Origin of the sequence: Kocuria palustris (assembly GCF_016907795.1) — a bacterium.
Classification (GTDB): Bacteria; Actinomycetota; Actinomycetes; order Actinomycetales; family Micrococcaceae; genus Kocuria; species Kocuria palustris.
In genome coordinates this window covers 345,398-576,083 of record NZ_JAFBCR010000001.1, presented here as the reverse complement: position 1 = coordinate 576,083, position 230,686 = coordinate 345,398, and the positions used below count along the sequence as shown (strand labels likewise).

The following is a 230,686-nucleotide window of genomic DNA, read 5'->3' as shown; positions in this document are numbered from 1 at the left end:
CCTCGCTGCATTCCCAGCCGTCGAACGCCATCAAGGCCGCGCTGTCCAAGGCCGGGTGGACCGCAGAGGAGCTGGACTTCATCGAGATCAACGAGGCCTTCGGCGCCGTCGTGTGCCAATCGCTGGCAGATCTCGACTACCCGCTCGAGAAGACCAACATCCACGGCGGGGCGATCGCCCTGGGCCACCCCATCGGCGCCTCGGGCGCTCGCCTGGCGCTGACGGCCGCCTACGAGCTGAGCCGACGTGGCGAAGGCAAGGCTGCGGTGTCCCTGTGCGGCGGCGGCGGACAGGGTGATGCCCTGCTGCTGAGCCGGTGAGGGGCCGTGCGCTCGCGGTGAGGCCTCACAGCCGCACGTGCTGCAGGGTGTCCGCGGGAAGCTGACGCGCCTCGAGGCGGGCACCGGCGGGATCGTCATGCGGGTCGTCGTCGGGGTGATCGTCGAGCCCGAGCGCTCGGGCGGCGGTCAGGGAGCGCGAGGCCAGGAACTGGCCGAGCAGCCCGCCCATGGACAGGCACAAGGCGGTGACGGCTCCGGAGATCAGCTGGTCCCCGGAGCCGTCCACGCCGAAGATCGTGCCGAGCATCCCCTGGTAGATGTACGACCCCGGGAACAGCGGCAGCAGCGCGATCATCATGGACGCGTTCGACGGCAGCCCCAGTGAAGGAGCGGCGCGCACGCAGATCGCCCCCACCACCACAGCGGCGGCCAGGATCGCCACGAAGGAGCTCAGCCCGACCGCTTGAGCGATCAGCACGAGCACCTGCACGAGGCCGCCGAGCGCCGCGAGCGCGACCAAGCGGATTCCTCGCCCGCTGCTGGCCAGCCCGTAGCCGCCGGATACCAGCACGGCGCCGGTGATGGCGGTGGCCCAGGAGAGGCCGTCGGGGCGCAGAGCCTCGATGTAGGCCACCGACTCCCCGACGAACGGCGCCATCAGATGGATCCCCAGCGCCACGCCGGCCACGAGCCCGGCGGTGCGCGAGGCGATGTCCATGACGCGTCCGGCGGCGGAGAGGTACCAGCCGGTGATCATGTCCTGGGCCGCACCGTAGGCGGTGATCCCGGCCAGCCACGCCGCCAGTGCGGCCACGATGCACAGGGCTGTCTGGGCGTCGTCGATCACAGCGGTCGCGGCGGTGGCCCCGAGCACTGCGGTGAGCCCCGCGGCGGCCAGGGAGAAGATGCCGGGGGAGCGCAGGTGCTGCATCGCGGCGTAGGCGGCATAGGCGGCCACCGACAGCACCCCGGCGCACAGCGCCGTGGCCGCGGTGCCGCCCATGAGCAGGCAGAACCCCACGCCCAGGAGGCTGAGCCCGGCTGCGGGGATCGCATGCCGGGCACCGGTGTGCTGAGCGCTGCCGGAGCCGCCGGCCTCCCGGGACTCGAGCTCGGTCAGGCACTCGCGCACAGTGCGCCGGCCCTGGGCGAGGTCGTCGAGCATGGCCGTGATGCGCCGACGCAGCTCGAGGTCAAGGGAGCCCGGCGGCGCCTCGGAGACGTGGGTGATCGCAGCACTCGTGCCGCGACCGGGGCGGCTGAGAATGATCTGGCCCATGGTCACCCCGACGGTGGCGTCATCCACTCCGGCGCTGCGCAGTGCACGCTGCAGGCACGTGGTCGTGGCGGCGGAGCTGGCCCCGCCGCGGATCAGCGCCTCGCCCAGCAGCACGGCCAGGCGGAAGGCGTCGTCGTCTCGTGAAGGCATGGCCAGGACGCTAGCGACGCCCCCGGCGCAGGGGCTGGGCCAGCGGTGCTCAGCACCGGCGGGCGGAGTGTGAATCGTCTGGACTGCGCCTTTCCCGCTCCTGACGACGCCCCGCCTGTCGCGCTAGCCCGGGCCTACGTGCGCCGATGCGCGATGTGCCTCCTCGTGCGCAAACAACCACATAGGCATTGGGGTTGGTGGGGCGTGGGATCAGGCGGAGAGGCCGCGCCTCAGCGCCCCATCCGTGAAGAGGGCCTCATGGCCCAGGAGACCTACTGGGAGAACGGCCGGGAGAAGACCGGCACCATGATGTCGCGGGCGTTCTGCTCCACCGGCATCTCCTTGCGGAAGGTGCGCCCGGGGTGGGCCCTGGCGAACTGGCGGGCGCGAGTGGCCCACAGTGCCTCCGAGGCCAGGTACTGTCCGAGCAGGCCTCCCACGGACAGGCAGAAGGCCGTGATGGCGCCCTGCAGCAGGGCGTCCGCGGCGCCTTCGACGGAGAAGATGATCCCGAGCACCCCCTGGTAGACGTACATGCCGGGGAACAAGGGCAGCAGCACCACGGTCATGCTCGCGTTCGAGGAGACGCCCAGCGCTCGAGTCAGCACCACGCACATGCCCCCAGTGATCACCGACGCCGCCAGCGTTGCCGCATAGGAGCTGACGCCCATTTCGCCCAGGCTGAGCACGCCCACCTGGACCAGTCCGCCGAACACCGCGAGAGAGGCCAGCACTCGACCGCGCCCGCCCGCCGAGAACGCGAAGCCGCTGGAGACGAGCACCGCGCCCACGATGGAGGGGACCCAGCGTGAGCCGTCGGTCTGCAGCGTCTCCAGGAAGCCGGGGTCCCGGCCCAGCAGCGGCTCGAGCAGATGGATTCCCAGCGCCACGCCGAACACCAGGCCCGCAGTGCGTGTCAGCACGTCCATGAGCCGCCCGGTCGCGGAGAGGTACCAGCCGGTGATGACGTCCTGGACAGCGCCGTAGGCCGCGACGCCTGCCAGCCAGGCGGCCAGGGCCGCGACGATGCACACCGCCGTCTGCGCGCCGTCGACGACGGCGGCGAGCCCGCTGGCCCCGGCCACTGCCATCAGGCCGCCGGCGCCCAGGCTGAAGATCCCTGGGGCGCGCAGGTGCTCCAGGGCGGCGAAGGAGGCATAGACGACGACGGCCAGGAGTCCCGCCGCGATCGTCGTGATGCCGTTTCCTCCGAGGATCATGCTGAACCCCACGCCAATCGCGCTGAAGCCGAGGGCGGAGGGCCAGTGCGACGCCAGGCTGCGCTGCGTCTCGAGCTCGTCCAGGGCCTCGAGAGCCTGTGTCGCCTCCAGATTCCCCAGGACCGCGTCCTCGAGGATCCGATTGGCCTGGGAGCGCAGATGGATGTCGAGCGTCCCGGCGGCCGTCTCGTGGACGCGCGTGCTCGGGGCTGCTCCATCCTGTCCCGGCCGACTGATGGTGATCTGGCCCATGGTGATCGCCACGGAGACGTCATGCAGCTCGGAGCTGCGGTAGAGCGCCAGCAGGGACGAGGTGGTGCTCGCCGAGCTGGCGCCGGAGCGGATCAGGGCCTCGCCCAGGCGCATGGCCAGATCGTCAGTGGCCTGAGGGTTTTGTTGCATGCACGGGACCCTATCGTTCGGGGACGACTCGGGCTGCGGCGCATGCGTCGTCGGTGCTCCGGCGTAGTGTGTGGTGCATGACTCATCGCGTGCTCGTCACTGGATCCACCGGCTATGTGGGCGGGCGCCTGGTGCCGCGCCTGCTGGAGGCCGGCTATGCGGTGCGGGTGCTCGTGCGCTCGCCGCAGCGCCTTGAGGGGGTGCCGTGGCGCCAGGACGTAGAGGTGGTCCAGGGCGATCTGGGCGACGCCGAGACCGTGGAGAGGGCCTCCCGCGGCGTGGAGACCTTCTACTACCTGGTGCACTCGATGTCCTCGGGCTCGGACTTCGAGGCGACGGAGCTGGCCATGGCGCGCACGGTCGCAGCCGCCACCGCCCGGGCCGGAGTGCGTCGGATCGTCTACCTGGGAGGGCTGCACCCGGAGGGCGTGGAGCTCTCCCCGCACATGCGCTCGCGCACCGCGGTAGGCGATGCGCTGCTGGCGGGCGACGTCCCCGCGGTGGTCTTCGAGGCCGGCGTGGTGATCGGCTCCGGCTCGGCATCGTTCGAGATGATCCGCCACCTCACCGAGAACCTGCCGGTCATGCCGGCGCCCAGCTGGGTGCTGCGCCGGATCGAGCCCATCGCGGTGCGGGACCTGCTGCACTACCTGGTCCACGCCCCCGAGATCCCGGAGGGCACCAACCGCCGCTTCGGTATCGGCTCGCGCGAGGTCCTGACCTACGGGGCGATCATGTACGGCTACGCGCACGAGGCCGGTCTGGCCCAGCGCCGGGTCTACGCCCTGCCGATCCCCGCGCCCCGGCTGGCCGGCTGGTGGGTCGCGCTCACCACGCCGATCCCGCGCCCGCTGGCGGTGCCGCTGGTGCAGTCCCTGCAGCACGACGCCGTGACGGATGACCACGACATCGATCAGTACATCGCCCCGCCGGCCGACGGGCTCACGGGCTACCGCCGGGCCGTGCGCCTGGCGTTGGGCAAACTGGCAGCCGACGAGGTCGAGACCACCTGGGCCTCTGCGGCCAACACTCCGCCCTCGGACCCGCTGCCCTCGGATCCGGACTGGGCGGGGCGCAGGGTCTATGTGGATGAACGCAGCCGCTCCGGCTCGGCCTCACCGGACGACGTCTGGGCCGTGATCCAGGCGATCGGCGCGGACAACGGCTGGTACTCGTGGCCGCTGGCCTGGTCGGTGCGCGGGGTCATGGACAAGCTGGCCGGGGGAGTGGGACTGGCTCGGGGCCGGCGCAGCCGCGACCGCCTGGTCGTGGGCGAGGCCGTGGACTGGTGGCGCGTGGAGTCGATCACCACCGGGCCCGACGGTACCCGTACCCTGCTGCTGCACGCCGAGATGAAGGCCCCGGGACAGGCCTGGCTCGAGCTGTCCGCGGTGCCTGAGCACGGAGGGGGCACAGAGTACCGCCAGCGCGCGATCTTCTTCCCGCAGGGAGCGGCAGGCAAGGCCTACTGGTGGGGCGTGTACCCGTTCCACGGGTTCATCTTCCCGTCCATGGCGCGCAACATCCTGTCGCGGGCGGCTGAGCGGGGAGCAGACCGGGCTGCTGAGAGGGGAGACCGAACGGGCGCGGCTGACTGAGCGGGGTGGCCGGACCGGCCCTCCCGGCTGAGTGGGGAAGCCGCCTGGGACCGGCTGAGGCCGGTGTCAGGCCGCTGGCCCGAGCCACAGGCTCAGGCCCAGCCCGAGTCCTGCCGCACCGACCGCGATCACGAGCGTCCCCAGCCCGTGCACGATGCCTGCCGCCCAGCGCCGCCGCTGCAGCAGCCGGACGGTGTCCACGCTGGCCGTGGAGAATGTGGTGTAGCCGCCCAGGAACCCCGTGCCGAGCACGAGGCGCCAGGCCTCGGGCAGCAGCCCGCTCACGGTGAGTCCCGTGATCAGGCCCAGCAGCAGCGAGCCCGTGATGTTGATCAGGACCGTGGGCCACGGGAAGTCGGCCTCCGAGAGGGACGTCAGCAGTCCGTCGAGCACGAAGCGGCAGACCGCTCCCATGCCGCCGGCCACGGCGATCGCCAGGGAGAGCAGCGGCGTCATCATCGGCCCTCACCCGAACGAGGGTCGGTGCTGGGGTGGGTTGCGGGGCCCGCGTCGGATGTGGCCATGAGGTCAGAGTCGGCCTCAGGGCTGGAGTCCGCGCCTGCGTCAGGCCGCAGCGCCGCGGCCACAGCGATGCCCGCCCATGCCGCGATGCCGCCGGCGATCACGCTGCCCAGCAGATAGACCGCACCCAGCGCGGGTGCCCCGGAGCCGAGCATCTGCGCCCCGTCCACGGCCAGCGTGCTGTAGGTCGTGAACCCGCCCATGAATCCGGTGCCCAGCAGCAGGCGCAGGTGTCTCAGCGGCGCCTCGTGAGGGCCGCGGCGGGCCAGTGCCTCCAGCAAAAGCCCGAGCAGGAAGGCGCCGAGGAGATTGACGGCCAGGATGCCCAGCGGGAATCCCGATGGCGTGCCGAGGACCAGCGAGACTGCCTCGCGGACGGCCGTGCCCAGCGTCCCGCCCACCAGCACCAGGGCGATCGCGCCCGCCCGCAGGTGCGCAGGCCGCGGGGCAGCAGCGGGCGAGGGGACGGCTGAGCGCGGGGCCATGGGGATCCTTCCGGGCGAGAGACAGCGAGCATCCTCTCACCCTCAGCCCAGCGCCTGCGCGACTCCCGTCAGCTCCTCGACCGCGCCCTGCGCCCACGCGCGGGCTGCGTCGTGCGGCGGGATGGCCGCGGCTGCGTCGTGCCGGCCGAACTCGCCCACGCGCTGGGCCCCGCAGGCCCGCAGCGTCTCGTCCAGGATCTCGCCGCCGCGCGAGTAGGTCGCGTGGTACGAGTGATCGCCCAGCCCGAAGATCGCGTAGCGCAGGCCCTCCAGCGACGGCGCCTGCTCCCGCAGCGCCTGGCAGAACGGGCGCGCGGAGACCGGCAGCTCGCCGTCGCCGTAGGTCGAGCAGATCATCAGGTGGGGCACCTCGAGTTCCAGCGCGCTCGCGGGATCCTGAGGATCCAGGGAGGCGATGTCGCGCACCGTGACGTCCAGGTGCTCGCTCAGCGCCGCGCCGAGCTCCTCGGCCACGAGCTCGGCATTGCCCGACTCGGTGCCGAACACGATGCCCAGCATCGGCAGCCCCTCGGGGGATGCACGCCGGGCGCGGGTCGGTGCGGCGGCATCCGTGTCGGGCAGCTGCTGGGCCCCGTCGACGGCGGCCACCTGCCCGTCCTCGATCCGGGACATGTAGCGCAGGAAGTCGCGATGGACGGCCCAGAGAAGAGCTGTGGTCGCCATGGGGTCCTCTGCGGGCCTCGGATGCTGTGTCCTTCTACTGTGAGGCGCGTCTCAACTACTGTTCAACTGCGAATAAGAGTCCATCTTCCGCAGGTGAGATGCGTTATGGCCGCTGACCAGCACGACAACCGCGACGATGCGGCCACGCCGCCTGCTGCCTCGGAGTCCATGGACCCCGGATTCACCCTGCGCCAGCTGGATCTCTTCGTCGCCGCCGCCGAGCACGGGGGATTCGCCCCGGCCGCCCAGGCTCGGCACCTGAGCCCCAACTCGGTGGCGCAGGCGGTCACGGATCTGGAGCGGCGGATGCAGACGCGCCTGGTCCTGCGGCATCGGGCTCGGGGGATCACGCCCACGCCTCGGGCCGCAAGCTGGCGGAGGCCGCGCGCGATCTGCTGCGCCGCGCCGGCGAGCTGCCACGCGGTCTGAGCGGGGACGCGCTGAGCGGGCCGGTCTCCGTGGGCTGCTACACCACGCTCGCACCCACCGCGGTCCCCGAGCTGTGGACGGCACTGGCGCAGCGGCATCCGGAGCTGGAGCTGCCCGTGCGGGAGGGCTCCGGAACCGAGCTCGCCCAGCTGGTGCGCGACGGGTCCCTGGACATGCTGATCGCCTACGAACTGGCGCTTCCCCCCGACCTGCCGCGGCGACAGCTGTTCCTGGCGCAGCCCATGGTCGCACTCGCCGGCAGCCATCGGCTGGCGGATCGAGAGCAGATCGAGCCGTCGGAACTGGCTGAGGAGCCGCTGATCCTCTTCAACCAGCCGCCCAGCGCGCAGTCCACCCTCACCCAGCTGCGCCGGCTCGGACTCAGCCCGACGATCGCCCACCGCACCGCCGACTTCGAGCTCATGCGCTCGCTGGTCGCCCGCGGCCTGGGCTTCAGCATCCAATACCTGCCCGCGCCCGTGCCGCTGAGCCGCGAGGGCCTCCCGATCGTGACTGTGCCGCTGGCCCGCGACGCCGTCGTGGAGCCCGTGGTCCTGGCCTGGTCGCCCGATGCGGAGCCGACCGCGCGCCGCGGCGACGATGGCGCTGATCCGCGAGCGCCTGGGCCAGCAGGAGCGGATCACATGACGGGGTCGGGCACCCCGAACGGGTTGGGGACGCCGTCGGTGACATCCCAGTCCGCCGGGTCGGTGGTGGCGCAGTAGTCCTTGATCTCCTGCAGGGCCGAGGCGCTGGGGATGCCGGCGGGGAAGAAGTCCGAGTAGCAGGCGCCGCCTGCCTGGAAGTGGGCGAAGGCCTCGTCGGAGAGCCCCGCGGGATTCTGGGCGGCCTGGCCCTGGCTGGTGCCGGTCTGGCTCGGCTGTTCACCCTGGCCCTGCTGGGCCGGGTCCTGGCCTGCCGCCGGGTCCTGCCCTGCTGCGGGGTCCTCGGTGAAGCCGGGGATGTCCTCCGGGCCCGGGTTGGCGGGCACGGCTCCCTGCTCGACCGGGGCGGAGTGCGGTGCGGGGGAGCTCGTGTCCTCCGCCGTCTCCTCGGCCGACCCTTCTGGCTGCCCCGTCTGCTCGGTCCCCGTCGAGGGGCTGGCCTCCGGGGAGCTCGCGGCCTGCGAGGTCTCCTCGGCCGGCGTCGTGGGATCGGCGCTGTCGTCGTCGGAGCCGCAGGCGGTGAGCGCCAGAGCGAGGGCCGCGGTGACGGCGAGGTGACGGGGTGCGAGCTTCATGGGTCTCCTGTCATCTGCGCGGATCTCGGCCGGAGTAAGAGGCGGCCAACGGGGCTTCCGCAGCATCTCCATTCAACAACGTCGTGGGATTCGCCGCATCCGGGCAGAGGCGGCCGTCGTCCTGAGGCGCCCTCGGAGCGGCGATAGGGTCGTGCTCACCTGACCACCCGAGCATGCTCCGGTCCGTCGCCGGTGCCTGCCGCCACTGGAAGGCTTCCGCCATGACCTCGCCGTCGCACCTCGCCCGTCCGTCCCGTCGTCAGCTGATCACCGGAGCAGTGCTGGCCTCCGCCGCCGTCGCCGCACCCGCGCATGCCGCCCCCGGCGGCAACGGCAAGGGCAAGGGACAGGACATCGGCTTCCGGCGCGAGGCGATCCAGAACGCCCTCGAGGCCATGGTGGACGACGGCGCGGTGGGCGTCGTCGCCTCCGTCGTCGGCGCTTCCGGAGGCTTCCAGACGGCGGCCGGCCTGCGGCAGATCGGACGGGACTCGACCAAGCCCCAGGATCGGGCGAGGGTCGCCTCGGTGACCAAGGGGATGGTCGCCACCATGGTCATGCAGGAGATCGAGGCCGGGCGCTGGAGCCTGGACACCACGATCGACGACGTCGTGCCGGATCTGTACCCCGGCCACGGCCACGTCACGGTGGCCCAGCTGATGAACCACACCTCCGGGATGCCCGACGGGATCTACACCCTGCTCGGCGTCGGGGATGGTCAGGAGGCCGTCACCTCTCAGCAGCTGAAGGCCGCGATCGCCAAGCACTACCCCGAGCGCGAGCTCGTGCGCACCGCCCGCGAGCTGGACTGGCTGTTCGAGCCCGGGGAGGCGATGGCCTACTCGAACACCGGCTACGTGGTGCTGTCGATCATGCTCGAGGAGGTCTCCGGCACCCGGATCGAGGACCTCCTCCGCGACCGCGTGCTCCGCCCTGCGGGTATGCACCACTCCCGCCTGGAGGAATCCACCATCGTGCGCGGGCGGCACCTCATGCCCTACGGACGGTTCCAGGAGGGGCTCGTGGCTCTGGACACGATCGACCCGTCGATCTTCTCCGGCGCCGGCGGCGTCTACGCCACGGCCGAGGACCTCACGAGCTTCTCGGGAGCGCTGCTGAGCGGGAAGCTCGTGGACCCGGAGCTGGTCGAGCAGATGATCACGCCGCGGGGCGCGGCCGCCGAGGCGGGCATGGGCTTCGGCCTCTACGTCGCGGCCAGCCGCTGTCTGGACAGCTCGGGGCAGCCCGAGCGGCTGATCGGCCATGACGGTGCCGGGTTCGGCACCCAGACGCTGTCGTTCTCCACGGTGGACGCCTCCCGCCGGATGGCGGTGGCCTGGACAGGCCGCTCGTGGGTTCCGGGCGGCCCGGTCCCTGACGCCAACGCCGCTCTGCTGGCCGCGTTCTCCGCGACCTGCCCGGGTGAGACGCTGCCCGGCTCTCAGGCCGACGGCTCCGCCGGCGAAGCCGCGGCAGGGGAGGGCTCGGCCCTGCAGCTGTGAGCTGGGGTGCGGCCGCCGCTCAGGATCCGGGACGACGAGGCGCCTGTCGCAGACCTGCTGCGTGTGGCGCATACCCCATCCCCTGGCTAGCGTGGTGAGTCTGATCTCGTTCCCAGGAGGCCGTCATGTCGAAGCACCGTCGTGGGTCGTTGCCCGAGAGCACGCGCGATCGTCGTGAGGAGCGCCCGGAGCGCAAGCGCGAGGGCATCGGCATCCGCCGTCTGCGCGTGGTCCGCGTCGAGGACATCACCCCGCAGCTGCGTCGGATCGTGCTGACCGGGGAGGACCTGGGCGGCTTCCCGTTCCGGGAGTTCGCGCCCTCGGACAAGGTCAAGCTGCTCTTCCCGGATCCGTCCACCGGCTTGCTGCCGATGCCGGAGTCCACGGAGAAGGGCCTGCGCTGGCCCGGCGGGCGCAAGCCGCAGACGCGCAGCTACACGGTGCGCGGCTTCGACCCGGAGGCCTCCGACGGTCAGGGCGAGCTGCTGATCGAGTTCGTGCTCCACGACCACGGGCTCGCCGGCAGCTGGGCCCTGCGCGCGGCTGCGGGCGATGAACTGGGCGTGCTCGGCCCCAAGGGCGCCCGTCAGTTCCCAGCTGCTGCGCATTACGTGGCCCTGGGCGATGAAACCGCCCTGCCGGCCATCTCCCGGCTGATCGAGGAGGCGCCGGCTGAGTCTCGGGTGAGCGCTGTGATCGAGGTGGCCGACGCCGCCGAGGAGCAGCAGCTGGCCTCCCGCACCGGGGCCGACGTGCAGATCCGGTGGATGCACCGCGACTCCACACCCCTTCCCGACGGCTGCCTCAGTCTCCTGGAGCCGACCGTGGACGAGCTCGATCTCGGGGATCCTGAGGAGCTCTTCGTCTTCGCGGCGGGGGAGTCGCACGCCATGAAGGCCCTGCGCGGGCGGATCGCCGAGCGTGTGCGGCTGAACAAGCACCAGCTCGATATCCACGGCTACTGGAAGGACCGCACGCGGGCCGACCCGCGGCGTCGTCGCTGAACCCGCAGCCACCCCCGCGTGGCAGGTCCGAGGGCTAGACTGCTCGGGCATCTCGTCGGGCCCGGGCCCGACGGCACCGATCCGCGAGCACGAGAGGCAGGCCGGGTTCCGCGTGACGACCTCCACAGCACCCCAGCTGGAGACCCAGGCACTGCGGATCCTCGAATCGGTCTTCGGCTACGAGTCCTTCCGCGGCAAGCAGGCGGAGATCGTGGAGCACGTGGCCGCAGGCGGCGACGCCGTCGTGCTCATGCCCACCGGCGGCGGCAAGTCGCTGTGCTATCAGATCCCCGCCCTCATGCGCTTCGGCACGGGCGTGGTCATCTCCCCGCTGATCGCGCTGATGGAGAACCAGGTCGACGCCCTGGCCGCCGTCGGCGTGAACGCTGCGTATCTGAACTCGTCGCTGTCCTTCGAGGAGGCCGACGAGATCGAGCGGAGGCTGCTGGCCGGTGAGCTCGACATGGTCTACATGGCCCCCGAGCGGCTCGTGCAGCCGCGCACCCTGCAGCTGCTCTCGCGGGTGCAGGTCTCGCTGTTCGCGATCGACGAGGCGCACTGCGTGTCCCAGTGGGGCCACGACTTCCGCAAGGACTACCTGGGCCTGTCCGTGCTGGCCGAGCGCTTCCCCGACGTCCCCCGGATCGCCCTGACCGCCACGGCCACGCAGGCCACCCATGAAGAGCTCACGCAGCGGCTGTCCCTGCAGGACGCCCAGCACTTCGTGGCCAGCTTCGACCGGCCCAACATCCAGTACCGGATCGTCGAGAAGGACCAGCCGCGCCAGCAGCTGCTGTCCCTGATCCGCAACGAGCACCCCGGAGACGCCGGCATCGTCTACTGCCTGTCCCGCAAGTCCGTGGAGCAGACCGCCGCGTTCCTGTCCAAGCAGGGGATCGACGCCGAGGCCTACCACGCGGGTCTCACCGAATCCGAACGCTCGCAGCGCCAGGCACGCTTCCTGCGGGAGGACGGCGTGGTCATGGTCGCCACGATCGCCTTCGGAATGGGCATCGACAAGCCCGACGTCCGCTTCGTGGCCCACCTGGACCTGCCCAAGTCGATCGAGGGCTACTACCAGGAGACCGGCCGCGCAGGTCGCGACGGTCTGCCAGCGACCGCCTGGCTGGCCTACGGCCTGCAGGACGTGGTGCAGCTGCGGCGGATGATCGATCAGTCCGAGGGCACCGCCGAGCACCAGCGCTCGCAGCGCCAGCACCTGGACGCCATGCTCGCGCTGTGCGAGACGATGACCTGTCGCCGCGTGCAGATCCTCAGCTATTTCGGGCAGACCGGTGAGCCCTGCGGCAACTGCGACAACTGCCTGAACCCGCCCCAGGGCTGGGATGCCACCGTCCCCGCGCAGAAGATCCTCTCGGCGATCATCCGCCTGGACCGCGAGCGTCGCCAGCACTTCGGCTCGGGGCAGCTCATCGACATCCTGCGCGGCAAGCCGAATCCCCGCTCCACCGAGTCCAACCACGAGGCGCTGAGCGTGTGGGGCATCGGCCAGGACCTCAGCCCGCAGCAGTGGAAGGGCCTGGTCCGGCAGCTGCTGGCCCGCGACGTCCTGGCCGCGGTGGGGGACTACGCCACCCTGGCCCTGGGGCCCGAGGCCGACGGCGTCCTGCGCGGTCGCACCACGCTCGAGCTGCGCAAGGAGTCGGGGCGCAGCAGGGCCTCGGCCCCGCGCGGATCGCGGACGACGGCCGCCGCGGCGCGCAGCGAGCTCACGCCGGAGGAGATGGAGATCTTCGAGGCGCTGCGCAAGTGGCGCACGGCCCAGGCGAAGGAGCAGGAGGTCCCCGCCTACGTCGTGTTCGCCGATGCCACCCTGATCGCGATCGCCCAGCGCCGCCCGGAGACCACCTCGGACCTCCACGGCGTCAGCGGCATCGGCGCCAAGAAGCTGGACCGCTACGGCTCCGCCGTCGTCGACGTGGTCACCCGGACCCTCAGCTGACCCGTCCCGTCATCATCCGCAGGCCGCTGAAGCTGTCTGATGCGCCGCCGCTTCGGCGCTCGCCCCATCGAGTGGCGTCGCGGCGCGCGATCGAGGACCCGCTGTCATCGAGTGGCGTGGTGGTGTGCGTTTCGACATCAAAACGCACACCACCACGCCACTCGATGCGGGAAGCGCACGGCAAGGCCGCTCGATGGGTGCGGCGTAGGCGGGGGGCGGCGGCGATGGTGGAGCCCACCGCCATCGTGGCGACCAGCGCGGAGGCGGAGACGGCCGAGGACGCCTTCATGAGGCGAGTCCGGCGCAGGGCGGGCTCGAGGGCGGTCTCGGTGGTGCGAGCTGCCCGGGTGTTCGGCCGCTTCTTGGCCATGGTGTCTCTCCCTTGAGTGCTGTGACATGCGAACCACCCGGTTCGCACCGGCGAGATGAGGGGGCGCCGGCGCCGCGCTGTGCACGGCATGTCGAAACGCTTGAAAAGTAATCAATGCCGCAGGTCAGAGTGCGTGACGCGTCACCACAGAGAGGGGCAGTGATCACGACATCCCCCGAACAGTTGTGCATTGAACTGGGGCAACGCGAGTTGCCGGGTGTTGTCGATCACATCTAGGTCGAAATCTGACCCCAGATGAGCGGGGACGGTCGCGTCGTCACAACCCGATGCGAATGGATCGAATTAGACGCTGGCCGGCCCATGGGTCGGGGAAGCGGCTCGACCGACGGTGACCTACCGTGGAGCTCATGGATTCGACGACTCAGCAACCTCACCGGACGCACGACTCCTCCGCGCAGGAGCAGGCCCGTGAGATCGCCGCCGGCCTCGAGGGCGTGCGCGAGCGCATTGCAGCGGCGGCGCGGGAAGCCGGACGCGATCCGGAGGGCATCCGCCTGCTGCCGGTGTCCAAGACGGTGCCCGCCGAGCGGCTGCGCGCCGCCGTCGCCGCCGGGTGCCGGGAGCTGGGGGAGAACAAGGTCCAGGAGGCCGCGGGCAAGGCCGCCGAGCTCGCCGACCTGGAGCTGCGCTGGTCGGTGATCGGGCATCTTCAGCGCAACAAGGCCAAGGACGTGGCGGCCTTCGCCCACGAGCTGCAGTCCCTGGACAGCCTGCGCACCGCAGAGGCCCTCGAGCGCCGCCTACAGGGAGAGGGGCGCAGCCTCGAGGTGATGGTCCAGGTCAACACCTCCGGCGAGGAGTCCAAGTCCGGGCTGGCCCCGGAGCAGCTGCCCGAGCTGCTGAGCGAGCTGGAGCAGTTCGAGACGCTGCGGGTCACGGGGCTGATGACCATCGCCATGGACTCCGAGGACGAGCAGCGGGTGCGCAACTGCTTCCGGCTCCTGCGTCAGCTGCGCGATCGGGCGCGCGAGGACGGCCCGGGCTTCGTGGGCGATGGCGAGCTGTCCATGGGCATGTCCGGCGACCTCGAGCTGGCGATCGCCGAGGGAGCCACCTGCGTGCGGGCGGGGCGCGCGATCTTCGGCCAGCGCCCGCGCCCCTGAGGCGGGGGCCCCGCCTGATCTGAGCGGGGCCGGGGCAGCAGGGTATTGTTGCCCTCCCGCAAAGGCCCTGTGACGGCAGCGGCGGAGCCCCCGAAGGAGATCTGCGCATGAGCGGAAGTCGCACCGAGACCTCGGAGTATGCGGATCCCCTGGTCATGGAGATGGGGGAGCGGCGCCGACGGAACCTGTTCGGCGCGCGCAACGTGCTCTCCCTGCTGGCCCTGCTCGGGCTGTGCATGGCAAGCACCTCGCTGGCAGCCGGCGGGGCCCCGGGGGTCTGGATCCCCTGGCGCTCCGAGGCCGATGAGCGCAGCTACCTCTTCGCCACGATCTGCCTGCAGGCGGCCATGACGATCAGCGGCATGCTGGTCGCCCACACCGTCCTCAGCCAGCCGCCGCGCGTCGGGCCCCGGATCCTGGCGGGACGCATCGGCACGTACTTCATCACCCTGATCCCGACCGCGGGCGTCCTGGTGGTCGCCGAGCTGCTCAGCGACGGCCCCCTGCCGGTGCCCCGGCTTCTCGTGGCCATGATCGCGGTCTATCCGGTGTGCATAGCGGTGATCGACCTGCTGCTGGCGCCCCTGCTGCTGCGGCAGTGGGCGTGGGTGATCGCCTTCGCCGCGCTGACGGTGTGGATGGTCGTGGCGCTGGCCGCCGGCACCACCCAGGTCTCGGCTCCGACCACGTTCATGGCGGTGCTCTCCGGGGTGGAGTTCCTCTCCGACGCCGCGACCGTGAACTTGTTCCTCACGCTCGGAACGTGCTTCTGGGCCGGAGCCGGCGTGGCCTGTCTGGGAAACCTGGTGGACAGCCACAGCCCGGTCGTGCGGACCATGGTGCCGCCCGTGGCCGCGCTCGGCACGCTGATCTTCCTGCCGCAGATGCTCACCGGCGCCTCCGTCGGACACATCATGCTGGCCACGGCACTGGCCCCGCTCGTGGACGTCGACCAGCCGCGCTGGCTGACGGAGTTCGACGTCGGCTTCGGTCTGCTGACCATCGGCTGGCTCGCGGGTGTCGTCGGCAGCCGCCTCGTGGTCGGGACGATCACCCCGTGGGGCACAGCGGTGAGCGCCCTCGTGATCGGCGGCGGTCTGAGCGTCCTCATCGGATCCCTGGTGGGGCGCCCCTGGGGCAGCGGCACATCGTCGGACCCGCACGGGGCGGCCTCGGCGCTGAGCGGCCGAGGCGGGCGCCACCGGGACGCGACGCGGCGCGGACGGGCCCTGAGGCCGGGTGAGCACACCGGGTTCCCGGACTCGCGGCGTCGTCTGGTGGCCGATCAGGGACGGACGTACTGGGAGGAGCGCGCGCAGGACGACGACGAGCCCGGGGCGCGCTGAGCACCACGACGCCTGCGCCGCCGGGCTGGTGCGCCCCATTAGAGTGGGGCGCGTGAATCGAGTGCTCGTCATCGCGGCGCATCCGGCGGAGACCGCGCAGCTGCCACCGGAGGCCGACGTCGTCCTGACCGGGATCGGCATGTCCCGAGCCGCCGCGGTCACGGCCCGTGCGGTGCTCGAACGGGCTCCGTCGCCGGCCGAGCGCCGTGGGCTCAGGGTGGTGAACCTGGGCAGCTGCGGCGGCCTGCGGCCCGGTCTGTCGGGGGTCTGCGAGCCCTCCGAGATCCTCAACCGGGATATCGACGCCGAGCTCATGCGCGCCATGGGCTCCGATCCCGATGACCTGATCCGCCTGTCCGAGCTGGGGCAGACCGGCGACGGCTCCGTGCTGGCCACCGGCGACTCGCTCGTGGCCGGCGGGCCGGTGCGCGATGCCCTGGCCGAGCGGGCCCACCTGGTGGACATGGAGGGCTTCGCGGTGGCCACGGCCTGCCGCGAGCTGGGCGTGTCCCTGCGCATGGCCAAGCACGTCTCCGACGACGCCGACTCCCAGGCCCTCGAATGGCTCGAGCGGGTGCAGATCTCCGCGCGCGAGCTCGCCGCCTGGTACCGGGCCCATCACCACGAGCTGGTCTCCGGCGCACCGGCCGACGCAGCGTCGAATCGACCGGAGGACGAGGTATGAAGCTGATCCGACAGCGCGATTCCCTGGGGCCCGAGCTGGACTACACCGCCGGCGAGCGGATGCTGCGCGCAGTGCGGGCCAGCCGCGAGCCCGTGCTGCGGCTCTACCAGCCCCGGCCCACGGTGGCCTTCGGGCGCCGTGACGAGCTGCTGGCCGGCTTCGGCGCAGCGGAGCGCTCCGCTCGGCGCAGCGCCTTCACCCCGCTCGTGCGCAAGGTCGGCGGGCGGGCGGCCGCTTACCACCGCGGCTGTCTGATCATCGACCACATCGAGCCCTCGGAGGATCCCAAGGCCGGGATCCAGGACCGCTTCGAGCTCTTCGGCGACATGATCGTGGCGGCCCTCGAGGAGCTCGAGGTCCATGCGGATGTCGGCGAGCTGCCGGGGGAGTACTGCCCCGGGGAGCACAGCGTCCACGGCACGGGGCGCACCGTCGATCGGGCGCAGGCGCAGATCAAGCTCGCCGGTGCCGCCCAGCGCGTCGTCTCCGATGCTTGGTACTTCTCCACGGTGATCGTCGTGGAGCAGTCCGAGCCGCTGCGCTCCGTGCTCACGGACGTCTACCGCGACCTCGGCCTGCAGTGGGATCCCGGCACCTGCGGGGCCGTCGACGACCTCCGCCCCGGCACCCGCGTCTCGGAGGTCGAGGCCGCGGTGCGCAAGGTCTACGGCATGTACGCCCGCCACATGGGCTACGGATCACTGAGAGAGCAGGCCTTCTGATGTGCGGACGCTATGTGATCGCCCGGGCCGCCGGGGACCTGATGGCTGATGTCGATGCCGCCCCCGGCGAGCACTTCCAGGGCGAGGACCTCGACGAGCTGCGGGCCAACTGGAACGTCGCGCCCACCACCGAAGTGCCCATCGTCCTGGAGCGGCTCGACGGGGGCCAGGTGCTGCGCGAGCTGCACGTGGCCCGCTGGGGTCTGGTGCCGTCGTGGGCCAAGGAGATCTCCGTGGGCGCCCGCATGTTCAACGCGCGCTCGGAGACCGCCGCCGAGAAGCCCTCGTTCCGCGCGGCCGTGAAGAAGCGGCGCTGCGCGATCCCAGCCAACGGGTACTACGAGTGGCGCAAGCGGCTCGGACCCGACGGCAAGCCCGCCAAGGGCACCAAGGACGCTCCGGCCAAGCAGCCGTACTTCATCCACCCGCCCAGCGAGTCCGAGAACATCTGGTTCGCCGGGCTCTACGAGTGGTGGCAGGACCCGCAGGGCCAGTGGATCCTCTCGTGCTCGATCCTCACCGCCGACTCCCCGGATCCGGACAGCGACGACGAGACCCTGGCCGAGCTCGCCGCGATCCACGACCGCATCCCGGTGGCCATGGATCGCGATGCCCTCGATGCCTGGCTCGACCCCTCCGCGGAGGACAAGGACGGAGCCCAGGCCCTCATCGAGCGCGTGGTGGCCCAGCACGAGACGGTGGCGGCCACGTGGGAGCTGAGGCCGGTGGGCCAGGCCGTGGGCGGCGTGCGGAACAATTCGCCGGAACTCGTCGAGCCGGTGGCCTCCCTCTTCTAGCGTGGGAGCACTGGGGGATCCGCCCCGGCGGCACCGAGCAGGAGGATCCATGAGCGATTTCACCGAGAACCCGTCCGCCGCGCTGGCGGCCTTCGTCGCGGACGTCGGAGGCGTGGTCGTGGCGACCGAGCCGGTCGACGGCGGCTTCCCCGAGTCCGCGTGGGTCAACACGGCCGTCACGCCGTCCGGTCTGATCGTGTTTGGGACGTCGAAGGAATCGCGCAAGGCCCTCAACCTGCAGTCGAACCCCAAGGTCTCGCTTGTGGCGGTGGACGGCCAGGGTCATGAGATCCAGGCCCATGCTGAGGCTCAGGTCCTGACCGGCCCGGAGGCAGGGCAGGCCGGTCAGGCGCTCGCTCAGGCCCACCCCGGAGGCGATCCCGATCCGGAGACCGCGATCCTGGTGGGGCTATCGGTCGTGTGGGCCCGGTGGGTCGACGCCACGCAGGTGCCCCCGCACGCGGAGGAGGCCTCCTTCTGAGCTTCAGCTCGAGCGCTCGGCCAGGCTCCGGCAGCGGCTCAGCGCCGCCAGGATCTCCGCGCGACGCGGCCTGGCCATGTCGCCTGGATGCCCCCGATGCGCGGACAGCGTGTCCAGGCCGTCGCGGTCGATCGTCTCGAGAACCCGATCGATCGCCGCGGCCGCTGTCGTCGTCCCGTCCAGGTGCCCGGCCGCAGCGTCCAGCGCCAGGGCGATCGCCTGGGTCTGGCCCGGCTCCATGAGCTGGGCCAGCGCCGAGAGGTCGACGTCCTCGTGGCCTCGCTGGATCGTGTGCAGTCCCCGGGCCCGCGACGGCTTGGGGCGCTCGCCGTCCCCGCTCGATCCCCGTTCGCGCCGGCCGCGCACGGAGCCGCCGTCGCGGCGCGGGGCGCCCAGGGCTCCGGCAGGCAGCACGCGGTCCACGCCGTGCGGGAAGAGCTCGTCATCGCCCTCCTCCAGAGCCGCCGGATGCTCGGCGATCAGCTGCCGCACCTGCGCGGTGGCATCGCGCGGCTGGTAGGACTCCATGGCGATCACATGATCGGCCGCTTCGAAGAACGCGCTGGAGCCGCCGGCCACCAGCACGGTCGAGACGCCGAGCTGGCGGTGCAACGGCCCGATCCTGTCCATGAACGGCGTGATCGGCTCGGCATCGGCCGGGATTAGAGCGCGCATGCGAGCGTCGCGGATCATGAAGTTCGTGGCCGAGGTGTCCTCATCGATCAGCAGGGCGGGGCTGCGCGCCTCGATCGCCTCGACCAGACCGGCGGCCTGGGAGGTCGAGCCGCTGGCATTGGCAGTGACGAACGCGGAGGTGTCGGTGCCCTGCGGAAGCCCCCCGATGAACGGGGAGATGTCCGTGCCGGCCACGCTGCGTCCGTCCTCGGCTCGGATGGACACGGCGTCGGGACGGGTGAGCACCCACTCGCGTCCATCGCCGGCGATATGCGGATGGATCCCGCGCTCCAGGGCTCGCAGCAGCGTGGACTTGCCGTGGTAGCCGCCGCCCACGATGACCGTGATGCCCTCCGAGATCCCCATGCCGGTGACCATCCGGCCGCTGGGCAGCTCGAAGCTCGTGCGCAGGGTCTCGGGGCACTGCAGGGGCTGTGCGCCGCGGCGCAGCGGAAGGTCGGAGTCTCCGGAGGCCCGCGGCAGGATCGAGCCCTCGCCCACGAAGGCGATCAGCCCGCGCTCGCGCAGCTGCGACTGAAGATCCAGCTGATCCAGCACCAGCTCCACATGCTTCCGCAGCGCCTCGACGTCCAGGGCGCCGGGCAGCAGCGAGCGCTCCACCGCCTCGGGCAGGGCCTCGGCCAGCAGTACCGTCGCCGCTCGGCCGCGGATCCGTCGCCCGCCGGCCGGCAGCGCGGCCTCCAGACGCAGCTCCAGGCGCTCGGGGCCGACGAGCACGGCCGTGCGCTCCAGGACCTGCTGGCCGGGGGTCATCATCCGCAGCGAGCCGGCTGACTTGTCGTGGCCGCTCGGGGTGACCCGCTGCAGCGCCGCGCAGAACACGCGGTTCAGGTGATCGCCCGCGGCCACGCGCTGGGAGTGCTCGCGCACCAGCTCGGCTGGCACCGCGGTCGCCGCTCGATCGAGCACCAGGCGGATCTTCGACGGCGGCGCATACGGATCGGACTGCACATGATCCACGTGCAGGACCGCGGGGCCCAGGTCCCAGGCACCCTGCAGATCGCGGTAGGCGGGGTAGCCGCGCCCGTCCATCCGGGCGAGCTCACGGCGGAGGTCATCGAGGGTGCGCATCCCTCCAGGCTAGGCACGAGCTCGGCGTCTCGGCCAGCGAGGGCCACGCCGTCCGCGTCGTCTCCGACGGGTGCCGCGGTGGCGCCCCTCGTGCGTCGAGCGGCGCCGTGGCGTGCCCAGCCGCATCGTCGGGGGCCTTCCGTACTCTGGTGCCTCATGAGCGATCCAGCCCCCCGTGACGCCGCCGGCAGCGGCCGGGACAGCACCGCCGAGCGAGCCCATGAGTTCATCCGCGTGCTCGGCGCGCGGGCGAACAACCTGCAGGGCGTCGACCTCGAGATCCCCAAGCGCCGACTCACGGTCTTCACGGGGGTCTCGGGCTCGGGAAAGTCCTCACTCGTGTTCTCCACCGTCGCCGCGGAGTCGCAGCGTCTGATCAACGAGACCTACAGCTCGTTCGTGCAGGGGTTCATGCCGTCCATGGCGCGCCCGGACGTCGATCTGCTGGAGGGCCTGACCGCCGCGATCATCGTGGACCAGGAGCGCATGGGCTCGAACCCGCGCTCCACGGTCGGCACCGCCACCGACGCCCACGCGGTGCTGCGCATCCTGTTCTCCCGGCTGGGGGACCCGCACATCGGTCCGCCCCCGGCGTTCTCGTTCAACACGCCGTCGGTCACGGCCAAGGGCTCCATCACCGTGGCCAAGGGCAGGCAGGAGAAGCAGCTGAGCTCCTTCACGCGCACCGGCGGGATGTGCCCCGAGTGCGAGGGCCGCGGCATGGTCTCGGACCTGGATCCGCATGAGCTCTACGACCCGACCAAGTCGCTCGAGGACGAGGGCGTCATCAAGGTCCCCGGCTACAAGGCCGGCGGCTGGTCCGTGCGCTACTACGCCGAGTCGGGCTTCCTGGACCCGACCAAGAAGATCGGCGACTACACCGAGCAGGAGCTGCACGACTTCCTGCACCACGAGCCCGAGCGCATCAAGTTCCGGGGCATCAACACCACGTACGAGGGCCTGATCCCCAAGATCCGCACCTCCATGCTCTCCAAGGACCGCGAGTCCATGCAGCCCCACATCCGGGAGTTCGTGGACCGGGCCGTCGCCTTCTCGACCTGCCCGCAGTGCGGCGGCACCCGGCTGTCCCAGGCGGCGCTGTCGTCGCTGATCGACGGCAAGTCCATTGCCGATCTGTGCCGGATGCAGATCACGGAGCTCGCCGAGTGGGTCCGCACCCGCGACCTGACCTCGGCCGGTCCGCTGCTGGAGCCGCTTCAGCAGATCCTGGACTCGTTCATCGACATCGGCCTGGGCTACCTCTCCCTGGACCGAGCCACCGGCACGCTCTCGGGCGGCGAGTCCCAGCGCACCAAGATGATCCGCCACCTGGGCTCGGCGCTCTCGGATGTCACCTACGTCTTCGACGAGCCCACCACCGGCCTGCACCCGCACGACATCGAGCGCATGAACCGCCTGCTGCTGAGCCTGCGCGACAAGGGCAACACCGTGCTGGTCGTCGAGCACAAGCCCGAGGTCATGCGCATCGCCGACCACATCGTGGACCTCGGCCCCGGGGCGGGCTCCGACGGCGGGCGGATCACCTTCCAGGGCGGCTTCGACGAGCTGCGCGCCTCCGAGACCCTGACCGGGCGCCACGTGGAGTACCGCGCCCGCCTCAAGGACGACGTCCGTCGGGCGAGCGGCGCGCTCGAGATCCGCGGGGCGGATGCCCACAACCTCCAGGACGTCGACGTCGACATCCCCCTGGGCGTGCTCACCGTCATCACGGGCGTGGCCGGGTCGGGCAAGTCCTCGCTGGTCCACGGCTCGCTGCCGGCCGATGCCGCGCAGGCCCACGGCGTGGTGAGCATCGACCAGGCGCCGATCCGGGGATCGCGGCGCTCGTCCCCGGCCACCTACACGGGTCTGCTCGAGCCCATCCGCAAGGCCTTCGCCAAGGCCAACGGCGTCAAGCCCGCGCTGTTCTCCGCGAACTCGGAGGGCGCCTGCCCGCAGTGCGGCGGCGCCGGGGTGATCGAGACCGATCTGTCCGTCATGGCCTCGGTCTCCAGCCCGTGCGAGCTGTGCGAGGGGCGCCGCTACGACGCCTCCGTGCTCGAGCACACCTTCGGCGGCAAGGACATCGCCCAGGTGCTGTCCATGTCGGTGGCTGAGGCTGCGGAGTTCTTCGCCGGCGCAGAGGCCAGGATCCCGGCCGCGCAGAAGATCCTCGCCCGGCTGCAGGACGTGGGCCTGGGCTACCTGCGGATCGGCCAGCCGCTGACCACGCTGTCCGGCGGCGAGCGTCAGCGCCTCAAGCTGGCGGCGCACCTGGGGGAGAAGGGCGGGGTGATCGTGCTCGACGAGCCGACCACCGGCCTGCACCTGGCCGACGTAGCCGCCATGCTGGAGATGCTCGATCGCCTCGTGGACGGCGGACGCACCGTGATCGCCGTGGAGCACCACCAGGCGGTCATGGCCCACGCGGACTGGATCATCGACCTGGGCCCGGGCGCGGGCACCGAGGGCGGGCGCATGGTCTTCCAGGGGACCCCGCGCCAGCTCCTCGAGGACGCCTCCACGCTGACCGGGCAGCACCTGGCGGAATACGTGCAGGACTGACGACGGCGGCCGACCCTGCATCGGCCCCATTGCCATGACGGGCCGGTCGGCCTCTGTCCGCCGTCGAGCGTGCTCAGGCCGGCCAGATCCCCGAGGCGCCCCGGCGGTGGGAGCCCATCAGGTGCAGGTCGACCATCCCGATCGCCGACATCAGCGCGTACATGGTCGTGGGCCCCACGAACACGAAGCCCTCCTTCTTCAGCGCCTTCGACATCGCCTTCGACTCCGGCGACTGGGTGGGAACCTCGGCCATAGTCCGCGGCTGCGGTGTGGTCTCCGGCTGGAAGGACCAGATCAGCTGCGCCAGCCCGCCCTCGTCCCGCAGCGCGATCGTGGCCTGAGCGTTCGTGATCGTGGCCCGGATCTTGGCCCGATTGCGCACGATGCCGGCATCGGCCATCAGGCGGGCCTCGTCGTCGTCGCCGAATCCGGCCACGGCCTCCGGGTCGAAGCCGGCGAAGGCCTCGCGGAAGGCCGGGCGCTTGCGCAGGATCGTGGCCCAGGACAGCCCGGACTGGAAGGCCTCGAGGCTCAGCCGCTCGAACAGTCCCTGCTCGTCGCGGATCGGCATGCCCCACTCGGTGTCGTAGTACTGCTTCAGCAGCGGGCCGGCCGCCGCCCACTCGGGGCGCAGCAGCCCGTCGTCGCCGCGCACGAGCCCGTGCTCGTCGGGCGCGGCTCCCGGATGGTCGGCGCTCGGATCGCTCATGGGGCTCCTCGGCTCGAGAGACGGAAGACGGCGGGCGCGCTGCCGCGCGCCCGCCGAGATCCTACGGTCCGGCGAACCCGCCGGGGGTGCCTGCGGCTCAGACCGCGGCGTGCTTGCCCTTGCCGTGGATGAGCCCGCGGCGACCGGAGATCCGATCCCACAGCGGGCTGACGATCACGGTCAGCACGAGGAACGCGGCGAGAACGCCCAGCAGTCCGAGCACACCGGTGCCGAGACCGGCATCCGCCTTGGCGTCGAAGAAGAAGACGTCGCGGGTGCACAGCCACAGGTAGTGCAGCGGCTCCCACTGGGACAGCCCGTGGAAGAACCCGGGCAGCGCCTCGGGCGGGGAGACGGCCCCGGCCGAGGGCAGGCCCATGAAGACCAGGTAGAACATGGCCACGAGCATCCCGGCGCTGCCCATCACGGTGATCAGCGACAGGGTCGCCGCGCCGAAGGTCACGATGCCCAGCCAGGTCACCAGGAACAGCGTGCCGCCGTTGGGCATGGGGACATCCACCATTGCCCCGGCCAGCATCATCAGCCCCGACGCCCCGGCGGCGCCGATGATCACGATGCCGAGCTTGAGCGCGAAGGTCGCCAGCCGGGACATGCCGGTGGGGGGGTAGAACTTCAGCGAGGGGCCCATCTCCCAGGGGGTCACGCCGTTGAGCCCATCCACGAGGGTGGACACCGCCACGGAGCCGGACAGGCCCACGACCAGCGCCACGATGGCCCAGTAGAAGGGACCCATGCCCAGGGCGGCGCCGTCGGGAAGCTCCTCCCAGACCGTCTGGTTCTCGACGATGGGATCGCTGAGCGTGCCCTCGGCGACCGTGGTGAGGCTCGGGGTCGGGCCGTCGGCCTTCTCGAGCTGCTGGATCTGACTCTGCGCGCTCGGCAGCAGCTGCTCGCCCAGGTTCGAGGACGCCGACGAGACGGCCGGATCCATCACGCCAGTGGCCAGCCGGGAGGTCATGGACCCGGCCTGAGGGGAGGTGACGATGTCGATCACCGGCTGCTGGCCGTCGCCGTCGCCGCCCAGCGAGGCGCTGATCAGCGCGGTCGAGCGCTGGCTGAAGTCCGAGGGCACGACGATCGCGCCGTAGGCATTGCCGCGGTGCAGGGCGTCCTCGGCGTCCTCGCGGGAGAGCAGACGGAAGTCCACCTCGTCGCTGTCATCGCCCTGAGCCACGATCGCGTCGGCGATCTCCTGGCCCATCTGCACGTCGGTCTGCTTGCCGTCGGGCCCGGGCATCTGCGCGCCCTCGTCCTCGTTGACCACGGCGATCGGGAACTCGTGCAGGTTCTGCTGGGGCGAGCCGAGCCCGCCCATGTAGAGCAGGACGCCCAGGAAGCCGATGGCCATGACGGCCAGCGGCGGCAGCACCCAGCGGACGGTCCGCGGCAGCGCTCGCACGATCGGCCGAGTCGTGTCTGGCTTGGGAGAAGGTGTCAATTTGTGCTCCTCGCTTGACGTTTCGGGTATTCTCAATACACTGATGTATTGAATGTCTGGTATCCACGCTACACTCGAGCACTGCACTGACAGGACTCGACGGGAACTCGAAGGGACGTGAGATGCACGACGCAGGGGCGGATGCCGACACGGAGGTCGCCAAGCGATCGCGCACGCAGACTCGACGCCGCCTGATCGAGGCTGCACCCAGGGTATTCGTGGAGCGCGGGATCGGTGGAGCCAGTGTGGCGCAGATCTGCTCGGCGGCGGGCTTCACCCGCGGTGCCTTCTACAGCAACTTCGAGTCCAAGGAGGAGCTGGCCGCAGCCATCTACGTGGACCACGTCGACGGTTTGGTCGAGCTGCTCTCGCACCGCGTGGTCGAGCAGCTCGAATCGGGCATGGCCATCGGCAGGATCCTGCGAGAGGTCTTCGACGCGATCGCAGGGGTCTCCAACGGCTCCGACTGGCACCTGTTCCGGCTCGAGATGCACCTGGCCTCCCGTCGCAGCGAGCAGATGCGCCGGGTCGTCGAGGACCAGTACGAGCGTCTGCTGGGAGCGGCCGAGGAGGCGCTGGGACACGCCCAGGCCCATGGGGTGCGGCTCCAGCTGCCCGTCGACGTCCTGGCCCGTCTCTTCGTGGCCGTGCGCGACGGCGAGGAGATGCGCGTGCAGGCACCCGTCGGCGACAGCCTCCTGCATCCCGTGTGGGATGCGTTCACGATCATCCCCAGTGATGATCAGCGCATGTCTCGGGCATGACTAGACTGTCTGTGATCATCCGCATCTGCGTCATGCGCCGGGGGCTGATGAGCATGCGTCCGGCGGACGGCTCACGGGTCGACCGCCTCTCGTCGGCCTGACGGCCCGCGAGCACGACTTCTACCGAGGAGCACGGAAGCCATGAGCACGCCGTCCGAGAGCACCGCCCCCTCCGCTGGCCCTGAGACCACCACCATCCAGGTCGTCACGGAGGTCCTGTCGCGGGAGGCCAACCGCCGCCTGACCGCCGAGGAGCGCGCCGCCGTCGAGGCCCTGCCTCCCCGCACCGCGATCCTGGTGGAGACGGTGGAGAACGGTGCCCGCGCCTCCCGCTTCCTACTGGACACCGATGAGGTCTCCGCTGGCCGCCACCCCAGCTCGGACGTCTTCCTGGACGACGTCACCGTCTCGCGCAAGCACGCCGGCTTCCTGCGCCGGGAGAACGGCTTCGAGCTCGTCGACCAGGGCTCGCTCAACGGGACCTACGTCAACGGCGACCGCGTGGACTCCGTGCGCCTGAACAGCGGCGACGAGGTGCGCATCGGCAAGTTCACCTTCGTCTACTACAGCTCCGCTCGCACCGCCGGTCAGGGCGCCTGAGCCGCTGGCCGCACCAGGAGCCTGCCGCGCGCGTCGTCCTCGACGCAGTCAGTCGCATCCGTTGAAGGGAGGACGCCCGTGAGCGATCAGCCCGCCGCCGACCGGCCCGTCCGCCGCGTCAGCATCGGCCCGCTGCTGCGTGCGCTCGAGTCGGACTTCCCCGGCATCACCGCCTCCAAGATCCGCTTCCTCGAGGATCAGGGGCTCGTGCACCCCGAGCGCACCGCCTCGGGCTATCGCAAGTACAGCGCCCAGGACCTCGAGCGCCTGCAGGCGGTGCTGCGACTGCAGCGCGAGCACTACATGCCGCTGAAGGTCATCCGCGAGCTCGCCGAGGCCGGGCGGCTGCTGGACTTCCAGGAGCCTGCCGCACCGGTCGCCTCGAAGGACAGTGAGCCTGCCGAGAGCTCGGAGCAGCAGCAGTCGGATGTGCCGTCGTCGGGGCCCATGCTCAGCCGCCGCAGCGAGCACTCCCTGACCATGCGCGAGCTGTGCCGGCGCTCCGGTGCCGGCGTGGCGCTGGTGCGGGAGCTGCTGAACTTCGGGCTGATCCGCGACGGCGAGGGCCACTTCGACAGCCACGACATCGCCGTGGCGGCCGCCGCCCGCGAGCTGCAGGCCTTCGGCGTGGAGCCGCGGCACCTGCGCACCCTCAGGCAGGCCGCCGACCGGGAGACCGGGCTCGTGGAGCAGGCCGTGGCCACCGAGGCGACCCGGCGCACCCAGGAGTCGGCGCGCCGAGCCGCCCAGCGCGCCGAGGAGATCGCCGGGCTGTGCCTGTCAATGCACGCCGCGCTCGTATCCAGCCGCCTCGAGCAGCTGCAGCGGGGGATCGCCCCCGAGGAGCCGTCGCAGGGCTGAGGCGGCACCGCAGCCGGCTGCGAATGATTCGGAAAGGACCGCCATGGCCCAGGAGGACCACCTCATGGAGATCGACGGGGTGCGCATGGACCTGCCCTCCGCACAGCCCGTCGTGGTGCTGCGCGAATCCAGCGGCAGCCGATTCCTGCCGATCTGGGTGGGCAGCTCCGAGGCCACCTCGATCGTGTTCGCCGTGCAGGGCATCGAGCCGCCCCGCCCGCTGACTCACGATCTGCTGCTGTCGGTCGCCGCCTCCTTCGGCCGCAGCCTCGAGCGGGTGCGCGTGCACATGGTCGAGGACACGGTCTTCCACGCCGCGCTGGTCTTCGACGACGGCACCGTGGTGGACTCCCGGGCCTCGGATGCCATCGCGCTGGCGGTGCGCGTCGAGTGCCCGGTGCTGTGCGCGTCGTCGGTGCTGGAGCAGGCCGGGCTGATCATGACGGGCGACGGCGAGCTGCGCGAACCCGGGGAAGCGGCGCCCGGCGACGGCGATTCTGCGGGCCCCGAGGAGGCCGACCGGCAGGTCCGGCGCTTCCGCGACTTCCTGGACACGGTGGATCCCGAGGATTTCCAGGGCTGACGGGTAGACTTTCCGGAAGCGAGTCCGTCGGGCCCGCTTCCGCCTCCGGCACCTGCCGCGGGACGTCATCGGCAGCACAGGAAGGGAGGACGCGCGTGAAGGACACCGACCACGTCGAGCACCTCTCCGCCGGTTTCCCGGACGAGCTCCTCTCCGAGGACCCCCTCCTGCCGATCTTCACGTCTCTGACCGGCGGCACCCAGGGCGTGCTCTTCGACGACGAGCGCCAGGCCCTCGACGACACCGTCGGCTATCGCGGCGCCACCGCCTGCAAGATCGCCGGCATCACCTACCGTCAGCTCGACTACTGGGCGCGCACCGAGCTCGTAGAGCCCACGGTGCGCAGCGCCAAGGGCTCCGGCACGCAGCGCCTCTACAGTTTCCGCGACATCGTCGTGCTCAAGATCGTCAAGCGCCTGCTGGACACCGGCGTCTCGCTGCAGCAGATCCGCTCGGCTGTCCACGCGCTGCAGGAGCGCGGCGTGGAGGATCTGGCCCGCCTGACGCTCATGAGCGACGGCGCCTCGGTCTACGAGTGCACCTCCCAGGAGGAGGTCATCGATCTCGTCCAGGGTGGGCAGGGCGTCTTCGGGATCGCCGTGGGCCGCGTCTGGCGCGAGGTCGAGGGTTCCCTGGCCGGAATGCCCCCGGCCAACGGAGATGCCGAGGCCGGGGAGTTTCCCGGCGACGAGCTCTCCGCCCGGCGTGCGCGCCGCCAGCAGAACGTCAGCTGATCCCGGGCCTCAGCGCCTGATCCGGTCCGTCCGCCGAGCCGACGGCCCGATCTGACTCCGACCGTCCGCATCGGGTAGCCGTTTCTCGACCGCCGATTCTTCGAGCGGTCTCTTCGTCACTTCCGGCTCATGGAGCGCCCCCGGCTCGGCGGCGCGGAACCAGACGGCTCAGTCCAGCAGGCCCCTCAGGATCGAGGTGAAGCGCGCTGCCATGTCCGCGGCATCGGCGCCCGGCCAGCGGTGGATCGGCCAGGCAGCGCCCTGCGCGCGATGCCACACGGGGCGATCGGGGATGACCTGAGAGACCAGCAGGGCGCCGAACAGCTCCTGCAGCTCTGCCACGCGATGCTGATGCTCGGGATCGTCCTCGGCCACCTTGTTGACCAGCACGGAGGCCGAGGGCACGGCGCGCTTGGAGCTGGTCTCGAACTGACCGATCGCCGTCATGGTGCGCTGCGCGCCGGCCACGGAGAACAGCGACGGCTCCGCGACGGTGAGCACCTTGTCCGAGGCAGCCCAGGCCAGCCGGGTCAGGGCGTTGAGGTTCGGCGGGCAGTCCACCAGCACCAGGTCGTAGTCCGTGTCCAGCCCCTCGAGGGCGCGGGAGAGCCGATCCAGGTCCTTGCCGCGGAAGGTCGAGCGGTCCAGGCGCGAGGAGCTCGACGACCCCGGCAGCACGTCCAGGCGGGCCGAGGAGGTCCTGCCGGTGTCCCGGGCGGCCGCGTGCTCGCGCTCGATCCACGCCGAGGGCACGGCGGCGGCACGGGCGCCGGAGCGGGCCACGCGGCCGTTGAGCACCGAGCCCGCATCCGCAGAGCTGCTGGCGACGGCGCCGAGGCCGGTGGTGGCATCAGCGTGCGGATCGAGATCGACCACGAGGGCACGATGGCCGTCGTCCATGGCCGCCGAGGCCAGGCCGAGGGCCACGGAGGACTTGCCGACCCCGCCCTTGAGGCTCGAGATGCTCACGATCTGCACAGTGGGATCCTCCGACGTCGGTGCCTCCGCCTCTGGGGATGCTCCATGTGGGGGAACAGGCGGGCGCCCTCATGGTACCCAGCGAGGGCCGCCGGACCGGCAGGGCGGCAGCGCGCCGCCGCGCCGATACAGTGGGGGCCATGCGACGCTTCGACATCATCATCATCGGCTCGGGCTCGGGCAACACGATCCTCTCGGAGGCCTACGAAGGTCTGGACGTCGCGCTCATCGACGGCGGGATCTTCGGCGGAACCTGCATCAACGTGGGCTGCATCCCCACCAAGATGTACGTCTACCCTGCGGAGATCTCCGAGTCGGCGCGCGAGCTGGACCGGCTGGGCGTCTCTGTCTCGATCCAGGACGTGCGCTGGCGCGAGATCCGGGACCGCATCTTCGGGCGGATCGACGCGATCTCCGTGGGCGGGCTGGCCTACCGGCAGTCGCTGGAGAATGTCACCGTGTTCCAGGAGATGGTCCGCTTCACCGGTCCCAAGACGCTGATGACGGCCTCGGGCGAGCAGCTCACGGCGGATCAGATCGTGATCGCCTCCGGCTCGCACGTCACCACCCCGGGGGTGCCCGGCGAGGACCTTCCGCAGGTGCACACCTCGGACACCGTGATGCGCATCGACGACCTGCCGCAGCGCGTGGTAGTGGTCGGCGGCGGGTTCATCGCCGCGGAGTTCGCGCACATCTTCCACGGACTGGGCTCCTCGGTCGTGCAGCTCAACCGCTCCGGGAGGCTGCTGCGCGCCCATGACGCCGAGATCGTCGAGCGCTTCACCGCCGCGGCCTCCGAGCAGTGGGACCTGGCCCTGCACCAGGGCATCGAGGCCATCGTCGACAACGGCGACGGCACCGTCACCGTCCGCTCGATCGCCAGCGGCGACGGCTCCGCACCGGCGGGCGAGGTGCGCGAGGACGTCGCGGACATCGTCCTGCTGGCCACTGGCCGACGCCCCGCGACCGACCTGCTCGACCCAGCCGCCGGTGGCTTGGGGGTCGACGAGCGCACGCATCTGCTGCAGGTCGACGAATTCCAGCGGGTCCTGTCGCCCACGGGCGAGGTGGTCGAGGGCGTCTGGGCGCTGGGCGATATCTGCAGCCCCTGGCAGCTCAAGCACGTGGCCAACCACGAGGCCCGGGTGGTCGCCCACAACCTCCTGCACCCGGAGTCCCTGCTGCGCAGCGACCACCGCTTCGTGCCGTCTGCGGTGTTCACGCATCCGCAGATCGCCTCCGTGGGCATGACCGAGCACCAGGCGCGGACCTGGGCGGCCGAGAACGGCACCGAGATCGCCGTGAAGACCCAGGAGTTCGGCGACGTGGCCTACGGCTGGGCCATGGAGGACCGCTACGGGCTGTGCAAGCTGATCGCCGACCGGTCCACCGGCCAGCTGCTGGGCGCGCACCTGATCGGGGAGTCCTCGTCGTCGCTGATCCAGCCGCTGATCCAGGCCATGAGCTTCGGGCTCGACGTCTCCTCGATGGCCCGCGGCCAGTACTGGATCCACCCGGCTCTGGCGGAGGTCGTGGAGAACGCGCTGCTCGGGCTGGATGTCGACGTCGACGAGGCAGTGGCGCTCGAGCACTGATCTGCTGGACTGGATGGGCGGTGGCCCCCTCCCTTGACTGCTTCGCTTGACGTCTGCGGAGGGGGCCACCGCCCATCCCTTACGTGTGGCAGTCCGGTTCCCCGCACGTCCCGGTCCCCAGCGGGGCAGGCCGAGTCGACGCCTGCGTGCGCGCTTCGGGGCCTTGTGCGGCATCGAAGCGTCGATTCGGCGGGGTCTGACGGGTCAGGTGCGGGCGTGCTGGCGGAGGTGGCCCGCCGCGAGCACGGCGAGCACCGCCGCCACCGGGATCACCAGGGAGGCCAGACGCAGGCCGAGCGCATCCGACACGACGCCAACGAACGGCGACAGCGACAGGAACGCCCCGCGCATCAGCCAGCTCACGACCGCCAGACCGGTTCCAGGGCGCAGGCCGGGGACCAGATCGGCGGCGTGGTAGGCGGAGGGCACCAGCGTGGCCGAGCCCAGCCCGGCCAGGAAGAACCCGGCCACGGCAGCAGCCGGTGCCGGAGCGGCGACGACCAGGCCCAGGCCGGCCGCGATCCCCACTGCCCCCAGGCGCGCCATGGTCACGTGCCCCAGCCGATCGACCATGCGATCGCCCAGCAGGCGGCCGATGAACTGGGCGCACATCAGCGCCACCAGGCCCAGCCCGGCCATCGTGGCCGAGGCCTCCAGGACCTGGCTCAGGTACAGGGCCGACCAGTTCTGCCCCAGATCCTCGACCATCACGCCGGTGATCGACACGACCGAGATCAGCAGCAGCATCAGCACCGCGCGGCGGGCGGGCCCGGCGCTGCCCGGCGACGCCGTCGCAGCCGAGGCCGCCCCCGATGACGGCTCGTGTGCGGCAGCCGCCACCCCCGGCGCGTCCTGCTCGGACAGCCCGGGCAGGTCCTGGGCCGGCTCGGGGCCGTCCGCCGACGAGGCGTCCTGCTGCGCGGACGACTCGGCGATAGGTCGCACCCGGGCGACCTCCTCCATGGTGAGCACCCGGGTCCCGGCGAAGACCGCCACGGCGGAGAAGAGGATGCCGCTGATCGTCAGATGCAGGGCCAGGGGCACCTGCAGCGCCAGGGCAGCCGTGCCCATCAGCCCGCCGATCACGGAGCCGAGACTCCACAGGGCGTGCATGGAGTTGAGGATCGAGCGGCCCATGGCGCGCTGGACGTCCAGGGCCTGCGCATTCTGAGCGGTGTCGGTGATGGCATCGAGCATGCCTGCGAGCATCAGGGGCACGATGTAGGCCAGCAGCACCAGCAGGCCGCCGCCGATTCCTCCGGAGACGCCGGCGAGCAGGATCATGAGTGCGATGGCCACGGAGCCCATGACCGCAGTGCGCCCCGAGCCCCATCGCCGCATGATGGGAGCCGGTGCCGTGCCTGCCAGCAGCGACCCCAGCGGGAAGGCGATCACCACGAAGCCGTAGACCGAGTTCGACAGCTCGAAGGCGTCCTTGATCTGCGGCAGGCGCGGCAGGAGATTGGCGAAGACCGCTCCATTGACCAGGAACAGCAGGGCCGCGCCCAGACGGGCCCGCCGAAGACGCTCTGGGCTGAGGAAGGATCCGGCGGGCGAGGGCATCGGCCCAGCCTAGCCGCCCTGCGGACCCTCCCCACGGCGCTGACCAGCGCCGTCGTCCTCGACCTCCTGGGAGCCGAGCCGCAGCTCGCGCAGCCGCTCGAGGGAGGCCTCCGACGACTCCCGGACGCGCTCTCGCAGACCGCGCAGCTCCTCGCGCAGCTGGGCGGCGCGCTCGCGCGTCATCTCCTGGCGAGGGGCCGGAGCGGGCCGGGAGTAGATCTCCTCGATCTGCTCGGCGAAGTCCTGCAGGATCACCGCGCGGCGCAGCTTCAGCGAGGGCGTGAGGTGCCCCGAAGCCGGTGTGAAGTCGACGGGCAGGATCTGGAACGCGCTGATTCCCTCGGCCCGGGAGACGCGGCGGTTGGCGAAGTCCACGATCTCCTGCACGTGCTCGATCACCGCGGGATGCTCGGAGGCCTGCGCGGCAGTCATGGACGGGTCCAGGCCGAGCGCGCGCAGGCACTGCGGCAGCAGCTCCGCGTCCAGGGTGATCAGAGCGGCGATGAACCGTCGGCCGTCGCCGATGACCATGCACTGGCTGACGATCGCCGCGGTGCGGATGGGGCCTTCGAGGACATCGGGGATCACGTTCTTGCCGGCGGCCGTCACCAGGATCTCCTTCTTGCGCCCGGTGATCCGCAGCATGCCGCGCTCGTCGAAGACTCCGAGGTCTCCGGTGGCGAACCAGCCGTCGTGCAGCGCCTTCTCGGTGAGGTCGGGGCGGCCGTGGTAGCGGGCGAGCACATGGGGCCCGCGGACCTCGATCTCGCCGTCCTCGCCCAGGCGCATCTCATGCCCGGGCAGGGGCCGCCCGACGGTGCCCAGCGCGGCGGTGCGCGGAGTGTTCGCGGCCACCGGGGCGGTGGTCTCGGTCAGGCCGTAGCCCTCGACCACGAAGATCCCCATGCCGGCCAGGGTGTGGGCGAGCTCCTCGCCCAGGGCCGCGCCGCCGGAGATCGCCCAGTGCACGCGCCCGCCCATGGCATCGCGCAGCGGCGCGTAGACCAGGCGGTCCCAGAGCCGGTGGCGCAGCTTCAGCGCGGGGGAGACGCGGCCGTCCTGACGCTGACGGGAGAAGGCCTCCGCGTCCTCGACGGCGCGCTGGAAGATCCCGGCGCGCAACCTCCCTCCGCCCTCGGCCTTGAGCCGAGCGCTGGTCATGATCTTCTCGAACACCCGGGGCACGGCCAGCAGGAACGTGGGCTGCACGCGCTGCAGGTCGCTCATCAGCGACTTCACATCCGGGGTGTGGCTCAGGGTGACGCCGCCGTGGACCGAGATCACCTGGACCATGCGGGCGAACACGTGGGCCAGCGGCAGGAACAGCACGGTGCGGGAGCCGGGGCGGACGACCTCGGGCAGGAACGGACGCAGGTTCTCGCACAGGAACACGAAGCTGCGGTGCGTGAGCTCGCAGCCCTTGGGCGGGCCGGTGGTGCCGGAGGTGTAGATGATCGTGGCGGTGTCGTCGAGCCCGCGGCTGGTGCGTCGCCGCTCGAGCTCGTCGTCCTCGACGGCGGCTCCCAGACCGATCAGCCGCGAGAGGTCCTCGCCGGTGCCGTCCAGGCGCCAGATCCGCTCGGCGGCGCTCAGCTTCGAGCCCAGCTCGGGAGCGTCGTCGAAGCCGTGGAGGCTGCCCGCCGCCAGATCGTCCGCGGCCTGTCGGACAGCGGCCTCGAGCCGCTCGTCCTCCACGAAGACCGCGCGGGCCTGCGAATCGCCCAGATTCCACGCGATCTGATCCGGCGACGAGGAGTCGTAGACCGGGACCGGCACCGCACCGGCCCACCAGATCGCGAAGTCGACCAGTGTCCACTCGTAGCGGGTGCGCGAGAGGATGCCGACGCGATCGCCGGGCTCGATCCCCGCCGCCACCAGTCCCTTGGCCACGGCCCGGACCTCGTCGCGGAAGGCGCTCGCGGTCACCTCGACGGATCCGTGCGCGTGGAGGCGCTCGTAGAGCACCGGGTCCTGCGGGGAGTCCGCGCGCTGGACGAGCAGGTCCGTGATCCGCTGGGCCTGCAGCTCGGCGACGACGGCGGGCTCGGCTTCGATGGTCAAGGTCATCCTCCTGGGCTCGTGCGCGTTCGTGATCTCGTCGATGGGGGAGTCAAGTGCCGCGGATCAGACCTGGGCGCCGTCGTCGTAGTCGCTGCGATCCTCGGGCAGAGCCTGGAACAGCGAGACCAGGCTACCGAGGATCAGCGCCAGACCGGGGACCCACAGCCACCAGGGGAGGCCGCCGAGCAGGAACCCCAGGACCAGCAGCGCTGCGGCGACGCCGAGCAGCACGGCCCAGGCCATGATCGTGCCCGGGCGCATGCCTGCCGTCACCGGCCCGGGGTCCTGCGGCTGCCAGTCGTCGTCGAGGAGCTCCGGCTCGTCCGTCTCCGGAGCCAGCTCGAAGTCGCGGGGTCCGCGGGCCCGGTCCTCGAGCTCGATCGGAGCCTCGTGGCTGCGGACCTCCTCAACGGGCGCGCCGTGGGCCGGGGCTGCCTCGGCAGCCGCGCTGTCGGCGGGGGCGTCGTCTTCCTGGAGCCGGCGGACGAGGTCGTCCCAGGCGCGGGCGTCGCTGTCCGGATCTCGCTCGGGCGGGGTCATGGCGTCATCCTCTCACTGTCTGCGCGCCCGATCCCCATCGGGTGCGCGCCGACCGCTCGCACGGCTGTCCTTCATGCGACAATCACTGCGCGGCGGGGCTCACCGCCGCTGCAGGGGTCCGTCAAGCACCGCGCACGGGCCGTTCCAGATCCAGCCACGATGCCCGCGAACCGGGCCACGAGGAGTGCAATACGCCATGGTCTACATGTTCCTGAAGGACTGGATCGTGACCCCGCTGGTCAACGCCGCCTTCCGGCCGGAGGTCGAAGGCGCCCACCACGTCCCGGACCAGGGGGCGGCGATCCTGGCGAGCAACCACCTCTCCGCCGCAGATCACATCTTCATGCCGATCGCGGTGCAGCGGCAGATCTTCTTCCTGGCGAAGTCCGACTACTTCACGGGCCGCACGTTCAAGGGCCGGGCGATCGCCGCGTTCTTCCGCGCGATCAACCAGATCCCCATGGACCGCTCCGGCGGGCGCAAGTCCGCGGCCTCCCTGTCGGCCGGCGGTCGCAAGCTGGCCGAGGGCGAGCTGCTCGGCATCTACCCGGAGGGCACGCGCTCCCACGACGGCCGCCTGTACCGCGCCAAGATCGGTGTGGCCCGCCTGGTCATGGAGTCCGGCGCACCGGTCATCCCGATCGCCATGATCAACACGGACGTCGTCCAGCCCCTGGGCACGCCCTTCCCCGCTCCATGGCGGCAGAAGGGCAAGCGCGTGAAGACGATCTTCGGCGAGCCGCTGGACTTCTCCGAGTACAAGGGCCGCACCGGCGACCGCGTGGCCGCCCGGGAGATCTCCGACCGCATCATTCAGGCGATCCAGGAGCTGTCCCACCAGGAGTACGTGGACGTCTACGCCGCCGACGCCCGCCGCGACGTCGAGCGCGGGGCCTCCTGAGCAGGGGACCCCGATCACAGGGAATCTCCCGCCCTGCGATAGCGTTGCCTGCGGTGGCCGCAGTCGGTGCGGTGCCCTGCAGCCACGCTGCTGGCGCCTGTCCGGCTGTCCTTGCCGCACCCGCGCAAGCCCGGGCCGCCGCCGACCTGATCTAGACGAGGGACGATCACCGTGACCCAGCCGCTGTCCGCCGACCAGCCCACCCCCTTCCTGCCCGGCCCCAAGCCGAGCACGAAGGACTATCAGGGCCTGGACGACTGGCGCAGCCTCAGCGCCGACCAGCAGCCGGACTGGGCTCAGCACCCCGAGTTCGAGCGCGTCATGGGAGAGCTGAACACCGTGCCTCCCCTGGTCTTCGCCGGCGAGGTCGACACCCTCAAGCGCCGCCTGGCCGAGGTGGCCGAGGGCCGAGCCTTCCTGCTGCAGGGCGGCGACTGCGCCGAGACCTTCGAGGGCGCCACCGCCGACCGCATCTCCGCGCGGGTGAAGACGCTGCTGCAGATGGCCGCCGTGCTCACCTACGGCGCCTCCATGCCCGTCGTGAAGATGGGGCGCATGGCCGGTCAGTTCTCCAAGCCGCGCTCCTCGAACGACGAGACCCGCGGCGACGTCACGCTTCCGAGCTTCCGCGGCGAGATGGTCAACGGATTCGACTTCACCGCCGAGTCCCGCGCCCACAACCCCGAGCGGATGCTTCGCGGCTACCACACCTCCGCGTCCACGCTGAACCTGATCCGGGCCTTCACCGGCGGCGGCTTCGCCGATCTGCGCCACGTCCACTCGTGGAACATGGGCTTCGCCTCCAACCCGGCCCACGCCCGCTACGAGAAGCTCGCCAAGGAGATCGACCGCGCCGTGAAGTTCATGGCGGCCTGCGGCGCCGACTTCGACGCCCTGTCCACGACAGAGCTGTTCACCGGCCACGAGGCGCTGGTGCTCGACTACGAGCGCGCCCTGACCCGCATCGACTCCCGCACCCACCGGCCCTACGGCACGTCGGGGCACTTCCTGTGGATCGGGGAGCGCACCCGCGGGATCGACGACGCCCACGTGGACCTGCTCTCGCGCCTGGAGAACCCCATCGGCGTGAAGCTCGGGCCCAAGACCACCGGCGAGGACGCGCTGCGCCTGATCGACAAGCTCGACCCGAACCGCGAGCCCGGCCGCCTGACGTTCATCACCCGCATGGGCGCCAAGAGCATCCGCGAGGCGCTGCCCCCGGTCGTGCAGGCGGTCCAGGACTCCGGGGCCAAGGTCGTGTGGGTCACCGACCCCATGCACGGCAACACGGTCTCCACGCCGTCGGGGTTCAAGACCCGCAACTTCGACGACGTCATTGACGAGATCAACGGCTTCTTCGAGGTGCACCGCGCCATCGGCTCGCACCCCGGCGGAATCCACGTGGAGATGACCGGCGACGACGTCGCCGAGTGCCTGGGCGGGGCGGATGCGATCGAGGAGGCGCACTTCGCCGATCGCTACGAGTCGCTGTGCGATCCGCGCCTGAACCACATGCAGTCCCTCGAGGTCGCGTTCCTGGTCTCCAGCTACCTCTCCGGAGAGCAGAGCTGATCCGCTGATCCGCTGACGACGAAGGGCCCGGCTCCTGCAGGAGCCGGGCCCTTCGTCCGTGCGCTGAGGCACTGCCGGTTCAGATGACGCGCAGTGTGATCGTCGTGCCGTCCTGGCTCTGGGTGACGACGCGGTTGAGGTTCGCACCGGCGACCTCCTCGATCTCGACCGTGAAGCCGAGGTCCTCGAGCTGCTCGCGGGCGTCATCGGCATTGCTGCCGACCACGCGCGGCACTTCCTCGGGCTCGGCGCCGGCGGAGACGACCAGGTCCACGGTGCTGCCCTCCTCGACCCTGGCGCCGGGGGAGGGCGACGCGGAGACGACGCTGCCCTCCTCCGAGTCGTCGAACTGCTCGGAGACGGTGCCGACGTCGAGGCCGGCGGAGCTCAGCTGCGATTCGGCATCGGACTGCGACATGCCCTCGACCGCGGGGATCTCGACCTGCTCGGGTCCGGTGGAGACCGTCAGCACGATCTGCTCGCCCACTCGGGTCTCCGTGCCCGCGGCGGGCGAGGACTCGATGACGCTGCCCGCCGGGACCTCCGTGCTGGGCTCCTCGTGCACCGTGACGTTGGAGAAGCCCTCGGTCTCCACCGCGTCCACGGCCAGCGGCTGGGTGGTGCCCACGACCTCCGGGACCACTGCGGTGCGGAAGCTGCCGGAGCCCAGCAGCCATCCCAGGAAGCCGGCCAGCGCCACGAGCAGCGCGGCGAGGGCCACGGCGACGGCCGCCTTCAGCGGAGGGGTCTGCTGCAGCCGCACCGTGGGCTTGGACGGGTCCACCGGCGCCGACTCGTGCAACCGACCGCGACGCGGCTCGGTCTCCTGCTCGGCCGTCTCGCCGTCCGAGTCCGAAGGCTCGTCGAAGGCGGCCAGCCGGTCCACGCTGAGGCCCCTGCGCTGCAGGTTCGGATCCACCGAGGCACCGAGCGCCGTCCCAGCTCCTGCGGCACCCACGGCGGTCGAGCCGGTGCGGGGGGCCGCGGCAGCTGCCGCCGCGCCTGCGACGGCTGTCCCTGCGATGCCGGCGGCACCCGCTGCACCGGCGCCGCTGCGCATGGGCGGCAGCACCGAGGTGCGCTGATCGTCATCCTGGTCGGCGGAAGCCCCCTGCCAGCGGGGCAGCGCCTCGGTCGGGGCGGATCCGGCGGACGCGGAGTCCGATGATGCCTCGGCGAAGCGCGGCATGGCGTCCGTGGGCGCATCGGGACCCTCCGCGCCGGAGCCCGGTCCTGGCATGGCCTCGGTGGGGGCCTCGTCGACGGGATCCTCCGACTCCAGGCCCCGCCCGCCCTCGGCGCCCAGCGGAACGCGCAGCACCTGCGTGGTCGGCGGGATCTCGCCGTCGGCGGTCTCGGGGGCGTGAGCGCAGCCGTCGGGGGAGGCCTCCGCCGTGCCGTCCTGCTGATCGGAGACCGGGGCTGCGCTCGAGCCTCCTCGGCGCAGCTCGTCCACGGCCTCCAGATCGATCGGCCCGGTGGCCGGGGCGGTGCTGGGCAGGGTCGTGGCCCCCGGATCCTCGGGCCGCGGCGCGGCCGGACCCGGTCCCTGCTCCCAGCCCTCCGGGAGGTGGTCCAGGGCATCGAGGCTCAGCTCGCGACGCAGCTCGCCGATCGAGGCCAGCAGCTCAGCGCCGTCCGACGGGCGATGCTGCGGGTCCTTGGCGGTCCAGCCGGCCACGGCCTCGGCGAGCTGGCGATCGATCCCGGGGACCGCTTCGAGCAGGGAGGGAACGGTCTTCTCGGCGTGGGCGCGGGCGATCGTCCACGGGCTGCCGTCGAAGGGGCGGCGGCCGGTGAGCATCTCCCAGGCCATGATGCCCAGCGAGTACAGATCGGAGCGGGCGTCGAGACGCCGCTCGGTGACCAGCTCGGGGGAGGCATAGGCCACCGTGCCGAGCACGGCCCCGGAGGTGGTGTGCTGATCGGCGGCGCGGGAGAGGCCGAAGTCGGCGACCTTCACCGTGCCGTCCGGGCGCATGAGCACGTTCTCGGGCTTGATGTCGCGGTGGATCAGCCCAGCCTGATGCGCCGCCGAGAGCCCGGCGGCCACCGAGGAGAGGATGGTCAGCGCCTCGCCGGGGCGCAGGAACTCCTTGCGGCGCAGGACGTCGCGCAGGGTCCCGCCCTCCACGTACTCCATGACCAGGAAGACATGGCCGTCATCGGTGCGGCCCTGATCCAGCACCGCGACCACGTTCGGGTGCGACAGGCGAGCGGCCGCACGGGCCTCCCGGGCGAAGCGCTCGACGAACGAGGGGTCCTCCGTCAGGTGCGCGTGCAGGATCTTGACGGCGACGGTGCGCTCCAGTCGCTGATCGACAGCGCGATACACACCGCCGGTGCCGCCGCGCGCCAGGCGCGGTCCGACGGTGTACCGGCCTTCCAGGACCGAGCCGGTCAGATGATCATCCACGGGCTTGTGCACGAGCCCCACAGTAGGGGAGCGGACTGGACTGCGGCTGGATGACGACGGGCGTGGTTGCGATCGTGACGCCCTCGGGACCTGTGTCCGGGCGGGCTCAGCGCAGGTGCGTCCAGGCCGAGATCCGGGCCTTCACCTGGTGGACGTAGGTCTTCGTGTCGTCGTACATCCCGTACTCCTCGACGCCGTAGGCGCCCTGGTAGTACGACGCGATCCCGCGGTCGAGATCCTCCGCCGAGCGCTGGTTCGCGCGGATGATGGCCACGCCCGCCGCGACATTGTCCTGGGGGTCCAGCAGGTCGAGATCGCGCCCCACCAGGGCGGAGGCCCACTCGCCTGACGACGGCAGCACCTGCATGGTGCCCACGGCATCGGCCGGTGAGACGCTGCGGTGCACGAAGCCCGACTCCTGCTCGGCATGGGCCAGGGCCAGGGCCGGATCCACGCCCATCTCCTGAGCGGTGGTGCGCACCAGACGCTGCATCTCCTCGGCCGAGGGCGACGGGCGCTCGTAGAGCTGATCGAGATGGCTCTGCGCGGAGGCCAGGGTCTCCTCGTCGTAGTCGTAGCCGGGGAAGTCGTCGCGGATCCGCGGGGCCTCGGCGGCTTCGGCGGGGGCTGCGACCGGGGCCGCGTCGTCCTGCACGGCAGGTGCCGCCTCGGCTGCGGGGATCTGCAGCGTCTCGCCCTCGCGCAGCGGGGCGGCGACGTCCAGGTCGTTGGCCTCGATCAGGGCCTGGACCATGATGTCGTGGCGCTGCGAGATCGCCCACAGGCTCTCACCCGCTGCTACGCGGTGCTCGGTGCTGCTCGGCGCGGCCTCTGCGGCGGCTGCCGGGGCGGCGGGGTCCTGGACGCGGGTGGCTTCGTCACCGGACTTGGGGGAGTCATCGGCCTTGGCGGAGGAGGCCTCCTTCGCCGGAGCAGACAGGCGCAGGGTGTCGCCCGGGGCCAGCGAGGCATCGCCGGACAGCCCGTTCCACTCCATGAGGTCCTCGACCGACAGGCCGTTGGCCGTGGCCACCGACCAGATGCTGTCGCCGGGCTGGACGGTGCGCGCGGGGCCGTCGACGGCCTCGGGGCGCTCATCCGGGGCCGCGCCCCCCGGCTGGCCCACCGCGTGGGCCGCGGGCGTCCCGGAGGCGCCGAACACGGCCAGCGCGGCCAGTGCCGCGGCGGAGCGGCGGGCGCGCGAGCCGCTGGGGGCCGGATCCGAGTCCTGGGGGCGGGGATCCTGAGGGGTGTGCTGCATGCTGGCGAAGACCTCGGGCTGGGAGATGCGCTGATCAGGGGGAAGTGCTGAAGCGCTGCTGCCTGCAGGGTACCCGGTGCCTGCACCGGGGCATCGGTGGCGGCGCATCACGGCGGTTCGTGGCACCCTGGATCCGTGAAGAAGTCTGAGATGAATCCCGCGCAGCCCACCCTCGAGCAGTTCGAGGCCCTCGACGCCCTGGTCGGCGAGTGGACCACGTTCCCGGACGTGGCCGAATCCACCGGGATGATCGTGACCCGCGTGCACTCCATGGCCGAGGACGGCACGCTCGTGGCCTTCCGCGACCCCCGCGACGGCGTCCGCCGCATCCCGGCGGAGTTCCTCATGGACGGCCAGCCGATCGATGCGCTGCGCGGGACCATGACCGTGCTGCGGGACAACCTCTACACCGACCTGGAGGCCGTGACCTGGCTGTTCACCGAGGACGAGTCCCTGCCGGGTCGGCCCATCGACTTCCTGCGCGCCGGGCGCAAGGCCGAGATCCGTCGTCGGGCGCAGACCCTGGACTGGTGACGGCGGCGCCGTGACGCGCACGAGCGCCCGTCCCCGATCGGGGGCGGGCGCTCGTCTGCCAGGCTCAGCTGCGTCCGGAAGCGGCGGCTTCGGCCCCGGGCGGCCTCCCGGTCAGCGGGAGCGGCGGACCAGGGCGTCGGCCATCTGCTGCAGACCGGCCCGCGGCAGGTCCTCGATCCGCATCTGCGCCAGAGCCTGCTCGGTGCGCTGCGACAGCTCGTCCACGATCTGCTCGGTGCGCTGGAGGGCGCCGCTGCGGCGCAGGGCTTCCCTCAGGCCCTCGATCTGAGCGTCGTCGAGCGACTGATTGCCCAGGGCCCGGGCCACGAGCTGCGCGTCCCGCGGCTCGGCGTCGCGCAGATGCTGCCCGATCAGCACGGTGCGCTTGCCCTCGCGCAGATCGTCGCCGGCCGGCTTGCCCGTGGTGACCGGATCGCCGAACACGCCCAGGACGTCGTCCCGGATCTGGAAGGCCTCGCCCAGCGGCAGGGCGAATCCGCGGCACGCCTCCACGAACGACGACGGCGCCGCCGCCAGCAGGGCCCCCAGGGCCGCCGGGTGCTCCGCCGAGTACTTGGCCGACTTGTAGCGCAGCACCTCGAAGGCGCGCTCGATGGCCTTGTCCGGCGGGAGGGTCTGCGCGGCGACCTCCGCGTGGATGTCCAGGTACTGCCCGAGCATCACCTCGGTGCGCATGCGCGTGAAGTCCGCGGCAGCGCCGGCGGGGTGCCCGGCCAGCGCGACGGCCTCGCCGAAGATCTGCTCCGACCAGGTCAGCGCCAGATCGCCTGCGAGGACGGCGGCAGAGGTGCCGAAGTGCGCGCTGTCCTGGCTCCAGCCGCTGTCGCGGTGGCGATCGGCGAACAGGACGTGGATCGAGCGCATGCCGCGACGGGTCGCCGAGCGGTCGATGATGTCGTCGTGGATCAGAGCGGCCGTCTGGAAGAGCTCGATCCCGGCTCCTGCCAGGCGCGGGATGCGGGAGTCCGCGTCTCCGCCGGCTGCCCGCCAGCTCCAGTAGAGCAGCTGGGCGCGGGTGCGCTTGCCGCCCGTGGACAGCCCGGCGATGGCTTCGACCATGGGGCCGGCTGCCTCGGAGATGCCGTCGGCCACGGTGCGCTGGTCCTGGAACCAGGACTGCAGGACGGCGTCGACGTCGTAGCGGAAGGCCTCGGACTCGGCGGCCGCCACGCGTGAGAGCTCGGGGCTCGAGCTGTCGGAGTCGGGTGCGAAGCTGGGGTCGGTCAAGGGGCTCCTGACGGTGGCGGTTCTCGCGGCGCGGCCGGTGGGACAGCGCCTCCGGTCAGGGTAGCCCGCGGCCTTCCGGACGGCGGACCAGCACCCGGTCCGCGATCATTCGCAGCGGCTTCTTCAGGAGAGGGGATGAGCATGAGCGGCGAGCAGCTCGAGCAGTGGCGAAGCGCGGCCATCATGCACGTCGATCTCGACATGTTCTTCGTGGCCGTCGGGCTGCTGGAGCGCCCGGATCTGGTGGGCAAGCCGGTGATCGTGGCCCGGGACTCCGGGCGCTCGGTGGTCCTGTCCGCCTCCTACGAGGCGCGCGCCTTCGGGGTGCGCTCCGGCATGCCGGTCTCCCGCGCCCGAGCCATGTGCCCGCAGGGGATCCTGCTGGATCCGTCGTATGCGGACTACCCGGGCTACTCCGAGCAGGTGATGGCCATGTTCCACGACCTCACGCACCTGGTGGAGCAGATCAGCGTGGACGAGGCCTTCCTGGACGTCTCCGGAGCCATCCGCAGGCTGGGCTCGCCGGTGCACATCGCTCGGCAGCTGCGCGCCCGCATCCATCGGGAGACGGGGCTGACCGCCTCGGTGGGCATCGGCGCCACCAAGACCGTCGCCAAGATCGCCTCCACCCGCTCCAAGCCGGACGGACTGCTGCTCGTGCGCGCCGAGGACACCGTGGCGTTCATGGCGGAGCTGCCCGTCGGGGCGCTGTGGGGCGTCGGCAGGCGCACGGAGGAGGCGCTGCAGCGCTCGGGGATCCGCACCGTGGGGGAGATCGCACAGCGCACGCCGCAGCAGCTGGCCCGCGTCGTCGGCCCGGCTGCGGGTGCGCACCTGCATGCGCTGGCCCACGGCGTGGATCCCCGCCCGGTGACTCCGGAGCGCGAGGAGAAGAGCCTGGGGGCGGAGCAGACCTTCCAGACCGACGTCAGCGACATCGACGCCCTGCGCCGCGAGCTGCTCGGGCTGTCCCATCGCACCGCCGCGCGACTGCGCCGCCACAGGCTACGGGCCCGGCGGGTGGGACTGAAGCTGCGGTGGGAGGACTTCACCACCATCTCTCGCTCGCGGACGGTGAGCCATCCCTTCACCTCCGGGCACGACCTCTACACGCATGCCGAGGAGCTGCTGACGGCGGAGCTGCCGCTGCCCAGCGCCGTGCGTCTGATCGGAGTGCGCGCCGAGTCCCTCGAGGACGCCGATTCCGCCATGCAGCTGAGCATCGACGGCCGCGAGGAGGAGTGGGCCGCCGCCGAGTCGGCCATGGACCGGGCGCGCGAGCGATTCGGCGGCGCCGTCCTGGGGCAGGCCTCCATGCTGAGGCCTCCGCGCGGCACGGTGGGGCGCAGCGAGCTGCGCGCCGGCCACCGCGATGATCCTGCGCCGGGAGGCGCTGGGCGGGCCCGGTCGCAGCCGCGCAGATGAGCGGCGGATCGTCATGTGACGACCGGGTGCTCCGCAAGGGGCCTTGCGGGTAGACTGGAGCAACCGCAGGGACGCGGCACGTGTCCCTGAACTTTGAAGCAGACCCCCCAGGAGGGACGTCGTGGCCCTTTCGGAGCGCGAGCAGCAGCTGCTGGCTCAGCTGGAGCAGCAGCTCAATGCGGAGGATCCGAGGTTCGTGAGCCAGATGGACTCACGACCCGTGAAGCCCACGTTCTCCACGCGCGCGCTCGTGCTCGGAGCCGTGATCGGCGTGGTCGGCCTGGGCATCGTGGTCGGAGGTGTGGCCCTGGACTCGATCCTGGTGGGCGTCCTCGGCTTCCTGATCATGTCGTTCGGCGTCTACTGGGCCTCCACCCGCTCCTCGGGCGCCAAGGAGGCGGGGGAATCGAGCTCTTCCCGCGGCGGTGCCAAGGCCAAGCCGGCCGCTGCCAAGAAGCCGGAGTCCAGCTTCATGCGCAATCTCGAGAACCGCTGGGACGAGCGCCGCAACGGCAGCTGATCCCACCGCACCGACATCAACGAGGCCCCCGCTCCGTCAGGACGGGGGCCTTCGTCATGCCCGGGTGCCGCCTTGCTCCGCCCCCGCCCGCGAGGAGTCTCGTGCGCCGGTCTTCGCGCGTCGATGGTTCGCACCGGCGACTCCTCGCGAGCATGAGCGAGGACTGCGGACGGCCTCCACTTTGCTCCCAACTCCTCTCCCCGAGGACGCACCACTTCCCTCCACGGTCAACGCCGGCTACCTCGAGGCGGCGCTGAGAAGCCGGCGGATCCCCGTGATCATGGGGATCTCCGTACCCGATCAGCGCGGCGGCGGTCCGTGGGCCTGTCGCGTGACCACGCGAAGGGCGAAGGCTCCGGCAGCGGTCGGAGAAATTCCCTCCCCATCGCCCCACTTCGCCTCCCAGGTCGCCTCCACCCCGCAATGACAAGGGCGAACGCGGCTGATCCTGTGGGCAGGACCTCCTCGGAATCGCCTCGAAACGCGCCTGGAACCACCGACCGTGATTGACGGTGGAGGAAGGTGGAGTAAAGTGGGGGTCACGAGAGCGAATCAGAAGTCTCAGAAGTCTCCGGGTCCGAACGGCGGTGGGCATGTTCCTCGGAACGCACTCCCCCCGCTTGGACGAGAAGGGGCGGCTGATCCTTCCGGCCAAGTTCCGCGAGGAGCTGGCGGACGGACTGGTCCTCACCAGAGGCCAGGAGCGGTGCCTCTACGTCTTCAGCGCAGCTGAGTTCGAGAGGGTGCACGAGCAGATGAGGGCGGCCCCGCTGTCCTCCAAGCAGGCTCGCGACTACATCCGCGTGTTCCTCTCGGGTGCCTCGGACGAGGTGCCGGACAAGCAGGGTCGGGTGACCGTCCCTGTGCCGCTGCGTCAGTACGCGGGTCTGGATCGAGAGCTCGCCGTCGTCGGTGCGGGCTCCCGGGCCGAGATCTGGGACGCCGCGGCATGGCAGCAGTACCTGGAGGAGCAGGAGGCGGCCTTCTCGAACACCGAGGAGGAGGTCATCCCCGGACTCTTCTGAGACGACCTGGACCGCCGAGAGGCGGACCGCAGACGCGGCGCCACGAGCACTGCATCGGGATCTCCCGGATGGGATCTCCACCCGCACTGCCATCACCGTCCTGACTCACCTTCCCCTGAGCCAGGCCGGATTCGAGGGATGGTCAGCGGTTGGGGTTCTCGCCCTGGAGCGCCAGATGCGGTGCTCGTCGTCGTTGCGGGCCCGATCGCACGGTGCGCCGATCGGGCGCACCGTGGTGGCGCGGGTCATGGCCGTCCCCGGCCCCGCCGCGACGGGGCCTGCCGCTGCGCCCGATAGGGTGGGCGGTCGTCGGGATGCCAGCACGAGCACCAGGACGAGGCGCGCCCCGCGCGCATCGCCGAGCACCAGGAGGACGAGCCATGGACGATCTCGAGCGCCCCGCCGGCGACCGGCACGTCCCCGTCCTGCTCGAAGCCTGCCTGGACCTGCTGGCCCCGGCCCTGGAGGGCCCCACCCCCGTCGTCATCGACGCCACGCTCGGCATGGGCGGGCACAGCGAAGCCATCCTGCGCCGCTTCCCGGACGTCCGCCTGGTGGGCATCGACCGCGACCCCCAGGCCCTGCGCCTGGCCGGGCGGCGCCTGGAGCCGTGGGCCGATCGCTTCTTCCCGGTCCACACCACCTACGACCAGATCGAGCCCGCCCTCGCCCAGGCCGGCTTCGAGGCCGCCGACGGCATCCTCTTCGACCTCGGCGTCTCCTCCATGCAGCTCGATGAGCGCGAGCGCGGCTTCGCCTACTCCTATGACGCTCCGCTGGACATGCGCATGGACTCCACGGCCGAGCTCACGGCCCGGGACATCGTCATGGAGTACTCGGAGCAGGACCTGCGGCGGATCCTGCGCGACTGGGGCGAGGAGCGCTTCGCCCAGCGCATCGCCCGCGGGATCGTGCAGGCGCGCGAGCAGCGGGAGCTGACGACCACCGGGGAGCTCGTGGAGATCGTCCGGGCCGCCAAGCCAGCGGCGGCCCTGCACAAGAAGGGCCACCCGGCCAAGCAGACCTTCCAGGCGCTGCGCATCGAGGTCAACCAGGAGCTCGAGGTCCTGAGCCGCGCTGTGCCGAACGCCCTGGATGCTCTCAGGCTCGGAGGGCGAGTCGCTGCCATGAGCTACCACTCGCTCGAGGACAAGATGGTCAAGCAGGAGCTCGCCGGACGCTCGCGCTCCTCGGCGCCCAAGGGCCTCCCGGTCGAGCTGGAGGAGCACAAGCCGACCTTCCGCATGATCACGCGCGGCACGCACACGCCCACGGCCGAAGAGATCGAGGAGAACCCGCGAGCGGCCTCCGCGCGGCTGCGCGCCGCGGAGCGGATCAGATCGGACAGCAGGCACGGAAAGCACTCATGAGCACATCAGCGGGCAGGACGGCACGGGGCGGGCGGCTGCGCCTGCCGCGTCGTCGTCCCAGGGTCTCCGACCGCCAGCGCGCGTCCCGTCGGGCCATGTGGTCGCGGCTGCTCCCGGTCGCTGCGGCGGTGCTGGCGGTGCTCGGGACCTTCGCGGTGATCCTGCTGATGAACGTGCGGATCACCGACGGGCAGTACCGGCTGGTCGAGCTGCGCAACCAGGAGCAGGCCCTCGAGCTCGAGAACGAGTCGCTGACCCAGGACCTCGAGTTCCATCAGGCTCCGCAGAACCTGGCCCGCAGCGCCCAGGAGGAGGGCCTGGTGCCCGCACCGACCGAGCAGGGCGTGGTCGACCTGGGCACCGGCGAGGTGACGGGGGAGGCCGTGCCCGCTCCGAAGGCTGATGACGACGAGGTCGACACGGCCATCCCGGTGCCCATCCAGGTGGGATCCTCGGCCGCCGAGCAGGCCCAGAAGGAAGAGCGCGCCCGTCGCGATGCACTGCCCTCCTCGGAGTCCGAGGCGGAGGACCAGCTCGACAGTGCTCGCAAGGCGGAGGCGGACGTCGAGCTGCACGGCGGCACGATCCCCGCACCGCAGCAGCGCGGCGACAGCTCGGCCGACGACGCAGCGCAGGACGAGCAGTCGAGCGGGGACGGCAATCCCGAGGCCCCCGAAGGGCACACCCCGCTGAGCGGATCGGCGCAGACCCCGCAGACGGACTCGGCAGACGCCGCCGGAGCAGGCGCGGCCGACGACGCAGCGCAGGACGGGACCGCACAGGGCGGCACGGCACAGGAAGGAGCAGATCAGTGAGCGGCAGCACGCGCGATGACAGCGGCAGCGCAGGCGGCATGGGCCGTCGCGAGTTCGTGGGCCTGCTGATCGGCCTGCTGGCCCTGGTGCTGCTGGCGCTGCGGCTCGTGTGGGTCCAGGGACTGGATCTGCGCGGGCAGGCGGCCAGCGCCGAGGCCAGTCGTCTGCGCGTCCAGGTCATACCGGCCCGTCGCGGCGAGATCCTCGATCGCACGGGCGCCGTGCTGGCGCGCAGCATCCAGCGCTACGACATCGCGGTGGATCAGACGATCGTGCAGGACCTGATCGTGCAGAACCCGGACGGGTCGACCGAGGAGCTCACCGTCCTGGAGGCGATCCGCAGCCTGGCCGACATCCTGGGGATGCCGGATCAGGAGGTCAAGGACAAGCTGCAGGGGGACGCGGACGTCCCGGTGGGGGAGCGCAAGAACTTCGAGTACCTGTTCCGGGACGCGACCCCCGAGCAGTGGAGCCGCATCGAGGACCTGCGCGTGGGCTACGTGACGGGCGAGCCCGTGTCCCAGCGCAGCTACCCCAACGGCTCCCTGGCCGGTTCCGTCGTCGGGTTCGTCGGGGGAGAGGGCGAGGCCCTCGGCGGCATCGAGCTGACCCAGGACGAGCACCTGCGGGGCATCGACGGCGAGCGCAGCTTCGAGATCGGCGCCGACGGCGTCCGCATCCCGGTGGCGCCCCAGGACGAGACGGCCGCGCAGGACGGCTCGTCGATCGAGCTGTCCCTGGACCGCGACGTCCAGTTCTACGCCCAGCAGGCCATCGCCCGCCGCGTGGAGGAGCTCAGCGCCGAGTGGGGCACGGCGATCGTGATGCGGATCTCCGACGGGGCGGTGCTGGCGCTCGCGGATTCGTCGATGGTCGATCCCAACGACACCGGGCGCACCGAGGACGAGGGCGACTTCCAGCCGCGCAGCGTGGCCTCGGCTGTGGAGCCCGGCTCGACCCAGAAGATCCTGACGGCGGCCGCTGCGATCGACACGGGCAACGCCGACAAGCTCTCTGAGGTCGCCGTCCCCTCGGAGCTGGAGATCGACGGGCAGACGATCACCGACGCCTTCGAGCACGGGGACGAGGACCGCACCTTCGCGGGCATCATCGCCGACTCCATGAACACCGGAACCGTGCTGGTGGGCTCGCGCCTGGATCGGCAGGGCCGCTACGACTGGATGAAGAAGTTCGGCGTGGGCGAGCTCACGGGCATCGAGCTGCCCGGTGAGTCCCCGGGGCTGCTCCCCGCGTGGGAGGACTGGGACATCCGGCAGCAGTACACGGTGCTGTTCGGGCAGGGAGTCTCCCAGTCGCCGCTGCGCACCGCCACGATCTTCCAGGCGGTCGGCAACGACGGCCTGCAGATCGAGCCGCGCCTCCTCCAGGCGATCATCGACCCCGACGGCACCCGCACCGAGATCGAGCGCCCGGAGGGCCGTCAGATCTTCTCCGCGCAGACCGCCGAGCAGCTGCGCGAGATGATGGAGTCCGTGATCACCGTCGGCGGTGCTCCGGATGCGGCCACCGACGGCTACCGCGTGGGCGGCAAGTCCGGCACGGCCGAGGCCGCCAGCGCCGACGGCGGCTACGACGGCTACACGACCTCGTTCGCGGGCATCGGTCCCATGGAGGACCCGCAGTTCGTCGTGGCCGCCACCGTCCACAAGCCGCAGGGCGCCGTCGCCGCGATCGGGGCGTCGGCGGCCTTCTCGCAGATCATGGGCCAGGTGCTGCGCCACTACGGCGTGCAGCCCTCGACCGGCGGCGCGGTCGGTCTGCCCAAGTTCTACGGGAAGGACGAGGACCGCAACGAGAATCTGCCGGACACGCCGACCGGCATCGCCTGAGTGGACGCCGCGCGGTCGATCTCGTCCTGCTGCTTCGGTTGCCGGACTAGACTCGCCACGTCCGGAATACGGCTCTTCCCCCGCCGTCCTCGAGGTCGGGCGTCCTCGGCGGGCAGGGGAAGCGCGGCCTCCGCGACCGATGGGTCCCGAACGGGGCCCGCATCGAGGGAACGGCCGGCTCCCACCGGCCGATCCGAGGAAGGACGACATGCAGAACCTGCCCGAGCCCGGTCTCGACGCGGCCCGTCTGCGGCCCCGCAGCGCGGCCTCGCTGCCGGCCGCCGAGCTGGCGCAGCTGATCGGCGCGCGACTGGAGCTCCCGGAGGCGCACCGCGATGCGCAGGAGCCGGCTTCCGTACGCGGCATCAGCATCGACTCCCGATCCGTGCAGCCGGGCGACCTCTACGCGGCCCTTCCCGGTGCTCGGTTCCACGGCGCGGGCTTCGCCGCTGCCGCGATCGGCTCCGGTGCGGCCGCTGTGCTCACCGACCGGGCTGGACTGCAGCTCATGCTCGACGAGGGCACTCTCAGCGTCCCGGTGATCGTGGCGGCCGTGCCGCGCGAGCACATGGGGCAGATCTCCGCCGCTCTCTACGGCGGCAGCGAGGACGAGCGCGCCCGCATGCCGCTGTTCGGCGTGACCGGCACCAACGGCAAGACCACCACCACGTACTTCCTCAACTCGATCCAGAAGGCCCTGGGCCGCACCACTGGGCTGATCGGCACGATCGAGATCCTGGCCGGCGATCAGCGCATCCCGTCGCTGCTGACCACGCCCGAGGCGCCGTCCGTGCACGCCCTACTGGCCGTGATGCGCGAAGCCGGCATGACCGGAGCCTCCATGGAGGTCTCATCCCACGCGCTCGAGTTCCACCGCGTGGACGGCGTGCACTACGACGTCACCGGCTTCACCAACCTGACTCAGGACCACCTGGACCTGCACGGGTCCATGGAGGCCTACTTCGAGGTCAAGGCCCAGCTGTTCACCGCCCGGCGCACCGACCGCGCCGTGATCGTCGTGGCCGATGACCAGGACGAGTGGGGCCTGCGCATGGCCCGCCGAGCCCGCGAGGAGCTCGGCGCCGAGAAGGTCGAGGTCATCGCCCTGCGCGGCGGGATCGTCGAGGATCGCGACTCCGGCCCGCAGCGCCACGGAGCCGACTGGACGCTGCGCGCGCTGGCCCGGCGCGGGGTGGGGCACCGCTTCGAGCTGGTGCACCGCGACGGCCGTCGGCTGCGCGTCTCGACCGGGCTGCCCGGTGAGTTCAACGTGGCCAACGCCGCACTGGCCGTCGTCATGGTGCTGGCCTCCGGCGTGCCGCTGCAGGTGCTGCAGGACGTGCTGGACGATCAGGACCCGCTGACCACCGATGTCCCCGGGCGCATGCAGCTGATCGCCACCGAGCCGACCGCCGTCGTGGACTTCGCGCACAACCCGGACGCCCTGACCCGCGCCCTGGAGGCGGTCGATCCGCCCGAGGGCGACGGCCGCGTGATCGTGGTCTTCGGCGCCACCGGGCAGCGCGACACCACCAAGCGCCCGCTCATGGGCCGCATCGCTGCACAGGGTGCGGACGTGGTGATCGTGACCGACGACGACCCGCACGACGAGGACCCCGCCGGGATCCGGGCCGAGGTCATCGCCGGAGCCCGCCAGGCCCGCGACGAGGGCGCGGCGCGGGCCACCGAGATCGAGGAGATCCACCCGCGGGCCACGGCCATCCGCACGGCGGCCGCCATGGCCGGTCCGCGCGATTCGATCCTGGTCGCCGGACGAGGCCACGAGACCACGCAGGAGATCGCAGGAGTCGACCATCCCCTGGATGATCGGCAGGAGCTGCGCGACGCGCTCCACGACACGCAGGAAGGACGGTGGGGGCGCTCGTGATCCCTCTCAATGCCAGGCGCATCGCCGAGATCGTCGGAGGCGAGCTGCTGGGGCTGGATCCGCAGCAGGACGGCCCCGTCGTCGAGCACGTGACGACCGATTCTCGGGAGGCGGGGGAGGCGACCCTCTTCGTCGCCAAGCCCGGTGAGGTCACGGACGGCCACCGCTTCGTGGCCGCGGCCTTCGCCGCCGGCTCCCCGCTGGCGCTCGTGGAGCGCGAGGTCGCAGCCGACGACGGCTCCGTGCACCCCTCGGTGCGCGTGCCGGACGTCGTGGAGGCCATGGGCACGCTGGCCAGCTGGGTCGTGCGGCAGATGCGCCAGGACAACGGCCTCAAGGTCGTGGCGGTCACCGGCTCGGTCGGCAAGACGACCACCAAGGACCTGCTGCGCGCGATCTTCTCCGAGAGGGGCCCCACCGTGGCCCCGCAGGGCTCCTACAACGGCGAGGTCGGCGTGCCGCTGACCGTGTTCCGCACGGATGCGACCACCGAGTACCTGGTCGTCGAGATGGGCGCCACCCACATCGGCAACATCTCGTACCTGTGCCGCATGGTCTCCCCGGACGTCGGCACCGTGCTGTGCGTGGGCTCCGCTCACGCCGGCGAGTTCGGCGGCGTGGAGAACATCGCGATCGCCAAGGGGGAGATGGTCGAGTCGCTGTCCGCCGACGGCGTGGCGATCCTCAACGACGACGACGACCGCGTGCGCCGGATGCACACGCGCACCCAGGCGCCCGTCGTGTTCTTCGGCAAGGGGGAGACCAGCACGCTCCCGGAGGTCCCGGCCGCCCGCGTATGGGCAGACCGGATCTCCACCGACGACGACGGCCACCCGTCCCTGGACCTGCACTTCCCGGACGGGACCGTGCATCGGGTGGTCTCCGGGCTGATCGGCGAGCACCACGTCTCCAACATCCTGGCCGCGGCCTCGGCCGCCTTCATGGCCGGCGTCCCGTCCGAGACGATCGCCGGTGTCCTGCAGGGCCTCGGCCCGGGCAGCCGCTGGCGCATGGAGCGCACCGAGCGCCCCGACGGCGTGACGATCCTCAACGATGCCTACAACGCCAATCCGCAGTCCATGGCCGGGGCGCTGCAGACGCTGGCGCGCATGGGCGGGCCGCAGGACTCCCCGCGGCATCGCCGCACCTGGGCCGTGCTCGGCGAGATGTACGAGCTCGGGGACTCCTCGGTCGAGGAGCACAACCGCCTGGGTTCGCTCGTGGTGCGCTACAACATCTCCCGGCTGCTGGCCGTGGGCCCGCTGGCCCGCCCCACCTACGTCACGGCGCTGCTCGAGGGCTCCTGGGGCGAGGAGGCCGCCTGGGTCGAGGACCTGGAGGCTGCTGAGGCCTTCCTGGCCGAGAACCTGCGCGCCGGAGACATCGTCCTGTTCAAGTCCTCGAACTCCGCGGGGCTCAAGACGCTCGGCGATCGGGTCGCCGCTGCGGGCCAGGGAGGTCGAGCATGATCCAGATCATCGTCGCCGCTGCACTGGGCCTGCTCCTCTCGATCCTGGGCACCCCGCTGTTCATCCGCTTCCTGGCCAGCCGCGGCTACGGCCAGTTCATCCGCGAGGACGGGCCCTCGAGCCACCAGACCAAGCGCGGCACGCCCACCATGGGCGGCGTGGCCATCCTGGGCTCGGCCGTGATCGCCTACCTGGCCTCGCACACTGTCGTGGGCCTGGTCACGGGGGAGTGGACCGGTCCCACCGCCTCCGGGCTGCTGGCCGCGTTCCTCATGCTCGGCATGGGCTTCGTCGGCGGGATCGACGACGCCAAGAAGATCACCAAGAAGCAGAACCTGGGCCTGAGCCCGGGCGGGAAGATCGCCCTGCAGGGCACGATCGGCACAGTCTTCGCGCTGCTCACGGTGATGCTGCCCGATGCCAGGGGCCGCACACCCGGCTCCACCGAGGTCTCGCTCACCCGCGACACCGGGCTCGACCTGGGCCTCGGGCAGCTGGGAGGCGGGCTCGTCGAGGCCCTGACCTCCGAGCGGACCATCGTCCTCGTGATCCTGGGCCTGATCCTCTACGTCGTGTGGGTCAACCTCATCGCGACCGCCACCACCAACGCCGTCAACCTCACCGACGGGCTGGACGGGCTGGCCACGGGCGCGTCGATCCTCGTGTTCTCCGGCTATCTCCTGATCACCCTGTGGCAGTCCGACCACCTGTGCGGCGAGGGCGGGCCCGGGCTGTGCTACACCGTGCGCGACCCCTCCGACCTCACCGTCCTGGCGGCGGCGCTGGTGGGCGCGCTGATCGGCTTCCTGTGGTGGAACACCTCCCCGGCCAAGATCTTCATGGGCGACACCGGCTCGCTGGGCCTGGGCGGCGCCCTGGCGGCGTTCGCCATCCTCACCCGCACCGAGCTGCTGCTCGTGCTCATCGCCGGGCTGTTCGTGCTCATCACCGTCTCGGTGATCCTGCAGGTCGGCTGGTTCAAGCTCTCCGGCGGCAAGCGCATCTTCAAGATGGCGCCCCTGCAGCACCACTTCGAGCTCAAGGGATGGCAGGAGGTCACGATCGTCGTGCGCTTCTGGATCATCGCCGGGCTCTTCACGGCCGTCGCGCTCGCGGTGTTCTACGGCGAGTGGCTCATCTCCAACGGAGGCGCGTTCCTGTGATCCATGCCAGCAATGACAACCCCATCCTGGACGATCCTCGGCTGGCGTCGCTGACCAGCTGGGACGCCGACTGGGCGGGCCTGCGCGTGGTCGTGCTGGGCATCGGCATCTCGGGCTTCGCCGCCGCGGACACGCTGATCGAGCTCGGCGCCCGCGTGGTCGTGATCGACGGCCAGGACTCGGAGGCCAACCGGCAGAAGGCCGAGACGCTGGGCATCGTGGGCGCCGCGGACGTCCTGCTGGGCGCGCAGGCCGTGGCCGGGCTGCCCCAGGTCGACGGCCAGGACCCGCAGCTCGTGGTGACCTCTCCCGGCTTCCGCCCCGATGACCCCGTCCTGTCCGAGGCCGTCGCGCGCGGCATCCAGATCTGGGGCGACGTCGAGCTGGCCTGGCGCATCCGCGAGCGCGCGGGGCGCCCCACCGCTGCGTGGGTGTGCATCACCGGCACCAACGGCAAGACCACCACCGTGCAGATGGCCGAGGCCATGCTCCAGGCCGGCGGGCTCAAGGCCCTGGCCGTGGGCAACGTGGGCACCCCGATCCTCGACGCCCTGCGCGATCCGGTGGACTACGACGTCCTGGCCGTCGAGCTGTCCAGCTTCCAGCTGCACTGGGCGCACTCGCTGTCCCCGCTGGCCGCGGTATGCCTCAACGTGGCCGAGGACCACATGGACTGGCACGGCGGCTTCGAGAACTACGTGGCCGACAAGTCGCGGATCTACGAGAACTGCCAGGTCGCCGCCGTGTACAGCGTCAGCGACCCCCGCACCCGGCAGATGGTCGAGGAGGCGGACGTCGTCGAGGGCTGCCGGGCCATCGGCTTCACCGCGGGCAACCCTGACGTGTCCATGCTGGGCGTGGTCGAGGGCCTGCTCGTGGACCGGGCCTTCCTGGACGACCGCCGCAACCAGGCGCTGGAAGTCGGGCTGGTGGAGTCGATCAAGCCCGTGCCGACCCCGCACGGCGTGACCAATGCGCTGGCGGCCGCCGCCCTGGCCCGAGCCGCAGGCGTCTCCGGCGAGGACATCGCCCAGGGTCTCGCCGCTTGGGAGCCGGGCGGGCACCGCATCCAGCCCGTGGCCAAGACCTTCGGGGTGGTGTGGGTCGATGACTCCAAGGCCACGAACCCGCACGCCGCCGCCGCCTCGCTGTCGGCCTTCGACCCGGTCGTGTGGATCGCCGGCGGGCTGGCCAAGGGCACGGACAGCTCCGCCCTGGTCGCCGCCCACGCGCGCCGCCTGCGGGCGGTGGTGCTGATCGGCACCGACAACGACCGGCTGGAGGCCGCTCTGGCCGCTTCTGCTCCCGACGTGCCGATCCTGCGCGCCGCCGACGGCCTCGAGGACGCCTCCGACGGCGAGGCCGTCATGCGCGCCGCCGTCGAAGCCGCCCACCGCGTGGCCGTGGACGGGGACACCGTGCTGATGGCCCCGGCCGCGGCCTCTATGGACCAGTTCCGGGACTACGCCCACCGCGGGGACGCGTTCGCGCGCAGCGTGGCCGATCTCCTGGAGCGCCTGTCGTGAGCCCGCGGACCGCAGCCGTGGCCACCCGGCTGCGGGACCGGATCGACGAGCGGTCCGGCCCGCTGCGCGGGGTCGAGCACCGGGTCCGCAGCGGCCCGCTGCTGCAGTCGTACTACGCGCTGGCCGTGTGCGCCGTGCTGCTGTTCGCGATCGGCGCCACGATGGTGCTCTCCGCCTCTGCGGTCGAGTCGATCTCCGCCGAGCAGTCGGCCTACGGCCTGTTCGTGCGCCAGCTGATCTTCGGCGCGCTGGGGCTGATCGCCATGTTCGCGCTCTCGCGCGTCCCGGCCCGGGTCATGCGGCGGCTGGCGATCCTGGCGTTCTGGGTCTCGGCGGTCATCCTGGCGCTCGTGGTGCCGTTCGGCGTCGAGGTCGGCGGCAACCGGAACTGGCTGTCGGTCGGCGGCTTCACGCTGCAGCCCTCGGAGATCGCCAAGCTGACCTGCATCCTGGCCCTGGGCGTGTGGCTCGGCCGCGTGGCGGGGCGCATCCGCACGCTCAAGGACGCGCTGTGGCCCTCGGCCGTGGCCGTCGTCGTGCCGGTGCTGTTCGTGATGTACGGCCGCGACATGGGCACGGCCGGCATCTTCCTGCTGATCTACCTGGCCGCCGTGTTCTTCGCCGGCATGCCCATCCGCTGGATCCTCACGGCCTTCGCCGCCGGTGCCGCGGTGTCGGTGCTCTTCGTGATCTCCGCGCCCCACCGCATGGAGCGCGTGACCTCCTGGCTGACCGGCGACTGCGACCCCTCCGCGGGCTGCTACCAGGCCATGCACGGGCTCTCCGCGCTGGCCACCGGAGGCTGGTGGGGAGTCGGGCTGGGGCAGTCGCGCTCCAAGTACAACTACGTCCCCGAGGCCCACAACGACTTCATCTTCGCGATCATCGGCGAGGAGCTCGGACTGCTCGGCACCGTCACCATCCTGGTGCTGTTCGCCGTGATGGCCGTGGCCATGGCCCGGATCCTGATGCGCTCCACCTCGGGCTTCGAGCGCATCGTGACCGGCGGCGTCCTGGCCTGGCTGATCGGGCAGGCCTTCGTGAACATCGGCATGGTCACCGGCGTGCTGCCGGTGATCGGGGTGCCGCTGCCGTTCATCAGCTACGGCGGCTCGTCGCTGCTGATGTGCCTGTCCGCCGTGGGCGTCGTGATGTCCTTCGCCAGGCAGCCCTCGGTCGGGATGGTCGAGGCGATCCCGCAGCCGCGCTCGCGCCCCGTCGCCGCCCGACGGCCGCTGCCGGGCGACGATGCGTACGATGCCTACGACCACGAGGGCCGCTACGACGACCTCATGGACGATGAGCGCGAGCCCATCGCCGAGGTCCACGACATCCGCCGCGGAAGGGTCCTCCGCAGCCGCGGCGATTCGTGAGCCCCCAGACCCGAACGCACGTCCCGTACACCGCAGGAGCAGCCGCATGAGCGACCACGACGTCCACCCGACCGAGTCCCAGCGCCCCGTGAACGTGGTGCTGGCCGGCGGAGGCACCGCGGGGCATGTCTCGCCGCTGCTGGCGATCGCAGCGGCGGTGCGTCGCGCCGAGCCCGCAGCGCAGGTCACCGCGGTCGGCACCGCCTCGGGCATGGAGACCCGCCTGGTCCCGGCCGCCGGTCTGCCGCTGGAGACCATCGACCGCGTTCCGCTGCCCCGCCGACCCTCCGTGGATCTGCTCAAGCTGCCCGTGCGCCTGCGCGGGGCGATCGGCCAGGCCGGGCGGATCATCGACGAGAGCCGTGCCGACGTGGTGGTGGGCGTGGGCGGCTACGTCTGCACCCCCGTGTACCTGGCGGCCCGCCGTCGCGGCGTCCCTGTCGTGATCCATGAGGCCAACGCCCGCCCCGGGCTGGCCAATCGCGTCGGAGCCCGCTTTGCCGCCGTTGTGGCCACCGCCTTCCCGAACACGCCGCTGAAGGGCGCCCGCACGGTGGGGATGCCCATGCGCCGGGAGATCTCGCAGCTCGACCGCGCGGCCGCCCAGAGCGGGGCCCGGCAGCGCCTCGGCCTGGACCCGGAGCGCCCCACCGTGATCGTGACCGGCGGCTCCTCCGGGGCGGTGGCCATCAACCGCACGATCCAGGGGATCGTGCCGGGGATCGCCGAGCAGGGCTACCAGCTGCTGCACATCACCGGCCGCGACAAGCCCGTGCTCACCCCGGACCTGCGCCCGCTGGAGGCCGAGGGCTATCGGCAGGTGGAGTACGTCGACGGCATGGAGGACGTCTACGCCGCCGCCGATCTGCTGATCGCCCGCGCCGGGGCCGCGACCGTCTCCGAGGTGGCCGCCGTCGGACTGCCCGCGATCTTCGTGCCGCTGCCGATCGGCAACGGCGAGCAGGCGCTCAACGCCCGCTCCCTCGTGGAGGCCGGCGCCGCCCGGCTCGTCGAGGACTCCGACTTCACCCCCGAGTGGTACCGCGCGAACGTGCTGCCTCTGCTCACGGCCCCCGAGGGCCTGGCCGAGATGACCCGTGCGGCACGAGGGGCAGGCGTGCGCGATGCGGACGCGACCATGGCTGAACTGATCCTGCAGGAGGCACGACGTGAGCACTGATCCCGGAACCGGGTCCCCGAACGAGTCCATGGGCGTGGACACCGATCCCGCCGAGCTGGGGCCCACCCACCTGATCGGCATCGGGGGCGCCGGCATGTCCGCCGTCGCCCGCCTGCTGCTGGCCCACGGGGTGAGCGTCTCCGGATCGGATGCCCAGGAGTCCCGCGGGCTCGCCGCGCTGCGCGAGCGCGGGGCCCGCATCAGCATCGGGCAGGCGGCCGGGAACATCGCCGACGCCCGGACCGTCGTCGTCTCGACCGCGATCCGCGAGACCAACCCCGAGCTGGCCGCGGCTCGGGAGGCCGGGCTGCGCGTGCTGCACCGCTCCCAGGCCCTCGGGGTGGCCATGCGCGGCTCCCAGGTGGTCGCGGTCGCCGGCACGCACGGCAAGACCACCACGTCGTCCATGGCGGCAGTGGCGCTGCAGGAGTGCGGGCAGGAGCCGTCGTGGGCCATCGGCGCGCACGTGGCCGATCTGGGCACCAACGCCCACCTGGGCCGCGGCCGCTGGTTCGTGGCCGAGGCCGACGAGTCCGACGGCTCGTTCCTCTCCTACGCGCCCACGATCGCCGTGGTCACGAACATCGAGCCCGACCACTTGGATCACTACGGCTCCGAGGAGGCCTTCTTCCAGGCCTTCGAGGACTTCGCGGACACCCTCCGCCCCGGCGGCACCCTGGTGGCATGCCAGGACGATTCCGGTTCGCGCCGGCTGGCCGAGGCCGTGCGCCGCCGCGGCGGCAGCGTGGTCACCTACGGCACCGATGCCTCCGCGCAGATCCGCGTGAGCGAGATCCGCACCGAGGGCATCGGCGCCACCGCCGAGCTGAGCCTGGGGGAGGGCGCCGACCTCCGCAGCCACCGCCTGCGCCTGGAGGTCCCCGGCGAGCACAACGTGCTCAACGCGGCAGCGGCCTTCGCCGTCACCCAGATCGTCGGGGTCCCCGCGGAGGACGCCCTGCGGGGCCTGGCCGGTTTCCACGGCTCCGACCGCCGATTCGACCTCAAGGGAGAGGCCCGCGGCGTGCGGGTCATCGACGACTACGCGCATCACCCCACCGAGGTGCGCGCCGCGCTGACGGCCGCACGGCGCGTGGCGGGGGAGGACCGCGTCCTGGTGCTCTTCCAGCCCCACCTCTTCTCCCGCACGCAGGCCTTCGCGGGCGAGTTCGCCCAGGCCCTCGAGATCGCCGACGACGCCTGGGTCCTGCCGATCTACGCAGCGCGCGAGGACCCGGTCGAGGGCGTCTCCTCGGATCTGATCGCCGATGCCGCCGGGGACTCGGTGCGCAGCGCCTTCGACCCCCAGGAGGCGATCGCTCAGATCGCGGCCCAGGCACGGGAGGGAGATCTGGTGCTCACGGTCGGCGCCGGGGACGTCACCGCGTTCGGCCCCCGCCTGCTCAGCGCACTGGAGGACTCCGGGCAGGCCGGGGCCTCGGCCTGATGGCGGGCGGACCCCGACCCCGCCAGCCGCGCTTCGGCGGCACATCCGGCTCCTCCTCCACGCAGCGCGGACGCGAGCAGGAGCCGGTCGAGACCGCCGGCGGGGCAGAGTCCCCGTCGTCCGCCGGTGCCGAGACCCCGCGCGTGCGCGTCAACAGCCGGGACAAGGTCGCAGCGCTCGACGAGCAGCGCGAGTCCGAGTTCGAGCCCGTGCCCACAGGAGGCGGGCGATTCAGCGACTGGCGGCGCACGCTGCAGCTGGGCTCGTCCCGCTCGGGATCCAGGGGCTCGGCGCGCGACGGGCACGACGGCGATGACAGTCGTCGGCTGTCCCCGGCGCTGCGCCGCCTGGTGCGTCTGGCGGTGGCCGTGCTGATCGTGGTCCTGATCGTGTGGGGCGTGTTCTTCTCCCCGCTGTTCTCGGTGCGCTCCCTGCAGGTCGAGGGCCTCTCCCTGACCGACCAGGGGGCCGCCGAGGAGGCGCTGCAGCCGCTGGAGGGCAAGTCCATGACCCGCATCTCCTCCGAGGATGTCGAGTCCCTGCTCACGCAGTTCCCGGCAGTCGCCTCGGTGGACACCAGCGCCAGCGGCAGCGGGACCCTGCGCGTCGAGGTCCAGGAGCGGATCCCGGTCGCTGCGGTCGAGGACGGCGACGGCTGGCAGCTCGTGGACCGCGAGGGCACACAGCTCGAGCAGCTCACCGACAGCGAGCAGATCCAGGTCCCGGTGATCGCCGGCGGCACCGACGTGCTGGGCAGCGAGGACTGGGACACGGTCAGCTCGGTGCTGGCCTCGCTGCCCTCGTCGCTGCTCGAGCAGGTCCAGACGGCCCGAGCCGAATCGGGCGGGGTCGTGATGCTCGAGCTGCAGGACGGGGTCACGGTGCGCTGGGGCGATGACACCGACAGCGCCCTGAAGGCCGAGGTCCTGGCCGAGCTCGTGGATGCCTCGGAGGCCACCGGCGCGGTCGAGGTCTACGACGTCTCCGCTCCCCGTCATCCGGTGCTGGAGTAGTCGTCCGGAGTGATTTCCTTCGACCCTCAGGTGAGTGTTGAAGGGGTGCCCCCGAATCAGGGGACTCAATGCACACAACACGCGCCGCGAACTCGTGGCGACGCCTCCTCGGTTGTTAGGCTGACTCGGAAATCAGAGCATGAGCCCTCAGGCATATATCTCGACCTTGGATCGAAGGTTGAGACTGAGGGGTCAGCGCGGACCCCACCGTCGATACAGGTCGGCGGCCCCGAATCAAGACAGGGTGATCATGGACACCACGCCCCAGAACTATCTGGCCGTCATCAAGGTCGTCGGCATCGGCGGCGGCGGCGTCAACGCCGTCAACCGCATGATCGAGGAGGGACTCCGCGGTGTGGAGTTCATCGCGATCAACACGGATGCCCAGGCGCTGCTGATGTCGGATGCCGACGTCAAGCTCGATGTCGGCCGTGAGCTGACCCGCGGCCTCGGCGCCGGCGCCAACCCGGATGTCGGCCGTCAGGCCGCCGAGGACCACCACGAGGAGATCGAGGAGGTCCTGAAGGGGGCCGACATGGTCTTCGTGACCGCCGGCGAGGGCGGCGGCACGGGCACCGGCGGCGCTCCGGTCGTCGCGCGCATCGCCCGCTCGCTGGGCGCGCTGACCATCGGCGTCGTGACCCGTCCGTTCACCTTCGAGGGCCGTCGCCGCTCGAACCAGGCCGAGAACGGCATCGAGACCATGCGCGACGAGGTCGACACGCTCATCGTCATCCCGAACGACCGCCTGCTGTCCATCTCGGACCGCAACGTGTCCATGCTGGATGCGTTCAAGTCCGCGGACCAGGTGCTGCTGTCGGGCGTGCAGGGCATCACCGACCTGATCACCACCCCGGGTCTGATCAACCTCGACTTCGCGGATGTCAAGTCCGTCATGCAGGGCGCGGGCTCCGCGCTCATGGGCATCGGCTCGGCGCAGGGCGAGGACCGTGCGGTCAAGGCCGCGGAGCTGGCGATCGCCTCGCCGCTGCTCGAGGCCTCGATCGACGGCGCCCACGGCGTGCTGCTGTCCATCCAGGGCGGCTCGGACCTCGGCCTGTTCGAGATCAACGAGGCCGCTCGCCTGGTCCAGGAGGTCGCCCACCCGGAGGCCAACATCATCTTCGGCGCGGTCATCGACGACGCCCTGGGTGACAGCGCCCGCGTCACCGTGATCGCGGCGGGCTTCGACTCCCTGTCGCAGGAGACCAACGCCAACGCGAACTCGCCGGCCGCGCAGCAGGCGGCCTCGACCCGCGCCGCCTTCGGTGCAGGTGCCGGCGCTCCGTCCACCGCCTCCAGCTCCTCCGCTCAGCGCGGCGGCCAGAGCTCGGGCTTCGGCGGCTCGCAGTCGGGCTCGTGGGGCTCCAGCCCGGCGTCCTCTGCCCCGTCGAACGACGACGTTCCGGACGACGCGGGCTTCGACGTCGACCTCCCGCCGGAGAGCGGCGCACCCAAGTCCTCGGGCCGCAAGGACTCGCTGGACTTCCCGGACTTCCTCAAGTGAGGTCCTGACATCGCGGATCCCGCGATGTCGTGAGCAGGAGGGCGGCGCCCCGACCGGTCGGTCGGGGCGCCGCCCTCGTCTTGTCCCGGCCCGAGCCGTCGCACGGTCAGCAGAGTCGCCGTGGCCCGCTGAGGTCCCCGAGAGCCCACCTGGGGGGGGGTGCCTCTATGGTTTTCGTCAAGCCGCCAGAGCGACTGACGACGACGCCGGAGGCGTGGTCGGGTCTTCGTACAGGGTGCCATCCCGCAGCATCGCGTAGAGCACGTCAGTGCGCCGCCGCGCCAGGGCGATCAGCGCTTGGTTGTGGCGCTTGCCCTGGGCTCGTTTTCGGTCGTAGTAGGCCCTCGAGGGGCCGTGGTGCAGTGAGGCGAAGGCCGAGAGGAACAGGGCGCGCTTCAGGCGCTTGTTGCCTCCGCGGGGTGCGTGCTCGCCGCGGATCGAGGTCCCTGAGCGGCGGGTGACGGGGGCGATGCCGGCGTAGGAGGCCAGGTGCCCGGCATCGGCGAAGTCCTTGCCCACGACTTCGGTGAGAATCCGTGCTGCGGTCCTGACCCCGATACCGGGCATCGAGATCAGGACCGGATGAAGAGGGTGGGCCTCCACGACAGCCTCCACCTGGGTGGCCAGCCTGGCCCGCTGCTGGAGCAGCCCGGCGAGCTGCTCGGCCAGAATCGGCACGACGGTGGCTGCGGCCTCGGTGCCAGCGACCACGACGGTCTGCTGGGCCAGGGCTTCGAAGATCTCCTCCGTCAGAGTGTTCGCCAGTCGGGGTGCGTGCTTGCGCAGCCGGGCGCGCACGTGCCCGGGCCCGGCGGTCTTGAGCTTGCCCGGGGTCGGGTACCGGCCTAGCAGATCCGCTACTGCCGGGTGCGTGATCCTCGGTCCCAGCACGCGCTCCAGGGCGGGGTGGATCTGGGTCAGCAGCCCGCGCAGCCGGTTGGAGGAAGCGGTGATCTGAGCGGCGAGATCATCATCGGCGCCAGCGAGCATGGCCAGCTCAGCGATCTGCTCATCATCCACACGGATAGCCCGCAGGGTGTGGGGCATGGTGCGTGCTGCTTCGGCGATGATCGCGGCATCACGGGCATCGGTCTTGGCCGAGCCCGGGTGCAGGTCTGCGATCCGGCGCATCGCCAGCCCGGGCAGGTAGGCCACTTCCACGTCTTCGCAGGACTGCGCCACGGCCACGGGCAGGGCACCGATCGTGGCCGGCTGGTCGACCACGAGCAGCACGGGCCCGTGGGCTGCGGCGAGGTCGTCGAGGATGGCCCGCAGCCGGGTTTCGTCGTTGGGCAGTGCCTTGTCGTAGACCCTTTCGCCAGCGGTGGTGAGGGCGACGGCGTGGTGGTCGGATTTGCCGACGTCGAGGCCGATGTACACGGCCGGGGTTGGGGTGGTCATGGCGGTTGCTCCTGGGCTGGTCGGGCCATGGGTGTGCTGGCCAGCCCTGTGGTGATCACGCTCGGCATCCACGTTACAAAGACCCTCGTGAGGGGGACCCCGCCTCTATCAGCGATCCGTGATCACCAGACCGGTCCTCGGTGACAACACCCCCCGGATCATGGACGACTGGGGGCAACGATCATGCCGAGGACCGGCTGGCCGGCACCTGCTCATCCTGGACGATCCAGGCGCCGCCGAAAAGGTAACGGGGGCTCGGCCACTTGTGGCACTTGGGCTCCGCGAAACAGCCGCCGGACCTCTGCGGGAGATGCCGCCGCCCGTCAAGTGGCGTTCTGGTGTTCCCTCTGCCGTCGAGCGGCATGGGCGCAGCGGGGTCGAGCTCTCGCTGCTGTGACGAAGCGGCCACTCGGTGTCCACCGTGTCGTCAGGTGCGTGCGATTAGGGTCGGGCCTATGTACTGGCATTCGTCTCAGCGCCTCGGCATCCGCACCGTGTTCACCGACAGGGACCTCGGCAATCTGGGCCTTCATGTCCCCGACGACCCCCAGGCGGTGCGCGCTCGTCGTGACCGCGCGGCCATCGATCTCGGCGTGGATCCCGCCTCCGTGCTCTATCTGGATCAGGTGCACGGCACCCACGTGGTCGATGCCGATGCGGCGGCCCCGGGCGAGGTCTGCACCGGCGACGCCGCGGTCTCCGCCGCAGGACGCCCGCTCGCCGTCATGGTCGCCGACTGCGTGCCCGTGGTGCTGGTCGGCGAGCCCGGGCGCGCCGGCGCCGCGCCGTTGACCGCCGTCGCCCATGCGGGTCGGCGCGGGCTGCTCGACGGCGTCCTTCCGGCGGTCGTCGAGGCTCTGCGCGCGCGCGGGGCCCGGCGCATCAGCGCGCAGATCGGCCCGTGCGTGTGCGCGCAGTGCTATGAGGTGCCCGAGCAGATGGCCGAGGAGTCGGAGCAGAGCCTTCCCGGCATCCGCACCACGACCCGCTGGGGCACCCCGGGGCTCGACCTGCCCGGCGCTGCTGCGCGCCAGCTGGAGCCGCTCGGAGTGCAGGTCGAGGTCGTGGCCGAGGACAGCCCGCGCTGCACGCTCGAGAACGAGGGACTGTCCTCCCATCGCCGCGATCCCTCCAGCGGCCGGATCGCCGGCATCGTCGTCCCCGTGTCCTGAGCCAGGCTGAACGCAGCCTCGCCGCGCTGGGCGGCGCTGGCCGTGTCCTGGGTCGCACTCCGGGCATCCGATCGGCACGTCTGACGTGGCGCTGCAGGGGAGTCGGGTAGCCTGGCGGTCGACCTCCCCGCCGCTGATCCTTCCGGGTCCGGCGGCATCGGGCCGAGCCCGCCGCAGGACGCGAACCGCGCCCTGCCGATGCGGACCGCCGGGACGGTCGGAGTCGAAGACCATCATCTGCACCGCGGTGCAGATCAGAGCGAGGAGGGTCGCGCGTGAGCCAGTCGATGCGCCGAGCCATGATCCGTCTGGGCCTGGCCGAGCCCGAGGGCCACGACGAGGACTACGACCGATCGCCCGCCCCGCAGCGGCCCGAGCGCCGTTCCGCCCCGGCGCAGCCGCGCGAGGACCGCCCCTCCCTGGACGACGGCCCCCGCCGCGCGTCCGAGGACCGCGGATCCGATGGTCGCGGCGAGCCCGCCGATCGCGGTCCCCGCGACGGCGAGTCCGCGTCGCAGCGCCGCGGTGCCGAGCAGTCGCGCACCCGGCCCGCGCGCGAGCATCGCCGTGACTCCGAGTACCGAGCCCCCGTCACGCCGATCAAGCGTGCCCCCTCGACATCCCGAGAGGATGCAGACGACATGCGCACCATCACCACCGTCCACCCGCGCTCCTACAACGACGCGAAGTCGGTGGGCGAGTCCTTCCGCGACGGCACTCCCGTCATCATGGACCTGAGCGATCTGGCCGAGGCCGAGGCCAAGCGCCTCGTGGACTTCGCCGCCGGGCTGGTCTACGCCCTTCACGGATCGATCGAGCGCGTGACCGCCACGGTGTTCCTGCTCACCCCGTCCTACGTCGAGGTCGTCGACTCCTCGGTCGGCCCGGACGAGGACCTCGACGCCGCAGAGGCCTGAGCGCCATGACGGTCGTCTTCGCGATCCTCTACCTGCTGGTGCATGTCCTGATCCTGGTCGTGCTCGGCAGGTTCGCCGTGGACATGATCCAGTCCTTCGCGCGCGGATGGCGCCCCCAGGGGGCTTCCCTGGTGCTGGCCTCGAGCATCTACGCCGTGACGGATCCGATCCTGAACCCGCTGCGGCGGCTGATCCCGCCGCTGCGCCTCGGCGGGATCGCCCTGGATCTGTCGTCGATGATCCTCATCTTCGGGCTGGTCATCCTCGAGAGCGTCTGCATCTCCCTGCTGGTGTCGGCCTGAGAGCATCCGGTTCGCGTCGCCGCTCGAGTGCGCTCAGATAGGCCGCAGCTCGGGCTCAGCTGACAGTTGGGCCACAATCACAACCGTGGACGGGTCCACCAGTCTCCGGGCCCTGCCGAGCATGTAGTCTGATCCGTCGAAGGCCCCCAGTGTCGGGGCACGTCGCGCTGAGGCATGTCCTGCAGGGCTAGCAGGTACCGGACCCGCGGATCTCGTTGTCCGAAAGCGGGTTCCCCGGCTCGTGCGGCGGAACTCGACCCCATTGCTATGAGGAGAGGCAGATTCCATGGCTCTGACCCCGGAAGACGTCATCAACAAGCGTTTCCAGCCGACCAAGTTCCGCGAGGGCTACGACCAGGACGAGGTCGATGACTTCCTGGACGAGATCGTCGTCGAGCTTCGTCGGCTGAATCAGGAGAACGCCGAGCTGCGCGAGCGCCTGGAAGGTGCGGACGCCCCGACGGCCGCATCGGAGGCTGAGACCTCGAGCGCCGTCTCGGCTCAGGACTCCGCGCAGGAGCAGGAGACCGTCGAGCCCGTCAGCGCTCCGGTCGCCGAGCAGCCCGAGGCCCCCGGCGACGCTGCGGCCCCGGCTGCTGCCCAGCCCGCTGAGGATTCCTACGTCGCCCCGGCCGAGAGCGCGGCCGGCGTGCTCGCCATGGCCCAGAAGCTGCACGACCAGTACGTCAGCGAGGGTCGCGCCGAGCGCGATCGTCTGATCGACGAGGGCCGCACCCGCGCCGACGAGCTCGTCTCGGAGGCCGAGACCACCAAGTCCCAGGTCCTCTCCTCCCTGGAGGAGGAGCGCCGCGATCTCGAGGTCAAGGTCTCGGACCTGCGCAGCTTCGAGTCGTCCTACCGCGAGCGTCTGGCCGAGTTCATCGGCGGGCAGCTCGAGGAGATCAGGACCGCCCCGTCGCTGGCCCCCGAGTCCTCCTCCGACCTGCGCTGATCCGAGCAGACGCCGCGCACCTCCCCGCACGGGGATGGTGCGCGGCGTCTGCTCGTCGTCGTACCCGTCCGGCTGACCCCGGACCGTCCCCGATCCGCCTCCCGCGAGAGAGCCCGGTGCACAACCCATGTCCTCACCCGCCTCTGGGCAGCGCCCACGCAGCACCGCCGCACGAACGCGGGGCCGGGGGGCTGCGCTGATCCTGGCGCTGCTGTGCGCCGCTGCGGTCTACGGGCTGGATCAGGGGACCAAGGCGCTCGTGGAGCGGACAATGACGCTTGGCCAGCAGATCCCCGTGATCGACGGGCTGCTGCAGTGGCACTACATCCTCAACCCGGGTGCCGCCTTCTCCATGGGCGAGGGCTTCACCTGGGTGTTCACGGCGATCATGGCGATCGTCTCGATCGGCATCCTGATCTATCTGCCGCGAGTCCGCTCGCTGGTCTGGGCGGTGAGCCTCGGCCTGGTGCTCGGGGGCGCCGCCGGCAACCTCACGGATCGGCTGCTGCGCTGGCCCGGGTTCCCCAACGGGCACGTGGTCGACTTCATCCACGTCCAGGGCTTCGCGGTGTTCAACGTCGCCGACTCCGGCGTGGTCGTGGGCGTCATCCTGACTGCGGCGCTGATCCTCTTCGGCCGCGAGCCCGACGGCACCCGCTCCGGGCGCGATCGCCCCGGGACCGAGGGCACGGGATCCGCCGAAGCTCCCCGAACCGGCTCAGCTCAGAATTGCGTCGTCGACCACGACTCCTCCGGCGGCGATGCCTCCAGTGAGGGGGCTGCCCGATGAGCGCGGCGTCTCAGTCCCCGCAGCGCGAGTCGCGTGAGCTGCAGGTCCCGGCGGAGCTGGCCGGTGCCCGGGCAGATGCGATCGTGGCCCAGCTCAGCGGGCTGTCGCGCACCGCGACCGGCAGGCTCTTCGAGGCCCAGGAGGTCGAGGTCGACGGCGCGCCGATCGCCAAGTCCCGCAAGCTCGCTCAGGGAGCTGCGGTGCACGTCCTCATGCCCGAGGAGATCGACCTGTCGGTGATCGTGCCGGAGACCGTCGACGGCTTCTCCGTGATCCACGCGGACGACGACATCGTGGTGATCGACAAGCCCGCAGGCGTCGCCGCGCATCCGTCGCCGGGATGGTCCGGCCCCACTGTGCTCAGCGCCCTGGCCGGCGCCGGGATCACCGTGAGCACCTCCGGGGCGGCAGAGCGCCAGGGCATCGTCCATCGCCTGGACGTGGGGACCTCAGGTCTCATGGTCGTAGCCCGCTCCGAGCGGGCGTACGCGGCGCTGAAGCGGGCGTTCAAGGAGCGCACGGTCGAGAAGATCTACCACACGGTCGTGCAGGGCATGCCCGATCCCATGAGGGGCACGATCGAGGCGCCGATCGCCCGGCACCCCGACTACGAGTGGCGCTTCGCGGTGATCGAGGGCGGGCGCGATTCCGTGACCCACTACGAGACGCTGGAGTCCTTCGGGCGCGCCACGCTGCTGGAGGTCCACCTGGAGACGGGGCGCACGCACCAGATCCGCGTGCACTTCAGCGCCCTGAAGCACCCCTGCGCCGGGGACCTCACCTACGGCGCCGATCCCGCCCTGTCGGCGGGCCTGGGCCTGACCCGCCAGTGGCTGCACGCGCACCGTCTGGGCTTCGAGCACCCGGGGACGGGGGGGCGGGTCACGTTCACGTCCGAGCCTCCCGCGGATCTGAGCTGGGCGCTGGAGACCCTGCGCGACGGCGGACCGCGCTGAGGCCTGCTGGCCTCCTGCCTCGGCGGGGCCGTCGTCGTCCGGGGCGGCGCCGCACGAGGGGTGCGTGATCAGCGGCACCGGTGTCGGCCCCTGTCGCGTCGGAGGCTGCGGATAGGATCCTCGCGATGACTCAGGGCAAGGGATTCACGCATCTGCACGTGCACACCGAGTACTCCATGCTCGACGGCGCCGCTAGACTCGACGATCTGTTCGAGGCCTGCCACGCCCAGGGGATGGACTCGCTGGCCACGACCGACCACGGCTTCGTCTTCGGCGCCTACGACTTCTGGTCGCGGGCGAACAAGGCCGGGATCAAGCCGATCATCGGCGTGGAGGCGTACCTGACCCCGGGCACGGCACGCGCCGATCGCACGCGCGTGAAGTTCGCCGACGGCGGCCGCAACGACGTCTCCGGTGCCGGCTCCTACACCCACATGACCCTGCTGGCCGAGACCACCGAGGGCATGCAGAACCTGTTTCGGGCCTCGAGCTACGCCTCCCTGGAGGGCCAGCTCTACAAGCCCCGCATGGACCGGGATCTGCTCAACCGCTACGGCAAGGGCCTGATCGCCACGACAGGCTGCCCGTCCGGGGAGATCCAGACCCGTCTGCGGCTGGGTCAGTACAAGGAGGCGATCGACGCCGCCGCCGAGTTCCGGGACATCTTCGGCCCCGAGAACTTCTACTGCGAGATCATGGATCACGGCCTGGGGATCGAGAAGGACGTCCACCAGGACCTCATGAAGCTGGCCAAGGACCTCCAGCTGCCCCTGGTCGCCACGAACGACCTCCACTACACGAATGCCGAGGACGCCAAGGCGCACGCCGCCCTGCTGTGCGTGCAGTCCGGCTCCACGCTGGCCGATCCCAAGCGCTTCAAGTTCGATTCCGATGAGTTCTACCTCAAGTCGGCCGCGGAGATGCGGGATCTGTTCCGGGACTACCCGGAGGCCTGCGACAACACGCTGGAGATCGCCGAGCGCTGCCACGTCGAGTTCGACGAGACCGTCGGCAAGTTCATGCCCGTCTTCCCGGTCCCGGAGGGCGAGTCGGAGGAGTCCTGGTTCGCCAAGGAGGTCGACCGCGGCCTGGAGTTCCGCTTCCCGGACGGCGTCCCCTCGGAGGTGCGCGATCAGGCCGAGTACGAGAAGGGGATCATCCTGCAGATGGGCTTCCCCGGGTACTTCCTGGTGGTGGCCGACTTCATCACCTGGGCCAAGGCCCAGGGGATCCGCGTGGGTCCGGGGCGCGGCTCCGGCGCAGGCTCCATGGTCGCCTACGCCATGCGCATCACGGAGCTGAACCCCCTGGAGCACGGGCTGATCTTCGAGCGCTTCCTGAACCCCGAGCGCGTCTCCATGCCGGACTTCGACATCGACTTCGATGATCGTCGCCGCCCGGAGGTCATCCGCTACGTCACCGAGAAGTACGGCGACGAGCGCGTGGCCATGATCGTCACCTACGGCACCATCAAGGCCAAGCAGGCGCTGAAGGACTCCTCGCGCGTGCTGGGCTACCCGTTCTCCATGGGCGAGAAGCTCACCAAGGCCATGCCGCCGGACATCATGGGCAAGGGCATCTCCCTGGCGGATGTCTACAACGAGGATGCCAAGCGCTACGAGGAGGCCGCCGAGCTGCGAGAGGTCCTGCAGGAGGACCCCGAGTCGCAGAAGGTCTTCGAGACGGCCCAGGGCCTCGAGGGGCTCAAGCGCCAGTGGGGCGTGCACGCCGCCGGCGTGATCATGTCCTCGGACCCGCTGATCGACATCATCCCGCTCATGCGCCGCGAGCAGGACGGGCAGATCATCACCCAGTTCGACTACCCCACGTGCGAGGGGCTCGGGCTGATCAAGATGGACTTCCTGGGGCTGCGCAACCTCACGATCATCTCCGACGCCCTGGAGAACATCACCCACAACCGCGACGGCTTCGTCCTGGACCTCGAGGGGCTGGCTCTCGACGACAAGGCCTCCTACGACCTCTTGGCCCGCGGTGACACGCTGGGCGTCTTCCAGCTCGACGGCGGCCCCATGCGCCAGCTGCTGAAGATGATGCGCCCGGACCAGTACGAGGACATCTCCGCTGTGCTGGCGCTCTACCGCCCCGGCCCCATGGGCGTGAACTCGCACATCAACTACGCCCTGCGCAAGACGGGCCAGCAGGAGATCACCCCGATCCACCCGGAGCTCGAGGAGCCGCTGGCCGAGATCCTGGACCTGACCTACGGCCTGATCGTGTATCAGGAGCAGGTCATGGCCGTGGCGCAGAAGGTCGCCGACTACACCCTGGGCCAGGCGGATCTGCTGCGCCGGGCCATGGGCAAGAAGAAGAAGTCCGAGCTGGACAAGCAGAAGGACTTCTTCTTCGGCGGCATGGAGAAGAACGGGTACTCCCGGGAGGCCGCCGACACCCTGTGGCACGTCCTCGAGTCGTTCTCCGACTACGCGTTCAACAAGGCGCACACCGCCGCCTACGGACTGGTCTCCTACTGGACGGCCTACCTCAAGGCGCACTACCCGGCCGAGTACATGGCCGCGCTGCTGACGTCGGTGGGCGATGACAAGGACAAGCTCGCGCTCTACCTCAACGAGTGCCGCCGCATGGGCATCACCGTGCTGCCACCGGACGTCAACGAGTCCGTCGTGAACTTCACGCCCGTGGGGGAGGACATCCGCTTCGGCATGGCCGCGGTGCGCAACGTGGGCGCCAACGTGGTGGAGGCGATCGTGCGCGCTCGCACGTCGGAGGGGGCCTTCACGTCCTTCAACGACTTCCTCTCCAAGGTCGAGCTCGTGGTGTGCAATAAGCGAACGATCGAATCGCTCGTGAAGTCGGGGGCCTTCGATCAGCTCGGGCACACCCGCCGGGCGCTCGTGGACGTCCACGAGCAGGCCATCGACGACGTCGTGTCCCAGAAGAAGAACGAGGCCAAGGGCGAGTTCACCTTCGACATCTTCGCCATGGGCGGGGACACCGCCGAGTCGGAGGGCGAGGGGCTGCAGGTCGAGGTCCCTGACCTGCCGGAGTGGGAGCGCAAGGACATGCTCTCCTTCGAGCGCGAGATGCTCGGGCTCTACGTCTCGGATCACCCCCTGCGCGGGCTGGACCAGGCGCTGGCCGAGCACTCGGACACCTCGGTGCAGCAGGTGCTCTCCGAGGACGGCGGCAAGCCGGACGGGGCGATCGTCACGGTCGCCGGCATGATCACCTCGGTCCAGCGCCGGATCGCCAAGTCCTCGGGCAACGCCTACGCCCGGATCGAGCTCGAGGACCGATCCGGCTCCGTCGAGATCATGTTCTTCGGCAAGGTCTACGCCCCCATCGCGGGAGTGCTGGCCGAGGACCTGATCTGCTCGATCAAGGGCCGCGTGCAGAAGCGCGACGACGGCTCCGTGTCCATGTCCGCGATGGAGCTGACCCTGCCGGAGATCCACCCGGAGGGCCACGCCGGTCCGGTCACGATCACGGTGCCGGAGCGCCGGCTCAACGAGCAGACCGTCGGGGAGCTCGCCTCGGTGCTGCGCAGCCACCGCGGCGATTCCGAGGTCCGGCTTCGGGTCGGCACCCAGCGGGCCACGCAGGTCTGGCAGCTGCCGCCGCAGTACCGGGTCGAGGCCGGACCGGCGTTCTTCGGCGATCTGAAGGTCCTGCTGGGCCCCGCCTGCCTGGAGGGCTGAGCCCGTCGCAGAGGGGGCCGGTGCTCCCGGGGCCGTCATCGCCCGGGGCCTAGAATGGACGCCGTGAACGCGAATCCTGAGAACCCCGTGCCCTCCGCCGACCCCGCTGCCGCGGCCTCGTCCCAGGACCGCGCCGAGAACGGGGCCGGTCCCGTCCTGCGCACGATCGATCTGCGCGGCCAGGACCTGGCCTGGGCGCAGCTGCGCGCCGTCGTGCCCCGGCAGACCGAGGGCACGCGCCAGGACGCGGAGGACACGGTCCGCTCGATCATCGCGGACGTGCGCGAGCGCGGCGCGCAGGCCCTGCGGGACTACGCCCAGCGCTTCGACAAGGTCAAGCAGGATCGTCTCCGGGTGGCCCCCGAGCAGATCCAGCAGGCCGTGCGGGAGCTGGACCCGGCGGTGCGCGCGGGTCTCGAATCGGCCATCGAGCGCTGCCGCGCCTTCGCCGCCGCTCAGCGCCCGGCCGATGCCGAGATCGAGGTCGCTCCCGGAGCACGACTGGTCCACCGATGGACCCCGGTGCAGCGCGTGGGCCTCTACGTCCCGGGCGGTCTGGCCGTCTACCCCTCGTCGGTCGTGATGAACGTCGTGCCCGCGCAGGCCGCCGGCGTCGAGTCGGTCGTGCTGTGCACGCCGCCGCAGGCCGAGTTCGGCGGCCTGCCGCATCCCACGATCCTGGCCGCCGCCGGGCTGCTCGGCGTGGACGAGGTCTGGGCGATCGGCGGGGCCCAGGCCCTGGCCGCCATGGCCCACGGCGTGGTCGACGAGGGCGAGGACCGCCGTGACGTCCTGGAGCCCGTGCACACGATCACCGGGCCGGGCAACCTGTTCGTGGCGACCGCCAAGCGCCAGCTGCGCTCGGTCGTGGGCGTCGATGCCGAGGCCGGCACCACCGAGATCGCCGTGATCGCCGATGAGACCGCTCAGCCGCGCTACGTGGCCGCCGATCTGATCTCCCAGGCAGAGCACGACCCGCTGGCCGGGTCGGTGCTGATCACCCACAGCCCGCGGATCGCGCAGCAGGTCGCAGAGGCCATCGTGGAGCTGGCCGGCACGGCGCGCCACGCCGAGCGCATCCGCACGGCGCTGGAGGGCGAGCAGTCCGGCGTGGTGCTCACCGACAGCCTCGAGGCCTCGATCGCCGTGGCCGATGCCTACGCCGCCGAGCACCTCGAGATCCACACCGAGGATCCGCGCGCCGTGGCGGCCAGGGTGCGCAATGCCGGGGCGATCTTCGTGGGCCCGTACAGCCCGGTGCCGCTGGGGGACTACGCGGCCGGTTCCAACCACGTGCTGCCCACGGGTGGCTCTGCCGTGCACGCCCAGGGACTGTGCACCACGAGCTTCATGAAGGCCGTGCAGATCATCGAGTACGACCGGGACGCCCTGCTGCACCTGGAGCCGGCGATCTCGGCGCTGGCCGAGGCGGAGGACCTGCCCAACCACGGCGTGGCCGTCACGGTGCGCGCGCAGGATTCCGCCGAGCCCGCCGCCGACACGGAGGGCTGAGCATGCACTGCCCGTTCTGCCGCCACCCCGACTCCAAGGTCGTGGACTCGCGCACCACCGACGACGGCGCCGCGATCCGGCGCCGCCGCCAGTGCGCCGCGTGCAAGCGGAGATTCTCCACCATGGAGACCACCACCATCTCGGTGATCAAGCGCTCGGGGGTCACCGAGCCGTTCGAGCGCCAGAAGATCGTCTCCGGCGTGCGCAAGGCATGCCAGGGCCGGCCGGTGAACGAGGACGACCTGGCCAAGCTGGCTCAGGAGGTCGAGGAGTCGGTTCGCGGGGCCGGGATCGCCGAGATCGAGGCCGACGAGGTCGGGCTGGCCATCCTCAAGCCGCTGCGCCGCCTGGATGTGGTGGCCTATCTGCGCTTCGCCTCCGTGTACCAGGCTTTCAGCGACCTGGACGACTTCGAGAACGCGATCGAGGTGCTGCGCTCCGAGCGCGCCGCCCAGTCCAACGGCCAGCAGGCGCTCGTGGATGACGAGGTGACCGCACCGCGGCGCTCCAAGCGTCGCACCGCCCCCTCCGCCGAGCGACGCACGTCCGCGCAGCGACGACGCTCCGCCGCACCCGCCGAGACGGAGGACAGCCCCGAGCAGGAGAGGCTGCTGTGACCGGAGCCTCCCGGCTGTGACTCGGGGCTGCGCCGCGGGTTCCGCCCTCGGCGATCACCGCCTTGCCGGGGATCGGAAACGTCCTATATAGTCAACGCATAAGGCCCGTCAGGGGTTGCGGAGGGGAAGCCGCGAAGCTTGACGGGCCTTTGTACTGCCCGGCTGCACTGCCGGGCAGTCTCTCAACCTAGGCCGGGAGGCTGCCGGGCCGGATCAGGGCTCAGTCGTCCGCGTGGCGGCGCTGATCCTCCTCGGCCCACAGGGCGGCGCCCACGATGCCCGCGTTGTTGCGCAGCTGAGCCACCTCCACGGGGGTCTCGAGCTCGAGCAGCGGCAGGAACTTGTCCGACTTCTTGGACACGCCGCCGCCGACCACGAACAGGTCGGGGGAGAACAGCATCTGCACGTGCTCGAAATAGGGCTGCAGCCGGTGCGTGGCCCACTTCTTGTACGACAGCTCCTGCCGCTCGCGCGCCACGGCAGAGGCCCGGGTCTCGGCGTCGTGGCCGTCGAGCTCCAGGTGCCCGAGCTCGGCGTTGGGCACCAGATGCCCGTCCATGATCAGGCCGGCACCGATGCCCGTGCCCAGGGTGAGCATGATGACCAGTCCGTCGACGCCCCTGCCGGCGCCGTAGCGGGCCTCGGCCAGGCCGGCGCCGTCGGCGTCGTTGAGGGCAGCGATCGGACGGCCCAGCGTCTCGGAGAAGGTCTCGGCGATGTTCGCCCCGACCCACGACTCGTCGATGTTGGCCGCCAGCTTGGTCACGCCGTTCTTGACGATCGACGGGACGATCACGCCGATGGGCGATCCCGGCTCCGGGGCACCCTCGCGGTCCTGCAGCACGGCGACGATCTCGCCGATGACCTTGCCGACGGCTTCCGGCGTGGCCGGCTGCGGCGTGGGGATGCGGTAGCGCTCCCCGATCAGATCGCCGACCTCCAGGTCGACGATCCCGCCCTTGATGCCGGTGCCGCCGACATCGATCCCGATGAAGCGACGCGCGCTCGAGGCCGAGCCCGCGGACGGGGCCGGGGGAGTGGTGTCATCGTCGCGGACTCCCGAGTCCTTGACGACGTCCTCGGCGGTGATCTTCTCCGCGGGCTTGGCGGGGGTCTTCTTGGCGGCCATGTCGGCTCCCTTCGATGGGCGGTGCAGGCTCAGGCGGCCGTGGGCAGCGTCAGGACATCCACGCCGTCCTCGGTGACCACCATGGTGTGCTCGAACTGGGCGGTGCGCCGCCTGTCGGCGGTGGTGATCGTCCAGTCGTCGTCCCACTGCTCCCACTGGATGGATCCGAGAGTGAGCATGGGCTCGATGGTGAAGATCATGCCCGGAACGATCTCCGTGGCATAGGAGGGCGCGGCATCGTAATGCGGGATGATCAGCCCGGTGTGGAATTCGTGGCCCACTCCGTGGCCCGTGAAGTCGCGGACCACGCCGTATCCGAAGCGCTGGGCGTACTTCTCGATGACCCGTCCGATGACGTTGATCTCGCGGCCCGGACGCACTGCCTTCATGGCGCGGTTCAGCGACTCCCGTGTCCGCTCCACGAGCAGGCGGGACTGCTCGTCGACCTCGCCCACCAGGAACATGGCGTTCGTGTCGCCGTGCATCCCGTCCTTGTAGGCCGTGACGTCGAGGTTGATGATGTCGCCGTCCTCGAGCACGGTGGAATCCGGGATGCCGTGGCAGATGACCTCGTTGAGCGAGGTGCAGATCGACTTGCGGAAGCCGCGGTAGCCCAGGCAGGACGGATACGCCCCGTGATCGCACATGTACTCGTGGGCGATCCGGTCCAGCTCATCGGTGGTCGTGCCCGGCACGCAGGCCTTCCCGGCCTCCTGCAGGGCGTCGGCGGCGATCGTGCCGGCGGCCCGCACCAGCTCGATCTCCTCCGGGGTGTAGATGTTCGAGCACTTGCCCTCGTCGGGATCCTGCTTGCCCACGTACTCGGGTCGGACGATGCCGCCGGGCACCTGGCGCGACTTCCCGATGGCTCCGGGGCGCAGGCGCCCGAGCGGCGCGGCGCCGGGCTCGGCGGGGAGGTTGTGGGACGGGCTGGACACGGGGATCGGCGCTCCTTCTGGTCAGGGGTTCTCGACGGCGCTGCGTCGGGTGGTCTTCCTCCCAGCCTAGTTCTCCGGGCCGACGCCGTTGCGGGACCGGTCGACCGGGCAAAGGGGCGGCGTGCCGCGGACGGAGCAGGCCGTGCGGATCACGGTGGGGGATACTGGGCAGCGGAAGCGCTCGCGCAGCGAGCCGGCCGCAGGGCCCTGGAGCCATGCGGCCGCACGACGACACCGGGAAGGCGGGTCGCCTCATGGAGTACTGGTACAACCTCAGCAGCGGTCAGATCGAGCAGGGCCAGCAGTCGGACTACAGCCAGCTGCTGGGCCCGTACGCCTCGGAGGCCGAGGCGCGCAAGGCGCTGGAGACCGCGGCGGCCAAGTCCAAGGCCTGGGACGAGAAGGAGCGCGAGTTCCGCGACGACTGAGCGGGCTTCGTCTGCTCCGAGGACGTGGACGGGCCCCGACGGCAGCGCTGCCGTCGGGGCCCTCGTCGTCCCGTGCCTCGCAGCTGAGCTCTCAGGCCACGTGCCTGGCCGGCTCGGACCTGCTCAGGGGCAGCTTCAGAAGGTGTGCTCGGGGCCGGGGAAGGAGCCGTCGCGGACGTCGTCGGCATAGCGGGTCACGGCGTCGGTGATCGTGGAGCGCAGAGCGGCGTACTGACGCACGAACCGCGGGACGCGTCCGCCGTTGAGACCCAGCAGGTCCTGCCACACGAGCACCTGCCCGGTGGTCGCAGCCCCTGCGCCGATGCCCACGGTCGGCACGTCCAGAGCGGCGTCGATCTCCTGCGCGGTCTGCGCCGGGACCATCTCGAGCAGCACGGAGAACGCCCCGGCCTCCTGGAGGGCCAGAGCGTCGTCGAGGACCCGTCGGGCCGCCTCGCCGCGGCCCTGGACGCGGTAGCCGCCCAGGGCGTGCTCGGACTGCGGGGTGAAGCCCACATGGCCCATCACGGGGATCCCCGCGCGCACCACGGCGCGGACGTGCTCGGCCAGCGCGACGTCCGCCTCGATCTTCACCGCGTGGACCCCTCCCTCCTTGAGCAGCCGCACCGCCGAGCGCACGGCCTGCTGCGGGGACTCCTCGTAGGAGCCGAAGGGCAGGTCGGCGATCACCAGGGCACGACGGGCGGAGCGGGAGACCGCAGCCGAGAGCATGATCATCTGCTCGGGTGTCACCGGCAGGGTCGAGGACTCCCCGAAGACCGTGCTCCCGGCCGAGTCGCCGACCAGGAGGGTGTCGATGCCCGCGGAGTCGAAGATCTCGGCGACCATGGCGTCGTAGGCCGTGAGCATCGTGAAGCGCTCACCGGTCTCCTTGGCCTCCTGCAGGTGCCGGGTGCGCACCCGGCCCACGCTGCGCAGCCCCGGTGCGCTGCGCTCGGCGGCGCCCGCGGGAACGGAAGCGCTGTTGGGGTAGGGCGCGGTGTCCGGGCGATCTGCGGCGTGATCCGAGGAAGCTGCATCAGTCATGCGACTCAGGGTACGCGCAGGACACGGCGCGCCCCCATCGCCGTCCGAGCCGGCCGATAGGCTGTGATCCGGCACCGCATCGGGTCGTCATCGGCGACGGCCCCTCGCCTTCGCGGGCGAGCTCTCGAGCCTAAGGAGACCCCATGGACCGTCAGCAGGAGTTCGTGCTGCGCACCATCGAGGACCGCGACGTCCGCTTCGTGCGCATGTGGTTCACGGACGTGACGGGCACGCTCAAGTCCGTCGCGCTCGCCCCGGCGGAGGTCGAGTCGGCCTTCGAGGAGGGGCTGGGCTTCGACGGCTCCTCAATCGAGGGCTTCTCGCGGGTCACGGAGTCGGACATGCTCCTGCAGCCGGATCCCTCGACCTTCCAGATCCTGCCGTGGCGCGGTAAGGATCAGCCCACGGCCCGCATGTTCTGCGACATCCTCACCCCGGACGGCGAGCCGTCCATGGCGGATCCCCGCGGCGTGCTCAAGCGCGTGCTGGCCAAGGCCACCGAGCAGGGTGTCACCTGCTACACCTCCCCGGAGATCGAGTTCTACCTCCTGGAGTCCTCGCGCCTGGATCCTGCCACGGGTGAGCCCACGCCGGTGGACAGCGAGGGCTACTTCGATCACACCCCGGGCGGCGTGGTGCAGAACTTCCGCAGGGACGTCGTGCTCATGCTCGAGGAGGTCGGCATCTCCGTCGAGTTCTCCCACCATGAGGCCGGCCCGGGCCAGAACGAGATCGACCTGCGCTATGCCGATCCGCTGCAGACCGCGGACAACATCATGACGTTCCGCACGATCGTCAAGGAGTCGGCGCTCAAGCACGACTCGTACGCGACCTTCATGCCCAAGCCGTTCGGCAATCACCCCGGTTCGGGCATGCACACGCACTTCTCCCTGTTCGAGGGCGACACCAACGCGTTCTTCGAGGCGGGTGCCGAGTTCCAGCTCTCGCGCGTGGCCGGGCACTTCATCGCCGGCGTGCTGCGCTACGCCCCGGAGATGGCGATCCTGACCAATCAGTTCGTGAACTCGTACAAGCGGCTGTGGGGCGGCGACGAGGCTCCCTCCTACGTCTCCTGGGGCCACAACAACCGCTCCGCGCTCGTGCGGGTGCCGCTGTACAAGCCGGACAAGGTGCAGTCCGCGCGCATCGAGTACCGCGGCCTGGACTCGGCGGCCAACCCGTACCTGGCCTACGCCGGCGTGCTGGCCGCCGGCCTGCGCGGGATCGAGGACGAGCTGGAGCTGCCTGAGGTCGAGTCGGACGATCTGAGCGCCATGTCCAGCGCCGAGCGCCGCGTGGCCGGGCACGAGCCCATGCCGGGCTCCCTGCACGAGGCGATCCGACTGGCCGAGGAGTCCGAGTTCATGGCCGATCTGCTCGGCGAGCAGGTCTTCGGGCACATCATGCGCAACAAGCGCGCGGAATGGGAGTCCTACCGCACGGTGGTCACCCGCTACGAACTCGAGACCAATCTCGGCCTGCTCTGAAGAACGGAAGGCGCTCCCATATGAGCCAGGAACAGGACGCTCCCACCGCCCTTCCGGAGGCGCTCGAGAAGCTCGCGGACCGGCGCCTGGTCAAGACCGGGTTCGACGACGTGCGCACGGCCCGGCGCTGGCTCGGCTTCGGCGAGCTGAAGGGCGTGGAGCTCGAGCCCCTGCTCGGACAGCTCGAGCAGACCGGCTGCCCGGACGCCGCCGTGCGCTGCCTGGTGCGACTGATCGAGGCCGAGCCCCGGGCCGCTGCCCGTCTGAAGGACCCGCAGCAGGCACAGACGCTGATCCGCCTGCTGGGCTGCTCCGAGGCCCTCGGCGGCTTCCTCGAGTCGCACCCGCAGCACCTGGACCTGCTCGATGGTCCCCTCGACCCCGAGCCGGAGGAGATCTCCGCCGACGAGCTGCGCTCGAGCCTCCTGCGCAGCGTGGGCGCCGACCCGGAGGCGGACACGCCCGTCGCGCAGTCCGTCGGCGACGACGGCGCGGCAGCCCTGCGCGTCGAGTACCGCCGCCAGCTCATCCGCATCGCCCTGGGCGATCTGGGCGCCGCCGATCCCGTAGATCACCTGCCGGCCGTCGGGCGGCAGCTCGCGGATCTGGCCGCAGCGGCCATCGAGGCCGCGCTGGCCGTCTCCCGAGGCGAGATCCACGCCGGCAGCGGGCCCACCCAGGCAGACCCGGAGGAGCTCGAGCGCATCCGGCTCAGCGTCATCGGGATGGGCAAGTGCGGGGCCAGGGAGCTGAACTACATCTCTGACGTGGACGTCGTCTACGTCCACGACATCGTCGACCCGTTCGGCGGCGAGGACGGCCACGAGCCGATCGACGACGACCGCGCAGCCGTGCTGGCCACGGCCCTGGCCATCGGGACCGCTCGAGCTGTGATGTCCAACGGCCCGGAGGCCCCGCTGTGGGAACTCGACGCCAACCTGCGCCCCGAGGGCAAGGACGGGCCGCTGTCGCGCACGCTGGACTCCCACGTGCGCTACTACCGCAAGTGGGCCAAGTCCTGGGAGTTCCAGGCGCTGCTCAAGGCCCGGCCCATGGCGGGGGACCAGGAGCTCGGCCGCCGCTACTCCGAGGCGATCTCGCCCATGGTGTGGGAGTCGAGCCACCGCGAGGGCTTCGTGTCCTCCGTGCAGGCCATGCGCCGGCGCGTCATGGACAACATCCCCTCCGAGGAGCGGGACCGCCAGATCAAGCTCGGCCCCGGCGGCCTGCGCGACGTCGAGTTCACCGTCCAGCTGCTGCAGCTGGTGCACGGCCGCGGCGACGAGTCCGTGCGCACCCGTGCCACCACGGACTCCCTGGCGGCCCTGGCCAACGCCGGGTACATCGGCCGTGAGGACGCCGAGGAGTTCGGCGCCCAGTACCGGTGGCTGCGCCTGCTCGAGCATCGCATCCAGCTCTTCCGCATGCGTCGCACCCACCTGATGCCCACCTCCACCGCGGAGCTGGCCGTGATCGCCGCCGCCATGCACCCGCCCGGGGCGGGTGCCCGCACCGGCGGCGACGACCTGATGGAGCGCTGGCACAAGACGCGCAGGGCCGTGCGCGGCATGCACGAGCGGATCTTCTACCGCCCGCTGCTGGCCGCGATCACCAACACCTCCTTCGAGGGCGTCGAGCTGAACCAGGACCAGGTCCGAGACCGCCTCAAGGCGCTGGGCTACCGCGACCCCAAGGCTGCCCATCGTCACCTCGAGGCGCTCACTCGGGGCGTCAGCCGCCGGGCCAGCATCCTGCGCACGCTGCTTCCGGTGCTGCTCGAGTGGTTCGCCGAAGGCGTGGACCCGGATGCCGGGCTGCTCGGCTTCCGGCGCGTGTCGGAGGAGCTGGGCACCTCGCCCTGGTACCTGCGGATGCTGCGCGATTCCAACACCGGGGCGCAGCGCCTGTGCCACGTGCTCTCCTCCTCGCGCTACATCTCGGACATGCTCGAGACGCTGCCGGAGGCCACCGCGTGGCTGGGCACGGACGCCGAGCTCAAGCCCCGGACCTTCGCCACATTGTGGGCGGAGACGCACGCGCAGATGGGCCGTCACCCGGATGCCGAGTCCGCAGTGCGCATGATCCGACTGATGCGGCGCAGGGAGTCGCTGCGCGTGGCGCTGGCCGACACCGCCGGGCTGATCGATGTCCAGCAGGTCGTCGCGGCGCTGTCGGACATCGACCGCGCTGCGGTGCTCGGTGCCCTGTACTCCGCCGAGCGGGAGCTGCATCGCGAGCAGGGAGTGCCCTGGGCGGCCGACATCCTCGTGGTCGCCATGGGGCGCCAGGGCGGTCGCGAGATCGGCTACGGCTCCGACGCCGATGTCCTCTACGTCTACGTCCCCTGCGAAGACGGCCACGAGCATCCTGGCCGCGATGAGCTCGGGCTGATCTCCCGACCGGACGATGCCGCGGCCCCCGAGGCGGCCGATGCTGTGGAGGGCGCGAGCACCGACGACACCGCGGAATCCGACGATGCACTGTCGGGCGCCTCCGACGAGGCTGCGGCCTCCGATGACGCCCCGGACTCCGACGCCGCCGCCGAGGATGCCCCGCCGCAGCAACCGGGGGAGCAGGCGGCGCGGGTGATCGAGCGGATGGTCCAGCTGCTCAAGCGGCCCTGCGACCCACCGATCGTGGCCGAGCGCGTGCTGGAGATCGACAACGATCTGCGTCCCGAGGGGCGCTCCGGTCCCATGGTCCGGTCGCTGGAGTCCTACGCCGAGTACTACAGCCGCTGGGCGGACACCTGGGAGTTCCAGGCGCTCACCCGAGCCCGGCCCATGGCGGGGTCGGATCTGCTCGCTGAGCGGTTCACCGAGCTGATCGATCCCTACCGCTACCCGGCGGAGCTCACCGAGCGCCAGCTCAATGAGATCCGACGCATGAAGGCTCGGGTGGAGAACGAGCGCCTGCCGCGCGGTGCCGACCCGTCCCGGCATGTGAAGCTGGGTCGCGGGGGTCTCTCGGACGTCGAATGGCTCGTGCAGACCCTGCAGCTGCAGCACGCCCACCAGCATCCCGGCCTGCGCACCACCTCCACCCTGGACGGGCTCGAGGCCGCGGTGCAGGCCGAGCTGATGGACTCGGAGGACGCCCACGCCCTGGCCAAGGCCTGGAAGCTGTGCACGGCCATCCGCAACGGCAACGTGCTGCGCACCGGCCGGGCCTCGGACGTGCTGCCCTCGGCGGGCCAGGACATGGAGGCCGTCGCGCGGTGGTGCGGCTATCCGCCGGGCAGCTCCGAGCTGCTCGAGGATGACTACCTTCGCACCACGCGCCAGGCCCGCGCTGTCTTCGAGCGGCTGTTCTACGGCCTGTGAGTGCAGGCGCGGCGACATATCGCCGCGCGACGCGCACGGCCCCTGTCGTCACGCCGCCGGATGATCTGGATCGCAGCGGTGCTGCTGTTCCCGCTGCTGGGACCGCTCGTGCGGTTCGTGGTGGGCCAGCGGGGAGACGTGCACGATCCGGCGCTGCGTCGCGGCCCCGATTCGCAGTTCGACGGGCCCGGCGCCCGTTAGCTCGACGGCCGGGGCTGTCCCGCCCGCGGCATGAATCCGCCTCCACGACCCTCGACGTGTGCGGGCACATACCCCGGACAATAGAAGAGTCCGCACGAGCGGCGATCGCGTCGGCGATCACTGCCCGTGCGGACTGTTCGCGGATTCTCCGCGCTGTGTGCTGCTGTTCGCCCTCGTCGGCTGGGGTGCGAGGATCAGACTCCGTAGTAGAGCTGGAACTCGAGCGGGTGCGGGACGAGCGAGAGCGGCTTGAGCTCCATCTCACGCTTGTACTCGATCCAGGAGGACAGAGTGTCCTCGGTGAAGACATCGCCCTGCAGCAGGAACTCGTGGTCCTCCTCCAGCGCCTGCAGTGCCTCCTCGAGCGAGCCCGGAGCCTTCTTGATGTCCTTGGCCTCCTCGGGCGGCAGCTCGTAGAGGTCCTTGTCGATCGGATCCGCCGGCTCGATGCGGTTGCGGATGCCGTCCAGGCCGGCCATCAGCTGCGCGGCGAAGGCCAGGTACGGGTTGCAGGAAGGATCCGGGGCGCGGAACTCCAGGCGCTTGGCCTTGGGGCTGGTGCCGGTGATCGGGATGCGGATGCCCGCGGAGCGATTGCCCTGCGAGTAGACCATGTTGACCGGGGCCTCGAAGCCCTTCACCAGGCGGCGGTAGGAGTTCACCGTGGGGTTGGTGAAGGCCAGCACCGCCGAGGAGTGCTCCAGCAGGCCGCCGATGTACCAGCGGGCAAGATCGGAGAGCCCGGCATAGCCCTTCTCGTCGTAGAACAGCGGCTCGCCGTTCTTCCACAGCGACTGGTGGCAGTGCATGCCGGAGCCGTTGTCGTTGAAGACCGGCTTGGGCATGAAGGTGGCGGTCTTGCCCCAGGCCTCTGCGGTGTTCTTCACGACGTACTTGAACTTCTGCAGGTCGTCGGCCGCATGGGTCAGGGTGTCGAAGCGGTAGTTGATCTCCGCCTGACCGGAAGCGCCGACCTCGTGGTGGGCACGCTCGACCTCCAGGCCGACCTGATCCAGGGTCACGGAGATGGCATCGCGCAGATCGGCCTGCTTGTCCGTGGGGGAGACGGGGAAGTAGCCGCCCTTCAGGGACGTCTTGTTGGCCAGGTTGCCGCCCTCCTCACGGCGCCCGGTGTTCCACGGGGCCTCGTCGGAGTCCACGGCGTAGAAGGAGCCCTGCGGCTGGACGTCGTAGCGGACGTCCTCGAAGATGAAGAACTCGGCCTCGGAGGCGAAGTTCGCGGTGTCTGCGATGCCGGTGGAGCGCATGTAGGCCTCGGCGCGCTCGGCCACGCCGCGGGGATCGCGGTGGTAGGGCTCGCCGGTGCGGGGGTTGACGATCGAGCAGGTGACGTTGAGCGTCTTCTCGATGCGGTACGGGTCCAGGAAGGCGGTGGCCACATCCGGGATGAGCTGCATGTCGGACTCGGCGATTCCAGCGAACCCGCGGATCGAGGAGCCGTCGAAGAGCTGCCCGTTCACGAAGAAGTCGTCATCCACGGCCTTGGCGGGGAGGTTGAAGTGCTGCTGGACCCCCGGCATGTCGGTGAACCGGATGTCGACGAAGACGACGTCCTCCTCCTTGATGAAAGCGAGGACCTCTTCTGCTGTCTTGAACACTGCGTACTCCTTCATGGTGTGGGGCGGCCGCCCTGTCAGCGGTCTTCCGCACGACGGGCCGAGCCCCTAGCGGATCGTCTTCGACCCTACGGAGGCGCCGTTGCCCAGCCGTGACCCTCGTGTTTCGCGGGTGTTTCGGATCTCATCCTATCGGCCGAGCCTCCGAGCACGCCCGAAGCGCGCAGGATCCGCCGGAGCCGCCGCGGCTGCCCCGGTAGGCTGAGCGGATGACCGAGCACGACGACGTCCGCCGCCCCAGCGTCCCTGCCGACGCAGAGACGGGCTACCCGGGACAGGGTCTGGGGCGCCCCCAGGACGGGCCCGGCTCGATTCCCAGCCTGATCCGCCGCGTGGGAGGCCTGTGCATCGACTGGGGCATCGCGGTGGCGCTGGCCTGGGCGCTGCTGCCCTACGAGTGGGTCAACCTCGGCATCACCGGGATCTGGCTGGTGCTCACGATCCTGGCGGTGGGGTTCATGGGCCACTCGGTGGGCCACCTGGTCCTGGGGATGCAGGTCCAGACCCTCGATGGCCGCCCGATCGGCTTCGCCAGGGCGTTCGTGCGCACCGTGCTCCTCGCCCTGGTGATCCCGGCGCTGATCATGGACCGCGACCAGCGCGGGCTCAACGATCGCCTGATCGGCACGGTGCTGGTGCGCATCCGCTGAGCACGACCACGCGAAGAGGCCCCGGACGTCGGTGACATCCGGGGCCTCTTCGCGCGTTCGGAGCGGGATCAGCGGCCGCGCAGCGCCTTGTGATCGGGGCGGGCGCGCATGGGGTCCACGCCCTTGGGGATCGGCAGCTGGTCGGAGCGCAGGGTCGACAGGCGCTGGTGCACCGCCGAGACCTCCTGCTTGGTCAGCTTGTTCTCCAGCTTGCGGATGTGCTTGGAGACCTGGTTCAGCGGCACCTGATCCTCACGCGGGCCGGCGGCGATGATGTGGATCGGGACATTGCGCACGCGCGGTCCCACGCGGCGGCGCTCCTTCTCGGCGAGCTTGCGGGCGCGGCCGGTGGGGCCCTCGGTCACCAGCACCACACCGGGGCGGCCGATGGCGCGGAAGACCAGGTCGCGATTGCGCGGATCGATCTGCACCGGCTGCTCCTCGACGATCCAGCCGCGGCGCAGCGTGGACAGAGCCGCGCCCGTGGCGCCCGGCTGATCCTCGATGCGGGCGAAGGCGGCCTTCTCCGCCCGTCGGGACAGGAACCAGAAGCACAGCAGGATGGCGAACGGGATGCCGATCAGCAGCCAGGTGATCCAGTTGTTGAGCAGCAGGCCCAGCAGCAGGAAGACCACCAGCACGCCCAGCCCGAGGGCGATGAGCTTGAGGGTGATGTTCGGGTCCTGCTCCTTGGTGATCTGGAAGACCTGCTTGATCTGGGCGAAGGGCCCGGGACCGCGCTCGGCCTTCCGCTTGGCCTTGGCCTCGCGCTGCTCCTGCTTGGCCTTGGCCTTGGCGGCCTTGGGATCGGCAGCGGAGGCGCCCTTGCTGCGGGAGGGAGTGCGATCAGACACGGATGGTTCCTCGTGGTCGGGATGCTGCGGGTGGCCGCCCGGTCGAGACGCTGGTGGGCGAGGGGCGGCGGAGCGGGGCCAGTCTAGCGGCTGAGGGAGGCGGCAAGGGCCCGCCCGACGCGATGCGTCGGCGGGCCCTTGCCGGACCGACGGTGCGCTGCAGGCACCGGCAGCTCGGACTCAGCGGCCGAGCTTGGCCATGAGGGTCGAGGCCTCCTGCGCGGCGGAGCCCTCATCGGTGATGTGGGCCAGGTGCTCGGGGATCTCGCGGTCGAGCTTCTTCATGGCCCGGGCCCACAGGCGCCCGGAGCGGTAGGAGGAGCGGACCATGGGCCCGGCCATGACGCCCAGGAAGCCGATCTCCTCGGCCATCTCGCTGTACTCCACGAACTGCTCGGGCTTGACCCAGCGGTCAATCGGGTGGAAGAGCTTGGACGGGCGGAGGTACTGCGTGAGGGTGATGATGTCGCAGCCGGAGTCGCGCAGGTCGCACAGCGCCTCGTAGATCTCCTCGTCCGTCTCGCCCATGCCCAGGATCAGGTTGGACTTGGTGATCAGGTCCTGGTCCTTGGCGAAGTTCAGGACCTCGAGGGAGCGCTCGTAGGTGAAGGCCGGGCGGATCTTCTTGAAGATGCGCGGCACGGTCTCCAGGTTGTGGGCGAAGACCTCCGGCTGGGCGTCGACGACCTCCTGCAGGGACTCGGGGCGGCCCTTGAAGTCGGGGATCAGGATCTCCATGCCGGTGTTCGGGGAGATCTCGTGCACGGCGCGGATGGTCTCCGCGTAGAGCCACGACGCGCCGTCCTCCTGGTCATCGCGGGCCACGCCGGTGACGGTCGCGTAGCGCAGGTCGAGGTCGCGGATGGACTCCGCGACCTTGCGGGGCTCCTCCGGGTCCAGGGGCTCGGGACGGCCGGTGGAGATGTCGCAGAAGTCGCAGCGACGGGTGCACACCGAGCCGCCGATGAGGAACGAGGCCTCGCGGTCCTCCCAGCACTCGTAGATGTTGGGGCAGCCGGCCTCCTCGCACACCGTGTGCAGGCCCTGGCTGCGGGCCATGGACTTCAGCTTGGTGTACTCCGGACCGGTGCGCGCGGTGTTCTTGAGCCAGTCCGGCTTCTTCTCGACCGGGACCTCGGCATTGCGGGCTTCGACGCGCAGCAGGCGGCGGCCTTCGGGGGCGATGGTCATCGGCGTTCTCCTCGTCTGTTGTCCTGGGTGAGGACCGGGTCAGTCTGTCGGTGCTCGGACCGCGCGGTGGCGCGGGCTGATGCGTCTCAGGCCGCGCTCGCGGCGGGCCAGGGCAGGGGTGCGGCGTCTGCGGGGATCTCGGAGACCTCGCACAGATCGGCCTCGCGGAGGATCAGCTCGTCGATCACGAGGTCCTTGACCTCCGACGGCGTCACGGTCCGGCCGAGCTCGCGGCTGATCGTGGTCACGCCGGCGTCCGAGATCCCGCACGGGATGATGCTGCGGAACGCCTCGAGGTCGTTGCTGCAGTTGATCGCGATGCCGTGCATGGTGGTGCGCTTGGAGACCTGCACGCCGATCGCCGAGATCTTGCGATCGCCGCCGCGCTCGTCGGCGAGGATCCAGGCTCCGGAGCGGCCCTCGACCGTGACGGCCTCCAGCCCGAGCCGTCGCAGCACGGACAGCACGAGCTGCTCCATGTTCCGCACGAACTTCACGACGTCGATCGGGGTGGTCAGCTTCATGATCGGGTAGACCACGAGCATCCCGGGGCCGTGCCAGGTGATCTTGCCTCCGCGGCCGATCTCGACCACTTCGGTCCCATCCGTGGGGTACTCCTCGGCGGCGGCTCGCCGACCTGCCGTGTAGACCGGCTCGTGCTCGCACAGCAGGACCGTGTTGGCCCGGGTGCCCGCGACGACGTCGCCGTGGACGATCCGCTGCAGCTCCAGCGCGGGTCGGTACGGAACCAGGTCCGGAGCCATGCCGAGAGACTCGATGGAAAGGGACATGTCACCAGGGTACGCCTGGTGCTCGGATGTGGATAACTCGAGACGTCCTTTCGCTGACAGCATGCTGGGCGCATGGATGAGAACCAGACGGGCACCGCTCAGGACCACGATCCGTTCCGGGAGCTTCTGCGCTTCGATGGCCCGTGGGCGCCGGCCGGCGGGCAGCGGCTCACGCACCTGCAGACCGGAGAGTCCTTCGGACGGCTCGCGCTTGCGGACGCGCACGACGCCTCTGACTGGGCCGAGCTCGTGGACGCACTTGCAGACCTGGACAGCGAGCGGCTCGTGCTCCCGCGGGCGGTGATCGACGACGGCACCGCCGTGCTCTACTCCGGGCCCGACGACCTCGGTGAATCCTTTGCGAGCCTGCTGGAGGCTTCTGGGATGGTCGAGCAGGATGAGACCGTGCGCATGGCAGCCGATCTCGCCCTCGCCCTGCGGCAGCTGCACTCCTCCGGCGCAGTGCTCGGGCGTCTGCGGCTGCAGGACGTGCTCAGGTCCGGTGACGGAGGGTGGGCGCTGCTGGTCTCTCCGTCCTCCGGCGCCCACACGGCGGCTGGGGCTGAGTTGGCGCGGCTCAGCCGCGCCGACGTGGTCCTGCTCGCCTCGGCCGCTGTCACGGTGCTCACCGGGCGACGCCCCAGCGCTGCGCGCACTCGTGCGCCGCTGCGCAGCACCCACCCGCTGCTCGATCCGGAAGCCGCCGACGCCCTGGACCTCGTGCTCGACCGGGCGGCGCAGCAGGAGGGGGAGGGCTCAGCCGGGACGGGGGAGCGCGCCGGGCCGACGGCTCGTGCCGGTACCGGGATGGCCACCGGCTCAGGGATGCTCACGGCCTCGGAGCTGGAGCTGCTGCTGCGGCCTGCAGCGTCGTGCTCGGCGGGGTTCGAGGCGACGGAGGCCGAGGCGACAGGGGATGAGCCAGCGCGCTCCGGCCCCACAGGGGCTGGGCCTGCCGACGTGACGCGGATGGGCCGGCCCGCTGTCGAAGGACCGATTGCGGCGAAGGGCGCGGGCGACTTCGCCCCTCTGTCCGCAGATGAAGCCGAGCCCCTCCCGGAAGGACAGGAGCGCGATGATCCCACCGTCCGGCTGCTGCGTGCCGAGGCACGTGAGCCGGAGAGATGGCGGCGCAGCGCTCGAAGTCTCCGAGGAAGCACTCGACGAGGTGACGGCGGTGCCCAGCACACCGGCGGTGGCGGGGAGCAGGGCAGGGGCGGCGGGCCTCAGCTCGTGAGCAGCGATCGTGCGGACCGGGGCAGGGCTCGTCCGGCCCGAGGTCGTGCGCGTCCGTCAGCCGCCGCGTCTGAGGAATCGCGACGCCCGCGTCGCGTGCTCGCTGGAGCGGCCGCGGTCGTGATCGGTGCCGCTGCCCTGGCCGGGTGGCAGGTCGTCACCGGGCCGCCAGACGAGATCCCCAGCGCCGTCGGCTCGGCCGAGCAGGTTCCGGGCGCTGCTGTCGGAGACCAGCCGGCTGCCGGTGGCGATGACCCGACGCAGGCAGCACCGGGGGAGTCCGTCTCGTCCGAGACCGGAGCGGCGACCGAGCCGGAAGCTGTGAGCGCTCAGCACAGTCCGGAGTACGCCGCGGCCGCGCTGATCGCCTTGCGCGCCGATGCGCTGCGCACGGGAGATCGCGACCTGCTGGAATCGGTCTACCTCCCGGAAGCGGCCGATCTGGCCGATGACCTGGAGACCCTGGACCAGGCGAGATCGTCGGGAGCGTTCGAGGACCTGCAGATGGCGCTCGCCGATGCGCAGCCGTCGGCCTCGGACCCGAGCGCCGCCCGCGCCGAAGCCAGTCCACCCGAGCGAACCGCCACGGTCACCGGCACGGTGGAGGCCACGGGCAGCGGCCTGGATCCGGAGGCCGCCGGTGAGGCCACGCTGCGCCAGGACGTGAGCATCGAGATGGTGGCAGGCGACGACGGCGCCTGGCGCCTCCTCGACGTCACGCCGATGTGAGCCGGAGATGCCGGAGGCCCGAGATCGCCTCGAGCCGGAGGTGGCGGCGACCCGGTGATGACGGCGAGCCGGGACCGATCTGCTCGGTCCCGGCTCACGGGTGCACTGCTCAGCGGGGCTCGTGTGCCCGCGTGCGGCTCACCAGAGGACGGCGATCACCATGTTGATCAGGGCCGAGCCGCCCACGCCGTGGGCGATGCCGGTCGAGACCGGCTCGCCCTTGGCGATCTTCCGGCGACCGATCAGGGCCGCGGCGAAGACCGCGATGGCGATGATCAGCTTGATGGTGAGCTTGAGGTGGTTCACGGGGCCGTCCCCCATCTCGAGCAGCCCCATCAGGAGCAGACCGGAGACGAGCATGGCCACGGACGACCAGAACTGCCAGCCGGTCACCGTCGGCTTGCGGAACGTGGCGATCCAGGTGCCGATGATCACGGCGGCGCCGAAGAGATGGACGAGGACCAGGAGGGAGTACACGAATGCCATGGAATCCACACTAACCGCAGTTTGACGACACCCTGTCACCGATTCCTCGAGGCAGCCGGTGATCTCAGCCACCCGTCGCGATGCGGGAAGGCCCCGCACCGTGGGACGGTGCGGGGCCTTGCAGGAGACGCTCGCTCGACGCGCTGCCGAGCGGGGGCGGACTCAGCTCACAGGCCGAGCGAGCCCTCGAAGCGGCCCTCCTCCAGGCGGGCCTTGAGACCCTGGAGGAAGCGGCCGGCGTCGGCGCCGTCCACGATGCGGTGGTCGTAGGTCAGCGACAGGTAGCACATGTGGCGGATGGCCACGACGTCGTTGCCGTCGGCGTCCTGGATGACCATGGGGCGCTTCACGATCGTGCCCGTGCCCAGGATGGCGACCTGGGGCTGGTTGATGATCGGGGTGTCGAACAGCGCGCCGAAGGAGCCCAGGTTCGTGATCGTGAAGGTGCCGCCGGTCAGGTCGTCAGGGCTGAGCGAGCCGTCGCGACCGCGGGAGCCGAGGTCGGCGATGTTCTGGGCCAGGCCCGGAAGCTGCATGTCGCCAGCCTCCTTGATGACCGGGACCAGCAGACCGCGCGGGGTGTCCACGGCGATCGCCAGGTTCTCGGAGCCGTTGTAGACGATCTCCTTCTCGTCCTCCTTGAACGTGGCGTTCAGGGCCGGGTTGGCCTTGAGCCCCTCGGCCACGGCCTGGGCGAAGAAGGGGAGGTAGGTCAGCTTGGCACCGTGCTTCTCCTGGAACGGGGCCTTGGCCTTGTTCCGCAGAGCGGCCACGCGGGTCATGTCGACCTCGGTGACCTGCGTCAGCTGAGCGGACTCCTGCAGCGACTCGCGCATGCGCTTGGCGATCGTCATGCGGATGCGCGGTGCCTTCTCCGTGGTGCCGCGCTTGTCCGAGACGGGCTGGATGGTGGTCGGCTCGCCGTTGTCGGCGATCTGCGCACCACCCTGCTGGGCCGAGCCGGAGGAGGCCGGGGCCTGGGCACCCGACTCCGCAGCGGCCAGAACGTCCTGCTTGCGGATGCGACCACCCACGCCGGTGCCCTTCACGGAGGCGAGGTCCACGCCCTTCTCGCGTGCGAGCTTGCGCACGAGCGGGGTGACGTAGCCGGAGGCCTCACCGGAGCCGGAGGCCTCGCCGGAGCCGGAGGCCGCGGAGGATTCCTGCTTCGGAGCCTTCTGCTGCGCGGACTCGGTCTTGGCGGCCTGCGCCTTCTCGGACCTCTGGTCCTGAGCGGACTTCTCGTCCTTCTTGGCCTCGCCGGAGGTCTTGTCCTCGGCGGCCTTGTCGGTGGCCTCGGGGGTCGACGACGACGTCGCGGCGTCCTCGATCTCCTCGGCGGACTTCTCCTCGCTCTTGCCCTGATCGGAGGAGTCATCCGAGGAGGCGGAGGACTCGGCGGCGTCTGCGTCGCCGATCACGGCCAGGACCTGGCCGACCTCGGCGTCCTCGTCCTCCTGGACGCGGATCTCGAGCAGGGTGCCGGCCACCGGGGAGGGGACCTCGGTGTCGACCTTGTCGGTGGAGACCTCGAGGAGGGGCTCGTCGACGGAGATCTCCTCGCCGATCTCCTTGAGCCAGCGGGTCACGGTGCCCTCGGTCACGGACTCGCCCAGGGCGGGCAGGGTGACCTCGGTGCCGGAGCCGCCGGAGGACTTCTTGGCCTCGGCCTTCGGAGCCTCCTCGGCGGGCTTCTCCTCGGACTTCTCCTCAGCCTTCGGCTCCTCCTTCTCGGCGGAGTCATCCGCGGAGTCGCTGGAGTCGTCGGAGGACTCGGCGGCGTCTGCGTCGCCGATCACGGCCAGGACCTGGCCGACCTCGGCGTCCTCGTCCTCCTGGACGCGGATCTCGAGCAGGGTGCCGGCCACCGGGGAGGGGACCTCGGTGTCGACCTTGTCGGTGGAGACCTCGAGGAGGGGCTCGTCGACGGAGATCTCCTCGCCGATCTCCTTGAGCCAGCGGGTCACGGTGCCCTCGGTCACGGACTCGCCCAGGGCGGGCAGGGTGACCTCGGTGCCGGAGCCGCCGGAGGACTTCTTGGCCTCGGCCTTCGGAGCCTCCTCGGCGGGCTTCTCCTCGGACTTCTCCTCAGCCTTCGGCTCCTCCTTCTCGGCGGAGTCATCCGCGGAGTCGCTGGAGTCGTCGGAGCTGCCGGAGCCGGAGCCGTCGCCGATGACGACCAGCGGAGCGCCGACCTCGACGTCCTCGTCCTCCTGGACCAGGATCTCCTCGATCACACCGGCGACCGGGGAGGGGACCTCGGTGTCCACCTTGTCGGTCGAGATCTCGACGATGGCCTCGTCGACGGCCACCTCGTCGCCGACCTCCTTGAGCCAGCGGGTCACGGTGCCTTCGGTGACGGACTCACCGAGTGCAGGAAGGTTCACGGTTTCAGACATGTTCAGATTCTCTTTCTGACGTCAGGTCGATGCAGTGCTGGTGATCGGCCGGCGACGCTGTCAGCAGCGTCGCCGGCCGAGGTGGCCTGATCAGCCGTGCAGCGGGATGCCCGCCAGGCCCATGGCGGCCTCGCCGAGGGCCTCGTTCTGGGTGGGGTGCGCGTGGACGAACTGCGCGACGTCCTCCGGGTAGGCCTCCCAGTTGACGATGAGCTGGCCCTCGCCGATCTGCTCCGAGATGCGCTTGCCGATCGCGTGGAAGCCGACGATCGGGCCGTCCTTCTCGCGGACCAGCTTGATGATGCCGCCGGTGCCCAGGATCGAGGACTTGCCGTTGCCGAGCAGGTTGTACTCGAAGGTCTCGATGTTCTCCTTGCCGAACTTCTCCTCGGCCTTGGGCTGGGTGTAGCCCACCGACGAGATCTCCGGCTCGGTGAAGGTGACCTTGGGGACGTTGATGTCCTCGACGGGGATCGGGTTCAGGCCCGCGATCTCCTCGGCCACGAAGCGGCCCTGCTGGTAGCCGCGGTGGGCCAGCTGCACGCCCGGGACGATGTCGCCGATCGCGTAGATGTTGCCCACGCCGGTGTGCAGGCGCTCGTTCGGGGTGACGAAGCCGCGGTCCATGGGGATCCCGAGGTCCTCGTAGCCCATGTCCTCGGTGCGCGGGGCGCGGCCCACGGCGACCAGGACGACGTCGGCCTCGAAGACCTTGCCGTCGGCGAGGGTGACCTTGGCGCCGTTGTCGTCCTGCTCGACCTTCTCGAAGAAGGTGCCCAGGTTGGTCTTGATGCCCTTCTTCTTGAACTCCTTCTCGAGGTTCTTGATGATGGCGGGGTCCTCGTTGGGGACCAGGTGATCCAGGCCCTCGATGACGGTGACGTCCACGCCGAAGGAGTTCCACATGGAGGCGAACTCGGAGCCGATGACGCCGCCGCCCAGCACGATCGCGGACTTGGGGGTCCAGTCGATCTCGAGGGCCTCGGTGGAGGTCATGACCCGATCGCGGATCTCGATGCCCATGGTCTTCGAGTAGGAGCCCGAGGCCAGGATGATGTGCTTGCCGGTGTAGGTGGTGCCGTCGACGTCGATGGTGTTCTCACCGGTGAGCTTGCCGAAGCCGTCCACGACGGTGACCTTCTTGGACTTCATGAGTCCCTGCAGGCCCTTGTACTTGCCGGCGACGATGCTGTCCTTGTACTCGCGCACCTTGGCCATGTCCACGGAGACCTCGCCGATGCTCACGCCGTACTTCTCCGAGTTCTGGGCCTCGGTGGCCAGCTCGGCCGAGTGCAGGTACGCCTTGGTGGGGATGCAGCCCCAGTGCAGGCAGGTGCCGCCCAGCTTGGACTTCTCGATCAGCGCGACGCTGAAGCCCAGCTGGACTCCGCGAAGAGCTGCGGCGTAGCCAGCGGAGCCTCCGCCGAGCACCAGGATGTCGAATTCGTTGTCTGCCACGGATGACGCTCCCTTGCGATCTGTTCCACGTGCGCCCGGCGTCGTCGCCGTGCGTGCCCCTGACATGCCGTGCAGAGGCCTCAGTTCTGTTCGTCAGTCTAGCCCCGTCGCACGCGCGCGCCATGCGGGTGACGACCGTGCCGCACGGCCTGCCCGGAGGCCGGCCGTGCGGCACTGCTCACACCGCGAGCGTGCTCGAGTCTGCTCAGACCGGTCGTCCGGCCACGAGCTCGAGGGTCCGGAACAGGGTCAGCAGGCCCATGCCCGTGCCCTGACGAGGGGTATAGCCCCACGGGGAGTCCTCGTTGAACGACGGTCCGGCGATGTCCAGGTGCGCCCAGGGGCCGGCAGGGCCCTCGGGGCGCAGGTCATCGGCCGAGTCGGTGTGCTCGGCGCCGCCGAACTCCTGCAGGAACAGCCCGGCCACCAGCATCCCGCCCTCGCGGTCGCCGATGTTCTTCAGATCGGCGACGTGCGAGTCCAGCGAGGCGCGCAGGTGATGCGGCAGCGGCATGGGCCACAGGGACTCGCCCGAGTCGACCGAGGCCGACAGCAGCGCCTCGACGGCATCGTCATCGCCCATGACTCCCGCGGTGCGCTTGCCGAGGGCGATCATCTGAGCACCCGTCAGCGTGGCGACGTCGATGAGCAGGCCCGGATCCTCCTCGCGGGCGGCGACGAGGCCGTCGGCCAGCACCATCCGGCCCTCGGCGTCGGTGTTCAGGACCTCGACGGTGCGCCCGCCGCGGATGCGCAGGACGTCGCCGGGGCGGGTGGCGGTGCCCGAGGGCATGTTCTCGGCCAGGCACAGCCAGCCCGTGGTGACCACGGGAAGCCCTGCCTCGGCGGCGGCCAGCACCGTGGCCAGCACGGTGGCGGCCCCTGACATGTCCGACTTCATGGTCATCATGGATGCCCCGGGCTTCAGCGACAGGCCGCCGGAGTCGAACGTGATGCCCTTGCCCACCAGCGCCACATGGTCGACGGGCTTGGCCGGCTCCCAGCCGATGCGCACCAGGCGCGGCGGGTGCGCCGCTCCCTGGCCCACGCCCATCAGGCCGCCGTAGCCGCCGGCGGCGAGCTCGTCCTCGGCAAGGACCTCGACCGAGAGCCGGCCCTTGGCCCCGGTGGAGGTCGCGGCCGCGAGATCGCGGGCCAGCTCGGCGAAGCTGTGCGGATACACCGTGTCCGGGGACAGATCGGTCAGTGTGCGCGACAGTGCTACGGCCCGCCCCAGGTTCTCCGCGCGGGTCAGAGCGGGAGCCAGCTCGTCCGCGGGAAGGCCCGCCGCGGCGATCGTGGCACGGCGCAGCGGGGAGTCGCTGGGCTTGCGGGTCGCGTGCTTCTGGGCGGTGAACGTGAAGGCGCCCAGCGCCGCGCCCTCGGCCACGGCGGCGGCCTCTGCCACGTCCTGGGCCGGCAGAGCGAACACGGCGTGCTCGCGACCGGTCAGGGCGCGTGCGGCCGCACCGGCGGCGCGGCGCAGCGACTCGGCGCGCGAGTCGGTCTCGCGGCCGTCGCCCAGCCCGCTCAGCACGATGACCGGCCAGGCCGAGCCCGACGGGGCCGGCAGGGTGCGGACCTCATCTGCGGCGCCGGAGACGCGCAGCGCCTCCGCCTGCAGCTGCAGATCGGCGGGAAGGCCCTTGGCCTCCAGCGGCATGGCCACGACGGGGCCATCGGGGGTCTTCTCCACGCCGAGCACCAGAGCGTCCGCGGACAGGGAGGACAGCTTCTTGGTGCTGCTGGTCAGGCTCAGCCCGCCCGGGGGGACGAGGTCGATGAGCGCGGGCGGGGTCTCGGCGCCGGGGCGTCGGCGGGCGGGAGAGCTGGAGGGGGTGCGGGCCATGGACTGTCCTCATTCCTGTGGAGGGTGATCTGCGCGCGGCGCGCGATCGGGGCGGGGATCGGTTCCTGCAGCGGTGCGCCTGGCCTGCCTCCGGGCGATATGCCCGGAGCGGGGCCGGAGCGTCCAGCCGCTGCGTCATGTGCTCGAGGGTAGCGGGCGCCTCGGACGGGGCACGGCGAATGGGCGCTGCTCCTCATGGGTGCGAGACTGGTGGCTCGGCCGTCGCACGGAATAGAACACGCCTGCGGGGCCGTTGCATCCTGCTGAAGCGCCCGTGCCCGTGGAGGGGCGCGGCGCACGGCACGTCGATGGAGGAGCAACTGTGGCTGATGCATCCGAGCTGTACATGGCGAACGGGAGCCTGCTCGATGACCCCCGGCTGCACGGCGCTCCCATGATCGTGGCCCTGTCCGGCTACGCCGATGCGGGGCACCTGGCCGAGCAGGTCCGCGAGACCCTGCTGGGGGGACTGCCCTCGGAGGTCCTGGCCAGGTTCGACTCCGACCAGCTGCACGACTACCGGGCCCGGCGCCCGCACGTGCGCTTCGTCCAGGACCACTTCGAGCGCATCGAGGGCCCGGAGCTGGCCCTGCACCTGGTGACGGACCCTCTGGGCCAGCACTTCACGGTGCTCTCCGGGCCGGAGCCGGATCTGCATTGGGAGCGCTTCCTGGACGCGGTCATGGACCTCGTGCAGCGCATGGAGACCTCGATCGTCACCGACGTCACGGGATTCCCCATGCCCGTTCCGCACACCCGACCCTTCCTGGTGACCCCGCACGGCTCGCGCACGGATCTGGTGGGCTCGGGCTTCTCCAAGCTGCCGATCATCGAGATGAGCTCCTCGGTCGCCCAGCAGCTCGAGATCCGCCTTGCCGAGGCCGGAATCGACCACGTGGGCTTCTCGGTGCACGTCCCGCAGTACATGGCCGAAGCCGTCCTGCCGCAGATCGCGGTGACCGCGTTCGAGCACTTCTCCGCGGCCACGGCCCTGACCCTGCCCACCGACGCCCTGCGCGACGACTCCCGCGATGCCCTGCAGCGCATCGAGGAGCAGGTGGCCGAGTCGCCGGAGATCCAGGCCGTGATCTCCCAGCTCGAGCAGCGCTACGACGAGGCCGTCGAGGGCGCGCAGCCGCGCTCCCTGCTGGCCGGAGACGCCGACGAGCTGCCCGATGCCGATGAGATCGGGGCGGCCGCCGAGGCCTTCCTGGCACAGCGCTCGGAGTCTGACGACCTGTGACGGGCGCTGCGTCTGGTCGTCCCCTCCCGCAGCGCGACTCGCGCACAGCCTTCCTCGTCATGGGGGTGGGCGTCTTCGCCTACATGATCGCCGTGGCGCAGCGGACGAGCTTCGGGGTGGCCTCGACCCAGGCCGCGGATCGCTTCGGCGCCGCGGCCTCCGAGCTGTCCCTGTTCACGATGCTGCAGGTCCTGATCTACGCCGGCATGCAGATCCCCGTCGGCGTGCTGGTCGATCGGCTGGGCAGCCGGCGGATGGTCGCCATCGGCGCCGGGCTGATGATCGTCGGACAGCTCATCCTGGCCGTGGCCGAGTCGATCAGCGTGGGCGTTCTGGCTCGCGTGTTCGTCGGCGCCGGCGATGCCATGACCTTCGTGTGCGTGCTGAAGATCGTCCCGGCGTGGTTCTCGCTGCGCTATTCGCCCATGGTCACCATGGCAGTCGGCGCGGTCGGCAACCTGGGCCAGCTGCTGTCGGTCGTGCCGTTCAGCCTGCTGCTCTCGGCGGCCGGATGGGTCCCGTCGTTCCTGTCGATGGCAGGACTGTCCGTGCTGACGCTGGTCCTCGTGCTGGCCTTCCTGCGCGACTCCCCGGAGGGCTCGGCCCGCAGCGAGCGGCCCACGACCCTGCGCAGGGTGCGCATCCAGGTGCAGCGCTGCCTGCGCGATCCCTCCATCGGACTCGCGTTCTGGCTGCACTTCACGATCCAGTTCACCGGCAACGTCTTCGGACTGATGTGGGGTTACCCCTATCTGCAGCACGCCCAGGGCCTGTCGATGGGGGAGGCGTCGTTCGTCATGACGTTCTTCGTGCTGGCCAACATCGTCGTGGGCCTCGTGCTCGGCGGGATCGTCTCGCGTGCGCCCGATCGCCGGATGCGCCTGTCCTTCACCATCATCGGACTGGGTGCGACCGCGTGGCTCGTGCTGCTGCTGTGGCCCGGGCATGCGCCGTTCCTGGTGGTGGTCGCGGCGGTCGTGCTGATCGCGATCTCGCTGCCGGCCTCCATGCTCGCCTTCAACGTGATCCAGTCGTTCATCCCCGTGCGCCGGGCCGGCACCGCCACCGGGATCGCGAATGTCGGCGGCTTCGTGGCGGCCCTGATCGCGATCTTCCTCATCGGTGCCGCGCTGGATCTGCAGCTGGCGCTGGGGATCACCGACGAGCTGTACTCGCCGGCGTCGTTCCGAGTGGCCATGGCCACGCAGCTGCTGGTGACGGCCGGGGGCTCGGCCTTCTGCCTGCTGTTCACCCGCCGGGTCCGCAGCAAGTACGGCGCCAGCGCGGTCTGAGGGCTCCACAGCCTCCGTCTGCGCAGCCGCGCGGGGCGGGATCTCCACGGTCGTCGGCTTCCGGACCCGGTGGCCGGCCCCGACGGCGACGCTGGGCCCATGAGCACAGACGCCGCGCACAGCGATCCCACTCCCTCCTCCCGCGCCGACTCCGGGCAGGACGTCGGCCGCGACCCGTTCACGCCCGTGGCGCGCACCGCCGCGGACATCCTCGCGATCATGCCGCACACGCTGGGGCAGTGGCCCAAGCGCTCGGCGGTGCTGCTGACCTCGACCGATTCGGAGCCCGGCCCGTGCCTGCGCGTGGACCTGCCCGAGGAGCGGGTGCTCGCCGATGAGCTCACGCTGCTCGAGTGGATCGCCGAGCTGTGCCGCCTGCTGGAGCACGATCCGGTGGGCGACCGCCTCTACCTGGCACTGTTCACCGACGGGTCCTCCCTGGACGCGCGGCAGTGTGAGCAGGTCGTCGACGCCGTGGGGGAGGCCGCGGCCCTGTCCGGGCACAGCATCGCCGGGTGCTGGGAGGTGGGGCCGCGGCAGTGGTTCGATCTGGAGGACTCCGAGCCCCGGATCGGCCGCGACGTGCAGGAGATCCGCTCGAGCGCGGTGTGGACGGCGCTGGTGGTCACCGGAAGCACGGTCGACGAGCCGGCCCCGGCTCGGTCCGTCCGCGCCGAGCCGGAGCGCAGCGAGCTGCGGGTAGAGGACTGCCGGGGCCTGGTCCGAGAGTTCCAGCGGCGATGGAGCCTGCGCCGCGGCGCGGCCGGACCCGGTGCCGCCCAGTGCCTCCACCGCGACGTCGGACCCCAGGTGGCCGACTCCCTGGAGGCCTGGCAGCGCCTGCTCGATGAGCGCTCCCCGGGCACGGCCGCCGAACGGGCCTCGGCGCTGGATTCGGCCGCGCAGGCGCAGCTGCTGGTCTGCCTGGCGGATCCGCTGGGATCGGACGCGCTCGCGGTGTCCGTGCTCACCGGCCAGCACGGACGCGCCCTGAGGGCCTGGTGGCAGCTGCAGGCCATGGTGCACGGGTCGAGCCACGGCGAGGACTTCGGCTGGATGATCGAGGTGCTCAAGGGCCAGTGGGACGGGACGCCCGACTGGGAGCGGGTCGAGCAGTGCGAGGGCGTGCTCGAGCTGCTGCTGGACCTGCTGCACGGCGCCGCTGAAGCGGGGCCCGGATCGCCGGCCGGTGCCGATGCCGAGGCCTGGCTGTGGGTGGCCACCGCGCATCTGGAGCGCTTTCGCGCCCGGGGGACGCGGGCGACCCAGTGGCTCGAGCTGGCTGCGGAGGCCGTGCCGGGGCACCTGGGCGTGGCACGACTGCGCGCTCTGGGCACCCAGCATCCGCTGCCCAGCTGGGCGGGAGATCCGCAGCGCAGCTGGCATCGTCGCAGCTGAGCCCCGAGGTCCTGCCGGTGTTCGGACGAAAGCCGTGGGGCGCGCTCCAGCGATGTCAGAAAAAAGATCTGCGACATCCGCGATTCACGGAACAAAAGGCAGCGACCTCTGGTTGGATCCCACGGTAGGCCCTTCAGGATCCTTGGCAGCGCGTGTGTGTGTGCGAGCCGAGGGCTTGACAGGGTCATAGGCGTTCTGACGGTGAGTCGGGCGCTTCGTCTAGTGAGGAAAGGTCAACATTGTCCCCTGCTGCCCAGAACAAGTCGGCTGCCGCTGCGAGCGCGAGCGACCCCGCTGAGGTCGACACCGCGGGTGCGGAGTCCACGGGCGCAGCCCCGGCCAAGTCCGCCGCCAAGAAGACGACTGCGGCCAAGAAGACCACCGCCGCGCGCAAGACCACCTCGTCCGCGGCGAAGTCGAGCGCCGCCAAGTCCACGGCCTCCAAGTCGGCTGCCTCCAAGTCGACCGCGTCCCGCTCCACGGCCACCAAGGCCTCGGTTCCGGAGACCGGTGCTGAGGCGGAGGCCAAGACCGAGTCGCTGGAGGAGGCTGAGAAGGCCCCGGCCAAGAAGACTCCGGCCAAGAAGACCGCCGCCAAGAAGCCCACCACGCGCAAGACGGCGGCCAAGGCCGCCGAGTCCGACGAGACCGCCGCCAAGGCCGCGCCCAAGACCACCCGCCGCAAGGCGGCCCAGGCCGAGCCGGAGGACAGCGCGGACGAGTACGAGGACGCCTCGGGAGAGGACCTCGACTCGGCCGATGAGGCCGATGACTCCGCGGAGGAGGGCGAGGACGTCGTCGTCCAGGGCGACGACGCCGAGAAGGCCCGCTCCGGCACCGAGGTCATCGCCAAGCCCACGGGCAAGGAGACCGAGTCCAAGTCGGACAAGGTCCGCGGCTTCGTGCTGTCCAACAACGACGATGACGACGCCCCCGCGCAGCAGGTTGTCTCCGCGGGCGCGACCGCCGATCCCGTCAAGGACTACCTGAAGCAGATCGGCAAGGTCGCGCTGCTCAACGCCGAGCAGGAGGTCGATCTCGCCCTGCGGATCGAGGCCGGCCTGTTCGCCGAGCACAAGTACAAGGGTGAGGAAGCGGACAAGCTGTCCAAGGAGGACCGCAAGGCCCTGCGCTGGGTCATCCACGACGGCAAGCGCGCCAAGAACCACCTGCTCGAGGCCAACCTGCGCCTCGTCGTCTCCCTGGCCAAGCGCTACACGGGCCGCGGCATGCTCTTCCTGGATCTCATCCAGGAGGGCAACCTGGGCCTGATCCGCGCCGTCGAGAAGTTCGACTACACCAAGGGCTTCAAGTTCTCGACCTACGCCACCTGGTGGATCCGCCAGGCGATCACCCGCGCCATGGCCGATCAGGCCCGCACCATCCGCATCCCGGTGCACATGGTCGAGGTCATCAACAAGCTGGCCCGCGTCCAGCGCCAGATGCTCCAGGACCTGGGCCGCGAGCCCACCCCGGAGGAGCTGGCCAAGGAGCTGGACATGACGCCGGAGAAGGTCGTCGAGGTCCAGAAGTACGGCCGCGAGCCTATCTCCCTGCACACCCCGCTGGGCGAGGACGGCGATTCCGAGTTCGGAGACCTGATCGAGGACTCCGAGGCCGTCGTGCCCGCCGACGCCGTGAGCTTCACGCTGCTGCAGGAGCAGCTGCACTCGGTGCTCGACACACTCTCCGAGCGGGAGGCAGGGGTGGTCGCCATGCGCTTCGGGCTCACCGACGGCCAGCCCAAGACCCTGGACGAGATCGGCAAGGTCTACGGCGTGACCCGCGAGCGGATCCGCCAGATAGAGTCCAAGACCATGTCCAAGCTGCGCCACCCCTCGCGCTCGCAGGTCCTGCGCGACTACCTGGACTGATCCTCCTGCGCTGAGCGCGCAGCGTCCTTCCGACGGCCCTCCCTCCGGCTGCCCCAGCGGCGGCGGAGAGGGGGCCGTCGTCGTATTCCCCGGGCGCTGCACCGTCGGAGGCCGCCCGTAGGATCCGCAGCACCGAGAGAACACCTCAGGTGAGGAGCGGCCATGCGCCGAAGCATCGTCAACGATCCCGATCAGCTGGTGCCGCAGGCCCTCGAGGGCCTCGTGCTCAGCCACCCGCAGCTGCTGGAGCTGGAGGCCGAGCACCGCTACGTGCGCCGCCGCGAGCCCGCTCAGGACAAGGTCGGACTGGTCTCCGGCGGGGGCTCCGGACACGAGCCGCTGCACGCCGGGATGGTCGGGCGCGGCATGCTGGACGTGGCCGTTGCGGGCGCCGTGTTCACGAGCCCCACCGCGCTGCAGGTCCTGGAGGCCACGCGCGCAGCCGATTCGGGCCGCGGCGTCGTCCAGATCGTCAAGAACTACACCGGCGACGTCCTGAACTTCCGGATCGCGGACGAGATCACCGGCGACGATGACATCGAGACCGAGATCGTGCTGGTCGACGACGACCTGGCCACCGACTCCCCGGACGGCGGACCGGGCCGCCGGGGGACCGCCGCCACCCTGATCGTGGAGAAGCTGTGCGGGGCCGCAGCCGAGCAGGGAGCCGAGCTGAGCGAGGTCGCCGAGATCGGCCGCCGCGCCGCAGCCTCGGCGCGGACCATGAGCCTGGCGCTGTCCGCGGGCACCCCGCCGGCGGACGGGCGCCCCCAGTTCGAGCTCGAGGACCACGAGGTCGAGCTCGGCGTCGGCATCCACGGCGAGCGCGCGGCCCGCCGTGGCGAGCTCACCGACGCCGACGGGCTGACGGACCAGCTGCTCGACCCGCTGCTCGAGCAGCTGGGCCTGGAGCAGGGGCAGGAGCTGCTCGTGGTGGTCAACGGCCTCGGCTCGGCCACGCAGCTCGAGCTGAGCCTCGTGGCGCGAGCGGCGCACCATCGCCTCCGAGGCGAAGGACTGTCCGTCGGGCGCTGGCTCGTGGGCTCGTACGTCACGAGCCTGGACATGCACGGCGTGTCGATCACGCTGATGCCGCTGGATCCGCAGACCCGTCAGCTGTGGGACGCCCCCGTGCGCACCCCCGCCCTGACCTGGTGAGGAGCAGAAGATGACCGAGCAGGAGAGTTCCGGGACGGCTCAGGGCCTGGGCGAGGACTTCGGGCGCCGATTCGTGCAGGGCGTGCAGCGGCTGCTGGGCGAGAACGCCGAAGCCCTCGGCGAGCTGGACCGTCGAGCAGGCGACGGCGACTTCGGCACCAGCGTGCGCACCGCGCTGTCGCAGCTGGACAGGGAGACCGAGCAGGAGCAGCCGAGCACCTACCGGCAGTGGCTGAGCGCGCTGTATCGCGGCTGGCTCGCCGTGGGCGGCACCAGCGGTCCGCTGTTCGGCGTGTTCTTCCGAGAGCTGGCCAAGGCCGGTGAGGCGGACGGCACTCCGCAGGTGGAGGAGCTCGTTGAGGCCCTGGCTGCGGGGCAGGCGATCGTGCAGCGCTACGGCGAGGCCGAGGTCGGGGACAAGACGATGGTCGATGCCCTGGCTCCCGCAGTGGAGGCCATGCGCCGGAGCCTGCACGACGGCGAGCCTTCGCAGCACGTCCTCGAAGCCGGCGAGGCCGCTGCGGTCGAGGGCGCTCGCAGCAGTGCTGAGAGCCTCGCCCGACGCGGTCGAGCCAGCTATGTGGGAGAGGCTTCGCAGGGGGTGATCGACCCGGGCGCCGCGGCCATGGCACTGGTGCTGGGCGCGGCTCGTGCCGCCGCTGACGCCGGTCGGGGCGAGCAGCACCCGCGGGAGGTCGACACCGCCTGGCTCGTCTGAGGGACGGGCCTTTCCGGCGCAGACGCAGGGGGAGGGCCCTCTCCTGCGACACCGGGACGACGACCTAGTCTGAGCCCAGAACCCCGCCGCATCCGGAAGCCGCCCGCGCTGCGGGGGCACGAGATACAGGAGAGACCCATGACGCAGGAATCCACCCCCTCCGGATCGCCCATGGGCCTGAGCCAGGAGCCCGTGACCAGCCTCGAGGTCTTCGAGGCCCAGCAGGTCCCCACGCTGGTGCTGAAGGTCCACGGCCAGCTGATGGACCGGATGCCGGAGGTCTTCGACACCGCCTTCCGCGCGATCTTCCCGGCCATGGCGCAGCACGGGCTGACCCCCAGCGGACCGGCGTTCGCTCTGTACCACCGCGCCCCGGACGAGACCGCGGACTTCGAGGTCGGCATGCCCCTGACCGAGCCGAGCGAGTCCGTGATCGAGGCCGCGGACGGAGTGCGGCTGGAGCCGTCGTGGCTGCCGGGAGGACGAGCGGCGCGGATCTCCCACCTGGGCGGGTTCGACCAGCTGTCGACCGCCTGGGCCGGGTTCATGGGTCAGGTCGCCGTCGCCGGTGAGACCCCCGAGCTGCCGTTCTGGGAGGTCTACGTCACCGAACCGAGCCCGGAGATGGATCCGGTGGACCTGCGCACCGACCTGTTCACGCGGCTGGGCTGAGCCCGAGGCCTCCGGCACAGCCGAGGGCCCCGTTCACCGATCGGTGAACGGGGCCCTCGTGCCGGCTCATCGCCAGCGCTGCAGGGGATCCTGAGCGTTCAGGAGATGCGCTCGGTCTCGTCCTGCCACTGGGCGGCCATGGGGCGCAGCTTGTCCTCGTTGGCACGGGCGTGGTGAGCGCAGAAGAGCAGCTCGCCGCCGGTGGACTCGAGGACCACACGGACGTAGGCCTGGGCGCCGCAGGCGTCGCAGCGGTGGGTGGCGTTCAGTTCTGGGGTCTCAAGCGTGGTGTTCACGATTCCTCCTCGTGCTCGGAGTCCGTCGGATCGTGAGATGTCCGCGACGGATTCGTCTGGTCCAGCATCGACGCTGGGCCGATACCGCGCATCCGATGCGCTCGGTCCTCCGAGGCAGGGGGTGCGGCGGTTCGGACTATAGAACCACGCCGAGCCCCCGGAAGCTTCCCAGCGGCACGCGATTTCGCCCACCGCGCATCCGGTGAGCGCCGCGTCACGGTGGGGACCCGTCGTCGATCGCAACGGCAGCGGCCCGCGCGGTGTCGCCGAGCCGGTCTAGAGTGGGGTCGCCCGTGCGCCGCCGGGCGGCCGCCCCACCCGCGGCCGCGGCCGGCAGCCGCAGGCACGATCGATGCCGTCGAACCGCAGGAGCTCTCCCGTCGTGACCCCCTCGACCTCCGAGTACAACGCCCGCCACCTCTCGGTGCTGGAGGGCCTGGAGGCTGTGCGAAAGCGCCCGGGCATGTACATCGGCTCGACCGACGGCCGCGGGCTCATGCACTGCCTCTGGGAGATCATCGACAACTCGGTGGACGAGGCCCTGGCCGGCTACGGCCAGCAGATCACGGTGGTGCTGCACAAGGACGGCTGCGTCGAGGTCCACGACGACGGCCGAGGCGTGCCCATCGACAAGGAGCCGCGCACCGGGCTGTCCGGCGTGGAGGTCGTGTTCACCAAGCTGCATGCCGGCGGCAAGTTCGGCGGCGGCTCCTACACGGCCTCCGGCGGTCTGCACGGCGTGGGCGCCTCGGTGGTCAACGCCCTGTCCTCGCGCCTGGACGTCCAGGTGGATCGCGGCGGGAAGACCTACCAGATGTCCTTCCGCCACGGGGAGCCCGGGCGCTTCGAGGACAAGGGCGCCCCGAGCCCCCAGGCGCCCTTCGAGCCGTTCGTCTCGGGATCCGAGCTCGACGTCGTCGGCAAGGCCAAGCGCGGCGTGACCGGGACCCGCGTGCGCTACTGGGCGGACAAGCAGATCTTCACCCCGGACGCCCAGTTCTCCTATGAGGAGCTGGTCCGCCGCGCCCGCACCACCGCCTTCCTGATCCCGGGGCTGCGCCTCACCGTGCGCGACGAGCGCCGCCTTCCGGGCACGGCCGGTGAGATGGGCTCCCACGAGGAGGTCTTCCAGCACGACGGCGGCATCTCCGAGTTCGCCGAGTTCCTGGCCTCGGACGAGTCCGTGACCGATGTCTGGCGCTTCCAGGGCGAGGGGACCTTCACCGAGACGGTGCCCGTGCTCGATGACTCCGGTCAGTCCCGGCTCAAGGACGTCGAGCGCACGTGCGAGGTCGACGTCGCCCTGCGGTGGGGGATCGGCTACGACACCGAGCTGCGCAGCTTCGTGAACATCATCGCCACGCCCAAGGGCGGCACGCACGTCAGCGGGTTCGAGCAGGCGCTGGTGAAGGTCTTCCGCAAGCAGATCGCCGCGAATGCGCGCAAGCTCAAGGCCGGCAACGACAAGATCGAGAAGGACGACATCATGGCCGGGCTCACGGCCGTGCTGACGGTGCGCCTGGCCGAGCCGCAGTTCGAGGGCCAGACCAAGGAGGTGCTGGGCACCCCGGCGGTGCGCCAGATCGTCTCCAAGGTCGTGGAGAAGGAGCTCACGGCGGCGCTGACCTCGGGCAAGCGGGAGCAGAAGAACCAGGCCGGGCAGGTCCTGGAGAAGGTCGTCGGTGAGATGAAGTCCCGCATCTCGGCTCGCCTGCACAAGGAGACGCAGCGGCGCAAGAACGCCCTGGAGACCTCGTCCATGCCCGCCAAGCTCGTCGAGTGCCGCTCGACCGATGTGCAGCGCTCCGAGGTCTTCATCGTGGAGGGCGACTCCGCGCTGGGCACCGCCCGCATGGCTCGTGACTCCGCCTACCAGGCGCTGTTCCCCATCCGCGGCAAGATCCTCAACGTCCAGAAGGCGTCGCTGCCGGACATGCTGGCCAACGCCGAGTGCGCGGCCCTGATCCAGGTCATCGGCGCAGGCTCGGGGCGCACGTTCGATCTCGACGCCGCCCGCTACGGCAAGGTCATCATGATGACCGACGCCGACGTGGACGGCGCCCACATCCGCACGCTGCTGCTGACGCTGTTCTACCGCTACATGCGCCCGCTCGTGGAGGCCGGCAAAGTCTACGCGGCCGTTCCCCCGCTGCACCGTGTGGAGATCATCAACCGCGGCTCGAAGGCCAACGAGATGGTCTACACCTACTCGGAGGCCGAGCTGCACCGCCTGCTGTCCCGCCTCGAGTCGGAGGGCCGCTCCTACAAGGAGCCGATCCAGCGCTACAAGGGCCTGGGGGAGATGGATGCCGATCAGCTGGCGGAGACCACCATGGACATCCGCCACCGGCTGCTGCGCCGGGTGACCATGAGCCAGGCCGAGGAGGCCGAGCGCGCCTTCGCGCTGCTGATGGGCTCGGAGGTGGCCCCGCGCCGGGACTTCATCATCGAGGGCGCCGCGCGACTGGATGCCGAGCAGATCGACGCCTGAGCACGACCGGCGGCCTGGCCGGGCCGCAGCCCGACCGGGCGAGCGCGGCTGCGCCCTCGGCTCGCCGCATGGCGGGGTCGGTCTGCAAGACCTCGCTGCCCAGATCGTGCAACGCCGTGCCTGCCGATGCTCCCGCGACCTACGCTGAAGCCACACCGACCCAGCCCAGCGCAGGAGCAGCCATGGACACGACCGGCCCCGCGACCACCCAGGACCCCCGCCCGATCACCGTCACCGTCACGGGTGCCGCCGGGCAGATCGGCTACGCCGCGCTGTTCCGCGCCTGTGCCGGGGACCTGTTCGGGCCGCAGCAGCCGGTGCGGCTGCGCCTGCTCGAGCTGCCGCAGGCGGCCCGGGCCGCCGAGGGCGTGGCCACGGAGCTCAGCGACTGCGCCTTCGATCTCCTGGCCTCCGTCGACGTGTTCGACGATCCCGTGCAGGCCTTCGACGGCAGCGAGCTCGGACTGCTGATCGGCGCCAGGCCGCGCAGCAAGGGCATGGAGCGCGCGGATCTGCTGGAGGCCAACGCCGGCATCTTCTCGGAGCAGGGGCGCGCGATCGCCGCGGGGGCGCAGGACAGCTTCCGCGCCGTCGTCGTGGGCAATCCTGCCAACACGAATGCGCTGATCGCCGCCTCCCATGCTCCTGAGGTGTCGGCCCAGCGCTTCACGGCCCTGACGCGGCTGGATCACCTGCGTGCCCAGGCCCAGCTGGCTCAGGCCTGCGACCGGGCGGCCGCCGACATCGACGGCGTCGCGATCTGGGGCAACCACTCCGCGACCCAGTTCGCGGACCTCTCGCGCGCCGTCGTCTCCGGCAGCCCTGCCGTCCAGGCTCTGGCGGATCGGGGTCTGGACCGGCAGTGGGTCGCCGAGACGTACATCCCGGCGGTGGCCAAGCGCGGCGCCGAGATCATCGAGGTGCGCGGCGGCTCGTCGGTGGGCTCGGCCGCCCATGCCCTGATCTCCCACGTCCGCCTGTGGAGCCAGGGCACCCCGGAGGGCTCGTGGACCTCCATGGCCGTGGCCTCGGACGGCTCCTACGGCGTCCCGGAGGGGATCGTCAGCTCCTTCCCCGTGACCTGCGCCGACGGGCAGTGGTCCATCGTGCCCGACTGGCAGATCGACGACTTCGCCCGCGAGCGCATCGACCGCTCGGTGGCCGAGCTGGTCGCAGAGCGCGATGCGGTGGCGGCAGCGGGACTGCTGGGTCCCCGCAGCTGAGCCGCGCCTGGACCCGCGCGCCGGGACGGCTGCGGCGCATGAGGAGTGCCGGAGCTGCCACGGCGATGGCGCGCCTGGGTCGACCGACGATGCCCTGACCTGGGACGGCGCGGGTGTGAGCGACGAGACAGCCTCAGAGCCCGGCTCGCGGACCGCTCGAACCATCGGCGAGCCTAGGCTGTGGAGCATCTGAGGCGAGGCCCGTCTCCGCCCGGCGCTCCGCCGGCAGGGCCCCGCGAGGAGTCGCATGGACATCGTCGAGATCGCTCGGTGGCAGTTCGGGATCACCACGGTCTACCACTTCATGATGGTCCCGCTGACGCTGGGACTCGGCGCCGTCGTGGTGTGGTTCAACCTGCAGTGGGTGCGCAGGCGCCGCCCGGAGGACCTGCGGCTGACCAAGTTCTGGGGCAAGCTCTTCCTGATCAACTTCATCATGGGCGTGGCCACGGGCCTGGTCCAGGAGTTCCAGTTCGGGATGGCCTGGTCGGAGTACTCGCGCTTCGTGGGCGATGTCTTCGGCGCCCCGCTGGCCATGGAGGGACTGCTCGCGTTCTTCGTGGAGTCCACGTTCCTGGGCCTGTGGATCTTCGGCTGGGACAAGCTGCGCCCGGCGGTCCACGCGGCCTGCCTCGCCATGGCGGTGATCGCCTCGTGGCTCTCGGCGTTCTTCATCATCGTGGCCAACTCGTGGATGCAGCATCCGGTCGGCTACGAGATCATCGACGGCCGCCCCATCCTGAATGACATCGGCGCCGTGCTGACGAACTCGACAGCGGTGGTGGCGATCATCCACACCCTGTTCGGGGCGATCGCCGTGGCCGGGTCCTTCCTGCTGGGCATCGCCTGGTACAAGCTGTGGCGCCGCCGGGCGGACGGCCTCGACACCGTGGATGCCGACGGCGTCGTCGTCGTGGGGGAGCTGCCCACCGGGGGACGCGACCGCACCGACTACCGGGTGTGGTGGCGCTCGCTGCGCGTGGGGATCCTCATCGGGATCATCGGCTTCCTGGGCACGGCGTTCTCCGGACATGCGCAGGCGCAGCTGATGATCCACCAGCAGCCCCTGAAGATGGCCTCCGCGGAAGCGGCCTGCCACGACGGCACCGCGTTCTCGGTGCTCACGATCGGCTCGCCGGGCGACGCGTCCTGCGACAACGCGCACACCCTCCTGGAAGTGCCCGGCCTGCTGTCCTTCCTGGCCTACAACAACTTCACGACCGACGTGGCGGGGCTGAACACGCTGCAGCCCGAGTACGAGCAGGAGTACGGCACGAACCTGGCCGACGACGAGCTCTACGGCGACCGAGCCGGTGAGCAGATCGAGTACCAGCCCCTCATGGAGGTCACCTACTGGGGCTTCCGCCTGATGATCACCTTCGGCGGTCTGGCGGCCGTGGCCTGCGCCGGTGCCTGGTGGCTCACGCGCAAGGGCACGGTGCCCCTGTCGAAGGGGCTGATGGGCCTGGGCGTCGTGGGCATCCTGGCCCCGTTCGGGGCCAATGTGGCGGGCTGGGTCTTCACGGAGATGGGCCGGCAGCCCTTCGTCGTAGCACCCAATCCGGACCTGCCGCTGGATCAGCGGATCTTCATGTTCACCGAAGCCGCGGTCTCGCCGAACGTCACGGCCGGGGAGCTGCTGTTCTCGCTGGGCAGCCTCCTGCTGCTGTACGGGGTGCTCATGGTCGTGGAGGTCGCGCTGATCGCCAAGTACGTGCGCACCGGCGTGGTCGCGGCCATGCCCGAGCTGGTCGAGCACGAGGACCACGACGACGGCTCCCGGGACGACGTCCTGGCCTTCGCCTACTGAGGAGACGAGAGATGTTCGAGCAGTTCGCGGGACAGCCGGGCCTGGCCACGGCGTGGTTCCTCGTCATCGGCTTCTTCTGGATCGGCTACGTGGTCCTGGACGGCTTCGATCTGGGCGTCGGCATGCTCATGGGGCGGATCTTTGCCCGTGACGACCGGGAGCAGCGCGTGCTGCTCAACACGATCGGGCCGGTGTGGGACGGCAACGAGGTCTGGCTGGTCACCGCCGCAGCGGCCACCTTCGCCGCCTTCCCGCACTGGTACGCGGCCCTGTTCTCCGGGCTCTACCTCCCTCTGACCCTGGCCCTGATCGCGCTGATCCTGCGCGCGGTGTCCATCGAGTACCGCGGCAAGGGCTCCTCGGAGGCGTGGTCGCGGCGCTGGAACACCATCACCGCGTGGTCCTCCCTGGCGATCGCGTTCCTGATCGGCGCGCTGCTGAGCATCACCGCCACCGGGCTTCCGCTGAACGACAACGGCGACCGCGTAGGCGGGCTGCTGTCGTGGCTGAGCTGGCAGGCGGTGCTCGGCGGGCTCGGCATGGTCGGCTTCTGCCTCATCCACGGCCTGGCCTTCGTGGCCCTGAAGACGGACGGGCCCGTGCGCGAGCGCGCCGGCGCGCTGCTGGTGCGCGCCCTGCCCGCGGGCGTCCTGCCGCTGGCCGCCCTGGTCGTCGTGGTGCAGCTGGCCACCGGCTCGACGCTGTCCTGGCTGTGCACCTGCCTGGCGGTGATGTCGGTCGCGGCGGCCTGGCTGGCGGGGACGCGCCGGCGCGAGGGCTGGAGCTTCGCCGGGATGGCCGGGTTCGCGGCTCTCGGCCTGCTGGCCGTGTTCACCGCCATGTACCCGGCCGTGCTGCCCACCACACTGGCCGGCGCGCCCGATCTGACGATCACCTCGGCCTCTTCCTCGCCGTACACGCTCACGGTCATGACGTGGGTGGCCGGCTTCGGGGTCCCGTTCCTGCTGGCGTATCAGAGCTGGACGTACTGGGTCTTCCGACGACGCCTGCGCGCCGAGCAGCTGCCCTCCGGCGGCGATCATGCGGATCTGACCACCATGCCCACGCGCGCCGGTGCCTGAGCGCAGCGCGTCGCAGCACACCGCTGCCGGGGCGAGCTCTTCCGAGCAGCCCGGTGCGCAGCATCCGAGCGACGGCGGGCTGGGCCCTGAGCAGCCGGGAGCCGCGCGCCGCGCTTCGGGCCGCCCGCCGCTGGGCCCGCAGGCCCGTCGCATCCTGCCGCTGCTGGGTGCGCTGAGCCTGGTCCGGACGCTGGGCATGATCGCCTTCGCCACCGGTCTCGGCGCGCTGATCGCGGCCCTGGCCGTCGACGGCTTCGCCGCCCAGGCCGCGCAGGGCACGACCAGCTCGCAGGGACTGGCCGAATTCATCGGCACCGGCCTGGTCCGCATCGACGGACTGCTTCCGGGAGCCTGGCTCGGCGACGGCCCGTGGTGGAGCTGGCCCGGGCTCTGGTTCGCCGCGCTCGGCGCGACGCTGCGGGCACTGGCGCAGTGGGGCACCGCGGTGGCAGCCCGTCGTGGCGGTGCCGGCACCATCTCGCAGATCCGCTCGCGCCTGATCCTGCGCCTGCTCGAGAGCGGATCGTCGACCACCGGCTCCGAGACCCCGTCGGCCGGGCCCGAGGACCACGCGGGGGCTGCCGCAGTGCTGGTCTCGCGCGGGCTCGGGGCGCTCGACGACTACTACGTCCGCGCCGTGACCGCCATGGTCGCCACCGGGGTCGCTCCGGCAGTGCTGTGGCTGTGGATCCTGCTGCACGACGGGGTCAGCGCCCTGATCGTGGCGCTGACGCTGCCGCTCGTGCCCGTGTTCATGATCCTCATCGGGCGCACCACGCAGGATCAGACGCGGCGCGCGCAGGACGCCCAGCTGCGCCTGTCGCGCCACATCGTGGAGCTGGCCCGCGGGCTGCCCGTGCTCGTGGGCCTGCGCCGCGACCGCGCCCAGGCCCGCGCGCTCGCGGATCTGGACGACGAGCACCGTCGCAGCACCATGCAGACCCTGCGCTCGGCCTTCCTGTCCTCGCTGGCCCTCGAGCTGATCACCACGCTGTCGGTGGCTCTGGTGGCCGTGTTCATCGGCGTGCGGCTGGTCGAGGGCGGCATGGGCCTGGACACCGCCGTGATGGTCCTGCTGCTGGCCCCGGAGTGCTATCAGCCCCTGCGCGATGTCGGCACCGCCTACCACCAGTCGCAGGAGGGCGTCGAGGCCCTGCGCCGCTCCGAACGGCTGCTGTCGAGCCCGTCCGGAGAGCCGGCGACCGAGCGGGCCTCCGCGGCCGAACGGCCGGAATCGGCAGGCACCGCAGCGGTCGCGACTGAGGGGCAGCCCGCTCAGCTGCTGGTGGAGGGGCTGCGAGTCCGCCACGACGGCCGCGCCGAGACGATCGGGCCGCTGGATCTCAGCGCCTCGGCAGGGCGGATCACCACGCTGAGCGGCCCGTCCGGGGCCGGCAAGACCACCGTCGTCTCGGCGATCGCCGGGCTGATCCCTCGGGCTCCTCGTCGTGGCACCGATCGGCGCGACCGGGCCGGTTCGGGTGCCGAGCCGGGGCACCAGGACCCCGCGGCCGCCGGCGTGATCGACGGGCGCATCGTGCTGCCCGGCCCGGTGCGCCTGGTGCCTCAGGCGCCGGCCTTCGTGGCGGGGACGGCGCTCGATGAGATCGCCCTGTGCCTGGCGCCCGAGCACGCGGCGGCCTTCCTGGAGGCGCAGCCCACGATCCCGAGTCGCGGTGCGCAGCCGGAGTCGGGCTCCTCCGAGCATGCCCTGGCCGAGGGACCGAGCGGACCGTCGGTGCTCGCAGGCCGCACGCGCGCGGCGTCGCTGCTGGCCGGCGTCGGGCTGTCCGGTCTGGAAAAGCTCGCCCCGGAGGCTCTGAGCGCGGGCCAGGCCCGGCGTCTGGCCGTCGCCCGCTGCATGGCCTCCGTCGAGGCGCTGGAGCGCACCAGCCCCGGGGAGACCGTCACCGTGCTGGTCGACGAGCCGACCGCCCACCTCGACCAGGACACCGCCGGCATGATCACCGCCGGGCTGCGGGGGATGGCACGGGCCGGTGCGATCGTCGTGGTCGTGACGCACGACGAGGGCCTGATCGGCGACGCCGATCACCGCCTCGAGCTCACGGCACGGGGGGCCCGGGTCCTCCCGGACTCCGATCGGCGGCCGTCGTGCTCCGGACCCCATGAGAACGCGGACCCCGTCGAGACCGACGCAGTGCAGCGCGGACCCGCTGCGGAGGCCGACGCGCCGGGCGAGCAGCCGGACGACCGCGGGCAGCGGCTGCCAGGACCCTTCGCCACGGTGCGCACGGTCCTGCGCCTGAGCGGGATCTCCTGGTCCCGGGCCGTGCTCAGCGCAGCCCTCGCCGTGGCCGCGATCGGCTTCGGCGCCGCGCTGACCGCGCTGTCGGGCTGGCTGATCGTGCGGGCGGCACAGCAGCCCGGGATGATGTACCTGCTGGTCGCGGTCACCGGGGTGCGCTTCTTCGGTCTGGGGCGTGCCGTGCTGCGCTACCTCGAGCGGCTCATGAGCCACGACGTCGCCCTCCGGGCAGCCGGGCGCCTGCGCCTGGGGGCATGGGAGGCCACCGGCCGCACAGCGCTGGGGCTGCGCGCCATGCTCACGGGGGAGGTCTTCCTGGACCGGCTGATCACCCGCATCGAGGACCTGCGCGATGCGCTGCCCCGGATCCTGCTTCCCCTCGCCGCGCTGGGCCCGGTGCTCGCGGGATCCGTCGTCGTCTGCCTGCTCACGGTCCCTCAGGCCGTGGCACCCGTCGCCGGCGCGGCGGTGCTCAGCGCCGCAGCGGGGCCGACGCTGCTGCGCGGGCTCGACGCGCGCGCGGAGGCCCGTCGGCACGAGGCCGCGGCGGCCGCGCTGCGCCTGAGCTCACGGGCGCTGCAGGCCGCACCGGATCTGCGGGTCGCGCAGCTGGGCGCCGCCGTGGGTGCCGCCGTGCGAGCCCAGGACGACCGGGGGCGGCGCGCCGCCCAGCGCGCGGCTTGGGTCAGCGGCCTGGGCGAGGGGCTCGCCGTGCTGATCTGGTTCGCGGCCGCGATCGCCGTCGTGCCCCTGGCCTGGGGGCCCGTGGCCTCGGGGGAGGTCTCGGCCGCCGTGGCCGCGATCCCCGTGCTGCTGTGCACCGCCATGGTGGAGCCGGTCGCCCAGGGCTTCGAGGCGGCGCGCCAGTGGCCGCACTTCGCAGCACTGGTGCGGACGGTCGGACGGACCCAGCCTGCTGCGCATCCCGCTCGGCCGGAGGAGACGGACGAGCCGGGGGCGCGGGACGGCATCGTGGACGGGTTCGAGCGCCTGGAGGTGGAGGGGCTCAGCGCTCGGTGGCCAGGGATGCACCGCGATGCCTTCTCGCGGCTCAGCGGGCAGATCCGTCCGGGACGCTGGTGGGGCATCACGGGGCCGTCGGGCTCCGGCAAGTCCACCGCGCTGGCCGTGCTGCTGGGCTTCCTCCCACCGAGCTCCGGGACGATCCGCCTCGACGGGCAGCCGATGCCGTCGCAGCGTCTGCGCGGTGTCTCCGCGTGGTGCCCGCAGGACGCATACATCTTCGACTCCACCCTGCGCGGCAACCTCTCCCTGGCCCGGGAGCGTGCGGAAGCCCCCACCGACGCGCAGATGCTCGAGGCGCTGGAGAGGGTGGGCCTGGGCGGATTCGCGGCCGGTCTGCCCGAGGGCCTCGAGACGAAGGTGGGAGCAGGCGGCCAGCGGCTCTCGGGAGGACAGCGCCAGCGACTGGCCGTGGCCCGCGCCATGCTCACGCGCTCGCCGGTGCTGCTGCTGGACGAGCCCACGGCGCACCTGGACGCGCCCACAGCACGTCAGGTCATGGCCGCCCTGCACGATGGCGCGCATGCGGCCGACGCCCAGGGCGTGGTGATCATCTCGCACCGGCCGGAGGACGTGCGCCGCTGCGATGCCCTGACCCGGCTGAGCTGAGCAGGGCTCCGCTCGTCCTGGGAGGGGCAGGGCTCAGACGAGGCCGCCTCGGACGGCCTTCAGAGCCGCGCGGCGCGCAGGAAGTCGCTGTGCACCTGAGCACCGAGCTGGAACGTGGCCGTCCCCACCCGCTGCAGCCCGGCGCGCTCGTAGAAGGCGTTGGCGCGCTCGTTGCGGTCGTTGACCTGCAGCCACAGGAAATCGGCGCCGATCCGCCGCCCCAGCTCGAAGCACTCCCGCATCATGGCTGTGGAGGCTCCCGTGCCGCGCGCCTCGGGCAGCAGGTAGAACTTGGACAGGAACAGGCCCCTGCCCTGCACGAGCGGCTGGAAGCGGTCCAGGCCGTCGTCATCGGGCAGGGCCTTGTCGAGCAGCAGCAGGGCGTAGCCGATCGGCGTGCGCTCCTGGCGGGCGATCAGCACCCGGCTGGCCGCAGCGTCCAGGTGGCCGCGGAAGGCCTCCTCGGACAGGCTCGTGGCCACGAACTCGTCGATCGCGGCCGGGTCGGCATCCTCGGGCGTGGCGTGCACGAAGGTGCGCCGGGCGATCTCGTGCAGCGCGGCGGCATCATCCAGCTCCGCGCGCTCGATCACGACCTGGGGCTGCTCGGGGCTCATGCCTGCTCCTCGCTCTCGGCATCGCCGTCGGCGCCCTCGGCAGCGGACGCGGCGGAGGACACCGGGCTCCACGCAGGGCCGATCGCGTCCGGCAGCTGCTCCACGCCCACGCCGGAGCCGTCGCGGCGTCCGAACTCGGTGGGCAGGCTGCGGGCCACGCCGGCGGCGGAGACCGCTTTGGCGGGCCCGTGCCCGGCCCAGGCGAGCACGAGGCCTGTCTCTCCGCTGAGCAGCCGCTGGCAGCGCACACCGGCGGTCGCGCGGCCCTTGGACGGGTACTCGGACAGGGGAGTGACCTTCACGGAGTAGCCGCCCATCTCTGGCAGGGCCTCGGAAGAGCGCGCGTAGGTGACCACGCGGGCGTCGGGATCCTGCGAGGCCACCGGCCCGAAGAACACGACGGAGTCGTCGTCGGCGAGCTTGATGCCCGCCACGCCGCCGGCGGTGCGGCCCTGGGCGCGCACCAGCTCGGCGGAGAACGTCAGCAGCTTGGCCTGCGCGGTGATGAACACGAGCTGGGCCGAGTCGGGAGCCGGGCCCATGCCCACGACCTCGTCGCCGTCCTTGAGGCTGATGACCTCCCAGTCGTCGCGGTTCAGCGGGTGATCCGCGTTCAGCCGCTTGACCACACCCTGACGGGTGCCCATGGCCACGACCTCGTTCAGCGCGGCGAGTCCGATCAGGCGCTCGCCCTTGGCCAGGGACAGGAAGTCCTTGGCGGCGGTGCCCTCCTCGAGCCGGGGCGCGCCGTCGTAGGAGCTCAGCGCCGGAAGGTCCATCACGGGCACGCGGATCATCCGACCGCTCGAGGTCAGCGCGCCGATCTCCCCGCGGGCGGAGGTGGCCACCACGGAGCGGAGGGCATCGTGCTTGAGCCGGCGCCCCGGCTCGGCCAGCGGCGTGCGGTCGTTCGTGCGCGCCATGCGCCCGGTGCTGGAGAGGAAGACCCAGCAGGGGTCGTCGGCGATCTCCAGCGCGGGCCCGGCCGCGGCCTTGGCGGCGGGGGCGGCCAGCAGCGCGGGAGCCTCATCGGCCTCGAGCAGGCGGGTGCGGCGGTCGTCGCCCAGCAGCTCGGCGACGGCGGCGAGCTCACCGGAGACGACCTCGCGCAGCCGGTCCTCGGAGGCCAGGATGGCCTCGAGCTCTGCGATCTCCCGCTCCAGCTCCTCCCTCTCCCGCTCGAGCTCGATCCGGGAGAACTTCGTGAGCTGGCGCAGGCGCAGCTCGAGGATGTGATCGGCCTGCAGCTGCGTGAGATCGAAGATCGTCATGAGGCGCTCGCGGGCCTCGGCAGTCTGATCCGAGCTGCGGATGATCTGGATGACCTCGTCGATGTCCACGATCGCGATCAGCAGTCCCTCGACCAGGTGCAGCCGGTCGCGGCGCTTGCCCAGGCGGTGCGCGGTGCGACGGCGCACGACCGTGAGCCGGTGCTGGTTGTACACGCGCAGCATCTCGAGCAGCCCCAGCGTCTGGGGGCGGCCGTCGACCAGGGCCACGTTGTTGATGCCGAAGGACTCCTCGAGCGGCGTGTGCTTGTACAGCGCCGCGAGCACCGCCTGCGGGTTGAAGCCGTTCTTGATCTCGATGACCAGGTTCAGCCCCTTGGTCCGGTCGGTCAGATCCACCACGTCCGAGATGCCGGTGAGCTTCTTGGACTGCACCGCGGACTTGATCCGGTCGATGACCTTCTCCGGGCCGACCATGTACGGCAGCTCGGTGACCACGATGCCCTGCTTGCGGGGGGTGACCTGCTCGATCGAGACGGCGGCCCGCGTCTTGAAGGAGCCGCGGCCGGTGCGGTAGGCGTCGCGGATCCCGTCCAGGCCCACGATCTGACCGCCGGAGGGCAGATCGGGTCCGGGGATGTGCTTCATGACGTCCTCGAGGCTCGCCTCGGGGTGCTCGAGCAGGTGGCGCGCGCCGGCGACGGCCTCGCGCAGGTTGTGCGGGGCCATGTTCGTGGCCATGCCGACCGCGATGCCGGTGGTGCCGTTGACCAGCAGGTTCGGGTAGGCGGCCGGCAGCACGGAGGGCTGCATGAACTGGTTGTCGTAGTTGGGCACGAAGTCGACGACGTCCTCGCCGAGATCCGCCGTGAGCTGCAGCGCCGCCGGCGCCAGCCGGGCCTCGGTGTAGCGCGAGGCCGCCGGGCCGTCGTCGAGGGAGCCGAAGTTGCCGTGCCCGTCCACCAGGGGCATGCGCTGGGCGAAGGGCAGGGCCATGCGCACCATGGCGTCGTAGATCGCGGAGTCGCCGTGGGGGTGCAGCTTGCCCATGACCTCGCCGACCACGCGGGCCGACTTCACATGACCGCGATCCGGGCGCAGGCCCATCTCATCCATCATGTAGAGGATGCGCCGCTGGACGGGCTTGAGGCCGTCGCGGGCGTCGGGCAGGGCCCGGGAGTAGATCACGGAGTACGAGTACTCGAGGAACGAGTCCTCCATCTCCCGCGTGACGTCGATGTCGACGACGTTGCCCTCGAAGTCCGCGGGCAGCTCGTCGAGCGCGGACTTCTGGGCCTTGCTCCTGCGTGGGGCCATGGGGTGGTGCTTCTCCTCAGCCGCGGTCCGGCGCCGCGATCGATGCGCGCGGAGACCGCGCGCGGAACTGTTGCCCGAGACCAGTGCTCGGGAGCGCATCCTCTGTAGCCTTCAGTCTATGGTCCCGGATACCGCACCCGCCGACAGCCCCCAGCCCTCCGGCCAGCAGGCCGCGCCCGACCCGGGCTATCCCAAGCACTGGGAGGCGGACGTCGTCCTTCGCGACGGCGCCACCGCGCACCTGCGGCCCATCCGCCCGGAGGATCAGCAGCTGCTGCTGGACATGTTCCACCAGCAGTCCGAGAACACGATCTACCTGCGGTTCTTCTCCCACAAGACCACGCTGACCCGCCGCGAGCTGGCCCGCTACACCACGGTGGATCACCGCGACCGCGTGTGCTTCGTGATCCTGCTGGGCACGCAGCTGATCGGCGTGGGCCGCTACGACCGTGCGGGCAGCGCCCCGGAGGCCGAGGTCGCGTTCCTGATCTCGGATGCGCACCAGGGCCGCGGGATCGGATCCATCCTGCTCGAGCACCTGGCGGCCGCCGCCCGGGAGAACGGCATCGACCGCTTCACGGCGGAGGTGCTGCCCGAGAACCGCTCGATGCTGAACGTGTTCGTGGAGGCCGGCTACGACGTCGCCCGGCGCTTCGACGACGGCGTGGTGGCCCTCGACTTCTCGATCGACCCCACGGAGCGGTCCCTGTCCGTGATGGCCTCGCGCGAGCACCGCGCCGAGGCCCGCTCCACCGCCCGGCTGCTCACCCCGAGCTCGATCGCTGTGGTGGGCGCGTCGTCGGATCCGACGAACGGCGGGCACACGGTCATGGCGAACCTGGTGGCCGGCGGGTACACGGGCAGGCTCTACGGCGTGAACCCCACGCCCTTCGAGCAGGAGGGCATGACGTACGCTGCGAGCCTCGAGGACATCGACGGCGAGCTGGACCTGGCGATCGTCACGGTGCCCATGGACGCGGTGCTCGAGGTCGTCGAGGCGTGCGGGCGCGCCGGTGCCCGCGCGGTCGTGGTGATGACCGGCGGCTGGGCGGAGTCCGGCCGCGAGGGCGCCCAGCGCCAGCAGCGGCTCGTGGCCGTCGCCCGCCGCCACGGCATGCGGGTCGTCGGGCCGGCTTCGCTCGGCGTGGCCAACCACAGCGCGGAGATCTCCATGGACGCCACGGTGCTGCCGGCCGTGCCGGGGGAGGGAACCCTGGGGCTGTTCAGCCAGTCCGGCGCTCTGGGCATGCTGCAGACCTCGGCTGCGCTGCGGCATCGCGTGGGCGTGTCGACCATGGTCTCGGCCGGCAACCGCGGCGACGTCTCCGGCAACGACATGATGCAGTTCTGGGAGGACGACCAGGCCACCGCGGTGTGCGGGCTGACCCTGCAGTCCTTCGGCAACCCCCGCAAGTTCTCGCGCATCGCCCGTCGCCTGGCCCTGACCAAGCCGGTCGTGGTCGCCAAGTCGGACGTCGCCGGGCTGCGCCTGCCGCCCGGGCACACGGGCCGCACCACCGAGGCCCCCGCTGGGGCGCTGGATGCCATGCTCGACCAGGCCGGGGTCATTCGGGTGCCCACCTCCGATCTGCTGATGGACACCGCGGCGGTGGGCACCTCCCAGCCGCTGCCGCGCGGTCAGCGCACCTCCCTGGTCTCCAACGCCATGGCACTGGCCAGGCTCATGGAGGACACCGCCACGGGGCTGCAGATGCCCCTGGCCCGCCTGCGCGACCGCGTGGACACCTCCATGGGCGGCCAGCAGGCCCTGCAGGCCCTGGTGCGCGAGGTCGCCGAGGCCGTGGCGGATCCGCGCAGCGACGCCGTGGTGGTCGCGACCATGCCGATCCGCGGCATCTCCGGCGACGAGCTCGCCGACGCCGTGTGCGCCGCGATCGCGCAGCGGGGCGAGGACGACGAGCGCGCCGCCAAGCCCGTGGTGCTGGCCGTCACCGGCGATATCGCCGAAGGCGCCTCCTCGCGGGTGCACACGGACTCGCAGGGCCGCACGCTGCCGGTCTTCCAGGCGCCGTCGGCGGCCGTCTCCGCGTTGCACGGCCTGCAGCGCTGGGCCCGCTGGCGCGACGAGGAGGACGATCTGGTCACCGTCCCGGAGGACATCGACGCCGAGGGCGCCGAGGCCATGATCGAGCGCTGGTCGCAGGAGGTGCGCGGCGAGATGCTGCTGCGCCTGGACCGGGAGCGGACGGCGCAGCTGCTGGGCGCCTACGGCATCTCGGTGCTGCCCACCGCGCGCTTCACGGACATCGACGACGGCCTGGCCGCCGCGGCACGGATGGGCTACCCCGTGGTCCTCAAGGCCGCCGACGAGCATCTGCGCAGGCGCCTGGATCTGGGCGGCGTGCGTCTGAGCATCGACACGCCCGAGCAGCTGCGCGAGGCTGCGACCTCCATGCGCAGGGAGGTCGGCGCGGGCACCGAGCAGCTGGACGTCCAGGCCATGGCACCCACCGGCCAGGCCGTGGTCCTCACGGCCACGGAGGACCCCCTGATCGGCCCCGTGCTCTCCTTCGGCGTCTCAGGAGACGCCGTGTCGCTGCTGGATGACCTGGCCCATCGCGTGCCGCCGCTGACCGATCTGGAGATCCGTCGCATGGTGCGCGAGCCCAAGGCCGCGCGGAAGCTCTTCGGCCACGAGGGACAGCCGCCGCTGGACGTCGCACGGCTCGAGGAGCTGATCATGCGGGTCTCGCTGCTGAAGGATCGCCACCCGCAGATCGCCCGGCTCGAGCTGAACCCGGTACTGTTGTCCAGTCAGCGGCTGACGGTGCTGGATGCCGACATCCGACTGGGCAACGCCCAGGACCGAACGGATAGTGCACGACGAGCGATGCGGAGGTGAGCGGGCCATGAGCGATACCATCGCCGGCCGGTACACGCTCATCGATCCCATCGCCCGCGGCGGCTCCGGGACGGTCTGGCGGTCCTGGGACCAGCGGCGCAACCACGTGTGCGCCGCAAAGGTCCTGCGCCAGCGCGACTCCGCCGACCTCCTGCGCTTCGTGCGCGAGCAGTCCGTGAAGATCGATCACCCGCATGTGCTGGCCCCCTACGGCTGGGCGGCCGAGGACGAGCACGTCGTGATCGCCATGGATCTCAGCGACGGCGGCACCCTGGAGAACGCGATCCAGGACCACGGCGCCTTCTCGGACAAGGTGGCCGAGGAGATCCTGCGCCAGCTGATCTCGGCCCTGCGGTTCGTGCACGCGGAGGGCTGGATCCACCGCGACGTCAAGCCCGCCAACCTCATGATGGATGCCACGGGCACGGGGCGGCCCCTGGCTCGACTGGCCGACTTCGGCATCGCCACGCAGGGCGAGGACGCCCGCCTGACCCGCATCGGCACGGTCGTGGGAACACCCGGCTACATCGCCCCCGAGCTTCTCGAGGGAGCGGATCCGGATCCCTCGCAGGACCTCTTCGCCGCCGGCGTGGTGGCCATGCGCATGGTCCGCCCGGACGCCGAGCGCGGCATCACCCCCACCCCCGAGGACGCCCTCGAGGCCTTCGGCGAGGACTCCCTGCTGGGTGCCGAGGTGGCGGCGCTGCTGGACCCCGATCCCGCCGTGCGCCACGACGGCGCCCTGTCGCTGATGGAGCGGCTCGAGTCCTCTGCCGAGGAGGACTTCGGGCAGGCGACCACCCGCGACGGCGAGACCTTCGAGATCTTCCAGACCCTGGACCCGCTGCCGGAGGCCTGGCAGGACATCGTCTCGGGCCACGCCGAGCTGCCCAAGCAGGAGCGCACCGGGGAGAACATCTCGCAGTCCGGTGAGGCCGGAGAGCGCACCCCGAGCACCACGGTCGTCCCGCAGCAGCCCGGCGCCCAGCAGATCGACGCCCCCGCGGGCGGCCGCCTCAGCGGAGGCTTCGGCACGCCCCCGCCCGGTGGCGTGCCGCTCGTCGGCCCCAGCTCAGGCCCGGCCGGCACGGCGCTGAGCGGCATGCCCTCGGGCCTGGGCGGCGATGGCCGCGAAGTCCCGGCACAGGCCCCGCCCGTGGGCGGTGGGACGGCGAGCGCTGCCGTGCTGGGTCCGCTGCCGCAGGGCCAGCACAGCCGAGCTGCTCTGCTGGGCACCGTCCCTGTCGCGGACTCGGGCCGTGCGACGGCCCCTCAGCGCAGCATCTCGTGGGCCGGCGCCCACACGCCGGCCTCGGTCCCCGTCCGCCCGCAGGATCAGCCCACCCACGTGCCGGGCGCTGCGGGAGGAAGCACCGGGACGACCCTGCGCGAGCAGCTCTCGAGCCCCAGCACCGCCCCCGGGGCGCAGGTGCCGCTCGGCGGTGCGTCCCAGGGCAGCGCCCCTGCTGGCGGCGCCTCCCGGACCACCGGCTACACGGCGGCGCCGGCCTATTCCGGGGGTGCCTCAGGGAGCCCGGCCGCGCGGTCGTCGGGCTCCAGCGCCAAGAGCGGTCCCCTGTCGTTCATGGGCATCAACGGCGCCGGCGGCTGGGTCGTCATCGGCTGCGTGGGCGCGGTGCTCCTCGCGGCCGCGATCCTGATCGTGGTGCTGATGAGCCCCGGGGGCAGTGAGGACCCGCCCCCGACCGATTCCACCTCGAGCGGCACGGAGGAGTCCATCGGCGTTCCCACCACGTACGTCACCCAGGACCCCGAGGACGGCGGCATGGGCGGCACGCAGCTCGGCGGCTCCGGCGGCAACTCCTTCGGCGGCTGATCCCCGGCAGGCGGTGACAGGGCGAGGACCCACAGCACGAGCAGGGCCCTTCTCGCAACTCGCAGACACGTCCCTTCAGGAGGGAACCAGGCAGATGACGCAGTCAGGACCGCGCGGCGAGCAGCTGCGCCAAGACATCGAGCGCGCCGGCTACTACCCGCAGCTCGTGATCGACGTGATGGCCGACGCCCTGGACGGGGCGGCCCCGGAGTCGCACCTGGTCCAGCTGGAGACCACCTTCGACCGCGATGAGGTCCACCGCCACATCACCGTGCTCGTGCTCGCAGAGGGCCTGCTGCACATCACGCACGTCGATGATCAGGAGTACGACCAGGAGGGCCAGGAGGTGCTGGCCCTGGCCTCGACCGAGTCCGTGGCCGCCTCCCGGGTGAACTCCGTGACGCTGACCTACGCGTACTACAAGCCGCAGCAGTACCGCACCGGCCACCCGATCAGCGAGGTCAACCTCAACATCGCCTGGACCGGCACCCGGAACATCGATCTGCAGCCGGCCGGATGCGAGGACCCCCAGTGCGAGGCCGACCACGGCTACACGGGAGTCAGCGCCGTGCAGGACGTCGCTCTGCGGATCAGCGCCGAGGCCGACGGCGTCGAGGCGGTCGAGGGCGCCCGCGAGTTCGCCCGCAGCCTGCGCCGCAGCGCCGTGGAGCGGGTCGGACGATGACCGGCTCCGCCGGCGACTCAGCCGGGGCGGACTTCTGGGCCGTCCCGCCGGAGCAGGAGCCTCAGGCCGCGATCGCGCGCCCTCCTCGCTACGGATCCCGCAGCATCGCCGACGTCATGACCTCGGCGGCCGCAGCGATCGGGGCCGTGGGCTTCGAGGACGTGCTGGGGCTGCCGGCCTCCCAGCGCATGGTGGTCGTGCTGGTGGACGGGCTGGGGCTGGAGCAGCTCGAGGCCCGCAGCTCGTACGCCCCGTTCCTGCGCGGTGCCGAGGACCTCGGCGAGCTCGACGCCGCCTTCCCGTCCACGACCGCCTCGTCGCTGGCGGCGCTGGGCACCGGGCTGCCGGTGGGCGTGCACGGTCTCACCGGCTACGACTCCTACTCCCCGCAGCTGGGGCAGACGGTGAATATGCTCGGCGGCTGGGATCCGCGGGTGGATGCGCTCGTGTGGCAGCCGCGCGACACCGTGCTGCAGCGCCTCGAGGCGCAGGGCCTGGACGCCGTGACGGTCAGTCGCGGCAAGTTCCAGGACTCGGCTCTGACGCGAGCGGCGCTGCGCGGCGGGCGCTTCGTGGCAGCGGACGGCGTGTTCGCCCGTACCAAGGCGGCCCAGGAGAACCTGCGGGCCGGTCAGCGCGCACTCATGTACTTCTACTGGGACGACCTGGACAAGACGGGGCACCGCCACGGCTGGGGCTCCGCAGAGTGGATCCACGAGCTGGAGGAGCTCGACAGCTCCCTGCGCCGCCTGTGCGCGCGCCTTCCCGGGTCCACCTCCGTGGTGCTCACCGCCGATCACGGCATGGTCGACGTCCCCCGAGAGGGCCGCGTGGATCTCACTCAGGTGCCCGGTCTGCTCGACGACGTCCGCACCAGCGCCGGTGAGCCCCGCTGCCTCCAGCTGCACCTGGAGCCCTGCGAGTCCGCGCAGCAGCGTCAGCAGCTGCAGGAGCGGGTCCGTCAGCGCTGGGAGGCCTCGGAGCTGGGGGAGCGGGTGCGTGTTCAGACGCGGGAGGAGCTGCTCGACGGCGGCTGGTTCGGCCCCGTCGAGGACCTGCGCCCCGAGGTCGTGGGACGCATCGGCGACCTGGTCATCACGCCGCTGGAGGATGACCTGGCGCTGCATGACCTCTCCCGCATCGGTCCGCAGACGCTGCAGATGGTCGGTCAGCACGGCGCCGTGACGCCGGCCGAGACCAGGGTCCCGCTGCTGCGCCTGGCCTGAGGCCGCAGACGAGCCTCCGACAGGCGTTCGGCCCCCTGCCTCCTCGAGGAGACAGGGGGCCGATGCGCATCCCGGGAGGGTCCTCAGTCGTTCTTGGCGCCGAAGACGATGTCGTCCCAGCTGGGCACGGACGACCGGGTGCGCTTGGCGCCGCCGACCCGACCGCGCGGGCGAGGACGACGATCGCCGTCCTGCTGGCTGTCCTGCGACTCGTCCTCGGGCTGATCCTGCGGGGAGGCCGCAGCCTGGGTGGGCTGCTCCCGAGAAGCGTCGCGCCGATCGTCGGCAGCGGAGGCGGAGTCCTCGTGATCGTCAGCGGCAGGCTCGGACCGCACGGCGCTCAGGCGAGGCGCTGCGGGTTCGGTGTCCTCGTCGGTGATCTCCACGATGTCGGCGTGGTGCTGCGGGGCACCGGCATCCGCCCGGCCCAGGTGGTGGATCGTGGCCTCGTGGTGGTGCGTGGGATCCGAGTCCTCGACCGGCTCCGACGGCCGGTCCTGATCGACCGGCCGCTGGATGCGCGCGTCCTCCTGGGACTCGGCGGGGGAGGCGCTGCGGTCCTGGTCCGCCGACTCGGCCGGCTCGACGGGGTCGCCGCCGGCGGAGGACTCGGGCTGGGCACGGTGGCCCGGCTGGATCGTCCGGTCGAAGAGCCGAGCATCGTCCGGGGCGGAGATCGGGCGCGGGCGGGAGTCCACGTGGCCCATGGAGCGGCCGAGGATCTCTGCGAGCTGGTCGTCGGAGCCCTCGTCGGCCCCCAGGCGCTGGCCGCGGCGGGTCTCCAGGACCTCGAGCAGCTCCTCGGTGGTGCGGGCCTCGTCCTCGCGGTGCAGGCGATCGGCACCCGGGTGCGATCCGCCCTGCGCCGCCGGGGCGGGCTCGTCGGCACTCGGAGCTGACGAGGCGTCGCCGTCGGAGGTGCCCGGATGGGCGTCCTCGGTGGAGGAGGCCGTGCGGGCGGCAGTCTGGTTCGAGGCGGACGGACGGGCGACGTCGTCGCTCGAGGTGCCGACAGCGGCTGCCGAAGCCGCCGGGCGGCGCTGGCCGAAGACATCGTCGCGCGGGGCCTCGGGCTCGTCGTCCCCGGTGAGGTGCTGGGCCCAGCCGGGCTCAGGGCTCACGGAGAGGTTGGCGGGGTTGAAGACCCACTGCGCCAGCGACTGCTGGTCCACGAGGTCCTGCGGCGCTTTGGCGGGATCGACCACCCGGAAGCGCACGGCCACGGTCCACAGCAGATCGGGACGCTGCCAGGCATCCCAGTCGAAGGAGGTGGGGGCGATCCCGAGCTGAGGGGCACGGGACTGCAGCGTCTGGGCCAGGCTCAGCGGCGCGCTGTCGAAGGCGGAGCGGTAGCCCTCGGTGCGGCGCGCTCCGAGCTCGACCTTCTGGGCCTCTCGGGCCATGTGCGAGCGCTCGGCGATGATCGGCCATTCGTAGCGGCGCACGCGCTCCGGCTCCCAGCCGGACTCCTCGACGATCTCCTCGACGGACGCGCCCGAACGGAACCGGGCCTGGATGTCGCGGGGGCCGAAGTCAGCGCCCTGGCGCTGGCGGCGCGCCGGGACGCGGCGTGCTCGCTGGACCGCCTGGCGCAGCTGCTGATCCACTGCCAGGAGGCTGCGGCGTCCGGAGGAGTCGCTGAGCACCAGGTGCTCGCCGTCGTCGTGGACGCCTTCCAGGCGCAGCTCGTCCATGCTCATCCAGCCTTCCGCAGGTCTCTTGCTCCGGGGGACGCCGTGGTCGGCTCCGCCTCTCGGGGGAGCCGGTGCCGGCCCAGCCGGCGGACGCGTCCCGGTCCGCATCTGCGCAGAGTCTAGTGGTCGTGGGCAGACTGCGCGCATCGGGGGCCTGCACGGCGCGCTGCGCCCGGACTCCACGGACCCTTCGGAGCCGGCTGGAAGCCGCGCAGAGGCAACCGACCGGCAACAATTCTGTCGTGAGCGGACGCATTGGTCTTTCCGAGGCCCATAGTGCACAATCCTCCACACGTGAGGCAGGTATGCGCCCGCGAGCCCGCCCTCCACGGACCGCCGCCGGCTGTCGCCGCGCCTCATGTCGACGTCTTCACTGCAAGGATTAGGGATCACATATGGCAACTGATTACGACGCTCCCCGCAAGCAGGAGGAGGAGCTCAAGGAAGACTCGATCGAGGAGCTGAAGACTCGTCGCAACGAGACCCAGCACCCCAATGCGGACGAGGACGATGAGGCCACGGCCGCTGACAGCTACGAGCTGCCCGGTGCCGATCTGTCCCACGAGGAGCTCTCCGTCGTGGTGCTTCCGGCTCAGGAGGACGAGTTCACCTGCGGGTCCTGCTTCCTGGTGCGCCACCGCTCCCAGATCGCCGAGGAGAAGGACGGGATGAAGATCTGCGTGGAGTGCGCAGGCTGAATCCGACGAAGACTGACTGCCGGAACGCAGGCCGCTGAAGCCTGAGGCCCGCACAGGACAGAAGAAGCCCTCGACCGCCGCGGCGGTCGAGGGCTGTTTCGTCTGCGCGCCCGTCGGCTCGAGGGCCTCAGCCGGCCAGGGCCTGGGCGAGCTCGTGCGGATGGCGAGTGGCGGTGAGCCAGTACGGGGTGGGATCCACGGGGTCGATGATCTCGATGCGGCACATTCCCGAGGCCGAGGCCGAGAAGTTCATGTAGGCCCGGGCATCCAGCTCGGGACCGCGGACGCGGCGGACGTCGTCGGGATCGGTGAAGGCCTCCACCTCACCCACGAATCGGCGCTCGATGCTCGCCCGGCCCACCCGCAGGAGATCCTCGGTGACCACGATCGAGGAGGCCCGGGAGTAGACGATGACGGGGGCCAGGATCAGCGCGATGACACCGCCGAGGATCCCGAGCCAGGTCGCGATGGGGGCCAGGGCGATCACCACGGAGCCGGCCAGGCCCAGGAACAGCAGCCACATCCACCACGCCGGGTTCAGCTTCTCCCGGTAGAGCACCTCGTCGTCAGTCATGGGCACCATCATCCCATGAGCGGATGGCTCGGCCGGACGACCGGGTCCCGTTCCCGAGTGGCTGGAGGCGGCGCGGCGTCTACAGTGGGGCACTGTGCTGACCGACCCCTCACGCCCCCAGGACCACGACGACTCCGCAGCGCTGCGGATGCAGGTGCGCCGGCTGGACGCCGATCTGCCGCTGCCTCGCTATGCCAAGCCCGGCGACGCGGGGCTGGACCTGCGCGCCAGCTCCGATGCCGTGCTCGATCCCGGTGCCCGCGCCCTGATCGGCACCGGGCTGGCCATCGCCGTGCCCGTCGGCTGGGTGGGCCTGGTCCATCCGCGCTCGGGACTTGCCGCCAAGCACGGCATCACCGTCCTCAACGCGCCGGGCACGGTGGACTCCGGGTACCGCGGCGAGATCATGGTCACGCTGCTGAACACCGATCTGCACACGCCCTTCCGCATCGAGCGCGGCGACCGCATCGCCCAGCTGCTGCTGCAGCGCGTCGGCACGGTCGAGCCGGTCGAGGTCGACGAGCTCGAGGACAGCGACCGCGGCGAGACCGGATTCGGGTCCTCCGGGACCCGCTGAGTACGCGCCGCGCCCCGCGCGGCCACTGACAGGCTCCGGGCCGTTCCCGGGCACCGCCGCCCCGACCGGGCGGCGCATGACGCATCGAGGAGGCACCGACGTGTTCGGACGCAAGAAGAAGGACGCCGAGCCCACGGCTCCGGCCGAGGAGCAGGTCGAGCAGGACGGCGCCGAGGCGCAGGACGACGTGCGCGCCCGCGGGCCGTGGGACATCTCGGAGATCGAGGACCGCGAGGGGCGCATGGACTTCGGCTCGCTGCTGATCCAGCAGCAGCAGGGGATCGGCATCCGCCTGGAGGTCACTGAGAAGGGCAACCGCCCGCGGGCGGTGAACCTGGATCACAAGGGCTCGACCGTGCAGCTGCAGGCCTTCGCCGCCCCGCGCACGACCGGGATCTGGGCGGAGATCCGCAAGGACCTCGTGGACTCGCTCAAGCGCAGCGACGGCGCCCCGCAGGCCGTCGAGGGCCCGTTCGGCACCGAGCTGCGAGCCCGCTTCCCCGCGACCACCAGCGACGGCACCAAGGGCTACCGGCCGGCGCGCTTCATCGGGATCGACGGCCCCCGCTGGTTCCTGCGCGCCGTGATCTCCGGTCCGGCGGCGATCGAGCCCACGGCCTCGGCCGAGTTCGACGAGCTGATCCGCACCGTGATCGTGCGTCGCGGCGGGGACCCCATGCCTCCGCGCGATCTGCTGCCGCTGCAGGTCCCCGAGGGCGTGGAGCCCAAGGCCGTGGCCAAGCGGCGCGCCGTCCGCCGGCAGGCCTCGGGCCAGGGTCAGTCCCAGGGCACCGGCTCAGCCGCAGGCGGTCCCGCTCCGAAGGCGCCGCCACAGCGCGGGCCGGAGATCACCGAGACGCGATGAGCACCCAAGCCACCGGCGACGCCGACTCCCGGCTCGGCAGCGATCACGAGACCGCTGCCGGGGACTGCCTGCACCCCGGTCCGGCACCGGTCACGGCCTCGCACCCGCGCATCGTGGCGCTGGAGGAGCCTGCGGCCTCGCTGGCCGAGGCTCGGGCGGCGTGCGGCGAGGACCGCGCCTCGCGCGGCGGCGCGCGCCGACGCGTGCGCGCCACGGGACGGGTCGCCGAGATCCGCGTGGCAGCGGCCACCGAGCGTCCCGCCAGCGAAGCCCTGCTGCTGGTCCAGGACCGCAGCGACCCGGAGGGCCGGCCCACCCTGCTGCGCCTGGTCTGGCAGGGCCAGCGCTCCGTGCCCGGCGTGCGCGCCGGCACGGAGCTGTCGTGCTCCGGGCTGCTGTGCAGCGCCGGGGACCAGCCCACCATCTTCAACCCGCGCTTCGAGATCATCGCCCGGAGGACCTCGTCATGACCACGCCGGCCCCGGGTCCCGAGCAGGACCCGCAGCACGAACCGGAGCAGGCCCGCGATCAGGACCCGACGCCCGAGCAGCGCCCCACGCTGGCGCAGTCCATGACGGCCTACGCCCAGAGATCCCGCGTACGCCGCGGCGAGACGGGTCGGCTCGACGTCCTGCACGCCGTGGGCGGTTGGCGCGGGCTCGCCGAGGCGATCGTGCCCGGTGCCGTCTTCCTGGGCGTCTACATCTTCAGTCAGTCGCTGGCCGCCGCGCTGATCTGCGCGCTGGGCGCTGCCGCGCTGTTCACGATCACCCGCCTGGTGCAGCGCCAGACGCTCATCCAGGCGCTGGCCGGTCTGATCGGGGTGCTGGTCTGCGCCTTCTTCGCCTGGCGCAGCGGCGATGCGATCGACTACTACGTGACCGGACTGTGGATCAACCTGGCGTATTTCCTCGGCCTGGCCCTGTCGATCGTCGTGGGGTGGCCGCTGCTGGGCGTGCTCTTCGGCTTCGTGCGCGGCGAGGGGATGGACTGGCGCCAGGACCCGCACCGGATGCGCGGCTACCGGCTCGCCACCGGCCTGCTCGTGGCCATGTTCGCCGCCCGCCTCATCGTGCAGGTGCCGCTGTACCTGACCGATCACGTGACCGGGCTGGGCATCGCCCGGCTGGCCATGGGTGTGCCGCTGTACGCGGCGGTGCTGTGGATCGCGTGGCTGATCTCGCGCCCGGCGGCAGTGGATCCCGGTGTTCCGGAGGACGCGCTGCAGCGCTCCGATTCCGAGCCCCGCGAGCCGAAGGATCCCGACATCACCCGCTGAGGACGGCGGGCGCGGCCCGCGTCACTGGAGCGCGGGGCCCGAGGGCTCGCCGGGGATCTCCTCCTCGAACGGGTCCTCGGCGGCCCAGGGCAGCTGCTGAGCGCGGGAGTGCGTCGCCGAGCCCAGCAGCTGCCTCAGCTCGTCCTCACCGGTCCCGGAGACCAGGAAGAACAGCTCGTCGTCGGCTTCGATGACGTCGTCGCGGCTGGGGGCCAGCGGCTGGCCGTCGCGCAGGATGGCCACGGGCACGGCCTGGGCCGGCCACGGGACGGTGCCCACGCGGGAGCCGATCGAGGGGTGATCCGAAGGCACCGTGAAGGCGCTGAACGAGGCCGAGGCCTGCTGCATGGTCAGCACGCTCACCACGTCGCCGATCTCCACGGCCTCCTCCACGAGCGCGGTCATCAGCCGCGGCGTGGACACGGCCACGTCGACGCCCCAGGAGTCGTCGAAGAGCCACTCGTTGCGGGGGTTGTTCACGCGCCCGACGGTGCGGGGCACGCCGAACTCCGAGCGCGCCATCAGCGAGACCACCAGGTTCACGCGGTCGTCGCCGGTGGCGGCCACCACGACCTCGGTCTCGTCCAGCCCGGCATCGGCCAGCACGCGCAGGTCGCAGGCATCGCCCACGCTCCAGCTGGCGCCGGGAGCATCGACCCGGCCCACGGCCTCCGGCTTCTCGTCGATGATCAGGACCTCGTGACCGCTGCGCGCCAGCTCGCGGGCGATCGAGGAGCCCACGGCCCCTGCTCCGATGACGGCGACCTTCATCGTCGTGCCTCCGCTGAATCGACGGGTCCGAGCAGGCCCTCCTGGCCGGCATCGCGGATCTCGGGGGAGGGCTCCGCGGCCAGGACGCGCACGATGTCGTCGATCTCATCGACTCGCATCATCGCGTGGACCAGATCGCCCTTCTGATAGGTAGTGCGGGCGCCGGGCAGAACGCCCTCGCCGAAGCGGGTGATGAACGCGACGCGGACGTCTGCGGCCTTCTCGATGGCCGACAGCCGCAGCCCGGCCCAGCCCTCGTGCAGGGTCAGCTCGCCGAGCTGCAGGCGGCCCGAGGCCTCCTGGAAGTCCCCGGAGATCGACTGCTCGGGAAGCAGCCGGCGCAGCACCTGATCGGCGGTCCAGCGCACGGCAGCCACCGTGGGCACGCCCAGGCGCTGATAGAACTCGGCGCGGGCGGGGTCGTAGATGCGGGCGACCACGTGGGCCACGTCGAAGGTCTCGCGGGCCACGCGGGCGGCCAGGATGTTCGAGTTGTCCTCCGAGGACACCGCCGCGAAGGCGTAGGCGCGCTCGATCCCGGCCCGGCGCAGGACGTCGCGATCGAAGCCGTGACCGGTGATGGACTCGCCGCCGAAGGAGCCGTGCAGCTTGCGGAACGCCTGCTCGTCCTGGTCGATCAGGGCGACGGTGTGCCCGGAGTCCTCGAGGGCCCGGGCTGTCATCGCACCGACGCGTCCGGCGCCCATGATCACGAAATGCGGCATGGGGCCAAGGGTAGGTCACGCGGGCGGGCCGGGCCTGCCGAGCCACTAGCCTGTCCCCGTGACGAAACTGCGCGCGCTGCGGACCGCTCTGGTGGGCAGGCCCTACCACAACGAGCGCTACGAGGACACGGCCCTGTCCAAGCGCGCGGGGCTTCCGGTGTTCTCGGCGGACTCCTTGTCCTCGGTGGCCTACGCCCCGGACGAGATCGTGCTGACGCTGGCCCTGGCCGGGGCCTCCGCCGTGCTGCTCTCGCCGTGGGTCGGCCTGGCCGTCGTCGTCGTGACCGTGATCATCGTGCTGGCCTACCGGCAGAACCTGCGCGCGTACCCGTCCGGGCAGGGCGACTACGAGATCGCGACCTCCAACCTGGGCGATCGCGCCGGCGTGGTGGTCGGCGCGTCGCTGATGATCGACTTCACCCTCGTGGTCGCGGTGTCCATGTCCGCCGCGGCGCAGTACCTGGCCGCCGCGTTCCCGGGGCTGATCGGTTTCCGGCTCGAGATCGCGCTGGCCGGGATCCTGATCGCCGGGCTCCTGAACCTGCGCGGGCTGCGGTTCATGGGCCGCGCCGCAGCCGTGCCCACGTACCTGTTCGTGGCCGTGCTGCTCGCCATGATCGGCACCGGCCTGTACCAGTCGGCCACCGGCACCCTGGACCGCGCGGCCTCCGCGGACTGGGAGGTCCTGCCGGTGGAGGTCCCCGACGGCGGCTGGACGGGCATGGCCCTGGCGATCCTGGTGCTGCGGGCGTTCTCCTCGGGTGCTGTGGCGGTGACCGGCGTGGAGTCGGTGGCTGGCTCCGTGCCGTTCCTGCGCCGCCCGCGGGCCGCCAACGCCCGGATCATCCTGACCGTCATGGGCGTGCTCTCCGTCGTGCTGCTGCTGGGCACCGTGTACCTCGCACGCGCCACGGGGGTCCAGCTCGTGCTGGATCCCGAGCGCCAGCTGCGCATGGACGGCCACGCCCCGGAGGCGGACTTCTATCAGAACCCCGTGCTCGGGCAGCTCGCCCGGGCGATCTTCGGCCTGGACACGCCGCTGTACTACGTCGTGATCCTGGCAACCGTGCTCGTGCTCGTGCTGGCCGCCTCGACCGCCTTCACGGGCTTCCCGGCGCTGGCCTCGCGGCTGGCACGGGATTCGAGCCTCCCGCGGCAGTTCGCCGCTCGCGGCGATCGCTTCGCGTTCACGAACGGCATCGTGGTGCTGCTGGTGGTGGCGGCGGTGCTGACCGCCGTATTCGGCGCCAACGTCAACGCCCTCGTGCAGCTCTACGTGGTGGGCGTGTTCGTGTCCTTCACGCTCACCCAGTTCGGCATGGTCCGGCACTGGCGGCGCCACCGGCGCGCCGAGCCCACGGTCTCCGGGCGGCGCCGGATCGTGGCCTCGCTGGGGCTGGCCGTGCTGGCCGCGGTGATCTCGGCCGCCGTGCTGGTGGTGGTCATGACCACGCGGTTCACCCAGGGCGCCTGGATCACCGTGGTGTGCATCGTGGCGCTGTCGCTGTTCATGAGCGGCATCCGACGGCACTACGACGCCGTCGACGACGCCCTCCAGCTGGCTCCCGACTCACCCGTGCTGGCGCTGCCCTCGCGGGTGCACGCCATGCTGATCGTGCCGTCGGTGCGCAAGCCGGACATGCGCGCCCTGGCCTACGCCCGGGCCTCGCGGCCCTCCACGCTCGAGGCGCTCGTGGTGGATGTCTCCGCCGCGCGCACCGCCCGGATCCTGGAGCAGTGGCAGCGCCTGGAGATCCCCGTGCCGCTGCGGGTGCTGGATGCGCCCTACCGCAGCTCGACCCAGCCGGTCATCGACCATCTGCGCCGGGTCCGCAGGCGCTCGCCGCGCGATCTGGTGGTGGTCTACCTGCCGGAGTACGTGGTCTCCACCTCCTGGGAGCGCTTCCTGCACAACCAGGCCACAGGAGCGCTGCGCAGCCGCCTGCGCCACGAGCGGGGCGTCATGATCGCCTCCGTGCCCTGGCACCTGAACACCCTGGGCGCGCAGGTCTCCTCCGACGAGGACGCCCCGCACGAGCAGTCATCAGAGGCCCCCGCCCAAGTCACCCGGCGCGCCGCCCGCCGCCGACGCCGGCGCCGGGCCGACCGTGAGGCCCTGGCCGCCCGCTCCCGCACCCCACGACGACGGCGCCGCCGCCCAGCCGACCGCGAGACCCCGGGTGCCAGCTCCCGCACCGCACCGACCGATGGAGACGACGCATGACCGACAGCCCTCAGCACCTCGAGCTCGAGCTGGGACCGCTGGCCCACGGCGGGCACACCGTGGCGCGCACCCAGGAGGGACGCGTGGTGTTCGTGCGCCACGGGGCCCCCGGCGAGCGGGTGCGCGTGCGGCTGAGCGAGGCCCAGGACGAGGCGCGGTTCTGGCGCGGCGATGTGGTCGAGGTGCTCTCCCCGGTGCAGGGGCGCCGGGCGCGGCATCCCTGGGAGCCGGCAGATTCGATGCTGAGCTGGGCCTCCGGGCGCGCTCCCGTCGGCGGGGCCGAGCTCGGGCACCTGGAGCTCGAGCTGCAGCGACGGCTGAAGACCGAGGTCCTGCGGGAGCTGCTCGGCGGGATCGGGGGCTTCGAGCCAGAGCAGCTCGAGGCGCTGGACCCGAGGGTCGAAGCCCTGCCGGGGGAGACGGACGACGGACTGGGCTGGCGCACGCGCGCCCATTTCGCGGTCGATGAGCAGGGCCGGGCCGCCATGCATCCCCACCGCAGCGACGAGCTCGTGCCAGTCCAGGACTTCCCCCTGATGACTCCCGCGCTGAGCGCTCTGCGGATCGGCGAGATCGACTGGTCCGGGGCGACACGGCTCGATCTGGCGGGTCCCTCTGCAGACGCCCCCACGGTGGTCGTCACCGCCGCGCACCCGTTCGACGAGGACCTCGTCCGGCGTCTGCGCGAGCACGCGCTGCCGGCTCTGCAGGTCGCCCACGCCCGGGCCGGCGGGGAGGGGGAGATCGGACTCGTGCTCAGCGCCGACACCTCCGCCGGCTCCCCGCGCCGCGAGCCCCTGGTGCTCAGCGGGACCGGACGCACCGTCGAGCGGATCGGGCAGCGCACCTGGGAGGTCTCCGCCGGCGGATTCTGGCAGGTCCACCGCAGCGCGCCCCAGCATCTGCTGGGGCTCGTCGAGCAGGAATCCGGGCTGAGCGCGGGCGAGGACGCCCTCGATCTCTACTCGGGCGCGGGGCTGCTGACGGCTGCCCTGGCCGAGGCCGTGGGGGAGACCGGCTCGGTGCTCGCCGTCGAGGGCTCCCCGCTGACCTCCACGGATGCGGCCCGCCGCTTCGGCGAGGACCCACAGGTCGAGGCGGTCACCGGCTCCGTCGAGGACGTCCTGGCCCGCCGCTGGCCGGAGCTGGTGCGGGTCCCGCAGCGGAGGCGACGCGGCGGCCGTCCGTCGCGGGGCTGGCGCGGCGCAGCGTCGTCGGTGCCTTCGCGGCGACCGGACGTCGTCGTGCTGGATCCGCCGCGCGCCGGTGCGGGCAAGGTCGTGGTGGATGCGATCGCAGCCCTCGAGCCCCGCCGGATCGTGAGCGTGTCCTGCGATCCGGCCACTGCCGCGCGCGATCTGGCTCGGTTCCGCCACCGCGGCTGGCAGGTGAGCAGCCTGCGCGGCCTGGACCTGTATCCGAACACGCATCACCTCGAGACGGTGACCGTCCTCGAGCGCAGCTGAGGGTCGCCTTACTTACCACAGATCGACACCGAAGGGGAGGTTCGGCGAGAAATCCGTGTCCGGATGGGGATATATTGGCAGGAGTCCGCCGAACCCGCGCTGCAGCTGTCCGGCCCTCGACCGAGGCTCCGACAGCGTTCCGCGCTCGGCGATCCACCACCGCGGCGAGAGGAGTTCCGGGCAGATGAGCACCGTGGACAGCTTCGGGGCCAAGGACGTCCTTGACGTCAATGGCACCCAGTACGAGATTTACCGCCTCAAGGCGCTGAAGGGCGCCGAGGCCCTTCCCTACAGCCTCAAGATCCTGCTGGAGAACCTGCTGCGCACCGAGGACGGTGCCAACGTCACGCAGGAGCACATCAAGGCCCTGGCCGAGTGGGACCCAGAGGCGCAGCCGAGCACCGAGATCCAGTTCACGCCCGGCCGCGTGATCATGCAGGACTTCACCGGCGTCCCCTGCATCGTGGACCTGGCGACCATGCGCGAGGCCATCGAGGACCTCGGCGGCGACGCCGCCCGTGTCAACCCGCTCTCGCCCGCCGAGCTGGTCATCGACCACTCGGTGCAGATCGACTCCTTCGGCAACGCCGATGCGATCGAGCGCAACATGGACATCGAGTACCAGCGCAACGGCGAGCGCTACCAGTTCCTGCGCTGGGGCCAGACCGCGTTCGACGACTTCAAGGTCGTGCCCCCGGGCATGGGCATCGTGCACCAGGTCAACATCGAGTACCTGGCCCGCGTCGTGATGACCCGCGAGGTCGACGGCGTGAACCGCGCCTACCCGGACACCTGCGTGGGCACCGACTCCCACACCACCATGGAGAACGGCATCGGCGTCCTGGGCTGGGGCGTCGGCGGCATCGAGGCCGAGGCCGCCATGCTCGGCCAGCCGATCTCCATGCTGATCCCGCGCGTGGTGGGCTTCAAGCTCACCGGCGAGATCCCCGCCGGCGCCACCGCCACGGACGTCGTGCTCACGATCACCGAGATGCTGCGCAAGCACGGCGTCGTCGGCAAGTTCGTCGAGTTCTACGGCGAGGGCGTGGCGGCCGTGCCGCTGGCCAACCGCGCCACCATCGGCAACATGTCCCCGGAGTTCGGCTCGACCGCCGCGATCTTCCCGATCGACGACGTCACCATGGACTACCTGCGCCTGACCGGCCGCCCCCAGGAGCAGATCGACCTGGTCGAGGCCTACGCCAAGGAGCAGGGCCTGTGGCACGACCCGCAGGAGGAGACCCGCTTCTCCGAGTACCTCGAGCTGGACCTGTCCACCGTCGTGCCGTCGATCTCCGGGCCCAAGCGCCCGCAGGACCGCATCGAGCTGGACAAGGCCAAGGGCACCTTCGAGCGCGACGTGAAGAACTACGTCTCGGACAAGACCCCTGAGTCGGCCGGCGTGTCCATGGAGGACGGCCGCGAGTTCGAGCTCGAGAACGGCGCGGTCTCGATCGCCTCGATCACCTCCTGCACGAACACCTCGAACCCGTCGGTGATGATGGCAGCGGCCGTGCTGGCCCGCAACGCCGTCGACAAGGGCCTGGCCTCCAAGCCCTGGGTCAAGACCTCGATCGCCCCGGGCTCCAAGGTCGTGACCGACTACTACGAGAAGTCCGGCCTGATCCCGTCGCTGGAGGCCCTGGGCTTCTACATCGTGGGCTACGGCTGCACCACCTGCATCGGCAACTCGGGTCCGCTTGAGTCCGAGATCGCGCAGGCGGTCCAGGACAACGACCTGGCCGTGACCTCGGTGCTGTCGGGCAACCGCAACTTCGAGGGCCGCATCAACCCTGACGTCAAGATGAACTACCTGGCCTCCCCGCCGCTGGTGGTCGCCTACGCCCTGGCCGGGACCATGGACTTCGACTTCCAGAACGAGCCGCTGGGCCAGGACTCCGAGGGCAACGACGTCTACCTCAAGGACATCTGGCCGGATCCGACCGAGGTCCAGCAGATCATCGACGACTCCATCGAGACGGAGATGTTCACCGACTCGTACGGCACGATCTTCGACGGCGACGAGCGCTGGCAGTCCCTGGAGACCCCGACCGGCAAGACCTTCGAGTGGGACGCGGAGTCCACCTACGTGCGCAAGCCCCCGTACTTCGAGGGCATGACCATGGAGACCTCCCCGGTCACCGACATCGAGGGCGCGCGCGTGCTGCTCAAGCTGGGCGATTCGGTCACGACCGACCACATCTCCCCGGCCGGCTCCTTCAAGTCGGACACGCCCGCGGGCAAGTACCTCATCGAGAACGGGGTCGAGCGCAAGGACTTCAACTCCTACGGCTCGCGCCGCGGCAACCACGAGGTCATGATCCGCGGCACCTTCGCCAACATCCGCATCAAGAACCAGCTCCTGGACGGCGTGGAGGGCGGCTTCACCCGCGACTTCACCCAGGAGGGCGGCCCGCAGGCCGCCGTCTACGATGCCGCGATGAACTACCAGGAGGCCGGCGTCCCGCTGGTCGTGCTGGGCGGCAAGGAGTACGGCTCGGGATCCTCCCGCGACTGGGCGGCCAAGGGCACCAGCCTGCTGGGCGTCCGCGCGGTCATCACCGAGTCCTACGAGCGCATCCACCGCTCCAACCTGATCGGCATGGGCGTGCTGCCGCTGCAGTTCCCGCAGGGCGAGTCGGCCGACTCGCTGGGCCTGGACGGCACCGAGACCTTCTCGATCTCGGGCGTCACCGAGCTCAACGACGGCCGCACCCCCAAGACCGTGAAGGTCACCGCGGCCAAGGAGGACGGCTCCACCGTCGAGTTCGACGCCGACGTGCGCATCGACACCCCCGGTGAGGCGGACTACTACCGCAACGGCGGCATCCTGCAGTACGTGCTGCGCCAGATGGCCAGCAAGTGATCTGAGGATCCCTCCGCGCGGGAGCGCCCCGTCAGGCTCCGGCCCGGCGGGGCGCTCGTGCGTGCGAACGTCCTCGCGGCAGGTCCCGGCCTGGTGCGTCGGATGCCGGCGGTAGCATCGGCTGATACGAAGATTCGCTGTGCGCGGCCTCGTCGACGAGGCTGCGCTGCAAGGAGAACCATGTCGATCTTGGAGGGCATCCGCGGCCCGGAGGACCTCAAGGGCCTGGCGCCCGAGCAGCTGGGGGAGCTGGCGGAGGAGATCCGCAGGTTCCTGGTCACCAACGTCTCGGCCACAGGCGGCCATCTGGGCCCGAACCTGGGCGTCGTCGAGCTCACGCTGGCTCTGCACCGCGTCTTCGACTCGCCCCGGGACCCGATCGTCTACGACACCGGGCACCAGTCGTACGTGCACAAGCTGCTGACCGGCCGCCAGGACTTCTCGACCCTGCGCCAGCAGGGCGGTCTGGCCGGCTACCCGGACCGCGGTGAGTCCGAGCACGACGTCGTGGAGTCCTCGCACGCCTCGTCGTCGCTGTCCTGGGCGGACGGCATCTCCCGTGCCTTCGCGCTCACCGGCCAGAACGATCGCACCACCGTGGTGGTGGTCGGCGACGGCGCCATGACCGGCGGCATGACCTGGGAGGCCGCGAACAACATCGCCTCGGATCCCGATCGCCGCGTGGTGATCGTCGTCAACGACAACGGGCGCTCCTACGCCCCCACGGTCGGCGGGCTGGCGCGTCAGCTGCAGGAGCTCAAGGCCGAGGTCCAGCAGTCGGTGGACACCGTGCGCACGGACCGGCGCTACGAGCGCGTGCTCACCCAGGTCAAGGAGTCGCTGCAGAACTCCGGGCCGGTGGGCCAGGCGACCTACCGCGGGCTGCACGGCATGAAGGCCGGGCTCAAGGACGTGGTGGTCCACAACGGCCTGTTCGCCGATCTGGGCATGAAGTACGTGGGCCCGATCGACGGCCACGACCAGGACGCCCTGGAGCACGCTCTGCGACGAGCCCGCGACTTCGGCGGACCGGTGCTCGTGCACACGATCACCCAGAAGGGCCACGGCTACGCCCCGGCGATCGCCGACGTCGACGACATGTTCCACGCCGTGGGCACGATCGACCCGGAGACCGGCCAGCCGACCAGCGCCAGCTCGGGCCGGTCTTGGACCTCGGTGTTCGCCGAGGCCATGGCCGAGGCCGCGGATGAGCGCGACGACATCGTGGGCATCACCGGCGCCATGACCATCCCGGTGGGTCTGAACCTCATGCAGGCCGTGCACCCGGAGCGGGTCTTCGACGTCGGGATCGCCGAGCAGCACGCCCTGACCATGGCCGCCGGCATGGCCTACGGAGGGTTGCACCCGGTGGTCGCGCTGTACGCCACGTTCCTCAATCGCGGGTTCGATCAGCTGCTGATGGACGTGGCCCTGCACAAGGCGGGCGTCACCCTGGTGCTCGACCGCGCCGGGGTCACCGGTCCGGACGGGCCCAGCCATCACGGCATGTGGGACCTGGCGCTGCTGCAGATCGTGCCCGGGCTGCACCTGGCGGCACCGCGCGACGAGCCCAGCATGCGCGAGGAGTTCCGCGAGGCCCTGGACGTCAGCGACGCCCCCACCGTGCTGCGCTACCCCAAGGGCTCCGTCTCCGAGCCGATCCCCGCTCTGGAGCGGCTCGACGACGGCGTGGAGATCCTCCTGCGCACCACCGGAGGGGTGGAGCCGGAGGCCGAGGAGGAGATGGCAGCCGGCCAGGGCTCTGCTGACGAGAAGCGTGCGGAGCGCCCTGCGGGAAGCGATCAGGACACCGACGTCCTGCTGGTCGCCGTGGGCGCCATGGCACCGCTGTGCCTGGAAGTGGCTCGGCGTCTGGGCGATCACGGGATCTCGGCCACCGTCGTGGATCCGCGCTGGGTCCTGCCCGTGCCGTCCTCGCTGTCGGAGCTGGCCGCTCTGCACCGCTTCGTGGTGGTGGTCGAGGACGGCGTGCGCTCCGGCGGCATCGGCAGCCTCATCCGCCAGTCCGTCCGCCGGGCCGGCGTGGACACTGCGCTGAACGAGGTCGGGCTGCCCACCGAGTTCCTCACTCACGGCTCCCGGTCGCAGGTGCTCGAGCGGGTGGGCCTGACCGCCCAGCAGATCACCCGCGACACCGTGGACTCGGTGCTCGGGACGCGGGTGCCCTATGCCCGCCCGGTCGGCGAGGACGCGTCCGCTCTGCGCTTCGAGGACCGCACCGGGGCTTGAGACTGACGCTCGGCGCGCAATGGCGGCAGATCGCGGGGCCGCCGCGCCGAGGGCTTCGTTGTCCGGCCCGTGCCTCCTCAGTAGGCTGAGCGGTGGAACGCGGGCGATGAGGCCCGTGACACGACGAGAGGCAAGAGACATGTTCAAGAAGGCCATCTTCGTGGCGGGCCTGGCCATCGGCTTCGTCGCCGGCTCGGCTGCCGGTCGCGAGCCGTTCGATCAGATCAAGTCCCAGGTCCTGGGCGTGACCAACGACCCGGAGGTCCGCCGCAAGGTCTCCGAGGGCGCCGAGAAGGCCAAGGCCACCGTGCAGGAGCAGGCGCCGGTCGTGGCCGAGAAGGCCAAGGAGACCGCTTCCAACGCCGCCGACAAGGCCAAGCAGACGGCCTCCAGCGCCGCCGACAAGGCCAAGGGCTCCTCCCAGGGCGACGCCACCGGCAGCCTGAGCGCCTCCACGAACTCCCCGGAGACCAAGCACGTCTGAGCCGGTGAGGCGTCCTCGCCGAGGAAGCCGCCGCGCACATGAGAAGGAGCCGCCGAGATGCGATCTCGGCGGCTCCTTCGTCCGTCTCGGGCCAGCGCCCGGGGACGGATCCTCAGCGAGGAGTCGCTGCCGCAGACCATCGGCCGATGATGGCCTGCCGTTGCGACTCCTCGTGGGCCGGGCTCAGCTCGCGGCTGCGTCGGCGTTGCCGGCGTCGTCGTGCTGCTCGGGGCGGGGCAGGCGCAGCGCCTTCTGGAGGGTCGGGGCCACGTTGTCGATCTGCCACCGACGGGCGCCGATCTCGGCGAGCCGCTCGGCGATCTGATCGAGCTCGGCCGAGGCCGGGGGATCCCAGCTGAACCGGCGCAGGTGCTCGGGGACCACGAGGTTCTCGGTGGGCATCCCCAGCTCGGCGGCGCGCTCGGCCACCGCGGGCTTCAGCGTGCGCAGGCGCTCGGCGGCGGCCGGTCGCTTGACGGTCCAGGACTTCACGGGCGGCAGCGAGTCGGAGGAGACCGACTGGGGGACCAGCTCCTCGGCCTGGCGGGCCTCCGAGAGGGCACGCAGCCAGCGCGGTGCCTCCTTGGAGGCGGCGCGGCCGTGGAAGCCCGGCGTGCGCAGCAGCTGCGGCACGGAGCGGGGCATGGCCTGGGCCACCGCGACCAGGGCGGAGTCGGGCAGCAGCCTCCCTGGAGAGATGTCCTTGTGGCGGGCGAGCTCCTCGCGCTCGGTCCACAGGTTGCGCAGGGCGGTGAGCTGGCGTCGTCCGCGGATCTTGGTGATCCCTGAGGTGCGCCGCCACGGATCCTTGCGCGGGGCGGCGGGCGGTGCTGTGCGCACGGCCTCGAACTCCTCGAGCGCCCATTCGAGCTTGCCCTGGGAGCGCAGCAGCTCCTCCATGGCGTAGCGCAGCTGGACCAGGACCTCGACGTCCAGGGCGGCGTAGGTCAGCCACGGCTCCGGCAGGGGGCGGGTGGACCAGTCCACCGCCGAGTGCTCCTTGGCCATCGTGAAGCCGAGCAGCTCCTCCGTCTCTGCGGCCAGCCCCACACGGCTCAGCCCCGCGATGCGTCCGCCGAGCTCGGTGTCGAACAGGGCGTCGGGGTGCATGTCCAGCTCGCGCAGGCAGGGCAGGTCCTGCGTGGCGGCGTGCAGGACCCATTCGGTGCCGCGCAGCGCCTCGTCGATGATCGCCAGCGATCCGGTGGCCTCCGGGTCGATGAGCACGGTGCCCGTGCCCTCGCGGCGCAGCTGGACCAGGAAGGCGCGCTGGCCGTAGCGGAAGCCGCTGGCCCGCTCGGTGTCCAGGGCCACGGGGCCGGTGCCCTCGCTGAGCTGCTCGGCGGCCAGCTCGAGGCGCCGGGTCGTGTCCACCAGCGGGGGAATGCCGTCCATGGGCTGATCCAGGAAGACGGAGTCGGGGATCTCGAATTCCTCGAAGCCCTCGACGACGGTCGGGCTCGGATGCTGGGAGGGGCTCGTGCTGCTCACTGCGGCTGTCAGATCCTCTTGCTGCTCGGATGGTTCGGGGGTGTCCGGTGTGCTCGCGGCTGCCGTGGGGGTCAGCGCCGCAGTACGGTGACCGATTCGGTCACGGGAGGCAGGCCGGCGAACGTGCAGACCATGTCCGCCCAGGCCTCCAGGTGCACGGAGAGGTCCTCGCCGTGAGGCGTCCAGGAGGCACGCAGCTCGACGTCGATGTACTCCTCGGTGTCGGCCAGCTGGCCGAAGCCCTCGGAGAGCACCCGGGAGGCCGTGCCGCCCTCTCGGGTGTACTGCGCACCGCTGCGGTCCAGGGCCTCGAGCAGCCAGCTCCAGGCGACCTGGGCGAGCATCTCGTCGTGGCCCAGATCGCGTTCGACCTCCGCCTTCACATAGGTCACTATGCGGAAGGCATCTCCCCACTCGGCTCCGCGGTCCGGGGCGTGGATGAGCAGGAAGCGACCGGTGGCCAGCTCGCGGGCGTCCTCAGCGGAGCCCTGGGAGCTGGGATGCGCCGACACGGGCTCGAGCACGGTGGCCGAGAAGGCCACCGAATCGGAGGCACGGGGCGTGGGCGCCGAGATCTCGACGAGCTCGATCTCCGGTCGGCACTGGGCACGACGCAGCGATGCCGCTGCCCGTGGGAACCTTCCGACCAGATCGCTCTGAGCTGTCACGAGGCCCAGCCTAGGCCCGCCTCACCTCGCGATCGGGCCTGCCACGCCGTCCGCCCCTCCTATGACTGGGCGCCCCCTGTATGCGGCCGGGGGTCTTGCCACCCGCGCGACGCGGCCGCCACGGCCGCTCGACGGGAGGAGGACCTCACGACTGCGCGCCCGCCTCCCCGGTGCCCTGAGCCGGCTCCAGGCGCATGGACAGCGAGTTGATGCAGTAGCGCAGATCCGTGGGCGTGGGGTAGCCCTCGCCCGCGAAGAGATGGCCCAGATGGGAGTCGCAGGCCGCGCAGCGCACCTCCACGCGCTCCATGCCCAGCGACGAGTCGCGGATGTAGCGCACGCGGTCCTCGGCCAGCGGCGCGAAGAACGACGGCCATCCGCAGTGCGAGCCGAACTTGGTCTCCGAGCGGAACAGCTCCGCGCCGCAGGCCCGGCAGGAGTAGACGCCCTCGGTCTCGGTGTCCCAGTACTCGCCGGTGAAGGGCCGCTCGGTGCCGGCCTCGCGCAGGACGTGGAACTCCTGGGGGCTGAGCACGGCGCGCCACTCGTCCTCGGTGCGCTGCACGCTGGGCGCGCTCTGGCCTTCCTCGGTCTGCGGGTCGGTGCTGCGCGGATCGGTGGTCTGCTCGGACACGGTGTCCTCCTCGCCTCGATGTCGTGGCGGCCCGCTCGGGCGCATCAGTGCGACCGGGGCCTCACGGGGACAACAGCGCACGGGCCTCGGATATTCTCGCCGCCCGAGGGCCACGGAGCACATGGCGGGGCCGTCGCTCCCGGCGGATGCCGAGGTGCGCATGACAGAATATGAATATGCCCGAATCCGTGCGCTCGTCGTCTCGTTCCGCCCGATCACGTCCGCTTGCCGCCCTGCGCGGGCAGCCGCGGGAGTCGTCGTCGGTGTGGGCCCGCGGAGCCGTGGCGGGCACGGCGCTGACGGTGGGGGCCGCGTCGCTGTCCTTCGGCGTCTCCTCGGCGATCGCCGCCTACGTGGCGCGTCAGGTCGTCGTGCCGCCCCGGTACCGCTCCGAGGACCTGAGCATCCACGAGTACACCCCCGTGGACCGCCAGGCCCATCCCGATGCCCTGCCCGGAGCCGGAGAGGTGCGCCTGGCGGCCACGGTGGAGACCACCGTCGACGGCGTCTACAGCCTGCGCTTCGGCGGGGGAGAGGGCCACGCCCGCATCGGCGAGATCCTCTCCTGGTCACCGGCCGCCGGCGAGGTCGTGCGGGAGGTCCAAGAGGTCTACAGCGGCGACCTCTCGGCGGCTTCGCGCGGCTGGTGGGCCGGGACGGTCTACCCGGACCCCGCCGCGGCCGGATACCGCTTCCACGAGGTCGAGCTGCCCATGGAGATGGGCGCGGCACCCTGCTGGGTGGTCCCGGCGGGGCAGGAGCGGGATCCGCAGAGGGCGGCCGAGCACTCCACGACGGCCCGTCAGAATCGCCGCGACGACGCGCAGCACGAAGCCGCGCACGCGGCAGCCGAGGATCCCGCCGCCCAGCAGCTGCCGGGACCCTGGGCGATCATGGTCCACGGCCGCGGCGCACAGCGCATGGAGGCCATCCGAGCCCTGGACACCGCGCAGCGTATGGGGCTGACCTCCCTGCTGATCTCCTACCGCAACGACCGCGAGGCCCCTGCCTCCCCGGACGGGCGCTACGGCCTGGGCTTCACGGAGTGGAAGGACGTCCAGCTGGCGATCTCCTACGCCAAGCTGCGCGGAGCCACCAGGATCGTGCTGTTCGGCTGGTCCATGGGCGGGGCGATCTGCCTGCAGACCGCGGACCTGTCGATCTACCGGGCGGATATCGCGGGGATGGTCCTCACCGGGCCGGTCGTGGACTGGTTCACGCTGTTCACCCACCACACGGCCTCGCGACACATCCCCTCAGCGATCACCACCATGGCGCAGTCCCTGATCACCTCGCCGCGCGGGCTGTGGCTCACGGGTCTGGCGGCGCCGCTCGATCTGGGGTCCCTGGACTGGATCACCCGGGCCGATCAGCTGCAGACGCCCACGCTGATCCTGCACTCGGCGGACGATGAGTTCGTCCCCGACACTGCTTCCAAGCGCCTGGCCGAGCTCAACGACCGGGTCGAGATGGTGGGGTTCGACCGCGCCCGTCACACCAAGGAGTGGAACGTGGACCCGCAGCGGTGGGAGTCCTCCGTGCTCTCGTGGGCGCAGCGGGTTCTGCCCGACCTGCACGGCTGAGCCGGCCCACGCTGGCAGCGCACACGACGACGCCCCCGTCGGCCCGGAAGCGGGGACGGGGGCGTCAGCTGCTCGGGCCACGACGGGCGGGTCCAGCTGCTCATGCAGCTCGCGGGAACTCAGCCGCGCGGCAGGTACGCGATCTGACGACGGATGCGATCCAGCATGGCGGACATGCCCCGCATGCGCAGCGGCGAGACCAGCTGCGTCAGCCCGAAGCGCTCCGTGAGATCGCCGGGCAGATCCCGGATCTGCGCCGCCGGCAGGCCGTCGAGCCCCTCGTGCAGGATCGAGGCGAAGCCGCGGGTCGTCGGCGCCTCCTGAGGCGCGGAGAAGAACAGGCGCACGGGAGTCTCGTCGTCGCCGGTCTCCGCCTGGTCATCCCATTCGACCGTCAGGAACAGCGGCGACTGGCACTCCACGACCTGCTCGAGCTGCTCGGGATGCTCCCCGTAGCGCTCCGGCAGATCCGGCAGGGAGCGGGAGAACTCGAGCAGCAGCTGGAGGCGATCCGCGTCCGGAACGGCGTGGAAGTCCTCGATCAGCTCCTGCACGGACTCCGGGATGTTCGCGTCCGCCCCGCTCATCGACGGGCCTCCGGAGCCTCGCCGCGCTCCTCGCCCATCACGACGGGCAGACCGACGGAGTTGCCCCACTCGGTCCAGGAGCCGTCGTAGTTGCGCACCTGCGGGTAGCCCAGCAGGTGCTCGAGCACGAACCACGTGTGGGAGGAGCGCTCGCCGATGCGGCAGTAGGCGATGACCGGCTCCTGCGGATCCAGCCCGATCTCGTCGCGGTAGATCGCCTCGAGCTCCGGGCGGGTCTTGAAGGTCGAGTCCTCAGCGGCGGCGCGCGCCCACGGGACGGAGGCTGCGGTGGGGATGTGGCCGCCGCGCAGCACGCCCTCCTGCGGGTAGTCGGCCATGTGCGTGCGCTCGCCCGTGTATTCCGGGGCCGAGCGGACATCCACCAGGGGAGTGCGCCCGATCTCGTCCAGGACGTCCTGACGGAAGGCGCGGATGCGGGAGTCGTCGCGCTCGACGACGGGGTAGTCGGTGCGCTCGCGCGACGGGGTCTCGGTGGACAGCTCGCGGCCCTCGGCGATCCACTTGTCGCGGCCGCCGTCCATCAGGCGCACGTCCTGGTGGCCGAAGAGGGTGAAGACCCACAGGGCGTAGGCGGCCCACCAGTTGGACTTGTCGCCGTATACCACGATCGTCTGCTCGCGCGAGATGCCCTTGGCGCTCATCAGCTCAGCGAACTGCTGCCCGCCCAGGTAGTCGCGCACGGCCTGCTGGTTGAGCTCGGTGTGCCAGTCGACCTTCACGGCGTCCGGGATGTGGCCGGTCTCGTAGAGCAGCACGTCCTCGTCCGACTCCACGATGACGACCTGCGGATCTTCGAGGTGCTGGGCCACCCACTCGGTGGAGACCAGGCGCTCGGGGTGGGCGTATTCGGCGAACTTGGGGTCCGTGGTGTCGGGATCGACAGCCATGTGCGTCCTCCAGAAGGGTCGTAGGGGGCGGCCCCGATCACTGGGGCCGACCTTGAGGGATCTGGTTCCACTGTACCCACGGGCCTGCGCGGTCGAGCCGGCCCGCGGGCCATGTGCGCGACGGGCGAACCGCAGCGGCTCGCCTGCCGGTAGGCTCGGTCGCGTCCCACCGGTAGCACCTGAAGAGGTCCTTTGTGAGTCCCAAGATCGAGCGCCTGTCCGAGCGCGCACCGTCCGTCTCCGCGGAGCAGCTGCTCGAGGGCTTCCGCCCCTCGGAGCGCTTCGGCGAGGTCTCCTTCGACACCTACCGCCCGGACCCCTCACAGCCCTCGCAGGCGGAGGCCGTCGAGGTGCTCAAGCGCTTCGCCGCCTCGATCCAGGCGCCCTCCCAGAAGAAGAGCGGCGGCTTCCTCTCGCGCATGTTCGGCGGCGGGCAGAAGCAGACGGCGGCCCAGGGCATCTACCTCGACGGCGGCTTCGGCGTGGGCAAGACGCACCTGCTGGCCTCGCTGTGGCACGACTCGCCGGGGCCGAAGTCCTTCGGCACCTTCGTGGAGTACACCAACCTTGTCGGCGCTCTGACCTTCCGCAAGACGGTCGAGGCGCTGAGCGGTTATGCGCTGGTGTGCATCGACGAGTTCGAGCTCGACGATCCCGGCGACACCGTCCTGATGTCCCGGCTGATGCGGGAGCTCTCGGATGCTGGGGTGCGCCTGGCCGCGACCTCCAACACGCTGCCCGGTTCGCTGGGGGAGGGCCGCTTCGCCGCGCAGGACTTCCAGCGCGAGATCCAGGTGCTCTCCGATCAGTTCGACGTCCTGCGCATCGACGGCGAGGACTTCCGCCACCGCGGCCTGCCCGAGGCACCCGCGCCGCTGGCGGACGACCAGCTCGAGGCGGCCGCCGCGCAGCGCTTCCCGGACGACGCGACCATCGCGGTCGACGACTTCGAGGACATCCTGGAGCACCTGATCCGCGTGCACCCGTCGCGCTACCGGGCCATGGTCCAGGGCCTCGACGGCATCGTGTGGCGCGGCGTGCGCACGGTCGACGAGCAGGCCCTGGCTCTGCGTCTGGTCGTGCTGGCCGACCGCCTCTACGACCGCGACCTGCCGATCATCAGCTCCGGCGTGGCCTTCGATCAGATCTTCACCCCGGAGATGATGGCCGGCGGCTACCAGAAGAAGTACTCGCGCGCCGTCTCGCGACTGACGGCCCTGGCCCGCGAGGGACAGATGCCGGAGCAGCCCTCGGTCTGACGCGGCTGAGGGCTCGACCGTCGTCGTCCGGTCGTCCGATGCCGGCCGGAGGACCCCGGCCGGGATGCGAGCATCTGCAGATGCACTGAGGGGCGGCACCGTGATGGTGCCGCCCCTCAGGCGCATGAGGACCGACCCTTGCGGGCCGGTCGACCGCTGATCCGTGGATCAGTTGTCGTCGTTTCCGCCAGTGAGCTTGTCCTTGGCGGAGTTGATGTGGTCCTCGTGCTGGCCGCCGGTCTTGTCGTTGGCCGTGTCAGCTGCCTTGTCGACGGCCTCGGGGTTATCCGAAGCAGCCTGCTTGGCCTTGTCTGCCATTCCTCCGAGATCCACCATAATGGTCTCCTCTCGCATCGATGTCATCTGACATCGCATACTCTCCACTGCCGAGGGCCGTTTCGTCACCATTCACGCGTGCACGGCGAGTCGCAGGCCGCCGCGAGCCTCTCCGCAGCCCCTCCCTGCGGCCTCTACCCACCGCCTCTCCCCGCCGCACTTCACTGCCGCGCCTTCCTCACACCCCGCCCCGAGGCCGAGTGGATCCCCACTTGCGCTGAGGGCCCCGATAGTGCAACTGAGCATCCACTCGGCGCGGGGGCGGGTGAGGTGGAGACGCGGAGCGGCTGAGGGAGGGCGCCGACGAGTTCGGAGAGCGTGGTGTGGCGGAGTGCCTGAGGGGACGACGAAGGCCCCGACTGAAGCTTCAGTCGGGGCCTTCTGAGGTGGTGCGCGATACTGGGATCGAACCAGTGACCTCTTCCGTGTCAGGGAAGCGCGCTACCGCTGCGCCAATCGCGCTCATGCTCCCGTGGGAGCGAGCTTGGTGGGAACCGAGGTGGAGACGGGATTCGAACCCGCGTAGACGGCTTTGCAGGCCGCTGCCTAACCACTCGGCCACCCCACCGGGACCTGTGTCCTTGCGGACCTGGCCTTCTCATTGATCGCATCCATCCGAAGATGATGCTCTCCGAGCGGTTGACGGGAGTCGAACCCGCGACCCTCACCATGGCAAGGTGATGCTCTACCAGCTGAGCTACAACCGCGAATCATCGGCCTTTCGGCTGACGTTCGATCGGAAACTGTATCACAGCCTCTTCCGTGCTCATGCTCGGCGCCTCGGCTGCGGACAGTGCGTCCAGTCCGATGCGCCGGGCTCTCGCTCCGCGTCCTTCGGGCTGCTCGCCGTTCCGACAGGCGTAGACATTAGGCCACCTGGATGGCGCCATGCAAATCGGCTCCAGTGCCCTGGTCCGACGGGGGTGCAAGACAGCTCGCACGTCACTGGAGGCTTGGGTGTCTGCATGCCTGAGGCCCGGGCCCCGGATCGCTCCTGCTCGCGCGAGCGTGCGAAGAAGGAGAAGAGAGATGAAGCGAAGAAGCGCTGTGGGAAGACCGTCGGGAGAAGGGCGCCAGCAGGGGCGCGGCCAGGTGCCGGCGAGGCCGAATTGGCGAGCCGCGTCAGGGTGCGCTATGGTTTCCAGGTCGAAAGGCGCGATTAGCGCAGCGGTAGCGCGCTTCGTTCACACCGAAGAGGTCACTGGTTCGATCCCAGTATCGCGCACGGAAGATCGACCAGAAGGCCCCGTCCGGTTCCACCGGCCGGGGCCTTCTGCATGAAGACCGTCGTCCTGCCTCCTCGAGGTCGCCGTGCTCCCGGATCCGCGGGGGGATAGGCCACCCATGAGGACGCCCAGGAGGGAGCCTCCGCATGACCCAGCCGCGACTGGCGCGCCAGACCGAGAACGGGCGGATGTACGCCCGCTCGGAGTCCGGGCAGCCCGAGGTCCCCTCGATCACCACTGTGCTCAGCTGCGCGGCCCTGGACCTGGGCGGCTGGCACGGCTGGTCGGCCGCACAGGCTGTGATCACCGACGATCGTCTCCCGCAGTCCATCGGCTCCGCGCCCAAGCTGCGCCAGATCGCCCGCGACGCCGCCGGAGCCGCCGAACGCCACCGCGACGAAGCGGCCCTGCGCGGAGACCGGGTCCACGACTACGCCGAGCAGACCGCTCTGCGCGCCATGGGTCTGGAGTCCCGGGTCGAGGAGGCGCGGGAGGTCCTGGCCTCGCACGGCGAGCGCGCCTACGCGGATCGCTTCGACGAGTGGTGGCAGCTCTACCGCCCGGAGCCGCTGGCCGCCGAGATCACGGTCTGGAACGCCACGGTCGGCTACGCCGGGACGCTGGATCTGGTCGCGCGCATCGGCGGCAAGGTCTGCCTGATCGACTACAAGACCAAGGGCACCGACCGCTCCGGTCGGGTCAAGCCCATGGATGCCAAGGTCGTGACCCAGCTCGTGGCGGGTCTGAAGGCCGAGGAGCAGCTGCTCGACGCTCAGGCCGGCACCTGGGAGCCCTGGAAGTTCGGTGCGGCCGACCTGCTGCTCGGCGTGGCCGTGGGGGAGACCGAGGTCTCCGCCCAGCAGGCCGCACCCGAGGTCCTCGAGGCGCACTGGCACAAGTTCTGCTCGCTGCGCAGGCTGTGGGCCCATCAGACCAAGCTGGATCGGGGCCCGTCGCAGCTGCGCCCCGTCCCGCCGCCGCCGGCCTGAGCCGGCGTACGTCGTCCGCGGGCCGCGGCCGCCCAGCAAGCACCCCACCCTCTCGTCCCATTTGGAGGAGCCTCCGATGTCCGTCCGTCCGATCCGCACGATCGGGGATCCGATCCTGCGCTCCGCCGCCGACCCGGTCAGGCGCTTCGACGATGATCTGCGCACCCTGGTGGCCGACATGTTCGAGACCATGCGCGATGTGGAGGGAGTGGGGCTGGCCGCCCCGCAGATCGGCGTGGGCCTGCAGATCTTCGTCTACGAGATCGGCGAGGACTCCGGGGTCTTCATCAACCCGAGGATCGAGCTGGGGGATGAGATGCAGGAGGGCGGCGAGGGCTGCCTGTCCGTGCCGGGGCTGGGCTTCGACACCCCGCGCCGGCAGTGGGCGCGCGTGAGCGGGCTCGACGAGCACGGCCAGGAGCACGAGGCCGAGGCCATGGGCCTGCTGGCGCGCTGCTTCCAGCACGAGCACGATCACCTGCAGGGCACCCTGTACGTCAACCGCCTGGAGGGCGAGGCCCGCCGCGAGGCATGGCGGCGGATCCGCGCCGAGGACTACGCCCGCACCGTCGCCGAGGTCCGCCAGGAGCGCGCCGGCACCCTGGGCTCGAGCTTCGGAGGCTGAGGAGGCACCGTGAGAATCATCTACGCAGGAACGCCCGAACCCGCAGTGGCGCCGCTCGAGCACCTGGCTGCTGCCGAGGGGATCGAGATCGCAGCGGTGCTCACCCGTACCGACGCCCCCGTGGGACGCAAGAAGGTGCTGACCCCGTCGCCGGTGGCCGCAGCCGCCGAGCGGCTCGGTCTGCCCGTGCTGAAGGCCAATCGGGTCGACGACGAGGTCGTCGAGCAGCTGCGTTCCACCGGCGCGCAGGCCGGGGCCATCGTGGCCTACGGCGCGCTGCTCAAGCGCCCGGCGCTGGAGGCCCTGCCGCTGGGCTGGGTCAACCTCCACTTCTCCCTGCTGCCGCGCTGGCGCGGAGCCGCACCAGTGCAGCACTCGCTCATCCACGGCGACGCCGAGCTCGGCGCCTCCGCCTTCCTGCTCGACGAGGGCATGGACACAGGACCGCTGCTGGGCACCGCGCGCACGCAGCTGCACGACGACGACGTGGCCGGCTCGCTGCTCGAGCGAATGTCGCACGAGACCGCGCCGCTGCTGCTGGAGGCCCTGCAGCGCCTGGAGCGCGGCGAGCAGCCCGTCCCGCAGCAGGGGGAGGCAACCATGGCGCCCAAGCTGTCCACCGCGGACAGCCGCATCGACTGGCAGCGTCCGGCAGCAGAGATCGCGCGCCTGGTGCGCGGCACCACCCCCGAGCCGGGACCGTGGACCGAGCTCGACGGCCAGCGCTTCAAGATCGTGGCCGGTGTGCGCGAGGCCCCCGAGCACACCGATCTGGCCCCGGGACAGGTGCAGCTGCGCGACGGCCGCGTCCTGACCGGCACCGGAACCCACGCTCTCGAGCTGCTGCGCGTGCAGCCGGCGGGCAAGCAGGCCATGGATGCCGGCGACTGGGCCCGCGGCCGACTCGGCCGCGCCGACGACGAGACCACGAGGACGGTGTTCGCATGAGCCCGGCGGATGAGTCAGGACAGCGCGGCTCGGGCCGCGGAGGAGCGTCGCGCGGCGGAGCCGGCCAGGGCGGGCGCCGTGGCGGCGGGCCCGGTGCCGGCCGCGGTGCCGGAGGTCGTGCAGGCGGCGGCTCGGGCGGTCGGCAGCGCGGCGAGGACCGCCGCGACCAGGCCGGACGCCAGCGCCATCGCCGCTCGATGGATCAGCGCTCGTACTCGGCCTCTGCTCCGTCGCAGCGCTCCCGTCAGGCCGACCCGGCGCGCCTGGCGGCCTACCGGACCCTGCGCGAGGTCTCCGAGAACGACGCCTACGGCAACCTGGTGCTTCCGCAGCAGATCCGGGAGCAGCGCCTGGACCGTCGCGACGCCGGCTTCGCGACCGAGCTCGCCTACGGGGCACTGCGGCATCAGGGCACGTGGGATGCGATCCTGCAGCGCTGCGTGGACCGGCCCCTCGAGCAGCTCGACGCCCCGGTGGTCGACGTCCTGCGCCTGGGCGTGCACCAGCTGCTGGCCATGCGCGTGCCGGATCACGCGGCGATCGATCAGACGGTCGGGCTGACCCGCGCCGAGATCGGCGCGGGTCCGTCGGGCCTGGTCAACGCGGTGCTGCGGAAGGTCGCGGCCGCCCCGCTGGAGCAGTGGATCGCCGAGCTGAACGAGGGCTCGACTGCCTGGCAGCGCCTGGCCACCGCCCACGCGCATCCCGAGTGGATCGTGCGCGCCATGAGCCAGGCGCTGAGCGCCCACGGGCGCAGCCCGGAGGAGATCGAGGCTCTGCTCGAGGCGGATAACGAGCCGCCCTCCGTCCAGCTCGTGGCGCTTCCGGGACTGGGACATATCCAGGAGGAGCTCGACGACGGCGCCGAGCCCGGTCCGCTGACCCCGGACTCCGCGATCAGCGGCGGCGGCGATCTCCACCGGCGCGCCGGAGTGCGCACCGGCGGGATCCGCGTCCAGGACTCGGGCTCCCAGCTCGTGGCCCGCACCCTCGTCGCGGCACGGCCCGTGGAGGAGGGGGAGCACTGGCTCGACCTGTGCGCCGGCCCCGGCGGCAAGGCCGCTCTGCTGGCCGCACTGGCCCAGCAGAACGGGGCCACCCTGCTGGCCAACGAGGTCTCCGAGCACCGCGCCCGTCTGGTCGACGATGCCCTGGCCGTGCTGCCCGAGGAGGCCTGGCAGATCCGCTGGGGCGACGGCCGCGACATCGCCTCGGTGCTGGAGCAGCCCGATCACTACGTGGCCGCCGAGGGCTTCGACCGCGTCCTCGTCGACGCCCCCTGCACCGGTCTGGGCGCGCTGCGTCGCCGTCCGGAAGCGCGCTGGCGCCGTCGTCCCTCGGACCTGGCCGATCTGACCCAGCTGCAGGCTCAGCTGCTGCCGGCCGCAGCCGAGGCCCTGCGCCCCGGCGGGCTGCTGCTCTACGCGACCTGCTCTCCGCATGCGGCCGAGACGGTCGTGGCCGTCGACGACCTGCTGCGCGCCCGTCCCGATCTGCGTCTGATCGACGCCGCCGAGCCGGCGCGCGCTGCGGCTCTTCCCGGTGCCCTCGAGGGCGAAGCCGATCCGTCGAACCCGCATCCGGCGGGGGAGTCCGTGGCGGACGGCGCGCGGACCGTGCAGCTGTGGCCGCACGTGCACGGAACCGATGCCATGTTCATGGCCCTGTTCACCAAGACCTCCTAAGGTCGAGGACACACCCGAGGCTCCAGGAGGAGACATGTCCCGCTGCTGCATCCACCCGTCCGTGCTCTCCGCGGATTTCGCCAACCTGGAGGCTGAGCTGCAGCGGATCTCCACCGCGGACGCCGCGCACATCGACGTCATGGACAACCGCTTCGTGCCGAACCTGACCCTGGGCCTGCCGGTGGTCGAGCGGCTGCAGGAGGTGTCCCCGGTGCCACTGGACATCCACCTGATGATCGAGGACGCCGATCGCTGGGCCCCTGGCTACGCCGAGGCCGGCTGCGCGTCGGTGACCTTCCACGCCGAGGCCGCCCGCGCCCCCATCCGCCTGGCCCGTGAGCTGCGCGGCGCCGGCTCCAAGGCCGGGCTGGCCCTGCGCCCCGCCACACCGGTGGAGCCCTACCTGGACATGCTCACCGAGATCGACATGCTCCTGGTGATGACGGTGGAGCCGGGCTTCGGCGGCCAGAGCTTCCTGGACGTGACCCTGCCCAAGATCCGTCGCGCCGCCGAGGCCATCCGCGCCGGCGGCGGCGAGGTCGCCCTGCAGGTCGACGGCGGCGTCTCGATGGAGACCATTGAGCGCGCCGCCGAGGCCGGCGCGGATGTCTTCGTGGCCGGCTCCGCCGTGTACGGCAAGGACGACCCGCAGGCCGCGATCGCTGCTCTGCGCCAGGCCTCCCGCTCCGCCCAGGGCTGACGCGTCCGCGGACCCGGGCCGCCGCGTGCCATAATCGGGCCCACGACACGACGTGCTCCGAGATCGGTGGAATTCCGAGCCGGCGGTGACAGCCCGCTAACCGGTAACCGTCGTCGTCGCCGAGAACGCACGGCGCCCTCAACGGGGCCCGGGCCCTCGACGACGACACGGCCCCGGCCTGACTGGTGAGATTCCAGTGCCGACAGAACAGTCTGGAAGGGAGGAGCACGGTCGATCGCGTCTGAGCCCTCGCGGCCCGCGCACGCCGACTTCGGCGTGCCGTGCGCCCATGGGCTGAGCCGTCATCGGCCTCACGTCCTCCCGTCCGCCTCCCGGACATCCGTGCCGCGCCGATCCCGCAGGATCGGCCCCCGCAGCGGACCGGGACCCCGGCCCGCCAGATCGGCCCGGGAGGCACCACGGTGGAGATCTTCGAGCAGCTGTTCAACGCGCAGCTGCGCATCGGCGACGGCTTCCTGCTGTGGCGCGAGGTCATCGGCAACGTCTTCGGCCTGCTCTCGGCCTTCGGCGGGATGCGCCGGAAGGTCTGGGCCTGGCCCATCGGCATCGTCGGCAATCTGCTGCTGCTCACCGTCTTCCTGGGCGCCGTCTTCGGATCGCCGAACCCCGTGAACCTGCTGGGGCAGGCAGGCCGCCAGGTCATGTTCATCATCGTGGCCGTCTACGGCTGGGTGCAGTGGCGCCGGGCCCGCACCGGCGACGGCGTGGCCGTCTCCCCGGGCTGGGCCTCCGGACGCGAGCGGATCCTGCTCGTGTCCCTGCTCGTGCTGGGCACTGTTGCGCTCACGCCGCTGTTCCGCGCGCTGGGATCCTATGAGCCCGTGTGGGCCGACGCCTGGATCTTCGTGGGCTCCGTGGTGGCGACCTGGGGCATGGCTCGCGGATGGACCGAGTTCTGGCTCGTGTGGGTGGCCGTGGACATCGTGGGCGTGCCCCTGCTCGTCTCGGCCGGCTACTACGCCTCGGCGTCCATGTACGTGTTCTACGGCTGCTTCACTCTTCTCGGGTTCTTCATCTGGTGGCGGGTCCAGCGTCGCGAGGGATCCGCCCCTGTCGGGACGGAATCCTCCGGGGTCGAGATCGAGACCGCCTTCCCCGACGTCACCGTGCGGCTGAGCTCCGCCGACGACGAGGCCCGCCGATGACCGTCGAGCCGTCGTTCACCGAGGCCGAGACCGCCGCCATGCAGCGGGCGCTCGAGGCCGCGCTGGAGGGCCCCCGCGGCGCCAATCCGCTCGTGGGCGCGGCGCTGCTGGATGCGCAGGGACGGATCCTGCACGTGGGGCGGCATCTGGGTGCGGGCACTCCGCACGCCGAGGCCGACGTCCTGACCCAGGCCCGCGCGGCGGGAACCGACCTGCTCGACACCACGATCGTGGTGACGCTCGAGCCCTGCGACCACACCGGACGCACGGGTCCGTGCAGCCAGGCCATCCTGGAGGCCGGGATCCCGCGGGCGATCTTCGCCGTCGAGGACACCCAGGCCGGTGCCGGGGGAGCCAGGCGCCTCCGCGCCGCCGGTGTCCAGGTACGCAGCGGGCTGCTGGCCGAGCAGTCCCGGGCGCTGAACTGCCGGTGGGATCGAGCCGGTCGAGAGAATCGTCCGTTCGTGACGGCCAAGATCGCCCAGTCGCTCGACGGGCGCATCGCCGCCGCCGACGGCACCAGCCAGTGGATCACCGGGGCCGAGGCCCGGCGGCACGGCCATGGCCTGCGAGCCCGCGCGGACGCGATCGCGGTCGGCACCGGCACCGCCCTGGCCGACGACCCGCGCCTGAGCGCCCGACGGGACGACGGCACCCCGGCCGACTCGCAGCCGCTGCGCGTGGTGATCGGGCACCGCGAGATCCCGGCCCCTGCGGCCGTGCGCGGCGAGGACGCCCGCTTCCTCCAGCTGCGCACTCACGACCCTCTCGAGGCGCTGCGCGAGCTGCGCGCCCGCGGTGTCGGACACCTGCTCCTGGAGGGCGGGGCCGGGCTGATCAGCGCATTCCTGGACGCCGATGCCGTCGATGAGCTGCTCGTCTACCAGGCTCCGCTCGTTCTGGGCGGCGGTCGACCCTCGGTGGAGCTGCTCGGGCGCACGAGTCTCACCCAGGCGCTGGGCTTCGCCCCGGATCCGGCGGGCGGCGGGCCGATCACGAGGCAGGGCACCGACCTGCTGTGGCAGCTGCAGCCGCTCGGGCCGCACGGAGAGGCAGCGGAGCCCCCGTCCTCGAACAGCGGCGGCGGCTGACGGCACCAGCGGCACTCCGCGCCGATCGTCCGCAGCCGACGGCACCAGCACCACCGCAGCAGCCGGGAAGAGCAACAGCGACCCCGGATCAGAGGCGCCCCGGCAGGGGCAGAGAAGGAAGAGGCAGATGTTCACCGGAATCGTCGCCGAGCGCGGCAGGATCGTGCAGATCGAGCCCGTGGGCACCGGGCGACCGCCCAGCCCGGAGGGCCTCAGCGAGGAAGCGGTCACCGCCGAGCAGACCGCCCAAGGCACCGGCTCGGTGCGCCTGCACCTGGAGGCCGGCTCAGTGCTCGAGGATCTGCCCCTGGGCGGCTCGCTGGCCGTGGACGGCGTGTGCCTCACCGCCACGCCGCTGTCGGCTGTGGACGCTGCGGCGACGGCCGTCGCCGCGGGTGTCGACGCCGACGCGCCCACCGGGTCGGAAGCAGCCGGGACCGATGCCCCAGGGACGCTCGGCACCGCGGACGCCGCACCCCGGCGCCGCTTCGTGGCCGATGTCATGGGTGAGACCCTGCGCCGCACCACCCTGGGCGGTCTGCGAGAGGGCAGCGCGGTGAACCTGGAGCGCTGCACCCCGGCCGATGGACGCCTGGACGGGCACGTGGTTCAGGGTCATGTGGATGCCGTCGGCACGATCCTGGAGCGCACCGACCACGGCACGTGGGAGACGCTGCGCATCGGCGTTCCGGTGGAGATCGCCGAGCTGCTCGCGGAGAAGGGCGCCATCGCCGTGGACGGCGTCTCGCTGACGGTCACCGCCGTGAGCCCCGGGCCGCTCAGCACCGGCCGCGCCGCAGAGCTGGATCAGCACTGGTTCGAGATCGGGCTCATCCCGGCCACCCTGGCGGCCACCGGCCTGGGCGAGAAGCGCCGCGGGGATCGAGTGAACCTCGAGACGGATGTCATGGCCAAGTACGCCGCACGGCTGTCGTCGTTCCGCTCGGCCCCGGCGCCGTGGTCCGATCCGGCCCTCGAACCCCAGACCCCGGATCAGACCCCGATCCCGCTGGACACGGTCGAAGAGGCGGTGCGCCAGGTCCGCGATGGCGGGGCCGTCGTGGTGGTCGACGACGAGGACCGTGAGAACGAGGGCGATCTGATCTTCGCCGCCGTGCACGCCAAGCCCGAGCTCGTGGGCTTCACCGTGCGGTGGTCCTCGGGCGTGCTGTGCGTCCCGCTGACCGGTGAGCGCGCCGATGAGCTCGGCCTGCCGCCCATGACCGCGGTCAACGAGGACGCGAAGGGCACCGCCTACACCGTGACCTGCGATGCCCGCGAGGTCGTCAGCACCGGCATCAGCGCCGAGGACCGCGCGCTGACCGCCCGCGTGCTGGCCTCTGCGTCCTCCACCGCCGCAGATCTGACCCGCCCGGGCCACGTCCTGCCGCTGCGGGCCGCCGCAGGCGGGGTCCTCGAACGGCGAGGGCACACCGAAGCGGCCGTCGACCTGTGCACTCTGGCAGGCCTTCCGCGGGCCGGGGTGATCGCCGAGATCGTCCACGACGACGGCTCCATGCAGCGCCTGCCCGATCTGCGCGAGTTCGCCAGCCGCCACGGCCTTCCGCTGATCAGCATCGAGGACCTGGCCCAGCACCTGCGCACTCGGGAGACGGCATGACAGGGGCGGCAGGGCATGCCGAGACCGCACCTCGGCCGGTCCTCGCGACCTCCGAGCCGGTCATGATCCCCATGGCCGAGGGCCGCTTCCTCGTGCGCGCCTGGCAGATCCCCGATGCCGACGGCACCACCGTCGGTGAGCACCTGAGCCTGACGGCTTCCGGGCAGAGGGAGGACATATCGGAGACGGCCCCGCTGGTCCGGCTGCATTCCGAGTGCCTGACCGGCGACGTCTTCGGCTCCTACCGCTGCGACTGCGGGCCCCAGCTGCACCTGGGCCTGGAGCGGATCGCCGCCGAGGGCGGCACGCTCGTCTACCTGCGCCGTCATGAGGGCCGGGGGATCGGCCTGGTGAACAAGCTGCGCGCGTACCAGCTGCAGGACGGGGGAGCCGACACCGTCGAGGCCAATGAGCTGCTGGGCCTGCCGGCCGAGGCCCGCGACTGGGGTGCTGCCGCCACGATCCTGCACGAGCTGGGCCTGCAGCGGATCCGCCTGCTGAGCAACAACCCCCTCAAGGCCGAGCAGCTGGCAGGCCTGGGCATCGAGGTGACCGACATGGTCCACCACGAGGTCGCCGCCCGCCCCGAGAACCACGACTACCTGGCCACCAAGCGCGACCGCATGGAGCACCGGCTCCTGCACGTCGACGACTGAACGACTGACGGCACCGAATCCACCACACAGGACCATGACGGCCCCGGCACCGGAGCCGTCGAAGGAGACAACGAGATCATGAGCGGACACGGAGCACCCACCCTGGCGGCATCCGATCTGGAGGGATCGCAGCTGAAGGTCGCCGTGGTGGCCTCGCGCTGGCACGAGCAGATCATGGACGGGCTGCTCGGCGGCGCCCAGAGGGCCCTGGCCGAGGCCGGCGTCCAGGACCCCGCGATCGTGCGGGTGGCCGGCTCCTTCGAGCTGCCGGTCGCTGCCCGGCGACTGGCCGGTGCCTTCGATGCTGTGATCGCGCTGGGCATCGTGATCCGCGGCGGCACACCGCACTTCGACTACGTCTGCCAGGCCGCGACCATGGGCCTGACCGACGTCTCGACGGCCACGGGGGTGCCGATCGGCTTCGGCGTGCTGACCACCGACGACGAGCAGCAGGGGCTGGACCGAGCGGGTCTCGAGGGCTCGAGCGAGGACAAGGGCTACGACGCGGCCGTCGCCGCAGTCGATGCCGCCCTCACGCTGCGCGGGCTGGGCCTCTGAACCTGAATCGCCGTCACCCTCGACGGCGGAGGCCTCCGCGTCAACGACCGAAACAGGGTGAGGACACCGGCCGAGAGGCGGCAGAGTGCGGCCAAGACCAGGGGCCCGGTCACGGCGATCGCCGTGGCCGGGCCCCTGGTCTGCGAGACGGGAGCCGATCGAGGATCAGATCTCGTCCTCCTCCGCGGCCTCCTGCCAGCGGCTGAAGTCCAGGGTCAGGTAGAGCGCGAGAGCGGGGGAGTTGTCCTCCGGGATCCGCAGGCTCAGCCGCTCGTGGCCGGCCTCCGCCAGTGCGGTGGCACTGCTGCGCACGAGCTGCTCGGCCAGCCCCTGCCGGCGGTGCGAGGCGTGGGTGAACAGCTCGAAGAGGTAGGGATCCTCCGGGACGCCTCCTCCCGTGCGCTGCTCGACCACCAGGGCGGCGGCCACGATGTCGTCGTCCTCGTCGGCGACTACGGGCGATGCCTCGGGCAGGAGGCGGCCGAACTCGCCGTCGAAGAGCTTGGTGAGGATCTCCCGGGCCTCCTCCGGCGAGGTGACATTGGAGTCATCCGGAGTCGAGGACGCCTGATAGGCGGCCGCATAGAGCTCGGCCAGCGCGGGGATGTCTTCAGAGGATGCCGGGCGGGTGTTGAGCAGGCTCTTGCCAGAGCGTGCGACGAGGTCTGCAGTGCGTCCCACGAGGACGATCTTCCCAGTCATCGGTGTCTCCAGATCTTCAGTGCGGTGTGCGGACCGTCGGCCCCGCCTGCCCTAGGGCCTGCGGGGTGCCGGTGCGGCAGTGCGGCTCGGGCAGGAGCGGCCTCTGACGACTCGACGGGACGGGGTCGGGCGGGGGAACCCGGTTGGTTACCGGTCGGGGTCTCAGGGTACCGAACACCCCGGCGGCTGTCGTGATCACCGACACCGTCCGGTGGCAACACGGTCGTGGATCCCGCCTCGACGACAGAGGCCCCCGACTCCGCGGGGGAGTCGGGGGCCTCTGCAGCAGGGACAGCCGATCAGCTGCCGATCTCGCGATCCGAGGTGTTGTGCCCGGCATCGAGGGAGCCCAGGTCCTCCTGGTGCTCGTGATGCGCGGCCTCGAGCTCGGCCGGGGTCACCGGCGCCACGCGATCCTCGTAGAAGAAGCGCGTCAGGCGCGAGCGCAGCTTCTCGGGGCCGGAGATCCGGCCCTTGGCGTTGCGGCGCGGTGCCTGCGGGGTGGGAGCCTCGAAGCTGACCAGGCGGTACTGGGCGTAGGGGCTCAGCGGCTCGTGGACCTCGACGAACTCCCCGTGCGGCAGCTGCTGCACGCGGCCGGTCTCGCGGCCGTGCAGGGCGATCTCGCGATCCTTGCGCTGCAGCGACAGGCAGATCCGCTTGACGATCAGGAACGTGATGATCGGGCCGACGATCCACAGCGTGCGCAGGGCGTAGATGACGTCGTTGAGCGAGAGGTGGAAGTGCGTGGCGATGAGGTCGCCGGTGGCCGCCACCATCATCACGGAGTAGAACACGACCGCAGCTGCGCCCAGGCCCGTGCGGGTGGGGGCGTTGCGCGGGCGGTCCAGCACGTGGTGCTCGCGGGAATCACCGGAGATCCAGCGCTCCAGGAACGGGTAGGCGAAGATCGCACCGATCAGCGCGCCCATGATCATCAGCGGGATGAACACGGCCAGCGGGATCGTCACCAGGCCGAACAGGTTCCACTCCCAGTTCCAGGGCCAGGTGCCCGGGAACAGGCGCAGGGCGCCGTCGCCGAAGAGGATGTACCAGTCCGGCTGCGTGCCTGCCTGCACCGGGGAGGGATCGTACGGGCCGTAGTTCCACAGCGCGTTGATCTGGACCATCCCGGCAAGGGCCGAGAGGAAGCCGAGCACGATGAAGAAGAAGCCGCCGGCCTTGGCCGCGTAGACGGGGCCGACCGGGAAGCCGACCACGTTGTCCTCGGTGCGACCGGGGCCCGGGTACTGGGTGTGCTTGTGGGTCACGACCATGAACAGGTGGACCACGATCAGGCCCAGGATCACGCCCGGGATCAGGAAGACGTGGAGGATGTACAGGCGGGGGATCACCACGTGGCCGGGGAACTCTCCGCCGAAGAGCATCATGGAGATATAGGTGCCCACCACAGGGATGGACTTGGCCATGCCGTCGGCGATGCGCAGGCCGTTGCCGGAGAGCACGTCATCTGGCAGGGAGTAGCCGGTGAAGCCGGCCGCCATGGCCATGACGAACAGCAGCGCGCCGACGACCCAGTTGAGCTCGCGCGGGCGGCGGAACGCGCCGGTGAAGAACACGCGCATCATGTGCACGCAGATCGCCACCACGAACAGCAGCGCCGACCAGTGGTGCAGCTGGCGCAGGAACAGTCCGCCGGTGATGTCGAACGAGATGTGCAGGGACGAGGCGTAGGCCCCGGACATCTCCACGCCCTGCATGGGGACGTAGGAGCCGGTGTACTCCTGGGAGACCATCGTGGGGTCGAACCACAGGGCCAGGAAGGTTCCCGAGACCAGCAGGATGATGAACGAGTAGAGCGCGACCTCGCCGAACATGAAGGACCAGTGGTCCGGGAAGATCTTGCGTCCGAACTCCTTGACCAGCGGGGAGAGGCCCACGCGGGTGTCGGCGTAGTTCGCGATGAAGCCGACGGCGGTGTCCGGCCGGTAGTCGTCCTGCTGCGGACGGCGCGTGTCTGTGGTCTGTGCGGACATCAGGCGTTCTCCGTCTCGTCCTCAAGCTGGTTGCGGTGCATGATGCGCTGCGAGTAGGCCGGGCCCACGGGCTCGTGGAAATCGCTGCGCGCCACCAGGTAGCCCTCCGAGTCGACCGTGATGGGCAGCTGCGGCAGCGGGTGGGACGCCGGGCCGAAGATGACCTCGCACTCGTTGGTGAGATCGAACGTCGACTGGTGGCAGGGGCACAGCAGGTGGTGCGTGTGCTGCTCGTAGAGAGCCACCGGGCAGCCGACGTGGGTGCAGACCTTGGAGTAGGCGAAGATGCCGTCCACGTTCCAGTCGGTGCGCTCCTCCGAGACGTTCACCTCCGAGGGGTCCAGGCGCATGACCAGCACGACCGCCTTGGCCTTCTCATTGAGGTAGCCCTCGTCGTGGCCCAGGCCGAGGATGTTCTCCGGCAGCACGTGGTAGGTGGAGCCCAGGGTGATGTCCGAGGCCTTGATCGGCGTGCCCGAGGGGTCGCGGACCAGGCGGACGCCCTCGTCCCACAGGGTGTGCTTCATGGTCTGCAGGTTCCAGGGACCGAGGTCCTTGAGCAGGCCGACGAAGGGCAGGGGAGCCAGGACCATGGCGCCGATGAGGCTGTTGCGGATCAGCGGGCGGCGCTTGATGCCGGACTCGTCGACGATCGTGTCCATGATCTCGGCGGCCTCGGCGCGCTGGGCCTCGGTGCGGATCTCGTGGCGGGACTCGACCATCTCGTGATCGGGCATGAGCGTCTTGGCCCAGTGCACGATGCCCACGCCGATGCCGAGCATGCCCAGGGCGATGCCGGCGCCGAGCAGCAGGTTCTGCAGGCGCAACTGGGAGGTCGGCTCGGGGTTCATGACGTCGTACATGTCGCCCTCGACGCGGATGCCGAAGTAGCCCACGAAGAACAGGATCGATCCGAGGATCGAGATCACGAACAGGAGCACGACCTGGCGCTCGGCGCGCTTGGCGGCCTGCGGATCGACGTCCGTGGTCCGGGGCGAGTGCGGGGGCATGCCCGGGTTCTCGAAGCGCTGCGGCGCGGCGCTGCGATCGAGCACGTTGCCCTTCTTGCCCTCGGGGAGCTCATCACGATGGCTGGCCATGTGGTCCCTCAAACTTTCTTGAAACGTGGTGCAGGGCCCGGTGATCGGAGGACCGCCGGGGCACGGCGAGCGGATGGATCAGGCGGACCTGGTGGTGAGCCAGACGGTGAAGCCGATGATGATCATCAGACCGATGGTCCAGATGAACAGGCCCTCGGAGACCGGGCCGAGCGAGCCGAGGCCGAAGCCGCCGGGGTCGGTGTTGGTCTCGACCGTCTTCAGGTACGTGATGACGTCGCGCTTCTCCTCGGGGGTGATGTTCGCGTCGTTGAACACGGGCATGTTCTGCGGGCCGGTCTGCATGGCCTCGTAGATGTGGTTCTCCTCGACGCCCATGAGCGACGGGGCGAACTTGCCGCGGGTCAGTGCGCCGCCGGCGCCGGCGGCGTTGTGGCACATGGCGCAGTTGGCCAGGAAGACCTTGGAGCCATTGGCGGCGTCGCCCTCGGAGACGTCCAGGTACTCGTCCTCGGGGACGGCAGGACCGGCGCCGAGCGAAGCGACGTAGGCGGCCAGCTGGCTGGTCTGCTCCTCGTTGAACTGCTGCGGCTTCTTCTGGGCCTGCGGGCCCTGCATCTGCATGGGCATGCGGCCGGTGCCGACCTGGAAGTCCACGGCGGCAGCGCCCACACCGATCAGCGACGGGCCGGCGTCCGTGCCCTGGGCGTCCAGGCCGTGGCAGGTGGAGCAGTTGGCGAGGAAGAGGGACTCGCCCTGCTCGACGTCCTCGGCCGTGTACTCGTCCGCGGCCTGGGCCTGGTTCGAGGTGGTGGCGACTGCGTAGAGACCACCGGTGAGCAGCAGGGCGCTCAGGAGCAGCGCCAGGATGGCGAGCGGATGGCGACGCTTCTGTGAGAGAGCCTTCACGTCAGGAGTCCTCGATTCGGTGTGGTGCTGAGCTGGCGGTGACGCCGGTGGGCGCGGTGGACCGGAGTCACTGCAGGAAGTAGACGATCGCGAACAGGGCGATCCAGACGACGTCCACGAAGTGCCAGTAGTAGGAGACGACGATCGCCGACGTGGCCTCGTAGTGACCGAAGCGCTTGGCCAGGAAGGCGCGCCCGATGATCACCAGGAAGGCCACGAGGCCGCCGGTCACGTGGATGGCGTGGAAGCCGGTCGTGAGGTAGAACGCCGAGCCGTAGGCCGAGGACGCGATGCCGAGGCCGTGCGACCAGAGGGTGGCGTACTCGAAGACCTGCACGGAGACGAAGAACGCGCCCATGAGGAACGTGAGGATGAACCACTCGACCATGCCCCACTTGGCGACGGAGAACAGGCCGCCGGTGCGTCGGGGCTGGAGGCGCTCGGCCGCGAAGACGCCGAACTGGCAGGTCACGGAGGACAGCACCAGCACGATGGTGTTCACGGTGGCCAGGGGGATGTTGAGCAGCGAGGCGCCCTCATCCCAGACCTCGGGAACCGTGGCGCGCAGCGTGAAGTACATCGCGAACAGGCCGGCGAAGAACATGACTTCGGAGGCCAGCCACACGATGGTCCCCACTGCGGTGAGGTTCGGGCGGTTGATGACCGGGGCGGGTCGCGCTGGGGCATGGGTTGCAGTCGTCACGATCGACATTATGTCGCCAAACGGTCCTGCGAACCAACTGAGACACCCCGGTGAGAACCATGGGATTCCGTTCCCTTCCGGGAATGCATGAGCTGGGCAGGACCCTGCCTCGGGGCGGGCTGTGCCGGCTGGGGCCCGGGGATAGAGTCGCACCGTGACTTCGAACAGCGAGATCCCCACGCACCCCTCGGCGCCGCTGGACTGGCCCGAGCTCACCACCTCCCTGATCCAGGGCCGCGATCTCAGTGCGGAGCAGGCATGGTCGGCCATGGACGCGGTCATGCGCGGCGACGTCCAGGACATCGCCCTGGCCGGGTTCCTGGTCGCGCTGCGGGCCAAGGGGGAGAGCGTCGACGAGCTCAAGGGGCTGGCCGACGCGATGGTCTCCCACGCCCGCCCGCTCGATGTGCCCGGCCCGGCCGTGGACATCGTGGGCACGGGCGGGGATCGCCTGCGCTCCGTGAACATCTCCACCATGTCCGCGCTCGTGGCCGCCGGCGCCGGCGCCCGGGTGGTCAAGCACGGCAACCGCGCCTCGTCGTCCAAGTCCGGCTCGGCGGACTGCCTCGAGGCTCTCGGCGTGCAGCTGGACATGCCCGTGTCCATGGTGGAGTCCTGTGCTCGGGAGGTCGGGATCACCTTCTGCTTCGCCCAGACCTTCCACCCCTCCATGCGCTTCGCCGCCGGCGCCCGCAAGGCGCTGGGCGTGGCCACGGCCTTCAACTTCCTGGGCCCGATCTCCAACCCGGCGCTCGTGGAGGCCTCCGCGATCGGCGTGGCCGACCGCGCGCTGGCGCCCGTGATGGCGGGAGTGTTCCGGGATCGCGGCCACCGCGCTCTGGTCTTCCGCGGCGGCGACGGGCTCGACGAGCTGACCATCACCGAGTCCTCGGAGGTCTGGGAGGTCCGCGACGGCGAAATCACCGAGCACGTGCTCGAGCCGCAGGACTTCGGAATGCCGCGCGGCACGGTCGAGGACCTGCGGGGCCAGGACGCCGAGTACAACGCGGCAGTGGCCCGCCGGATCCTCTCCGGGGAGTTCGGCCACGTGCGCAACACGGTCCTGCTGAATGCGGCCTCGGCCCTGATGGCCCTCGATGAGGCTCCGGTCGGCTCCTTCCAGGAGCGCATGGCCGCGGCGATCGAGCGCGCCGCGCAGTCCCTGGACACCGGTGCCGCCCAGCGGGTGCTGGATCGCTGGATCGCGCACTCGCGGAGCTGAGCCCAGAGCTGCCCAAGAGCCGGCACAGCAGCGCCGGACGAGCACGCGGCCCCGGGGCGATCACTCGATCGTCCCGGGGCCGCGTGCTCGCGCAGCGCGTCAGCGCTGGTGCGGCATCAGTCCATGCCGAGGGAGAAGGCCTCCTCGAGGTCGTGGCTGCTGTAGGTGCGGAAGGCGATCTGGGTGACCGTCTCCTGGATGCCCCGGACCTTGGAGAGCCGATCGGCGATGACGTCCGAGAGCTCCTCGTGGCGACGCACGCGCACCAGGGCGATGAGGTCCCACTCGCCGGTGACCGAGTAGACCTCGGAGACGCCGCGCAGATCCGAGACCTCCTGGGCGATCTCGGGGATCCGCTGCGGATCGGTGCTGATCATGACGATGGCGGTGAACATGCTGCCTCCTGGCGAACGTGGGGCTCGGGTCCGCGAAGGGCCCGGAAGACTCGTGGTCTCCACTGTATCCGCGGGCCCATGCCGGCTCGTGGGTGGAGCGCTTCAGCGGCGCACGCGCACCACGACGGACGCGATCAGGCGCCAGCCCAGCAGGAAGACCAGCAGCACCGAGGCCGTCACGAGCAGGAACGACACCGGGGCGCCGTCGCCTGCGGCCACGCGCAGCAGGGCGCCGACCACGACCGTCAGAGCCCAGATGATCAGCCCGGAGACCAGCTCGCGGCCAGGGCGGCGCAGGAAGGCCACGGCCAGCCAGCCGACGCCGAGCCCCACCAGGAACGGCCATGCCGCATCGAAGAACAGCCAGGCGCTGCCGTCGTGGGAGGACTTGCCGATCGCGCCGAAGAGGCAGACGAGGAACGCATCGAGGACGACCCAGAGGATCACGAAGGGCTGGATGCGCTTGGCCGGCTCGCGGCTGACTTCGACTTCAGGTACAGGTCCGGTCATTTTCTCTCTACTTTCACGTTCATGTTGAATCTCCGTGGCCGCTCGTCGGATCTTGTGAACGACCCGATCAGGGTGCTTCCATCATCCCCCATCGGCTCGTCCTCGGCATGAGCGACCCCGTGACCCGAGACCGGTTCGGCGGCTAAGGTCGTCCTCATGGAAACCGCATTCAAGGCAGAACTCGTCCACACTGTCGGAGAGCTCCCGCAGGTCGCTCAGTCCGCTCCGGACTTCGAGCTCGTGAGCTCCGAGCTGGCTCCGGTCCGCACCGCGGACTTCAGCGGGCGTCGGCTCGTGCTCAACATCTTCCCGAGCGTCGACACCGGGACCTGCGCGGCCTCGGTCCGCCGCTTCAACGAGCTCGCCGTGGGCTTCGAGGGCACCGATGTCCTGTGCGTGTCCAAGGACCTCCCGTTCGCCCAGGCCCGCTTCTGCGGAGCCGAGGGCATCGAGAACGTCTTCGTGGCCTCGGCCTTCCGCTCGAGCTTCGGCGAGGACTACGGCGTGACCATGGTCGACGGCCCCTTGGCCGGTCTGCTGGCGCGCAGCATCGTGGTGCTCGATGCCGAGTCCAACGTCATCTACACCCAGCTCGTTCCGGAGATCGCTGATGAGCCGGACTACGACGCCGTGATCAACCTGCTGTCCTGATCACAGCCGCCCCGCACGACGAGGGGCCGGCAGCCGCGACTGCGGCTGCCGGCCCCTCGTCGTACCGACCTGCTCGGCTTCAGCGCACTTCCCGGCGCGTCGAGCCTCCGATGCGCCCGCCATCCGGATCGGTGAGGGCGTCGGCGACCGCGACGATCAGCGCGATCACGACGATGCCTCCGATGATCAGGTAGGCGGCGTCTGCGGCGCGGTCCGCGCCCTGGGGCAGCAGGAAGAAGTAGATGCCGGTGACGCCCGCCGAGCCCACGGCCGTGCCGATGCGCTGGCCGGTCTGCATGATGGCCGAGGCGGTGCCGCCCTCGGCCACGGGGACCTCGCGCAGCGTGAGCGTCTGGTTGGGGCTGGTGACCATGCCGGCGCCGAAGCCGATGGGCGCCATGACCGCGCCGAGCATCCACAGGGGAGCATCCCCGGCGACGATGTGCGGGGTCACCAGGAGTGTGCCGGTGATGCCCGCCAGGACCACGACCAGGCCGATCACCACGGTCCAGCGTCCGATCCGGGTGACCAGCCGCCCGCCGAGCTGCGCCGCCAGTGCCGTGAGCACGGCTCCGGGCAGACCCAGGAGGCTGGCGACCAGGGCGGATTGGCCCAGGCCCTGCTGGACAAGCTGAGCCTGGATCACCCAGATGGTGGTGCCGCCGGTGAAGTAGATCCCGATCATCAGGGTCCCCAGCGAGTAGCTGCGGATGCGGAACAGGCGCAAATCGACCATGGGGGCCTTGCCGCGGGCCTGATAGCGCCGCTCCCACACGACCCACGCAGCAGTGAGGATCAGTCCGACGGGCAGCAGCGCCCAGGCCGCTGTGTACTGCTCGGCCAGCATGAACGGCAGCATGACGGTCAGCACGGCCACCGCCAGCATGACGGCGCCGATCGGGTCCAGGTCGTGCGAGCGGCGCTGAGTCGTGGTGCGGCTGGGTCCGAGGTCGAGCCAACGGGTGGACAGCGCCAGGATGATCAGGCCCAGCGGCACGTTGATGCCGATCGTGGAGCGCCAGCCGAGTCCCGGGGGCAGCATGCCGATCAGAAGCCCGCCCATGATGGGCCCGATCGCCACGGCCACGCCCACGATCCCGCCGAAGTAGCCGAAGGCCCGGGCTCGCTCGCTGCCCCGGTAGTGCTGCTGGATCAGCCCGGAGACCTGGGGATTGATCAGGCCGGAGCCGATCCCCATGAACACGCGCGAGAGGTTGAGCATCAGCGGGGTCGGAGACAGGGCCGCCGCGAGCGAGGCGATGGTGAACAGGGCCATGCCCGCCACGAACAGCCGCTCCCGGCCGAACAGGTCCCCGGCTCGTCCGGCGGCGACCAGCACGACTCCGAAGGACAGGGCGTATCCGGAGAGCACCCACTGCAGGTCGCTCGAGCTTGCTCCCAGATCGCGCTGGATGGACGGCAGCGCCACGTTGATGATGCTGACGGCCACCAGCGCCATGAACAGCGAGGCCAGCAGCACGGCCAGGATGCGGCCGCGGCGGGGATCGGGCACGAACTCGGAGTCGTCGTCCGGGGCCCGCGGCGGGGGCGCCGAGCCCTCCGCGTAGACGTCTCCGGTGAAGGGGTGAGGGTCGTGGGATCCACGGCGGTCGTCGGATGCGGGCATTCAGCGGATTCTACTCCGGGGAGCCGACTCCTGCGGTGGGCGCTCAGCCGTCCCAGCCCGGACGGCCGCGATCGGCCTTGATCCGTCCGCGGTGCTTCTTGGCCTGGAGCCGCCGGCGCTGGGAGCCCCGCGTGGGCTTGGTCGGTCGACGCGGGACCGGTGGAGCCATGGCCCCGCGCAGCAGCTCGGCCATCCGCTCGCGGGCGGCCTTGCGGTTGCGGAACTGCGAGCGGTGCTCGGCGGCCTCGATGATCAGCTCGGTGCCGGCCAGCCGCGGCTCGAGGGCAGACAGCGCGCGGCGGCGCTGGTCGTCGCTGAGCGCCGAGCACGAGCCGAGGTCAAGGCGCAGCTGCACCCGAGAGTCGGTCGTGTTCACGGACTGCCCGCCGGGTCCCGAGGAGCGCACAAACTGCTCGTGCAGCTCGGCGGCGGGGATGACGAGACCCCGCGGGAGGCCGGGGCCCGTGCGGATCCTCAGATCCTCCATGGGGTCACCGTCCTCTCCGCGGGGTCTCATGACGCCGCAGGCGGTGCGGCGTCAGGGCCGCTTCAGATGCTTCAGCCGACCGATCAGTTCTCGAAACGATAGAGGAAGGCGGCCATGGCGTCGCGGTGGGTCTGATCCAGCGGGCGGAAGGTGCCGTCGTTCCAGCCGGTGGTGATGCCCTGGGCGTTCATCCAGTGGATCTCCTTGTAGAAGGCGGATCCGGCGGGGACGTCCTTGAAGGAGGTGGTCCGCGGTGCGGTGTAGGACGGGGAGCCGGCCATGCGGTAGAGCAGCGCGGCGGTGGCGTTGCGGTCGATGTCGTTCAGGGGGCGGAAGGTGCCGTCGGACCAGCCCTTGAGCAGGCCTTCGGAGCGGGCCCAGGTGATCTCCTTGTAGAAGGCCGACTGCGGGGTCAGGTCCTTGTAGGGGGAGACGCGCGGCGGGGTGTAGGCGGGGGAGCCTGCCATGCGGTAGGCCACGGCGGCCATGGCGTTGCGGTCGATGTTCTCGGTGGGGCGGTAGGTGCCGTCCGACCAGCCGTTGAGGTACTTCTTGTTCTTGGCCCAGGTAATCTCGGTGGCGAACTGATTGCTGGCCGAGACATCGCGGAACGGGCCGGCGGCCTGCGGCTTGGTCGCGGGCTTGGTGGGTGCGACGGCGCGGACGGCATCGGCGGGGGAGACCTGCAGGCGGCCCAGCGGACCGGTCGAGGTCGACTTGAGCGTCCGCTCGATCTGGGCCGGGGTCAAGTCCGGGTTGGCCTCGAGCATCATGGCCACGGTGCCGGAGACGAACGGGGTGGCCATCGAGGTGCCGTTCTTGTAGCCGTAGCTCGCTCGTGTGGGTCCGGTGGTGCCGGCGTCGATGGTCGAGATGATCGAGTACTGGGTGCCGTGCCCGCCGGGAGCCAGGACGTCGACGTTGGGACCGGTGTTCGAGTAGGAGGCCACTTGGCCGTTCTCATCAGCCGCGCCCACGGCGATCACGTTGCTGCAGTTGGCGGGCGGGTACATGTTCGCGTTGTCCGCGGAGTTCCCGGCCGCCACGACGACCGGCACGTTGGACCCGACTGCGTAGTCGATCGCCGACTGCATGGTGCGCCCGCACTGTCCGTACAGGGCCAGCGACATGTTGATGACGTCGGATGGGTTGCGGTTCACGGCCCCGCCGATGGTCTGTCCTGCGGCGTAGCGGATGCCGTCCGCGATATCGGACTCGTAGCCGTAGGTGCAGCTGCCGAGCACGCGCACCGGCTGGATGCTCGCGTCGCGGGCCACGCCGGCGATGCCGATGCCGTTGTTCGTGGACGCGGCGGCGATGCCGGCCACGTGGCTGCCGTGCCACGTCGCCTGGCACCTCGAGCTCTTGTTGTCACCGGGGTCGCTGGGATCGGCGTCGCGCCCGTTGCCGTCGACCGGGAAGTCGGCCGGGTAGGGCGAGACGAAGTCGTAGCCGGACACGCGCTTGGCGTCGAGGTCCGGGTGGCGGATCAGGCCGGTGTCCAGCACGCCGATCGTGACGCCGCGGCCGGTCGCCATGCTCCACGCGTCCGGGACGCTGCGGTCCTCGAGCGTGAACTGCGAGTCGTACAGCGGGTCGTTCGTCGCCGCGGCGCGGGCGAGGCGATCGGGCTCCGCGTAGGCGACCCGCGGGTCCTCTTCGAGCTGGTCGACGAGATCGGACTGCTCCTGGACCTCGAGCTCCTCCGGGAACTCCAGGACGTCGGCGGAGTCGGCGGTCTGCTTGACCCGCTGAGGCTCGGTCTCGGCAGAGGCCGCCGCGCCCTTCGGGGCCTGGTCCTCGGTGGGCAGGATGTCGGCCTCCTGTGCGGCCTCGGCGACGATCTGCTCCTTCTGAGCCTCCGAGGTCGCCGGGTCCTCGAAGCGCACGATCACGCGAGGAGTCTCCTGGGGCACCTGCTCGTCCGCGGCGCTGTCCTGGGCCGGGCCGGTCTCGTCGAGGCCGGAGCGGTCGAGCGGCCCGGGCAGCGCGGAGTCGATCCCCTGGGAGTCCGCCTTGGCGGGGTCCTCCGCGGCCTGGGCCGGCAGCATCGACAGGGCGGGCGTCACCGCGAAGGCGACGGCCAGAGCGAGGACCATGGGGCGACGGCGCTTGGGGGATGCGGTCACGGGGTCTGCGGACAGGGGCCTCGGAGGCAGGGGTGAAGGCACGGCTGGGTCCTCTTCGGGGGGAGCGGGGGGGGGAGGAGGAGTGGTGCGGGGATCGACCGAAGGCGCAGCCGTCGTCGTCCCCCGAAGAGGGTACGTGAACATTCGAGCAATTCATCGAACTTCATCAGGTTTTATTCAGTGGCGACGGGTCCGGGCGCGTGACGCAGGGCGGGTGTACGATGTCTCGCTGGTGCCCAGCGCACCCGCACCCAAGCGTCATGGCTTCTGGCACAATCCAGCGGCCCCTCCAGCGAAGGAACACAGACCATGAAGAACGACATCCACCCGGACTACCACCCGGTGCTCTTCCGCGACCTCGCCTCCGGCAAGGTCATCCTGACCCGCTCGACTGCCACGTCGCAGAAGACCGAGACCTGGGAGGACGGCAACGAGTACCCCCTCATCGAGGTGGAGATCTCGTCCGAGTCGCACCCGTTCTACACGGGCAAGCAGCGCATCATGGACTCCGCCGGCCGCGTCGAGCGCTTCAACGCGCGCTTCAAGTCCTTCGGCAAGTCCTCTCGCTGAGGCAGCGGCCGAGCTCCGGCCTTCTTCGCGGCGCTGCCGCCGCGTCGCCGCAAGGGCCGCACCCGTCGGGGTGCGGCCCTTCGCGCGTCCTCCGACAGCCCTTCTCGCGGATCGTCATCCAGGATGCTCGGAGGTATCCCGGACAGGCTCCGATCGCACCACCGGATGAGGCCCCGGTCAGGTTCGCGGCACCCGGCAGATCTGCCGGATCAGTGAGCTTCCCCGCCGTATGATGGCTCGACCGCAGCCCCACCCCTGAACGATCCACGCAGCATCCAGGCGCTCCCGCCGTCCGAGCGGCCGCGACCGGAGCCGATCCGCTGCCAGCCCGGAGGCCCCCCAGCATGAGCAAAGACATCCAGGACGACCTGTTCGACGGCGACGGCCGTGAACCGGAGGCCGAGCGGCGGCCTCGTCGTCGCAAGCGCGGTCGCAAGATCCTGATCGCGTTCCTGATCGCCTTCCTGGTGCTCGTGATCGGCGTCATCGCGGTGATCGCCCTGTACATCGGCGGGCTCTCGCGCTCGTACGACGACAACGTGACCACCATGCCCTCCTCGGAGGCCTTCCCGGATGAGGCCGATCGTCCGGAGGACACGGAGGGCACCACGATCCTGCTGCTCGGCTCGGACAAGCGGCCCGAGGGCGGCGGCGAGCTCGGCCGCGAGGGCGAGCGAGCCGATTCGATCATGCTGATGCACATTCCCGAGGACGGCGGCGAGATCTACGTCATGTCCGTCATGCGCGACACCTGGGTCGACATCCCCGGTGTGGGCGAGGCCAAGATCAATGCGGCCTACCAGAACGGCGGCATGCCGCTGATGGTCGAGACGCTCGAGGGGCACTTCGACACCCGGATCGACGAGGTCATGGCCGTCGACTTCGAGGGCTTCGAGGGCCTGGTCGATGCCCTGGGTGGAGTGACTGTGGACGTCCCGGAGTCGTTCACCACCGAGAACGGCGACGTCTACGAGGCCGGTCCCACCACGATGGACGGCGAGGCCGCCCTGACGTTCGCCCGTGAGCGCCACTCCTTCGCGGACGGCGACTACACACGCGTGGAGAACCAGCGCGCGTTCATCCAGGCGCTGCTCGATCGGTTCCTGGAGCCCGAGGTCCTGGCCAATCCCGGAAAGATCTCCGACATCGTGAGCACGATCTCCCCGTACCTCACGGTCTCCGATGGCCTGGACTCCGGCTACATCCGCGGTCTGGTGCCCAAGATGGTCGGCGTCTCGCGCTCGGACATCCACATGTTCACGGTCCCGACGAACGGCATCGGAACCTCCGACGACGGCCAGTCGGTCGTGCTCCCGGACGAGGAGGCCATGAAGGAGATCGGCGACGCCATCGACGACGGCACGCTGGATGAGCACTACCAGGAGCTCTCCGCGGACGACGGGAGCGGCCTGTGAGCCCAGCGCGTTCCAACGCGCTGCTCCTGGCCCACTCCTACTGGCCTGAGCACTCACCGCCGCAGCGCCGCTGGCAGTCCCTGATCCCGCACCTGGTGCAGCGGGGCTGGCAGATGACGGTCGTGGCACCGGTGGCCCACTACGGGTTCGGCCCGGACGCTGATCGCTCCTCCCGCGGCAGGGTGGGGCGCGGTCGGCCGGGGCCGGTGGGCGAGACGATCGTGCGGGTCCCGTATCTCACGGCCCGCGACGCCCGCTTGCCCAAGCTCGTGGATCAGCTGGTCACCGCCGGCGGCAGCGCGCTGCGCACCCTGACGGTGCGCGGGCACTGCGTGGTGATCGTGACGGCGCCGTCGCTGCCGCTGCTGGCCAGCGGCTGGTTGGCCGCGCGGCTGAGGGGGAAGCCTCTCGTCGTGGAGATGCGCGATGCCTGGCCGAACCTCGCTACGGAGGCCGGGGTCCTGCAGGGCCGTGCCCAGCGGATCATCAACCGGGCCGTGGAGTCGGTCCAGGACAGGGCGGATCTTGTCGTCACCGTGACCGAGGGCTTCGCCGAGACGCTGCGGGAGCGCGGTGTGCGACAGGTCCGCACGGTGCGCAACGGCGTGCGCCTGGAGCAGACACCGGTGCTGGATCCGCCGCCGCTGGTCCGCGACCGGCTGGAGGTGCTGTACCTGGGCAATCATGGTGAGAGCCAGCGCCTGGAGCGACTGATCGAGGCCGCTGCCCAGGTCGGCTCGGACATGCGGCTGACCCTGGTGGGGCAGGGCTCGCAGAAGCCCGAGCTGCGGCGCATCGCGGCCGCACTGGGAGCTCCCGTGCGCTTCCTGGGCCCGGCGTATCGCGACGAGGTCTTCGAGCTGTACCGACAGGCCGATTCGCTGGTGGTCTCCCTGCGCGATGACTGGAAGTCGTTCGAGGCCACGGTGCCCTCCAAGACCTACGAGGTCATGGCGGTGGGCCGTCACCTCACCGCAGTGGTCCGCGGCGAGGCCGCTCGGATCCTCCAGGACGCCGGCGCGGGCGATGTGGTGGGCTCCAGCGCACAGGAGATCGCGGGGCTGTGGCGCGGTCTGATCGAGGACCGGTCCCGGCTGATGACGGACGGCTCGGGCAGGACCTGGGTGGCGGACAACGCCGACTTTGCAGACCTAGCCGAGCGCTACGACAGCATCCTGCGGGAGGTCGTCGACAACGGGAAAGGGCGCCGATGAGCAGACGAGAGCGCACGCAGCGCCTGGATCCGCGCCTGCGCCATGTGAGCCTGCTGGCGCGCACGGCGTGGGAGCACCTCGGTGGGGACCCCGCGGTCTTCGCCCTGCAGGTCTCCCGACGCCTGCCGAGCGCCGTGAGCGCCCGGGCGGGACGAGCGCTGGTCAGCCTGGGCTCGAGGCTGCCGTCCGTCGGCGCGCTGGGGCTGAGCCTGGTGGGGGAGCAGGAGGCGCTCGGGCAGGGCTTCGACAGCGCGCAGCTGCAGGACCCGGTCTCCCCGGCGGTCCTGCGCAGGCTGGCCGAGATCGCCATCGCCTCGGACCGCCCCGACGACGCCTTCCGCCTCACCGCGGCGATCTCGGGACCGGACGCTCCCACCGGGATGGCGGGGACCCTGGCCAGACGGGACACCCAGCTCGGGGCTCTGGGCCAGGCACTGGTCCCGCTGCAGCGCGATTGGCTGCTCGGCACCGCCACGCGCGGGGAGCACGAGCAGCTGCTGCGCCTGGCCGACGAGCGCGCTCAGCTGCACGGGAGGTCGCCGAGCCTGCGCGGGCCGTCGGAGCCGTATCGGCCCCAGCCGCGCACGGTCGTGCACGTGCTCACCAACTCCCTGCCGCACACCGCCAGCGGGTACGCGGTGCGCTCCCACGCCCTGCTCAGCGCCCAGGCGGCTGCGGGCTGGCAGGTCCACGCACAGACCCGGCCGGGCTATCCGGCCCAGGTGGGCCGGCTCGGGGCGCGCGACCTCGAGGTCATCGACGGCGTGCACTACCACCGCATCAGCCCGGCGAGCCTGCCGCGCACGGCCTCCGGGCGCCTGCAGCTGCAGGCCGAGCAGCTGCTCGCCCTGTGCCTGGAGGTGCGCCCGGCGGTGCTGCACACCACCACGCACTACGTGAACGCCATGGTGGTCCGGGAGGTCGCCGAGACCCTGGGCATCCCCTGGGTCTACGAGGTCCGCGGCCAGCTCGCGGACACCTGGGCCTCGCGCCGTCCGCCGGTCTCGCGGGTCTCCGAGCGCTACACCTGCTTCCAGCAGCGCGAGGCCGAGGCCATGGTGGCCGCCGACGACGTCGCGACCCTGGGCGCGGCCATGTCCCAGCGAGTCGAGGAGGTCACCGAGGGTCGCGTGCCGGCCTCCCGCGTGCGCCTGTGCCCCAACGCCGTGGGTGCTGACCATGCCGCCGAGCCGCAGCCGGTGGAGAAGGTCCGGGCGCAGCTGGGCCTGGAGGCCCTGGGGATCCCGGAGGGCCAGTACCTGGTCGGCACGGTCTCCTCGATCGTGGACTACGAGGGCCTGGACGACCTGGTCCGCGCGGTGGCGCTGCTGCCCGAGCAGATCACCGCGGTGATCGTCGGCGACGGCGCCGCCCGTCCCGGCTTGGAGGCCCTGGCTCGCGAGCTGGGCGTGGCGCACCGGGTGGTCTTCCCTGGTCGCGTGGATCGTGCAGCGGCCCTGCAGTGGCAGCGCGCGCTCGACGTCTTCGTGGTGCCGCGCCGGGATCGCGAGGTCACCCGCTCGGTCACGCCGCTGAAGCTCGCGGAGGCCTCGGCCTGTGCGGTGCCGGTCATCGCCTCGGACCTGCCAGCGCTGGCCGAGCTCGTGGACGACGGCGTCACCGGCCTGCTGGTGCCTCCGGAGGACCCGGAATCCCTGGCCGACGCGGTGCGGCGTCTGTGGGCCGAACCGGGTACGGGATCTAGACTCGGTCGGGCCGGTCGCGAGGCCGTGCTGCACGAGCGGACCTGGGAGGCCGTGGCCGCCAGCACGCTGGCGCGCTACGACGAGCTCACGGCCATGGATACCAGATGAGACGGACGAAGGAGGCGGGATGAGAGGGGTGACTGACGACCTCTTCGAGGACTCGCCGGCAGAGCCGCGGCCTCGGCGCGTGCACTACGACCCCTCCGGCCTGGAAGCCGTCGGCGTGCGGCCTCCGCTGGGCAAGTACCTGCGCGAGCTGTGGGGAGCCCGGCACTTCGTGCTCTACGACGCCCGGGTGAGGCTGTCGGTGAGCCAGGAGCACACGTTCCTGGGCAAGATCTGGCTGATCCTCAATCCGATGCTGCTGGGGTTCACCTTCTACCTGATCTTCGGACTGCTGCTGGGCACCAGTCGCGGGATCGAGAACTTCCTGGGCTACCTGATCATCGGCCTGATGATGTTCCTCTACACGGCGCGGTCCTTCACCGCTGGCGCCAAGAGCATCTCCGGGGGCAAGAACCTCATCCGCGGCTTCTCGTTCCCACGGGCGGCGCTGCCGCTGGGCGTGGTGGTCCGCGAGGCCCTGAGCCAGCTGTACGTGCTCGTGGCCATGTTCCTGTTCATCATGCTGGCCCCGCCGTCGGAGGCGATCACGCCGCTGTGGCTGCTGGTGATCCCCATTTTCGCGCTGCAGACGGCGTTCAACTGGGGTGCGGGCATGCTCTTCGCTCCGCTCGTGCACCGCATCCCGGACGTGGCGAACCTGATCTCGCTGGGCACGCGCCTGTGGCTCTACGCCTCAGGTCTGTTCTACGACCCGTCGCGGTTCACGGACGATCCGCGGATCCTGGCGCTGTTCCATCTCAACCCGCTGTACCAGGTGCTGGACATGACCCGCGATGCCGTCCTCTACGAGACCGCGCCGTCGTTGAATTCGTGGCTCATCCTGATCGGGTGGGCAGTACTCGCCCTGGTGGTCGGCCTGCTGGTGTTCTGGTGGAACGAGGAGAGCTATGCCGATGAGAAGCGATGAGGCGGCCGTCGAGGTGCCCGCGGGTGCCTCGGCACGGGGCGGGGTCGTGCGCGATCCCGCCGTCGTGGTCGACGACGTCACCATGGTCTACCGGGTGACCAGCACCGGCGGCGAGGACGAGCAGAAGCTCCCGCTGCCCACGCGCCTTGCCAGGCGCGCGCTGGGCCGACCCCCGCAGGTCGACAACCAGGCGCTGACGAACGTGAACCTGCTCGTGGATCAGGGGGAGTTCGTGGGCTTTGTGGGCCGCAACGGCTCCGGCAAGTCCACTCTGATGAACATCGTGGCCGGGCAGATGAACCCCACCTCCGGACGCGTGTGGGCCATCGACCGTCCGTCGAAGCTCGGCGTGAGCGTGTCCCTGGTGCCTGCACTGTCTGGGGAGCGCAACATCCGCCTTGGCTGCTTGGCCCAGGGGATGACCCCGCAGCAGGTGGACGACGTCATGGACGAGCTCGTGGATGTCGCAGCGCTCGGCAAGGCCCTTCACTGGCCCATGAAGGCCTACTCCTCGGGCATGGCCGCGCGCCTGCGCTTCGCGGTGGCCACGGCCACCAACCCCGAGGTGCTCATCCTGGATGAGGCCCTGGGCACCGGCGACGCACAGTTCCAGGCCCGCGGCAAGGCCCGCATGACTGAGATCCGCGACAACGCCGGCTGCGTGCTGTTCGTCTCGCACTCCATGGCGGAGATCCGCAACCTGTGCACTCGCCTAGTCTGGATCGACGCCGGAGAGGTCATCGCCGACGGCCCCGTCCCGGAGGTCCTCGAGGACTATGAGAGCTACATGAAGAAGCTGGCGGGCGGGAATCTGAACAGCGCCCAGAAGTTCCGTGATGACGCCAAGGAGCAGCTGGCACCCCTGCAGCTGGTGCGCTCCACCTGATACTGCCTGCCCCGCCCGGTCGTGCCCCGCCCCCCCCCGGAGGCATGTGAGTGAGAGGACCCCCGCCTTGTCCGTGAGCAAGTCCCCCCAGAGATCAGTCTCCGCCGCCTCGCTGGCGGATTCCGTCCGGCAGCTGCGCCTCCTGGCGTGGCATTTGCGCCGAGGCGGCGTGCAGCAGGCCCGCAAGAGCCTGCGCCGCCGTCGTCTCCCGGGTGGGAGCACGGGGGCCATCCGCCTGCGCGACGGCCGGCTCAGCTTCCCCCCGAGCCCTTGGCCGGAGCAGTGGAACCGCTCGTTCGGCGATGTCACGGCGGCCACGATCCTGGACGACTTCTCCTCCCGGGCGTTCGACTGCGAGTGGAATCAGGTGCCGCTGACGCGGGCCGGATGGCGGGAGCAGCTCGAGCAGCACCAGCCGGATCTGCTGTTCGTGGAATCCGCGTGGCACGGCAACCAGGACGAGTGGCAGTACCAGCTCACCGGCGCCTCGGGCGTCAAGGAGCCCTTCCGCGAGATGGTCGCCGAGTTCCGGCGCCGAGGGATCCCCACCGTGTTCTGGAACAAGGAGGACCCGCCCCACTACGACGACTTCCTGGAGTGCGCAGGGCTCTTCGACGTCGTCCTGACCAGCGACTCCAACCGGATCGAGCACTACCGCCGCGACCTGGGCCACGACCGGGTGGGGGTCCTGGCCTTCGCCGCGCAGCCGGCCGTGCACTCGCCGGTGCGCCGAGACCGGGGCTTCGACTCCCGGGAAGTCGCCTTCGGCGGCATGTACTTCGCGCACAAGTTCCCGCAGCGCCGCGAGCAGATGGACCTGCTGCTGGGCGGGGCCATGGACGTCTCGCCCAAGATGCGCATGGGCCTGGAGATCTTCTCCCGCTACCTGGGCGACGACGAGCGCTATCAGTTCCCCGCGCCGCTGGACGGGCGCGTGGCGGGCTCCCTGGACTACGCCCAGATGCTGACGGCCTATCAGTCCTACAAGGTCTTCCTCAACGTGAACTCGGTAGTCGACTCGCCGTCCATGTGCGCCCGTCGCGTCTTCGAGATCCTCTCGCGCGGCACCGCCGTGGTCTCGACCCCCTCGGCGGCCGTGGGGGAGTACTTCCCGCAGGAGGAGCTGCCCGTGGTCGCCACGCGCGAGCAGGCGGCCGATGTCATCCGGGCGCTGGTGCGCTCCAAGCAGCTGCGGGATCGCACCGTGCGCAAGGCTCAGCGCCGCGTGTGGGCCCAGCACACGTACACGCACCGGGTGGCCTCCGTGCTGGATCTGACGCTGCCGCGCGAGGACGGCGGCTCCTGGCTGCCGTCGACGCCGTCCGTGTCGGTGCTGCTGTCCACGAACCGCCCGCAGAACCTCGGCCAGGCCATGGATTCCGTGGCCGCCCAGCGCGGAGTCGACCCGCAGCTCGTGGTGGTGTGCCATGGCTTCGATCCGGACGCGCTCCGGGTCCGGGAGCTGGCCCAGGAGCGGGGGATCCAGGACGTCGTGGTGGTCCAGGCACCGAGCGAGTGGACGCTGGGCACCTGCCTCAACGCCGGCGTGGAGGCCTCCTCCGGGGACGTGATCGCCAAGATGGACGACGACGACTGGTACGGCCCCGAGTACCTGTCCGATCAGCTGGCCATGCTGCGGGTGACCCAAGCGGATGCGGTGGGCAAGCAGGCCAGCTACCTCTATGTCCAGTCCTACGACACCACGCTGCTGCGCTTCGGCGAGCGGGAGCACCGCTGGACGGACTTCGTGCTGGGGCCCACCCTCATGGCGCCCCGACAGGTCTTCCTGGCTCACCCCTTCCGTGACCGGACGACCGGCGAGGACACCGGATTCCTGCAGGACGTCGTGGACGGCGGAGGGCGCGTCTATGCCACCGACCGCTTCAACTTCCGGCAGTTCCGCGGCGGTCACGGGCACACCTGGAACGTGACGGACCAGCATGTGATCTCCACGGGCGACGTCGTGTTCTTCGGCTCGGACACCACTCATCTGAGCATCTGACGTGGGAGTGACCGGGCCTGCCGACAATGCTGGCCGGTCTCGTGCTGGTGCATGTCATCTGAGCGTTGCCAGGCGTTTCGGTGGCATGTTCGTGCGCCGATCTGACTTATCAGGACGGATGATCTGGTGGGCTGTTTGGAGGACAGGATCTTCGGCCTTCAGAATCCTCTGAACTGGAACTCGGGAGAGCCGGCGGCCCACGTGACCCTTGGCTGTGCTGCGGCGGGAGGAGTGGCGATCTCGTGATGACGGAGACTGACGCCGACGACGCGTCGAGTGACGCCCGTGATGTCCGCGCGCTCTGCAGGAGCTGATGGCCGAGCAGGCTCGGCAGATCGAAAGGCTCTCCAAGGAGCTCGCGGCAAGCTATCGCAAGGAGCTGGTCTTCTTCGACAACCTGACGCAGCGAGACCGCAGGCTGCAGAGGCTCGAGGTACAGATCCAACAGCTTCAGACCCTTCGGGATTCTCCCGGCGGCGTCGCCCAGAGGGCCTATTGGACTGCCCGCAAGAGGGCGCAGCGCGCGTATTGGATCGCACGCAAGAAGATCCTGCAGGGCGGCAGCGCATGAATCTGGAGCAGGTGAGGCTGCGTCGCGAAGCGATCGGCAGACGTCTCGACGAGCTCCAGCAGACTCAAAAAGAGGCCCAGTACAACAGTCGGTGGTATCTCTCTCCGTTCTTCGCACGCGCTGTCCTCGAAGAGCAGTGGGACCGCCTGAGGCCGATCACGGATCCGGACGCCATGGCTGATCTGATGGCTGACGTGCTCCGCACGGATCGAGTCCAGGAGCTGCAGCAGCTGGCCGCTGACCTGCCCCAGAACCTGGGGTCCAGGTCCTTGGCCCCCCACCCGGTGCGCATCGCCATGTTCTTGGACGAGTTCCTCTACGACTCGCTGCGTGATTCGGCGCATGTCACCTATCTGCGACAGGACAACTTCCGGGAGGTCGCCCAGGAATCCGAGCTGCTGATCGTCGCCTCGACCTGGCGCGGGGACGACGACGAATGGCTCGGCAGCACCGGAGCCGAGGGCCTCGTCCGCTCGGAGGTGATCCCGGCATTCCGCCGGGCCGGAGTGCCTGTGGCCTTCTACTCGAACGAGGACCCGCCCAACTACGCCCGGTTCCTTCCGCTGGCCCAGGAAGCCGACTACGTCTTCACCTCGGCCGAAGAGGTCATCCCGGACTACCAGCGAGACTGCCCTGGAGCGCAGCAGATCCGAGCCCTGACGTTCGGCGTCAATCCCCTGGTGCACAACCCGGTGGGCTCGCGTCGGCATCGTCGGCAGGAGGTGCTCTTCGCCGGGCCCTGGCTGGATCACAAGTACCCGGAGAGGAAGGCTGCCGCTCGCAAGATCTTCGATGGCGTCGCTCAGGCTGGCCGGGACCTGCTCATCCTCGACCGGAATTCCACTCTCGGCGACCCGAGGCACTACTTCCCCCAGGAGTACCTGGAGCACGTGGGGCCTGGTGTCCCGCATGCTGATCTGATGCGCATCCAGCGCATGGTGGATGTTCAGATCAATCTGAACTCGGTCGTGGGCTCGACCACCATGTTGGCGAACCGTGCTGTGGAGCTGCAGGCCATGGGAGCGGCCGTGATCTCCAACTACAACCTGGCGCTGAACAACCTCTTCCCGAACATCCTGATCGCTGATTCGGCGTACGACACGCAGGCCATACTGGGGCAGCTGCAGTGAGACGAGCTCTATCGCCTGCACTCGCAGGGCGTGCACCGAGCGTTCTACGACCACACATCGCATCAGCGGATGGCCGAGCTGCTGCAGACCGTCGGACTGCCGACGGTCACGACGCACGGTCGTGCGCTGATGGTGGCCGACGAGGTGACTCCCGAGATCGAGCGCATCGCTGACCAGCAGTCCATCGAGGTGGACGTGCTGTCCACGGAGCAGCTGCGATCGGCTCGTGCGGCCGGTCAGCTCCAGCACACCGTGGTGCTGCCGGTCCGGAAGGACTACCGGTACCACTTCGACTATGCGCGCGCTCAGGTCAGTGCCTTCGCCTACGCGGACGTGGACTTCGTGGCCAAGAACGGCTGGGAAGCGGCAGGAGAGGTTATCTCCAAGGATGACCATGAGCAGATCGCGCAGGCTGACGACCCCTATCGGACCGCTCTGTGGCTTTCGTCCGAGGTCACGGATCGCTGGTTGGAGACCGGACGGATCGAGGGCTCCGCGTACGGAGCGGATCCCTTCGGGGTCGACGTCCAGCCGGAGACCGCTCGCTCTGCCGCGACGGCCCCCTGGGAGCGCGCGGCACCCGAGCTCACGGTCATCGTCCCGGTCTTCAACAACGGTCGCCACCTCGAGGAGAAGTGCTTCCGATCGCTGCAGCGCTCCTCGATCTTCGATCGGATGGAGATCCTTCTGGTCGATGACGGCTCGACCGACGGCATCACCCTGCAGGTGGTCCAGGACCTGGACCGTCGCTTTCCCCAGATCCGCACGCATTTCAACCCGGAAGGCGGATCGGGGAGCGCTTCCCGACCCCGCAATCAGGGCCTGGAGCTGGCGTCAGCTCCCTACATCACGTACCTGGACCCGGACAACGAGGCCGTCAACGACGGATACGCGCAGCTGCTGCAGATGGTGAAGGCCTCTGAGCTGGATTTTGCGATCGGCGACGTGACCAAGTGCACCACCGATTCTCGTCGGGTCCGCAATGCTCGATTGCTCGACAAGGTGCTGGTCGAGGATGGTCGAGGCGGCAAGATCGTGCCCGAAGGCGCCATCGCGGATATCCGGTTCCAGCCGGTGAGCATCCAGGCCCTCGTGGCGGACGCTGCGTGGCTCCGCTCGACCGGGATCCGGCAGCCGGTGGGCGCTCTCCGGCAGGACTCCTTGGCCTTTCAGCAGATGCCGCACGCGGCTCGCAGGATCGACACGCTCCACAAGCCCATCCACGTGTACTACGGCTCTGTGACCAATTCGATGGTGAACACCATCACACCGGCCTTCTACCGGAAGTATGTTCCTCTAGAGGCCGTGCGTGTGCGATGGTTGCGGGAGCACAATCTGATGGAGACCTATCAGGAGCGGCGGGCTCGACCGGTCTTCGAGGGCTGGCTGCTGGAGAAGTTCAATGAGTTCATCGCTCCGGAGCACCGCGCGGAAGCGCTGACTCTGCTCCGCGAGCTCGGCTCCGTCTACGGAATCGAGCTGGAGCCGGTCGATCCCGAGGCGCCGGAGGGCAAGCTGCGCATGGTCGAGCCGGACGCCGTCGTTGAAGTCTCCACCCCGGGACATCCCGCCGACACCGCGGCGTCTGATCGTGCGGCCAGGGTGGAGGCCTCTCTGCAGCTGGATGTCGAGAGACTCTGAGCTCTCCTCCTAGACCGTGCTCGGAGTGCTTCGAGCACGGCGAGCCTTGGGCGAAAGGCCCGCGCGCACATGGCGCCAGGGCGGAGTCCGGAAGATGACGCGCGCTGTTTCGGGGCCGAGCCCCCAGTTATGCCAAGATGTCTGCCGAATCAACAACAGAACAGCCCACAGCTCAACGACCTCTACTGGGGTCGACGCTGTACTGAGGCCCAGCGCATATCAAGGATGAGTGCACATGAGTGAGACCGAGCAGACTGTCGTGTTCGTGGGGTTGGGCTATATCGGCCTGCCGACCGCGGTGACGCTGGCGAACAGCGGTGTGCGGGTCAAGGGCGTGGATGTGAATGAGTCTGTGGTGGAGCGGGTGGCTCGTGGTGAGGTCACGATCGTGGAGCCGGGCCTGGAGGAGGAGCTCAAGCGTGCGGTGGAGTCCGGTCAGCTGACGGCTTCGACGGAGATGCAGCATGGTGATGCGTTCGTGATCGCGGTGCCGACGCCGTTCAAGGATGACTTTGTGGGGGATACCTCGTATATCGAGGCGGCTGGTCGCAGCATTGCTCCGCTGCTTGAGGGTGATGAGCTGGTGATCCTGGAGTCGACCTCGCCGCCGCAGACCACGCGTCTGCTGGGTCGGGTGCTGACGGAGGCTCGGCCGGATCTGACGGTGGATCCGGAGGAGGCGGCCCAGGGCGGTAAGAAGCTGATCCATATGGCGTACTGCCCGGAGCGGATCCTGCCCGGGCGTGCGATGGAGGAGCTGGTCACGAATGATCGGATCATCGGTGGCATGACTGCGGAGGCGGCCGCTCGGGGCAAGGCTGTGTATGCCACGTTCTGTGAGGGTGAGCTGCTGGTCACGGATGACGTCACGGCGGAGATGGCGAAGCTGACGGAGAACTCGTTCCGTGATGTGAACATCGCTTTCGCGAATGAGCTGTCGTTGATCTCGGACAAGCTGGGGATCGATGTGTGGGAGCTGATCGAGCTTGCCAATCATCATCCGCGGGTGAACATCCTGCAGCCGGGTCCGGGTGTGGGTGGGCACTGCATCGCGGTGGATCCGTGGTTCATCGTGTCCTCGGATCGGGAGAACTCGAATCTGATCCGCACGGCGCGTGAGGTCAATGACGGGAAGCCGCGGTGGGTGATCGGCAAGGTGCGTGAGGCGCTGGCTGGTCGCCAGAGGCCTGTGGTGGCGGCGCTGGGGTTGGCGTTCAAGGCGAATATCGATGATCTGCGGGAGTCGCCGGCGTTGAACATCGCCAAGGATCTGGCTGAGTCGATGCCTGAGGTCTCGGTGTTGGCGGTGGAGCCGAATGTGTCGGAGTTGCCGGAGGTGCTGTCTGGGTTGGCGAATGTGGAGCTGGCCGAGACTGCGGAGGCGATCGAGCGTGCTGATGTGGTGCTGGTGCTGGTGGATCACGATGAGTTCAAGGCTGTTCCTGCTGCGGCGCTGAAGGGCAAGGCTGTGGTGGACACCAAGGGCCTCTGGCGCTAAGTAGCCCGATCACGCTGAGAATATCCTCCATCCCCCCCCCCCGAAGCTCCACGTGAGGAGAGCCAAATGGCCGCGTCCGATGCTGATGAGGAATCCTTCCGAAGGCGCCTGCAAGCGACACTGATCCGCCAGGCCCACGATATCGAGCGACTCAGCGGTGAGCTGGCTAAGAGCTATCAGAAGGAGATCGCCTTTCTGGGCATGATCGACAGGCGTGATGCGGAGGCCAAGGAGGAGCTCGCTCGACGGCAGAAGAAGATCCTGTGGCTGGAGTCCGAACTGCGGCGGACGACCCAGCAACGGCGGGACTTCTCAGAGTTGGCCTACGCGCGGGGCAGGGAGATCGACCGGCTGAACAGCAGACGTCCCGGCCTCGGCGACGTCAAGAGGATGCTCAAGTCGTCAGTTCCGCTGAAGGTGAAGCGCCAGTACTGGCAGATGCGAAAGAGGATGGGCTCATGAGTCGCAAGGAGAACGTCAAGGTCCGTACGCGCAGGGCAAAGGTCCGGGGACGAATCCGGGAGCTGGAGCACAAGCAGGCCTCTGCGATGGAGGACATCTCATTCTACGGCTCCATGGCCTTCCGTGAGCAGCTCGAGCGGGATCCTCATCGAGTCATCTGGGATCGACCGTCGTCACCTGCCGAATACGAAGAAGTTCGCGCTGCGACCAGCCGCGATGACCTGGTGGATGAGATCAGGGCGCAGGCTGACAGTCTGCCGGGCGCCAGCGGTTCCTTATCGCTCAGGCCTCATGCGGTGAAGGTCGCGCTGCTGGCCGATACATTCCTCTTCGATACGCTCGATGGAACCGCCGATATCCGCTACCTCTCGCCGGACAACTGGCGTGACACGATCAAGTGGGCGGATGTCCTCCTGTTGGCCTCCACGTGGCGCGGCAGGTTCGAGGACTGGCACGGGACTCTGCACGCCGACAAGCTGCTGCGCGCGGAAGTCATCCCGCTGTGCAGGATGCTCGACGTCCCGGTGATCTTCTACTCCAAGGAGGATCCGCCGAACTACGCGAAGTTCCTTCAGCTCGCCCGGGAAGCTGATCACATCGTGACCTCCGATGAGAACAAGGTCCCGAACTACACGGAGAGCTGCCCCCGCGCCAAAAGCGTGACTGCCGTCTCTTTCGGCGTGAATCCTCGTCTGCATCACCCGATCGGCTCACGTCGGTTCCGGCGGCAGGAAGTGCTGTTCGCGGGATCCTGGCTGCGTCACAAGTACCCGGAGCGCCGCTCCGGAGCGAAGACGCTCTTCGACGGGGTGCTCTCCAGCGGGCGAGACCTTCTGATCATGGACCGCAACACGTCTCTGGGCGATCCCAAGTACTTCTACCCCGAGGAGTACCTGCCCTTCATCGGACCAGGCGTTGGCCATGACGAGCTGATGCGGATCCAGCGGGTCATGGACGTCCATCTGAATGTGAACTCGGTGCGCACGAGCCCCACCATGTACGCGAACAGGGCCGTCGAGCTCATGGCCATGGGCGGCTTCGTCCTGTCGAATTACTCCATGGCGGTCAACAACTTCTTCCCAGAGATCCAGCTGATCGACGAGGTCGGAGATGTGGGACGGACTCTGGACGCGGTCAGCGGCGAGGAGCGGTACCGGGCGCAGATGTCCGGGCTGCGCGGTGCCTTTCGCGATCACGCGGCCCATGAGAAGATGGGCAGTATCCTCACGGCCGCCGGTTTCGATACCACGAATTCCCAACCGCGGGTCGCCGTCACCGCAGACGAGATTACCCAGCGCGTGCACGAGATAGCGGATCGGCAGACTGTCTCGGCAGACGTTCTGAGCAGGGATGAGCTCGCAGCCAGATGCTCCGAGTTCGATGTCGCTCTGCACATCGATCCGAGCTACGACTACGGGCCCTTCCACGCCCAGGACATGGTCAACGGATTCGCCTACACCGAGTCGCCGGTCATCACGCGGATCGCGCACGAACGTCGAGGCGAAGTGGTCCATGCGGAGGAGCATGAATTCGTTCCGCAGGTCGCGGATGCCGGTCGCAGCGCACTGTGGCTGGAATCGGACGCAGGTCGTCGGTACATCGCTGGCAGCGTGATCACGGGCGGGGCCTACGCCATCGACCCGTTCGGCGTCGATACGGCGCCGGCCGACACCGTGGCCCTCTCCTCACCGGCCACGTCCGGTGAGGAGGCTCCCCGGATCGTGGGGACTGCACCAGCGGCCCGGGCGGGAGATCCTCTGCTGACTGTGATCGTCCCGGTGTACAACAACGGCCAGTACTTGGTGTCCAAGTGCTTCCGATCCCTGCAGCGCTCGTCGATCTTCGATCGCATGGAGATCCTGCTGATCGACGACGGCTCCACCGATGGGATCACAATTCAGGTCGTGGAAGACCTGGCGCGTCGCTTCCCTCGGCAGGTCAGGGCCTGTGCCAACCCGACGGGAGGCTCCGGAAGCGCGTCTCGTCCGCGGAACCAGGGACTGGACTTGGCGTCGGCGCCGTACGTCACCTACCTGGACCCGGACAACGAAGCACTCGGCGACGGCTACGCCCGCCTGCTGGACAAGGTGAAGCGCACCGGTGCCCAGTTCGCGATCGGTAACATGCTGAAGCTGTCGACGCGGCGGTGGAAGGTCAACAACAACCTGCACCTCAAGCGTCACCTGCCCAAGAGCCGAGAAGGCGAGCTCGAGTCGGTCGAAGACGCGCTGTCCCGCACCAATTTCCAGCCCATGTCGATCCAGGCGCTCGTGGCGGATGTCCGATGGCTTCGGCAGATCGGTCTTCATCAGCCGCTGGGCGCGCTGGGGCAGGACTCCTTCGCCTTCCAGCAGATGCTCCACGGAGCCCGTCGGGTGGCGTCCGTGCCGGAATCGATCCACGTCTACTACGGATCCGTGTCCAACTCGATGGTGAACACGGTGGGCCCCGGCTTCTACCGCAAATACCTCCCCATGGAGGGAGCGCGCTCGAAGTGGCTCCGGGACGTTGGACTCATGGATACATACTGCGAGAAGCGTGCCGATCCGTTCTTCGACGGCTGGATGCTGCGGAAGTTCAACGAGAACGTGGCCGATGAGGTCCGTGATGAATGCCGTGAGCTGATAGATCAGCTGGCGGCGATCTATGACATCGAAATCGACGCGCAAGTCGATGAGGGAGGCCGGGAGAGGCTGTCTGTCGTGCCGCGAACGGACAGGGCGCAGATGGAGGAGAACATCGTGACCGAAACCTCACCAGCGCGGTGAAGGAGCAAGAGGCGGGAGCAACTGATCGATGCGAGCTCGGTGATGGGCTCCGGGGCCTGATGACCTCGGACGCGATCCGGAGAGGAGACCCGCCATGGTGAACATTGAAGCGGGTGCCCGACAGGCGCTCGGAACGCACTTCATCTCGAAGCCTGAGGCTGAAGAGAGGGACCTGGTGGATGCGCTGCTGCGCAGGAAACTGACCATGCCCCCTCATAAGACGTGGTCCTTGCCGGAGGAACCGACGTGGACCGAGGACCCGTTCAAGGACGGCAACTGGCAGTTCCAGTACCACATGCTGAGGTGGCTGGATCCATTGCGCCGAAGCGCGCTGCGCGGCGACGAGGCGTCGGCCTGGATGTGGGAGCACTACGCACGGTCCTGGGTGAGCGCGAACCCTCCCGGCAGCTCGAAGTCGAAATGGGCCTGGATCGATATGACCGATGGCATCCGCGCCCTTGAGCTGTGCCACGGCTTGGAGCTCGTGGGCGAGGAGTCGTGGATCGTGGACAGCCTGGAGGACCACGTCCGCTGGCTCTCGAACCCGGCGCATCTGAAGAAGGCCAATCACGGCATGCACCAGAACGTGGGACTGTTCGTTGCAGGTGCTGCGCTCGAGGACAAGCGGGCCATGGAATTAGCGGTGGACCGGCTCAACCAGATGTGTGAGTCAGCCTGGGACGCACAAGGGATGAATGAAGAGGGGTCGGTTGGCTACCACCGGCAGAACTATCTGTGGTGGAGCCAGGTCATGCGTCGGCTGGATCTGGAGGGCGTGCCTCGTCCGGCCGCCGCCGGACGAATGGATCTGGCACCCGAGGCATTGGCACACGAGACCATCCCGCTGGGACGTTTCGTGCGCATCGGGGATACGGACGGCTCATCGCCGCGCGATATCGGGCATCCGTACACCGACTACGTGTCGAACAAGGGAGCATCCGGCAAGGCGCCGCCTCGCCGGATCGCAATCTATGATGCGGGCTACGCTTTCCTGCGCAGCGGGTGGGGGATCGACCGGCCGTTCCAGGAGGAGACCTTCCTCAGCGTGACCTTCGGCTCGCAGACCAAGCCTCATGGACATCGCGACGGCGGCGGCATCACCTTCTGTCGTGACGGGGTCTCGTGGATCGAGGACCAAGGCCGCTTCCACTACGGCAGCTCGCCCACTCGGCGGTACGTCACATCACGCGACGCTCACAACCTCATCGTGATCCCCGAGCGGGCCCAGATCCGGAGCCGAGAAGTCCAGCTGGTGCACCGGGAGGAGACCGTCGATCATGTCGACATGATCTTGTCGGACTCGACATATCGCGGCGTGAAGATCGTGCGCCGCGTCATCTACCTCGAGGCAGTCGAAAGCGTCATCGTGATCGACGAAGTGGCCGCAGACGAACCGGTGGGCATCGAGCAGCGATGGCACATCAATCGGACTGCACGCGCAACCGCCGATGGGGCCGGCTTCCAACTCAGCGCTGAGGGTAAGTCCATGCCCATCACCTTGCTCTCTGACCCATTGGAGACCTCGGTCAGGCGGGGACAGGAGAATCCGATGATCGGATGGACCTCCTCAGGCTGGAAGAAGCGCGCACAGAACGATGTGGCCACCTTCCACGCCAGAGGACGTCACCGTCTCATCGCCACACTGCTGGGACCGTGGGACGACCATGAAGCCGTCAGCACAGTGCGAGCAAATCTGGCACGGACTGGGACGATCAACCTGCCCATCGACCAGTTACTTGACTCTTGAATCGGCTAGATAATTCCGTATAGAACATTTTGAATTCTAGAATGCGACTGCACGAGAGGCCCATCAATGCCCACTGTCGAGCTGAACGATGAGATTTCCGAAATTCTCCAGTCAAAGCGAATATTCCTCAACTGGCGCGAGAATGGAAATCGTGTACGACCCGAGACTTTGACATTCACGGACGGAATGGAGATGGAAGCCTATTCGGGCGTGTATGCCGGAGCAAGCCTTGCGAGCATCGGATCATTCTCATACTCTCATTCTTCGTTGAATCCGTACCTGAAGATCGGTCGGTACTGCAGCATTTCATGGGGGCTGGCAGTCACGGGACCCCGCCACCCCGTAGAATGGTTGACGACATCCAACATCACTTTCGATCGGATCGCACCGAACATCCGTGCTTTCCATGAAGATCATGGTGACGGTGAATTCAGGACCGGTGATCCGCGAGTCAAGGAAGCGCCCTATCCCGTCATCGGCAACGACGTGTGGATCGGTCAAGGCGTCACCCTGAACAGGGGGATTTCGGTCGGCGACGGGGCCATCATCGCAGCGAACTCGACCGTGACGAAGGACGTACCGCCATACACGATCGTGGGAGGAAATCCGGCGCGCATCATCAAGATGCGGTTCCCAAGCAGGCTGTCTGACTCCCTGCTGGACACGGCGTGGTGGCAGTTCTCGCCCGAGCACTTCGCACATCAGGACCTCTCCGCCCCAGAAGCAATGGTGGAGTACTTCAGCAGCCGGAGCGACTTCGAGCCGTGGCAGCCAGGGGTGCTTCGGGCAGCTGATCTCATTGAGCCTGAGGAATCCGATGTCTGACGGCCTGATCCGGAAGCTCAGGGTCAGGGACGTGGAGATGGATGCCTCCGGGCGTCTTGAGATGATCTGCCGATACGACGGCGAAGATCACGTTCTCTGGTTCGGCCTTCCCAGCGGATCGAAGAGGCCGCACGGAGATCTGATCGCATGTGTGATAGCTGCGACGTTCGGTTCGAAGTTCGACGAGTTCGAACTCATGGAGCCGGTGACAAGAGACACTCGCGAGCGACTGGAGATGATCACGCAGGCGGAGTGGAATGCGCCACTGAATGTCGGCTCAAGTCCGACGCTCGGTGACAAACTGGCACTCAACTTCAGCGGCGGATTCGACTCGCTCGCAGCACTGGCCCTGCTGGATCGCGAGTCGACCGAACTGGTCTCCATGGACTTCGGAGGAAAATTCATACGCGAACGAGGGTTCTTCGAGAGGTTCACACCGCACATCGTCGAAACAAATATCGCTGGGTTTCAGGGGGACTGGACTTTCATGGGAGCTGGCACATTGCTGCTCGCCGAAACGATCGGGGCATCCTTCATGGCGTTCGGGTCCATCCTGGAAGCCTCCCCCTGGAACTTCAGAAGAGGGGCCGATCCGAGTGCCGATCATGCGGTATTCCGGGCCGCCGGGCTTCGGGGGGTCGCCCCGGTCGCAGGGCTCACAGAATTCGGAACGACTCGCCTCGTCGTCGATCGCTTCCCTAACCTGGTCATGGACTCACTGGCATCGCTTGCCGACCCTCATACGGAGAAGTACTTCCGGAAGCTTCAAATGGTTCATCACGCTCTGCCGGAGCACTCGGAGATTGCCACGCTGGCACGGGAGGTGAGTCCCGCTCGCGTGGGGGAGTATGGGAACAGTTTCGCCATGGACTTCTTGGCGCCTGGGATGTTCAAGTTCTCAGCGCATTCGTCCCCCCGCTGGATGAAACCACCTCAGGGGGTTTTCGACCTGATCGCGGACTTGGATCTCGATTTCTATTGGAAATGGAATCCGTCACTGCAAGTCGACCCATCTGGGGCATGGGGCATCGGTCTTGCCGTGCGCCGGTCCGAGGAGGGGCTCGAGACGTATGATGAGAAGGATTGGGACGAGATCCGCAGAATAGTGGCCGTCATGAAGATGTTCCACAAATTTCCCGGAGCCACGTGGTGAGAAGTTTTTGAAAAATTCTCGGAGGTTTGAATGATTGCAGTTGTGGGTGGCAAATGGGATCTTCCTCACGAATTTCCTGAAGAAGTGAACGGAAATTCTGGGGACATGATTCATACGATGGCTCCCCTTAGAATTCTGCCGAATGCTGTTCATCAGAGTGACCCGATGTTTAGACTATCGGGAGCGCGAAACTTTAGACAATACATCAACGAACATTCCTCGCATGTGGCCCTGGTGCTGGCAAATGTGCTTAGGAGCGATCTTCCCGACGGCTCCCCCTACTCGCGGCTACTGAATTCTTTGAAGAAGTACGAGAAGCCGATCGTTGTTTTCGGGCTCGGCGTTCAGTCAGAATCCATGGACCTCGACTCCATCAGTCTTCCTCCGGAGGCGACGGAGCTCATGCAGTTCCTCTCATCGAAGTGCGAGCTGCTTGGTGTTCGCGGGCCTTTCACAAAGAAGGTGTTGGAGGAGCTCTGCGGAGTTCAGAATGCGTACGTCACCGGGTGTCCGTCCCTTTATGCCCGACCCGAGGGGATACGTTCGCTCCGAGAGCTATGGATGGGAGGGGTCAAGGAGCCTGGCCGACACGGCGTGAGCGTGACGAATCTTCAGCGTCCTGGCGAGAGGGACCTCCTAGTCGAAGCGATTCGATCAGGAGCATATCTGTTAGAGCCTGTCTCGCGGTCTGGTTTCATCTACCATAAGAAACTGCAGGCTGGGGCATCCCCGGAGTTGCCTTATTATTTCAATGGCATCCTGAATGAGAGGGCGTCTGATATCGATGAGCTTCGAGTTCAAGAGTTCTATCGCAACAATTTCAAGATTTTCCGAGACGCGGGATCGTGGATCGACTTCAATAGGCATCACGTCTCGTGGTCCTATGGGACTCGCTTCCATGTGAACATGGCGACGCTCCTCAGCGGGCGGCCTGCGCTGTGGGTGACCCACGACTCACGTACGCAGGAAATGGCTGAGTTCATGCATCTGCCAAATCTTCCACTTTCAGAAGTATCGGGGCTGACCGCCGACAGAGTGAGGAGTCGCTTGGATCTCACGGACTTTTTCGACAATATTGCCAATCTCTTCGACAATTTCTCACACTATTTGACGGCAAATGGGTTGCCGGGCCTTGATCCGCTGTTTCCTGGCGAATAGACTAAGAATAATCTAGGCCTCCTGCGGGCGGGAGATCGGCCCGGGGACTCCCGTGCGGGCCTGGGGGCCGCACGGGAGTCCAGCTCGGCTTCGCCAGCGGGCAGTGGTCAGATTCCGGTTTCAGTCCTGTAGGTGAGCATTTCACTAGGGCGATTTCTATCAGCTGACCGGAGTGCGAGCACGAAGGGTTGCTCGACGATGCGGATGCTCGGGTTCTTGCTGAAGTCTGCAACAGTGACGGTCAACGATCTCACCGGCTCCTTGAAGCGAATGGTCGGAAGAGCGTGCAGTGGTGTATTGGATTGCGGGACGTATGAGTATCGCCGTCCGAGGCCTGCAGACCAGGACCAGCTCCGCTTCTGATGCTCAAGATCCGTGTTCTCGATTGTTACAACATAGGCCTTGGCGGCCATCGCTGGGTCCAGACCCATAAGGCTCAGCGTGAATCGCGTGCGTGGCACGTCGATCTCGAAGGTGAATCGAACTGCCTGATCCTCGGTGACTGTGACTGCATGGGTGTGGGCCATCAGCTCCACTCCAATCTGATGCCGACGCTGCGCAACATGTCTGGCAGCGCTGCGACTATAATTGAATCGCCAGATGGCCTCGTCATCAACAGCCGGCCCATTTTAAGATCATCGCCGAAGATTAGCGCCGTGGCCAAGTCCATGAGGGATCCGTGCGCTGGAGCCAGATCGTCGAACAAGAAGCTGTTCGATCCGATGTGGTGTTCCCGGAGGGTCGCATAGTGACCGGTGAAATCGCCCGTGGGATGAACGACCAGACTGACATCACCGCCGTCGTGTTCCGGTTCGTGTGATCGGCGGAGATCCACCGTGAGGCCTCCCGTGGGTATGTTACGGGCCGCGTACTGGACGTGGATGCTAGGCACCCAGTACTCGCGGGTTCGCTCGACAAGCTCTGCCGTTGCGGGGTGAAGCGAATCAGGTGCAGTCCGCACGCGCGTGGATGCCTCGAACCAGAACGCCAGGATCTTCGCCAGTGCCATCCGGCTCTCAGACGTCTCCTGGGGCCAGTGTGTGAGCACGAGCCCTGAGTATCGCGGTTGTGCGTCATATTCTTCTGGCTCCCCGGCGAGGAAGTGCAGACCCGCCTCGTCGTGCCGTGCAGTGATGATCAAGACGCATTCTCCTTTCGTGTCTCGATGCCGGATCTGACGATCCTGGAGATCAGCTCTGGGCTCACTGGGCCGTTAGCCGATTCGACCGTGTACGGTCCCGTCCTCGCGAGGAGCACGGGCCACAGGTCGGAGACCTCCACGATGTGATGATCGACAGCGGCTTGCGCTGCGCCCGAGAGGAAGCGCCAGTGGATGGCCGTCTCATCTCCACCAGCTTCGTCCGAAGGCACGGAGAAGCGCTCCTCGACCAGCACCTGGGACGGCGACAAGGATGAGAGGGTATCGGCTCGCGCTGTCTTCAGGAGGCTGTCGAGGCGCTCTCTGTCGGATTCGAGAATGGCTTCTGAGTCGGTGGTCTCATCGGTCAGCGTCTGCTCGAGGGAGAGGACGCTTGCTGGCTCATCCGAACTCGAAATCGGACGTCTCGAGGCTGCAGTGACCTCCACAGCGAATCCCTCGAGGGCGAGACCGGCGATCATCGATTGCGATGCATCGGCGATGTCGGCCGTGGCGGAGTGCACGAGACCATTGCGCGAGACGATGAGTTTGTCCGCGGCCCAGTCTGCATTCGAGAGTTGAGCCGCGAGCGACGGATCGGAAGTCGACACTCGAACGTCCCGGGTGACCAAGTGGTCCGGGAAGCTGGAGAGGATCCGTACCTCCTCAAGGCCGCCACTGCGCGAGTTCGTCTTGGGGACGCGGTGCTCTTTAAGGTACCCCTCGCGGTCGGAGAGTTCGACGGAGCTCGTCAGCCAGCTGTGCATCAGCGCGGCCCCGGTCTTCTGCCCCTGCCCACCCACAGAGGTGACCTGCTCGCTGTGCATGCGGCGCACGGTGACGACCTGATTGCAGTGCGCGAAGACGACACCGGACCGCAAGGCTCGCAGCGCCATGCTGTTGTCGACGGCGCTGGCGAGCGTCTCGTCGTAGCGCAATGACCGCAAGATATTGGTCTCGATCAACCAAGTTGGGTGACCGGCGAATCCTCCGGTCTCATACGCACCATCGAGAGTGGGATCATGATCAGCCCAGGTCCGCAAAGCTCCTGTGCTGTGCTCGAAGTTCACGAAGTTCCCGACGACGCCTTGAATTCCCTTCGTCATCTGGCGAAGCTGGATCTCCAGTCGATCCCGGATCATCAGGTCATCATCGTCGAGGACCGCTGTGTAGTATCCGCGTGAATTCTCGAGGGCGAGATTCCGAGCCGCGGAGATGCCCGCCGACTCCTGGTGGATGTATATGATCCGAGGGTCGGCGAAGGCCGCGACCACACTGCGAGTCTCGTCTGTCGACCCGTCGTCCACGATCACGATCTCGAAGTCCTGGAAGGTCTGCATCTGAACCGAGCGGATCGCCTCGCGCAGGAAGGGAGCCCGATTGCAGGTGCTGATTGCCACGGTCACCAGCGGCGACGCTCCCGTCTCGGGACTGGGCCTCTTTCCGGTGGTGAGATTGCGGATGATGCTGGAATCCGAGCGATAGTAGCTGCGGTTCTTGTCGACGATCGGCTTCAGGACAGGATCTGTCTTGGCGAGCTTGCTCGAGGTCGGATGCCAGATGTGGAAGATCTCATCCGCCGCATGGCCGGCCCAGTGCTGGCTGTACCCCATCCGACGGAGGCGCTGGGTGAGATCGAGATCCTCCACCCCATAGGTGTGCATCCGCTCGTCATAGCCGCGAACCCGTCGCACCGCCTCTGCTGGCATCAGGAGGAGTCCGTGTCCCCATCGGGAATGTGAGGTCGCCTGCCCACGCAGGTACTCCCAGGTGAAATCAGCGTGGCTCAGCAGCTCGTCCGTCAAGGATACTGGCAGGTCCCAGACCTGGTAATTCAGAATGTGATGCGGACTGGCGAGCATCCTCTCTGCATGCTTCGTCAGGGAACCTGGTGCCCAGATCATATCGGCGTCATCGGCCACGATGAGGCGACCTCGGGCGGCATCGATCCCTCGGTTTAAGCACTCTGCCCGGCTCCACCGGTGGGATTCGGTGTAGATGTGGCGGACGCCGTGGCGAGCACACAGTCCAGCCACCCCCAGAGCGTCGTCACTTCCGAAATCGGACACGATCACTTCGACGTTCAGCCCCTCGCCTGCGCCCCACAGAGATTTGATCGCACGGTCCAGCCGTCGGGTCTCACGGTTGCGGAACGGAACGATGATTGAGACATCCGGGGCATCGAGGTTTGCTGTCGGTGACATGTTCTTCCTGAGTACTGGTGTTCGATGGGTGCTGGCGGCCGTGGTCAGACGGTTATCCGTCATGGCGTGCGCTTCGGATTAGATCCACGGTGGCAGCCCGGTCCATGGGATTGTGTCCGGCGTGTGGATCTTCATACGTGTGGATGCGGATGTGCGCAGCCGATGGCGAGCCTGAGTCGATAAATGCCTGGACGACGGGAAGATCGACCTCTCGGTCGTGCGGAGAGGCCGTGTTGACCCAGTAGTCGATGACTGGAGCCTGCTTCTGCTGAGTCAGTAGATTCAGGACGTTGGTCCTGGTGGGGAGTTCCGCCTGCAGCTGGGCGGGAAGCATGCCGTCGAACCGGGAGTTCCTCAGTTCGCTGACGCCGCCGGCCATCCACCGAGTCCAGTCGATCTGTGCGTTGTTGACGATGGCCGAGGAGCCGGGATCGAGGGCGGTCATAGCGATCGACAGGAACCCCCCGGCTGATGATCCGAAGTAGGTCCGGTCCGCCGGGGCGCCCGTGCCGAGTACCCGGGCGATGTGCTGAACGGCCTCGGACATCGCCGGAACGGCCCAGAGCCGCGAAGAGATCTGCCCCCAGGCCAGGCTCAGCGCCGCGGGTCCGACCGTGCCCGGGTCGCAGATATAGATCTGATGAGCGGGGATGTCCATCCACCACGAGGATCGCTGGAACACAGGAGTTCCCTTCGTGCGGCTCGTGTCGACCGCGCCATTGGACATGATCACGACGCGGTCAGCATTCTCTCGACGCACCACCAGAAGCGGCAGCGTGCCTGCGGTGAACTCCACGTCCACGCGGATCGGAAGTTCCGCGATGAGGTCGTCCGGATTCAGCGAAGGAAGATCGCTGAGCTGGAGCTTGTCCGGCCGTCCCAAATCGTAGATGTGCGCGTGCGGTGCATCTAATCCGACCGAGACGTCGCCCTCCGGCTCATCCTCGCGGAACTCCAGTTCTGTGATCCAGGCGCGCGTGGCCCCCGACCACGACTTGTAGGCGCTCATGTCCCTGATCGGTTGAGCGGTCACGGAGACATTTGCTCCAGCAGGAAGATTCGATACGTGGATATGGACCGGATCGTTCCAGATCGCACCATCCCAGCTGGCCAGCACGGTGCCGTCGACGCGGATCTGGTAGTTCCAGCGACCTCGGCCTGTAGGTGCCTTGTAGCGTGTGTTGACGGTGAAGCGCAGGCCTCCCGGTACTCCCTGGGGCGGGAACTCGAGATGCGTTCTCGTGCCGGGGCGGAAGTCCTCCTGCTGGACCAGGAGCTCACCGTCCGGAGAGGGGCGAGTGGGCCCGGGCCTTCCGAAAGTTTCCGTCACGAGAGCCTCGGGCAGCATCAGTGGCCTCCCGAATGTCGGATTGCGAGCCTCGGCTTCGGCCTGCAGATGGGCGTCGCGTTCGATCTCATAGAGGTTTCGCTCATCGTTCTTGCCCAGGAAGTTCAGGATCGGGGTGCTCTCATTGATCAGCTCGGAGAAAAGGAACCCCTGGCGACGCTTTTCCAGCGGATAGGACAGAGTGATCTCGAGCAGTTCTCGGGTGTTGATGGGTACGACCGTCTGGAACGCGACATCCGTTTCATTGAGGACTTCAGCGCCCCAGCGCCCAACTCGGGCTTCCCAGTAATAGATGTCGTAGATGTTGTATCCGTGCATTTCTTGGCGATAATCCCACTTGTGGATACCTTCATCGAAATTCCTGCGCTGACTCTCTGGGCTCTCCGGTGTGCTGCGCCGATTCAGGCGACTTCTGTGCAGGGCCCAGAGCCCAGCGAGCGAATTAGATTCTGACTTGGGAATCCAGTACGCACGCCCGATCTCGTAGCCGAATCCGCGAAGGTGGGTGCAGCCTTCTTCTGGAAATGCTTTCAGGTAATGCGGGATGAGCCAGCTGCCGTGATTGCCGATGGAGTTCTTTGCCAGGAGCGATCTTATGGAATCAGGGACGGTCGAATCTTCGTCCTCGATCATGAAGTAGCGGTGATTCGGAATTTCAACAGTGCTTTTCAGCTTGTCGACGATGGTCTTGTCCAGAGCCAGTGACGCCGAGGATCGGGAGCGGGACGGGCGTCGTGTGTAGGTGAATGTTCTGAAGTCTTCGAGGTGATCACGCGACAGGGCGAGGGTTGTTCGACTGTCGGCTCCACCTGTGATCGAAAGGATGACGGATCCTGACTCCACTTTGATGTGCTCCAGCTGTCGGTTCCAGATCCGGATGAATTCGGCCAGGCGTTCTTGATGCGTCCATGTGACGTAGCGATTATCGGTTCGCGGAAAGTAACGGACAACCGACCAGCTCGCAGGGTGCAGTGAATGGTTCGGCAGCAATGCGCTGATCCCTATGAAAGGTGTCCTGTCCCACCCTGTGATGAATCCCTGACTACCCTCTTCGGGACTGCGCGCAGGGTGAGCGGCCGTCTCTTGTATGAGAAACGCGTGGCTCGAAATGAGATCTTCAGACTCCGAATAGTAGACAGACCGCGCTCCGATCGCGTCGTGGTACACCTCGACACGTCCGGACCGGCACCGCACCACTGTGTAGCGTCCGCCGACGCTGTCGAGAAGCTCCCAGAACTCCTGGTCTCCTTGCATGGAGGCGGCCAGAGCAGTGGCCGCCACGTCATCGAGACGGTCAGTTGACCGCGTCGGCAGATAGAGCCCGTGGATGAGCACCCAGTCCTGGCCATCGGAAGACTGCTCTAGACGCGGGAGCAAGCTCGGTTCATGGGTGAATACCCAGCCGCTGCCGCCGAGGACGATCGATTTCCAATCAGAGGGCCCTTGGACTTCTGCAGTCGCTTTGCTCATGAGAAACCCTCGGGGATACGGGGAAAGGATGGTCATCCTACGGGACTCCTCGAATTTGGTGGGCAGAAGGGGCGGGGCTCTATGTGGCCACGTCTGAGCGGGAGACGCTCGAACATGAATGGCAGCTGAGAGGCTGGCCAGGTCCGGTTCCGAGGGTCAGCCGACCGGCTTCGCCTCCGGGTTGAAGTCGGGCAGGCGCTCACCGAGACCGAACATGTGGGCGATGGCGGCTACGGTGCGTTCGGCGGCGCGGCCGTCGCCGTAGGGGTTCACGGCGTTGGCCATGGAGGTGTAGATGGCCGGGTTGTGCAGCAGGGTGGAGACCTCTTCGACGATGCGCTCCTCGTCGGTGCCGATGAGCTTGACGGTGCCGGCGGTGACGGCTTCGGGGCGTTCGGTGTTCTCGCGCATCACGAGCACGGGCTTGCCCAGCGACGGGGCCTCTTCCTGGACTCCGCCGGAGTCGGTGAGGACGACGTCTGCCACGGCGAGCATGCGGGTGAACTCGCCGTAGGCCAGGGGTTCGGTGACCAGGACGTTGTCCAGGCCTTCCAGGGCCGGTAGCACGGCTTCGCGGACCACGGGGTTGCGGTGGGCCGGCAGCACGATGGTCAGATCGGGCTCATCGGCTGCGATGCGTGCCAGGGCGCGGCCCACGCCGCGCATGGCATCGCCCTGGTTCTCGCGGCGGTGGGTGGTGACCAGCAGGACGCGGCGTCCGGAGGCGGCCAGGTCCTCCAGGGCGGGGTCGGTGAAGGGCAGTTCGCGGGCCACGGTGTGGTGCAGGGCGTCGATCACGGTGTTGCCGGTGACCACGATGTCGTCGCCGTTGATGGACTCGGCCATCAGGTTGCGCCGGGAGATGTCGGTCGGGGCCAGGTGCAGGGAGGCGATCTGGGAGGTCATCTTGCGGTTGGCCTCCTCCGGGAAGGGGGAGAACAGGTCGAAGGAGCGCAGTCCGGCCTCGGCGTGGATCACGGGGATGCCGCGGTAGAACGCGGCGATCGCACCGGCGGTGGAGGTGGTGGTGTCGCCCTGGACGACGACGGCGTCGGGGGCGTTGTGCTCGAAGATCGTATCCAGGCCTTCGACGGTGCGGGTGAGCACGCCGTTGAGGGTTTGGCGGGGGCGGATGATGTTGAGGTCGTGATCCGGGGTGATGTCGAAGATCTCGTTGACCTGATCGAGCATCTCGCGGTGCTGGCCGGTCACGGTCACCACGCACTGGAACTCGTCGGAGTCCTGCAGGGCCTTCACGATCGGGGCCATCTTGATGGCCTCCGGGCGGGTTCCGTAGATCGGCATCACGGTCAGCGGCATCGGTGACTCTTTCACTCATCGGCGGGCGGACAGGCAATCCTCAGCAGATTCTCACACAGCTGTCCCCATTATTGGGTCGTGACGCAGGGTGTCGACGCGGAAGTGCTCAGGCCCGAGCTGGAAGAGCCCGTGCTTGTGCGCGGCGATCACGCGCAGGAGCCCCACCGCAGCCTTGAGTGCCTTGAGGGGACGGCTCCTTGCTTCTCGGAGCGATTGTCCTGCGGCTGAAGGCTGGCGCTGTGGGCGATCATGCTCCAGCGTCCCGAGGGACCCGCTTCAGGTGACTGCTCGCCGGCCGCCCGCGGGTCGAGGGGTGGGCGTGGCAGTGGGCATCGGGGTCGGCTCCAGAGTGTGGATGGCGTGCGGGAACGCTCGGGGGAGTGCCGCGTCGCGGTACACGCAGTGCCCCTGCCGCGAGTCCGAGTCCGGTGCGGCTCGTGGAGTCGTTGGAACTGTAGGGTGGGCGCGAAATTCCGAAGCCCCGCCCTCGTCTGCACATAGGATGTGCGCCGGCCGCGCGCCCAGAGCAGTCCACATCTTGCTGACGGGTGAGGTCATCGTGGAGCGACCGCTGAGGCGGAGATCAAGGATGAGTGCACATGAGTGAGACCGAGCAGACTGTCGTGTTCGTGGGGTTGGGCTATATCGGCCTGCCGACCGCGGTGACGCTGGCGAACAGCGGTGTGCGGGTCAAGGGCGTGGATGTGAATGAGTCTGTGGTGGAGCGGGTGGCTCGTGGTGAGGTCACGATCGTGGAGCCGGGCCTGGAGGAGGAGCTCAAGCGTGCGGTGGACTCCGGTCAGCTGACGGCTTCGACGGAGATGCAGCATGGTGATGCGTTCGTGATCGCGGTGCCGACGCCGTTCAAGGATGACTATGTGGGGGATACCTCGTATATCGAGGCTGCTGGTCGCAGCATTGCTCCGCTGCTTGAGGGTGATGAGCTGGTGATCCTGGAGTCGACCTCGCCGCCGCAGACCACGCGTCTGCTTGGTCGGGTGCTGACGGAGGCTCGGCCGGATCTGACGGTGGATCCGGAGGAGGCGGCCCAGGGCGGTAAGAAGCTGATCCATATGGCGTACTGCCCGGAGCGGATCCTGCCCGGGCGTGCGATGGAGGAGCTGGTCACGAATGACCGGATCATCGGGGGCATGACTGCGGAGGCGGCCGCTCGGGGCAAGGCTGTGTATGCCACGTTCTGTGAGGGTGAGCTGCTGGTCACGGATGATGTCACGGCGGAGATGGCGAAGCTGACGGAGAACTCGTTCCGTGATGTGAACATCGCTTTCGCGAATGAGCTGTCGTTGATCTCGGACAAGCTGGGGATCGATGTGTGGGAGCTGATCGAGCTTGCCAATCATCATCCGCGGGTGAACATCCTGCAGCCGGGTCCGGGTGTGGGTGGGCACTGCATTGCGGTGGATCCGTGGTTCATCGTGTCTTCGGATCGGGAGAACTCGAATCTGATCCGCACGGCGCGTGAGGTCAATGATGGGAAGCCGCGGTGGGTGATCGGCAAGGTGCGTGAGGCGCTGGCTGGTCGCCAGAGGCCTGTGGTGGCGGCGCTGGGGTTGGCGTTCAAGGCGAATATCGATGATCTGCGGGAGTCGCCGGCGTTGAACATCGCCAAGGATCTGGCTGAGTCGATGCCGGAGGTCTCGGTGTTGGCGGTGGAGCCGAATGTGTCGGAGTTGCCGGAGGTGCTGTCTGGGTTGGCGAATGTGGAGCTGGCCGAGACTGCGGAGGCGATCGAGCGTGCTGATGTGGTGCTGGTGCTGGTGGATCACGATGAGTTCAAGGCTGTTCCTGCTGCGGCGCTGAAGGGCAAGGCTGTGGTGGATACCAAGGGCCTCTGGCGCTGAGCCGATCACCCCGGTTCCCCGACTCGATCAGAAGGAGACACAAGGATCATGGACGCAGCTCGAGAGAAGCAGATCTATCTCGGTGCCCTCGGTTCGGGGGTGTTCTTCGGTGCAGCTGCTGCGGGTATGGCGGTCCTGGGCCATCAGCGGACGAGCCTCGCTCTAATCGGCAGCTCGCTGGCGCTCACCCCGCTGACTGAGCACCTGCGCATGCGCAGGCAGAACACGTCTCAGCGCAAGGGGACCAAGCAGGCCCGCGCTGGCCTCGACAACGCCACCAAGAAGCTCAATGCGGCCGCGGAGGCGGCTGACCGAATCGGATTCGATCAGCTCGCGCGTCAGATGACCGAGCTGAACACCGAGGAGTTCGCGGCGTACGCGAACGAGTTCCGTCGGGAGGTGCGGATGCTCCGTCTGCAGATGGACGCAGCTGCACGTGCTGAGGACGCGGGTCGTTGAGGGACTCTCATCCCCGAGGTCTGCTGACCAGCGAGGTCTTGCACACGGCTTCACTCGCCGTTGATGACGCTCTCTCCAGTGCTGCGACTGCGGTGGGCGCAGAGGCGCTCGTGGGCCTGGGCGCAGATGACGTCGAGGGCCAGAGCGACCGCAGCGAGCCCAGTGCTGATCTGGGCGGAGCCGCAGAGGACATGGTTCGGCGGTGCGTCGAAGTGCACGCTCACCTGCATGAGGTGGCGATGCACCGGCCGGAGGTGTCCAGCACGCTGGACCAATCGGCGCTGGACGCCGTGGCATGGTTGCGAGATGTGCTGCAGCAGGCAGATCCTCAGCAGCGCCGGGAGATCACCGACCTGATCCAAGGTGCGTCTTCGGTCTTCCCGTGGGATTCAGTGCGCCCTTCTTCGGAGGGGCTGGCCCTGCTGTACAACTTCTCTCCGTTCCAGGACACCGGTGCGTCTGTTGCCTCGAAGCGGCTGCGGGATTTCGGCCGCAGCGTCGACGTCATCGCCTGCTCGTTCCTCCACAAGAAGAAGCAGGACTTCACGGTCGAGGCCATCTCCCAACCGTACGTCAATCGGAAGACCTTCCTGCCGCTGAACCCCTCCTGGGCTTCTTGGTCTCCGTTCAAGGCATTCGCCGTCCAGGCGTCGCGCCTGGCCGAGGGATTCATGGCGTCCAACGGCGGCTATGACTTCGTGTACTCGCGAGCCATGTGGGCCCCTTCGCTCTACGCCGGGGCCGAGTTCAAGCTCAGGAATCCTGAGGTCCGGTGGATCGCTGAGTTCTCCGATCCGCTCTCCCTCGATGTGGAGGGCCTTCTTCGTGGCGGCCCTGTCGTCGAGGACGAGGTCTCGGGTCCCTTGCGTCGACGGGTCGAGGAGCTGTACGGCGGAATTCCCGATGAGGAGTTCTCGATCTTCGCCTTCGCGGAGCGGCTGGTATATGCGTTCGCTGACGAGATCATCTTCACGAACGAGCATCAGAAGCAGACCATGCTCGCGACCATCTCGAATCCGGAGCTGGCAGCTCGCGTCGAGCGGCATAGTCGAGTGAGCAATCACCCCACCTTGCCGCGACCGTACTACGAGCGTCTCGGATCGCCGTACCGCGTCGATCCGGACTTCGTGAACCTCGCCTATTTCGGTGAATTCTATTCGAGCCGAAGCATCCGTGAGGTCACATCGGCCATGCGCGGACTGCCTCCGGTGCTGCGCGATCGTGTGCGGCTGCATGTGTTCACGAACTACATCCCTGCTGGAGAGAATTCGCGTCGCCCGCGGCAGTTCTCCAAGGCCCAGTTCGACGCGTTGGTGGCTCGTGCGATCGACGGCGTGGGAGCGCAGGGGATGGAAGACCAGGTGGCTCTGAACTCAGCCCTGCCGTATCTGGAGTTCCTGGCCACCTCGGACCTCATGGACTATCTCATTGTCAACGATGCCCGGTCGGGCGATCATCACGAGGTCAACCCCTATCTCCCCTCCAAATGGAGCGATTACAGCGGATCCCGGGCCAAGGTCTGGGGGTTCCTCGAGGAGGGATCGATCCTCTCGTCCAAGCCGGTGACGGTGAAGACGCCGGTCGGCGATGTCTACAGCGCCCGTGATGCCCTGTGGAGCATGGTCGTGGACAAGTTCCCGGAAGTGGAGGACCAGCTCTGATGAGCGCAGAACTTGATCTGATGCATGTCTCCGAACTGCTGAGGTCGTTGGGCAGGGCGTCGACTCCTCCCGTGAACGAATCGCGATTCGGCCTGGATCTGCACTCGTTGCTGCAGGATCCGAACAAGTCAGGCGTGTCCGATGCGCTGGCTGTAGCGGCCCCGGCCACGCTCGCTCTGCTGCGGGAGCCGCTTGACGTGGAAGCGGCGATTCCAGGAGCCGCCGCTCTGCAGGCGCGGCGAACCCAGGCCACCGTTCTGATCATCGATGAGGAGGCCTTCGACGCCGGCCCGTGGATGGGAGCCGACTCCGGTGTCGGACGCCAGCTGGCCGATGAGATCTTCGAGGCAGGCAGGATCTTCCGCGAGACGGGTCGCAGCGTGCTCGCCCTCGCATCGCCACGGCGCAGCCAGGGTCCGAACTGGAGGCTCATCGACGCCACGACGACGCAGTGGATGAATCAGATCCCCGACACCGATCTGGAGGAGCACGCAGTGCAGGGCCGGGTATGGGCCGAACTGAGCCGGATTACCGCGATGCGTGAGGGAATGGAGTGACGGTGACGGAGACCCGCAGGAAGGCCGTGTCTGTACTCGTCGCAGCCGAGGTGGAGGAGGCTGACGGTGCGCTGGCTCAGGCATGGCTCGGTGCTGTCGTGAGAGATCTGCTGCGTGAAGGCGCTGAGGTCACCTTCGTCTCAGGCGCCGTGCAGCGCCTCCCCATGCACAGCACGCTGGAGGCCTTGGGGGCAGCTGTCGTATCAGCGCCGAAGACCGGCAGCGAAGACGCAGCACTTGGCGAGACCTCGTATCGCCACGATGCAGTGAGCCGACAGCTCACAGCCCTCGGTGCCCAGGAGGACATCGACATCGTCGTGGCGCAGGGCTTCTCGCTGTGCTGCGATGCAGCGTCGGGGGGGACGCTCACGCAGAAGCTGTGGTCGCTGATCGATGACGACCCGGTCATGGCTGCTGTGCTGCCGGAACGCAGGGTCGCCGAGCTGGAGCACATCGCCACGGGCAGCTACCGGATCGTCACCACCAGCGAGCAGCAGCGATCGGTCGTGGAGAGCCGGAGCCGCGCAGCGACCTCCAAGACCCGTGTCGCGCCGATGCTCGAGCTGCTGCTCGACCAGGCCCCGGCGCCCACGGAGGCTCCCGCAGACCGGTCTGTGGTCGTCGACCTCAGCCTCTGGGGCGAATCGCCGATGCCGTCTGCCCGCGATATCACGGCGCGGGCTCGAGAGCAGCGCCGTCCGGTTCGTCTGCTGGTTTGCGGCACGGCTGAGGCAGAGACGGGGCGCCGTGAGGCAAGCGCTCTGCTCGATTTCCCGGGTGCGGAGATCCAGAGCCTGCCCCTGCTGGAGCTCTCAGCTGAGAGCACGGCAGATCGGGTTCTGATCATGCCGGAGGATCCAGCGCCTGCCCTGGCCGAGATCGGGCGTCAGATCGCTGTGGCGAGGCGCATGACGGTCACCACGGACGTGGAAGGCGCGCTTCTTCCGGGGTCCGGCGAAGAGCTGAGCCCCCAGACCCAGGACGCTGGTGCCGCGTCCTTCGCGTCCCTTCTCTCGGAGACCCGCACCCTACGCAGGCGGCCGGCCCAGGACGAACAGCGGAAGCCCCGGGTGGTCCTGGCTGGAAGCGATTTCAAGTTCTCTGGCGATCTGGTGGATCGCTTGGCGGTCCAGGACGATTTCGACGTCAGAGTGGACAGGTTCGTGCATCATTCGCGGCCGCAGCCTTGGGCGAGCCGGAAGTACCTCGAATGGGCGGATGTGATCATCGCGGAGTTCGCGGCTCACAACGCGATCTGGTATTCGCAGAATGTCCGCCCCGAGCAGAAGCTCATCGTCCATCTGCACGGCTTCGAGCTGCTCTCCACCTGGATCGATGAGCTCGAGATCCACAATGTGCATCGCATCGTGGTGGCTTCCGAGTTCTATCGGCAGCGCTGCCTCGAGATGAAGGATTGGCCTGCGGAGAAGGTCATCGTCATCCCGAACAGCGTCAATGCAGATGACCTGGACCGGCCCAAGCTGGACGGCGCCCATTTCCATCTGGCGCTCATCGGATATGTTCCGATCCTGAAGCGCCCGGATCGTGCCCTGGACGTCTTGGAGATCCTCCTCGAGCACGATGATCGGTACATCCTGCATCTCAAGGGCAACCCGCCTTGGAACTACGTGTGGGAGTGGAAGAAGGCCGCCCACCAGGACGCATACCGGGAGTTCTTCCGCAGGATCGGCCGGTCTCCGCGCTTGCGCGAGCACATCGCCTTCGAGCCGTTCGGGCCCGATATGGGCAATTGGCTGCGGAAGGTCGGCTGGGTCCTGTCGACATCCACCCGAGAGACCTTCCACATGGCAGCCATCGAAGGTGCCAGAAGTGGGGCAGTTCCCGTGGCATGGCGGCGCGAGGGCGCCGAGGAGATCATCGGGGGCCGTTTCGTCCATGATTCCTCCGAGGAGATCGCGAAGGTGATCCTGGAGGCGAACGAGTCTCGTGAGTCGTTCGCGGCGCTCTCGCAGGCTGCGCGCAGCCACTCGGACCGGTACTCCGCAGATGTCGTGTGCAACGACCAGTGGTTCTCCCTGCTGGATCAGGCGAGCCGGGACATCTCTGATGATGGGGCCGAGGAGGTGGTAGCCAGCACCATGCAAGGCACCATGCTCTACGAGCGCGTCGTCGCGGATCTCGACCGCGGTGATACGGAAGCGGCCCTGTCTGACCTTGATGCCCATGTGCGGGTGACCGCTCAAGAGCAGGGGAAGCTGAAGGACCTCGAGCTGCTGTGCCGCGGCCTGGTCGCAGCTGACACCCGACGCTTCTCTCTCTTCCTGCCGCCGTCGAACAGCCAGGCCGGTTCGGAATCCGAGCAGATCACTGATCCGGTCGACGTTCTGCTGGTGCGAGGCGGCGGGCAGATGACCGTGCGATGGTCCGAGTACGGCTTGGACCGCTTCGCCGTGGACTTGGACACTCCACCAGGCCTGCAGCAGCCTGACACTCCACCGGCCCGGCTTCCTGACGTCCAGCAGGACCGTGGCATGGCGGCTGTTCCGGCTGCGCGCGGACTGCGATTCGACCGGTGGGTGCACGTCGCCGCATCGGATATAGCCCGCGAGGCAGCGGCTCGAGGCATCTCGGACCTGGTTGTCGCTGGACCATGGTGGGCTGCGCTCACTGCGGCGCATGCCGCCGACAGGCTGGGCGGTCGAGTGCACTGGATCGTCACGGACGATGCGGACATCTCTCTTGTCGAACGTGCCATTCAGGACCCAGGCTCGCCGGACCTCTCTGCGCAGCTGGCCCGTGTGGTCTTTCTCCGGGCCGATTCCCGGATTCGAGCGGTGGATGGCATGTCCGTGCTGGACCGCCGATTCGATCTACGCTTGGGCGATGCAGCAGTCCGTTCGGACCAGGATCCAGCTGCCTTCCGTCGCTCGATGCTGGAGGCCACATCACAGGCTCGGGTGGCTGCCCCTGCGGAGCTGCTGAAACAGCTCGGCGATCTTCGGCTGGCAGTGGTCGCCGACTCCGCGACTCTTCGCGAGCTCCAGAGTCTGGTCAAGGAAGTGCGCCCAGTCGAGCCGGAGGAGCCCACAAAGCATCTGACAGCAGATCTGGACGCTCTGATCGTCTTCTCGTCGGCCGATCAGGGCGGCTCGTGGGCAGGACGGCTGCGGCGGAGCACTCCTGACGAACTCCTGCCTGCGGCGAGCATGTTCGATGAGGCCAGGGCCCTGGGCATCCCCGGCTGCTTCGTGCTGGAAGCCAGTCGTTGGGACGAGCCGTTCTACGCCACGATGGCGCGTCGTGCCGACCACGTGAGCGCAGTGCACCGAACGGCGCTGCTGCAGCTGCTGCAGCGCCACCCGATCTCAGTGAGCACCGCCGATCATTGGGAGGACATCGGGAGCCTTCGGCCCCGACTGCTGCGTCTGCTGCGCAGTGCCGGCGTGCCGGTGTCTGCCCAGGCCGAGCCGCGGCCCATGCAGGGAGGCTCTGCCGTCTCGACTGAGGACTCCCGTCGCCTGGCCAAGCAGCTGCTGGCGCAATGGCGAACCACCGAGATGCCTCCTCTCGAGGAGGAGAAGGTCTCCGTCATCGTGGCGACGCACAGCGGAGGCAACAGGATCCCTCGACTGCTCGAATCGCTGGGAGCACAGACGTTCCCCGAGCATCTGCTGGAAGTGATCGTGGTCGAGAACGGATCGGATGATGGCACACGGGCACTCGTGGGGGAGTTCGCGGACGATCACCGTGAGATGACTGTCAGGTACCTCCACTCGCCTCAGGCGGATGTGGGTGCCGCGCATAATCTCGGTCTGAAGCAGGTCAGCGGAGCATATGTCGCGTTCGCTGACGACTACGACAGCTTGGATGAGAACTGCATCCTGTCCATGTGGCTGTCGGCCGGTCCCGACACCCTGGTCATCGGGGGACTCGTCGACGAGGATGCGACCACAGGTGCTCGAAGCTCCGATGCGCCCCACGACCGACGCATGAAGCGCCTGGGCCATGGAAGCCGGTCGCTGTCTGCTCACCAGCATCTGCTGGGAATGGACACCTGCAAGCTAGTCCCGGTCGGAGCGCTCGATGGATTCCTCTTTCCTGAGGGACCCGGATCCGGCGAAGGCGCTGTCTTCTCGGCTCACCTGCTGCTGCAGGAGAGCCTCGAATTGGTCCCTGCAGCACCGTTGCAGGACTCGGCCTACGTCCGATCTCTGCGCGATGGTTCAGTATCGCTCTAGAGCCTCGAGGCGGACGTTCACCCTAGGCAGTGAGTCGGCGGTGAACCAGAGGGGCGTCTGTCGCCCCTCTCACCGCGTTCACCACGTCCTGGGTGATCCGTGTGTGCAGCAGCCCCGGACTTCAGGGTCGGGCGGGGTGAGGAAGTCCTGAGCAGTCGCCGTGTCCGCGCTTGAATGGACCGGTGGATGAAGAGACGGCCAGCGCCATAGCGGCGCTCACCCAGCGCCTCAGTGAGCTGGAGAAGCAGCTGGAACGTGCTCACCCCACACGTTGGAACGGGGCTGAGGGTGCCATCGGCGCACCGGGTGTGCGGATCCATCCCTCCTGCAAGATCATCGCCAGCGGCGGACGGACCGTGCGGTTCGGCGAGCGGGTGCTTCTGCGCAGGGGAGCTGAGATCGTCGGTCCCGCGACCATCGGCGAAGGCTGCTCATTCAACCGTGACGTCTATATCCGCGCGAATGTCACGTTCGGCAAGAACTGCAACATCGGAGCCTTCGCCCGATTCATCACAGACACCCACGCGGTAGGCGGATCGGATCGACGTGCAGGGAGGGTCTCGTTCCCCGGCATCTCAATCGGCGACGGAACGTGGGTAGGCGCGGGGGTGACTGTCCTCGGAGGGGTCACCGTCGGGGCCGGCGCAGTCGTCACGAAGGACGTGCCCGCAAACACGGTGGTGGGAGGCATTCCAGCACGAGTCATCCGCAGTCTCCCAGGTCCGAGGTAGGAGCCATGGAGTGCGAGGATTATGCTCGCACGTCTACCTATGACCTCATGTGTCGCCCCGACTCGCCCCAGCACCTGTCAGGTGGAGGCGCCAGCACGGATCACTGCAGCTCTCGGAAGCTTGTCTCATTCAGACTGTCGGTTCGTGTCTGCGTCTCCGACTTCAAGCCGAGGGCCTCGACCAGTCGACGGGGGTCCTCTCCCCGAGCGGGCCATGGGCTGATGCTCAGAACGATGCCGATGTCCGAATCGTCGGTGGGGATCTCGGGCAGTTCGACCCAATCCTCGTGTACGGGATGTCCACCGGAGAGGTACTGGAAGCTGCGCCGCTTCCTCTGCGACCAGTGCCAGCCGGGAGCAGGACGGCGATCGCCATTTACACCGATCAGTTCCGCGATGATGAGGGCGTCCCGTTGACTGAGACCCGGGCGGATGCGAGCTATGGGGCGGCAGTCGGCTCCACCGGTCAGCGGGTACGCATAGCCGGCCTCTGATGCGGCTGGGGTGTACCTGATCTGGGGATCTCCCGGTTGCAGACCGGGCGCTGGTGTCTCGGCGAAGGCCTCCATCGTGACCGTCTGCGGTGCTGCTGGGTGGCTGGAGAGCAGTTCCAGCGTCTGTTCGCGACCGAGCGGGTTGTGGAGCGAAACGGGGTCGCTGTAGCGATGGATGGCAAACCGTTCGGCGAGTGCTCGCTCGTCGTGGACGAAGCTCATGGCCTGGGTCAGGTCCACCTTCAGATCATGCGGGGAAGCGATGTTGACCCAGTAGTCGACGCTCAGCGGTGTGCTGCGCTGCGAGAGCCGCCGCAGCGCGCTCGTCCGCCAGGGTATGGCTCGCCGCAGCGCCGCCGGTGCCGCTGCGTTGAATCGCCGGGCGGACAGGGCGACGACGCCGCCTCTCATCCAGCGAGTCCAGTCGAATTGCGCGTTGTTGACGACTACGTGCGGATCGTCGTCCTGGGCCGCCGTCATGAGGGCCAGGAACCCTCCCGCCGACGAGCCGAAGTAGGTCCGTCGGCGGGAGTCGAGCACTCCCAGGGCGCAGCACAGGGTCCGGACGGCGGAGCCGATGTCCGGGAGAGCATCGTGGGCGAGGGACTCCTGCCCCCAGTTCAGTGACAGGGCATCCTCACCCGCGGTTCCCGGATCGCAGACGTAGATCTGATGCGTGGGGATCGAGCGCCACCAGCTGGAGCGCTGGAAGATCGGCTGGCCGCCCGTCCGCTCGAGGTCGACCGCACCGTTGAACAGGATGGTGACGCGCTCGGCTTCCGGGCGGCGCACCAGCAGAAGCGGCAGCGGAGCCCGCTCACCGCGCTGGATGATGAGTCTCACCTGCGTGTCGAGAGGGAAGCTCTCCGAGCGCAGCGCAACGGTGAAGTCCTCGAGGCTCGGATACTCCCGTTCGACCGCCTCCGGGTTGTGTTCCATGCTGCAGACCTCAGAGCTCAGCCCTGTGGCTGGGTCTCGGGTGCGAAGTCGGGCAGGCGCTCACCGAGACCGAACATGTGGGCGATGGCGGCTACGGTGCGTTCGGCGGCGCGGCCGTCGCCGTAGGGGTTCACGGCGTTGGCCATGGAGGTGTAGATGGCCTCGTTGTGCAGCAGGGTGGAGACCTCTTCGACGATGCGCTCCTCGTCGGTGCCGATGAGCTTGACGGTGCCGGCGGTGACGGCTTCGGGGCGTTCGGTGTTCTCGCGCATCACGAGCACGGGCTTGCCCAGCGACGGGGCCTCTTCCTGGACTCCGCCGGAGTCGGTGAGGACGACGTCTGCCACGGCGAGCATGCGGGTGAACTCGCCGTAGGCCAGGGGTTCGGTGACCAGGACGTTGTCCAGGCCTTCCAGGGCCGGTAGCACGGCTTCGCGGACCACGGGGTTGCGGTGGGCCGGCAGCACGATGGTCAGATCGGGCTCATCGGCTGCGATGCGTGCCAGGGCGCGGCCCACGCCGCGCATGGCATCGCCCTGGTTCTCGCGGCGGTGGGTGGTGACCAGCAGGACGCGGCGTCCGGAGGCGGCCAGGTCCTCCAGGGCGGGGTCGGTGAAGGGCAGTTCGCGGGCCACGGTGTGGTGCAGGGCGTCGATCACGGTGTTGCCGGTGACCACGATGTCGTCGCCGTTGATGGACTCGGCCATCAGGTTGCGCCGGGAGATGTCGGTCGGGGCCAGGTGCAGGGAGGCGATCTGGGAGGTCATCTTGCGGTTGGCCTCCTCCGGGAAGGGGGAGAACAGGTCGAAGGAGCGCAGTCCGGCCTCGGCGTGGATCACGGGGATGCCGCGGTAGAACGCGGCGATCGCACCGGCGGTGGAGGTGGTGGTGTCGCCCTGGACGACGACGGCGTCGGGGGCGTTGTGCTCGAAGATCGTATCCAGGCCTTCGACGGTGCGGGTGAGCACGCCGTTGAGGGTTTGGCGGGGGCGGATGATGTTGAGGTCGTGATCCGGGGTGATGTCGAAGATCTCGTTGACCTGATCGAGCATCTCGCGGTGCTGGCCGGTCACGGTCACCACGCACTGGAACTCGTCGGAGTCCTGCAGGGCCTTCACGATCGGTGCCATCTTGATGGCCTCCGGGCGGGTTCCGTAGATCGGCATCACGGTCAGCGGCATCGGTGACTCTTTCACTCATCGGCGGGCGGACAGGCAATCCTCAGCAGATTCTCACACAGCTGTCCCCGATTCGGGGTGGCGACGGCCCTGGGTGGGGCGCGTCGTGCCCGAAGGCTCGCGGTTCAGAGCTGGATGAGCCCGGCCTTGTGAGCGGCGATGACCAGCTGCAGCCGGTCGCGGACCTGGAACTTGGACACCATGTTCGTCACGTGAAGCTTCACGGACTTCTCGGACAGGACCATGAGCTCGGCGATCTCCCGGTTGCTGTGGCCTTCGGCCAGGTGGTTGAGCACCTCGGACTCGCGGGCCGTCAGCGTGACGGAGGCGGGCAGGCTGGCCCGGTTGTCCGATTCGCGCAGATGCCCCACCACCGCCTCGAGGGCCTGAGGGGAGAGCTGGGTGCGTCCGGCCACGGCCTCGCGCACCGCGGAGAGCAGCCGCTCGGGCGGATCGGACTTCAGGACGTAGCCCAGGGCGCCGGCGCGCAGGGCGGGAACGACGGCCTCCCGGGAGGTGAACGTCGTGATCATCACCACGTGAGTGCGCGGCATGAGCCGAAGCACCTCAGCGACGGCCTCGACGCCGTCCACGCGCGGCATCTGTATGTCCATCAGGATGATGTCCGGACGCAGGGTCTCGGCCATCTGCACGGCCGCGCGCCCATCCGCGGCGGTCCCCACGACCTGCATGTCGGGGGCGCTGTTCACATAGATGGAGATGGTCTCGCGGACGACCGCCTCGTCATCGGCGATCAGCACGCTCAGCAGCTCGTCGGAGCCGGGCTCCGGAGACTGATCCCTGGTCATCGCTGCTCCAAGTCTGTCCGACGGCCGAGCTGTGGGCCGGGGCGGCCGACATCGGCCAGGTCGCCGATCATCGTAACGACGGAGGTCCAGCGACAGACAGCCGTCGCAGGGACTCAAATGGGGACAAGTACATGCACTCAACGAGATCCCGCCGGCCGATGGGTAATATCGCTGCAGCATCAATCGGAAGCGTCGGGCCTGGTCGTGGGCCCCTTGGGAGGGCAGTGAGGGTGATCCAGGCTGCTGCGGTGAGCGGGCCATGAGGGCCGATCTGCTCGAGCCTCCCCGGCTCTGGCGACGCTTCACCGCAGCCGTGGACAGCCGATGGCCGGAGCTGGCCGACTCCGCGGTCCTCGCCCCTCCCGTGCCGTTCCGGGCGGCCATGCTGCTGATTGTCCTGATCTTCCTGGGGCTGCAGGTCATCAGCAACCTCCTGGGGCAGGCCTGGCTGAGCGGGGAGGCTCTGTCCTTCACGCTGATCGTCATCTTCCTGCCGCTGATCTGCGTGTGGATCACCCGCGGTCTGTGCGTTGTGGCTCTGACCGTGGCCTATGCCATGGTGCTGCTCAGCCAGCAGCCGATCGCTGTGGTCGCCCCGGCGATCATCTGCTGCGTCATCCTGTGCATGTGGAACCGCTGGGGCGTGGGCATGCTGCTGATGCTCGCCCAGCTCACGGCGGCCCTGTCCCTGGTGGGGCTCGGAGACACCGTCACCATCCGCATGCAGGCGTTCCTGCTCGCCTTCATGATCTTCGCCGGCTCTGCCGTGGGCTGGACCATCCGCTTCTTCCGGTGCCGGGCCCGGCTCACCCAGCTGCGGGTCGCCCAGCTGGAGACCGAGGTGGCCGGAGTGCGCTCGGCCGAGCGCCGGGACCTGGCTCGCGAGCTGCACGACCTCGTGGCCCACGACGTCACGGCCACCGCGCTGCGGGCCAATGCCGGGCTGCTCTCCGGGGGGCCGCAGGTGCAGCGCCGGGTGCTGCAGGACATCGCCGACGGAGCCTCGGGCACCATCGAGGATCTGCGCCGCATGGTCTCGGCCCTGCAGGAGGAGGCGGGGGAGGCCACCGCGCTCGAGGACGGGATCGCTCCCCAGCACCAGGCGCTGCGCACCGATCAGACCGGTGCGCAGCGTCCCACCGCGCCCACGGACTCCATGGAGACCGCGCTCGACCGGTGTCGTCAGCTGCTCGAGGACGCCGGATTCGACCGGGTCGAGATCGCCCGCGGAGACGGCTGGGAGGAGATCGCCACGAGCGTGCGGTCCCTGTGCCAGCGCGTGCTGCGCGAGGGCACCGCCAACGCCATCCGCCACGGGATCCCGAGCGCGCCGGTGAGCCTCAGCGCCAGCCTGGAGACCACGCCGCAGGGCCGCTCGATCGCGGTGATCCGGGTGCGCAACCTGGTCCGCGATGCCCGCAGCCGCAGCGCCCGACTGCCCCGGGAGATCTTCCTGGAGGGCGGCCTCGGACTGGTCGGCCTGAGCGAGCGCGTGGACATCTTCGGCGGCGAGCTGAGTTTCGGGCGCCAGCTGGACATTTGGGAGCTCATGGCCCGGATCCCGCTGCAGGAGGCGGATCGGCGTGCTTGAGGGCCGCGCCGAAGACGACCGAGAACGAGCACCGCAGGACGTGACTGAGATTTTCACACCGGACAGTGATCTGGATTGCAGCATGAATCCGCGCAGGCCGAGCGCCCCCATCGCTGGAGCGCATGCCTCCGCGACGGTGCAGAGGACGCTCGGGACGGTGTTTTGGACATCCGAGGAGAGGTTCGGGAGATGACACCTCTGAACAGGGCATCGATCGACGTGGTGATGCGGGTCGACGACCCCGCCGGGCGACCGATCGAGATCGACCGGGACGTCGTGCGCCGGTCCTACATGGCGCTGAAGGCCATGGCTCGCACGCTCTACGCCCGCCATCGTCCTCCGGAGCGGTTCCCGGAGGAGGGCCTGAGCATGAGCTTCTACGAGCCCGGCCCCGGTGCCGTCGTGTTCGTGGCGCAGGTCGTCGCCGATGTGCGAGGACGCGCCGGTGATCAGCCGACGCCGCTGGGCGCCGGCAATCCGGAGCCCGTCCGCACCGCGGAGCAGGCCCTGCGCCTGAGTGTCCTCGGGCTCGTGGAGATCGTGCGGGCCTTCGGCTTCGTGCTGGCCGCGCCGCAGACCGTGCGGGAGGTGCGCTGCGGTCACGTGGACCTGACCGAGGCCGACGACGGCCAGCACCTGCGCGTCTCGCCGGAGGTCGACTACGGGCTGATGCACGGCAGCTTCGACGCCCAGATGCGGGAGTTTCTCTCCGGGCTGACGCGGGAGGGAGTGGGTGCCGTCTCCCTGGCCTACGGGGCGGAGGCCAAGCGCAGCCGGATCCAGCACATGGTCATCGCGACCGATCGCGTCCTGGAGTTCGTGCGCGGGGCGCAGGTGCAGCGCCCGATCGACCGGCTGAGCACCGATCCCGATCCCGACCCGGAGCCCGGCGCCGGCTTGGACCCCGACGCGAAGCCCGGCGCCGCCTGAGGCGGCCGCAGCTTCAGAGCAGAGGGCCGGGCGGCGGCATCCGCACATCGGTGCGTCGGCCGCGGTCCTCAGGACCCACATCGCTCTGGGCGGGCCGGGGGAAGTCCTCGCGCGGAGTGCGCGTGACCAGAGGCAGCAGCGGATCCTCGACCCGCGGCACGGAGTCGAAGATCGTGGCCGGGTGCATCTCCCGCACCCGCTCCCACATGTTCGCCGGCACCTCCATGACCGTGGCGCCCTCGCGCGTGTAGGGCCCCCTGCCCTGCACGAAGGTGATCGTGGAGTCGTCCTGCTCGAAGAGGTGCTTCAGGTCCTCTGCAGCGGCCTGGGCCTGCTGCGACGAGCGGAGGATCGCGAAGATACTGGTCGGCACCCGCATCACGTACCGATCGTCCATGACCATGGGCACGAGGTTCAGCTCATCCGCTGCGGTGCCCACCACCACGGACTTGGCCCCCAGGATGATCGGCAGCATCTGCACGCCCGAGAGCACCGTCTCCACGGCCTCGCCCAGCTTGTCCTCCAGCACGGAGATCTCGTCGACGCTGCGCGGCGAGAGCAGCCGACGGTGCAGCGGACGGGCGTCGCGGATGGAGGCCAGCAGGTCGTAGGCGCCGGGCTCGCGGATCGACAGGATCACGCGCACCGGCTCTTCGCGGGCCACGTCCACACCGTCGAACTGGAGGCCTTCTCGCACCAGGGCGGCGAACCCTCGGCGGATCCTCTCGCGCTGCTGCGCGGACAGCTTCAGCGGGCGGCCGTGGCGCACGGCTTCGAGGCTCATGGGCTCCGAGACGAGCAAGGGAGCGGAGTCGAAGTCCGGCATGGGAGACCTCATCTTGTGCCTGCGGAAGGATCCGCACGGGTGGGAGGACACGCCTCATCCAGCGGGTTGCGCGACGATGAGGGGCCGGCATCGGCCGGGGGGGCAGTCCGTCCGATGTACGACGGTATCGACGTTACTGGTTGGTCAGGAGCGAAGTCGCCCAGAAGCCCGTCGAGCTGAATGAGGTTTCAAGTTTCGCGCCCGTCTGTGTGGACGGCGCGGACGAGATCGGACCACGTGAACACACACCAGCAGAGGTGGGCAGAGGCGGGCACGCGATGGATCGGGTCAGCCGAGCTCACCGTGTACGTCGTCTGCGCTCACGCAGCGAGGAGACGACCCGGCGCACTCTGGGGGTGGCCGTGGAGGCCGCCAGATACGCCGAGAGCACCCCGACCGTTCCGGTCCCGCCGATCATCAGCGGGACGTGGAAGCGGCCGTAGCGCTGCGGCTCGGAGGCCACCACGTGGGACATGCCGTTGATCGTCGCGGCGATCACCGCGCCGGCGATGACCTGGTGGCCGATGCGCTCGCCGCGGTTGAGCAGAGGCTCGAGCTCGTCCGCGCGCAGATGGACGTCGAATCCGCCGTTCTCCAGCACGGACATGATCCGTCGGATGACGTCGGGGGAGTCCTGGCCCAGCTGGACCGCCTCTTCCACCAGCCCGCGCACCCGGTGCAGCAGCGCCTCGGGCGAGACGCGGCGCAGCACGAACTGGCGGGCGAACGGGCGGATCACGGAGATCAGGTCGAAGTCGGGATCCAGGCCCTTGCCGATCGACTCGGCGGTGATCACCATGCGCAGGAACAGCGCCGAATCGCGCGGCAGGCGCAGCCTATGGCGGCGCAGGCAGGCCACCAGGTCGGACAGCAGCGCCGCCATCCGCACCTCGGCCAGGGGCCGGTCGGCGTAGCTGCGGATCATGGATTCGACATCGCGGTCCAGGGCGGCGCGGTCCAGGTTCTCCGGGGCGCGGTCGGTGAGCTTGAGCAGCCCGGTGGTGGCGCGACGGGCATTGCCCTGGGAGACGCCCACGAGCATGGTCACCAGGGCATCGCGGAACTCCTCCGAGAGGCTGCCGACCATGCCGAAGTCGATCATGGCGATCGAGCCGTCGGAGTGGATGAACAGGTTCCCCGGGTGCGGATCGGCGTGGAAGAAGCCGTGGACGAAGATCATCTGGCACAGGATCTCCGTGGCCGTCACGGCCAGCTGGTGGCGATCGACCCCGGCGGCGTCCAGGGCCGTGTGATCCGTGATCTTCATGCCGGACATGCGCTCGGTGGTCAGCACCCTTGAGGAGGTCGCCTGCCACACCACAGCGGGCACGATCAGCGACGGATGCCCCGCGAACAGCTCGCGCATCCGCTCCGTGCTGCGGGCCTCGGCCAGGTAGTCGAGCTCATCGCGCATGGAGGCGGCGAACTGATCCACCAGCGCGGTCAGGTCCTGATCGCCCACGCCCGGCCAGTAGCGCGTGATCAGCACGGCGAGCTCGCGCAGCACCTCCAGGTCGCGGTTGACGGTGTCCACGATCCCCGGGCGGCGGATCTTCACGACGACGTCCATGCCGTCGTAGACCGCGGTGTGGGCCTGCCCGATTGAGCCGGTGGCCAGCGGGACGGGGTCGATGTGGCGCAGTATCTCCTCTGCCGCGGTGTCCGGCTCCTGCTCGAGCAGCTCGCGGATGCGATCCGGCGGGATCGGCGGGGACGAGTCCTGGAGGCGGGCCAGCTCGCGGGCGTACTCCTGAGGCAGCAGGTCCGGGCGCGTGGAGGCCAGCTGGCCGAGCTTCACGAACGTGGGCCCGAGCTCCTCGAGGGCCAGGCGCAGGTGGACGGGCTGCGGGCGCAGCTTGTCCGGGTCCACCAGGCGCACGCGCTCCAGCGGGGCGCGCCATTCGGGCTTGAGGCCCGCCAGCACGAAGCCGAAGCCGTGCTGGGAGAGGACCTCCAGGATCTGGAAGAGCCGTTCGCGCCGCGAGAGCATTCCGGGGCTGGTCAGGATTCGTTCGGCGTCTTGTCGCGCTGCGCAGGCTCGGCGACGGTGGGGATGTCATCGCGCGTGTCCGGCCCGGTGCCGACCTGCTGCCGCGCGTCGTCGTCGAGCCCGGCGCTGTCCTGCTCGGAGCGCCGCGTGGACCCGGGCATGACCGAGCGCAGGTAGAAGGCCATCAGACCGGCCGCCAGGGCGACGATCAGGCACAGGGCGGTCACCAGCGGCTCACGACCCACGAAGATCAGCCCGAGCACCACGAGGGCCGCGGTGATCGCCAGCAGGCCCACGAAGGTGCCGTCGGGACGACCGCCCTGGACCTGGCGCCCGCCGCCGGGGCGCTCGGCCTGCGGTCCTGAGGGCTGGGCTCGCGACGAGCCGCGGCCCGAGGCCCTGGGGGCGCGCTTGGGGGACTGCGTGTCCTCCTGCTCGCCGCGACCGGCCAGCCCGGGGAACGCGCCGTGAGTCGTCTCCGCGGTGCCTGTGGCCCCACCGGAGCGACGGCGCCAGCGCGACGGCCGCGCAGCCTCGAGCTCGGAGGGAACGTAGGCGTTCGGGACGCGGTAGCTGTCTGCCTCGGGCTCCAGCGGGAGGAACTCGCGCGGGAGGCGCTCGAACCACTCGTCCGGGATCATGTCCGGGCGCGCCGCCTGCACGGTCAGCGAGACCTCGTATGAGGTGCCGCGGATCGTGCCCCAGGCGGCAGTGAGCAGGTCGTGGTCGAAGGCGTGGCGGATCACCGGGATGAAGACCTCGGACAGCTGCGTGGACAGCCGTCCCACGACCTGGCGCTGGTGCAGGACCTCCACGATGTCCACGTGCTCGCCGGCAGGGGTGCGGACCTGGTTGACCTCCAGGGTCAGCATGACCCGGCCCTCGCCGGTGCGCGGCAGGACGGAATGCAGGTACTCGGCGTGCTGCGACTCGTCGAGCACCTTGATGGAGGAGCCCTGCGGCAGGACGGTGGCCCGCTGCGGGGCCGAGTTCAGGGGGAAGAGCAGGTCCGGGGCGGCCAGGTCCAGGCGCAGGTCGGCATCGACCTCCGTGAAGTCGTCGGCGGCCACCAGGGAGGCCTTCAGGTGCGCCGTGGCCACGGCGTCGTAGCCGGAGGCGACCACGCGGGTGATCGAGGGCCAGTAGCGCTCGGCGTCCTGCGGCGCCAGGTGCCCCACCCGCTGGCCGTTGATGCGCACCGTGATGGTGGTGGGGTCCACGGGGTGGTCCGGCTCGGGGACCAGGACGGCGGGGCCGTCGTAGCTGCGGGGGGTGCCGAGGGGGAGGTCGCCGAAGACGCGGATGATCTCCGCGTCGTAGAAGTTCTCGGTCACGACCTGCAGAGATCCCCGATCGTTCAGGGGGTAGTCGGCCATCGTCTTCCTCTGCCTCTGGGGCGCGCTCCGGGCGCTGCCATCCGCTGCTGCCGGGGACAGTCGGTCTCCCGGTCCCGCCAGTCTGTCACGAGGCGGCAGCTGAGCCGGGGATTGCGGGGCTGTGGGCTGGGACATCATGGGCTTCGGCCTCAGGGCCTGGCTGCTGCCTGGGCCCGCAGCCTCCGGGCGAGCTCGTCGCGGCACTCGATCACGATCCGGCGCAGGGCCGGATCGGCCTGGGCGTGCTCGTCCAGCCACTGCCCGCTGCGCCGCAGGATCGGATCCTGCTCGGGATCGGCCCCCGGGGACAGGTCAGCCGCGGCCGGGAAGAGGCCGCGGACCAGGCGGGTGGCCATGCCGATGGAGCGCTGGGACCACTCGGGCTCGATGACCTCGAAGTAGCGCGTCCGGTACGGGGCCAGCAGGTCCGGGCTGCCGAGCTGGAAGCCCTCGATCGTGGCGGAGAGCAGGTCGTTGGTCAGCTCGTGGCCCAGGATCTCCGCCCACGCCAGGTCCTTGGCGCGTGCGGTGGGCCGTGCCGCGTTCGTGCGGGCCCGGCCGATCTGGGAGATGCGGGAGGCATCGCGCTCGGACTCGCGCAGGATCGAGGAGTCCACGGCGTGGTTGGTGGCCACCAGGCCGGTCAGCAGGGACCAGCGCAGGGCAGGGCCCAGGTGCAGACCGGGGATCACGACCTCCCCGCTGAGGAGGTCCTGGGTCAGGCCGTGGGCGGCGCCGTCGCGGTGGCTGAGGCGGGCCAGGGAGGAGGCCAGGCTGCGCTGGCGGTCCGAGCCGGGCTCGGCGGCCTGCAGCTGCCCGATCACCCGCTCCATCAGCCGGCCGCGGATCTGGGGGCGGCGTCGTGCCGGCAGGTACGACTCCAGGGCCTCCTCCGCCTGGCTGAGCACCGTGGTGAACACGGCCTCGTCGGACTCGACGAACAGGTGCTCGATCACCGCCGCGACGAAGTCCTCCGGGTCCAGGCGGGCCTGGCGGACATCGGTCCACAGCGCGGACCACACCACGGCTCGGGCCATGGGGTCCGGGATCGACGACAGCCGGGCCAGCTGATCCTCCCGCGTGGGCTGATCGACCACGATCTCGGCGAAGTCCAGGTCGCGGTCGTTGACCACCAGCACGCCGTCGGCACCTGCCAGATGCGGCAGCTCGTGGGCCGTGCGCCCGGACAGGGTGAGCTCGACGGTGCGCTGGGGCTCCTGCGCGGATCCCCACACGGAGACGGCGAGCTGATGATCGCGCTCGGAGGCGGGGTCGTGGACGGTGCCCTCCGGGGTCAGGGAGGCCGAGACCAGGGCCCCGTTGGGATCGCGGTGGGTCTGCAGCCGCAGGACGGTGGCTCCGGTGGTGGCCAGCCAGTCGCGGGCCCAGGAGGCCGTGTCCCGCTCGGAGGACTCCTGGAGAACGGCCAGGAAGTCCTCGAGGCGCGCGGAGCCGAACGCGTGACGGCGGAAGTAGACCCGGCAGGCCTGCGTGAAGTCCTCGAGGCCCACGAAGGCCACGAGCTGCTTGAGGGCGGCCGCCCCCTTGGCGTAGGTGATGCCGTCGAAGTTCTGCTTGGCCGCTGCCACGTCCGGGACGTCGGCCACGATCGGGTGCGTGGTCGACAGGGCGTCCTGGCGGTAGGCCCAGGCCTTGCGCCGCACGGCGAAGCCCGCCCAGGCCTCGGTGAACTGCGTGGCGCTGACCGAGGCGTGGGCTCCCATGAACTCGGCGAAGGACTCCTTCAGCCACAGGTCCTCCCACCAGTGGATGGCCACCAGGTCCCCGAACCACATGTGCGCCATCTCGTGCAGGATCGTGTTCGCGCGGCCCGCCAGCTGCTGGCGGCTGGCGCCGTCCGGGAAGAGGTAGTCCTCGGTGAAGGTGACCAGCCCGGGGTTCTCCATGGCGCCCAGGTTGTACTCGGGGACGAAGGCCTGCTCGTAGGTGTCGAACGGGTACGCCATGTCGAACAGGTCGGTGAAGAAGTCGAGGCCCTGCCGGGTGATCGTGAAGATCTCCTCGGCGTCCAGGTGCTCGGCCATCGAGGCGCGGCACCACAGGTGCAGGGGCAGGTGCTGCGGGCGCTGAGGAGCCGAGGACTCCCACGAGGACTGGGCGCTGATATACGGCCCGGCCAGCACCGACGTCAGGTAGGCCGGGATCGGCAACGTGGGGGAGAACTCGTGGCGGGTCGCAGCTGAGCCGTCCTGCGCCGGAGTGCTGACCGGCGTGCCGTTGGAGCGCGCTGCCCACTGCTGCGGGGCGGTGAGGCGGAAGACCCACTCGGCGCGCAGATCCGGCTGATCGAAGCACGGCATCACGCGGTGGGCATCGGCCGGCTCGTACTGCGTGTAGAGATAGACCTCGCCGTCCTGCGGGTCGGTGTATCGGTGCATGCCCTCCCCGGAGCGGGAGTAGAGGGCCTCGCCGCGCACGCGCACCCGGTTCTGGGGCTGCAGGCCCTCCAGGCGCAGACGGTCCTCGGCGAAGGCGGCGGCGATCTCCTCGGCGCTGAGGCTGCGGCCGTTGATCTCCAGCTCCAGGACCTCGCCGGTGAAGTCCAGGAACGTCTCATCGGGGCCGTCGGCCCGGTCGAAGGAGAACGTCCAGGCCACCTCCACGGGGAAGGTGCGGCGCGCGGCATCCGGGGCGCCGGTGAGGTCGAGGTCGACCTCGCATCGGTGCGGGTGCACGCGCTCGGTGCGATCGGCTGCTTCTTCACGGGTCAGGCTGGGAGTCGGCACGGACCCATCCTAGGGACAGCTCACCGGTGCCCGTCATCCCGTGGGGCAACCGGGCGGCGGTGCTCGGATGTGTGACACTCATGACGGGCAAGGGGCCCGGCTCCGCGGCGCGGCCGCAGATCCAGCGCAGACGAGGAAGCGACCGCCACGACATGACGAGACTGTTCAGCGGCTATCCGGACGATCTGTCTGGCCAGACGGCCTATGACGAGATGTTCTCCGACCCCGGGGCCGTGCGCGCTCCGTACGACCGGGTGCACGAGGTCCTCGACGGCCTCGACCTGTCCTCCGTGACCGGACGCGACGAGCTCATGGCCCGGTCCTTCCTGGATCGCGGCGTGACGTTCGACTTCGCCGGGGAGGAGCGGCCCTTCCCGCTGGACATCGTTCCGCGGATCATCCCGCAGGAGGAATGGGAGGTCGTGGAGCGCGGCGTGAAGCAGCGCGTGAAGGCCCTCGAGCATTTCCTGGACGACGTCTACGGCGAGCAGCGGGTGATCTCGGACGGCATCGTGCCGCGGTCGCTGATCACGTCGTCCTCGCACTTTCACCGCTGCGTGTGGGGCTTCCAGCCCGTGGGCGGGGTGCGCATCCATGTGGCCGGCATCGACCTGGTGCGCGACGACCAGGGCGTCTTCCGCGTCCTGGAGGACAACGTGCGCGTGCCCTCGGGCGTCTCCTACGTGATCGAGAACCGCCGCGCCATGATGAAGGGCCTTCCGGAGGCCTTCGTCTCCACCCCGATCCTCGGCGTGGACTCGTATCCGCGACAGCTGCTGCACGCGCTGCGGAGCACGGCCCCGGAGCCCGGCGACGACGCCGTCGTGGTCGTGCTGACGCCGGGGGTGTTCAACTCGGCGTACTTCGAGCACACCCTGCTGGCCGGGCTCATGGGCGTGGAGCTCGTGGAGGGCCGCGATCTGGTGGTGCGCGGCGACCGCGTCTTCATGCGCACCACGGAGGGCGAGCAGCGCGTGGATGTGATCTACAAGCGCATCGACGACGACTTCACCGACCCGCTGCAGCTGCGCCCCGACTCCGTGCTGGGCTGCCCGGGCCTGGTGAACGCAGCGCGCCAGGGCAATGTCACCATCGCCAACGCGATCGGCAACGGCGTGGCCGACGACAAGCTCGTCTACTCCTACGTCCCCGACCTCATCCGGTACTACCTGGACGAGGAGCCGATCCTGCCCAACGTGGACACCTACCGGCTCGAGGAGGACGAGGCCCGCGCCTACGTGCTGGAGCACCTCGAGGAGCTCGTGGTCAAGCCCGTGGACGGCTCCGGCGGCAAGGGGATCGTGATCGGCCCGCTGGCCAGCGAGCAGGAGATCGAGGACGTGCGCGCCAAGATCCTCGAGGACCCGCGCGGCTGGATCGCCCAGCCCGTGCTGCAGCTGTCCACCGTGCCCACCTTCGACGGCGAGGGCTTCTCGCCCCGGCACGTGGACCTGCGCCCGTTCTGCGTGAACTCCGGCGACGACATGCACGTCCTGCCCGGCGGGCTCACGCGCGTGGCCATGCAGAAGGGCTCGCTGATCGTGAACTCCTCGCAGGGCGGCGGCTCCAAGGACACCTGGGTGGTCGGTCAGCACCGCTCGGAGCCCACGGATGATCCTGAGACCACCGAGACCGTGGCCGACATGGAGGCCACCGCACCGGCCCACGGCGGGGACTTCGACGAATCCGCCCTGCGCCGCCAGCAGGAGCAGCAGCAGCAGCAGGCGGCCGTCGTCGACGACGCTGCAGCTGTCCGCCGCACCACGGGAGAGAGGAAGCGCTGATGCTCAGCCGCATCGCAGAATCGCTGTTCTGGATCGGGCGCTACATGGAGCGCGCCGACGGCGTGGCCCGGATCCTCGAGGTCCACCTCGAGCGCATCACCCAGCTGCCGGAGCACGAGCAGGGCCCGGAGGCACGGCGGATCATGGCCATCATGGGCGTGGAGCCCCAGGCCGATGCCGGCGTGCAGGACATGATCTTCGAGCTCGCCTGGAACACGCAGACGACCACCTCGATCGCAGGCTCCGTGGGAGCGGCGCGCGAGAACGCGCGCCGTGCCCGCGAGATCGTCTCCTCGTCCATGTGGCAGACGCTCAACGCCACAAACTACGGGCTGGCGGATCACCGCAAGGACACCGTGGGCACCTTCCGCATGTGCCAGTGGGCCTCCGAGCGGATCTCCATGACCCGCGGGCTGGCGGACATGACCATGGCCCACGACCAGTCCTGGCAGTTCCTGACCCTGGGCGTCACGCTCGAGCGCGCGGACATGACCGCCCGGCTGCTGTGGACCCGCGCCTCCTCCCGGGGCGGCTCCGGGGAGGCCACCTGGGCCGAGATCCTCGAGTGCGCCGGGGCCTACGAGGCCTTCCTGCGCTCGCGCGGCGGCTCCTTCAACGACGAGTCCGCGACCTGCTTCCTGGTCCTCGACCGCCTCTTCCCCCGCACGATCATCTACTCGCTGCGCCGGGCGGAGAAGGTGCTCTCGGACCTCGATCCCGGCGGAGGGCGCCTGGGCGTGTCCAGCGAGGCCCGGCGCATCATCGGCAAGGCCCTCATGGAGCTCGAGTACGACAGCTCCGATGACATCGTGAAGCACCTGCCTCGGCAGCTCAACGACGTTCAGTCCGCCATCAGCCGCGCCTCGAAGGCCGTGAGCGAGAAGTACTTCATCCACGCCCAGGAGGCGTCCTGGTTCGGAGGTGTCCTGTGAGCAGGCTCAAGATCGATCACATCACCCGCTACACCTACGAGGGCACGGTCTCGCGCTCGCACAACGAGGCGCGCATGACCCCGGTCAGCGACGACGAGCAGCACGTCATCACGGCCGAGCTGGCCGTGAAGCCGTCGTCGGCTTCGATCCACAACTACGTCGACTACTTCGGCACCCGCGTGGCCGATTTCGACGTCCCCCACCGCCACACCGTGCTCGAGGTGCGCTCCTCGGCCACTGTGGACGTGGACCGCTCCGCGGCTGCGGAGACTGACGTCGAGAGGGTGGGCTGGAAGCAGCTGCGGGACCCGCACCTGCTCGACACCCAGGCGGAGTACATCGCGCCCACGTCCCTGACCGCGGCCGGCGAGGAGCTCAAGGCCGTGGCCGAGCAGGTGCGCGAGACCGCCGAGACTCCCGATGCCGCAGCCCGGGAGATCCTGCGCCGGATCGCTGAACGGGTCGCCTACGAATCCGGCGTCACGGGCGTGCACACCGACGCCGACGCCGTGTGGAGCGACGCCAAGGGCGTGTGCCAGGACCTCTCCCACGTGGCCATCGCGCTGCTGCGGGAGCTCGGGATCCCGGCACGCTACGTCTCCGGCTACATCCACCCGGACGAGGACGCCGGGATCGGGCAGACCGTGGCGGGGGAGTCCCACGCCTGGCTCGAGTGGTGGGACGGCGACTGGCGCGCCTACGACCCCACCAACCACAAGGCGCTCGACGACAGCCACGTCAAGGTCGGCCACGGCCGCGACTACCGCGACGTCCCCCCGCTGAAGGGCATGCTCACCGGCGGCTCGTCCACCGAGTCCCTCGACGTCACGGTCGAGATCACCCGGCTCAGCTGAGCCGCGGCGGGCCTGCTCCCCGACCGGTCCTCTGCGACCCGGCACGACGACGGCGCCGGCCCCCTCTGCCGCGAGGGGGCCGGCGCCGTGGTGTTCAGCGGTCTCAGAACGTGAAGTTCTTGGGGATCACCGTGATCCCGGAGTCCGTGACGGTGAGGCCGCGCTCGCGGTCCTCCTGCGGGTTCACGCCCACGCGCACGCCCTGAGGGATCACGACGTTCTTGTCCACGATGCAGCGCTCCACGACGGCGTCGTCCTCGACCTTGACGTTGTGCATCAGCACCGACTCGGCCACGCGGGCGTGATTGCTCACCTGCACGCGCGGCGAGAGGATCGACTCCTGCACCCGTCCGCCGGCCACGATCACGCCGGGGGAGAGGATCGAGTCCGTGGCCACGCCGCCCTCGTGGTACGGCCCGCGCACCAGCTTGGCCGGCGGTGCGACGACCTGGTGGGTGTAGATGCGCCACTGCTCGTTGTAGAGGTTGAAGATCGGCATGGGCCGCAGCAGGTCCATGTGGGCGTCGTAGTAGGAGTCCAGGGTGCCGACATCGCGCCAGTACTGGCGGTCGCGATCGGTCGAGCCGGGGACGTCGTTGTACGTGAAGTCGTAGACCGCCGCCTCTCCGCGATCGGCGAAGTACGGCATGATGTCGCCGCCCATGTCGTGCTTGGAGTCCTCGCGCTGGTCGTCCTCGCGCAGGGCCTCCACCAGGGCGTCGGTGCTGAAGATGTAGTTGCCCATCGAGGCCAGGAACTGACCCGGATCATCGGCCAAGGGCTGCGTGGTCTCGGGCTTCTCCACGAACTGGGTGATGCGGGAGGAGTCCTGCGGATCCGTCTCGATCACTCCGAAGGACTGCACGAGCGACATCGGCTGGCGGACGCCTGCCACCGTGGCCTTGACGCCCTTCTCGATGTGGAAGTCCAGCATCTGGGAGAAGTCCATGCGGTAGACGTGATCCGCGCCCACGACCACCACGTAGTCGGGGCGGGCGTCGTCGATCAGGTTCATGGACTGGAAGATCGCGTTGGCCGATCCCAGGAACCAGTCCTTGCCGGAGCGCTGCTGGGCCGGGACCGAGGCGATGTAGTTGCCCAGCAGGGTGGACAGGCGCCAGGTCTCCGAGAGGTGGCGGTCCATGGAGTGCGACTTGTACTGGGTCAGCACGACCACCTGCAGGTAGCCGGAGTTCACGAGGTTGGACAGGGCGAAATCGATCAGGCGGTACGAGCCGCCGAACGGCACCGCGGGCTTGGCCCGATCCTCCGTCAGCGGCATCAGGCGCTTGCCCTCGCCTCCAGCCAGAACGATGGCAAGGACATTCGGTCGCACCATGATGGAACCTCTCGAGTGAAGACGTCGTCGTCCCGGGGGCCCCGCCCCCAGAGGAGGCGCAGATCACGTCCGCGCACCCGGGCTTACTCAACCCTGAATCGGGACCGATGGGAAGCCGCCTTGCCGCAATTTGCTCTTGCATTTGCGCGTTCGTCGCTCTGCGGTCACGCGACGGCGCTCGTGCCCGCTCGGACCCCTCCGTGCGGGCACGACGTGGGCGAATCTGCTGCGCGTGTATGGGCAGCCCGAGCGGCGGACTGTAGTGTCGATCACGTGCGCATCGACATCATCTCCAAAGAATTCCCGCCCGCCATCTACGGAGGCGCAGGCGTCCACGTGGCCGAGCTGTCCCGGGTCCTGGCCCCGCTGGTGGACCTGAACGTCCGCTGCTTCGGCGAGCCCCGCGACCCGGACTTCCACGGCGCGACCGTGAAGGCCTACCCCGTTCCCGCCGACCTCAAGGGCGCCAACCCCGCCCTCGAGACGCTGGGCACCGATCTGACCATGGTCGACGACATCGCCGGCGCCGACCTGGTCCACTCCCACACCTGGTACGCCAACTTCGCCGGGCACCTGGCCGGGCTCATGCACGGCATCCCGCACGTGGTCTCAGCCCACTCGCTCGAGCCGCTGCGCCCGTGGAAGGCCGAGCAGCTGGCCGGCGGGTACGCGCTGTCGTCGTTCGTGGAGAAGACCGCATACATGGGCGCCTCCGCGATCATCGCCGTGTCGGACGGCATGCGTCGCGACATCCTGCGCTCCTACCCGGAGGTCGACCCCGAGAAGGTGCACACCGTGCACAACGGGATCGACGTCGAGCAGTGGGACCGCGACGAGTCCACCGATGTCCTGGAGACCTACGGGATCGACCCGTCCCGGCCGTCCGTGGCGTTCGTGGGGCGCGTGACCCGGCAGAAGGGCGTGCCCTTCCTGCTGCGGGCCATGAAGCAGC

At 69.9% G+C, this 230,686-nt stretch carries 189 protein-coding genes, 4 tRNA genes and 1 riboswitch (2 of these 194 cut by a window edge); of the genes, 123 read left to right on the top strand and 70 right to left on the bottom strand.

The features are described from left to right. Positions 1–320 carry the 3' portion of an acetyl-CoA C-acetyltransferase gene (locus JOE55_RS02470; RefSeq protein WP_204781915.1) on the top strand. 883 nt of this gene lie to the left of the window's left edge, so the window shows 320 of its 1,203 coding nt (coding positions 884–1,203); its start codon lies off the left edge, out of view; it ends in the stop codon at positions 318–320. A gap of 25 nt (positions 321–345) precedes the next feature. On the opposite strand, the gene JOE55_RS02465 is transcribed toward JOE55_RS02470, so the two are convergent. Together JOE55_RS02465 and JOE55_RS02460 are read right to left on the bottom strand one after the other, a co-directional pair. Continuing rightward, positions 346–1,710: a threonine/serine exporter family protein gene (locus JOE55_RS02465; protein WP_204781914.1), complete on the bottom strand. Its 1,365-nt coding sequence runs from the start codon at positions 1,708–1,710 to the stop codon at positions 346–348. Between the two features lie 272 nt (positions 1,711–1,982). Continuing rightward, positions 1,983–3,332 carry a threonine/serine exporter family protein gene (locus JOE55_RS02460; protein WP_239546396.1) on the bottom strand — a complete coding sequence of 450 codons (1,350 nt, stop codon included), beginning with the start codon at positions 3,330–3,332 and terminating at the stop codon, positions 1,983–1,985. Positions 3,333–3,409: 77 nt separating this feature from the next. On the opposite strand from JOE55_RS02460, the gene JOE55_RS02455 reads away from it, so the two are divergent. Beyond that, the gene (locus JOE55_RS02455) at positions 3,410–4,930 is read left to right on the top strand and encodes an SDR family oxidoreductase (protein ID WP_204781913.1); all 1,521 of its coding nucleotides are present in this window, start codon (positions 3,410–3,412) and stop codon (positions 4,928–4,930) included. 66 nt (positions 4,931–4,996) lie between these two features. Here JOE55_RS02455 and crcB read toward each other — a convergent pair whose 3' ends face one another. From crcB to JOE55_RS02440, 3 genes are read right to left on the bottom strand one after another with little or no spacing between them, the layout of a single operon-like run. Beyond that, positions 4,997–5,386: a fluoride efflux transporter CrcB gene (gene crcB, locus JOE55_RS02450; RefSeq protein WP_204783177.1), complete on the bottom strand. Its 390-nt coding sequence runs from the start codon at positions 5,384–5,386 to the stop codon at positions 4,997–4,999. Then, complete coding sequence (locus tag JOE55_RS02445; RefSeq protein WP_204781912.1) at positions 5,386–5,937, bottom strand: fluoride efflux transporter FluC; 552 nt, start codon at positions 5,935–5,937, stop codon at positions 5,386–5,388. Before JOE55_RS02445 ends, crcB begins: the two co-directional genes overlap by 1 nt. A gap of 42 nt (positions 5,938–5,979) precedes the next feature. Then, the gene (locus JOE55_RS02440) at positions 5,980–6,621 is read right to left on the bottom strand and encodes a flavodoxin domain-containing protein (protein WP_204781911.1); all 642 of its coding nucleotides are present in this window, start codon (positions 6,619–6,621) and stop codon (positions 5,980–5,982) included. 105 nt (positions 6,622–6,726) lie between these two features. Between JOE55_RS02440 and JOE55_RS02435 the strand changes: the two genes are divergently transcribed. Then, entirely contained in the window at positions 6,727–7,050 is a 324-nt protein-coding gene (locus JOE55_RS02435; protein ID WP_204781910.1) for a helix-turn-helix domain-containing protein, read from the top strand. Beyond that, positions 6,993–7,775 carry a LysR substrate-binding domain-containing protein gene (locus tag JOE55_RS02430; RefSeq protein WP_338125487.1) on the top strand — a complete coding sequence of 261 codons (783 nt, stop codon included), beginning with the start codon at positions 6,993–6,995 and terminating at the stop codon, positions 7,773–7,775. The genes JOE55_RS02435 and JOE55_RS02430 overlap by 58 nt, the downstream gene beginning before the upstream one ends. Here JOE55_RS02430 and JOE55_RS02425 read toward each other — a convergent pair. Further along, complete coding sequence (locus tag JOE55_RS02425) at positions 7,691–8,290, bottom strand: hypothetical protein (protein ID WP_204781908.1); 600 nt, start codon at positions 8,288–8,290, stop codon at positions 7,691–7,693. The two genes, JOE55_RS02430 and JOE55_RS02425, sit on opposite strands and share 85 nt — an antisense overlap. Positions 8,291–8,511: 221 nt before the next feature. Here JOE55_RS02425 and JOE55_RS02420 point away from each other — a divergent pair, with 221 nt between their 5' ends. The 3 genes from JOE55_RS02420 to recQ all read left to right on the top strand — a co-directional run bounded on the left by JOE55_RS02420 (position 8,512) and on the right by recQ (position 12,759). Next, a complete protein-coding gene (locus JOE55_RS02420) occupies positions 8,512–9,792 on the top strand; it encodes a serine hydrolase domain-containing protein (RefSeq protein ID WP_204781907.1) in 1,281 nt (426 codons plus the stop codon). Positions 9,793–9,917: 125 nt separating this feature from the next. Next, positions 9,918–10,796: a siderophore-interacting protein gene (locus JOE55_RS02415; protein WP_204781906.1), complete on the top strand. Its 879-nt coding sequence runs from the start codon at positions 9,918–9,920 to the stop codon at positions 10,794–10,796. 112 nt (positions 10,797–10,908) lie between these two features. Next, positions 10,909–12,759: a DNA helicase RecQ gene (gene recQ, locus JOE55_RS02410; protein WP_204781905.1), complete on the top strand. Its 1,851-nt coding sequence runs from the start codon at positions 10,909–10,911 to the stop codon at positions 12,757–12,759. On the opposite strand, the gene JOE55_RS02405 is transcribed toward recQ, so the two are convergent. After that, positions 12,752–13,129 (bottom strand): hypothetical protein, encoded by a 378-nt coding sequence (locus tag JOE55_RS02405; protein ID WP_204781904.1) that lies wholly within the window; start codon positions 13,127–13,129, stop codon positions 12,752–12,754. The two genes, recQ and JOE55_RS02405, sit on opposite strands and share 8 nt — an antisense overlap. A gap of 368 nt (positions 13,130–13,497) precedes the next feature. Between JOE55_RS02405 and JOE55_RS02400 the strand changes: the two genes are divergently transcribed. From JOE55_RS02400 to JOE55_RS02375, 6 genes are all read left to right on the top strand, one after another. Further along, complete coding sequence (locus JOE55_RS02400) at positions 13,498–14,253, top strand: YggS family pyridoxal phosphate-dependent enzyme (RefSeq protein ID WP_239546394.1); 756 nt, start codon at positions 13,498–13,500, stop codon at positions 14,251–14,253. A gap of 107 nt (positions 14,254–14,360) precedes the next feature. Further along, positions 14,361–15,599, top strand: a complete 1,239-nt coding sequence (locus JOE55_RS02395; RefSeq protein ID WP_204781902.1) for a hypothetical protein — start codon at positions 14,361–14,363, stop codon at positions 15,597–15,599. A gap of 52 nt (positions 15,600–15,651) precedes the next feature. Then, positions 15,652–16,284: a nucleosidase gene (locus tag JOE55_RS02390; protein WP_338125404.1), complete on the top strand. Its 633-nt coding sequence runs from the start codon at positions 15,652–15,654 to the stop codon at positions 16,282–16,284. Further along, positions 16,281–17,006: a lipoate--protein ligase family protein gene (locus JOE55_RS02385; RefSeq protein ID WP_024290256.1), complete on the top strand. Its 726-nt coding sequence runs from the start codon at positions 16,281–16,283 to the stop codon at positions 17,004–17,006. The genes JOE55_RS02390 and JOE55_RS02385 overlap by 4 nt, the downstream gene beginning before the upstream one ends. Further along, the gene (locus tag JOE55_RS02380) at positions 17,006–17,803 is read left to right on the top strand and encodes an SOS response-associated peptidase (RefSeq protein ID WP_204781901.1); all 798 of its coding nucleotides are present in this window, start codon (positions 17,006–17,008) and stop codon (positions 17,801–17,803) included. Before JOE55_RS02385 ends, JOE55_RS02380 begins: the two co-directional genes overlap by 1 nt. Positions 17,804–17,852: 49 nt before the next feature. Next, positions 17,853–18,284 carry a pyridoxamine 5'-phosphate oxidase family protein gene (locus JOE55_RS02375; protein WP_204781900.1) on the top strand — a complete coding sequence of 144 codons (432 nt, stop codon included), beginning with the start codon at positions 17,853–17,855 and terminating at the stop codon, positions 18,282–18,284. 3 nt (positions 18,285–18,287) lie between these two features. Here the strand turns inward: JOE55_RS02375 and JOE55_RS02370 are convergent, their stop codons facing one another. Beyond that, positions 18,288–20,051 (bottom strand): ABC-ATPase domain-containing protein, encoded by a 1,764-nt coding sequence (locus JOE55_RS02370; RefSeq protein ID WP_204781899.1) that lies wholly within the window; start codon positions 20,049–20,051, stop codon positions 18,288–18,290. Between the two features lie 156 nt (positions 20,052–20,207). Here JOE55_RS02370 and JOE55_RS02365 point away from each other — a divergent pair, with 156 nt between their 5' ends. Further along, on the top strand, positions 20,208–22,616 hold the full coding sequence (locus JOE55_RS02365) for an ATP-binding cassette domain-containing protein (RefSeq protein WP_204781898.1): 2,409 nt from the start codon (positions 20,208–20,210) through the stop codon (positions 22,614–22,616). Between the two features lie 73 nt (positions 22,617–22,689). On the opposite strand, the gene JOE55_RS02360 is transcribed toward JOE55_RS02365, so the two are convergent. Both JOE55_RS02360 and JOE55_RS02355 read right to left on the bottom strand, forming a co-directional pair. Continuing rightward, entirely contained in the window at positions 22,690–23,325 is a 636-nt protein-coding gene (locus tag JOE55_RS02360) for a DNA-3-methyladenine glycosylase I (RefSeq protein WP_204781897.1), read from the bottom strand. Positions 23,326–23,422: 97 nt separating this feature from the next. Beyond that, positions 23,423–24,784 carry a YhgE/Pip domain-containing protein gene (locus JOE55_RS02355; RefSeq protein ID WP_204781896.1) on the bottom strand — a complete coding sequence of 454 codons (1,362 nt, stop codon included), beginning with the start codon at positions 24,782–24,784 and terminating at the stop codon, positions 23,423–23,425. 122 nt (positions 24,785–24,906) lie between these two features. Here JOE55_RS02355 and JOE55_RS02350 point away from each other — a divergent pair, with 122 nt between their 5' ends. The 5 genes from JOE55_RS02350 to JOE55_RS02330 all read left to right on the top strand — a co-directional run bounded on the left by JOE55_RS02350 (position 24,907) and on the right by JOE55_RS02330 (position 28,326). Next, positions 24,907–25,548, top strand: coding sequence for a TetR/AcrR family transcriptional regulator (locus JOE55_RS02350; protein WP_204781895.1), 642 nt, complete (start codon positions 24,907–24,909; stop codon positions 25,546–25,548). Between the two features lie 141 nt (positions 25,549–25,689). Further along, entirely contained in the window at positions 25,690–26,148 is a 459-nt protein-coding gene (locus tag JOE55_RS02345) for an FHA domain-containing protein (RefSeq protein WP_024290264.1), read from the top strand. A 78-nt stretch (positions 26,149–26,226) separates the two neighbouring features. Beyond that, entirely contained in the window at positions 26,227–27,009 is a 783-nt protein-coding gene (gene ftsR, locus JOE55_RS02340; protein WP_204781894.1) for a transcriptional regulator FtsR, read from the top strand. 43 nt (positions 27,010–27,052) lie between these two features. Then, complete coding sequence (locus tag JOE55_RS02335) at positions 27,053–27,592, top strand: bifunctional nuclease family protein (RefSeq protein WP_024290266.1); 540 nt, start codon at positions 27,053–27,055, stop codon at positions 27,590–27,592. Between the two features lie 167 nt (positions 27,593–27,759). Beyond that, complete coding sequence (locus JOE55_RS02330; protein WP_036307921.1) at positions 27,760–28,326, top strand: MerR family transcriptional regulator; 567 nt, start codon at positions 27,760–27,762, stop codon at positions 28,324–28,326. Between the two features lie 168 nt (positions 28,327–28,494). On the opposite strand, the gene JOE55_RS02325 is transcribed toward JOE55_RS02330, so the two are convergent. Beyond that, positions 28,495–29,304: an AAA family ATPase gene (locus JOE55_RS02325; RefSeq protein ID WP_204781893.1), complete on the bottom strand. Its 810-nt coding sequence runs from the start codon at positions 29,302–29,304 to the stop codon at positions 28,495–28,497. A 140-nt stretch (positions 29,305–29,444) separates the two neighbouring features. Here JOE55_RS02325 and JOE55_RS02320 point away from each other — a divergent pair, with 140 nt between their 5' ends. After that, positions 29,445–30,899, top strand: a complete 1,455-nt coding sequence (locus JOE55_RS02320; RefSeq protein ID WP_204781892.1) for a mycothione reductase — start codon at positions 29,445–29,447, stop codon at positions 30,897–30,899. Positions 30,900–31,103: 204 nt separating this feature from the next. On the opposite strand, the gene JOE55_RS02315 is transcribed toward JOE55_RS02320, so the two are convergent. The 3 genes from JOE55_RS02315 to JOE55_RS02305 are packed head-to-tail and all read right to left on the bottom strand — an operon-like array spanning position 31,104 to position 35,063. Continuing rightward, the gene (locus JOE55_RS02315; protein WP_204781891.1) at positions 31,104–32,462 is read right to left on the bottom strand and encodes an MFS transporter; all 1,359 of its coding nucleotides are present in this window, start codon (positions 32,460–32,462) and stop codon (positions 31,104–31,106) included. Between the two features lie 9 nt (positions 32,463–32,471). After that, the gene (locus tag JOE55_RS02310; RefSeq protein WP_420870973.1) at positions 32,472–34,529 is read right to left on the bottom strand and encodes an AMP-dependent synthetase/ligase; all 2,058 of its coding nucleotides are present in this window, start codon (positions 34,527–34,529) and stop codon (positions 32,472–32,474) included. Positions 34,530–34,586: 57 nt separating this feature from the next. Further along, positions 34,587–35,063, bottom strand: coding sequence for a hypothetical protein (locus JOE55_RS02305; protein ID WP_204781889.1), 477 nt, complete (start codon positions 35,061–35,063; stop codon positions 34,587–34,589). Positions 35,064–35,259: 196 nt separating this feature from the next. Between JOE55_RS02305 and JOE55_RS02300 the strand changes: the two genes are divergently transcribed. Then, the gene (locus JOE55_RS02300) at positions 35,260–35,964 is read left to right on the top strand and encodes a lysophospholipid acyltransferase family protein (RefSeq protein WP_204781888.1); all 705 of its coding nucleotides are present in this window, start codon (positions 35,260–35,262) and stop codon (positions 35,962–35,964) included. A 210-nt stretch (positions 35,965–36,174) separates the two neighbouring features. Further along, complete coding sequence (locus JOE55_RS02295) at positions 36,175–37,536, top strand: class II 3-deoxy-7-phosphoheptulonate synthase (protein WP_204783175.1); 1,362 nt, start codon at positions 36,175–36,177, stop codon at positions 37,534–37,536. 79 nt (positions 37,537–37,615) lie between these two features. Here the strand turns inward: JOE55_RS02295 and JOE55_RS02290 are convergent, their stop codons facing one another. After that, a complete protein-coding gene (locus JOE55_RS02290; RefSeq protein WP_204781887.1) occupies positions 37,616–39,964 on the bottom strand; it encodes a protein kinase domain-containing protein in 2,349 nt (782 codons plus the stop codon). A gap of 94 nt (positions 39,965–40,058) precedes the next feature. Next, complete coding sequence (locus tag JOE55_RS02285; RefSeq protein WP_204781886.1) at positions 40,059–41,213, bottom strand: lytic transglycosylase; 1,155 nt, start codon at positions 41,211–41,213, stop codon at positions 40,059–40,061. A 150-nt stretch (positions 41,214–41,363) separates the two neighbouring features. Between JOE55_RS02285 and JOE55_RS02280 the strand changes: the two genes are divergently transcribed. After that, the gene (locus tag JOE55_RS02280) at positions 41,364–41,747 is read left to right on the top strand and encodes an Rv2175c family DNA-binding protein (RefSeq protein WP_024290277.1); all 384 of its coding nucleotides are present in this window, start codon (positions 41,364–41,366) and stop codon (positions 41,745–41,747) included. Between the two features lie 111 nt (positions 41,748–41,858). Here JOE55_RS02280 and JOE55_RS02275 read toward each other — a convergent pair whose 3' ends face one another. Further along, positions 41,859–42,995 (bottom strand): polyprenyl synthetase family protein, encoded by a 1,137-nt coding sequence (locus JOE55_RS02275; RefSeq protein WP_204781885.1) that lies wholly within the window; start codon positions 42,993–42,995, stop codon positions 41,859–41,861. 135 nt (positions 42,996–43,130) lie between these two features. Between JOE55_RS02275 and dinB the strand changes: the two genes are divergently transcribed. From dinB to ftsZ, 15 genes are all read left to right on the top strand, one after another. Then, a complete protein-coding gene (dinB, locus tag JOE55_RS02270; RefSeq protein ID WP_204781884.1) occupies positions 43,131–44,420 on the top strand; it encodes a DNA polymerase IV in 1,290 nt (429 codons plus the stop codon). 121 nt (positions 44,421–44,541) lie between these two features. Continuing rightward, positions 44,542–44,940, top strand: coding sequence for a DUF3040 domain-containing protein (locus tag JOE55_RS02265; RefSeq protein WP_204781883.1), 399 nt, complete (start codon positions 44,542–44,544; stop codon positions 44,938–44,940). A 593-nt stretch (positions 44,941–45,533) separates the two neighbouring features. After that, positions 45,534–45,965 carry a division/cell wall cluster transcriptional repressor MraZ gene (gene mraZ / locus JOE55_RS02260; protein WP_024290281.1) on the top strand — a complete coding sequence of 144 codons (432 nt, stop codon included), beginning with the start codon at positions 45,534–45,536 and terminating at the stop codon, positions 45,963–45,965. 380 nt (positions 45,966–46,345) lie between these two features. Next, positions 46,346–47,335 carry a 16S rRNA (cytosine(1402)-N(4))-methyltransferase RsmH gene (gene rsmH / locus JOE55_RS02255; protein ID WP_024290282.1) on the top strand — a complete coding sequence of 330 codons (990 nt, stop codon included), beginning with the start codon at positions 46,346–46,348 and terminating at the stop codon, positions 47,333–47,335. Beyond that, positions 47,332–48,150, top strand: coding sequence for a cell division protein FtsL (gene ftsL, locus JOE55_RS02250; protein WP_204781882.1), 819 nt, complete (start codon positions 47,332–47,334; stop codon positions 48,148–48,150). Before rsmH ends, ftsL begins: the two co-directional genes overlap by 4 nt. Next, complete coding sequence (locus JOE55_RS02245; RefSeq protein WP_204781881.1) at positions 48,147–50,000, top strand: penicillin-binding transpeptidase domain-containing protein; 1,854 nt, start codon at positions 48,147–48,149, stop codon at positions 49,998–50,000. The genes ftsL and JOE55_RS02245 overlap by 4 nt, the downstream gene beginning before the upstream one ends. A gap of 208 nt (positions 50,001–50,208) precedes the next feature. Next, entirely contained in the window at positions 50,209–51,888 is a 1,680-nt protein-coding gene (locus tag JOE55_RS02240; protein ID WP_204781880.1) for a UDP-N-acetylmuramoyl-L-alanyl-D-glutamate--2,6-diaminopimelate ligase, read from the top strand. Then, on the top strand, positions 51,885–53,357 hold the full coding sequence (locus JOE55_RS02235; RefSeq protein WP_338125403.1) for a UDP-N-acetylmuramoyl-tripeptide--D-alanyl-D-alanine ligase: 1,473 nt from the start codon (positions 51,885–51,887) through the stop codon (positions 53,355–53,357). Before JOE55_RS02240 ends, JOE55_RS02235 begins: the two co-directional genes overlap by 4 nt. Beyond that, entirely contained in the window at positions 53,354–54,520 is a 1,167-nt protein-coding gene (mraY, locus tag JOE55_RS02230; protein WP_204781878.1) for a phospho-N-acetylmuramoyl-pentapeptide-transferase, read from the top strand. The genes JOE55_RS02235 and mraY overlap by 4 nt, the downstream gene beginning before the upstream one ends. Next, positions 54,517–56,046 (top strand): UDP-N-acetylmuramoyl-L-alanine--D-glutamate ligase, encoded by a 1,530-nt coding sequence (gene murD / locus JOE55_RS02225; RefSeq protein ID WP_204781877.1) that lies wholly within the window; start codon positions 54,517–54,519, stop codon positions 56,044–56,046. The genes mraY and murD overlap by 4 nt, the downstream gene beginning before the upstream one ends. Beyond that, positions 56,043–57,419 (top strand): putative lipid II flippase FtsW, encoded by a 1,377-nt coding sequence (gene ftsW / locus JOE55_RS02220; RefSeq protein ID WP_204781876.1) that lies wholly within the window; start codon positions 56,043–56,045, stop codon positions 57,417–57,419. The genes murD and ftsW overlap by 4 nt, the downstream gene beginning before the upstream one ends. Positions 57,420–57,465: 46 nt before the next feature. Further along, positions 57,466–58,599, top strand: a complete 1,134-nt coding sequence (murG, locus tag JOE55_RS02215) for an undecaprenyldiphospho-muramoylpentapeptide beta-N-acetylglucosaminyltransferase (protein WP_204781875.1) — start codon at positions 57,466–57,468, stop codon at positions 58,597–58,599. Then, positions 58,589–60,046, top strand: coding sequence for a UDP-N-acetylmuramate--L-alanine ligase (gene murC / locus JOE55_RS02210; protein WP_338125402.1), 1,458 nt, complete (start codon positions 58,589–58,591; stop codon positions 60,044–60,046). The genes murG and murC overlap by 11 nt, the downstream gene beginning before the upstream one ends. After that, entirely contained in the window at positions 60,046–61,059 is a 1,014-nt protein-coding gene (locus JOE55_RS02205; RefSeq protein ID WP_204781874.1) for a cell division protein FtsQ/DivIB, read from the top strand. Before murC ends, JOE55_RS02205 begins: the two co-directional genes overlap by 1 nt. 250 nt (positions 61,060–61,309) lie before the next feature. Beyond that, a complete protein-coding gene (gene ftsZ / locus JOE55_RS02200; protein WP_024290293.1) occupies positions 61,310–62,566 on the top strand; it encodes a cell division protein FtsZ in 1,257 nt (418 codons plus the stop codon). 177 nt (positions 62,567–62,743) lie between these two features. Here ftsZ and JOE55_RS02195 read toward each other — a convergent pair whose 3' ends face one another. Continuing rightward, complete coding sequence (locus tag JOE55_RS02195) at positions 62,744–63,967, bottom strand: IS110 family RNA-guided transposase (RefSeq protein WP_193215170.1); 1,224 nt, start codon at positions 63,965–63,967, stop codon at positions 62,744–62,746. 455 nt (positions 63,968–64,422) lie between these two features. On the opposite strand from JOE55_RS02195, the gene JOE55_RS02190 reads away from it, so the two are divergent. From JOE55_RS02190 to nrdR, 9 genes are all read left to right on the top strand, one after another. Next, positions 64,423–65,139 carry a purine nucleoside phosphorylase YfiH/LACC1 family protein gene (locus JOE55_RS02190; protein WP_204781873.1) on the top strand — a complete coding sequence of 239 codons (717 nt, stop codon included), beginning with the start codon at positions 64,423–64,425 and terminating at the stop codon, positions 65,137–65,139. A 275-nt stretch (positions 65,140–65,414) separates the two neighbouring features. Beyond that, positions 65,415–66,056 (top strand): cell division protein SepF, encoded by a 642-nt coding sequence (locus JOE55_RS02185; RefSeq protein ID WP_338125401.1) that lies wholly within the window; start codon positions 65,415–65,417, stop codon positions 66,054–66,056. A gap of 5 nt (positions 66,057–66,061) precedes the next feature. Further along, positions 66,062–66,358, top strand: coding sequence for a YggT family protein (locus tag JOE55_RS02180; protein ID WP_006214841.1), 297 nt, complete (start codon positions 66,062–66,064; stop codon positions 66,356–66,358). A 286-nt stretch (positions 66,359–66,644) separates the two neighbouring features. Beyond that, positions 66,645–67,310, top strand: a complete 666-nt coding sequence (locus JOE55_RS02175) for a DivIVA domain-containing protein (RefSeq protein WP_204781872.1) — start codon at positions 66,645–66,647, stop codon at positions 67,308–67,310. Between the two features lie 127 nt (positions 67,311–67,437). Continuing rightward, positions 67,438–68,100: a signal peptidase II gene (lspA, locus tag JOE55_RS02170; protein ID WP_239546392.1), complete on the top strand. Its 663-nt coding sequence runs from the start codon at positions 67,438–67,440 to the stop codon at positions 68,098–68,100. Then, positions 68,097–69,056 carry an RluA family pseudouridine synthase gene (locus tag JOE55_RS02165; RefSeq protein ID WP_204781871.1) on the top strand — a complete coding sequence of 320 codons (960 nt, stop codon included), beginning with the start codon at positions 68,097–68,099 and terminating at the stop codon, positions 69,054–69,056. The genes lspA and JOE55_RS02165 overlap by 4 nt, the downstream gene beginning before the upstream one ends. A gap of 125 nt (positions 69,057–69,181) precedes the next feature. Further along, entirely contained in the window at positions 69,182–72,733 is a 3,552-nt protein-coding gene (gene dnaE, locus JOE55_RS02160; protein WP_204781870.1) for a DNA polymerase III subunit alpha, read from the top strand. 63 nt (positions 72,734–72,796) lie between these two features. Next, positions 72,797–74,245 (top strand): histidinol dehydrogenase, encoded by a 1,449-nt coding sequence (hisD, locus tag JOE55_RS02155; RefSeq protein ID WP_338125400.1) that lies wholly within the window; start codon positions 72,797–72,799, stop codon positions 74,243–74,245. Positions 74,246–74,247: 2 nt separating this feature from the next. After that, positions 74,248–74,862, top strand: coding sequence for a transcriptional regulator NrdR (gene nrdR / locus JOE55_RS02150; RefSeq protein ID WP_024290301.1), 615 nt, complete (start codon positions 74,248–74,250; stop codon positions 74,860–74,862). Positions 74,863–75,082: 220 nt separating this feature from the next. Here the strand turns inward: nrdR and ppgK are convergent, their stop codons facing one another. Next, a complete protein-coding gene (ppgK, locus tag JOE55_RS02145; protein ID WP_239546390.1) occupies positions 75,083–75,991 on the bottom strand; it encodes a polyphosphate--glucose phosphotransferase in 909 nt (302 codons plus the stop codon). A 29-nt stretch (positions 75,992–76,020) separates the two neighbouring features. Further along, complete coding sequence (gene map, locus JOE55_RS02140; protein ID WP_024290303.1) at positions 76,021–76,929, bottom strand: type I methionyl aminopeptidase; 909 nt, start codon at positions 76,927–76,929, stop codon at positions 76,021–76,023. Positions 76,930–77,144: 215 nt separating this feature from the next. On the opposite strand from map, the gene JOE55_RS02135 reads away from it, so the two are divergent. Further along, positions 77,145–77,357, top strand: a complete 213-nt coding sequence (locus tag JOE55_RS02135) for a hypothetical protein (protein WP_024290304.1) — start codon at positions 77,145–77,147, stop codon at positions 77,355–77,357. 135 nt (positions 77,358–77,492) lie between these two features. Here JOE55_RS02135 and panB read toward each other — a convergent pair whose 3' ends face one another. After that, on the bottom strand, positions 77,493–78,404 hold the full coding sequence (gene panB, locus JOE55_RS02130) for a 3-methyl-2-oxobutanoate hydroxymethyltransferase (protein WP_204781869.1): 912 nt from the start codon (positions 78,402–78,404) through the stop codon (positions 77,493–77,495). A 143-nt stretch (positions 78,405–78,547) separates the two neighbouring features. Here panB and JOE55_RS02125 point away from each other — a divergent pair, with 143 nt between their 5' ends. The 3 genes from JOE55_RS02125 to JOE55_RS02115 are packed head-to-tail and all read left to right on the top strand — an operon-like array spanning position 78,548 to position 83,415. Beyond that, complete coding sequence (locus JOE55_RS02125) at positions 78,548–79,891, top strand: glutamine synthetase family protein (protein ID WP_204781868.1); 1,344 nt, start codon at positions 78,548–78,550, stop codon at positions 79,889–79,891. A gap of 20 nt (positions 79,892–79,911) precedes the next feature. Continuing rightward, positions 79,912–83,214, top strand: a complete 3,303-nt coding sequence (locus tag JOE55_RS02120; RefSeq protein WP_204781867.1) for a bifunctional [glutamine synthetase] adenylyltransferase/[glutamine synthetase]-adenylyl-L-tyrosine phosphorylase — start codon at positions 79,912–79,914, stop codon at positions 83,212–83,214. Beyond that, positions 83,215–83,415 (top strand): PLD nuclease N-terminal domain-containing protein, encoded by a 201-nt coding sequence (locus JOE55_RS02115; protein WP_338125399.1) that lies wholly within the window; start codon positions 83,215–83,217, stop codon positions 83,413–83,415. A gap of 194 nt (positions 83,416–83,609) precedes the next feature. Here JOE55_RS02115 and glnA read toward each other — a convergent pair whose 3' ends face one another. Continuing rightward, positions 83,610–85,034 (bottom strand): type I glutamate--ammonia ligase, encoded by a 1,425-nt coding sequence (gene glnA / locus JOE55_RS02110; RefSeq protein ID WP_024290307.1) that lies wholly within the window; start codon positions 85,032–85,034, stop codon positions 83,610–83,612. Positions 85,035–85,261: 227 nt separating this feature from the next. Between glnA and JOE55_RS02105 the strand changes: the two genes are divergently transcribed. After that, a complete protein-coding gene (locus JOE55_RS02105) occupies positions 85,262–85,702 on the top strand; it encodes an RDD family protein (RefSeq protein WP_024290308.1) in 441 nt (146 codons plus the stop codon). A gap of 68 nt (positions 85,703–85,770) precedes the next feature. Here JOE55_RS02105 and JOE55_RS02100 read toward each other — a convergent pair whose 3' ends face one another. From JOE55_RS02100 to lipB, 3 genes are all read right to left on the bottom strand, one after another. After that, entirely contained in the window at positions 85,771–86,556 is a 786-nt protein-coding gene (locus JOE55_RS02100) for a DUF4191 domain-containing protein (protein WP_006214858.1), read from the bottom strand. A gap of 180 nt (positions 86,557–86,736) precedes the next feature. Further along, entirely contained in the window at positions 86,737–87,747 is a 1,011-nt protein-coding gene (lipA, locus tag JOE55_RS02095; protein WP_006214859.1) for a lipoyl synthase, read from the bottom strand. A gap of 86 nt (positions 87,748–87,833) precedes the next feature. Further along, the gene (lipB, locus tag JOE55_RS02090) at positions 87,834–88,538 is read right to left on the bottom strand and encodes a lipoyl(octanoyl) transferase LipB (RefSeq protein ID WP_024290309.1); all 705 of its coding nucleotides are present in this window, start codon (positions 88,536–88,538) and stop codon (positions 87,834–87,836) included. 72 nt (positions 88,539–88,610) lie between these two features. On the opposite strand from lipB, the gene JOE55_RS02085 reads away from it, so the two are divergent. Continuing rightward, on the top strand, positions 88,611–90,503 hold the full coding sequence (locus tag JOE55_RS02085; RefSeq protein ID WP_204781866.1) for a hypothetical protein: 1,893 nt from the start codon (positions 88,611–88,613) through the stop codon (positions 90,501–90,503). A gap of 138 nt (positions 90,504–90,641) precedes the next feature. On the opposite strand, the gene JOE55_RS02080 is transcribed toward JOE55_RS02085, so the two are convergent. From JOE55_RS02080 to JOE55_RS02065, 4 genes are all read right to left on the bottom strand, one after another. Beyond that, on the bottom strand, positions 90,642–90,989 hold the full coding sequence (locus tag JOE55_RS02080; protein ID WP_006214862.1) for a hypothetical protein: 348 nt from the start codon (positions 90,987–90,989) through the stop codon (positions 90,642–90,644). Between the two features lie 167 nt (positions 90,990–91,156). Then, positions 91,157–93,388, bottom strand: coding sequence for a 2-oxoglutarate dehydrogenase, E2 component, dihydrolipoamide succinyltransferase (sucB, locus tag JOE55_RS02075; RefSeq protein ID WP_204781865.1), 2,232 nt, complete (start codon positions 93,386–93,388; stop codon positions 91,157–91,159). A 90-nt stretch (positions 93,389–93,478) separates the two neighbouring features. Next, positions 93,479–94,846 carry a dihydrolipoyl dehydrogenase gene (gene lpdA / locus JOE55_RS02070; RefSeq protein ID WP_006214864.1) on the bottom strand — a complete coding sequence of 456 codons (1,368 nt, stop codon included), beginning with the start codon at positions 94,844–94,846 and terminating at the stop codon, positions 93,479–93,481. A 205-nt stretch (positions 94,847–95,051) separates the two neighbouring features. Beyond that, positions 95,052–96,695 carry a leucyl aminopeptidase gene (locus JOE55_RS02065; RefSeq protein ID WP_204781864.1) on the bottom strand — a complete coding sequence of 548 codons (1,644 nt, stop codon included), beginning with the start codon at positions 96,693–96,695 and terminating at the stop codon, positions 95,052–95,054. 322 nt (positions 96,696–97,017) lie between these two features. On the opposite strand from JOE55_RS02065, the gene JOE55_RS02060 reads away from it, so the two are divergent. The 7 genes from JOE55_RS02060 to JOE55_RS02030 all read left to right on the top strand — a co-directional run bounded on the left by JOE55_RS02060 (position 97,018) and on the right by JOE55_RS02030 (position 105,050). Then, positions 97,018–97,938, top strand: a complete 921-nt coding sequence (locus tag JOE55_RS02060; RefSeq protein ID WP_006214866.1) for a PAC2 family protein — start codon at positions 97,018–97,020, stop codon at positions 97,936–97,938. Positions 97,939–97,997: 59 nt separating this feature from the next. Next, a complete protein-coding gene (locus JOE55_RS02055; RefSeq protein WP_239546386.1) occupies positions 97,998–99,230 on the top strand; it encodes an MFS transporter in 1,233 nt (410 codons plus the stop codon). Positions 99,231–99,329: 99 nt separating this feature from the next. Further along, positions 99,330–100,628 (top strand): hypothetical protein, encoded by a 1,299-nt coding sequence (locus JOE55_RS02050; protein WP_204781862.1) that lies wholly within the window; start codon positions 99,330–99,332, stop codon positions 100,626–100,628. 239 nt (positions 100,629–100,867) lie between these two features. Further along, on the top strand, positions 100,868–102,502 hold the full coding sequence (locus JOE55_RS02045; protein ID WP_204781861.1) for an RNA polymerase sigma factor: 1,635 nt from the start codon (positions 100,868–100,870) through the stop codon (positions 102,500–102,502). A 162-nt stretch (positions 102,503–102,664) separates the two neighbouring features. Next, the gene (locus tag JOE55_RS02040) at positions 102,665–103,660 is read left to right on the top strand and encodes a dihydroxyacetone kinase subunit DhaK (RefSeq protein ID WP_204781860.1); all 996 of its coding nucleotides are present in this window, start codon (positions 102,665–102,667) and stop codon (positions 103,658–103,660) included. Between the two features lie 10 nt (positions 103,661–103,670). Further along, positions 103,671–104,378 carry a dihydroxyacetone kinase subunit DhaL gene (gene dhaL, locus JOE55_RS02035; RefSeq protein WP_024290317.1) on the top strand — a complete coding sequence of 236 codons (708 nt, stop codon included), beginning with the start codon at positions 103,671–103,673 and terminating at the stop codon, positions 104,376–104,378. Positions 104,379–104,516: 138 nt separating this feature from the next. Next, on the top strand, positions 104,517–105,050 hold the full coding sequence (locus JOE55_RS02030) for a GyrI-like domain-containing protein (RefSeq protein ID WP_204781859.1): 534 nt from the start codon (positions 104,517–104,519) through the stop codon (positions 105,048–105,050). A gap of 98 nt (positions 105,051–105,148) precedes the next feature. Here the strand turns inward: JOE55_RS02030 and JOE55_RS02025 are convergent, their stop codons facing one another. Beyond that, on the bottom strand, positions 105,149–105,346 hold the full coding sequence (locus tag JOE55_RS02025) for a DUF7455 domain-containing protein (RefSeq protein WP_006214873.1): 198 nt from the start codon (positions 105,344–105,346) through the stop codon (positions 105,149–105,151). A gap of 382 nt (positions 105,347–105,728) precedes the next feature. Here JOE55_RS02025 and JOE55_RS02020 point away from each other — a divergent pair, with 382 nt between their 5' ends. The 5 genes from JOE55_RS02020 to cydC all read left to right on the top strand — a co-directional run bounded on the left by JOE55_RS02020 (position 105,729) and on the right by cydC (position 115,850). Continuing rightward, a complete protein-coding gene (locus JOE55_RS02020; protein ID WP_058872207.1) occupies positions 105,729–107,837 on the top strand; it encodes a DNA gyrase/topoisomerase IV subunit B in 2,109 nt (702 codons plus the stop codon). Between the two features lie 182 nt (positions 107,838–108,019). After that, positions 108,020–109,060: a malate dehydrogenase gene (locus tag JOE55_RS02015; RefSeq protein WP_204781858.1), complete on the top strand. Its 1,041-nt coding sequence runs from the start codon at positions 108,020–108,022 to the stop codon at positions 109,058–109,060. Positions 109,061–109,307: 247 nt separating this feature from the next. Then, positions 109,308–110,870, top strand: coding sequence for a cytochrome ubiquinol oxidase subunit I (locus JOE55_RS02010; RefSeq protein ID WP_204781857.1), 1,563 nt, complete (start codon positions 109,308–109,310; stop codon positions 110,868–110,870). 11 nt (positions 110,871–110,881) lie between these two features. Continuing rightward, on the top strand, positions 110,882–111,952 hold the full coding sequence (cydB, locus tag JOE55_RS02005; RefSeq protein WP_024290322.1) for a cytochrome d ubiquinol oxidase subunit II: 1,071 nt from the start codon (positions 110,882–110,884) through the stop codon (positions 111,950–111,952). Next, a complete protein-coding gene (gene cydC, locus JOE55_RS02000; RefSeq protein WP_204781856.1) occupies positions 111,945–115,850 on the top strand; it encodes a thiol reductant ABC exporter subunit CydC in 3,906 nt (1,301 codons plus the stop codon). The genes cydB and cydC overlap by 8 nt, the downstream gene beginning before the upstream one ends. Before the next feature lie 59 nt (positions 115,851–115,909). Here cydC and JOE55_RS01995 read toward each other — a convergent pair whose 3' ends face one another. Then, positions 115,910–116,467, bottom strand: coding sequence for a GNAT family N-acetyltransferase (locus tag JOE55_RS01995; protein ID WP_204781855.1), 558 nt, complete (start codon positions 116,465–116,467; stop codon positions 115,910–115,912). Beyond that, positions 116,464–119,013, bottom strand: a complete 2,550-nt coding sequence (locus tag JOE55_RS01990) for a DNA gyrase/topoisomerase IV subunit A (RefSeq protein WP_024290325.1) — start codon at positions 119,011–119,013, stop codon at positions 116,464–116,466. Before JOE55_RS01990 ends, JOE55_RS01995 begins: the two co-directional genes overlap by 4 nt. 118 nt (positions 119,014–119,131) lie before the next feature. Here JOE55_RS01990 and JOE55_RS01985 point away from each other — a divergent pair, with 118 nt between their 5' ends. From JOE55_RS01985 to JOE55_RS01970, 4 genes are all read left to right on the top strand, one after another. Next, the gene (locus JOE55_RS01985; protein WP_204781854.1) at positions 119,132–121,876 is read left to right on the top strand and encodes a bifunctional acetate--CoA ligase family protein/GNAT family N-acetyltransferase; all 2,745 of its coding nucleotides are present in this window, start codon (positions 119,132–119,134) and stop codon (positions 121,874–121,876) included. Between the two features lie 7 nt (positions 121,877–121,883). Next, a complete protein-coding gene (locus tag JOE55_RS01980) occupies positions 121,884–123,713 on the top strand; it encodes a serine/threonine protein kinase (RefSeq protein WP_204781853.1) in 1,830 nt (609 codons plus the stop codon). A 94-nt stretch (positions 123,714–123,807) separates the two neighbouring features. Then, positions 123,808–124,398 carry a DUF5998 family protein gene (locus JOE55_RS01975; protein ID WP_204781852.1) on the top strand — a complete coding sequence of 197 codons (591 nt, stop codon included), beginning with the start codon at positions 123,808–123,810 and terminating at the stop codon, positions 124,396–124,398. Further along, on the top strand, positions 124,395–125,624 hold the full coding sequence (locus JOE55_RS01970) for an alkaline phosphatase family protein (protein WP_058872216.1): 1,230 nt from the start codon (positions 124,395–124,397) through the stop codon (positions 125,622–125,624). The genes JOE55_RS01975 and JOE55_RS01970 overlap by 4 nt, the downstream gene beginning before the upstream one ends. 83 nt (positions 125,625–125,707) lie before the next feature. Here JOE55_RS01970 and sepH read toward each other — a convergent pair whose 3' ends face one another. Continuing rightward, positions 125,708–127,324, bottom strand: a complete 1,617-nt coding sequence (gene sepH / locus JOE55_RS01965) for a septation protein SepH (protein WP_204781851.1) — start codon at positions 127,322–127,324, stop codon at positions 125,708–125,710. A gap of 389 nt (positions 127,325–127,713) precedes the next feature. Between sepH and JOE55_RS01960 the strand changes: the two genes are divergently transcribed. Next, positions 127,714–128,016, top strand: coding sequence for a DUF4193 domain-containing protein (locus JOE55_RS01960; protein ID WP_006214887.1), 303 nt, complete (start codon positions 127,714–127,716; stop codon positions 128,014–128,016). A gap of 127 nt (positions 128,017–128,143) precedes the next feature. On the opposite strand, the gene JOE55_RS01955 is transcribed toward JOE55_RS01960, so the two are convergent. After that, entirely contained in the window at positions 128,144–128,590 is a 447-nt protein-coding gene (locus JOE55_RS01955; protein WP_204781850.1) for a DUF3093 domain-containing protein, read from the bottom strand. 148 nt (positions 128,591–128,738) lie between these two features. Between JOE55_RS01955 and dut the strand changes: the two genes are divergently transcribed. The 4 genes from dut to JOE55_RS01935 all read left to right on the top strand — a co-directional run bounded on the left by dut (position 128,739) and on the right by JOE55_RS01935 (position 131,311). Continuing rightward, positions 128,739–129,167 carry a dUTP diphosphatase gene (gene dut, locus JOE55_RS01950; RefSeq protein ID WP_204783169.1) on the top strand — a complete coding sequence of 143 codons (429 nt, stop codon included), beginning with the start codon at positions 128,739–128,741 and terminating at the stop codon, positions 129,165–129,167. 100 nt (positions 129,168–129,267) lie between these two features. Continuing rightward, positions 129,268–130,032 carry a DUF3710 domain-containing protein gene (locus JOE55_RS01945; RefSeq protein ID WP_024290331.1) on the top strand — a complete coding sequence of 255 codons (765 nt, stop codon included), beginning with the start codon at positions 129,268–129,270 and terminating at the stop codon, positions 130,030–130,032. Next, entirely contained in the window at positions 130,029–130,502 is a 474-nt protein-coding gene (locus JOE55_RS01940; RefSeq protein ID WP_204781849.1) for a hypothetical protein, read from the top strand. The genes JOE55_RS01945 and JOE55_RS01940 overlap by 4 nt, the downstream gene beginning before the upstream one ends. Continuing rightward, on the top strand, positions 130,499–131,311 hold the full coding sequence (locus JOE55_RS01935; RefSeq protein WP_204781848.1) for a DUF3159 domain-containing protein: 813 nt from the start codon (positions 130,499–130,501) through the stop codon (positions 131,309–131,311). The genes JOE55_RS01940 and JOE55_RS01935 overlap by 4 nt, the downstream gene beginning before the upstream one ends. 21 nt (positions 131,312–131,332) lie before the next feature. Here the strand turns inward: JOE55_RS01935 and JOE55_RS01930 are convergent, their stop codons facing one another. Both JOE55_RS01930 and JOE55_RS01925 read right to left on the bottom strand, forming a co-directional pair. Then, complete coding sequence (locus JOE55_RS01930; RefSeq protein ID WP_024290332.1) at positions 131,333–132,082, bottom strand: potassium channel family protein; 750 nt, start codon at positions 132,080–132,082, stop codon at positions 131,333–131,335. Then, positions 132,079–132,807 carry a potassium channel family protein gene (locus JOE55_RS01925; RefSeq protein ID WP_006214894.1) on the bottom strand — a complete coding sequence of 243 codons (729 nt, stop codon included), beginning with the start codon at positions 132,805–132,807 and terminating at the stop codon, positions 132,079–132,081. Before JOE55_RS01925 ends, JOE55_RS01930 begins: the two co-directional genes overlap by 4 nt. A 58-nt stretch (positions 132,808–132,865) precedes the next feature. Between JOE55_RS01925 and JOE55_RS01920 the strand changes: the two genes are divergently transcribed. From JOE55_RS01920 to JOE55_RS01900, 5 genes are all read left to right on the top strand, one after another. Then, positions 132,866–135,031, top strand: coding sequence for an APC family permease (locus JOE55_RS01920; protein ID WP_338125395.1), 2,166 nt, complete (start codon positions 132,866–132,868; stop codon positions 135,029–135,031). Further along, positions 135,028–136,497 (top strand): class I SAM-dependent RNA methyltransferase, encoded by a 1,470-nt coding sequence (locus tag JOE55_RS01915; RefSeq protein WP_024290335.1) that lies wholly within the window; start codon positions 135,028–135,030, stop codon positions 136,495–136,497. The genes JOE55_RS01920 and JOE55_RS01915 overlap by 4 nt, the downstream gene beginning before the upstream one ends. 184 nt (positions 136,498–136,681) lie before the next feature. Continuing rightward, positions 136,682–139,363 (top strand): aconitate hydratase AcnA, encoded by a 2,682-nt coding sequence (gene acnA, locus JOE55_RS01910; RefSeq protein WP_204781847.1) that lies wholly within the window; start codon positions 136,682–136,684, stop codon positions 139,361–139,363. A gap of 180 nt (positions 139,364–139,543) precedes the next feature. Next, positions 139,544–141,613, top strand: coding sequence for a 1-deoxy-D-xylulose-5-phosphate synthase (gene dxs / locus JOE55_RS01905; protein WP_204781846.1), 2,070 nt, complete (start codon positions 139,544–139,546; stop codon positions 141,611–141,613). Positions 141,614–141,752: 139 nt separating this feature from the next. Beyond that, a complete protein-coding gene (locus JOE55_RS01900) occupies positions 141,753–142,097 on the top strand; it encodes a YtxH domain-containing protein (RefSeq protein WP_024290338.1) in 345 nt (114 codons plus the stop codon). A 183-nt stretch (positions 142,098–142,280) separates the two neighbouring features. On the opposite strand, the gene JOE55_RS01895 is transcribed toward JOE55_RS01900, so the two are convergent. The 3 genes from JOE55_RS01895 to msrB all read right to left on the bottom strand — a co-directional run bounded on the left by JOE55_RS01895 (position 142,281) and on the right by msrB (position 144,935). Then, positions 142,281–143,588, bottom strand: coding sequence for an HRDC domain-containing protein (locus JOE55_RS01895; protein WP_024290339.1), 1,308 nt, complete (start codon positions 143,586–143,588; stop codon positions 142,281–142,283). A 71-nt stretch (positions 143,589–143,659) separates the two neighbouring features. Next, on the bottom strand, positions 143,660–144,256 hold the full coding sequence (locus tag JOE55_RS01890) for a DUF3000 family protein (RefSeq protein ID WP_204781845.1): 597 nt from the start codon (positions 144,254–144,256) through the stop codon (positions 143,660–143,662). Between the two features lie 145 nt (positions 144,257–144,401). Further along, positions 144,402–144,935 carry a peptide-methionine (R)-S-oxide reductase MsrB gene (gene msrB / locus JOE55_RS01885; protein ID WP_239546384.1) on the bottom strand — a complete coding sequence of 178 codons (534 nt, stop codon included), beginning with the start codon at positions 144,933–144,935 and terminating at the stop codon, positions 144,402–144,404. A gap of 131 nt (positions 144,936–145,066) precedes the next feature. Here msrB and JOE55_RS01880 point away from each other — a divergent pair, with 131 nt between their 5' ends. Continuing rightward, positions 145,067–146,473: an alpha/beta hydrolase family protein gene (locus tag JOE55_RS01880; protein ID WP_029643770.1), complete on the top strand. Its 1,407-nt coding sequence runs from the start codon at positions 145,067–145,069 to the stop codon at positions 146,471–146,473. A 119-nt stretch (positions 146,474–146,592) separates the two neighbouring features. On the opposite strand, the gene JOE55_RS01875 is transcribed toward JOE55_RS01880, so the two are convergent. Together JOE55_RS01875 and JOE55_RS01870 are read right to left on the bottom strand one after the other, a co-directional pair. Next, entirely contained in the window at positions 146,593–147,060 is a 468-nt protein-coding gene (locus JOE55_RS01875; protein ID WP_006214904.1) for a SufE family protein, read from the bottom strand. Further along, a complete protein-coding gene (locus JOE55_RS01870; RefSeq protein ID WP_006214905.1) occupies positions 147,057–147,968 on the bottom strand; it encodes a sulfurtransferase in 912 nt (303 codons plus the stop codon). Before JOE55_RS01870 ends, JOE55_RS01875 begins: the two co-directional genes overlap by 4 nt. 194 nt (positions 147,969–148,162) lie before the next feature. Between JOE55_RS01870 and zapE the strand changes: the two genes are divergently transcribed. Continuing rightward, complete coding sequence (gene zapE / locus JOE55_RS01865; protein ID WP_137802858.1) at positions 148,163–149,227, top strand: cell division protein ZapE; 1,065 nt, start codon at positions 148,163–148,165, stop codon at positions 149,225–149,227. A 168-nt stretch (positions 149,228–149,395) separates the two neighbouring features. Here zapE and JOE55_RS01860 read toward each other — a convergent pair whose 3' ends face one another. The 4 genes from JOE55_RS01860 to JOE55_RS01845 form a co-directional block, all read right to left on the bottom strand. After that, a complete protein-coding gene (locus tag JOE55_RS01860; protein WP_081749254.1) occupies positions 149,396–149,563 on the bottom strand; it encodes an antitoxin in 168 nt (55 codons plus the stop codon). Between the two features lie 387 nt (positions 149,564–149,950). After that, positions 149,951–150,025 (bottom strand) — tRNA-Val (locus JOE55_RS01855). A gap of 35 nt (positions 150,026–150,060) precedes the next feature. Next, positions 150,061–150,131 (bottom strand) — tRNA-Cys (locus JOE55_RS01850). A 66-nt stretch (positions 150,132–150,197) separates the two neighbouring features. Continuing rightward, positions 150,198–150,270 (bottom strand) — tRNA-Gly (locus tag JOE55_RS01845). Between the two features lie 446 nt (positions 150,271–150,716). Here JOE55_RS01845 and JOE55_RS01840 point away from each other — a divergent pair. The 4 genes from JOE55_RS01840 (at position 150,717) to fmt (ending at position 153,351) form a co-directional block, all read left to right on the top strand. Continuing rightward, a tRNA-Val gene (locus JOE55_RS01840) sits at positions 150,717–150,788 on the top strand. A 147-nt stretch (positions 150,789–150,935) separates the two neighbouring features. Beyond that, on the top strand, positions 150,936–151,778 hold the full coding sequence (locus tag JOE55_RS01835; protein ID WP_204781844.1) for a cytochrome: 843 nt from the start codon (positions 150,936–150,938) through the stop codon (positions 151,776–151,778). A 76-nt stretch (positions 151,779–151,854) separates the two neighbouring features. Next, positions 151,855–152,403: a peptide deformylase gene (gene def / locus JOE55_RS01830; protein WP_204781843.1), complete on the top strand. Its 549-nt coding sequence runs from the start codon at positions 151,855–151,857 to the stop codon at positions 152,401–152,403. Positions 152,404–152,412: 9 nt separating this feature from the next. After that, entirely contained in the window at positions 152,413–153,351 is a 939-nt protein-coding gene (fmt, locus tag JOE55_RS01825; protein ID WP_024290345.1) for a methionyl-tRNA formyltransferase, read from the top strand. A gap of 14 nt (positions 153,352–153,365) precedes the next feature. Here fmt and JOE55_RS13520 read toward each other — a convergent pair whose 3' ends face one another. Next, the gene (locus tag JOE55_RS13520) at positions 153,366–153,539 is read right to left on the bottom strand and encodes a hypothetical protein (protein ID WP_171004210.1); all 174 of its coding nucleotides are present in this window, start codon (positions 153,537–153,539) and stop codon (positions 153,366–153,368) included. Positions 153,540–153,548: 9 nt separating this feature from the next. Here JOE55_RS13520 and JOE55_RS01815 point away from each other — a divergent pair, with 9 nt between their 5' ends. From JOE55_RS01815 to ribH, 7 genes are all read left to right on the top strand, one after another. Further along, positions 153,549–155,036 carry an RsmB/NOP family class I SAM-dependent RNA methyltransferase gene (locus JOE55_RS01815; protein ID WP_204781842.1) on the top strand — a complete coding sequence of 496 codons (1,488 nt, stop codon included), beginning with the start codon at positions 153,549–153,551 and terminating at the stop codon, positions 155,034–155,036. Between the two features lie 34 nt (positions 155,037–155,070). Then, positions 155,071–155,736, top strand: a complete 666-nt coding sequence (rpe, locus tag JOE55_RS01810; RefSeq protein WP_024290347.1) for a ribulose-phosphate 3-epimerase — start codon at positions 155,071–155,073, stop codon at positions 155,734–155,736. Between the two features lie 49 nt (positions 155,737–155,785). After that, positions 155,786–155,968: riboswitch (FMN riboswitch) on the top strand. 190 nt (positions 155,969–156,158) lie between these two features. Further along, the gene (pnuC, locus tag JOE55_RS01805; protein WP_204781841.1) at positions 156,159–156,902 is read left to right on the top strand and encodes a nicotinamide riboside transporter PnuC; all 744 of its coding nucleotides are present in this window, start codon (positions 156,159–156,161) and stop codon (positions 156,900–156,902) included. Continuing rightward, positions 156,899–157,993: a bifunctional diaminohydroxyphosphoribosylaminopyrimidine deaminase/5-amino-6-(5-phosphoribosylamino)uracil reductase RibD gene (gene ribD / locus JOE55_RS01800; protein ID WP_204781840.1), complete on the top strand. Its 1,095-nt coding sequence runs from the start codon at positions 156,899–156,901 to the stop codon at positions 157,991–157,993. The genes pnuC and ribD overlap by 4 nt, the downstream gene beginning before the upstream one ends. A gap of 127 nt (positions 157,994–158,120) precedes the next feature. Continuing rightward, complete coding sequence (ribB, locus tag JOE55_RS01795) at positions 158,121–159,614, top strand: 3,4-dihydroxy-2-butanone-4-phosphate synthase (RefSeq protein WP_204781839.1); 1,494 nt, start codon at positions 158,121–158,123, stop codon at positions 159,612–159,614. Further along, positions 159,611–160,270, top strand: a complete 660-nt coding sequence (locus JOE55_RS01790) for a GTP cyclohydrolase II (RefSeq protein WP_024290351.1) — start codon at positions 159,611–159,613, stop codon at positions 160,268–160,270. Before ribB ends, JOE55_RS01790 begins: the two co-directional genes overlap by 4 nt. Before the next feature lie 78 nt (positions 160,271–160,348). After that, on the top strand, positions 160,349–160,828 hold the full coding sequence (gene ribH, locus JOE55_RS01785) for a 6,7-dimethyl-8-ribityllumazine synthase (RefSeq protein ID WP_204781838.1): 480 nt from the start codon (positions 160,349–160,351) through the stop codon (positions 160,826–160,828). Positions 160,829–160,993: 165 nt separating this feature from the next. Here the strand turns inward: ribH and JOE55_RS01780 are convergent, their stop codons facing one another. The 5 genes from JOE55_RS01780 to ctaE form a co-directional block, all read right to left on the bottom strand. Continuing rightward, positions 160,994–161,530, bottom strand: coding sequence for a GNAT family N-acetyltransferase (locus JOE55_RS01780; protein WP_204781837.1), 537 nt, complete (start codon positions 161,528–161,530; stop codon positions 160,994–160,996). 299 nt (positions 161,531–161,829) lie between these two features. Beyond that, on the bottom strand, positions 161,830–163,527 hold the full coding sequence (gene qcrB, locus JOE55_RS01775; protein WP_204781836.1) for a cytochrome bc1 complex cytochrome b subunit: 1,698 nt from the start codon (positions 163,525–163,527) through the stop codon (positions 161,830–161,832). After that, positions 163,527–164,627, bottom strand: coding sequence for a cytochrome bc1 complex Rieske iron-sulfur subunit (gene qcrA, locus JOE55_RS01770; protein WP_024290354.1), 1,101 nt, complete (start codon positions 164,625–164,627; stop codon positions 163,527–163,529). The genes qcrB and qcrA overlap by 1 nt, the downstream gene beginning before the upstream one ends. Positions 164,628–164,705: 78 nt before the next feature. After that, positions 164,706–165,494: a cytochrome bc1 complex diheme cytochrome c subunit gene (gene qcrC, locus JOE55_RS01765; RefSeq protein ID WP_006215859.1), complete on the bottom strand. Its 789-nt coding sequence runs from the start codon at positions 165,492–165,494 to the stop codon at positions 164,706–164,708. 67 nt (positions 165,495–165,561) lie between these two features. Beyond that, complete coding sequence (gene ctaE / locus JOE55_RS01760; RefSeq protein WP_024290355.1) at positions 165,562–166,197, bottom strand: aa3-type cytochrome oxidase subunit III; 636 nt, start codon at positions 166,195–166,197, stop codon at positions 165,562–165,564. 154 nt (positions 166,198–166,351) lie between these two features. Between ctaE and trpD the strand changes: the two genes are divergently transcribed. Then, positions 166,352–167,419 (top strand): anthranilate phosphoribosyltransferase, encoded by a 1,068-nt coding sequence (gene trpD / locus JOE55_RS01755; RefSeq protein WP_024290356.1) that lies wholly within the window; start codon positions 166,352–166,354, stop codon positions 167,417–167,419. 116 nt (positions 167,420–167,535) lie between these two features. Here the strand turns inward: trpD and JOE55_RS01750 are convergent, their stop codons facing one another. Next, on the bottom strand, positions 167,536–167,814 hold the full coding sequence (locus JOE55_RS01750; protein WP_006215862.1) for an Lrp/AsnC family transcriptional regulator: 279 nt from the start codon (positions 167,812–167,814) through the stop codon (positions 167,536–167,538). A 102-nt stretch (positions 167,815–167,916) separates the two neighbouring features. Beyond that, positions 167,917–168,324: a DUF3054 domain-containing protein gene (locus tag JOE55_RS01745; protein WP_082803494.1), complete on the bottom strand. Its 408-nt coding sequence runs from the start codon at positions 168,322–168,324 to the stop codon at positions 167,917–167,919. A 156-nt stretch (positions 168,325–168,480) separates the two neighbouring features. Between JOE55_RS01745 and tpx the strand changes: the two genes are divergently transcribed. Continuing rightward, complete coding sequence (gene tpx / locus JOE55_RS01740; RefSeq protein ID WP_204781835.1) at positions 168,481–168,975, top strand: thiol peroxidase; 495 nt, start codon at positions 168,481–168,483, stop codon at positions 168,973–168,975. Between the two features lie 79 nt (positions 168,976–169,054). Here tpx and JOE55_RS01735 read toward each other — a convergent pair whose 3' ends face one another. The 3 genes from JOE55_RS01735 to JOE55_RS01725 form a co-directional block, all read right to left on the bottom strand. Further along, the gene (locus JOE55_RS01735) at positions 169,055–170,602 is read right to left on the bottom strand and encodes an MFS transporter (protein WP_204781834.1); all 1,548 of its coding nucleotides are present in this window, start codon (positions 170,600–170,602) and stop codon (positions 169,055–169,057) included. Positions 170,603–170,645: 43 nt separating this feature from the next. Beyond that, positions 170,646–171,089, bottom strand: coding sequence for an alternative ribosome rescue aminoacyl-tRNA hydrolase ArfB (gene arfB, locus JOE55_RS01730; protein WP_058872237.1), 444 nt, complete (start codon positions 171,087–171,089; stop codon positions 170,646–170,648). Between the two features lie 83 nt (positions 171,090–171,172). Then, entirely contained in the window at positions 171,173–173,218 is a 2,046-nt protein-coding gene (locus tag JOE55_RS01725) for a S8 family serine peptidase (RefSeq protein WP_204781833.1), read from the bottom strand. Between the two features lie 309 nt (positions 173,219–173,527). Between JOE55_RS01725 and JOE55_RS01720 the strand changes: the two genes are divergently transcribed. From JOE55_RS01720 to JOE55_RS01640, 17 genes are all read left to right on the top strand, one after another. Continuing rightward, positions 173,528–173,788: a type B 50S ribosomal protein L31 gene (locus JOE55_RS01720; RefSeq protein WP_006215670.1), complete on the top strand. Its 261-nt coding sequence runs from the start codon at positions 173,528–173,530 to the stop codon at positions 173,786–173,788. A gap of 344 nt (positions 173,789–174,132) precedes the next feature. Further along, positions 174,133–175,203 carry an LCP family protein gene (locus tag JOE55_RS01715; RefSeq protein WP_204781832.1) on the top strand — a complete coding sequence of 357 codons (1,071 nt, stop codon included), beginning with the start codon at positions 174,133–174,135 and terminating at the stop codon, positions 175,201–175,203. Beyond that, a complete protein-coding gene (locus JOE55_RS01710) occupies positions 175,200–176,417 on the top strand; it encodes a glycosyltransferase (protein WP_204781831.1) in 1,218 nt (405 codons plus the stop codon). Before JOE55_RS01715 ends, JOE55_RS01710 begins: the two co-directional genes overlap by 4 nt. Next, a complete protein-coding gene (locus JOE55_RS01705; RefSeq protein ID WP_204781830.1) occupies positions 176,414–178,231 on the top strand; it encodes a glycosyltransferase family 4 protein in 1,818 nt (605 codons plus the stop codon). Before JOE55_RS01710 ends, JOE55_RS01705 begins: the two co-directional genes overlap by 4 nt. A gap of 19 nt (positions 178,232–178,250) precedes the next feature. Then, positions 178,251–179,156, top strand: coding sequence for an ABC transporter permease (locus tag JOE55_RS01700; RefSeq protein ID WP_204781829.1), 906 nt, complete (start codon positions 178,251–178,253; stop codon positions 179,154–179,156). Then, positions 179,143–180,042: an ABC transporter ATP-binding protein gene (locus JOE55_RS01695; protein ID WP_239546372.1), complete on the top strand. Its 900-nt coding sequence runs from the start codon at positions 179,143–179,145 to the stop codon at positions 180,040–180,042. Before JOE55_RS01700 ends, JOE55_RS01695 begins: the two co-directional genes overlap by 14 nt. 73 nt (positions 180,043–180,115) lie before the next feature. After that, a complete protein-coding gene (locus tag JOE55_RS01690) occupies positions 180,116–182,044 on the top strand; it encodes a glycosyltransferase family protein (RefSeq protein ID WP_338125391.1) in 1,929 nt (642 codons plus the stop codon). 313 nt (positions 182,045–182,357) lie between these two features. Beyond that, positions 182,358–182,615 (top strand): hypothetical protein, encoded by a 258-nt coding sequence (locus tag JOE55_RS01685; protein ID WP_204781826.1) that lies wholly within the window; start codon positions 182,358–182,360, stop codon positions 182,613–182,615. After that, positions 182,612–183,745, top strand: coding sequence for a CgeB family protein (locus tag JOE55_RS01680; RefSeq protein WP_204781825.1), 1,134 nt, complete (start codon positions 182,612–182,614; stop codon positions 183,743–183,745). The genes JOE55_RS01685 and JOE55_RS01680 overlap by 4 nt, the downstream gene beginning before the upstream one ends. 69 nt (positions 183,746–183,814) lie before the next feature. Next, on the top strand, positions 183,815–185,386 hold the full coding sequence (locus tag JOE55_RS01675) for a glycosyltransferase family 2 protein (RefSeq protein ID WP_204781824.1): 1,572 nt from the start codon (positions 183,815–183,817) through the stop codon (positions 185,384–185,386). 235 nt (positions 185,387–185,621) lie between these two features. Continuing rightward, complete coding sequence (wecC, locus tag JOE55_RS01670) at positions 185,622–186,884, top strand: UDP-N-acetyl-D-mannosamine dehydrogenase (protein ID WP_204781823.1); 1,263 nt, start codon at positions 185,622–185,624, stop codon at positions 186,882–186,884. 66 nt (positions 186,885–186,950) lie between these two features. Then, a complete protein-coding gene (locus JOE55_RS13645; RefSeq protein WP_204781822.1) occupies positions 186,951–187,346 on the top strand; it encodes a hypothetical protein in 396 nt (131 codons plus the stop codon). After that, positions 187,343–190,114: a glycosyltransferase gene (locus JOE55_RS01660; protein ID WP_204783167.1), complete on the top strand. Its 2,772-nt coding sequence runs from the start codon at positions 187,343–187,345 to the stop codon at positions 190,112–190,114. The genes JOE55_RS13645 and JOE55_RS01660 overlap by 4 nt, the downstream gene beginning before the upstream one ends. A gap of 94 nt (positions 190,115–190,208) precedes the next feature. Then, positions 190,209–191,861: a heparinase II/III domain-containing protein gene (locus JOE55_RS01655; protein WP_204781821.1), complete on the top strand. Its 1,653-nt coding sequence runs from the start codon at positions 190,209–190,211 to the stop codon at positions 191,859–191,861. Positions 191,862–191,927: 66 nt separating this feature from the next. Next, positions 191,928–192,686 (top strand): CatB-related O-acetyltransferase, encoded by a 759-nt coding sequence (locus JOE55_RS01650; protein ID WP_239546370.1) that lies wholly within the window; start codon positions 191,928–191,930, stop codon positions 192,684–192,686. Next, positions 192,679–193,839 (top strand): hypothetical protein, encoded by a 1,161-nt coding sequence (locus JOE55_RS01645; RefSeq protein WP_204781820.1) that lies wholly within the window; start codon positions 192,679–192,681, stop codon positions 193,837–193,839. Before JOE55_RS01650 ends, JOE55_RS01645 begins: the two co-directional genes overlap by 8 nt. 225 nt (positions 193,840–194,064) lie before the next feature. Further along, positions 194,065–194,997 carry a polysaccharide pyruvyl transferase family protein gene (locus JOE55_RS01640; protein WP_204781819.1) on the top strand — a complete coding sequence of 311 codons (933 nt, stop codon included), beginning with the start codon at positions 194,065–194,067 and terminating at the stop codon, positions 194,995–194,997. Between the two features lie 107 nt (positions 194,998–195,104). Here the strand turns inward: JOE55_RS01640 and JOE55_RS01635 are convergent, their stop codons facing one another. From JOE55_RS01635 to wecB (JOE55_RS01615), 5 genes are all read right to left on the bottom strand, one after another. Further along, positions 195,105–195,524: a hypothetical protein gene (locus tag JOE55_RS01635; protein WP_204781818.1), complete on the bottom strand. Its 420-nt coding sequence runs from the start codon at positions 195,522–195,524 to the stop codon at positions 195,105–195,107. Next, entirely contained in the window at positions 195,524–196,138 is a 615-nt protein-coding gene (locus JOE55_RS01630; RefSeq protein ID WP_204781817.1) for a hypothetical protein, read from the bottom strand. The genes JOE55_RS01635 and JOE55_RS01630 overlap by 1 nt, the downstream gene beginning before the upstream one ends. Next, positions 196,135–198,402 carry a glycosyltransferase family 2 protein gene (locus JOE55_RS01625; RefSeq protein ID WP_204781816.1) on the bottom strand — a complete coding sequence of 756 codons (2,268 nt, stop codon included), beginning with the start codon at positions 198,400–198,402 and terminating at the stop codon, positions 196,135–196,137. The genes JOE55_RS01630 and JOE55_RS01625 overlap by 4 nt, the downstream gene beginning before the upstream one ends. Next, positions 198,392–201,193, bottom strand: a complete 2,802-nt coding sequence (locus JOE55_RS01620; protein ID WP_204781815.1) for a hypothetical protein — start codon at positions 201,191–201,193, stop codon at positions 198,392–198,394. Before JOE55_RS01620 ends, JOE55_RS01625 begins: the two co-directional genes overlap by 11 nt. Before the next feature lie 120 nt (positions 201,194–201,313). Beyond that, positions 201,314–202,477 carry a non-hydrolyzing UDP-N-acetylglucosamine 2-epimerase gene (gene wecB, locus JOE55_RS01615; protein WP_204781814.1) on the bottom strand — a complete coding sequence of 388 codons (1,164 nt, stop codon included), beginning with the start codon at positions 202,475–202,477 and terminating at the stop codon, positions 201,314–201,316. 599 nt (positions 202,478–203,076) lie between these two features. Here wecB (JOE55_RS01615) and wecC (JOE55_RS01610) point away from each other — a divergent pair. Together wecC (JOE55_RS01610) and JOE55_RS01605 are read left to right on the top strand one after the other, a co-directional pair. Continuing rightward, positions 203,077–204,339, top strand: a complete 1,263-nt coding sequence (wecC, locus tag JOE55_RS01610) for a UDP-N-acetyl-D-mannosamine dehydrogenase (protein WP_204781813.1) — start codon at positions 203,077–203,079, stop codon at positions 204,337–204,339. 48 nt (positions 204,340–204,387) lie between these two features. Next, a complete protein-coding gene (locus tag JOE55_RS01605; RefSeq protein WP_204781812.1) occupies positions 204,388–204,798 on the top strand; it encodes a hypothetical protein in 411 nt (136 codons plus the stop codon). Between the two features lie 50 nt (positions 204,799–204,848). Here the strand turns inward: JOE55_RS01605 and JOE55_RS01600 are convergent, their stop codons facing one another. Next, on the bottom strand, positions 204,849–205,028 hold the full coding sequence (locus JOE55_RS01600; RefSeq protein WP_204781811.1) for a hypothetical protein: 180 nt from the start codon (positions 205,026–205,028) through the stop codon (positions 204,849–204,851). Positions 205,029–205,037: 9 nt separating this feature from the next. Between JOE55_RS01600 and JOE55_RS01595 the strand changes: the two genes are divergently transcribed. The 4 genes from JOE55_RS01595 to JOE55_RS01580 all read left to right on the top strand — a co-directional run bounded on the left by JOE55_RS01595 (position 205,038) and on the right by JOE55_RS01580 (position 211,946). Continuing rightward, a complete protein-coding gene (locus JOE55_RS01595; protein ID WP_204781810.1) occupies positions 205,038–206,459 on the top strand; it encodes a hypothetical protein in 1,422 nt (473 codons plus the stop codon). Beyond that, a complete protein-coding gene (locus JOE55_RS01590) occupies positions 206,459–207,016 on the top strand; it encodes a hypothetical protein (protein ID WP_204781809.1) in 558 nt (185 codons plus the stop codon). The genes JOE55_RS01595 and JOE55_RS01590 overlap by 1 nt, the downstream gene beginning before the upstream one ends. Positions 207,017–207,282: 266 nt before the next feature. Then, on the top strand, positions 207,283–211,215 hold the full coding sequence (locus JOE55_RS13400; RefSeq protein ID WP_204781808.1) for a glycosyltransferase: 3,933 nt from the start codon (positions 207,283–207,285) through the stop codon (positions 211,213–211,215). Positions 211,216–211,397: 182 nt separating this feature from the next. Then, the gene (locus JOE55_RS01580) at positions 211,398–211,946 is read left to right on the top strand and encodes an acyltransferase (protein ID WP_338125389.1); all 549 of its coding nucleotides are present in this window, start codon (positions 211,398–211,400) and stop codon (positions 211,944–211,946) included. Between the two features lie 100 nt (positions 211,947–212,046). Here JOE55_RS01580 and JOE55_RS01575 read toward each other — a convergent pair whose 3' ends face one another. The 3 genes from JOE55_RS01575 to JOE55_RS01565 all read right to left on the bottom strand — a co-directional run bounded on the left by JOE55_RS01575 (position 212,047) and on the right by JOE55_RS01565 (position 215,365). Continuing rightward, the gene (locus tag JOE55_RS01575) at positions 212,047–213,378 is read right to left on the bottom strand and encodes an alpha/beta hydrolase family protein (RefSeq protein ID WP_204781807.1); all 1,332 of its coding nucleotides are present in this window, start codon (positions 213,376–213,378) and stop codon (positions 212,047–212,049) included. A gap of 17 nt (positions 213,379–213,395) precedes the next feature. Beyond that, positions 213,396–214,559 (bottom strand): non-hydrolyzing UDP-N-acetylglucosamine 2-epimerase, encoded by a 1,164-nt coding sequence (wecB, locus tag JOE55_RS01570; RefSeq protein ID WP_204781806.1) that lies wholly within the window; start codon positions 214,557–214,559, stop codon positions 213,396–213,398. A 122-nt stretch (positions 214,560–214,681) separates the two neighbouring features. After that, positions 214,682–215,365, bottom strand: coding sequence for a response regulator (locus JOE55_RS01565; protein ID WP_204781805.1), 684 nt, complete (start codon positions 215,363–215,365; stop codon positions 214,682–214,684). A gap of 259 nt (positions 215,366–215,624) precedes the next feature. On the opposite strand from JOE55_RS01565, the gene JOE55_RS01560 reads away from it, so the two are divergent. Together JOE55_RS01560 and JOE55_RS01555 are read left to right on the top strand one after the other, a co-directional pair. Next, complete coding sequence (locus tag JOE55_RS01560; RefSeq protein WP_204781804.1) at positions 215,625–216,956, top strand: sensor histidine kinase; 1,332 nt, start codon at positions 215,625–215,627, stop codon at positions 216,954–216,956. A 189-nt stretch (positions 216,957–217,145) separates the two neighbouring features. Then, positions 217,146–217,886: a hypothetical protein gene (locus tag JOE55_RS01555; RefSeq protein WP_204781803.1), complete on the top strand. Its 741-nt coding sequence runs from the start codon at positions 217,146–217,148 to the stop codon at positions 217,884–217,886. Positions 217,887–217,899: 13 nt separating this feature from the next. Here JOE55_RS01555 and JOE55_RS01550 read toward each other — a convergent pair whose 3' ends face one another. The 4 genes from JOE55_RS01550 to pepN form a co-directional block, all read right to left on the bottom strand. Further along, positions 217,900–218,712, bottom strand: coding sequence for a hypothetical protein (locus JOE55_RS01550; RefSeq protein WP_204781802.1), 813 nt, complete (start codon positions 218,710–218,712; stop codon positions 217,900–217,902). Between the two features lie 298 nt (positions 218,713–219,010). Beyond that, positions 219,011–220,702, bottom strand: coding sequence for an ABC1 kinase family protein (locus JOE55_RS01545; RefSeq protein WP_204781801.1), 1,692 nt, complete (start codon positions 220,700–220,702; stop codon positions 219,011–219,013). Positions 220,703–220,713: 11 nt separating this feature from the next. Continuing rightward, entirely contained in the window at positions 220,714–222,078 is a 1,365-nt protein-coding gene (locus tag JOE55_RS01540; RefSeq protein WP_204781800.1) for a hypothetical protein, read from the bottom strand. Between the two features lie 149 nt (positions 222,079–222,227). Further along, positions 222,228–224,825, bottom strand: coding sequence for an aminopeptidase N (gene pepN / locus JOE55_RS01535; RefSeq protein ID WP_204781799.1), 2,598 nt, complete (start codon positions 224,823–224,825; stop codon positions 222,228–222,230). 152 nt (positions 224,826–224,977) lie between these two features. Between pepN and JOE55_RS01530 the strand changes: the two genes are divergently transcribed. From JOE55_RS01530 to JOE55_RS01520, 3 genes are read left to right on the top strand one after another with little or no spacing between them, the layout of a single operon-like run. Next, entirely contained in the window at positions 224,978–226,609 is a 1,632-nt protein-coding gene (locus JOE55_RS01530) for a circularly permuted type 2 ATP-grasp protein (protein WP_204781798.1), read from the top strand. Then, the gene (locus JOE55_RS01525; protein WP_204781797.1) at positions 226,609–227,541 is read left to right on the top strand and encodes an alpha-E domain-containing protein; all 933 of its coding nucleotides are present in this window, start codon (positions 226,609–226,611) and stop codon (positions 227,539–227,541) included. Before JOE55_RS01530 ends, JOE55_RS01525 begins: the two co-directional genes overlap by 1 nt. After that, the gene (locus JOE55_RS01520; RefSeq protein WP_204781796.1) at positions 227,538–228,395 is read left to right on the top strand and encodes a transglutaminase N-terminal domain-containing protein; all 858 of its coding nucleotides are present in this window, start codon (positions 227,538–227,540) and stop codon (positions 228,393–228,395) included. Before JOE55_RS01525 ends, JOE55_RS01520 begins: the two co-directional genes overlap by 4 nt. A 103-nt stretch (positions 228,396–228,498) precedes the next feature. On the opposite strand, the gene glgC is transcribed toward JOE55_RS01520, so the two are convergent. Further along, entirely contained in the window at positions 228,499–229,734 is a 1,236-nt protein-coding gene (glgC, locus tag JOE55_RS01515) for a glucose-1-phosphate adenylyltransferase (RefSeq protein WP_058872255.1), read from the bottom strand. 273 nt (positions 229,735–230,007) lie between these two features. Between glgC and glgA the strand changes: the two genes are divergently transcribed. Then, positions 230,008–230,686: the 5' portion of a glycogen synthase gene (glgA, locus tag JOE55_RS01510; RefSeq protein ID WP_204781795.1), read on the top strand. Its footprint extends 524 nt past the window's final position; the window shows 679 of its 1,203 coding nt (coding positions 1–679); the start codon lies at positions 230,008–230,010; its stop codon lies beyond the right edge, outside the window.

Excerpts from the sequence above, each read along its gene's own strand:
- JOE55_RS02465 (WP_204781914.1), bottom strand. The coding sequence starts at position 1,710 with ATGCCTTCACGAGACGACGACGCCTTCCGCCTGGCCGTGCTGCTGGGC.
- JOE55_RS02460 (WP_239546396.1), bottom strand. The coding sequence starts at position 3,332 with ATGCAACAAAACCCTCAGGCCACTGACGATCTGGCCATGCGCCTGGGC.
- JOE55_RS02455 (WP_204781913.1), top strand. The coding sequence starts at position 3,410 with ATGACTCATCGCGTGCTCGTCACTGGATCCACCGGCTATGTGGGCGGG.
- crcB (WP_204783177.1), bottom strand. The coding sequence starts at position 5,386 with ATGACGCCGCTGCTCTCCCTGGCGATCGCCGTGGCCGGCGGCATGGGA.
- JOE55_RS02445 (WP_204781912.1), bottom strand. The coding sequence starts at position 5,937 with ATGGCCCCGCGCTCAGCCGTCCCCTCGCCCGCTGCTGCCCCGCGGCCT.
- JOE55_RS02440 (WP_204781911.1), bottom strand. The coding sequence starts at position 6,621 with ATGGCGACCACAGCTCTTCTCTGGGCCGTCCATCGCGACTTCCTGCGC.
- JOE55_RS02435 (WP_204781910.1), top strand. The coding sequence starts at position 6,727 with ATGGCCGCTGACCAGCACGACAACCGCGACGATGCGGCCACGCCGCCT.
- JOE55_RS02425 (WP_204781908.1), bottom strand. The coding sequence starts at position 8,290 with ATGAAGCTCGCACCCCGTCACCTCGCCGTCACCGCGGCCCTCGCTCTG.
- JOE55_RS02420 (WP_204781907.1), top strand. The coding sequence starts at position 8,512 with ATGACCTCGCCGTCGCACCTCGCCCGTCCGTCCCGTCGTCAGCTGATC.
- JOE55_RS02415 (WP_204781906.1), top strand. The coding sequence starts at position 9,918 with ATGTCGAAGCACCGTCGTGGGTCGTTGCCCGAGAGCACGCGCGATCGT.
- JOE55_RS02405 (WP_204781904.1), bottom strand. The coding sequence starts at position 13,129 with ATGGCCAAGAAGCGGCCGAACACCCGGGCAGCTCGCACCACCGAGACC.
- JOE55_RS02400 (WP_239546394.1), top strand. The coding sequence starts at position 13,498 with ATGGATTCGACGACTCAGCAACCTCACCGGACGCACGACTCCTCCGCG.
- JOE55_RS02395 (WP_204781902.1), top strand. The coding sequence starts at position 14,361 with ATGAGCGGAAGTCGCACCGAGACCTCGGAGTATGCGGATCCCCTGGTC.
- JOE55_RS02385 (WP_024290256.1), top strand. The coding sequence starts at position 16,281 with ATGAAGCTGATCCGACAGCGCGATTCCCTGGGGCCCGAGCTGGACTAC.
- JOE55_RS02380 (WP_204781901.1), top strand. The coding sequence starts at position 17,006 with ATGTGCGGACGCTATGTGATCGCCCGGGCCGCCGGGGACCTGATGGCT.
- JOE55_RS02375 (WP_204781900.1), top strand. The coding sequence starts at position 17,853 with ATGAGCGATTTCACCGAGAACCCGTCCGCCGCGCTGGCGGCCTTCGTC.
- JOE55_RS02370 (WP_204781899.1), bottom strand. The coding sequence starts at position 20,051 with ATGCGCACCCTCGATGACCTCCGCCGTGAGCTCGCCCGGATGGACGGG.
- JOE55_RS02365 (WP_204781898.1), top strand. The coding sequence starts at position 20,208 with ATGAGCGATCCAGCCCCCCGTGACGCCGCCGGCAGCGGCCGGGACAGC.
- JOE55_RS02360 (WP_204781897.1), bottom strand. The coding sequence starts at position 23,325 with ATGAGCGATCCGAGCGCCGACCATCCGGGAGCCGCGCCCGACGAGCAC.
- JOE55_RS02350 (WP_204781895.1), top strand. The coding sequence starts at position 24,907 with ATGCACGACGCAGGGGCGGATGCCGACACGGAGGTCGCCAAGCGATCG.
- JOE55_RS02345 (WP_024290264.1), top strand. The coding sequence starts at position 25,690 with ATGAGCACGCCGTCCGAGAGCACCGCCCCCTCCGCTGGCCCTGAGACC.
- JOE55_RS02335 (WP_024290266.1), top strand. The coding sequence starts at position 27,053 with ATGGCCCAGGAGGACCACCTCATGGAGATCGACGGGGTGCGCATGGAC.
- JOE55_RS02320 (WP_204781892.1), top strand. The coding sequence starts at position 29,445 with ATGCGACGCTTCGACATCATCATCATCGGCTCGGGCTCGGGCAACACG.
- JOE55_RS02315 (WP_204781891.1), bottom strand. The coding sequence starts at position 32,462 with ATGCCCTCGCCCGCCGGATCCTTCCTCAGCCCAGAGCGTCTTCGGCGG.
- JOE55_RS02310 (WP_420870973.1), bottom strand. The coding sequence starts at position 34,529 with ATGACCTTGACCATCGAAGCCGAGCCCGCCGTCGTCGCCGAGCTGCAG.
- JOE55_RS02305 (WP_204781889.1), bottom strand. The coding sequence starts at position 35,063 with ATGACCCCGCCCGAGCGAGATCCGGACAGCGACGCCCGCGCCTGGGAC.
- JOE55_RS02300 (WP_204781888.1), top strand. The coding sequence starts at position 35,260 with ATGGTCTACATGTTCCTGAAGGACTGGATCGTGACCCCGCTGGTCAAC.
- JOE55_RS02285 (WP_204781886.1), bottom strand. The coding sequence starts at position 41,213 with ATGCAGCACACCCCTCAGGATCCCCGCCCCCAGGACTCGGATCCGGCC.
- JOE55_RS02280 (WP_024290277.1), top strand. The coding sequence starts at position 41,364 with ATGAATCCCGCGCAGCCCACCCTCGAGCAGTTCGAGGCCCTCGACGCC.
- dinB (WP_204781884.1), top strand. The coding sequence starts at position 43,131 with ATGAGCATGAGCGGCGAGCAGCTCGAGCAGTGGCGAAGCGCGGCCATC.
- mraZ (WP_024290281.1), top strand. The coding sequence starts at position 45,534 with ATGTTCCTCGGAACGCACTCCCCCCGCTTGGACGAGAAGGGGCGGCTG.
- rsmH (WP_024290282.1), top strand. The coding sequence starts at position 46,346 with ATGGACGATCTCGAGCGCCCCGCCGGCGACCGGCACGTCCCCGTCCTG.
- ftsL (WP_204781882.1), top strand. The coding sequence starts at position 47,332 with ATGAGCACATCAGCGGGCAGGACGGCACGGGGCGGGCGGCTGCGCCTG.
- JOE55_RS02240 (WP_204781880.1), top strand. The coding sequence starts at position 50,209 with ATGCAGAACCTGCCCGAGCCCGGTCTCGACGCGGCCCGTCTGCGGCCC.
- mraY (WP_204781878.1), top strand. The coding sequence starts at position 53,354 with ATGATCCAGATCATCGTCGCCGCTGCACTGGGCCTGCTCCTCTCGATC.
- murG (WP_204781875.1), top strand. The coding sequence starts at position 57,466 with ATGAGCGACCACGACGTCCACCCGACCGAGTCCCAGCGCCCCGTGAAC.
- JOE55_RS02205 (WP_204781874.1), top strand. The coding sequence starts at position 60,046 with ATGGCGGGCGGACCCCGACCCCGCCAGCCGCGCTTCGGCGGCACATCC.
- ftsZ (WP_024290293.1), top strand. The coding sequence starts at position 61,310 with ATGGACACCACGCCCCAGAACTATCTGGCCGTCATCAAGGTCGTCGGC.
- JOE55_RS02195 (WP_193215170.1), bottom strand. The coding sequence starts at position 63,967 with ATGACCACCCCAACCCCGGCCGTGTACATCGGCCTCGACGTCGGCAAA.
- JOE55_RS02190 (WP_204781873.1), top strand. The coding sequence starts at position 64,423 with ATGTACTGGCATTCGTCTCAGCGCCTCGGCATCCGCACCGTGTTCACC.
- JOE55_RS02180 (WP_006214841.1), top strand. The coding sequence starts at position 66,062 with ATGACGGTCGTCTTCGCGATCCTCTACCTGCTGGTGCATGTCCTGATC.
- JOE55_RS02175 (WP_204781872.1), top strand. The coding sequence starts at position 66,645 with ATGGCTCTGACCCCGGAAGACGTCATCAACAAGCGTTTCCAGCCGACC.
- lspA (WP_239546392.1), top strand. The coding sequence starts at position 67,438 with ATGTCCTCACCCGCCTCTGGGCAGCGCCCACGCAGCACCGCCGCACGA.
- JOE55_RS02165 (WP_204781871.1), top strand. The coding sequence starts at position 68,097 with ATGAGCGCGGCGTCTCAGTCCCCGCAGCGCGAGTCGCGTGAGCTGCAG.
- dnaE (WP_204781870.1), top strand. The coding sequence starts at position 69,182 with ATGACTCAGGGCAAGGGATTCACGCATCTGCACGTGCACACCGAGTAC.
- nrdR (WP_024290301.1), top strand. The coding sequence starts at position 74,248 with ATGCACTGCCCGTTCTGCCGCCACCCCGACTCCAAGGTCGTGGACTCG.
- ppgK (WP_239546390.1), bottom strand. The coding sequence starts at position 75,991 with ATGGCCGCCAAGAAGACCCCCGCCAAGCCCGCGGAGAAGATCACCGCC.
- JOE55_RS02135 (WP_024290304.1), top strand. The coding sequence starts at position 77,145 with ATGCGGCCGCACGACGACACCGGGAAGGCGGGTCGCCTCATGGAGTAC.
- panB (WP_204781869.1), bottom strand. The coding sequence starts at position 78,404 with ATGACTGATGCAGCTTCCTCGGATCACGCCGCAGATCGCCCGGACACC.
- JOE55_RS02125 (WP_204781868.1), top strand. The coding sequence starts at position 78,548 with ATGGACCGTCAGCAGGAGTTCGTGCTGCGCACCATCGAGGACCGCGAC.
- JOE55_RS02120 (WP_204781867.1), top strand. The coding sequence starts at position 79,912 with ATGAGCCAGGAACAGGACGCTCCCACCGCCCTTCCGGAGGCGCTCGAG.
- JOE55_RS02105 (WP_024290308.1), top strand. The coding sequence starts at position 85,262 with ATGACCGAGCACGACGACGTCCGCCGCCCCAGCGTCCCTGCCGACGCA.
- lipA (WP_006214859.1), bottom strand. The coding sequence starts at position 87,747 with ATGACCATCGCCCCCGAAGGCCGCCGCCTGCTGCGCGTCGAAGCCCGC.
- lipB (WP_024290309.1), bottom strand. The coding sequence starts at position 88,538 with ATGTCCCTTTCCATCGAGTCTCTCGGCATGGCTCCGGACCTGGTTCCG.
- JOE55_RS02085 (WP_204781866.1), top strand. The coding sequence starts at position 88,611 with ATGGATGAGAACCAGACGGGCACCGCTCAGGACCACGATCCGTTCCGG.
- JOE55_RS02080 (WP_006214862.1), bottom strand. The coding sequence starts at position 90,989 with ATGGCATTCGTGTACTCCCTCCTGGTCCTCGTCCATCTCTTCGGCGCC.
- sucB (WP_204781865.1), bottom strand. The coding sequence starts at position 93,388 with ATGTCTGAAACCGTGAACCTTCCTGCACTCGGTGAGTCCGTCACCGAA.
- JOE55_RS02065 (WP_204781864.1), bottom strand. The coding sequence starts at position 96,695 with ATGGCCCGCACCCCCTCCAGCTCTCCCGCCCGCCGACGCCCCGGCGCC.
- JOE55_RS02055 (WP_239546386.1), top strand. The coding sequence starts at position 97,998 with ATGGGGGTGGGCGTCTTCGCCTACATGATCGCCGTGGCGCAGCGGACG.
- JOE55_RS02050 (WP_204781862.1), top strand. The coding sequence starts at position 99,330 with ATGAGCACAGACGCCGCGCACAGCGATCCCACTCCCTCCTCCCGCGCC.
- JOE55_RS02040 (WP_204781860.1), top strand. The coding sequence starts at position 102,665 with ATGCGCCGAAGCATCGTCAACGATCCCGATCAGCTGGTGCCGCAGGCC.
- dhaL (WP_024290317.1), top strand. The coding sequence starts at position 103,671 with ATGACCGAGCAGGAGAGTTCCGGGACGGCTCAGGGCCTGGGCGAGGAC.
- JOE55_RS02030 (WP_204781859.1), top strand. The coding sequence starts at position 104,517 with ATGACGCAGGAATCCACCCCCTCCGGATCGCCCATGGGCCTGAGCCAG.
- JOE55_RS02015 (WP_204781858.1), top strand. The coding sequence starts at position 108,020 with ATGGACACGACCGGCCCCGCGACCACCCAGGACCCCCGCCCGATCACC.
- JOE55_RS02010 (WP_204781857.1), top strand. The coding sequence starts at position 109,308 with ATGGACATCGTCGAGATCGCTCGGTGGCAGTTCGGGATCACCACGGTC.
- cydB (WP_024290322.1), top strand. The coding sequence starts at position 110,882 with ATGTTCGAGCAGTTCGCGGGACAGCCGGGCCTGGCCACGGCGTGGTTC.
- JOE55_RS01995 (WP_204781855.1), bottom strand. The coding sequence starts at position 116,467 with ATGAGCCCCGAGCAGCCCCAGGTCGTGATCGAGCGCGCGGAGCTGGAT.
- JOE55_RS01990 (WP_024290325.1), bottom strand. The coding sequence starts at position 119,013 with ATGGCCCCACGCAGGAGCAAGGCCCAGAAGTCCGCGCTCGACGAGCTG.
- JOE55_RS01985 (WP_204781854.1), top strand. The coding sequence starts at position 119,132 with ATGGTCCCGGATACCGCACCCGCCGACAGCCCCCAGCCCTCCGGCCAG.
- JOE55_RS01980 (WP_204781853.1), top strand. The coding sequence starts at position 121,884 with ATGAGCGATACCATCGCCGGCCGGTACACGCTCATCGATCCCATCGCC.
- JOE55_RS01975 (WP_204781852.1), top strand. The coding sequence starts at position 123,808 with ATGACGCAGTCAGGACCGCGCGGCGAGCAGCTGCGCCAAGACATCGAG.
- JOE55_RS01970 (WP_058872216.1), top strand. The coding sequence starts at position 124,395 with ATGACCGGCTCCGCCGGCGACTCAGCCGGGGCGGACTTCTGGGCCGTC.
- sepH (WP_204781851.1), bottom strand. The coding sequence starts at position 127,324 with ATGAGCATGGACGAGCTGCGCCTGGAAGGCGTCCACGACGACGGCGAG.
- JOE55_RS01960 (WP_006214887.1), top strand. The coding sequence starts at position 127,714 with ATGGCAACTGATTACGACGCTCCCCGCAAGCAGGAGGAGGAGCTCAAG.
- JOE55_RS01955 (WP_204781850.1), bottom strand. The coding sequence starts at position 128,590 with ATGACTGACGACGAGGTGCTCTACCGGGAGAAGCTGAACCCGGCGTGG.
- dut (WP_204783169.1), top strand. The coding sequence starts at position 128,739 with ATGCAGGTGCGCCGGCTGGACGCCGATCTGCCGCTGCCTCGCTATGCC.
- JOE55_RS01940 (WP_204781849.1), top strand. The coding sequence starts at position 130,029 with ATGAGCACCCAAGCCACCGGCGACGCCGACTCCCGGCTCGGCAGCGAT.
- JOE55_RS01935 (WP_204781848.1), top strand. The coding sequence starts at position 130,499 with ATGACCACGCCGGCCCCGGGTCCCGAGCAGGACCCGCAGCACGAACCG.
- JOE55_RS01930 (WP_024290332.1), bottom strand. The coding sequence starts at position 132,082 with ATGAAGGTCGCCGTCATCGGAGCAGGGGCCGTGGGCTCCTCGATCGCC.
- JOE55_RS01925 (WP_006214894.1), bottom strand. The coding sequence starts at position 132,807 with ATGCCGCATTTCGTGATCATGGGCGCCGGACGCGTCGGTGCGATGACA.
- JOE55_RS01915 (WP_024290335.1), top strand. The coding sequence starts at position 135,028 with ATGACCGACAGCCCTCAGCACCTCGAGCTCGAGCTGGGACCGCTGGCC.
- acnA (WP_204781847.1), top strand. The coding sequence starts at position 136,682 with ATGAGCACCGTGGACAGCTTCGGGGCCAAGGACGTCCTTGACGTCAAT.
- dxs (WP_204781846.1), top strand. The coding sequence starts at position 139,544 with ATGTCGATCTTGGAGGGCATCCGCGGCCCGGAGGACCTCAAGGGCCTG.
- JOE55_RS01900 (WP_024290338.1), top strand. The coding sequence starts at position 141,753 with ATGTTCAAGAAGGCCATCTTCGTGGCGGGCCTGGCCATCGGCTTCGTC.
- msrB (WP_239546384.1), bottom strand. The coding sequence starts at position 144,935 with ATGCGCCCGAGCGGGCCGCCACGACATCGAGGCGAGGAGGACACCGTG.
- JOE55_RS01880 (WP_029643770.1), top strand. The coding sequence starts at position 145,067 with ATGCCCGAATCCGTGCGCTCGTCGTCTCGTTCCGCCCGATCACGTCCG.
- JOE55_RS01875 (WP_006214904.1), bottom strand. The coding sequence starts at position 147,060 with ATGAGCGGGGCGGACGCGAACATCCCGGAGTCCGTGCAGGAGCTGATC.
- JOE55_RS01870 (WP_006214905.1), bottom strand. The coding sequence starts at position 147,968 with ATGGCTGTCGATCCCGACACCACGGACCCCAAGTTCGCCGAATACGCC.
- JOE55_RS01860 (WP_081749254.1), bottom strand. The coding sequence starts at position 149,563 with ATGGTGGATCTCGGAGGAATGGCAGACAAGGCCAAGCAGGCTGCTTCG.
- JOE55_RS01835 (WP_204781844.1), top strand. The coding sequence starts at position 150,936 with ATGACCCAGCCGCGACTGGCGCGCCAGACCGAGAACGGGCGGATGTAC.
- def (WP_204781843.1), top strand. The coding sequence starts at position 151,855 with ATGTCCGTCCGTCCGATCCGCACGATCGGGGATCCGATCCTGCGCTCC.
- JOE55_RS13520 (WP_171004210.1), bottom strand. The coding sequence starts at position 153,539 with ATGGCGCTGGCGTCCGGCCTGGTCGCGGCGGTCCTCGCCGCGCTGCCG.
- JOE55_RS01815 (WP_204781842.1), top strand. The coding sequence starts at position 153,549 with ATGGATCAGCGCTCGTACTCGGCCTCTGCTCCGTCGCAGCGCTCCCGT.
- rpe (WP_024290347.1), top strand. The coding sequence starts at position 155,071 with ATGTCCCGCTGCTGCATCCACCCGTCCGTGCTCTCCGCGGATTTCGCC.
- ribD (WP_204781840.1), top strand. The coding sequence starts at position 156,899 with ATGACCGTCGAGCCGTCGTTCACCGAGGCCGAGACCGCCGCCATGCAG.
- ribB (WP_204781839.1), top strand. The coding sequence starts at position 158,121 with ATGTTCACCGGAATCGTCGCCGAGCGCGGCAGGATCGTGCAGATCGAG.
- JOE55_RS01790 (WP_024290351.1), top strand. The coding sequence starts at position 159,611 with ATGACAGGGGCGGCAGGGCATGCCGAGACCGCACCTCGGCCGGTCCTC.
- ribH (WP_204781838.1), top strand. The coding sequence starts at position 160,349 with ATGAGCGGACACGGAGCACCCACCCTGGCGGCATCCGATCTGGAGGGA.
- JOE55_RS01780 (WP_204781837.1), bottom strand. The coding sequence starts at position 161,530 with ATGACTGGGAAGATCGTCCTCGTGGGACGCACTGCAGACCTCGTCGCA.
- qcrB (WP_204781836.1), bottom strand. The coding sequence starts at position 163,527 with ATGTCCGCACAGACCACAGACACGCGCCGTCCGCAGCAGGACGACTAC.
- qcrA (WP_024290354.1), bottom strand. The coding sequence starts at position 164,627 with ATGGCCAGCCATCGTGATGAGCTCCCCGAGGGCAAGAAGGGCAACGTG.
- JOE55_RS01750 (WP_006215862.1), bottom strand. The coding sequence starts at position 167,814 with ATGTTCACCGCCATCGTCATGATCAGCACCGATCCGCAGCGGATCCCC.
- JOE55_RS01745 (WP_082803494.1), bottom strand. The coding sequence starts at position 168,324 with ATGACCGGACCTGTACCTGAAGTCGAAGTCAGCCGCGAGCCGGCCAAG.
- tpx (WP_204781835.1), top strand. The coding sequence starts at position 168,481 with ATGGAAACCGCATTCAAGGCAGAACTCGTCCACACTGTCGGAGAGCTC.
- JOE55_RS01735 (WP_204781834.1), bottom strand. The coding sequence starts at position 170,602 with ATGCCCGCATCCGACGACCGCCGTGGATCCCACGACCCTCACCCCTTC.
- arfB (WP_058872237.1), bottom strand. The coding sequence starts at position 171,089 with ATGGAGGATCTGAGGATCCGCACGGGCCCCGGCCTCCCGCGGGGTCTC.
- JOE55_RS01720 (WP_006215670.1), top strand. The coding sequence starts at position 173,528 with ATGAAGAACGACATCCACCCGGACTACCACCCGGTGCTCTTCCGCGAC.
- JOE55_RS01715 (WP_204781832.1), top strand. The coding sequence starts at position 174,133 with ATGAGCAAAGACATCCAGGACGACCTGTTCGACGGCGACGGCCGTGAA.
- JOE55_RS01705 (WP_204781830.1), top strand. The coding sequence starts at position 176,414 with ATGAGCAGACGAGAGCGCACGCAGCGCCTGGATCCGCGCCTGCGCCAT.
- JOE55_RS01700 (WP_204781829.1), top strand. The coding sequence starts at position 178,251 with ATGAGAGGGGTGACTGACGACCTCTTCGAGGACTCGCCGGCAGAGCCG.
- JOE55_RS01695 (WP_239546372.1), top strand. The coding sequence starts at position 179,143 with ATGAGAAGCGATGAGGCGGCCGTCGAGGTGCCCGCGGGTGCCTCGGCA.
- JOE55_RS01685 (WP_204781826.1), top strand. The coding sequence starts at position 182,358 with ATGGCCGAGCAGGCTCGGCAGATCGAAAGGCTCTCCAAGGAGCTCGCG.
- JOE55_RS01680 (WP_204781825.1), top strand. The coding sequence starts at position 182,612 with ATGAATCTGGAGCAGGTGAGGCTGCGTCGCGAAGCGATCGGCAGACGT.
- JOE55_RS01675 (WP_204781824.1), top strand. The coding sequence starts at position 183,815 with ATGGCCGAGCTGCTGCAGACCGTCGGACTGCCGACGGTCACGACGCAC.
- wecC (WP_204781823.1), top strand. The coding sequence starts at position 185,622 with ATGAGTGAGACCGAGCAGACTGTCGTGTTCGTGGGGTTGGGCTATATC.
- JOE55_RS13645 (WP_204781822.1), top strand. The coding sequence starts at position 186,951 with ATGGCCGCGTCCGATGCTGATGAGGAATCCTTCCGAAGGCGCCTGCAA.
- JOE55_RS01660 (WP_204783167.1), top strand. The coding sequence starts at position 187,343 with ATGAGTCGCAAGGAGAACGTCAAGGTCCGTACGCGCAGGGCAAAGGTC.
- JOE55_RS01655 (WP_204781821.1), top strand. The coding sequence starts at position 190,209 with ATGGTGAACATTGAAGCGGGTGCCCGACAGGCGCTCGGAACGCACTTC.
- JOE55_RS01650 (WP_239546370.1), top strand. The coding sequence starts at position 191,928 with ATGCCCACTGTCGAGCTGAACGATGAGATTTCCGAAATTCTCCAGTCA.
- JOE55_RS01645 (WP_204781820.1), top strand. The coding sequence starts at position 192,679 with ATGTCTGACGGCCTGATCCGGAAGCTCAGGGTCAGGGACGTGGAGATG.
- JOE55_RS01635 (WP_204781818.1), bottom strand. The coding sequence starts at position 195,524 with ATGGCCCACACCCATGCAGTCACAGTCACCGAGGATCAGGCAGTTCGA.
- JOE55_RS01625 (WP_204781816.1), bottom strand. The coding sequence starts at position 198,402 with ATGACGGATAACCGTCTGACCACGGCCGCCAGCACCCATCGAACACCA.
- JOE55_RS01620 (WP_204781815.1), bottom strand. The coding sequence starts at position 201,193 with ATGACCATCCTTTCCCCGTATCCCCGAGGGTTTCTCATGAGCAAAGCG.
- wecB (WP_204781814.1), bottom strand. The coding sequence starts at position 202,477 with ATGCCGCTGACCGTGATGCCGATCTACGGAACCCGCCCGGAGGCCATC.
- wecC (WP_204781813.1), top strand. The coding sequence starts at position 203,077 with ATGAGTGAGACCGAGCAGACTGTCGTGTTCGTGGGGTTGGGCTATATC.
- JOE55_RS01605 (WP_204781812.1), top strand. The coding sequence starts at position 204,388 with ATGGACGCAGCTCGAGAGAAGCAGATCTATCTCGGTGCCCTCGGTTCG.
- JOE55_RS01600 (WP_204781811.1), bottom strand. The coding sequence starts at position 205,028 with ATGCAGGTGAGCGTGCACTTCGACGCACCGCCGAACCATGTCCTCTGC.
- JOE55_RS01595 (WP_204781810.1), top strand. The coding sequence starts at position 205,038 with ATGCACCGGCCGGAGGTGTCCAGCACGCTGGACCAATCGGCGCTGGAC.
- JOE55_RS01590 (WP_204781809.1), top strand. The coding sequence starts at position 206,459 with ATGAGCGCAGAACTTGATCTGATGCATGTCTCCGAACTGCTGAGGTCG.
- JOE55_RS01575 (WP_204781807.1), bottom strand. The coding sequence starts at position 213,378 with ATGGAACACAACCCGGAGGCGGTCGAACGGGAGTATCCGAGCCTCGAG.
- wecB (WP_204781806.1), bottom strand. The coding sequence starts at position 214,559 with ATGCCGCTGACCGTGATGCCGATCTACGGAACCCGCCCGGAGGCCATC.
- JOE55_RS01565 (WP_204781805.1), bottom strand. The coding sequence starts at position 215,365 with ATGACCAGGGATCAGTCTCCGGAGCCCGGCTCCGACGAGCTGCTGAGC.
- JOE55_RS01560 (WP_204781804.1), top strand. The coding sequence starts at position 215,625 with ATGAGGGCCGATCTGCTCGAGCCTCCCCGGCTCTGGCGACGCTTCACC.
- JOE55_RS01555 (WP_204781803.1), top strand. The coding sequence starts at position 217,146 with ATGACACCTCTGAACAGGGCATCGATCGACGTGGTGATGCGGGTCGAC.
- JOE55_RS01550 (WP_204781802.1), bottom strand. The coding sequence starts at position 218,712 with ATGCCGGACTTCGACTCCGCTCCCTTGCTCGTCTCGGAGCCCATGAGC.
- JOE55_RS01545 (WP_204781801.1), bottom strand. The coding sequence starts at position 220,702 with ATGCTCTCGCGGCGCGAACGGCTCTTCCAGATCCTGGAGGTCCTCTCC.
- JOE55_RS01540 (WP_204781800.1), bottom strand. The coding sequence starts at position 222,078 with ATGGCCGACTACCCCCTGAACGATCGGGGATCTCTGCAGGTCGTGACC.
- JOE55_RS01530 (WP_204781798.1), top strand. The coding sequence starts at position 224,978 with ATGACGAGACTGTTCAGCGGCTATCCGGACGATCTGTCTGGCCAGACG.
- JOE55_RS01525 (WP_204781797.1), top strand. The coding sequence starts at position 226,609 with ATGCTCAGCCGCATCGCAGAATCGCTGTTCTGGATCGGGCGCTACATG.
- glgC (WP_058872255.1), bottom strand. The coding sequence starts at position 229,734 with ATGGTGCGACCGAATGTCCTTGCCATCGTTCTGGCTGGAGGCGAGGGC.